Source organism: Tissierella sp. QWL-11 (genome assembly GCF_058683765.1).
The window spans coordinates 57672-288357 of sequence record NZ_CM178750.1; the positions used below are offsets into that span (position 1 = coordinate 57672).

Annotated in this window: 216 protein-coding genes, 1 tRNA gene, 3 rRNA genes, 2 pseudogenes, 1 riboswitch and 2 other annotated features (2 of these 225 only partly in view); of the genes and pseudogenes, 98 read left to right on the plus strand and 124 right to left on the minus strand. The window is 31.1% G+C overall.

The genetic code is table 11. From position 1 onward, the window contains the following. Positions 1-735: the 5' portion of a DMT family transporter gene (locus tag AC4PG3_RS00330; RefSeq protein ID WP_492197104.1), read on the minus strand. Its footprint begins 189 nt before the window's first position; 735 of the gene's 924 nt are visible here — the first part of the coding sequence; the start codon lies at positions 733-735; its stop codon lies beyond the left edge, outside the window. Between the two features lie 151 nt (positions 736-886). Here AC4PG3_RS00330 and AC4PG3_RS00335 point away from each other — a divergent pair, with 151 nt between their 5' ends. From AC4PG3_RS00335 to AC4PG3_RS00345, 3 genes are all read left to right on the plus strand, one after another. Then, a complete protein-coding gene (locus AC4PG3_RS00335; protein WP_492197105.1) occupies positions 887-1552 on the plus strand; it encodes a helix-turn-helix domain-containing protein in 666 nt (221 codons plus the stop codon). A gap of 110 nt (positions 1553-1662) precedes the next feature. Then, positions 1663-2757: a redox-regulated ATPase YchF gene (ychF, locus tag AC4PG3_RS00340; RefSeq protein WP_492197106.1), complete on the plus strand. Its 1095-nt coding sequence runs from the start codon at positions 1663-1665 to the stop codon at positions 2755-2757. Between the two features lie 159 nt (positions 2758-2916). Beyond that, a complete protein-coding gene (locus AC4PG3_RS00345; RefSeq protein WP_492197107.1) occupies positions 2917-3735 on the plus strand; it encodes a MerR family transcriptional regulator in 819 nt (272 codons plus the stop codon). Between the two features lie 81 nt (positions 3736-3816). On the opposite strand, the gene AC4PG3_RS00350 is transcribed toward AC4PG3_RS00345, so the two are convergent. From AC4PG3_RS00350 to AC4PG3_RS00385, 8 genes and pseudogenes are all read right to left on the minus strand, one after another. Then, positions 3817-5628, minus strand: coding sequence for a flavocytochrome c (locus AC4PG3_RS00350; protein WP_492197108.1), 1812 nt, complete (start codon positions 5626-5628; stop codon positions 3817-3819). A 177-nt stretch (positions 5629-5805) separates the two neighbouring features. Next, positions 5806-7197 carry an ISLre2 family transposase gene (locus tag AC4PG3_RS00355; protein ID WP_492196315.1) on the minus strand — a complete coding sequence of 464 codons (1392 nt, stop codon included), beginning with the start codon at positions 7195-7197 and terminating at the stop codon, positions 5806-5808. Positions 7198-7460: 263 nt separating this feature from the next. Beyond that, a complete protein-coding gene (locus AC4PG3_RS00360) occupies positions 7461-8108 on the minus strand; it encodes a redoxin domain-containing protein (RefSeq protein ID WP_492197109.1) in 648 nt (215 codons plus the stop codon). A gap of 10 nt (positions 8109-8118) precedes the next feature. Beyond that, a complete protein-coding gene (locus tag AC4PG3_RS00365; RefSeq protein ID WP_492197110.1) occupies positions 8119-8814 on the minus strand; it encodes a cytochrome c biogenesis CcdA family protein in 696 nt (231 codons plus the stop codon). 110 nt (positions 8815-8924) lie between these two features. Beyond that, the gene (locus AC4PG3_RS00370) at positions 8925-9062 is read right to left on the minus strand and encodes a hypothetical protein (protein ID WP_492197111.1); all 138 of its coding nucleotides are present in this window, start codon (positions 9060-9062) and stop codon (positions 8925-8927) included. A gap of 303 nt (positions 9063-9365) precedes the next feature. Next, positions 9366-9848, minus strand: a complete 483-nt coding sequence (locus AC4PG3_RS00375) for an L-2-amino-thiazoline-4-carboxylic acid hydrolase (RefSeq protein ID WP_492197112.1) — start codon at positions 9846-9848, stop codon at positions 9366-9368. Positions 9849-9912: 64 nt separating this feature from the next. Next, positions 9913-10688 (minus strand): annotated as a pseudogene (locus AC4PG3_RS00380) (SDR family NAD(P)-dependent oxidoreductase). A 22-nt stretch (positions 10689-10710) separates the two neighbouring features. After that, entirely contained in the window at positions 10711-12018 is a 1308-nt protein-coding gene (locus AC4PG3_RS00385; RefSeq protein ID WP_492197113.1) for a hypothetical protein, read from the minus strand. A 498-nt stretch (positions 12019-12516) separates the two neighbouring features. Between AC4PG3_RS00385 and AC4PG3_RS00390 the strand changes: the two genes are divergently transcribed. Next, positions 12517-13857 carry an ISNCY family transposase gene (locus AC4PG3_RS00390; RefSeq protein WP_492196949.1) on the plus strand — a complete coding sequence of 447 codons (1341 nt, stop codon included), beginning with the start codon at positions 12517-12519 and terminating at the stop codon, positions 13855-13857. A 322-nt stretch (positions 13858-14179) separates the two neighbouring features. On the opposite strand, the gene AC4PG3_RS00395 is transcribed toward AC4PG3_RS00390, so the two are convergent. The 3 genes from AC4PG3_RS00395 to AC4PG3_RS00405 form a co-directional block, all read right to left on the minus strand. Continuing rightward, entirely contained in the window at positions 14180-15415 is a 1236-nt protein-coding gene (locus AC4PG3_RS00395; RefSeq protein WP_492197114.1) for an L-cysteine desulfidase family protein, read from the minus strand. A gap of 230 nt (positions 15416-15645) precedes the next feature. Then, a complete protein-coding gene (locus AC4PG3_RS00400) occupies positions 15646-15783 on the minus strand; it encodes a helix-turn-helix domain-containing protein (protein WP_492197115.1) in 138 nt (45 codons plus the stop codon). Positions 15784-15794: 11 nt separating this feature from the next. Continuing rightward, complete coding sequence (locus AC4PG3_RS00405) at positions 15795-17438, minus strand: sigma-54 interaction domain-containing protein (RefSeq protein WP_492197116.1); 1644 nt, start codon at positions 17436-17438, stop codon at positions 15795-15797. 99 nt (positions 17439-17537) lie between these two features. Here AC4PG3_RS00405 and AC4PG3_RS00410 point away from each other — a divergent pair, with 99 nt between their 5' ends. Both AC4PG3_RS00410 and AC4PG3_RS00415 read left to right on the plus strand, forming a co-directional pair. After that, positions 17538-17711 (plus strand): DUF4372 domain-containing protein, encoded by a 174-nt coding sequence (locus AC4PG3_RS00410; RefSeq protein ID WP_492197117.1) that lies wholly within the window; start codon positions 17538-17540, stop codon positions 17709-17711. Positions 17712-17820: 109 nt separating this feature from the next. Beyond that, a complete protein-coding gene (locus AC4PG3_RS00415; RefSeq protein ID WP_492197118.1) occupies positions 17821-18852 on the plus strand; it encodes a potassium channel family protein in 1032 nt (343 codons plus the stop codon). 152 nt (positions 18853-19004) lie between these two features. Here AC4PG3_RS00415 and AC4PG3_RS00420 read toward each other — a convergent pair whose 3' ends face one another. The 23 genes from AC4PG3_RS00420 to AC4PG3_RS00530 all read right to left on the minus strand — a co-directional run bounded on the left by AC4PG3_RS00420 (position 19005) and on the right by AC4PG3_RS00530 (position 45099). Beyond that, positions 19005-19826, minus strand: coding sequence for a ZIP family metal transporter (locus tag AC4PG3_RS00420; RefSeq protein WP_492197119.1), 822 nt, complete (start codon positions 19824-19826; stop codon positions 19005-19007). 140 nt (positions 19827-19966) lie between these two features. Continuing rightward, on the minus strand, positions 19967-20767 hold the full coding sequence (gene nadE, locus AC4PG3_RS00425) for an NAD(+) synthase (protein ID WP_492197120.1): 801 nt from the start codon (positions 20765-20767) through the stop codon (positions 19967-19969). Between the two features lie 4 nt (positions 20768-20771). Further along, on the minus strand, positions 20772-21326 hold the full coding sequence (locus tag AC4PG3_RS00430) for a cysteine hydrolase family protein (RefSeq protein WP_492197121.1): 555 nt from the start codon (positions 21324-21326) through the stop codon (positions 20772-20774). Between the two features lie 121 nt (positions 21327-21447). Then, positions 21448-22806: an MATE family efflux transporter gene (locus tag AC4PG3_RS00435; protein WP_492197122.1), complete on the minus strand. Its 1359-nt coding sequence runs from the start codon at positions 22804-22806 to the stop codon at positions 21448-21450. Positions 22807-23038: 232 nt separating this feature from the next. After that, positions 23039-23272 carry a small acid-soluble spore protein Tlp gene (gene tlp / locus AC4PG3_RS00440; RefSeq protein WP_492197123.1) on the minus strand — a complete coding sequence of 78 codons (234 nt, stop codon included), beginning with the start codon at positions 23270-23272 and terminating at the stop codon, positions 23039-23041. 109 nt (positions 23273-23381) lie between these two features. After that, complete coding sequence (tpx, locus tag AC4PG3_RS00445; RefSeq protein ID WP_492197124.1) at positions 23382-23897, minus strand: thiol peroxidase; 516 nt, start codon at positions 23895-23897, stop codon at positions 23382-23384. A 113-nt stretch (positions 23898-24010) separates the two neighbouring features. Further along, on the minus strand, positions 24011-24466 hold the full coding sequence (locus tag AC4PG3_RS00450; protein ID WP_492197125.1) for a CBS domain-containing protein: 456 nt from the start codon (positions 24464-24466) through the stop codon (positions 24011-24013). Positions 24467-24639: 173 nt separating this feature from the next. Further along, positions 24640-29766: a hypothetical protein gene (locus AC4PG3_RS00455; RefSeq protein ID WP_492197126.1), complete on the minus strand. Its 5127-nt coding sequence runs from the start codon at positions 29764-29766 to the stop codon at positions 24640-24642. 152 nt (positions 29767-29918) lie between these two features. Continuing rightward, the gene (locus tag AC4PG3_RS00460) at positions 29919-31472 is read right to left on the minus strand and encodes an S-layer homology domain-containing protein (RefSeq protein WP_492197127.1); all 1554 of its coding nucleotides are present in this window, start codon (positions 31470-31472) and stop codon (positions 29919-29921) included. A gap of 546 nt (positions 31473-32018) precedes the next feature. Continuing rightward, on the minus strand, positions 32019-32996 hold the full coding sequence (locus AC4PG3_RS00465) for an ABC transporter permease (RefSeq protein ID WP_492197128.1): 978 nt from the start codon (positions 32994-32996) through the stop codon (positions 32019-32021). 13 nt (positions 32997-33009) lie between these two features. Next, entirely contained in the window at positions 33010-33747 is a 738-nt protein-coding gene (locus AC4PG3_RS00470; RefSeq protein ID WP_492197129.1) for an ABC transporter permease, read from the minus strand. 9 nt (positions 33748-33756) lie between these two features. Further along, complete coding sequence (locus AC4PG3_RS00475; protein ID WP_492197130.1) at positions 33757-34689, minus strand: ABC transporter ATP-binding protein; 933 nt, start codon at positions 34687-34689, stop codon at positions 33757-33759. Between the two features lie 118 nt (positions 34690-34807). Then, entirely contained in the window at positions 34808-35623 is an 816-nt protein-coding gene (locus AC4PG3_RS00480; RefSeq protein ID WP_492197131.1) for a MerR family transcriptional regulator, read from the minus strand. Positions 35624-35800: 177 nt separating this feature from the next. Then, the gene (locus AC4PG3_RS00485; protein WP_492197132.1) at positions 35801-36007 is read right to left on the minus strand and encodes a hypothetical protein; all 207 of its coding nucleotides are present in this window, start codon (positions 36005-36007) and stop codon (positions 35801-35803) included. A 68-nt stretch (positions 36008-36075) separates the two neighbouring features. After that, on the minus strand, positions 36076-36837 hold the full coding sequence (locus AC4PG3_RS00490) for an N-acetyltransferase (protein ID WP_492197133.1): 762 nt from the start codon (positions 36835-36837) through the stop codon (positions 36076-36078). A gap of 240 nt (positions 36838-37077) precedes the next feature. Continuing rightward, on the minus strand, positions 37078-37557 hold the full coding sequence (rlmH, locus tag AC4PG3_RS00495; RefSeq protein WP_492197134.1) for a 23S rRNA (pseudouridine(1915)-N(3))-methyltransferase RlmH: 480 nt from the start codon (positions 37555-37557) through the stop codon (positions 37078-37080). A gap of 76 nt (positions 37558-37633) precedes the next feature. After that, positions 37634-38770 (minus strand): serine protease HtrA, encoded by a 1137-nt coding sequence (htrA, locus tag AC4PG3_RS00500; protein ID WP_492197135.1) that lies wholly within the window; start codon positions 38768-38770, stop codon positions 37634-37636. A 119-nt stretch (positions 38771-38889) separates the two neighbouring features. Beyond that, positions 38890-39684 (minus strand): MBL fold metallo-hydrolase, encoded by a 795-nt coding sequence (locus tag AC4PG3_RS00505; RefSeq protein WP_492197136.1) that lies wholly within the window; start codon positions 39682-39684, stop codon positions 38890-38892. A gap of 72 nt (positions 39685-39756) precedes the next feature. After that, complete coding sequence (locus AC4PG3_RS00510; RefSeq protein ID WP_492197137.1) at positions 39757-40602, minus strand: two-component system regulatory protein YycI; 846 nt, start codon at positions 40600-40602, stop codon at positions 39757-39759. Between the two features lie 4 nt (positions 40603-40606). After that, positions 40607-42040, minus strand: coding sequence for a hypothetical protein (locus tag AC4PG3_RS00515; protein ID WP_492197138.1), 1434 nt, complete (start codon positions 42038-42040; stop codon positions 40607-40609). Positions 42041-42069: 29 nt separating this feature from the next. Further along, positions 42070-42549, minus strand: a complete 480-nt coding sequence (locus tag AC4PG3_RS00520) for a hypothetical protein (protein WP_492197139.1) — start codon at positions 42547-42549, stop codon at positions 42070-42072. A gap of 73 nt (positions 42550-42622) precedes the next feature. After that, positions 42623-44407, minus strand: coding sequence for a HAMP domain-containing sensor histidine kinase (locus AC4PG3_RS00525; RefSeq protein ID WP_492197140.1), 1785 nt, complete (start codon positions 44405-44407; stop codon positions 42623-42625). Next, positions 44407-45099: a response regulator gene (locus tag AC4PG3_RS00530; RefSeq protein WP_492197141.1), complete on the minus strand. Its 693-nt coding sequence runs from the start codon at positions 45097-45099 to the stop codon at positions 44407-44409. The genes AC4PG3_RS00525 and AC4PG3_RS00530 overlap by 1 nt, the downstream gene beginning before the upstream one ends. A gap of 138 nt (positions 45100-45237) precedes the next feature. Here AC4PG3_RS00530 and AC4PG3_RS00535 point away from each other — a divergent pair, with 138 nt between their 5' ends. The 4 genes from AC4PG3_RS00535 (at position 45238) to AC4PG3_RS00550 (ending at position 50551) form a co-directional block, all read left to right on the plus strand. Beyond that, positions 45238-46182: a calcium/sodium antiporter gene (locus AC4PG3_RS00535; RefSeq protein ID WP_492197142.1), complete on the plus strand. Its 945-nt coding sequence runs from the start codon at positions 45238-45240 to the stop codon at positions 46180-46182. Positions 46183-46399: 217 nt separating this feature from the next. Beyond that, positions 46400-49093, plus strand: a complete 2694-nt coding sequence (locus AC4PG3_RS00540) for a calcium-transporting P-type ATPase, PMR1-type (protein ID WP_492197143.1) — start codon at positions 46400-46402, stop codon at positions 49091-49093. Positions 49094-49157: 64 nt separating this feature from the next. Continuing rightward, complete coding sequence (locus tag AC4PG3_RS00545; protein ID WP_492196023.1) at positions 49158-49694, plus strand: helix-turn-helix domain-containing protein; 537 nt, start codon at positions 49158-49160, stop codon at positions 49692-49694. After that, positions 49628-50551 carry an IS3 family transposase gene (locus AC4PG3_RS00550; RefSeq protein ID WP_492198205.1) on the plus strand — a complete coding sequence of 308 codons (924 nt, stop codon included), beginning with the start codon at positions 49628-49630 and terminating at the stop codon, positions 50549-50551. Before AC4PG3_RS00545 ends, AC4PG3_RS00550 begins: the two co-directional genes overlap by 67 nt. Positions 50552-50614: 63 nt before the next feature. On the opposite strand, the gene AC4PG3_RS00555 is transcribed toward AC4PG3_RS00550, so the two are convergent. Next, the gene (locus AC4PG3_RS00555; protein WP_492197144.1) at positions 50615-51334 is read right to left on the minus strand and encodes an NAD-dependent protein deacylase; all 720 of its coding nucleotides are present in this window, start codon (positions 51332-51334) and stop codon (positions 50615-50617) included. Between the two features lie 147 nt (positions 51335-51481). Here AC4PG3_RS00555 and AC4PG3_RS00560 point away from each other — a divergent pair, with 147 nt between their 5' ends. Next, positions 51482-52375 (plus strand): cation diffusion facilitator family transporter, encoded by an 894-nt coding sequence (locus tag AC4PG3_RS00560; RefSeq protein ID WP_492197145.1) that lies wholly within the window; start codon positions 51482-51484, stop codon positions 52373-52375. Here AC4PG3_RS00560 and aroD read toward each other — a convergent pair. Further along, positions 52370-53116, minus strand: coding sequence for a type I 3-dehydroquinate dehydratase (gene aroD / locus AC4PG3_RS00565; protein WP_492197146.1), 747 nt, complete (start codon positions 53114-53116; stop codon positions 52370-52372). The genes AC4PG3_RS00560 and aroD overlap by 6 nt on opposite strands. Then, a complete protein-coding gene (locus AC4PG3_RS00570) occupies positions 53113-53967 on the minus strand; it encodes a shikimate dehydrogenase (RefSeq protein ID WP_492197147.1) in 855 nt (284 codons plus the stop codon). The genes aroD and AC4PG3_RS00570 overlap by 4 nt, the downstream gene beginning before the upstream one ends. A 186-nt stretch (positions 53968-54153) precedes the next feature. Here AC4PG3_RS00570 and AC4PG3_RS00575 point away from each other — a divergent pair, with 186 nt between their 5' ends. From AC4PG3_RS00575 to AC4PG3_RS00585, 3 genes are all read left to right on the plus strand, one after another. Beyond that, positions 54154-55641 (plus strand): spore germination protein, encoded by a 1488-nt coding sequence (locus tag AC4PG3_RS00575; RefSeq protein WP_492197148.1) that lies wholly within the window; start codon positions 54154-54156, stop codon positions 55639-55641. Then, positions 55634-56785, plus strand: coding sequence for a Ger(x)C family spore germination protein (locus tag AC4PG3_RS00580; RefSeq protein WP_492197149.1), 1152 nt, complete (start codon positions 55634-55636; stop codon positions 56783-56785). Before AC4PG3_RS00575 ends, AC4PG3_RS00580 begins: the two co-directional genes overlap by 8 nt. 232 nt (positions 56786-57017) lie before the next feature. Then, positions 57018-58106: a GerAB/ArcD/ProY family transporter gene (locus tag AC4PG3_RS00585; protein ID WP_492197150.1), complete on the plus strand. Its 1089-nt coding sequence runs from the start codon at positions 57018-57020 to the stop codon at positions 58104-58106. On the opposite strand, the gene AC4PG3_RS00590 is transcribed toward AC4PG3_RS00585, so the two are convergent. The 6 genes from AC4PG3_RS00590 to AC4PG3_RS00615 form a co-directional block, all read right to left on the minus strand. Beyond that, positions 58096-59391: a S8 family peptidase gene (locus AC4PG3_RS00590; protein ID WP_492197151.1), complete on the minus strand. Its 1296-nt coding sequence runs from the start codon at positions 59389-59391 to the stop codon at positions 58096-58098. The two genes, AC4PG3_RS00585 and AC4PG3_RS00590, sit on opposite strands and share 11 nt — an antisense overlap. 148 nt (positions 59392-59539) lie before the next feature. Next, a complete protein-coding gene (locus tag AC4PG3_RS00595; protein ID WP_492197152.1) occupies positions 59540-60400 on the minus strand; it encodes a DegV family protein in 861 nt (286 codons plus the stop codon). 143 nt (positions 60401-60543) lie between these two features. Beyond that, positions 60544-61935, minus strand: coding sequence for an ISLre2 family transposase (locus AC4PG3_RS00600; protein WP_492196315.1), 1392 nt, complete (start codon positions 61933-61935; stop codon positions 60544-60546). Between the two features lie 246 nt (positions 61936-62181). Then, the gene (locus tag AC4PG3_RS00605) at positions 62182-63279 is read right to left on the minus strand and encodes a glycerol dehydrogenase (protein WP_492197153.1); all 1098 of its coding nucleotides are present in this window, start codon (positions 63277-63279) and stop codon (positions 62182-62184) included. A gap of 89 nt (positions 63280-63368) precedes the next feature. After that, a complete protein-coding gene (locus tag AC4PG3_RS00610) occupies positions 63369-65345 on the minus strand; it encodes a methyl-accepting chemotaxis protein (RefSeq protein ID WP_492197154.1) in 1977 nt (658 codons plus the stop codon). Between the two features lie 360 nt (positions 65346-65705). Continuing rightward, a complete protein-coding gene (locus tag AC4PG3_RS00615) occupies positions 65706-66884 on the minus strand; it encodes an IS110 family RNA-guided transposase (protein WP_492196428.1) in 1179 nt (392 codons plus the stop codon). Positions 66885-67157: 273 nt separating this feature from the next. Here AC4PG3_RS00615 and dsdA point away from each other — a divergent pair, with 273 nt between their 5' ends. Beyond that, positions 67158-68480 (plus strand): D-serine ammonia-lyase, encoded by a 1323-nt coding sequence (gene dsdA / locus AC4PG3_RS00620; RefSeq protein WP_492197155.1) that lies wholly within the window; start codon positions 67158-67160, stop codon positions 68478-68480. Between the two features lie 105 nt (positions 68481-68585). Here dsdA and AC4PG3_RS00625 read toward each other — a convergent pair whose 3' ends face one another. The 18 genes from AC4PG3_RS00625 to AC4PG3_RS00710 form a co-directional block, all read right to left on the minus strand. Then, the gene (locus AC4PG3_RS00625) at positions 68586-69287 is read right to left on the minus strand and encodes a DNA/RNA non-specific endonuclease (protein WP_492197156.1); all 702 of its coding nucleotides are present in this window, start codon (positions 69285-69287) and stop codon (positions 68586-68588) included. A 366-nt stretch (positions 69288-69653) separates the two neighbouring features. Beyond that, positions 69654-70775: an ABC transporter substrate-binding protein gene (locus tag AC4PG3_RS00630; RefSeq protein ID WP_492197157.1), complete on the minus strand. Its 1122-nt coding sequence runs from the start codon at positions 70773-70775 to the stop codon at positions 69654-69656. A 23-nt stretch (positions 70776-70798) separates the two neighbouring features. Next, positions 70799-71578: an ABC transporter ATP-binding protein gene (locus tag AC4PG3_RS00635; protein WP_492197158.1), complete on the minus strand. Its 780-nt coding sequence runs from the start codon at positions 71576-71578 to the stop codon at positions 70799-70801. Then, a complete protein-coding gene (locus tag AC4PG3_RS00640) occupies positions 71575-72594 on the minus strand; it encodes a FecCD family ABC transporter permease (RefSeq protein ID WP_492197159.1) in 1020 nt (339 codons plus the stop codon). The genes AC4PG3_RS00635 and AC4PG3_RS00640 overlap by 4 nt, the downstream gene beginning before the upstream one ends. After that, positions 72584-73597, minus strand: coding sequence for a methyltransferase (locus tag AC4PG3_RS00645; protein WP_492197160.1), 1014 nt, complete (start codon positions 73595-73597; stop codon positions 72584-72586). Before AC4PG3_RS00645 ends, AC4PG3_RS00640 begins: the two co-directional genes overlap by 11 nt. A 203-nt stretch (positions 73598-73800) precedes the next feature. Next, positions 73801-73975: riboswitch (cobalamin riboswitch) on the minus strand. Between the two features lie 78 nt (positions 73976-74053). After that, positions 74054-74479, minus strand: coding sequence for a RhuM family protein (gene rhuM / locus AC4PG3_RS00650; RefSeq protein ID WP_492197161.1), 426 nt, complete (start codon positions 74477-74479; stop codon positions 74054-74056). Continuing rightward, positions 74415-74648 (minus strand): virulence RhuM family protein, encoded by a 234-nt coding sequence (locus tag AC4PG3_RS00655; RefSeq protein WP_492197162.1) that lies wholly within the window; start codon positions 74646-74648, stop codon positions 74415-74417. The genes rhuM and AC4PG3_RS00655 overlap by 65 nt, the downstream gene beginning before the upstream one ends. A gap of 297 nt (positions 74649-74945) precedes the next feature. Next, positions 74946-75722, minus strand: coding sequence for an acyl-CoA dehydratase activase (locus tag AC4PG3_RS00660; protein ID WP_492197163.1), 777 nt, complete (start codon positions 75720-75722; stop codon positions 74946-74948). A 2-nt stretch (positions 75723-75724) separates the two neighbouring features. Next, on the minus strand, positions 75725-76876 hold the full coding sequence (locus AC4PG3_RS00665) for a double-cubane-cluster-containing anaerobic reductase (RefSeq protein WP_492197164.1): 1152 nt from the start codon (positions 76874-76876) through the stop codon (positions 75725-75727). Between the two features lie 168 nt (positions 76877-77044). Beyond that, positions 77045-77878, minus strand: a complete 834-nt coding sequence (locus AC4PG3_RS00670) for a phosphoenolpyruvate hydrolase family protein (protein ID WP_492197165.1) — start codon at positions 77876-77878, stop codon at positions 77045-77047. A gap of 12 nt (positions 77879-77890) precedes the next feature. Further along, entirely contained in the window at positions 77891-79105 is a 1215-nt protein-coding gene (locus AC4PG3_RS00675; RefSeq protein WP_492197166.1) for a Tm-1-like ATP-binding domain-containing protein, read from the minus strand. A gap of 166 nt (positions 79106-79271) precedes the next feature. Then, the gene (locus AC4PG3_RS00680) at positions 79272-79583 is read right to left on the minus strand and encodes a dockerin type I domain-containing protein (protein ID WP_492198178.1); all 312 of its coding nucleotides are present in this window, start codon (positions 79581-79583) and stop codon (positions 79272-79274) included. Between the two features lie 37 nt (positions 79584-79620). Continuing rightward, entirely contained in the window at positions 79621-81093 is a 1473-nt protein-coding gene (locus AC4PG3_RS00685) for a flotillin family protein (protein ID WP_492197167.1), read from the minus strand. Positions 81094-81549: 456 nt separating this feature from the next. Beyond that, the gene (locus AC4PG3_RS00690; protein ID WP_492197168.1) at positions 81550-82104 is read right to left on the minus strand and encodes a CD3072 family TudS-related putative desulfidase; all 555 of its coding nucleotides are present in this window, start codon (positions 82102-82104) and stop codon (positions 81550-81552) included. 23 nt (positions 82105-82127) lie between these two features. After that, positions 82128-83144 carry an ABC transporter ATP-binding protein gene (locus AC4PG3_RS00695; RefSeq protein WP_492197169.1) on the minus strand — a complete coding sequence of 339 codons (1017 nt, stop codon included), beginning with the start codon at positions 83142-83144 and terminating at the stop codon, positions 82128-82130. Between the two features lie 38 nt (positions 83145-83182). Continuing rightward, positions 83183-84199 carry an ABC transporter substrate-binding protein gene (locus tag AC4PG3_RS00700; RefSeq protein ID WP_492197170.1) on the minus strand — a complete coding sequence of 339 codons (1017 nt, stop codon included), beginning with the start codon at positions 84197-84199 and terminating at the stop codon, positions 83183-83185. A 34-nt stretch (positions 84200-84233) separates the two neighbouring features. After that, entirely contained in the window at positions 84234-85028 is a 795-nt protein-coding gene (locus AC4PG3_RS00705) for an ABC transporter permease (RefSeq protein ID WP_492197171.1), read from the minus strand. A gap of 247 nt (positions 85029-85275) precedes the next feature. Next, complete coding sequence (locus AC4PG3_RS00710; RefSeq protein ID WP_492197172.1) at positions 85276-86283, minus strand: Rpn family recombination-promoting nuclease/putative transposase; 1008 nt, start codon at positions 86281-86283, stop codon at positions 85276-85278. Between the two features lie 243 nt (positions 86284-86526). On the opposite strand from AC4PG3_RS00710, the gene AC4PG3_RS00715 reads away from it, so the two are divergent. Continuing rightward, on the plus strand, positions 86527-87048 hold the full coding sequence (locus tag AC4PG3_RS00715; protein ID WP_492197173.1) for an N-acetylmuramoyl-L-alanine amidase family protein: 522 nt from the start codon (positions 86527-86529) through the stop codon (positions 87046-87048). Between the two features lie 70 nt (positions 87049-87118). Here AC4PG3_RS00715 and AC4PG3_RS00720 read toward each other — a convergent pair. The 5 genes from AC4PG3_RS00720 to AC4PG3_RS00740 all read right to left on the minus strand — a co-directional run bounded on the left by AC4PG3_RS00720 (position 87119) and on the right by AC4PG3_RS00740 (position 92423). Further along, positions 87119-88677, minus strand: a protein-coding gene (locus tag AC4PG3_RS00720) for an IS3 family transposase (RefSeq protein ID WP_492195962.1) whose coding sequence is annotated in 2 segments (ribosomal slippage) — positions 87119-88023 and positions 88023-88677 — 1560 coding nt in all. Because the reading frame shifts where the segments join, the coding sequence is not laid out codon by codon here. 118 nt (positions 88678-88795) lie between these two features. Beyond that, complete coding sequence (locus tag AC4PG3_RS00725) at positions 88796-90031, minus strand: ArsB/NhaD family transporter (protein ID WP_492197174.1); 1236 nt, start codon at positions 90029-90031, stop codon at positions 88796-88798. A gap of 69 nt (positions 90032-90100) precedes the next feature. Next, positions 90101-90592 carry a nucleoside recognition domain-containing protein gene (locus AC4PG3_RS00730; RefSeq protein ID WP_492197175.1) on the minus strand — a complete coding sequence of 164 codons (492 nt, stop codon included), beginning with the start codon at positions 90590-90592 and terminating at the stop codon, positions 90101-90103. Next, complete coding sequence (locus AC4PG3_RS00735) at positions 90589-91236, minus strand: nucleoside recognition domain-containing protein (RefSeq protein ID WP_492197176.1); 648 nt, start codon at positions 91234-91236, stop codon at positions 90589-90591. Before AC4PG3_RS00735 ends, AC4PG3_RS00730 begins: the two co-directional genes overlap by 4 nt. 14 nt (positions 91237-91250) lie before the next feature. Continuing rightward, on the minus strand, positions 91251-92423 hold the full coding sequence (locus AC4PG3_RS00740) for a M20 family metallopeptidase (RefSeq protein WP_492197177.1): 1173 nt from the start codon (positions 92421-92423) through the stop codon (positions 91251-91253). A 353-nt stretch (positions 92424-92776) separates the two neighbouring features. On the opposite strand from AC4PG3_RS00740, the gene AC4PG3_RS00745 reads away from it, so the two are divergent. Continuing rightward, a complete protein-coding gene (locus AC4PG3_RS00745) occupies positions 92777-93190 on the plus strand; it encodes a helix-turn-helix domain-containing protein (protein ID WP_492197178.1) in 414 nt (137 codons plus the stop codon). Positions 93191-93317: 127 nt separating this feature from the next. On the opposite strand, the gene AC4PG3_RS00750 is transcribed toward AC4PG3_RS00745, so the two are convergent. From AC4PG3_RS00750 to AC4PG3_RS00765, 4 genes are all read right to left on the minus strand, one after another. Next, positions 93318-93554 carry a hypothetical protein gene (locus AC4PG3_RS00750; protein WP_492197179.1) on the minus strand — a complete coding sequence of 79 codons (237 nt, stop codon included), beginning with the start codon at positions 93552-93554 and terminating at the stop codon, positions 93318-93320. Further along, the gene (locus tag AC4PG3_RS00755; protein ID WP_492197180.1) at positions 93508-93654 is read right to left on the minus strand and encodes a formyltransferase family protein; all 147 of its coding nucleotides are present in this window, start codon (positions 93652-93654) and stop codon (positions 93508-93510) included. Before AC4PG3_RS00755 ends, AC4PG3_RS00750 begins: the two co-directional genes overlap by 47 nt. Continuing rightward, positions 93655-93777 (minus strand): hypothetical protein, encoded by a 123-nt coding sequence (locus AC4PG3_RS00760; RefSeq protein ID WP_492197181.1) that lies wholly within the window; start codon positions 93775-93777, stop codon positions 93655-93657. It lies immediately after the preceding gene. Positions 93778-94097: 320 nt separating this feature from the next. Continuing rightward, the gene (locus AC4PG3_RS00765; protein WP_492198179.1) at positions 94098-94439 is read right to left on the minus strand and encodes a DegT/DnrJ/EryC1/StrS family aminotransferase; all 342 of its coding nucleotides are present in this window, start codon (positions 94437-94439) and stop codon (positions 94098-94100) included. A gap of 183 nt (positions 94440-94622) precedes the next feature. Here AC4PG3_RS00765 and AC4PG3_RS00770 point away from each other — a divergent pair, with 183 nt between their 5' ends. The 3 genes from AC4PG3_RS00770 (at position 94623) to AC4PG3_RS00780 (ending at position 97686) form a co-directional block, all read left to right on the plus strand. Next, a complete protein-coding gene (locus AC4PG3_RS00770) occupies positions 94623-95963 on the plus strand; it encodes an ISNCY family transposase (protein ID WP_492196949.1) in 1341 nt (446 codons plus the stop codon). A gap of 448 nt (positions 95964-96411) precedes the next feature. Beyond that, complete coding sequence (locus AC4PG3_RS00775) at positions 96412-96987, plus strand: competence protein ComK (protein ID WP_492197182.1); 576 nt, start codon at positions 96412-96414, stop codon at positions 96985-96987. Positions 96988-97113: 126 nt separating this feature from the next. Continuing rightward, positions 97114-97686 (plus strand): sigma-70 family RNA polymerase sigma factor, encoded by a 573-nt coding sequence (locus AC4PG3_RS00780; RefSeq protein ID WP_492197183.1) that lies wholly within the window; start codon positions 97114-97116, stop codon positions 97684-97686. A gap of 27 nt (positions 97687-97713) precedes the next feature. Here the strand turns inward: AC4PG3_RS00780 and AC4PG3_RS00785 are convergent, their stop codons facing one another. The 36 genes from AC4PG3_RS00785 to rpmH form a co-directional block, all read right to left on the minus strand. Next, on the minus strand, positions 97714-97992 hold the full coding sequence (locus tag AC4PG3_RS00785; RefSeq protein ID WP_492197184.1) for a chorismate mutase: 279 nt from the start codon (positions 97990-97992) through the stop codon (positions 97714-97716). Then, entirely contained in the window at positions 97980-99074 is a 1095-nt protein-coding gene (aroC, locus tag AC4PG3_RS00790) for a chorismate synthase (RefSeq protein ID WP_492197185.1), read from the minus strand. Before aroC ends, AC4PG3_RS00785 begins: the two co-directional genes overlap by 13 nt. Next, positions 99052-100335 carry a 3-phosphoshikimate 1-carboxyvinyltransferase gene (gene aroA / locus AC4PG3_RS00795; protein WP_492197186.1) on the minus strand — a complete coding sequence of 428 codons (1284 nt, stop codon included), beginning with the start codon at positions 100333-100335 and terminating at the stop codon, positions 99052-99054. The genes aroC and aroA overlap by 23 nt, the downstream gene beginning before the upstream one ends. Beyond that, positions 100322-101890, minus strand: coding sequence for a 3-dehydroquinate synthase (gene aroB, locus AC4PG3_RS00800; RefSeq protein ID WP_492197187.1), 1569 nt, complete (start codon positions 101888-101890; stop codon positions 100322-100324). Before aroB ends, aroA begins: the two co-directional genes overlap by 14 nt. Before the next feature lie 170 nt (positions 101891-102060). Continuing rightward, positions 102061-102885: a 3-deoxy-7-phosphoheptulonate synthase gene (gene aroF / locus AC4PG3_RS00805; RefSeq protein ID WP_492197188.1), complete on the minus strand. Its 825-nt coding sequence runs from the start codon at positions 102883-102885 to the stop codon at positions 102061-102063. Positions 102886-102896: 11 nt separating this feature from the next. Continuing rightward, positions 102897-103694, minus strand: coding sequence for a tryptophan synthase subunit alpha (gene trpA, locus AC4PG3_RS00810; RefSeq protein ID WP_492197189.1), 798 nt, complete (start codon positions 103692-103694; stop codon positions 102897-102899). After that, positions 103684-104865, minus strand: a complete 1182-nt coding sequence (trpB, locus tag AC4PG3_RS00815; protein ID WP_492197190.1) for a tryptophan synthase subunit beta — start codon at positions 104863-104865, stop codon at positions 103684-103686. Before trpB ends, trpA begins: the two co-directional genes overlap by 11 nt. 5 nt (positions 104866-104870) lie before the next feature. Next, entirely contained in the window at positions 104871-105473 is a 603-nt protein-coding gene (locus tag AC4PG3_RS00820; protein WP_492197191.1) for a phosphoribosylanthranilate isomerase, read from the minus strand. Position 105474: 1 nt separating this feature from the next. After that, positions 105475-106248, minus strand: coding sequence for an indole-3-glycerol phosphate synthase TrpC (gene trpC / locus AC4PG3_RS00825; protein WP_492197192.1), 774 nt, complete (start codon positions 106246-106248; stop codon positions 105475-105477). Beyond that, complete coding sequence (gene trpD / locus AC4PG3_RS00830; RefSeq protein WP_492197193.1) at positions 106245-107261, minus strand: anthranilate phosphoribosyltransferase; 1017 nt, start codon at positions 107259-107261, stop codon at positions 106245-106247. Before trpD ends, trpC begins: the two co-directional genes overlap by 4 nt. A 3-nt stretch (positions 107262-107264) precedes the next feature. Continuing rightward, positions 107265-108722 carry an anthranilate synthase component I gene (gene trpE, locus AC4PG3_RS00835; protein ID WP_492197194.1) on the minus strand — a complete coding sequence of 486 codons (1458 nt, stop codon included), beginning with the start codon at positions 108720-108722 and terminating at the stop codon, positions 107265-107267. A 615-nt stretch (positions 108723-109337) separates the two neighbouring features. Further along, on the minus strand, positions 109338-109802 hold the full coding sequence (locus AC4PG3_RS00840) for a PhnE/PtxC family ABC transporter permease (protein ID WP_492197195.1): 465 nt from the start codon (positions 109800-109802) through the stop codon (positions 109338-109340). Between the two features lie 45 nt (positions 109803-109847). Further along, on the minus strand, positions 109848-109991 hold the full coding sequence (locus AC4PG3_RS00845) for a hypothetical protein (protein WP_492197196.1): 144 nt from the start codon (positions 109989-109991) through the stop codon (positions 109848-109850). A 198-nt stretch (positions 109992-110189) separates the two neighbouring features. Further along, positions 110190-110675 (minus strand): COG2426 family protein, encoded by a 486-nt coding sequence (locus tag AC4PG3_RS00850; RefSeq protein ID WP_492197197.1) that lies wholly within the window; start codon positions 110673-110675, stop codon positions 110190-110192. Between the two features lie 127 nt (positions 110676-110802). Further along, positions 110803-112269 (minus strand): peptidoglycan DD-metalloendopeptidase family protein, encoded by a 1467-nt coding sequence (locus AC4PG3_RS00855; protein ID WP_492197198.1) that lies wholly within the window; start codon positions 112267-112269, stop codon positions 110803-110805. Positions 112270-112501: 232 nt separating this feature from the next. Next, positions 112502-113380, minus strand: coding sequence for a diacylglycerol/lipid kinase family protein (locus AC4PG3_RS00860; protein WP_492197199.1), 879 nt, complete (start codon positions 113378-113380; stop codon positions 112502-112504). 15 nt (positions 113381-113395) lie between these two features. Further along, a complete protein-coding gene (locus AC4PG3_RS00865) occupies positions 113396-113908 on the minus strand; it encodes a DUF4446 family protein (RefSeq protein ID WP_492197200.1) in 513 nt (170 codons plus the stop codon). 9 nt (positions 113909-113917) lie between these two features. After that, entirely contained in the window at positions 113918-115060 is a 1143-nt protein-coding gene (locus tag AC4PG3_RS00870) for an aminotransferase class V-fold PLP-dependent enzyme (protein WP_492197201.1), read from the minus strand. Positions 115061-115186: 126 nt separating this feature from the next. Further along, positions 115187-115825 (minus strand): cyclodeaminase/cyclohydrolase family protein, encoded by a 639-nt coding sequence (locus AC4PG3_RS00875; protein ID WP_492197202.1) that lies wholly within the window; start codon positions 115823-115825, stop codon positions 115187-115189. Positions 115826-115883: 58 nt separating this feature from the next. Then, positions 115884-116756, minus strand: coding sequence for a ParB/RepB/Spo0J family partition protein (locus AC4PG3_RS00880; RefSeq protein WP_492197203.1), 873 nt, complete (start codon positions 116754-116756; stop codon positions 115884-115886). Positions 116757-116809: 53 nt separating this feature from the next. Next, on the minus strand, positions 116810-117571 hold the full coding sequence (locus tag AC4PG3_RS00885; RefSeq protein WP_492197204.1) for a ParA family protein: 762 nt from the start codon (positions 117569-117571) through the stop codon (positions 116810-116812). Between the two features lie 90 nt (positions 117572-117661). Then, entirely contained in the window at positions 117662-117898 is a 237-nt protein-coding gene (locus AC4PG3_RS00890) for a DUF2164 domain-containing protein (protein WP_492197205.1), read from the minus strand. Between the two features lie 67 nt (positions 117899-117965). Next, a complete protein-coding gene (locus AC4PG3_RS00895; protein WP_492197206.1) occupies positions 117966-118415 on the minus strand; it encodes a VanZ family protein in 450 nt (149 codons plus the stop codon). Positions 118416-118442: 27 nt separating this feature from the next. Next, positions 118443-119054, minus strand: a complete 612-nt coding sequence (locus AC4PG3_RS00900) for a hypothetical protein (RefSeq protein ID WP_492197207.1) — start codon at positions 119052-119054, stop codon at positions 118443-118445. Between the two features lie 151 nt (positions 119055-119205). Next, positions 119206-119484, minus strand: a complete 279-nt coding sequence (locus tag AC4PG3_RS00905; RefSeq protein ID WP_492197208.1) for a GIY-YIG nuclease family protein — start codon at positions 119482-119484, stop codon at positions 119206-119208. Between the two features lie 290 nt (positions 119485-119774). Further along, complete coding sequence (locus AC4PG3_RS00910) at positions 119775-120473, minus strand: aspartate/glutamate racemase family protein (protein WP_492197209.1); 699 nt, start codon at positions 120471-120473, stop codon at positions 119775-119777. A gap of 368 nt (positions 120474-120841) precedes the next feature. Next, positions 120842-121639 carry a nucleoid occlusion protein gene (noc, locus tag AC4PG3_RS00915; protein WP_492197210.1) on the minus strand — a complete coding sequence of 266 codons (798 nt, stop codon included), beginning with the start codon at positions 121637-121639 and terminating at the stop codon, positions 120842-120844. Positions 121640-121739: 100 nt separating this feature from the next. Beyond that, positions 121740-122456 (minus strand): 16S rRNA (guanine(527)-N(7))-methyltransferase RsmG, encoded by a 717-nt coding sequence (gene rsmG / locus AC4PG3_RS00920; RefSeq protein WP_492197211.1) that lies wholly within the window; start codon positions 122454-122456, stop codon positions 121740-121742. Beyond that, positions 122456-124354: a tRNA uridine-5-carboxymethylaminomethyl(34) synthesis enzyme MnmG gene (gene mnmG, locus AC4PG3_RS00925; RefSeq protein ID WP_492197212.1), complete on the minus strand. Its 1899-nt coding sequence runs from the start codon at positions 124352-124354 to the stop codon at positions 122456-122458. Before mnmG ends, rsmG begins: the two co-directional genes overlap by 1 nt. Before the next feature lie 99 nt (positions 124355-124453). Next, positions 124454-124729: a hypothetical protein gene (locus AC4PG3_RS00930; protein WP_492197213.1), complete on the minus strand. Its 276-nt coding sequence runs from the start codon at positions 124727-124729 to the stop codon at positions 124454-124456. A 49-nt stretch (positions 124730-124778) separates the two neighbouring features. After that, the gene (mnmE, locus tag AC4PG3_RS00935; protein ID WP_492197214.1) at positions 124779-126152 is read right to left on the minus strand and encodes a tRNA uridine-5-carboxymethylaminomethyl(34) synthesis GTPase MnmE; all 1374 of its coding nucleotides are present in this window, start codon (positions 126150-126152) and stop codon (positions 124779-124781) included. A 129-nt stretch (positions 126153-126281) separates the two neighbouring features. Beyond that, on the minus strand, positions 126282-126917 hold the full coding sequence (gene jag / locus AC4PG3_RS00940) for an RNA-binding cell elongation regulator Jag/EloR (RefSeq protein WP_492197215.1): 636 nt from the start codon (positions 126915-126917) through the stop codon (positions 126282-126284). A 3-nt stretch (positions 126918-126920) separates the two neighbouring features. Further along, positions 126921-127637 carry a YidC/Oxa1 family membrane protein insertase gene (locus AC4PG3_RS00945; RefSeq protein ID WP_492197216.1) on the minus strand — a complete coding sequence of 239 codons (717 nt, stop codon included), beginning with the start codon at positions 127635-127637 and terminating at the stop codon, positions 126921-126923. A gap of 17 nt (positions 127638-127654) precedes the next feature. Further along, on the minus strand, positions 127655-127870 hold the full coding sequence (yidD, locus tag AC4PG3_RS00950) for a membrane protein insertion efficiency factor YidD (RefSeq protein WP_492197217.1): 216 nt from the start codon (positions 127868-127870) through the stop codon (positions 127655-127657). A gap of 8 nt (positions 127871-127878) precedes the next feature. Further along, the gene (rnpA, locus tag AC4PG3_RS00955; RefSeq protein WP_492197218.1) at positions 127879-128217 is read right to left on the minus strand and encodes a ribonuclease P protein component; all 339 of its coding nucleotides are present in this window, start codon (positions 128215-128217) and stop codon (positions 127879-127881) included. A 53-nt stretch (positions 128218-128270) separates the two neighbouring features. Further along, the gene (gene rpmH, locus AC4PG3_RS00960; protein ID WP_492197219.1) at positions 128271-128405 is read right to left on the minus strand and encodes a 50S ribosomal protein L34; all 135 of its coding nucleotides are present in this window, start codon (positions 128403-128405) and stop codon (positions 128271-128273) included. Between the two features lie 556 nt (positions 128406-128961). On the opposite strand from rpmH, the gene dnaA reads away from it, so the two are divergent. The 14 genes and pseudogenes from dnaA to AC4PG3_RS01030 all read left to right on the plus strand — a co-directional run bounded on the left by dnaA (position 128962) and on the right by AC4PG3_RS01030 (position 144245). Then, a complete protein-coding gene (gene dnaA, locus AC4PG3_RS00965) occupies positions 128962-130293 on the plus strand; it encodes a chromosomal replication initiator protein DnaA (RefSeq protein WP_492197220.1) in 1332 nt (443 codons plus the stop codon). 173 nt (positions 130294-130466) lie between these two features. Beyond that, the gene (gene dnaN, locus AC4PG3_RS00970; RefSeq protein WP_492197221.1) at positions 130467-131573 is read left to right on the plus strand and encodes a DNA polymerase III subunit beta; all 1107 of its coding nucleotides are present in this window, start codon (positions 130467-130469) and stop codon (positions 131571-131573) included. Positions 131574-131589: 16 nt separating this feature from the next. Continuing rightward, positions 131590-131799, plus strand: coding sequence for a S4 domain-containing protein YaaA (gene yaaA, locus AC4PG3_RS00975; RefSeq protein WP_492197222.1), 210 nt, complete (start codon positions 131590-131592; stop codon positions 131797-131799). Positions 131800-131892: 93 nt separating this feature from the next. Continuing rightward, on the plus strand, positions 131893-133011 hold the full coding sequence (gene recF, locus AC4PG3_RS00980) for a DNA replication/repair protein RecF (RefSeq protein ID WP_492197223.1): 1119 nt from the start codon (positions 131893-131895) through the stop codon (positions 133009-133011). Beyond that, a complete protein-coding gene (gene remB / locus AC4PG3_RS00985) occupies positions 133008-133271 on the plus strand; it encodes an extracellular matrix regulator RemB (RefSeq protein WP_492197224.1) in 264 nt (87 codons plus the stop codon). Before recF ends, remB begins: the two co-directional genes overlap by 4 nt. A 19-nt stretch (positions 133272-133290) precedes the next feature. Beyond that, positions 133291-135195, plus strand: a complete 1905-nt coding sequence (gene gyrB, locus AC4PG3_RS00990) for a DNA topoisomerase (ATP-hydrolyzing) subunit B (protein ID WP_492197225.1) — start codon at positions 133291-133293, stop codon at positions 135193-135195. Positions 135196-135205: 10 nt separating this feature from the next. Next, positions 135206-137638: a DNA gyrase subunit A gene (gyrA, locus tag AC4PG3_RS00995; protein ID WP_492197226.1), complete on the plus strand. Its 2433-nt coding sequence runs from the start codon at positions 135206-135208 to the stop codon at positions 137636-137638. Positions 137639-137775: 137 nt separating this feature from the next. After that, positions 137776-138105, plus strand: a complete 330-nt coding sequence (locus AC4PG3_RS01000) for an STAS domain-containing protein (protein WP_492197227.1) — start codon at positions 137776-137778, stop codon at positions 138103-138105. Next, positions 138098-138463 (plus strand): ATP-binding protein, encoded by a 366-nt coding sequence (locus AC4PG3_RS01005; protein WP_492197228.1) that lies wholly within the window; start codon positions 138098-138100, stop codon positions 138461-138463. Before AC4PG3_RS01000 ends, AC4PG3_RS01005 begins: the two co-directional genes overlap by 8 nt. A gap of 13 nt (positions 138464-138476) precedes the next feature. Next, complete coding sequence (locus AC4PG3_RS01010) at positions 138477-139262, plus strand: SigB/SigF/SigG family RNA polymerase sigma factor (RefSeq protein ID WP_492197229.1); 786 nt, start codon at positions 138477-138479, stop codon at positions 139260-139262. Positions 139263-139460: 198 nt separating this feature from the next. Further along, positions 139461-140663 (plus strand): trans-sulfuration enzyme family protein, encoded by a 1203-nt coding sequence (locus AC4PG3_RS01015; protein ID WP_492197230.1) that lies wholly within the window; start codon positions 139461-139463, stop codon positions 140661-140663. Between the two features lie 440 nt (positions 140664-141103). Further along, entirely contained in the window at positions 141104-142459 is a 1356-nt protein-coding gene (locus tag AC4PG3_RS01020) for an alanine/glycine:cation symporter family protein (protein WP_492197231.1), read from the plus strand. 304 nt (positions 142460-142763) lie between these two features. Next, positions 142764-143038 (plus strand): annotated as a pseudogene (locus AC4PG3_RS01025) (gamma-glutamyl-gamma-aminobutyrate hydrolase family protein). 31 nt (positions 143039-143069) lie between these two features. Next, positions 143070-144245, plus strand: a complete 1176-nt coding sequence (locus AC4PG3_RS01030; protein WP_492197232.1) for a M20 metallopeptidase family protein — start codon at positions 143070-143072, stop codon at positions 144243-144245. 75 nt (positions 144246-144320) lie between these two features. Here the strand turns inward: AC4PG3_RS01030 and AC4PG3_RS01035 are convergent, their stop codons facing one another. Next, positions 144321-145979, minus strand: coding sequence for a PucR family transcriptional regulator (locus AC4PG3_RS01035; RefSeq protein ID WP_492197233.1), 1659 nt, complete (start codon positions 145977-145979; stop codon positions 144321-144323). 244 nt (positions 145980-146223) lie between these two features. Here AC4PG3_RS01035 and AC4PG3_RS01040 point away from each other — a divergent pair, with 244 nt between their 5' ends. The 9 genes from AC4PG3_RS01040 (at position 146224) to AC4PG3_RS01080 (ending at position 159428) form a co-directional block, all read left to right on the plus strand. Continuing rightward, a complete protein-coding gene (locus AC4PG3_RS01040; RefSeq protein WP_492197234.1) occupies positions 146224-147399 on the plus strand; it encodes a M20 metallopeptidase family protein in 1176 nt (391 codons plus the stop codon). 24 nt (positions 147400-147423) lie between these two features. Then, positions 147424-147969: a TRAP transporter small permease gene (locus tag AC4PG3_RS01045; RefSeq protein ID WP_492197235.1), complete on the plus strand. Its 546-nt coding sequence runs from the start codon at positions 147424-147426 to the stop codon at positions 147967-147969. Between the two features lie 25 nt (positions 147970-147994). After that, positions 147995-149272 (plus strand): TRAP transporter large permease, encoded by a 1278-nt coding sequence (locus tag AC4PG3_RS01050; protein ID WP_492197236.1) that lies wholly within the window; start codon positions 147995-147997, stop codon positions 149270-149272. Positions 149273-149289: 17 nt separating this feature from the next. Further along, on the plus strand, positions 149290-150339 hold the full coding sequence (gene dctP / locus AC4PG3_RS01055) for a TRAP transporter substrate-binding protein DctP (protein ID WP_492197237.1): 1050 nt from the start codon (positions 149290-149292) through the stop codon (positions 150337-150339). 26 nt (positions 150340-150365) lie between these two features. Continuing rightward, positions 150366-151535: a M24 family metallopeptidase gene (locus AC4PG3_RS01060; RefSeq protein WP_492197238.1), complete on the plus strand. Its 1170-nt coding sequence runs from the start codon at positions 150366-150368 to the stop codon at positions 151533-151535. A gap of 166 nt (positions 151536-151701) precedes the next feature. Next, a complete protein-coding gene (locus AC4PG3_RS01065; RefSeq protein ID WP_492197239.1) occupies positions 151702-152670 on the plus strand; it encodes a DMT family transporter in 969 nt (322 codons plus the stop codon). A 1-nt stretch (position 152671) separates the two neighbouring features. Then, positions 152672-156199, plus strand: a complete 3528-nt coding sequence (nifJ, locus tag AC4PG3_RS01070) for a pyruvate:ferredoxin (flavodoxin) oxidoreductase (protein ID WP_492197240.1) — start codon at positions 152672-152674, stop codon at positions 156197-156199. A gap of 375 nt (positions 156200-156574) precedes the next feature. Continuing rightward, positions 156575-157969 carry a tyrosine phenol-lyase gene (locus tag AC4PG3_RS01075; RefSeq protein WP_492197241.1) on the plus strand — a complete coding sequence of 465 codons (1395 nt, stop codon included), beginning with the start codon at positions 156575-156577 and terminating at the stop codon, positions 157967-157969. 127 nt (positions 157970-158096) lie between these two features. Next, positions 158097-159428 (plus strand): sodium-dependent transporter, encoded by a 1332-nt coding sequence (locus tag AC4PG3_RS01080; RefSeq protein WP_492197242.1) that lies wholly within the window; start codon positions 158097-158099, stop codon positions 159426-159428. 143 nt (positions 159429-159571) lie between these two features. Here the strand turns inward: AC4PG3_RS01080 and AC4PG3_RS01085 are convergent, their stop codons facing one another. Both AC4PG3_RS01085 and AC4PG3_RS01090 read right to left on the minus strand, forming a co-directional pair. Next, positions 159572-159808 (minus strand): hypothetical protein, encoded by a 237-nt coding sequence (locus AC4PG3_RS01085; RefSeq protein WP_492195895.1) that lies wholly within the window; start codon positions 159806-159808, stop codon positions 159572-159574. 29 nt (positions 159809-159837) lie between these two features. Beyond that, a complete protein-coding gene (locus AC4PG3_RS01090) occupies positions 159838-160983 on the minus strand; it encodes an IS91 family transposase (RefSeq protein ID WP_492195896.1) in 1146 nt (381 codons plus the stop codon). Positions 160984-161159: 176 nt separating this feature from the next. On the opposite strand from AC4PG3_RS01090, the gene AC4PG3_RS01095 reads away from it, so the two are divergent. Next, the gene (locus AC4PG3_RS01095) at positions 161160-161852 is read left to right on the plus strand and encodes a GntR family transcriptional regulator (RefSeq protein WP_492197243.1); all 693 of its coding nucleotides are present in this window, start codon (positions 161160-161162) and stop codon (positions 161850-161852) included. Positions 161853-161935: 83 nt separating this feature from the next. Here AC4PG3_RS01095 and AC4PG3_RS01100 read toward each other — a convergent pair whose 3' ends face one another. Next, positions 161936-162685 (minus strand): CPBP family glutamic-type intramembrane protease, encoded by a 750-nt coding sequence (locus AC4PG3_RS01100; protein WP_492197244.1) that lies wholly within the window; start codon positions 162683-162685, stop codon positions 161936-161938. Positions 162686-163194: 509 nt separating this feature from the next. Between AC4PG3_RS01100 and AC4PG3_RS01105 the strand changes: the two genes are divergently transcribed. The 5 genes from AC4PG3_RS01105 to AC4PG3_RS01125 all read left to right on the plus strand — a co-directional run bounded on the left by AC4PG3_RS01105 (position 163195) and on the right by AC4PG3_RS01125 (position 170067). Then, positions 163195-164727 (plus strand): 16S ribosomal RNA (locus AC4PG3_RS01105). 117 nt (positions 164728-164844) lie between these two features. Then, positions 164845-164920 (plus strand) — tRNA-Ala (locus tag AC4PG3_RS01110). 191 nt (positions 164921-165111) lie between these two features. Further along, positions 165112-168030: ribosomal RNA gene (locus AC4PG3_RS01115) — 23S ribosomal RNA — on the plus strand. A gap of 35 nt (positions 168031-168065) precedes the next feature. After that, a 5S ribosomal RNA gene (gene rrf / locus AC4PG3_RS01120) occupies positions 168066-168182 on the plus strand. The 16S, 23S and 5S rRNA genes sit together here with 1 tRNA gene alongside, the layout of an rRNA operon. A 70-nt stretch (positions 168183-168252) precedes the next feature. After that, entirely contained in the window at positions 168253-170067 is a 1815-nt protein-coding gene (locus AC4PG3_RS01125) for an LTA synthase family protein (RefSeq protein ID WP_492197245.1), read from the plus strand. 120 nt (positions 170068-170187) lie between these two features. On the opposite strand, the gene pdxR is transcribed toward AC4PG3_RS01125, so the two are convergent. Then, positions 170188-171636, minus strand: a complete 1449-nt coding sequence (gene pdxR, locus AC4PG3_RS01130; protein ID WP_492197246.1) for a MocR-like pyridoxine biosynthesis transcription factor PdxR — start codon at positions 171634-171636, stop codon at positions 170188-170190. Positions 171637-171750: 114 nt separating this feature from the next. On the opposite strand from pdxR, the gene AC4PG3_RS01135 reads away from it, so the two are divergent. From AC4PG3_RS01135 to AC4PG3_RS01225, 19 genes are all read left to right on the plus strand, one after another. Further along, positions 171751-172338 carry a HutD family protein gene (locus AC4PG3_RS01135; protein ID WP_492197247.1) on the plus strand — a complete coding sequence of 196 codons (588 nt, stop codon included), beginning with the start codon at positions 171751-171753 and terminating at the stop codon, positions 172336-172338. A 79-nt stretch (positions 172339-172417) separates the two neighbouring features. Beyond that, entirely contained in the window at positions 172418-173506 is a 1089-nt protein-coding gene (locus AC4PG3_RS01140) for a DUF5711 family protein (protein WP_492197248.1), read from the plus strand. Between the two features lie 21 nt (positions 173507-173527). Then, positions 173528-174124: a sulfurtransferase-like selenium metabolism protein YedF gene (gene yedF, locus AC4PG3_RS01145; protein ID WP_492197249.1), complete on the plus strand. Its 597-nt coding sequence runs from the start codon at positions 173528-173530 to the stop codon at positions 174122-174124. Positions 174125-174132: 8 nt separating this feature from the next. Next, the gene (locus AC4PG3_RS01150) at positions 174133-174402 is read left to right on the plus strand and encodes a putative Se/S carrier protein (RefSeq protein WP_492197250.1); all 270 of its coding nucleotides are present in this window, start codon (positions 174133-174135) and stop codon (positions 174400-174402) included. Between the two features lie 11 nt (positions 174403-174413). Further along, positions 174414-175268 (plus strand): mechanosensitive ion channel family protein, encoded by an 855-nt coding sequence (locus AC4PG3_RS01155; RefSeq protein WP_492197251.1) that lies wholly within the window; start codon positions 174414-174416, stop codon positions 175266-175268. Beyond that, on the plus strand, positions 175268-175495 hold the full coding sequence (locus AC4PG3_RS01160; protein ID WP_492198180.1) for a DUF951 domain-containing protein: 228 nt from the start codon (positions 175268-175270) through the stop codon (positions 175493-175495). The genes AC4PG3_RS01155 and AC4PG3_RS01160 overlap by 1 nt, the downstream gene beginning before the upstream one ends. 15 nt (positions 175496-175510) lie before the next feature. Continuing rightward, a complete protein-coding gene (gene htpG, locus AC4PG3_RS01165; RefSeq protein ID WP_492197252.1) occupies positions 175511-177382 on the plus strand; it encodes a molecular chaperone HtpG in 1872 nt (623 codons plus the stop codon). Between the two features lie 94 nt (positions 177383-177476). Beyond that, a complete protein-coding gene (locus AC4PG3_RS01170; RefSeq protein WP_492197253.1) occupies positions 177477-178640 on the plus strand; it encodes an iron-containing alcohol dehydrogenase in 1164 nt (387 codons plus the stop codon). Positions 178641-178704: 64 nt separating this feature from the next. After that, on the plus strand, positions 178705-179238 hold the full coding sequence (locus AC4PG3_RS01175) for a hypothetical protein (RefSeq protein ID WP_492197254.1): 534 nt from the start codon (positions 178705-178707) through the stop codon (positions 179236-179238). Between the two features lie 22 nt (positions 179239-179260). Then, entirely contained in the window at positions 179261-179638 is a 378-nt protein-coding gene (locus AC4PG3_RS01180; protein WP_492197255.1) for a hypothetical protein, read from the plus strand. A 279-nt stretch (positions 179639-179917) separates the two neighbouring features. Next, positions 179918-180152 (plus strand) — a binding site (T-box leader). 54 nt (positions 180153-180206) lie between these two features. Next, positions 180207-181706, plus strand: a complete 1500-nt coding sequence (locus AC4PG3_RS01185) for a 2-isopropylmalate synthase (RefSeq protein WP_492197256.1) — start codon at positions 180207-180209, stop codon at positions 181704-181706. 18 nt (positions 181707-181724) lie between these two features. After that, positions 181725-182996, plus strand: coding sequence for a 3-isopropylmalate dehydratase large subunit (leuC, locus tag AC4PG3_RS01190; protein WP_492197257.1), 1272 nt, complete (start codon positions 181725-181727; stop codon positions 182994-182996). Further along, entirely contained in the window at positions 182997-183491 is a 495-nt protein-coding gene (gene leuD, locus AC4PG3_RS01195) for a 3-isopropylmalate dehydratase small subunit (protein ID WP_492197258.1), read from the plus strand. Between the two features lies 1 nt (position 183492). Beyond that, positions 183493-184581 carry a 3-isopropylmalate dehydrogenase gene (gene leuB / locus AC4PG3_RS01200; protein ID WP_492197259.1) on the plus strand — a complete coding sequence of 363 codons (1089 nt, stop codon included), beginning with the start codon at positions 183493-183495 and terminating at the stop codon, positions 184579-184581. 416 nt (positions 184582-184997) lie between these two features. Next, the gene (ilvB, locus tag AC4PG3_RS01205; RefSeq protein ID WP_492197260.1) at positions 184998-186716 is read left to right on the plus strand and encodes a biosynthetic-type acetolactate synthase large subunit; all 1719 of its coding nucleotides are present in this window, start codon (positions 184998-185000) and stop codon (positions 186714-186716) included. Beyond that, positions 186709-187197, plus strand: a complete 489-nt coding sequence (gene ilvN / locus AC4PG3_RS01210) for an acetolactate synthase small subunit (RefSeq protein ID WP_492197261.1) — start codon at positions 186709-186711, stop codon at positions 187195-187197. The genes ilvB and ilvN overlap by 8 nt, the downstream gene beginning before the upstream one ends. Before the next feature lie 19 nt (positions 187198-187216). Further along, the gene (gene ilvC, locus AC4PG3_RS01215) at positions 187217-188215 is read left to right on the plus strand and encodes a ketol-acid reductoisomerase (protein WP_492198181.1); all 999 of its coding nucleotides are present in this window, start codon (positions 187217-187219) and stop codon (positions 188213-188215) included. Positions 188216-188239: 24 nt separating this feature from the next. After that, positions 188240-189898, plus strand: coding sequence for a dihydroxy-acid dehydratase (gene ilvD, locus AC4PG3_RS01220; protein WP_492197262.1), 1659 nt, complete (start codon positions 188240-188242; stop codon positions 189896-189898). Between the two features lie 31 nt (positions 189899-189929). After that, positions 189930-191114, plus strand: a complete 1185-nt coding sequence (locus AC4PG3_RS01225) for an aminotransferase-like domain-containing protein (protein ID WP_492197263.1) — start codon at positions 189930-189932, stop codon at positions 191112-191114. A 37-nt stretch (positions 191115-191151) separates the two neighbouring features. Here AC4PG3_RS01225 and AC4PG3_RS01230 read toward each other — a convergent pair whose 3' ends face one another. Genes AC4PG3_RS01230 through pstC form a run of 6 tightly spaced genes read right to left on the minus strand, consistent with a single transcriptional unit; the run spans position 191152 to position 196628 of the window. Then, complete coding sequence (locus AC4PG3_RS01230) at positions 191152-192843, minus strand: sensor histidine kinase (protein ID WP_492197264.1); 1692 nt, start codon at positions 192841-192843, stop codon at positions 191152-191154. Continuing rightward, positions 192840-193520 (minus strand): response regulator transcription factor, encoded by a 681-nt coding sequence (locus AC4PG3_RS01235; protein ID WP_492197265.1) that lies wholly within the window; start codon positions 193518-193520, stop codon positions 192840-192842. The genes AC4PG3_RS01230 and AC4PG3_RS01235 overlap by 4 nt, the downstream gene beginning before the upstream one ends. An 18-nt stretch (positions 193521-193538) precedes the next feature. Further along, positions 193539-194186, minus strand: coding sequence for a phosphate signaling complex protein PhoU (phoU, locus tag AC4PG3_RS01240; protein ID WP_492197266.1), 648 nt, complete (start codon positions 194184-194186; stop codon positions 193539-193541). 20 nt (positions 194187-194206) lie between these two features. Then, the gene (gene pstB, locus AC4PG3_RS01245; protein ID WP_492197267.1) at positions 194207-194959 is read right to left on the minus strand and encodes a phosphate ABC transporter ATP-binding protein PstB; all 753 of its coding nucleotides are present in this window, start codon (positions 194957-194959) and stop codon (positions 194207-194209) included. Continuing rightward, a complete protein-coding gene (gene pstA / locus AC4PG3_RS01250; RefSeq protein WP_492197268.1) occupies positions 194959-195771 on the minus strand; it encodes a phosphate ABC transporter permease PstA in 813 nt (270 codons plus the stop codon). Before pstA ends, pstB begins: the two co-directional genes overlap by 1 nt. Beyond that, positions 195768-196628, minus strand: coding sequence for a phosphate ABC transporter permease subunit PstC (gene pstC, locus AC4PG3_RS01255; protein WP_492197269.1), 861 nt, complete (start codon positions 196626-196628; stop codon positions 195768-195770). The genes pstA and pstC overlap by 4 nt, the downstream gene beginning before the upstream one ends. A gap of 229 nt (positions 196629-196857) precedes the next feature. Between pstC and AC4PG3_RS01260 the strand changes: the two genes are divergently transcribed. From AC4PG3_RS01260 to AC4PG3_RS01270, 3 genes are all read left to right on the plus strand, one after another. Next, on the plus strand, positions 196858-198549 hold the full coding sequence (locus AC4PG3_RS01260) for a LytS/YhcK type 5TM receptor domain-containing protein (protein WP_492197270.1): 1692 nt from the start codon (positions 196858-196860) through the stop codon (positions 198547-198549). Positions 198550-198559: 10 nt separating this feature from the next. Next, positions 198560-199330 (plus strand): LytR/AlgR family response regulator transcription factor, encoded by a 771-nt coding sequence (locus AC4PG3_RS01265; RefSeq protein WP_492197271.1) that lies wholly within the window; start codon positions 198560-198562, stop codon positions 199328-199330. 106 nt (positions 199331-199436) lie between these two features. Further along, a complete protein-coding gene (locus AC4PG3_RS01270) occupies positions 199437-200861 on the plus strand; it encodes a carbon starvation CstA family protein (RefSeq protein WP_492197272.1) in 1425 nt (474 codons plus the stop codon). A 216-nt stretch (positions 200862-201077) separates the two neighbouring features. On the opposite strand, the gene AC4PG3_RS01275 is transcribed toward AC4PG3_RS01270, so the two are convergent. From AC4PG3_RS01275 to dapA, 3 genes are all read right to left on the minus strand, one after another. Next, on the minus strand, positions 201078-201980 hold the full coding sequence (locus AC4PG3_RS01275; protein WP_492197273.1) for a substrate-binding domain-containing protein: 903 nt from the start codon (positions 201978-201980) through the stop codon (positions 201078-201080). Positions 201981-202131: 151 nt separating this feature from the next. After that, complete coding sequence (locus AC4PG3_RS01280; RefSeq protein WP_492197274.1) at positions 202132-202338, minus strand: zinc ribbon domain-containing protein; 207 nt, start codon at positions 202336-202338, stop codon at positions 202132-202134. A gap of 95 nt (positions 202339-202433) precedes the next feature. Beyond that, positions 202434-203309 carry a 4-hydroxy-tetrahydrodipicolinate synthase gene (gene dapA, locus AC4PG3_RS01285; protein WP_492197275.1) on the minus strand — a complete coding sequence of 292 codons (876 nt, stop codon included), beginning with the start codon at positions 203307-203309 and terminating at the stop codon, positions 202434-202436. A 184-nt stretch (positions 203310-203493) separates the two neighbouring features. On the opposite strand from dapA, the gene AC4PG3_RS01290 reads away from it, so the two are divergent. Further along, on the plus strand, positions 203494-204486 hold the full coding sequence (locus AC4PG3_RS01290; protein WP_492197276.1) for an aspartate kinase: 993 nt from the start codon (positions 203494-203496) through the stop codon (positions 204484-204486). 250 nt (positions 204487-204736) lie between these two features. Here AC4PG3_RS01290 and AC4PG3_RS01295 read toward each other — a convergent pair whose 3' ends face one another. Next, on the minus strand, positions 204737-204997 hold the full coding sequence (locus AC4PG3_RS01295; protein ID WP_492197277.1) for a hypothetical protein: 261 nt from the start codon (positions 204995-204997) through the stop codon (positions 204737-204739). Between the two features lie 109 nt (positions 204998-205106). Here AC4PG3_RS01295 and AC4PG3_RS01300 point away from each other — a divergent pair, with 109 nt between their 5' ends. Next, positions 205107-205772, plus strand: a complete 666-nt coding sequence (locus AC4PG3_RS01300) for a hypothetical protein (protein WP_492197278.1) — start codon at positions 205107-205109, stop codon at positions 205770-205772. 93 nt (positions 205773-205865) lie between these two features. Here the strand turns inward: AC4PG3_RS01300 and AC4PG3_RS01305 are convergent, their stop codons facing one another. Next, positions 205866-206444 carry a dipicolinate synthase subunit B gene (locus AC4PG3_RS01305; protein ID WP_492197279.1) on the minus strand — a complete coding sequence of 193 codons (579 nt, stop codon included), beginning with the start codon at positions 206442-206444 and terminating at the stop codon, positions 205866-205868. Between the two features lie 2 nt (positions 206445-206446). After that, entirely contained in the window at positions 206447-207316 is an 870-nt protein-coding gene (gene dpsA, locus AC4PG3_RS01310) for a dipicolinate synthase subunit DpsA (protein ID WP_492197280.1), read from the minus strand. 197 nt (positions 207317-207513) lie between these two features. Here dpsA and rpsF point away from each other — a divergent pair, with 197 nt between their 5' ends. The 25 genes from rpsF to AC4PG3_RS01435 all read left to right on the plus strand — a co-directional run. Continuing rightward, complete coding sequence (gene rpsF, locus AC4PG3_RS01315; protein ID WP_492197281.1) at positions 207514-207798, plus strand: 30S ribosomal protein S6; 285 nt, start codon at positions 207514-207516, stop codon at positions 207796-207798. Between the two features lie 19 nt (positions 207799-207817). After that, entirely contained in the window at positions 207818-208255 is a 438-nt protein-coding gene (locus AC4PG3_RS01320; RefSeq protein ID WP_492197282.1) for a single-stranded DNA-binding protein, read from the plus strand. 14 nt (positions 208256-208269) lie between these two features. Next, positions 208270-208494, plus strand: coding sequence for a 30S ribosomal protein S18 (gene rpsR, locus AC4PG3_RS01325; RefSeq protein ID WP_492197283.1), 225 nt, complete (start codon positions 208270-208272; stop codon positions 208492-208494). 108 nt (positions 208495-208602) lie between these two features. Further along, on the plus strand, positions 208603-208914 hold the full coding sequence (locus AC4PG3_RS01330) for a MazG-like family protein (protein WP_492197284.1): 312 nt from the start codon (positions 208603-208605) through the stop codon (positions 208912-208914). A 12-nt stretch (positions 208915-208926) separates the two neighbouring features. After that, complete coding sequence (locus AC4PG3_RS01335) at positions 208927-209877, plus strand: DUF2232 domain-containing protein (protein WP_492197285.1); 951 nt, start codon at positions 208927-208929, stop codon at positions 209875-209877. A gap of 9 nt (positions 209878-209886) precedes the next feature. Next, a complete protein-coding gene (locus AC4PG3_RS01340; RefSeq protein WP_492197286.1) occupies positions 209887-211881 on the plus strand; it encodes a DHH family phosphoesterase in 1995 nt (664 codons plus the stop codon). A 2-nt stretch (positions 211882-211883) separates the two neighbouring features. After that, positions 211884-212333 (plus strand): 50S ribosomal protein L9, encoded by a 450-nt coding sequence (rplI, locus tag AC4PG3_RS01345; protein WP_492197287.1) that lies wholly within the window; start codon positions 211884-211886, stop codon positions 212331-212333. Positions 212334-212357: 24 nt separating this feature from the next. Continuing rightward, on the plus strand, positions 212358-213683 hold the full coding sequence (gene dnaB, locus AC4PG3_RS01350) for a replicative DNA helicase (RefSeq protein ID WP_492198182.1): 1326 nt from the start codon (positions 212358-212360) through the stop codon (positions 213681-213683). Between the two features lie 72 nt (positions 213684-213755). Then, complete coding sequence (locus tag AC4PG3_RS01355; RefSeq protein WP_492197288.1) at positions 213756-214964, plus strand: FprA family A-type flavoprotein; 1209 nt, start codon at positions 213756-213758, stop codon at positions 214962-214964. Between the two features lie 51 nt (positions 214965-215015). After that, positions 215016-215630, plus strand: coding sequence for a GNAT family N-acetyltransferase (locus AC4PG3_RS01360; protein ID WP_492197289.1), 615 nt, complete (start codon positions 215016-215018; stop codon positions 215628-215630). Between the two features lie 4 nt (positions 215631-215634). After that, positions 215635-216711 carry a DnaD domain protein gene (locus AC4PG3_RS01365; RefSeq protein WP_492197290.1) on the plus strand — a complete coding sequence of 359 codons (1077 nt, stop codon included), beginning with the start codon at positions 215635-215637 and terminating at the stop codon, positions 216709-216711. Positions 216712-216713: 2 nt separating this feature from the next. Next, positions 216714-217694 carry an ATP-binding protein gene (locus AC4PG3_RS01370; protein WP_492197291.1) on the plus strand — a complete coding sequence of 327 codons (981 nt, stop codon included), beginning with the start codon at positions 216714-216716 and terminating at the stop codon, positions 217692-217694. Between the two features lie 6 nt (positions 217695-217700). Continuing rightward, complete coding sequence (locus tag AC4PG3_RS01375) at positions 217701-218726, plus strand: PTS sugar transporter subunit IIC (protein ID WP_492197292.1); 1026 nt, start codon at positions 217701-217703, stop codon at positions 218724-218726. Positions 218727-219025: 299 nt separating this feature from the next. Then, on the plus strand, positions 219026-219391 hold the full coding sequence (locus AC4PG3_RS01380) for a DUF1667 domain-containing protein (RefSeq protein WP_492197293.1): 366 nt from the start codon (positions 219026-219028) through the stop codon (positions 219389-219391). Between the two features lie 134 nt (positions 219392-219525). After that, positions 219526-220563 (plus strand): C4-dicarboxylate TRAP transporter substrate-binding protein, encoded by a 1038-nt coding sequence (locus AC4PG3_RS01385; RefSeq protein ID WP_492197294.1) that lies wholly within the window; start codon positions 219526-219528, stop codon positions 220561-220563. Between the two features lie 86 nt (positions 220564-220649). Continuing rightward, positions 220650-221138, plus strand: a complete 489-nt coding sequence (locus AC4PG3_RS01390) for a TRAP transporter small permease (protein ID WP_492197295.1) — start codon at positions 220650-220652, stop codon at positions 221136-221138. Positions 221139-221154: 16 nt separating this feature from the next. Continuing rightward, entirely contained in the window at positions 221155-222441 is a 1287-nt protein-coding gene (locus tag AC4PG3_RS01395; protein WP_492197296.1) for a TRAP transporter large permease, read from the plus strand. A 24-nt stretch (positions 222442-222465) separates the two neighbouring features. Next, a complete protein-coding gene (locus tag AC4PG3_RS01400; RefSeq protein WP_492197297.1) occupies positions 222466-223257 on the plus strand; it encodes an HAD-IIA family hydrolase in 792 nt (263 codons plus the stop codon). 97 nt (positions 223258-223354) lie between these two features. After that, on the plus strand, positions 223355-224062 hold the full coding sequence (locus AC4PG3_RS01405) for an MgtC/SapB family protein (RefSeq protein ID WP_492197298.1): 708 nt from the start codon (positions 223355-223357) through the stop codon (positions 224060-224062). 105 nt (positions 224063-224167) lie between these two features. Continuing rightward, positions 224168-225598 (plus strand): NAD(P)/FAD-dependent oxidoreductase, encoded by a 1431-nt coding sequence (locus tag AC4PG3_RS01410; RefSeq protein WP_492197299.1) that lies wholly within the window; start codon positions 224168-224170, stop codon positions 225596-225598. 18 nt (positions 225599-225616) lie between these two features. Further along, positions 225617-226870, plus strand: coding sequence for an NAD(P)/FAD-dependent oxidoreductase (locus AC4PG3_RS01415; protein WP_492197300.1), 1254 nt, complete (start codon positions 225617-225619; stop codon positions 226868-226870). 99 nt (positions 226871-226969) lie between these two features. Continuing rightward, entirely contained in the window at positions 226970-227536 is a 567-nt protein-coding gene (locus tag AC4PG3_RS01420; RefSeq protein ID WP_492197301.1) for a glycerol-3-phosphate responsive antiterminator, read from the plus strand. A gap of 310 nt (positions 227537-227846) precedes the next feature. Further along, complete coding sequence (locus AC4PG3_RS01425; protein WP_492197302.1) at positions 227847-228575, plus strand: MIP/aquaporin family protein; 729 nt, start codon at positions 227847-227849, stop codon at positions 228573-228575. A 29-nt stretch (positions 228576-228604) separates the two neighbouring features. After that, positions 228605-230107: a glycerol kinase GlpK gene (glpK, locus tag AC4PG3_RS01430; RefSeq protein ID WP_492197303.1), complete on the plus strand. Its 1503-nt coding sequence runs from the start codon at positions 228605-228607 to the stop codon at positions 230105-230107. A 115-nt stretch (positions 230108-230222) separates the two neighbouring features. Next, positions 230223-230467: a binding site (T-box leader), on the plus strand. A 52-nt stretch (positions 230468-230519) separates the two neighbouring features. Next, positions 230520-230686: the 5' portion of a sodium-dependent transporter gene (locus AC4PG3_RS01435; protein ID WP_492197304.1), read on the plus strand. The gene runs 1147 nt beyond the window's last position; the window shows 167 of its 1314 coding nt (coding positions 1-167); the start codon lies at positions 230520-230522; the stop codon falls past the right edge of the window.

Consider the following 230686-nt stretch of genomic DNA (forward strand, 5'->3'; position numbering starts at 1 on the left):
AATAGCATAATTTACTAAAAAGAAAGCTATAATTGATGACAATACGGCTAAATAAGACAGAGCTATGAAACTATTTAAATTAAGCATAGGCAAGAAATACTCATTTAATGTACCACTAAAAGCTTTCATTACAAATAATATGAAGTTAAAAGACATGGCTCCTACCCACATCATTACATAAGTTATTTCCACTGGTGTAAAATTAACAGAGGCCTTTTTAGCACCTATATTATAAAGTGAACCTGCTATAACTGCCATAAATAAAAGGAAAACCCCTAGATAATTTCCAGATGTAGTAGTTTTAGTTTTCATTACATTTATAAGAACTACTCCAAATACTGAGAGCAATATAAAACCAATCTGAGACTTTGAAAGTCTTTCATCTAAAAATATTCGTGCAAATATAGCTACAGTTATGGGAATAAGTGAAAGTATTAGACCTGATTCTGAAGTAGTGCTTAAATCTATACCCTTTACTTCAAATAAGAAATATAATACGGGCTGTAATATAGCAGTAACAACAACTAATTTTAAGTTTTTCTCTTTTAAATCTATTTTTATTACTTTAAAAAATTTCAATATAGTTAATATTAAACTTGCAATTAAAAATCTATATGCGATTAATTCAATTGAATTCATAGTCCTAAGTCCTATCTTGGCAAATAAAAAAGATAGTCCAAATATTATTGAATATGTTATTGATGCCAGAATTGGATATAGCTTTTCTTTCTCCATATTCCACCTCCATAAATCTTGCTATAATATAACACAATATCATCTTTTATCCTTTCTTACAACCAATTTTTATTGCAAATAAAAACTATACTTGATATAATACGATTAGCGATTGATAATGATTATCAGTATTATATGGAGGAGTATTAAAATGATTGAACTAGAGAATAAACTTATAAAGAGTATTTACTGTAACAATCAAGAATGTGCAATTAATACATATAAAGAAATTTTTCATCAATTAGAAAGACATAGTGTACATCGTAAACTTAGAACTATAAAAAACTATCTTATATTTTTAAATTCCTTTATTTATGGAAACTTATTTAAAAATAATACTTCTAATATAAAGAGATTTCAAAATAAAAATAAATTTCTCTTAGAAATAGAAAATACACATGATAGAGATAAACTATATAAATTAGGAGAAAGAATTATATCCTTTTATATAGAGTCCCAATCTTTAAAGATAAAAAGGACAGAAAATCGTATAGTAAATGAAGCAATTAAATTAATCCATTTAAATGCAAGTAAAAATATAAATCTAGAGAATATTGCTAAATCCATACATATTAGTAAAAACCACCTATCCTTTTTATTCACAAGATGTTTAAATACTAGCTTTAGTGACTACTTAAATAAAACTAGAGTTGAAATGGCTAAAAGCTTTCTTTTAGATTCCAATCTTTCAATTCTAGATATAGCTATGGAATGTGGTTTTAATAGCCAAAGCTATTTTTGCTGTGTATTTAAAAAATATGAAAATATGACTCCTAAAAAATATAGAGACCTACATCTTGAATCCAAATTTTCATAATCTTTTATTTGCACCTAAGGTAGATATATAGTATAATTTATCCTTGTAAAACAAAGATTTTAATTGCTTAATAAATAGATAAATACTTTAAAATAGAAAGGATACATTAGATGAAACTTGGAATAGTAGGATTACCAAATGTAGGAAAGAGTACACTTTTTAATGCCATAACTCAGGCAGGTGCAGAGTCAGCAAATTACCCATTTTGTACTATAGAGCCAAATGTAGGTGTAGTTGCAGTCCCAGATGAAAGATTAGAAGAACTTGCAAAGGTTCATGACTCAAAAAAAATTCTTCCAACGGCAATCGAATTTTATGATATTGCTGGATTAGTAAAGGGAGCTAGTAAGGGAGAAGGACTTGGAAATAAATTCTTAGCCCATATAAGAGAAGTAGAGGCAATTGTACATGTAGTTAGATGTTTTGAAAATGATGATATAGTTCATGTAGATGGATCTATAAATCCAGAAAGAGATATTGAAACTATAAATTTAGAATTAATATTTTCTGATATTGAACTTCTTGAAAAAAGACTGGAAAGAAGTAAAAAATCACTTAAAGGAGATAAAAGTCTTCAATCAGAGGTCGATCTTATAGAGAGAGCCTTAGGAGTACTAGAGCAAGGCAAGTCTATCCGTACTTTAGACTTAAGTGAGGAAGAGACTAAGATATTTAGATCCTTTAATCTATTGAGCTCAAAACCTATTATATATGCTGCAAATGTATCAGAAGATGATTTAGTATCTGGAGAAGATAATGAATATGTAGAGGCAGTTAGAAAAGTAGCTAGTGAAGAAAATGCAGAGGTAGTTACCATTAGTGCACAAATCGAGCAAGAGATATCTCTACTTGATCCAGAAGAGAGAATTGAATTTTTAAATGATTTAGGTCTTGAAAAATCAGGTCTAGATAAATTGATCCAAGCAAGCTATAGTCTTCTTGGACTAATGAGCTTTTTAACAGCAGGTCCAATGGAAACCCGTGCATGGACTATTAAAAAAGGAACCAAAGCTCCACAAGCGGCTGGAAAAATCCACTCAGATATGGAGAGAGGTTTTATAAGGGCAGAAGTAGTATCTTTTGATGATCTTATGAATAGTGATAAAAGCATGGCTACTGCTAGAGAAAAAGGTCTTGTTAGAATTGAAGGAAAAGATTATGTAATGGAAGATGGAGATGTAGTTTTATTTAGATTTAATGTATAAGAAAAAGCCTAGGATCATCATGATCCTAGGCTTTTAGTTTTAAAACTTAAATATAAAAAATATTGTTTTAATATTTTTTTATTTATCCTTGACACTTACACGATGGAAGAGTTTATAATATTATTGAGCTCAAAATTCATACATGTATGAGGTGATTAAATGTTAAAAATAGGTGATTTTTCTAAGCTTTCAAGAATAAGCATTCGTATGTTAAGATATTTTGATGAAAAAGATTTGTTAAAGCCTTTTAAAATTGATGATATAACTAGCTACCGATATTATCATGAATCCCAATTAACTACTGCCTGTACTATTATTGCTTTACAACAAATGGGATTTAGTATAGCTATAATTTCAGAAATACTAAATTATGAATCAGATTCTAAAAAACTAGAAGAATTTTTTAGTGAACAAAAAAACATCATAACTGAAAACTATGAAAATTCCTTACGTCAACTGCAATTACTTGAAACATCACTAAACCAAATAAGAAAGGATGAATATAAAATGAAATATTCTGTTATATTAAAAGAATTTCCAAAGATGAAAGTAGCAAGTATTCGTGAAATTATCCCATCTTATCAAGATGAGGGTATGTTATGGAATAAATTAATGCCAGTTTTAACTAATAAAAATGTTTCTTATCCTAATCCATGCTATGCCTTAGCTATTTTCCATGATAAGGAGCACAAAGAAGATAATGTAGACGTTGAAGTACAAGTATCTGTTGAAGGAAATTATTCTAATGAAGGTAATATACATTTTAAGGAACGCCCTTCAGTCTTAATTGCCTCAGTAACTTTTAAAGGCAGTTATGATCAGGTTTCTTTTGTAAATGAGGCAGTTGCCCATTGGGTATCAGATAATAATTATATCTTTGATGGTCCAATGTTTAATATTTACCATGTAAGTCCTGCAACTGAAAGTAATCCTGATAATTGGGTTACAGAATGCTGTTTTCCTGTTAGAAAGAAATAAAACTAAAGAATAACAAAAAGGGGTATAGCATTTTAGCTATACCCCTTTCCTATTAAATTAAAATTAACTATTATATACCAATTATTTATCCATTACTGACTTACCAGCAATTCTACCAAATACAACTATATCAGTTATAGCATTTCCACCAAGTCTATTAGCTCCGTGGATACCACCTGTTACCTCTCCTGCTGCATATAATCCTGGGATAACTTGATCATTGCCATCTAATACTTGAGCACTAGTATTGATCTTTAATCCTCCCATAGTGTGGTGTAATGCAGGGTATCTTAAAGTTGCATAGAATGGTGCTTGATCAATTTTTTCTCCCCATACTTTTCTATCAAATTCAGGATCATTTTCATTTTCTACATAGGAGTTAAACTTTTCTACTGTAGCTTTTAAATTTTCTTCAGGTACTCCTATTGCCTTAGCTAATTCTTCTATAGAATTTGCTTCTACTACTGTTCCCTTTTCAATTAATACATCTAATTTTTCACCAGAAAGAGTTAATCTATTTTCTGGGATTATTTTACTGTCATTAATCATAAAATACTGTCCATCTGTTTGTTCAAAAGTAGTTAAACATAATTCATCTCTTCCAGCATCTTCTCTTACATATCTATTACCTTCTTTATTGATAAAGAAAGAATGTTCAACATTTATAGATGGTCCAAATTTATCTCCTGGCATTGGAAGTAATTGAATGTGTTTCATATCAATTAATTCTGCTCCAATTTTTTCTGCCATTAAAATTCCTTCACCTGTTAAACCAGGATTATTAGTTGAAGTTATTTTTTCTGGTAAGTTTTCTTTAGTGTATATACCGTCAGATAAATATTCTCTTAGCATTTCGCTATTTGCAGCATATCCTCCAGTTGCCATTATAACACCATTTTCAGCTTTTAATGTATAGTTCTTATCTATACCTTCTGCTTTAACTCCAATAACTCTATCATTCTCTACTATTAATTCTGTTGCTTTTGTATCTAATAAGATTTCACATCCATTTTCTCTTGCTGTTTTCTCTAATACATCTATATAACTAGTTCCTAATGGTTCTACTGTTTGATTTGATCTATTCCACATAGAACCAACAACTGAACCTATTTTTTCGTTCCACTCTAATCCATAACCTTCTAACCATGAAACTCCATCCATAGCATTTTCAACTAATGTCCTAACAAGATCAGGATTACCTACCTTATGTCCACCTTCATAAGTTTGTTGGAAGTGCTTTTCTACTGAGTCTTCTATACCTTGAGCTTTTTGTTTTTCAGGATTAACTGCATTGTATGCCCCACCAGCACGTATTGTATTTCCACCTAAAGCAGGCATCTTTTCAATAAGTATAACTGATTTTGCACCACTTTCAAATGCACTAACAGCAGCTGATAGTCCAGCTCCTCCACCACCTACGATTACAACTTCAGCAGATTTTTCTTCATCAGTCTTTGTTATAGGTTCTTTTTCAACTTTTTTATTAACTAAATCCATATCAACACCAGATTGTTGAAGTGCATCTTTTATAGCTAACTTAATACCCATACTACTAATTGTACATCCTGCAACAGCATCAACATTTATTGATTGATTCTCTACTACAGCTTCTGGAATTCTTTCTATTGCAAGATCAGATATTTTAGGTGTTTCACTATGTTCTAAAACATTTACACCTATTATCTTATCTTCATCAACTTCAACTTCTACTTCTAATGGTCCACCATATCCTGTTCCTTCACCTATGTACTTACCAGGAGTAAATATTCCTTTTTCTGCTTCTCCAGATGTATTTGATCCATCAACTACATCTTCTTTAGAACAACCTGCTAACATACCTAAAACTAATGTTAAGCAAACGATTGTAGCAACTACTCTTTTAAATTTTTTCATTTTATATCCTCCTTTAGATATTATTGGATAAGATTGTTTGTCAATTACCTAACAATCTTATCCAATAATATTTTAACTCACAATTAAATATTTGTAAAGCTGTTATAATGAAATGATAGTGTCAAGTTACTTTGGGTTTTATAAATAAAAGCATCTTCATATATTTATGTATTAAACTTAGGCTCCTCTAAAGGACTTAAGTATAGTGTTTAAGCCAGTATTTCTACCATCAGCTAATAGAGGTATGTTACCAATAACCTCATTTGCTGTTTTAGATATTATTTTTTTACTAATATTTCTCTTTTCTAATTTTAGTATTCTTTCTTTTTTTAACTGCTGTTTTCTTCTCTGATTAAATAGTTCATATACATTTCCACCGTTAGCCTTAAAAGCCCTCAATCTTGACATTTGATTGACTCCAACTTCACACCATCCAAGAGGTCTAGAACTTAGTCTATCTGATAATATATGACTTATGTGACCTTCTGCACTGCAGCCTATATAATCATCGTTATACTGATTTTTAATCCCTTCCCAGTTGTTTAAAATATATCTCTTTGAATCTTTAACTGATTCTTTCTTTGTATCTGTTTCTGTTTCTTCTAATATTATTTTAAAAAGCTCTTTAACATTTTCTATCTCTAATCTATTTATATAATTCCATAGGGGATGTGTTATATGTGGTAAATGAGCTGTAGCTTTCTTTACATACTTGGATAAATGAAATCTATCTAATACATATACAGACTTATTTATCCATCCTACTCCTTGTTTTATCCAGCTTGCACCATCTCCTGAAAGATATATCTTTTCTATTTTATCCATATCATAAGCTTCATCTATGTAATCAGCTACTTCCAGCCATAGATCTTCACTTGATTTATATACTCCACTAAATACTCTCTTATTTATCAATCTGTATCTATCTTTACTTACTTTTTCTCTTCCTTCATGAACATAAACAAGCTTTGGTTCTATACATTTACCTACTTGAAGAGCTACATGATCTTCATCAGCTTCAATGTATAAAAGCTTTATTTCATTATTTCTTTTCTTTATTGGAATTACATTGTTTTCTACAACATCAAGTTCTCTAATTGTATTCATTACTGTTTGACCTGTTATATCTAGATTGTCACTAGCTTGAATTCCACTTTTTCTGTAAGAGGAATCTATTGATTCTTCTACAAGCTTTGATTTCATTAATGTATCTATCTTATCATGTGCTTTTATTCCTAGCATTTCATCTGATAAATATTTGTATTCACCTGTTTTCTTATTTTCATAATATGTCCTTTTGTATTTAACTTCTCCAAATATTGTCCCTAAACTTTTTACATTATCTTTACTTTTTACAATCCAGTCTTGTTTTCTATTAATATCTTCTTTTACCCTTTTATCTATTTCTTCTAACGCCCCAGAAACTAGATCTACTCCTACTTCATTTAGTGTATTTTTTATATTTATTGCAAAGTCTGATATTCCTTTTCCTTCTTTTAATACTATTTCTAAGTTTTTATTTGTACTTTCAATGATTTTTTCTACAATTTGTTGTATAATTGTATTCATAAGAGCATCTCCTTTTATATGTGTATTTGGTTTGGACACCTATATACTATCATATCTTGGAATGCTCTTATTTTATTTTTGATTATTTTCCCCAATGTAATTTTACACTAAGTAATGAAATTCCCCCATATTTCGACTTATTTTTCAGTTCCAGATATAGCTTTTTTAAAAATGCACATATTATAATCTCTAATTTATAAAAGATAAAAATAAAACTTTCCTAATAAATGAAAAAGACAAGAATAGTATCTTGTCTTTTCCATTTATTCTATATTTTCTCTTACTGCCGATAATACTTCTTCCATTTGTTCGTATTCCATCATACCAGGTACTCCTCCCAATAAAACTCCCTCTTTATCTAGAAAATATGATGTAGGGAAAGAGCTTATTAGGTACTTCTTAGAGATTTCTCCCTCTAAATCAAGTACAACTTCAAAGTCATATCCACCATCTTGTATATATTTTTGAACCATATCTTCATCTTCTTGAAAATTTACTGCTAAAACTACTAGATCATCATTTTCTTTGTCTAATTTATCTAAATCTGGCATTTCCACATCACACCAAGTGCACCAAGTAGCCCAAAAGTTTAGGAGTACAATTTTACCTTTATAGTCTTGAAGACTAACCTCTTCTCCCTCTAAGTTTTTCAGTGTTATTTGTTTACCATCTTTATCTTCAAAATTAAAATCAGGTGCAGGCTTTCCCACTGCTATATCTTGACCTTCTACAAATTGAGAATCTACTGGTTCCTCAGGAGCTTCAGAGTCATCTATATCTTCTGATCCCTCTTGCTGATTATCTCCCACATTATCTGGGATATCTGAATTTTGGTCTCTACTTGTTAAAAAGTAAATTCCACCTACTATAACTATAGCTCCCAATAAAATTATTAACCATTTATTTTTCATAATCAACCTCCTAAATCAGTAATCTACTTATATTTATTACCTTATTGAAAAATATCAACAATCCAAATATTACCATTATCACACCACTTATAATGGGTAAATATTTTAACATTTTTTCAGCCTTCTCCATGAACTTTACAAATACATTTATAAATAGAGCTGTAAGTATAAATGGAATCCCCATACCTATTGAGTATACTAAAAGAAGAAATATTCCCTTTGAAACTGTAGCAGTTCCACCTGCATATATTAATATAGAGGCTAAAACTGGTCCAAAGCAAGGGGTCCAACCTGCTGCAAAGGCCATTCCCATAAGTATAGAACTAAACCAATGAGTCATCTTCTTTGGAGCTTTTACTCTTTTATTTATATTTATAAATTTAAAATTTAAAATCCCCATCATATTTAATCCAAATATTATTATAATTATTCCACTTATTTTAGAAAATATCTCTTTATTTCTTATGAATATCTTCCCTATAAAACTTGCTGAACTACCCATTATAATAAATATTATAGTAAATCCTAATACAAACCCCAATGTCTTTATGAGAGCTGATAATCTCTTCTTCTTTAAATCTTCTTCTACACTTACTCCTGTGATATACATTATATATGCAGGTATCAAAGGTAATATACAAGGAGAAAAAAAGGACAAAAACCCAGCACCAAAAGCTAATGGAATAGAAACATCTGCACCAAACATACCCATACCCCCTATCCTTATGTATATGATATATCATAACATATTTATACCCAAAAAACTATTAAATAATAAAACACTGTATATAAAAATACACAGTGTTTTGTAGAATTTTATTTATATTCTTTAACTTTAGAGTGGTCGCCCCCACAACAACTAGCACATCCATCTTGCTTTCTCTTGTTTATTATATGTCTCATGGAAAATACTACAGATGTTAGAATTATCCCAATAATTACATAATCTATCATAATATACTCCTCACTATTTCAAATTTCCTATTGATAGTTGTTATCAGTATCTACCTATAAACTTTACTATATAAAATTAAAAAAATATATGAAAAATATATGTTTTTTTATAAAAATATTACGATTTCTTCTAAGCCATTTTTTAAACTATTCAATGCTCTCGAGCTGTAGTTTTCTCCAATAAAAAATACCTCCAAGTAAACAGTTTAATTAAACTGTCCACTTTGGAAGTATCCTATCATTTATATATATACTATTTTATTTATTATAACCATCCCAAATTTTGTCAAATAGTACTAATATTTATTTATGAAATTTAATGTTACATGTCTTACATTTTTGAGCAATTGTATCACCTAGCTCAAATTTATATCCTAAAGCTTCAGCTATTCCTCTATCTCCATCCATTGCGATATCACATAATAACTCAATTGTTTCACTATCTAAGTCTAACTTCTTCCATCCCTCTACTAATGCACAATAATTGAATTCGATATGAAGATTTTCTGACTTTATCTCTTTGAAATCAATTGCAAAAACTTGTGCTACTATAGGATTTAAGAAAAACTCTTGAAATTGTGTTATATCTTCACTGTTTTCTAAAGCTTCTTTTATTTGTTTTCCTTGCATTAATCCAGTTTTTCTTATTGCTGCTCTAGTTATCTTTTCTGCATCATAACCCTCTTTTTTTGCTTCTAAAAACATCAAAGCCATCCATGTTGCTCTGTGTTCAATAGCACCTCTAACTAAATCTCTCTTTTCTTCCATAAGTTTATTTTCATTCATCTTAATCTCTCCTTTTTAGAATTATTTATTTATCCTTTTTACAATTATTTAGGATGGATATTAACTATTTGTTGTAACAATACATTGGGTTTAAAGTGATGCTTCTTCCACCAGACACTTCAATTACTGTGCCCATCATATAGCCTGCAGCATCGCTTGATAAAAATACTATTGGTTTAGCTATTTCCTCTGGTTCTGCTAATCTTCTTAATAAAGTTCCATTCATATTAAACTCTAATTCTTCTTCACTGATTCTATTTTTAACTAATTCAGTCAACGTAAACCCTGGCATAATTCCATTTACTCTAATATTATTTGCTGCAAATTCAGCCGCAAATGTTATGGTTAGGTTGTTTATAGCAGCCTTCATAGGTCCATATAGAGTACTCCTACCTGCTGAGGGACATCTTGCAGCTAAGGAACTCACATTTACTATGCTACCTCCTCTTTCTTTCATATGCTTAAATGCTGCTTGACATCCAAATACTGTTGATTTAAAACATGCATTATAGACAAAGTCAATTTCATCTTCAGTATAAATATCGCCCTCTTTGTCACCTATGGCTCCAACATTATTAATCCATATATCTATCACTGAGTATTTATTTTTCACTACTCTGCAAACTTGTAAACCTCTTCTTCATTGGTCATATCTAATTTGTATCCTTCAACAGAGCCAAGATTTTTTACTTCCTCAATCCCTAGATCAATTGAAGTTTGATTCCTTGCACAAAATATAACCTTTGAACCTTCTTTTAAATATTCTTTTACTACAGCTAATCCTATTCCTTTGCTTCCACCAGTAACTACTACAATCTTATTTTTTAAGCCTAAATCCATAAAATCACCCTTTTAATTTAATCTATTTGAAAAATAAGCTAATTACTAATCCTGCTATTAGTACTGAACCTGAAGTTGCACTTACAAAACCTGAAACTAGTGTCTTAGGAAGTAGATGATCTTCAAGAATTTTGTATTCCTCATCATTTGATGCTGAAACCCTAGCTGCCTCAACACTTAATACATAACTTGCTGGAAATCCTCCTGCAATACTACCAAGTCCAAGGGCGAAAGACATTGCTGTACTCATTCCTAATTTACGTCCAATTGGTATTGCAAAAGCTGCAATACCAGCAGTAGCTAGTCCTATTAAAACAGCAAAATCTTTTACAAGTTGTCCCAAACTAGCAGGTGTTATACTATTTAGTCCTGCAAAGACAAACATCATTATAATTGTATATACATATCCTAAACTCTTTGATTTTTCAAGCGGCTTTACCTCAATAAGTCCAAATTCTGCTGATAATACTCCAACTAATAGTGCCCAAACAAATTTAGATATATATCCACCTGAAAGTTTTTCTAGATATCCTGATACAACCACCAATACAATCATCTGTAACAATATAAATGTATCACTTTTGTATTGATCTGGAACCATGGAAATAAGCTTTGGTTTCTTTTCTTTTCCACTTATTTCTAACTTTTCATCTATTACTAATTCACCTTTTCTATATTTGGAAAGTATATTCTTACTCTCTTTTTTCAAACATATACTTGTTAATGGATATCCAACAAATCCTTGTAACACATAAACAGCCATAGCTAGAACAAATAAATGCTCATTTCCTTCAGCAATTTGTTGCATCATCAATGCTGCTACAAATCCACCTGTAAGTGGTGGCGCTGCAATAGCTGCTTTTTCAAATCCTAAAATAAATCCACCTAGTGTTATAACTACGACCATTATTCCCAGCATTCCAGCTAGTGTTATAATTACAGTTTTCCATTGGGATTTAAGCTCATCAATATCAAGCATTGTACCTAAATGTACTACCATCATCATAACTAAAAGTGTAGGTAAATTTGGAGCTACTCCTCCCAATACTAAAATATCCTTTGGAAAGAAAGTCCAAAATCCTGCGACAAATAATACTGCACTTATAAACATTGATGGGATTGAAGCTTTTGTTTTAGTTGAAAAAATTTCCCCTATAACTATGCAAATTGCCATCAACATGAAAGCCGAAGCTGTATCAAGAGTTTCTGCCCCTATCCAAACTTTATAAACTGCAAAATAAGCTATGGAAAGTATTATTAAAACAATTAGTACTTTTTCTAGCATATAATTTGAACTTTTTTTGCCCTTCACATTCTTGTTAATTTCCATTACAACTCCTCCAATAGTTATTATGTTATTTAATTTAATATATAAATCCTAAATATTTTCATCTATTTACTATAACGTTATCCTATTCTATAGATATCCAACTTCTATACTTAACAAAAATAACAAAATCTTGAGTTTTTAAATTTGGATACCTATAGTTTTTTATATCTTTTAAATTTTTTGTAAAAAAGTTATTATTTCTTCCATTAAGTGGTATAATTGTTTTAGTCGTCTTTTCTATGGATTGTTAGGTTGGCCCTTAATATGACACTAGAAATTGGCGACTTTTTTATCATTAATTTTAGTTACCAATGTTTAACTCCTACTTATTTTTTAACATAATATCAATAATTTCTTTATCAGCATTTTTCATTCCACCATTACAGAATTGTCCAAGATTCTTTATGGTCTCTTCAACTCCTGGTGTAGTTATTCTATGATAATGTCATATTAAAATTATTCTGATAAAATGTCAGTATGAGAAAGGAAATATTTAATATGACACAAAAAGAAATCTCTAGGCTTAGAGTCATCAATCAAACTATTGATGAAGTATTAACTATTCGTGAAGCTGCTGAACTTTTGAACTTAAGTGAACGGCAAGTATTAAGGTTAAAGAAGGGAGTTAAGAGTGAAGGACCTGGGTTCATTATCCATAAAAATAGAGGTAGAAAGCCAAAGCATGCTACAACGGATGATATTAAGAATTTAATTGTTAAACTGAAACAAACAAAGTACAAAGAAGCTAATTTTAATCATTTTCATGAGTTAATAGAAGAACATGAAAGTATAATAATTAGTTATCCTACTGTGCATAGAATTTTAACTAAGGCTGGTATTAAAAGCCCTAAAAAACATCGTAAGCGAAGGGTTCACTATCGCAGAAAAAGAAAACCTCAAAAAGGAATGTTGGTTCAAATTGATGCTTCGCCACATAAGTGGATTATTGGTGGTGATTCTTTTGATATTCATGGTGCTATTGATGATGCTACTGGCGAAATTCTAGCTCTTTATTTTACTCCTAATGAGTGTATGGAAGGGTATTTTGAGATAGTTAGACAAATAGTTTCTAATCATGGTATTCCTACTAGTCTTTATTGCGATCGTCATGCAGTATTTGTGCCTCGTAATTATGATAAATTATCTATTGAGGATCAATTAGAAGGAAAAACTGTTAATTTAACTCAGTTTGGTAGGGCTATGGAGGAGTTAGGTATTAATACTATCAAGGCATATTCTCCACAAGCTAAGGGCCGAATTGAAAGGCTATGGGGTACTCTTCAAAGTAGATTACCTGTAGAATTTAAAATACATGGTATTAAAACTATTGAACAGGCTAATTCTTTTTTATCTGAGTTTATGATTAAGTACAACAAAAAATTTGGGGTTTCTCCTGAAGATAGTACTTCTGCATTTAGAAGTTTAGATTCTAGTATTAATCTTGATTATATTCTTTGTATTAAACAAGAGCGCACTATTATTGAAGGTTCTGCTTTTTCTTATGGTGGAAAGTATTATCAAATTGTGAAAAATGATAAAAAATCTAGTGCATTACCAAAAGCTAAATTAACCGTTTTGACTAGCGATAAAATTGGAGTGAAAGCTATGTATTCAGGTCTAGTTTACGATACAAGAGAGTTGAAGGAACGACCTAAAAAGGCAATTTCTCATCATCCTAAGGAAAAGATTTGTAAAGCTAAACCATCTAAAAATCATCCTTGGAGGGTAGATTTAGATAAAAAAACCATACCCTATAGAGAGAACAGTCTGTATGAACCAGATACAGAGATCGATGAGATCTTAAAAGGATTGTTCAACTCCACTAGGGCATGGGGGTAAAGAGATTTACTCTTTAGAATATCATACTTCATTTTAAGGCTCTTTTTCAAGGGTTTATTTTCTTATGCCTATTTTAAATTGGAAATTCATAAATACAAGTATTTAATCGTTTATGCCGCGAAAGCCTATTGATATGGGGTAGACCCCTCTGGTAAAATCTTGAGGCGGAAATACCGACTGCTACAGATTATTTTCGACATAGATGGGTGTCCAGAGGGGTTAGGGGCCCCATGTCAATAGGAGCGTGGAATAAATGCGATTCTTCTAAATACTAATAGTGACATTTTCATTGAATAAAGCTTTATACTTTTAGGTGACATTTTCACTGACTATTGACAGTCTCTTCAACTCCTGGATTGATAATACCATCTAGATTATTGATAACTACATTTGCCATTGCAAGTTTTGCCTGAATAATAGCCTCTGATGCTGCTGTAGAAAGTTTAAATGCACATCCTCCTTTTGCTCCATCACATACCATTCCTGCAAGAGTCCCTACCATATTCTTGATAGCTCCTCCTATCTGCTCATTAGTTCCTCCTAGAGCCCAAGTTACTGATGCTGATGCACCTATACCAGCTGCTACTGCACATCCACATACTGGTGATAATCCACCTGTAAATATTTTTATATAAGCTGTAGTTAAGTGACTAAATGCCAATGTCCTAGCTAATTTTTCATCATCACATTCCATATGTTCACATATGACAGCAGGTGGAATAATAGCTGTGATACCGTGATTACCACTACCCGCACTACTCATAACTGGCATATTTATCCCTGCCATTCTAGCATCACAGGCAGCAGAAGTAAGTATTCTAGCTTCATTTATAACATCTTTTTGCATTATACCATCAGACATCAATTGATTCATTGCAGCACCTAATCCAGGTCCTGGTTTTTCTTCAAGTCCCACTTTTGCAATATTCATATTTAACTTGACACCTTCAAGTAAAAATTTAATATCTTCATATGGAATACCTTCTACGAAATCCCTAATATCCTGTAATGTAATATCCTTTAGATAATCATTATTTATAGATCCTGATTTTTGAGATTCTTCCTTTTCAAATAGTACTTTGCCATTCGCCTCAACATATACAATATTTATATGAGTGTTCTTAATTATACAAAGTCCTTTACCATTATCCGTACTAATCTCTGCTCCAATATAAAAGTTTCCCTTTGTTTCCTCTAACTCTACACTGATTTTATTTTCTTTTACCAATACCTCTGCTTTTGAAATAGCCTCATCATTTACAGGTCTAAATACTTCAAATCCTAAATTAGGATCACCACAGGTAACTCCTAGTGCTGCCGCAAATATCAAGCCTATTTCCTTAGTGCCTGGAATTCCAACACCCATTCCATTTTTATAAATATTTGGACTTACCTTTACCTTTATGCTTTCTACCTCACCTTTTATCGCTTCATAGGCCTTAGCTACAGATAAACCAACTGCTACGGGTTCTGTACAACCTAAAGCTGGTTTTACACCTTTGATAAGAGTTTCTAATAATTTTTCAGAATAATTGATTTCCATACTGCCACTTACCATCTTTACACTTCTCTCCTTTCTCCATAATGTCTAATTTATTATGCTAATTATTATATATAGCAATTTCCATGCCAAGTTTTATAGTTTTAGTTATTTTTTAATTTAGTAATTTTAATTTCCCAATTTCTACTCTTTTCTTAATATAGATATAAATAAAAAAAGATATAATATGTTTTTAAAAACATATTATATCTTTTCATAAATTAAAATCTCACTTCCGTTTATGAAAATTATTTTTCATAATCGTTAATTTTCCTATATAAAGTAGTAAGTCCAATATTTAATTTTTCTGCAACTACCTTTTTCCCCTCCATTGTATTTCCATATCTATCAATCAAGTCATTGATAATGCTTTTTTCAAACTCCATTTTTAGTTCTTCTAAACTTTATTTTTTTCAATAGAAGTAAAATTATCATCAACAATGTTTTTTTCTTTGATATTTAAATTTAAACCTCCCTTAAGAAAGTATTTGGGTAGATCTCCTACCTCAATATATCTATCTTTAGAAAAACATACCCCATGTTCTAAGATATTTTCAAGTTCTCGTATATTTCCAGGCCAATCATAATTTCTAAATAAAATCTTTACTTCATGTGATAAAGTCTTTTTCTCTTTATTCATCCTATCACAAAGGTTTTTAAGAATATATTCTGAACATAAAAATATATCTTCTTCTCTATCTTTTAAGGATGGAAGTTCTATGGGAATAATATTTAATCTATAGAATAAGTCCAATCTAAATTTATTTTCATTTATTAGCTTTATAAGGTCTTTATTAGTAGCAGATATGACTCTGATATTTACATCTATAGAATTTTCTCCACCTAATCTATCAATACTTCTTTCCTGTAAGACTCTTAGAAGCCTAGTCTGTAAATATAGTGGCAAATCCCCTATTTCGTCTAAGAATAGGGTCCCATTATGAGATAATTCTATCTTGCCTTTTTTCCCATTAGGATTTGCTCCAGTAAAAGCTCCCTTTTCATATCCAAACAACTCCGATTCTATAAGGTTTTCTGGTATGCTTGCACAATTTATAGGAACAAATGGACCGTCCTTTCTATAACTCTCATTATGTATAGACCTGGCAAATAACTCCTTCCCTGTACCACTATCTCCCTGCATCAATATAGTGGAGTCAGTATTTGCTGCTATTTTTGATTTATTTATCGCCTTCAAAATAGAATTGCTATTCCCCACAATATTTGAAAAATATATTTTTCCCTTGTTTTCATATGTCTTGGCAATATTTATAATATCTTTCATAATATCAAAACTTATCACAGATGATGATTCATTATCACCTATTATTATATTATCGATATTATATATTACTCTCATATCCTTCCCATGTATACTCCAACAACCAACTACATCATCATTTCCCGTATCTTGTAATTTTATATTTTCTATAAATTTCCTTATATCCTTTTCTACAATTTTCTGTTCAGAAATATTTATATTCAATGCCTGTAGCGCCTTACTATTTATATGTATAATTTGATTATCTGAATTTAATATTATAATTCCTTTATTTAAGCAATTTATGATTTCGTTGACTTCAGCAATATTTCTTTTAAATTTATTGGTAATAGTTATGTTTAGTATCTCTCGTTCTACCATAGCTGCTGTTTGTTTCAACATATTATAATATTCATCTTTTTTAATCCTCATCATATTAGCCTGTCTATCATCAAAGGAGGCAAAGCTTATGACTCCTATTATATTTCCATTTACCTTGATAGCATGAGACATATTGGCAAACTCAGGGCAATCCTTGGAATTAGAACAATCTATGCAATTTTCATTTTTGTTTAAATTTATTATTGGACTTCCAGATTCTACCACCTTTGCAAATAGAGAATCCTCTGCACAGCTTTCTTCTAATCTCATATGAAAATTTCCAGTACCTACAATTCTAGTAAGATTTTTATCTGCAATAGCTACTTCTATATTTAGGACAGATGCTACAGTCTCTGCTAAATTCTGCATCTTATCTCTAATCAATCTTAAATAAGACATAATATCACCCTTTCACTCCTTACATCATTTTGTTGAAATTTTTTACTTAACATATTTCATTTATATAAATAATAATAAAATATTTTTTAATAAAATAATATGGTAATTATTGGTAATGTTTTAAACAGGCTTGTTGGAAAGTATACTACAGACTACAAAACACAGCACTTTGACACTTCTTCACATTTACTTGTAATGTTCTTCTTTGAATTAAAGAGCTTGAATAGTTTGAGAAAATTTCAAACTAATTCACTGGATAAATATTCATATTAAGGCATATTAGTACAGTAGTAATTCAGCTTTTAAAATTGCATAATTTAATTTATTTACTATATCATCTTTTTTTGATACAATTATTTAAAATATAAATACGAGGTAAATCATGAAATCAAAAGACAAATTAACCCCTATAATTGGGATTTTGATCACTCTTATATTCACAGGCACTATAGGCTATAAATATTTACTTGATTTAAGCTTTGTAGATGCTTTATATATGACAGTAATAACCATCTCTACAGTTGGATATCAAGAAGTAGGTGTCATGGACACTGAAGCTAAGTTTTTTTCAATGTTTATCATATTTTTAAGCCTAGGAACTGTAGGATATTTATTTACTAGTATAGTATCCTCATTTTTAGAAGGAGATCTTAAAAAAGCTTGGAGGAGAAGAAAAATGGAGTCAAAAATAGAGGATTTAAAGGATCATTATATTTTATGTGGTGCAGGGGAGACAGGGACAAATGCAATAAAACAATTTCAAAGAAGTAAAGTTCCCTTTATTGTGATAGAAAGTGATGAGAATAAAGTGAGCGATTTAATGGATCAAAAGATATTTGCAATCCATGGTGATGCTACATTGGAATATACATTGAATAAGGCGAGAATTCAATATGCTAAGGGACTTATATCTTCCCTAAAAAAAGATGCTGATAATGTATACACTGTTTTAACTGCTCGTGAAATGAATAAAGACCTTTATATAGTATCTAGAGCTGTAGAAAAAAATGCAAGTGAAAAGTTAAAAAGAGCAGGTGCAAATAATACTATATCTCCTAATGAAATAGGTGGAAGTAGAATGGCATCTCTTATGCTTAGACCTACAGTTATATCTTTTCTTGATGTAGTAACTCATGCAGGGGATGTGATTCTAGACCTAGAAGATGTAGTTATTGAAAAAGAAGCTGAAATATCAGGTCAAACTTTAAAAGATGTAAAAATTCCTGAAAAAACTGGGCTTATAGTTTTAGCAATCAAAAAAAATGGAACTTCAGATCTTGTGTTTAATCCTAACTCTAACGAAATACTAAATATAGGGGACACTCTTATAGTACTTGGCCGTGAAGATCAGGTGTTAAATCTTAGAAAACTTGCAAAGGACTCTGGTAATAGAAGTTTAGAACATAGAATATGAAAATCACTAAATAGAAATTAAAACTAAAAAAATGATAAGTAGATTCTAGAATCTATTTATCATTTTTTAGTTCTTCCCAATTTAAATCATCTATATAAGCCTTTATAAAGGCTGTTGTATTTTAAAAAATCACCAATAAATCTTTTCTTATTTTATCCTAAGGCTACATCTAAGATCATCATTACTGTAAACCCTGCTAGAACTCCAAGGGTTGCAATATCCGAATGTCCTCCCTCTTCTATTTCCTTACCTTCTGGTATTAGTTCCTCTACTACTACATATATCATGGCACCTGCTGCAAAGGTAAGGGCATATGGAAGTATAGGGCGCATAGATGTAACTGCTAAAGCTCCTATAACTCCTGATATTGGCTCAACTACTCCTGAAGCCTGACCATATAAAAATGCTTTCTTTCTAGAAAATCCTTCTCTTCTTAATGGAACTGAAACTGCCGCTCCCTCTGGGAAGTTTTGAAGTCCTATACCTACTGCTAAGGCTATTGCTCCCCCTATAGTTGCCGATGGAAGACCATAAGCTACAGCCCCAAAAGCTACACCTACAGCTAATCCCTCTGGAATATTGTGTAGAGTGATGGCCAATACTAAAAGTACACTTCTCTGCCAACTAGTCTTTATCCCTTCAGCTTGCGATGTCTTCATACCTCTATGTAAATGAGGTAATAGTTTATCAACTGCAAATAAAAATAATCCGCCTCCTAAAAATCCTATGGCAGCAGTTAGCCAAGGAGTTTGACCTAATTCCTCTGCCATCTCAATTCCTGGAGCTAAAAGTGACCAAAAACTTGCAGCAATCATAACTCCTGCCGCAAACCCAAGCATTCCATTTAGAACATCTTTATTTATCTTTTTAAAGAAAAATACTAAACTAGCCCCAAGAGCTGTCACACCCCATGTAAACATAGTCCCTATAAAAGCTTGTGTAACAGGTGTAAACTGGGATAACCAATTTATCATAAATTTCACCTCCTATAGCTATTGATAAACTCATCATACCCAAGAAAAACCATATCTAATCTACAATCAAATTCAAAAATAGATTTCTCCATTTCAAATGACAAGAGGGTTTATCCCAGCCTATGGAGAGATACCTTAGTCTACTTATGTTTATATATATTATACTCATCCTCTGCTTTAATTGACAATTTTGGATTAAACATAGGTATAGGTAAAAATTTAAAACGACTATATCTATTCATCTTATCAATCTTCTTCTTTATATCTTCATCTTCTATTATTCCTTCTCTTATATATCTATTTAATACCTCATAGGAAAATCCAAAGACATCTTCATCTGTTTTCCCTGTAAGTCCATCACTAGGATCTTTAAATATAAACTTATCTGGAATACCTAAAAACTCACCTATTTCAACTACCTCATCACTTGTAAGCATGCCCAAGGGAGAAAAAGCCCCTGCAGTATCTCCATATATAGTGGCATAACCTATCCAGTCCTCAGAAATATTACTAGTATTTATCACTCTGGCATCATCTATTGACTGGCTTATGGCATATAAAAGGGTCATTCTCACTCTAGGAGGTGTATTTAACTTAGTTTGCATAGATATTTCTCCTAATAAACTTTTATCTATACCTTCTAATGAATTACTAAAAGCAGATGTTATTCCTTCTATATTTACTGTGACACAATTTATATCTAAAAATTCACATATCTCTTTAGAATAAGATATATCTTTTTGTACTCCATCAGGCATAAGAACTCCTATAACATTTTCGCCTCCAAGGGCTTCTTTACATAAAGCTGCTACAACTGAACTATCTTTACCTCCAGAAATCCCTATTACTGCCTTTTTACCTCCAGAACTTTCCATACTCATCTTTATCCATTCTAAAAGTCCTTCTGTTATCTTCTCTAGTTTTTCTCTTTCTAATTTCATCTATTTACCTCCTAATTTTCATTCCCAACTTTTCCATAACTTCTAATGCTCTTTCGTGATCCTCTTTATCTCTACTCATACATAAATTAGCATCTATTATAATCTGTGCATCTGGAAAAGCACTCTGCATAGAGATTGCATTTGCTAAAACACATATATGAGTTTCTACCCCTACAAATTCTATCTCTCTAATTTTATTTTCTCCACTATTAAGCTTCTTTTGTATACTTAAAACTCCATCTGGTGAAAGTGCATAATAGCTCTTTTTAAGACATTCAGAGTTTAATACATAAGGCTGCAAAACTTGAAATAAGCTAGATCCCCACTTCTCTTTTGAGTCTGCTACTTTTTCTTTTTTTTCTATATTTTTTAAATTATGATCCCTTGTCTTAAACTTTTCAGTATATATATCTAGGGTATAAAAGATTTTGGATTCCCTTTGCTCATAATCTTTAATCTTTTCTATAATCCCTGGAACTAAATCTTGTGACCCCTGTATATAGGTTTCTTTTGCCTTAGAGTCTAAATAATTATTTTGCATATCTATTATAAAAAGCATAATATCTCCTCATTAGATAATTTATAGTCAAATTATATTATACCCAATTTTGTAGGATTTGTATAAGCTTTTAGATCAAAGGATAGAAAAAGGATGACACTATTTCAGGTGTCATCCTTTTTTAAATTTTATTTTCTATGTTTAAAGTCTTTTTATAAAATATGCTAAAAGATATGGTAGTTACTATTGCAGCAACTATATCTGCAATAGGTTCTGCAAGTAATACTGCAAATAATTTGTCTTCTATAAAATTAGGAAGTATAAAGATTAATGGTATAAGTAAGACTACCTTTCTAAGTAAAGCTAATATAAGTGATATCTTAGCTCTACCTAAAGCTAAAAAAGTGTGCTGACAGGCCATCTGTGCTCCAAACAAAAGTATACCTGCAAAATATATCTTTATACTCCAAGTAGCTATTTCCATAAGAGCAGGATCATTGTTAAATATAGATACAAACATTTCTGGAACTGTCATAAGTAGCAACCACATAATAGAAGTATATGAAATTGCAATTATAAAGAGTAGTTTGAACGTATGTTTTACCCTGTCTAAATTTTTAGCTCCATAATTGTAACTTATAATAGGTTGAGCTCCTTGAGTAAGGCCAACTACTGGAAGTAAGATAATCTGCATAATACTGCTCATTATAGTCATTGCCCCTACTGCCAAATCTCCTCCATAAAGCATAAGCATATTGTTTAACGAAATTAGTACCAAACTCTCTGTAGCCTGCATAATAAATGGAGATATTCCAAGAGTTATGGTATTTTTTACAATACTCCATTTAGGAACTAAATATTTTTTTCTTATCTTTAGTTTACTATGCTCTCCAAATAAAAATTTAAGTACCCATATAGCAGAAGCTGACTGAGCTATTATAGTTGCAAGTGCTGCTCCTTTCACTCCCATGTCTAAAGCAAATATAAATATAGGATCTAAAACTATATTTATAATAGCCCCTATCATTACAGTCATCATACCTATTCTAGCAAAGCCTTGTGTATTTATAAAAGGATTCATCCCTAGAGCCATTTGAACAGATATAGTCCCAAGTATGTAAATTGTTAAGTAATCTAAGGAATATCCAATAGTGTTTTCACTTCCACCAAATAATAATAAAATCTGCTCTTTAAATATCAATACAAAAGAAGTTATTACAATAGATAATAAGATTAAAATTGAAAAGCTATTACTAAGTATATGCTCTGCAGCATCATTATCATCTTCCCCCATTTTAATAGCAGCTAAAGGGGCTCCTCCCATTCCTACAAGTGCACTAAAGGCAGACACTATAATGATAATGGGAAAAGCAACTCCTACACCTGCCATTGCAATTTCTCCATTTGCCATTCTACCTATGTATATTCTATCGATTATATTGTAAAGTAAGTTTACCAGCTGAGCTATAATAGCTGGAAGAGATAATTTTAATAATAAAGAACTTACTTTACCTTCCCCTAAATTTGTATTTCTTTGCATAAATCTCCCTTACCTTTCTAATTTTTTATAAAATTTACCCACATAGATAAAAATAAAAAAGTATTATCTATGTGAGTATCCAGTAGTATATCATAAACTAGGAAATTTGTCTCAAATATTCCTTTATACTTATGTTTTCCCATAAGAATTGATCTAGCCACTTGAATTTTTTATATTATTAATATAGATAAAAAGATAAGAACCTTTCAATTTGAAAGATTCTTATCTTTTATTATTTCAGCCTATTTTCTTTTGCTGATGCCTCATCTTTTATTTCTTCTTTCATTCCACTTAGAGATTCTAGTCTTCTCTTGTTTTTTTCAATTAAATCTTGTTTAGCTTTTTCATCATCTGTTTTTTCAATCATTTCTTTTGTTTCATTATAATTTTTAATTGTATTATCAATATTGAATTGTATTTTATCTACATTGTCACTTCTATCATCTGGTTTTGGCTTGTTAGACATTTAAATTCTCCTTCTATTAATATTTTTACCATATTAATATTTTGCTTATTAAAATCTTTATTATCCTAGTAAAAAATTAATAAAAAGGATTTTATATGAATTTTTATTTTTAAACTAATTTTTTAGCTTCTTCTAGAGCTTTATCATAATCAGGATGTTGTGTAACTTCTTTTACATATTCAACATATCTAACAGTATTGTCCTTATCAAGAATTACTATCCCTCTGGATAAAAGCCTTACTTCCTCTAGCACAAATCCATATTTCATTCCAAAGTCCAAATCTCTATGATCAGATAAAGTTATAAGCTTATCTATATTTTTTACTTCACAAAATCTTTTTTGGGCGAAGGGCAAATCTACAGATATCGTTAGAATTTCTACATCTTTTAAATTAGAAGCTTCTTCATTAAATCTAGTTGTCTGAAATTCACACACTCCTGTATCTAAAGATGGTACTACTGATATAATCTTCACCTTATCTCCAGCATCTCTTAGTGAATACTCACTTAAATCTTCTTTTAATGCTATAAAATCTTTTGCCTTATCTCCTACTTTTACTTCATCACCTATTAAAGTTAAAGGGTTTCCACCCATAGTTACTAAATCTTTTCTTTTTTGTATCATAAAAAATCTCCTCCTGATAAAATAAATACCCTATTTTAAGATATTTATTCTTATAATAGGGTTTATAAAACTATGAATTTTTCCTATCATTGAAAGCATTTTAATATTTAAGATTACTCATTATCAAATAAGTAGTTCATAATATCCTTTCTTGAAACAATTCCTACAAGATTCCCTTCTTCATCAACAACTGGAAGCCTTTTGAACTTTTTGCTGACTAAAAGAGTGGCTGCATCTTCTATTTCTTTATCTGGACTAATAGTAATTACATCTTCGGTCATAATATCTTTTACTATATATGACATAGACTTTTTTAACCTATCCATAAACTTATTTGGACTCTCAAGATATATCATACCTCCAAGCAAACCATAAAATTCTGGAGGTTTTATATTAGCAGCTCTCCTTATGAGATCTCCTTCAGTAACTATTCCTGTAACTTTACCTTTGTCCCCTAAAACTGGTAATCCACTCAAATTATGAGTATTAATCAATTTTACACATTTTTCAACTGTATCTTCTTCCCTTACTGTTATAACATCTTTATTCATAATATCTTTAATATACATAGGAATCTCTCCTTTACTAAGATTATATTATCTATAATGGGATTCTAAAGATAAAACAATATAATTTATAAAATCTCATCTCTTTTATAATCCATATTATGAATAATATACCCTGTAGTAATGACTTTGACTCAAAGGCTTTAAAATAGTTTTTATGCTATAAAACTTGAATGCTATTTCTTTTTGGGAAGATTTATAGTAGGACTCTTTTTCTTTAGTTCCTTTGTTTTTCCCCATTTGGGCTGGTTAACTTCTGTAAATCTATTTTTGGATGAACGTGGAGTTGTGTGTATTTTATTTATATTTGAATCTCCACCTGATTTACTACTATCTGTTTTTTTATCCTCTGATTTATCCGTAGAATCTCCTCCACTTTTGCCTTCTAATATATCTAATCTTGTATTTAAATCATTTATTTTGAGTTCAGTTTCTGGTCCATCATTTCTTATCATTTTTATTCTTAGTCTAGCTGACCTAATATAACTTTCTAGCTCATCTGATCCCTTTTTAGCTTCTGCTTTTTTTACTGCTTCTTCTGCATTTTTAATACGCTCTTCATTTAGTATGCCATCTTTTTCTGCTTTATACATGGATTTTATCTCATTTATAAATCCCGTAAGTGTATCTTTGGCAGACTTGTTTTTATCACTAATCCATCCAATTCCCATTTCTGCTGAAAAGATAGCTTTATCTAACTCTTCTTGTAGTTCTATAACATTTTCTTCTCTTACTGCCTTAGAAAGGAGATCTGCTGCATGATTCACTGCTTCCACAGCTAAATCTATAAGTTCTTGATCATTATCTGATATTAATTTATCTTCTATAGCATCTATGGTATTTGATATAATTTTCTTTTCATCTGCATTGTCCTTATGGTTTATTCTAGCTATGGCTCTTCTAGCAGCGGCAATATCTAATCTAGCTTTAGATTTAGCTTCTTCATCTTTTCCCTGATTTACAGAATCTGAAGCCAGAGTAGCTAATCTCACAGCTTCTTTTACATTTAATTTATCCTCTAATAGATAAAGATCATCTTTAGCTCCTTCTACTTCACGCAGAAGTTGATCTTTATCTCTGAGTCTTCTTACAGCAGCATCTGCAATCATGATTTGATTTCTAGCAGCTTCTATCAATTCATATACATCTTGTATGTCTTTTTCTTCGTCTTCTTGATTAGCTGTTATCATGACTATAGCCATATTAATTTCATCTAGTCGAGCAAAAACTCCAATTTCTTCGTCCATTTCTTCGTCGGTTTCTCCATATAGTGCTCTTTTAACAGCCTTTAAAGCTTTTGCCTGGTCTCCTGCTTCATTCTCTACAGATTTCTTTAATTCTTCTAGAATCTTTGTTAGAGTATCATAGGTGCCCTTAGCCAAAGTTTCTAAATCATCCACAGTAAATTGAGCCTTTATAATATCCGATTCCACTCTACTTTCGATTGCTTTTTGAACCAAGTCTGTAGCTTCTTCAACTTTTTTAGATATATCCAATTTATTTCTTAACTCTGCTATTCTTCCACCTAAATTTTCAATAATATCTGAATACATATCACTCACTTTATTTAAAGCTATTTCTGAATCTTTCACACTTTTTTCAGTAACATAAGCTTCCGCCCTAGCTACTGCTAATTTAGCATCTTTTGCTGTTTGGATAGCATCTATATCTTTTTGTAAATCTGCTCTAATGGTTTTATCAGTAACCTTCTCTACAAGTCTTTTAGCTTCTAAGATATCCGTATCTTTAGGGTCACTATCGAATTTCATTTGTCCTCGTATAAAATCCACTTTATCTTGAGCAGCTTTTACTTTGATATTTTCATCTTGAAAGTGCTTATTTATAGCTGCAATTCTAGCATCTATATTTTCTATTATCCCATTTTCCTCTTTATATATATTTTGGTCAGCTTCTTCTATTTTCCCCACTATTTCTTTAAGTCTATCAGCTTCAGCTTCCGCAGCATATATATTTACTTGATTAGTTGCTTTTTCCGCACTTTGCAACACTTTAATAGTTGATACATAACTTTCTAAAGCCCTAATTCTATTATTTAGTTTTATTCTTTCTTCACCTTTGTTATTACTAATCAGTTCTACTAATTTTACGGCAGTAGAAATATCTTTGGATAGTGACTTGTTATTGAACTTTGCGCTAACTTCTGCAGTTTTTACTGCAACATTAGCCATTTCAACTTCTAAATTTTCTAATCTATCCATTAATTCTTTTCTTTTTTCCTCATCCTTTACTAAATCTACCGCTTTTTTAGCTGTTTTAATATCTTTTGCTTGATTTGTATCTTCTGCTTTTGTTACTGCTACATTAGCCTTATCTAGAAGTTCAGCAGCTTCTTTTTCCCCTAGCTTAGTTTTTAAATTTAACACTCTATTATCAAGATTTTGTTCACTATCACCTGATATATGAATCCTATATTCATGATTTAAACTAGATACTATTTTTTCTATAGCTTTAACATCTTTGAGTGTAAGCTTTCCGTTTTGTAGTTTGTTTTCTACATCTAATACCATTTGTTTAGCTTTTATCACATCATTTAATTCTTTAATTATAGCTTGAAGATTCTTTTTGTCATCTCCATTTACAAGTTCTTTTACCTTTTCTTCAGCAGTACTTACTAATTCTATATTTACAGTTATTTTATGCTCATTAGGTTGTCCTGTTAAACTTTCTTTAGCTTTTTTCACTGCATCTTCAGCTTCTTCCAATGCCTTTATACCTTCTTTTATTTTATCTTCTTCTTTTTTTTGAGATATAATATCTTTTAGTTTGTTTTCCAATTGTTTTCTTATTTTACTATCTTTAATTTCTTGAATAGCTTCTTCAGCAGCTATAATTGCTAAATCTTTTTCATTTTCCAGAGCAAATTCTGCTTCTTTTATTTTATCAATAGCTGTTCTTGCATTACTAGCTACTTCCAATCTACTTTCATATTTTGTTATTATGCTATCTATATCAAGTTCTTTTTCTTTTATTAATTTTATGGCAGAACGAGCTTCACCAATAGCAGGATCTAACTTCTTCCTATTCTCATCTGTCTCTTCTTCAAAATATTTATCTAGACTATTCTCCAATCTATTCATCAAATCTATTGCTAATATTCGACTATTCAAATCCTCTATACCTACTGCTGCCTCACTAGTAGCAAATAATTCAACTGCCGCTTTAGCTAAAACAACATCTCTATCCTTCATGCTTTTTTCTGCTTTCTCTACAGCTTTTATAGCATCGGACTCTAAACTTAATGCAGCTATTTTTTCTTCTACAGTTTTTAATCTATCATTTAGTTTTCCTATAATGCCTAAATCATCATCCCTAATTTCCCAATAATCCTTATCTAATTTATCCTTAGTCTTTTCAATGGTACTTATAGCTGATTTCACATTTGTCATTTTTAAAGGCTCTGAAGTTTCAGCCTTATCTACTGCCTTTATGGCACTTATTACTAACTCTATTTCTTTTATTCTATCTTCTTGATTATCTCTAATATGTTTATCTTGAATTTTTTCCACTTGTACTTCAGCTGTTTCTAAATCATTTTCAAAGTTTTGAATACTAAGTGATAATGACTCACTATCACTTAGGTTTAATGATATAATGCTAGATTTTATCTTATCTACTAATTCTATTGTATCTACTGTACCCCTTACAATATTAAGTCTATCTTCCAGTTCCTCTTTTATTGTACCTGTTCCAAGGCTATTTATTGAAGTTTCAGCCTGGCCAATTAACTCATCTATATTTGTTATTCCATTATCTTTTAAACTTTTTTCAACTTTTTCAACTAATATACTAGCTTCAACTATTTCTATTCTATTTCTTAGATTTAATTTCATATCTCCATCTTCAAGCTTTTCTATTAAGTCTTTTGCTTCATTAATATCTATTTCTAATTTAGTCTTCTCTGCTTTCTCAACTTTTATCATTACTTCCAATATATAAATTTTGTTTTCTAATTTTATTTTTAAATTTATTATATTGGGATCTTCAATTTTTTCCTTAGCCTTGTTAATATCTATTTCTAATTTTGTCTTACTTGCTTTTTCTATTGCCTCTATTGCAATTCTAAAAGCATCCATCTTTTCTACATTGTTTCCATCTGCATCCATTTCTACTGCTTCTTCAGCAATTAAAATATCCTCTATTTCTAAAGTTTCTTCTGCTTTTTTTATTGCCTCATCAATTATATCTTTTTTTCTACTATCTATTTTTTCTGATAAAGCTTCTATCGTTTTTTCTAAACCCACAAATTTATCTTCTAAAGATTCTTCTATATCCTCAGATCTAATTTTTAAAACATGTTTTTTTACTCTATAATTTTCTAGTTTCCCATCTATTTCTTTGAACTCATTCTTAACTTCTATTACATTTCCCATTGTTATTTCTTTGTCTTTAAAAACTTTATCAACTTCACTTGATGTATTTTTAGCGTCTTTTTCTATTAACTCTATTTCATATTGAATTTGTAATTTCTCTGCTTGATCTCCATCATATTTTTCAGTAGCAAAACCTTGATTTTCAACATCATACTCATTGCCATCCTTACAAATTTTGTCTTCATGCTTGCCTATATCCCAATTTCCGTCCTGTAGATTTATTAAGAAATTTTTATATCCTACATGATACCATTTACCTTGAACCTTTACTAGATTCCACTTATATGATTCTCCAGTCTTGTTAGCAATATCATTTTCATAACCAAGTTCTGTCATCATCTTAGCAAAAAGAAATGTATGGGCATTTATTCTATTTGAAAATAACTCCTTAATTGTTTCATGGCCTTCACCATCAACATCGCTTAATACTTTGTGTATATAATCATATGCTGTTTTTATTTTTTCATAGTCAGTAACTTTTTTTCTAATGTTAATATATTCTTTATCAAACTCTTTACTTAAAACATCAAATCCACTATTATCAATATTATATTCTATATTGTATTTTATACTTTTTTCATCTACACTAATCTGGGGTTCTATACCATCTACGTTTTTTATATTTAATTCTCCAAGATGCTTAGGTATACTCTTTATTACTCCTTTAAATTCTTCTTTTATCTTAAGTCGAATAGGGTATTCTCTATTAAAAATTTCACCTTCCTCAAAGTTTCTAAAATCAATATTTATATTTTCTACTTGGTTTTTAATATTCTCTTCAATTTTAGTTCTATACTCATCCCAACTATTTACAGTTACAGTCTTCTCTGCTGCAAAAGCTGCCACAGGCATTAACATAATAAATGCTAATAGCAAAATTGCTCCTCTAGCAAGTGTTTTTTTATTAACCAAATCAATAACCTCCCTAAAACATTCCTTATACTTATGTTATCGGTTAATTTATATGTTTTTTAAGTTTTCCCACAAAAAAGCTTGTATATTAATATAAATTCACCTAAAGAAACCCTCTAAAAATAATTTAATATTCTTAGAGGGCTTGTTTTCTATTTAATTTTTGTGATTAAAGCTGCTATTTCTGCTCTTGTTATATTATCTTTTGGTCTAAATGTTCCATCTGAATATCCTGATATTATCTCCAGATCTATAAGGTCTATAATATCTCTTACATATATTGATTTCCATATATCATACATATAATTTTTTTTGTCAGTATTGTATGGTGTATCTAGTATAAAAACATTGTTTATTAAAAATGCTACCTCATCTCTATTTATTAGCCTATCCATGTCTACATAATCAAATTTACGTAGCTTATTAGCTGGTATTCTATCCAATATAGACTTGGATTCTATATATCCCCATGTATTTTCCCTAATAGTTGTGACCACATCCCCAACCACTGGCTTTGCATTTTCTGGGTTTTCAGCTATTTCTCTGCTTAGTATGGTCATAAATTCCTTAACTGTAATATTCCCACCGGGGTCGAAGGTTTCATCAGGATAGCCTGATAATATTCCTTTGGATACCAAAGAACTTATATCCTTACTTGCCCAATGTGTTTTATCTACATCTGTAAATTTTTTATTTTTCGACTTTGTTTTTTCTTGTCTCATTATATAAAAATCTTGCTGTGAATCATCTTCAAAATTTAAAACACTTAGTTTGTATGTTTTGTTCAACTCTAAACTTATTTTATCATTCATACCTACTGTTTTACCAGTTTCTTCGTTATATACCAGCATATAGGTAGTATCTATTTTGCTTTTTTTTGTATTGGTTTCATCCTCATTTCTAAAATAATCTGCAACTTTTATCTTATCCTTATATACTATATATGGACTAAAATTACTTGGACTATGTCTATTTTCTGTATTTCTCCAATTTGGCCTTATTACTACATATGCTATCTCTTCAAAAGTCTTATCCATCTTATGTGTCATTGTAATTTTAAAAACACCATATTTATTGAGTTTGATATTTCCATCTTTATCAATAGACAAGCCACGGGCTTTAAATTTTATGTTGTTTTTATTATATTTATAGTAGTTATCTTTTATAATATTGTCATATAAACTAAAAGCGTCTACAACCTTTCCATATTCTAACTCAAGAATATCTTTAAATCCTTTAAATCTATTTACCATAGATTGTCTATTTTTAGATAACCTTTCCATGACAAATTCGGGAATATACTCTGTAAGAGGTGCATTATCTTCTTTAATTGAAAACTTATATGTACTTTCATTTCCAGCATAATCCTCAATAGTTATAAAAATATCGGAAGGTATATCAACGTCTATTTCATAAATCCTTATTCTATCGTCATCATCATCATATTCATATTCATAATCATTTATATGGATTTCATAGGTTTTAGATTCTTTACCAATTCTATATATTATAGGTTTTCTGGCTAATCTTTCATCATCAAATATTCTTAATTTTAGAACCTCATCTTCTATATAAGCATATTTAATTACAGGATTTGTTGTGTCAGAGTCCGATGCTATCACTGTTTTTTCAAAAGATATAATTCCTAGTAATATAGTTATTGCAAGGGACATAATTAAAATCTTTTTGTTTCTTATCTTCTTCATTCTATTTCTCCTCTCATTATTCTATCTATTATTATTTAATGTTCAAAATCAAATATATTTTGATGAGATTTGTAAAATTGTATATAAAAAATTAAAACAAAATTAAATAAATCCTAGATATAGTTTATATGTATTTCCTTTTGAAATCAATAGCATATCTGAAAAATATCTAGTATATGGCCTCTAGATAATCCCCAATATTTCTTTTTTTAAAATTCTTTTACATTACTATTATCATCTTCCATAGTTTAAAATAATATTTCACCTTCTTTAGGTCTTACTATTTTATTATAGATTATTCGTCACTAAAATCCTCTAAATGACATGCCTTTTGCTTTGTTGATATTCTATTTTATAGTATAGCTTGCCCTACTTATGGTACGGTTCATAGTATCATATGATTTTTAAAATTAGTATTTATCTGTAATAACACCAATTGATGATACATTTATATATATTTGATTAATGTAATTTTTTCTCATATAGAGGCTTTCACTTATATAACAAATCTATAAATAAAATGTATAGACTTTATTTTAAAATTTTTCATCCTACAAAATCTCCATTTTCATATTGTCTTTTACCTAAAATTGCACTTATAGAAATAAAAATTAAAATAGCACAGACAATAAATAATAAGTCTCCCTTATTAAAATTATTAGATAAATCTATTAATCTTTTTTGAGGAATAATATCTCTAATAAATCCAATAACCTTATTAGTGTCTTTAAAATTTATTATGCATCCTCCTAAAAGAGAAGTTATGACAACAATTATAGAACCACCCATTGTTGCTGATGTTCTATCTTTAAAAATTGTTGATATAAACATTCCAAAACTACTACTCAATATTCCAACTAATAATAATAGTAAAGTGAGTAATGAATAGCTTATATCTAAATTAACGTTTAATACTTTTAATATAAAAACTGTCAATACTGTAGTTGGTATACTCAATATTACTAGGGAATACAGCATTTGACCTGCAATATATTGAAAATAAGATATTTTCCCACTTAGTACTCTTGTATAGGTTCCATTTTCCCTATCAGCTAAGAAAAAGTCCATAACCATTGTAATAGATCCGATAAATGAAAACATTATTAAAAATCCTATTACTTTTCCCTGTACTGTATCATTATCCTCCTCAATATCATAAACTTCACCTTTTAAGTTTGCTTCTAAAGCCTTTCGTATATCTGATTTTCCATGAGAAATTACAACAGGTTCATTACCTATAAAATTTATTTCTGCTAAATAAACCCCATTTATAAGTTTAGTTTTACTTAAAGATTTTTCTAGAAACTCTATGTTAATATTTTCATTCATAGAATCCTTAATAATTTCTTGTTCTTCTGGAGCAGCACCTACAACAGCTATCTTTCCATTTATACTATCAATACCACTAAAATATACTCCCAAGTAAATTATGATTGGCATTACTATAACAGACATTACTATCATCTCTTTTTCTCTTGTCAATCTATATAAATTGTTTTTTATTACTAATAATATATTTCTCATATAATTTTCTCCTTTACAAATATTTCTCCAACTTAAATGTTCTAGAGGTTAATCTAACAAGAATTATGCCAAGAATAATGTTAATTCCTATTGCTATAAAAAGAATAAAATTATTATTATCATACATACTATTTAAAAGTCCATCCATCAACCATTTTACTGGTGATATTTTTGATATCATAGCCGGTACTTCACCTAAAGCCTCTAAAGAAAAGAAAGCTCCTCCAAGTATACATAAAACTGCTTGCACAATATTAAACACTAAATTTACCACCCCGACATGGTCTATTGTTGTGCATAGAAGCATTCCCAAAGCATTTGACATAAAACATAGAGCTATAAACGAAATGTAAATTAAAATTCCATTTTCACTATAATTCACTCCAAAGAACACATCAAAAATTAACATGGTTACTCCAGCTGCAACAGATGAATATATTGTTCCACTTATTACTTGAGATAAATATATTTCTAACTTATTGATTGGAGCAAACATAATTCTTACATTGCCTTGCTTTATATTATTGTCAAGAAAATTATAGGAACTAATAATCCCTGCACCTGTAAATATAAAAATCATCATTCCAATTGAATAATATTCATAAGAGGAGACCCCTCCTCCAAAGTTACTTTGAGTTAAATAACCTATAATTGCTGTTAATAATACTGGATAAATAAAATAGGTCATAAACATAACTGGTTTTTTCCATATTAAATTAAGTTGAAATTTTATCATATTTACTATATTCATCTCACTCACCTAATCCCTTAAGCTTCTGCCTGTTAAATTTAGAAACACAGCTTCTAAATTTTGCTCTTGAGTAACAATGTTTTTTATTTTTACTTTTTCATTAATAAGCTTTAATATTATTTTATCTAAATTGTTAGAATCCTTTTTCGAGCTCACTATTAATAAATCACTTAACTCAACATTAATTATTCCTTCAACAGAATCAAATATGTTTTTTTCTATATTTTTTATTCCTTCTCCTGAAATTTTATAAACTATACTTTCTCCCATGCTTTTCTTTAATTCATCTAATGTTCCTTCTGCTATAATAAGTCCCTGATCCATAATAAGAACTCTGTCACATATTGATTCAACTTCTTCCATATAGTGAGTTGTGTATATAATAGTTGTTCCTATCTCTCTTAGTTTCTTAATAGATTCTAAAATATGATTTCTTGATTGTGTGTCAATCCCCACCGTAGGCTCATCTAAAATTAGAAGCTTTGGATTATGAGCTAATGCACAAGCTATATTTAATCTTCTTTTCATCCCCCCAGAGTAAGTCTTTGGTAAATCTTTAGCTCTATCTAACAGTCCTACCCTGTCTAATGACTCTTCTGATTTTCTTTTTAACTCATTTCCCTTTAATCCATAAAAACTCGCAAAGTATTTTACATTTTCAATGGCAGGTATATTTTCAAATATAGCTAAGCTTTGAGGTACTATTCCTAATGAAGATTTATAATCTAATTTATTCTCTATAATATCTTTATCCATAAACTCTATCATTCCATCAGTAGCCTTTAAAGCTGTTGAAAGAATGTTTATTGTTGTACTTTTCCCTGCTCCATTTGGTCCTAAAAGTCCTAAAATTTCCCCCTTATTAACTTCAAATGAAATCCCTTTAACTACATACTTATCATTATATTTTTTCTTTAAACTATTGACATTTAATATCTTCATAATTAAACCCTCCCCAGCAATTATCTATAATTTTTTATTATAATTCTACTTTAAGGGTAGGAGTAACACCTAAGTCAATAGTCTTTTTTAAAATAAAAAAAGTGGCAATTGCCACTTTCTAAGTTTCTAACTCTATTACTGGGACATACATTTCTAAATACTGAACACTTTCTCCGTCTTTATACCCATTAAATAATAAATTTATAAATGCAATTCCCATAGTTTCATATCCTAAATCCTTAGCTTCTTCCGTAATAGCAACTACCATATTGTCATCAATATTTTCTACTTTGTTAAAAATAGGTATTGCTACTACTGTATAAATACACTTTGAATAAGAAAACATTTCTCTTCTTTCATATATATCTTTTTGTAAGTTTTTATATAGAATATATCTTTCCTTTGTAATAGCTTGGTTATTAAAATAAACTATTCTCGATACTCCTGATAAATTCACTGCTCTTTTTATCCTAGTAGAATGATCATATTTTTCTAGTATTTCACTATATGTTTCATCCATCTCCTCTTTTTTTATTGTTATTTCACTTGTTACTAATATAGGCTTCATTTCTCTAATAGTAATTTTATTAAGATTTTCTTTTATAGTTTTACAAAACTCTTTTACATCTTCTATACGATTTAAAAGTAGTTTCTTATATTCTATTTCTTCATGAAGCTTTTTTTGTTTTTCATTTAATATAGATTCTATTGTATCTATACTATCATCTGCTTTAATCTCTTGTATCTTTTTAATTTCTATATCTATATCTCTATAGAAAGTAACTGTTAATATTTCATTAATATCAACTAAGTTGTATTTTCTATAACCATTTTCTTCATCTTGTTTTGGTTTAATTAAGTTCTTCTCTTCGTAAAATTTTAAAGCATCTCTTGATATCCCTAAAAACTTTGCTACTTCCCCCACTGTATACATTGTCAGCCCCCTAATATATTTAGCCTTTTCCATTATGATTTATCATGTATTATATCATATTCTATTTCTGCTTTAAATTAGACTTGTTTTAGGGTTATTTATGATATAGTTCACCGTTTCGCTATAACTGTGGTTTTTCAATCCTTACTTATATATAATAAAGCCCCTACTCTATTTTCATTTTGTAAGGGCATACTTTTTAGTTATTTTTTCTTTAGTTAATTTATAATACACAATCATTAATATTAACCCTAAAATACTCATCATTGAACACGTTATAAATGCCATCTCTAAGGAATAGTCAGCACTTTTTCCTATTATAATATTTCCTATAGAAGTTATTAAGCTTCCTGCCATAATTATGGCATCATAACCTATCCACACATTATTTCCAGTTTGAATTTGGAATAGTCATGTTTAACTCTCTCCTTTATATAATCTGCTCAATAAATTTATAAGACTTTGCTCGCAAGAATTTTTTCAAATTTCTTTTCTGACAATATCTCGTGGGTAACAAATTCGCCATTGTAAAACAAAGAGAATGTCGTAAATGGAGCAGGAGCATTTTGTGCCTGCTCTCTTGTAAGAATATGAACCGCTTGAAAATCTACACTTCTCTTTTTCGCTACTTCTTCAAGAAGCGGAACATACTTAGCTGTAAAAGGGCATTGGCTTGTATAGTATAACGTGAAGCCATTCTGTAAATCATTATGTTTTGTTTCTTTTAAGTGTTGTTTGAACTGTGGCTTTTCAGCATCATTGCTAAATGGTAGATACATCAGCTCAAAATATGAATTTGCGTTATCCACGGTTTCAAAACCTTTGTATTTCATATATTTAGGATCTGAAAGAAATCCCTTTTTCTTTTTTGAAGATAATATAACAAGTCCTTTTTTACCTTTTTCCTTGCTGTCTTTTATACATTCATCCAAAAGAACATTAGAATACCCTTGTCCTTTGAATTTCCCCGATACCCACAGACAGTCAATATACATATAACCGTCCGCTTCAATCGGTACCCAAGCATATTCAGCAGGGATATACTCAATAAAGCATTTTCCTCTAACATTAAACTTTAAAAAAACAAGTCCCTCGTCCAACCTTTCTTTCAACCAAGATTTTTTTGACATTACTTGACTATCTTTATTATTTGAAATAGCACAACAAATATGTTCCATTTCAAGATTCTCATGTGTTATCTTTACAAGTTCCACCGTAACCCCTCCTCTATAAATTACTAACAGTTAGTTTTACTACTATTAATTTACATTTTCTATGAATTAATTAGTAATTATTATATATAATTATATCTCATATAAATTATTTAATAAATTATTTAATAAATCATTCAAATAGAAAAATTCTTCTACTACATTAGAACTTATAGTAGAGAAACTTTATATTCTACATATTATCTCTTATTTTAAATTATCCAAATTTAGTACAAATGTCCATCACTTATGATAGGGTTCACCCTTCATTATTCTAAATCCTCTATACACCTGTTCAAGTAGTATTAACCTCATCATTTGATGAGGGAAGGTCATTTTTGAGAATGATAATTTAAAGTTTGATAGTTTACTTACTTCCTTAGAAAGTCCTAGGGATCCTCCTATTATAAAAGTGATATCATTTATCCCGTCTATCATTAAGTCCTCCATTTTTTCCGACAACTCTTCCGAGTTTATTTGCTTCCCGTTTATTTCCAGGGAAATAACAAAGGAATTTTGGGGAATCTTGGAAATGATTTTTTCTCCTTCTTTTTGTTTTACATTTTCCATTTCCTTTTCTGACAGATTTTCAGGAGCTTTTTCATCGTTTACTTCTATTATCTCAAGTTTTGCATATCTTGAAAGTCGTTTTGAAAACTCATTTATTCCTTCTTTTATGTATTTTTCTTTTATTTTTCCTACTGCTATGACTTTTATATTCATAAAAAACCTCACTTTTATTGTAATTATATTAAAAAAAGTGAACAAAGTTTCTCGCCCCCTTTGTTCACTTTTTTCATTATTTAAATTCTATTTCTACTTCCATATCTTTTCCATCTCTATTTACAGTGAGAATTGCCTTATCTCCCTGTTTATAATTATATAGAATTTTTCTAAGGCTTGCTACAGTATCTATTTCATTGTCATCTATTTTAGTTATTACATCCATTGCCCTTAGTCCTATTCTTTGTGCTGGAGAATTAGGAGTTACTTCAACTACTACTATTCCAGTCTCTGGAGACAAGTCTATACCAAGCTGTCTTTCTACTAACTCTACCTCTGCTGGTCTTATACCTATGGCTACATTTGTAAATTCACCTTTTTGTATCACTTCTTCTACTATTGGTTTAACAAGATTTATTGGAATTGCAAAGCCTAAACCTTCACCAGTTTGTACCTTAGCTGTGTTTATTCCTATGACTTCACCCTTATTATTTAAAAGAGGTCCTCCACTATTACCAGGATTTATAGAGGCATCTGTTTGGATAAGGTCATCTATTATATTGTATTGATCTATCCTAATTGACCTGTGAAGTCCACTTATTACTCCAGATGTAACAGTTCTTTGGAAATCTAGTCCTAGTGGATTTCCTATGGCAACTGCCAATTGTCCTACTTCTAGTTCATCTGAGTCTCCAAGCTCTGCTACATTCAAATTACTTGATTTTGCCTTTACAACTGCTAAATCTATAGCTGGATCAAACCATAGTACTTCTCCTTCTGTCTTATCTCCATTTTCAAATAATATATTTATTCTTTTAGCCTTACCATCACCTATTACATGGGAGTTGGTAAGTATATATCCATCATCATCTACTATTACACCAGAACCTACTCCCTCTACTTCTCTTTCCCATATGAAATCTCTTTGGACCTGTACTGTTGTGATACCAACTACAGAACTCATTGCCTTCTTAGCTACTGCTGTTACAGCTGTGATTTCATCCTTTGGAGTTATACTTATATTTTCCATATTCCCTCCACCACTTGTATTATATATATCTGGCAGGGGCATTACTTTTCCATATAGGTAATTTGGGGCAATATAAGCTGTAATTATTCCTCCTATAATTGCTCCTATAAGCGCTACTAAAAAATAAGATTTTCCATTTTTCTTTTGTGGTCTATTGTAGTTTTCATAATTATAATTATCCATATTTTTACCTCCTTATATTATAACAAGTAGAAAATTCTACATTAATGCTTATTATTATAAACTTATCTTTAATTAATCTCAAGAAAAGTTTCCTTTATAGTTTTAAATAGATAATTTTATTATATTGAAAATACTTCTGTTGCCCTATCCCTATGGGATAGTCCTAGATTTATATCTTTTAACACATCTATTCCCTTAGCTTTAAGGCTATCTGTTACAGTTTGCAAAGCAAGACAAGGCGCATTATTGTCTTGGCTTAAATGGCAAAGTAGTACTACTTCTCTTTCTTTAGTAAGTATATCACACAGCAATGTGGCTGCATCATCATTTGAAAGATGTCCCTTTGTGCTCATAATTCTCTGTTTTAAATAGTAGGGATAGCTTCCAAACTTTAACATCTCCACATCATGGTTTGACTCTAATAAGTATAAATCGCTTCCCTTAATCTTCTCTATCATTTCATTATTTACCCACCCTGTATCAGTTATAATACTTATTTTTTTATTTTTATAATGTATTGAATATCCTACAGGCTCTAGTGCATCATGAAATGTATGAAAAGGATGTATGTTTAAACCTTTAAACTCTAAATCCTCCCCTGTTGTAAATACCTTTGTATTTTCTTCCTTCAACTTACCTATAATTTTTTTCATCCCAATAAATGTATTCTCATTTGCATATATGGGTATATCATATCTTCTAGATAATACTCCTACTCCCTTAGAATGGTCTATGTGTTCGTGGGTTACAAATATTGCATCTATAGTTTCAGGTTTTACATCTATGGAGTTTAAAAGAGCTTCTACTCTTTTCCCACTAAAACCTGCATCTATTAATATTCTAGTTTTGTCAGTTTCTATATATTGACAATTTCCACTGCTGCCACTTGACAGTGAACAAAATTTAAACTTCATCTTTTCTTCTCTCCCTCTTAACTATATTATTATATCTCATTTTAATATAAAAAAAAAGGAGTATAAACTCCTTTAATAATCATCTAAAAATATTTTATATCCATCTTCAAATTTTATCCTCCATGCAGGAATAGTCCTGCCCAATTTAGCCTTTTCAGGATTTTCTACATAGTCATGTCTCTCTGGATCGAAATAGTATGATAGAGATATATCTGAGATTGTCTTATTATGGGCTCTATTTATACTTAAAAGTTCTAGTATAGATTTAGAAGCATCAGTTATATATATTGATGTTTTTGATTCTTCTTTTATATTTAACCAAAGTCGCTCCAGCTTATTTATACCCATATTATCTATGTGTATATTTGTAAAAGCAGATTCTAAATATCTATCTTTATAGATTTTGGAAAACTCAAGATAGTATTCATCCTCTATCACCTTGCTATGTGATAATTTTAAATCTGAAATATCATATCCTCTTTCTGATAAAAAGCTTAAAGCTAGTTCACTAGCATCTTCTATACTTTTAATTTTATATTTTTCTTCTAAATTATTTGATTCATATATTAAAAGCTTATCATTTACTATTGTTATTTTTTCATCTTCTTTTTCTAAAACTACTAAACCTTCACCTTGGGTTGTAATTTTAGATTCATTTTTAAAGTACTTTTCATTTATAATTACTGGATCCATATTTTCATATTCCACTAAAATAGTTTCTAGACTTTGAGGTCCCCTTGGAATTTCAGTGTTTAACTTTATACCCTTATTGCCTAAAAGGTCTTCCACATCTTGTAAAAAGGCCTTATCTACATTCTCTAATGATCTTCCATCTTCAATCCTTAGATTATGTATTAAGACTATGTTTACTATGATAAAGGATATTATTAATATTGTCTTCGCTTTAGACCAATCCATCCCATCACCTACCGATTTTTTCAAACACTAAAGATCCAGTATTTGCATCAAATGCTAAAAGTCGATCATCAAATCCTATGACCCAAACAGGTATTAGTCGTTCTTCAATCTCCTTTAAACCAGGATCAAAATATGCAAAGGTTACTATATTTACATTAGATAAAATTTCTTCTACTAAGTTTTTATCTTCAAAAACTCTTACAGCAACTAAGTTTTGATTCTTATATATTTCTTCAAATTTTTCATAGTTTTTATCTATTACATCAAAGGCAGAAAGAATATCTTCTCCCTTAGACAGTGTAGGGGTAGACATCTCCATCTCTTCCCTGGCATAGTATTTATAGCTTTTCACATGATTGTTAAAAACTTCCATTTGAATATATTCATCCACATTTTGATTTCCAAGTATCACAGGTATACCTCTAATTCTATACCTAAACTTAAACCTATATCCTGAACTACTATCTGATGTAATCTCTTCTGTATCTACTAGATGTATATCTCTTGAAATCCCTGTGTTGTTTTTTATAAAGTTTGCAGCTTGGGACAAGCTTGTATATAGATTTCTATCTTTAATCTTTTTTTCTAAAGGATGGAAATATTCAATTATACCATTTGTGTTTAATTTCAAAAATCTTTGTTCATAAATATATATACTAGAACCATTACCCTCTACGATTTCTGTGATATAGTCTATATCTTTATTCAAAAAATTCTCTGCAAGCCTATTTCGATCTGACTGACTTAAAGATTTTACTCCATTTGAAACATAAACTACAGGAAGAGAAGTTTTCATCTCATAAGGTATATATATATCATTGTCAATATTTAATGTCTTCCTCATAGAGTAATAATGGGGATACTCTCCTTTTTCATGAATCTCATCTACTAGTAATCTTAAATCCTTTAAATCTATATTTTCCACTTGCAAAAGATGATAGCTTTCTTCATTTGACATAATAAAAAAGGGATCCCCACTACCTAAGTAAATATATATACTATCTATATTAGGTATAGTATCCACTATTTTATTAGGATCATTAACACCCCATACTTTACTTAGAATATGAGTATTCACACTCTCTGCAAAATAAAATATAACTGATTTTTTATCTTCATAATCCTTATATTCATCTATGGAAATTTCCCTTGTTTGTTCTATATTTGAGCTAAAAATCTTACTTAAATGTTTTTTAGATTCATCCCATATTCCATATTTTTTATCATCGTATAGGAGAGTATGATTTTTCCCATCGAAATTCAATAGATATTTATTTGGACTTATCATATCTGAAAAGGTGGATATATGAGGTTCTGATTTTGTTGTTGTAAATTTACTAAATACTTGAGGCGGTATCTCTAACCATAAGTTTTGAGTTATAAACATACTAATACTTACCAATAATATTAGTAGGAGTGTTTTAAATGTTTCTTTCATCGAATTCATCTCCAAATCTAAGGTAAGTATTATTTTAACATTGGCACTAATTCACTAATTTTCTTTTGACTTGCATTCTTAATATTCTCAGTTTCAACTGATTTATCATATACATATATAATATATTCTTTAGGTTCTAATTCTTCTATTCCAAAATCTAAAATAATCTTATTAATCCCAAGTACTAGGGAAATTTCATTTTGGAAAAAGCCCATATTTCCTGAGGTCACTACTACTTCCTCTAAGCTTATATAATCCTCTTCACTTGGTAATTTGGATAAGTTGAAATTCTTTTTAGTAAGATCTGTAGTTCCATATACATCTATAGTTACATCAGTTCCTGTTGGAGCCTTCCCATTTATAAATATATTCTTATCTGTAGTAGAAAAGCTATCTTCTACAGGAGAAATTACTTCATATTTGGATAAATCTACTTCTGCATGACTTTCAAAACTAAAATTTATTATTGCAAAAAATACAAATAAACTTAATACTAATTTTTTAATCAATCATATGACCTCCTTCTTCATCAATTATATAATACTTATATTACAAGCGTATTACATTGTAGTTAAAACTAAATTACACCTCTTTTAAGGGTAGTTTTATAACTACTTCACTCCCATTCCCAATTTCACTTTTTAAATTGATTTCTCCATCATGGGCATGCATTATTTCCTTTGAAATTGAAAGACCTAAGCCTGTTCCACCTAGCTTTCTACTACGCCCTTTTTCCACTCTATAAAACCTTTCAAAAATCCTAGATTGATCTTCTTTAGAAATTCCTATACCATTATCAATTATTCTTAAAACTAACATTTCATTTTCTTTAGATGTATTTATAATGATTTTTCCATCTCTTTGAGTGTATTTATTGGCATTAGATAGTACATTTAGTATTACCTGTTCTATACCATCTTTATCGACTGTAATTTTTGGAAGCTCTTCTTGTAATTGTAAATCTATTTTTTGATTTTTTTCTTTAAATGAAAAATTCAATTTAAGTAAGACTTCTTCCAATATTTCTTCTATATTAATTTCTACCTTATTCCACTTTTCTCTCTTGTAATCTAAGTTTGAAAGTTGTAGTAGATCCTTTACAAGTCTTGACATACGATCACATTCGCTATCTATTACACTTAAAAATTTCTTCTGTATTTCCCTTTCAACATCCTCTTCCATAATAGTTTCAGTATAGCTTTTTATAGTAGTTATAGGGGTTTTTAATTCATGGCTTACATTTGCCACAAATTCTTTTCTCATATTATCTAGTTTATGCTCTTTTGTTATATCTTGAAACACAAATATTAGCCCCCCTATATTATTTTCTTCATTTTTAAAAGGAGCATACTTTACTTTATATACTTGTGAATTTATATGTTTTATTATTTCCCCCTCTATTGCCTTCCTTACATCTATTTCTAAAACTAAATTATCTATATCAAAATAGCTATTATATTCAATATCCTTCTCTCTTATTTTAAGTATATCCATTGCTATGAGATTAGCATGGATAATCCTACTTTGACTATCTACTGCTAATACTCCCTCAGTCATATAATTAAATATTGTATCTAGTTTACTCCGCTCTAAATCCATCTCTCTTATGGTGTCTTTTAATTTTAGGGTAAGATAGTTAAACATATTTGCCAATTGACCTATTTCATCATCTGATTTAACTTCTACAAATTGATCAAAATCTCCCATTGCCATCTTTTCAGCTTTTTTAGTTACATCTCTTATTGGCACTGTTATACTGCTTGCAATTAAAAACCCTAATATAATTGTAATTCCAAGGCCTAATAATGTGGCATTAGTAAATATTATCTTTGAAGTATCTATAGTATTATATATATCATCTAAATTTGAGGTCATATATATAATGCCCTTTACTTTACCAACAGAGGATAGGACTGGATAGGCAAGATGCTTATGGTATGTCTCTAAATTTATTCCCTTTGTGACCTTTTCAGCTGGTTCTCCTTTAAAAGCATTTATTATAAGACTGGGATCAGTATTTTTATAAGAAAGAGCATTTGTACCTATTATATCCTGTTGGGTTTTTGTACTAGAGGCTATTATAATAGGTACTTCTTTATCATAGATTAAATAAACTGTATCATTTGATCTAAATCTCCACTCATTTAAAGTAGATTGAATCTCTTCCCTTGAACTTAACCAGTCATCTCCAGATATATAACTAGAGCTCTCTACTATATTTTCTATATTCTGAAGCATACTATTTGTAAAGCTTTCTATCTGTTGATCTTCTAGCTTTTCAACTATAAAAACTCCTACTATTACCATGGCAATAAATACTAATAAAAAATATATTAATATAAATTTCCATTTGATGCTAGAAAACATTAGTCTGCCCTCCCGAAGTAGTAGCCTACACCTCTTTTTGTGAGAATATATTTAAATTTCCCATCATTGTCTTCTATCTTTTCTCTAAGTCTTCTAACTGTAACATCAACTGTCCTTATATCTCCATAGTACTCATATCCCCATACTTCTTCTAAGAGCTGTTCCCTTGAAAAAACTTGCTCTGCACTTGATGCTAAAAACTTAAGCAGCTCATATTCTCGTAGTGTAAGATCTATTATCTCACCATTTTTCTTTACTTCATATTTGTTTAAGTCTATGACTAAATCTTTAGATTTGATTATTTCGTTTGTGTTTGCTAAATTTAAAAAGTCCATCCTTCTCAAATTTGCCTTTACCCTTGCGATTAATTCTCTCATACTAAAAGGTTTAACTATGTAGTCATCAGCCCCAAGTTCAAGTCCTAAGACCTTGTCCACTTCTTCTTCTTTTGCAGTTAACATTATTATGGGGAACTTATGATTCACTCTAACTTCTTTTAAAACTTGAAAACCATCCTTTACAGGCATCATTATATCTAATAGTAACAAATTCGGTTTAAATACTACTACCTTATCTATACCTTCTTGTCCATCATTTGCAGTGTCTACTATATATCCTTCTTTTTCTAGATTATACTTTATAATATCGGCAATATGCTTTTCATCTTCTACGATCAACACTCTATTGCTCATTTTATCCACTCCAATTTATTTCTTTTCCATATGTAGATTATCTTATAATAAGAGAATATTGTCAATCTAAAGTCATAATATGGCAATTACTTTTATATAGATGTATAAGTAGAAAAATAGTTTTATTGGAGGACTTTTATGGAAATAGAATATATGGTTTTAGTGTTTTTTATAGGGCTTTTAATAATAATAAAAGGTGGAGATTTTTTTATAGACGCATCTGTATGGTTTTCACTTAAAACTGGAATATCTTATGTTATAATTGGAGCCACTATTGTAAGTATAGCTACAACTTTACCTGAATTTTTTGTCTCAATTATATCTAGTAATGAAGGATTTATAGATATGAGCTTTGGAAATGCAATAGGTTCTTTTATATGTAATATAGGATTTATAATAGGTATCACATCTTTAGTAAAACCTATCAAAGTCAAAGATAGCCTCTTTAAATATAAAGGAAGCATGCTGTTTTTATATCTAGGTGTTTTTTATATATTTGCCTTAGATAATTTGGTGGATAAATTTGAAGGTACTGTTTTATTATTCTTAGTTGTTCCATTTATTCTCTTTAATATATTGGAAAATAAATCTACAAACCAAAAGCCTAATAAGAGAGAAATAGAATTCAAGAAAAAAGAAATCCTACTTCATGGTCTAAAGTTTTTCTTAGGTGGATTCTCTATAATTTATGGAGCTCATCTCTTAGTAGAATCTGGAGTAGAAATAGCAAATTTCTTTAATATATCAAAAAAGATAATAAGCTTAACTCTTTTAGCAATAGGTACTTCATTGCCTGAACTAGTGACTACTCTTAGTGCAATTATAAAAAATAAAGATGCCTTAAGTATTGGAAATATATTAGGTGCAAATATCCTAAATATTTCCATGGTTATGGGAGGTGCCACTCTTGTAAGCCAGAATGGAATGTATATTTCAAATGAAAGTTTAATGATAGATATCCCCTTTGCATTTTTATTTACATCTATATTCATATTTTCCATCATATTTAAAAATAAAATTTCAAGACTTACAGGAAGTCTAATGATAATCTTATATATGCTTTATATATTTATAATTTTTTGATTGCTTAAATTTTCCTTATAATATATAATATAGGTCTAAGGGGAGTAGCTTATAAATTAGTTAGTCGTCAATCCGGCACAGCCCGGCTAACTACCTAAAAATAGGAAGCAAGACCTTTATTAGATGAAATCCAATCTAATAAAGGTCTTTTTTTGTTTTTTTTCCCTAAAAATTGGTATACTATATTATATAAAGGAAATGGAGTTGAGAGGATAAGATGGAATGGTATAGGCAAAAGAAAGAAGATTTATTAAAGAGCTTCAAAACCGATTTAGAACAGGGCCTAAATAATGAACAGGTTCAAAAAAGCCTAGAAAAATATGGACCAAATGAATTACAAGAAGAAAAAAAGAAAGGTTTTTTCTCTAAATTATTAGATCAGTTTAAGGATTTTTTAGTCCTTATATTGATAGTAGCAGCAATCATCTCATTCTTTATTGGATCTAGAAATGATGCAATAGTTATATTGGCAATAGTAGTAGTAAATGCACTACTAGGTCTCTATCAAGAAGGAAGAGCTGAGAAATCATTAGAAGCATTAAAGAAAATGTCTTCACCTACTGCAAAGGTAGTAAGAAATGGAAAAACTGAAGTAGTAGATGCAAGTGGATTAGTCCCTGGAGACATAGTATTACTAGATGCAGGAGATATAATCCCTGCAGATTTAAGACTCCTTGAGTCTAGTAATTTAAAAGTAGAGGAAGCATCCCTTACTGGAGAATCTGTACCAGTTGAAAAAGATAGCTCAGCTATATTTGATAAGGAAACATCCCTTGGTGACAGAATAAATATGGCCTATACTAGTACAGTTGTAACATATGGTAGAGCTAGAGGGATAGTAGTAGCAACAGGGCATGACACTGAAATAGGAAAGATTGCAACTATGATTCAAAGCTTTGAAACAGAAACTACACCTCTTCAAAAACAACTGAATCAATTAGGAAAATTCTTAGGAATTGCAACTATCATTATATGTGCCTTAGTATTTGGTATAGGAATGCTTCAAGGTAGAGAAGTATTTGAAATGTTTATGGTTGCAATAAGTTTAGCTGTAGCAGCTATCCCAGAAGGACTTCCTGCCATAGTTACCATAGTTCTTGCCATAGGTATGAACAGGATGGTAAAAAGAAACGCTATAGTAAAAAAACTCTTAGCAGTTGAAACCTTGGGAAGTACTACAGTTATTTGTTCAGATAAAACAGGTACTCTAACTCAAAATGAAATGACCGTAGTAAAAATATATACAGATGGAAAAGTAATTGATGTAACTGGAACAGGTTATGATCCAAAAGGAGAGTTTAAAGTAGATGGAGAAAGTTTTCAAATAGACTCCATAGGAGATTTAGACACTCTTTTATCTATAGCAATACTTACAAATGACTCAGAGCTAGAAGAAAAAGAAGGAGCCTATTCTATAATAGGAGATCCTACTGAGGGAGCTTTAGTCACACTGTCTGGTAAGGCAGGAATTACAAAAAAAGAAATAAATAAGGCACATCCTAGAGTTGAAGAACTTCCCTTTGACAGTGCTAGAAAGATGATGACTACCTTCCATGAAAACTATATTCCTGAAAGAATAGTTTCATTTACAAAGGGAGCACCAGATATAATAATAAATAAATGTAGTCATATAAGTATAGATGGAAAAGTAATTCCATTTACTGATGAATTAAAGAAAAAGACTATGGAGATAAACTCTCAATTCTCAAAAAATGCCCTAAGAGTTTTAGCATTTGCATATAGAGAATATGAAGAACTTCCAGAGAATATCTCCTCAGAAAATATAGAAAACAATATGACATTTATAGGTCTTACAGGTATGATAGACCCTCCAAGAGCAGAAGCTAAAGAAGCAATACAAAAATGTAAAGATGCAGGTATAGAAACCATAATGATTACAGGTGACTACAAAGAAACTGCATTTGCAATAGCTAAAGACTTAGGCATGGCGGATGACCCTGAAGAAGCCATAATGGGCGAAAAACTAGAGGGACTATCTGATGAAGAAATGAGAGAATTAGTAAAGACAAAAAAAGTATATGCAAGGGTATCTCCTGAGCATAAGGTAAGAATAGTATCAGCCCTAAGAGAAAATGGCCATATAGCAGCTATGACAGGTGATGGAGTAAATGATGCACTTGCACTTAAAAAATCAGATATAGGCGTATCTATGGGTATCACTGGTACAGATGTAGCTAAAAACACTGCAGAATTAATCCTAACAGATGACAATTTTTCCAGTATAGTTTCAGCTGTAGAAGAGGGAAGGATTATATATAGTAATATAAAGAAATTTGTATTTTTCCTTCTATCTTGTAATATAGGTGAAATATTACTAGTATTTATCAGTATACTGTTAAATTTACCAGTACCACTATTACCTATACAACTACTATGGCTAAACCTAGTAACAGATAGTTTCCCAGCCTTAGCATTAGGTGTAGAGCAGGGAGATCCTGATATAATGGATTTACCTCCTCGTGATTCAAAAGAACCACTTTTAACTAAAAAATTATTTTTAGGTATAATGGCTCAAAGTATTGCCATAGGTGCTTCAACTATACTTGCATACCTTTGGGCAAGAGAAATGTACCCAGATAATCTAGTGATGGCAAGGACTATAACCTTTGTAACCTTAATAAGTATAGAGCTACTTAGAGCTTACTCTAGTAGATCTCAGAGATATACCCTATTTAAAATAGGAGCATTTACTAATAGAACTCTAGTATATGGAACAAGCTTTTCAATGTTGTTAATGTTATTAGTTGTATATGTACCATTTTTACAACCAATATTTCATACTCAAGCTTTAGGATTTAATGAATGGAAAATAGTTTTAGTATTTGCCTTCATTCCTCTTATAGTAGGAGAATTGTTTAAAGTATTTTATATGAAGAAAAACCATATTTAAAAGAAAAACCAGGAGAATATGATGTTACCCCCCAAATCCGGACACGGATTTAGGGGGTTTTATCATGTCTAAATATTCATTTAAGTTTAAGTTAGAAGTAGTGAAAGATTATTTAAGTGGAGAAACAGGTGGTTATGAATCTATAGCAAAAAAATACGCTATAACAAATTTTAGTCGAGTTAGGGATTGGGTTAAAAATTATGAAAGCTACGGAGAAGAAGGACTAAAAATAAAATCTACAAAAACTTTTTACTCTGGAGAATTTAAGCTACGTGTATTACAATATAGGCAATACCATAATTGCTCTTACAGAGAAGCTGCTAATCACTTTGGTATTAGCAATCAGGGTACGATTGCTAATTGGCAAAGGCAATACTTAGATGAAGGCTTCGAAGGGCTTAATAAGTCGATTGGGAGGCCTAGTACTATGTCTGAAAACAAGAAGAAAAAAGATGCTTTAAATCTCACCAAAAGCGATAAAGAAGAATTAATTAAATTAAGAGAAGAAAATGAATTTCTGAGAGCGAGCTTAGCATACGAAAAAAAGCTAAAAGCCTTAGTCCAAAAAAGAGAGCAAAAAACAAGGAAAAAACGAAAGTAATAATGGAATTAAGGCAGAAATTCCCTTCAATCAAATTGAGAATCTGGCTTAAGATAGCTAACTTGCCCAAAAGTTCATTCTATGAATGGGTAGAAAAACTAGAAACAGTTAACAAAGAAGAGTTAAAATTGATAAATATTATTAGAAATATATTTGAAGAATCAAATGAAACTTATGGATACAGAAGAATTACCATTGCTCTAAAACAAAAGGACTTAAAGATAAACCATAAAAGAGTATATAGAATCATGAAAGAGAATGATATGAAGTGCATAAAATTTTCCAGAAGATCTAGAGGTTATAGTTCTTTTAAAGGTGAAGTTGGAAAGATAGCAGAGAATAAATTAAATAGGCAATTCCAAGTAACAGTTCCTAATAAAGTATGGGTTACAGATGTAACTGAATTCAAAATCCAAGGCAGTAATCAAAAACTGTATCTATCACCTATTATGGATCTTTTTAACAACGAAATAATTTCATTTAATCTATCTACAGCTCCTACAGTAAAATTTACAACGGATGCCTTAGATAATGCTCTTAAAAAGCTTCCTAAGAAGCATCAATTAACAATTCACTCTGACCAAGGCTTTCATTATCAGCATGCTCAATGGGTGAAAAGATTAAAAAAGAGAAATATTGAACAAAGTATGTCTAGAAGAGGAAATTGTATAGATAACTCTCCAATGGAAAATTTCTTTGGGATATTGAAACAAGAAATGTACTATGGAGAAAAATTTACATCCATTAAGAAGTTAGAGAAAAAGATTACAGAATATATTAACTGGTATAATAACAAAAGAATAAAGAAGAAATTAAACGGCCTGTCACCTATTGAGTATAGGCAACAAGCCGCATAATTAAATATTATCCGAAAGTCCGGATTAAAGGGTTCACATCAAATATTCTCCTGGTTTATTTTTTTAAATGAAACTCTCCAAAGTCTTTCCAATACTATCTTGGATAATCAGATTAGCCCTATTGTCATAGGGAGTCTTGGTCTTATTTATAAGAATTAATTTATCCTTATTATAATAATCTACTAAACTAGCTGCAGGATATACAGAAAGAGATGTACCTCCTACAATTAAAACATCAGCATTTCTAATATAATTTATAGCTCTATTTAAGACTTCCATATCTAGTCCCTCTTGATATAAAACTACATCTGGCTTAACCACTCCCCCACATTTATCACATTTAGGCACCTTATTACTATTTAACACATAGTCTAAATCAAAGGCCTTATTACAATCCATACAATAATTTCTATAGACTGATCCATGGAGTTCTAATACCTCTTTACTTCCTGCTAATTGATGAAGTCCGTCTATATTTTGAGTAATTACAGCCTTTAGCTTACCCTGTTCTTCCAGCTTTGCTAGAGCATAATGAGCCTTATTTGGTTTTGCATTTGTGTATATCATTTTATCTTTATAGAATTCATAAAATTCCTCTTGACTATCCATAAAAAAATCATGACTCAACATAATCTCAGGGGGATACTTATATTTATTTTCTTCTTCATATAGACCATCTTGACTTCTAAAATCTGGTATATTGCTTTCCGTTGACACTCCCGCTCCTCCAAAAAACACTATATTGGAGCTATTTGAGATTATTTCCTTTAATTTATCCTTCATATTAAATATCTCTCCTTTCTTAGCCACAAATCAAGTAAACCAAGGGGACGGTCCTCCTGGTTTTCAAAACTATCTCCCTAGTCTTTGAACCAAATCATTTTACAATGAATAATATATATAAGATTATAATTATAAGGAGATAATTTTATGTTTGAAAATTCAAATCTAGAAAAAGCAAAAGAGGTTTCAATACTTACTGTAACAGGTAATATAATTTTATCATTTTTAAAGATATTGATGGGATTATATGGAAAAAGCCAAGCTTTAGTATCTGATGGAATTCATTCCCTTTTAGATGTAGTTACTACTATTATTGCATTCTTTGGGATAAAAGCTTCTCAAAAGAAAAGCGATAATTGCCATCCCTATGGTCATGAAAAAATAGAACCTATTATAGCAAAAATAATGGCAGTAATTTTATTTATAACTGCACTATTAATTGGATACAATGGTTTGATTTCTATTTTACATCGAAAATTTACCGTTCCAAATATCTTAACTGTATATGTTGCAATTATTTCTATCATAGTCAAGGAATGGATGTTTCAGATTACAATCAAAGTAGCCAATGAAATAAATAGTTCTTCCCTTAAAGCTGACGCATGGCATCATAGATCTGATTCATATTCATCTATTGCCACTTTAATTGGAATTATTGGAGCAAGAATGGGCCTTTTAGTTCTAGACCCTTTGATTTCCATATTTATATGCCTCCTAATTTCAAAGATATCCATAGATATCTATTTACAATCAATAAAGGAATTAATAGATACATCCGCTAGTCCTGATATTCAAGACAAGATAAAAAACCTAATCTTAGAAGTAGAAGGTGTAAAGAAAATTGACAAAATGCAAACTAGATTACATGGATCTAGAATATACGCAGATATAGAAATCAGTATAGACAAAGATATCACTGTATATGAGGGGCATAAAATAGCTCACAAAGTCCATGACAGTATTGAAAATAGTATAAAAGAGATAAAGCATTGCAATATACATGTAAATCCATATATTGAGGATTATTCAAATAATTTATAAAAGGTTTAAAATATCATAAAGTTTATCTAGAGGGATTTGCCCTGGGGCGGAGGCTTCCTCTAAAGCTCCAAATGTTATACTTGAGCCAAACAGCTCTCCTGAAATCCTACTTATAACTCCTAAGTCCCCCATTGACATAGTTATTAGAGGCTTGTTAGTTTGGCTTTTCATCTTATTGGTTACTAGTAATAAATCTATTACATCTTGTTTGCTTCTTGGCTTTACTGCTAATTTTAAAATATCCGCCCCTAAATCATCAGCCTGTTTAAGTCTTGTTATCATTTCTTCTTCCTTTGGAGTTCTTAAAAAATCATGATTTGAGCCTATTACATATACTCTAGATTTCTGTATATCTTTTATAATTTTCCTCCCTAAATTATCTCCTATTGAAGTCTGGATATCTATTAAATCTACACTTCTAGATTTTGCAATCTGTTTATTTAAAGATAGATAGTATTCCATTGAGATAGACTTTTCTCCACCTTCTCTTTTACTTCGAAATGTAAATATAATAGGTATATCTAAAACTGTATTTCTCAATTCCCTTAGGGTTTGTAGAACCTTTTGTATATCAAATATATCTTTATAGAAGTCTCCTCTCCACTCTATGATATCAACTTTTTCTCTATCTAGAGTCATTGCCCTATTGATTATTTCTTCCCTTGTCTTTCCACAAATCGAAACTGCAATTTTAGGCCTTCCCTCTCCAATTTTTGCTCCTCTAACTGTTATAGATTTCAAAATATGGCCTCCTTTACATCCTCTATAGGCATATCCTCACCAGTCCACATTTCAAAAGCCAATGCCCCTTGATATAAGAGCATATTCATTCCATTCATAGTCCTACATCCCACTTTCTCTGCCTGATATAAAAACTTTGTCTTTAGGGGATTGTATATTATATCTGCTACAAAAAGATTTTTGTGTAATATATTAGAATTCCTTATCACACTTTTATCTATAGTATCTTCCATTCCAACAGAGGTTGTATTTATTAAAATCTCTGCATCCTTTAATTCCTCTTTTAGTAGTCTTTCATCTAATTCTAAAGCCCTAGATTTACTATTAGGTATTTTTTTATTTATAGTATTACTTATGATTTCTGCCTTTTCTAGAGTTCTATTAAAGATAACCACTTCTCCAGCCCCATCAAATGCCAATTGTATAGAAATAGATTTACTAGCTCCCCCTGCACCTATGATTATAATTTTTTTATCATGAAAATCTATTCCTTCTCCTTCTAAAGCCTTTATAAAACCCTTTCCATCTGTATTATATCCTATAAGTTTACCATTATCATTTACTACAGTGTTCACAGAACCTATTATCTTGGCATCTTCACTAATCTCATCTAAAAAATCCATAACCCCTTGTTTATGAGGCATAGTTATATTAAATCCTTTAGAATTTAAGGTTTTCATTGCATCTACACCTTTCCCTATACGATTGTCCTGGATTTCAAATGCCATATATACATAGTCTAATCCTAACTTTTTAAAAGACATATTATGCATATGAGGTGATTTGCTATGTTTCACTGGATTACCAAGTAGCCCAATTAATCTTGTAGAACCTTTGATATATGTACTCATCTCTTTTGCCCTCCATTTATATTCATAATAATTATATCTATATAATCCAATTAAGTCTAATTTAATCTATAAGAAATATAAAACTAGAATAACTCTCCCTCTAGTTTAAGACTCATGACAGTTTTATGAATTATAAAAAAATTAATGGTAATACTATAACAATATGGTACAAAAAGGGTGATTTTTATGAAAGATTTTAAAGAATATTCATTGACAAAATCATTAAAGGAAAATATAGAGACAATAAAAAAAGTATTTAAAAATGATAAAAGTATAAACCAAAGGATGTTTGAAAATCAATATAACGGATTGAATGGTTGTCTTTTTTTTATAGAGGATATGACAAATCCTATACTTATAAATGAATATGTCTTAAAACCAATTTTAGAAAGTAAGGTTTTATTAGATGATATAGATTATACATCTTATCTATCTACCCAAGTAATTCTATCAAGTAATCTAAAAACTTCTACATCTATAGAAGACTTAGTAGATGCAATTATCTGTGGGGATACAGTTTTGATTATAGAAGGCTGCTCTGAATTTATTATTATTTCTAGTAAAGGCTGGAAGAGTAGAGCTGTAGAAGAGCCTGATAATGAAAAAGTAATCCGAGGGCCTAGAGAGGGATTTACAGAATCCCTGGCTACTAATATAACCTTAATAAGAAGGAAAATCCGATCTAAGGACTTAAAGTTTCATTATATGACTGTGGGAGAAAGAACAAGGACTAAAATATGTGTCTGCTATATAGATGGATTGGTCAAAGATGAGATACTCAATAATATAATTGGCAAAATAGAAAATATTTATGTAGACGCAACTGTGGATGTAAAATATATTCAAGAGTTTATCGATGATAATCCATTTTCTTTGTTTGAAACTAGCAATGCTTCTGAAAAACCAGATGTTATATCTGGAAAAATACTAGAAGGTCGTGTTGCTGTATTTGTTGATGGTAATCCTTCAGTGATGGCAGCACCCACATTATTTATAGAGTCATTTATGGCTCCTGATGACTACTATGTGAACTATTATTATGCAAGCTTAGGAAGAATACTTAGGACATTGGGTTTTATATTGAGTATTAGCATTCCTGCATTGTATTTAGCCTTGGTAACATTTCATCAAGGCACACTCCCAACTCCTCTTTTAATAACTATCTATACTGCTAGGGTAGATGTCCCCTTCCCTAGTTTTGTAGAACTTATTATTTTACTTACAGTATTTGAAATCCTACGAGAAGCAGGGAGTAGAGTCCCTGGAACTGTTGGGGAAGCTGTAAGTATAGTAGGAGTTTTGGTTTTAGGAACAGCTGCTGTAGATGCCCGTCTAGTATCTGCCCCTATGATTATAATAGTTGGCATTTCATCTATTACAGGACTTATGCTTCCAAATATTGCTGGATCTATTTCATTCCTTAGAATTGGTCTCCTTCTATTGTCCTCAATTCTAGGACTATATGGATATATATTCGGAATGTTAGCCTTGATTATTCATTTATTTTCATTGAGATCATCTGGCGTACCTTTTATGGGGAATTTAACTTCACTTCATATGCAATCCTTAAAAGATACAATAGTAAGAGCTCCAGCTTGGTATATGAGATATCGCCCCAAATTTATGAGCAGAGATTCTAAACGAGGCTCAATTGGAGGAAAAAATGATGAATAAATATGCAAGAATACTCCTTATCTCAATCTCTTGTCTTCTTCTTACAGGCTGTTGGAACTATAGAGAGATAAACTCTCTATATATAGTAGCTGGAGTAGCAATAGATAAGGTGCCAAATACAGATCAATATAATTTAACAACAGAGCTTATAAATATAAAGGAAAATGTAAAGGAGCAAAATTTCGAATCCCTCTTGTTGGAAAGTACAGGAAATTCCATCCTTGATGCTGTTAGGAAAATGGTAAGAGTATCGGCAAAAAAACCTTATTGGGGTCATGCAACCACTATTATCATCAGCGAAGAAGTTGCACGTGAAGGGATTATGCCATTTTTAGACTTCATTGCAAGAGATGCAGAGACAAGATTAGATTCAGATATATATATTTCAAGAGAACAATCAGCAAAAAAAACATTAGAACTTCAGAGCTTGTCCACTGATATAAGGTCTTTTGAATTGGCTATCATGGTAAACGGAAGTATGCATTTAGTAAAAGCACCTACCCTCAAGGCATATGAGGTAATTAATGCCCTTCCCATACCAATGGTTCATATTGTACTACCAACTATAGTGCCATTTTCCAACAACGGTGAAGAAACGAATCTATTGTCAGGAGGAGCAGTTTTTAGCAAGGGAAAACTTGTAGGTTTCTTAGAAGAAGAAGATATAATCCCTTATTTATTTATAAGAGATCGGGTAAAAGAAGGAATTCTAAATGTAAAGACTGGGAAGGATAATCCTCAGGACACAATAATCCTAGAAATCTTTGACAACAATACAAAAATTAAACCTGTATACGGTTCAGAAAAATTAGAATTTGATATATCTATTAAATCCCATGCCACTATAGCAGAGGTGACTACTATGACAGATTATATATCATCCGTAGGCCGACAAGAACTTAAGATGTTAGCAGAAGAATCCTTAAAAACTGAAATAGAAAACAATGTAAAACATGTCCAAGAAAAATTTGGATTCGATATATTTGGATTTGGAAATATTATAAGGCAAAGAAATCCTAAGCTTTGGGAACAGATAGAAAAAGACTGGGACTCTATCTTCATGGACTTAGATTTAAACATTCATTGTGATATAGAAATAAGAAATAGCGGACATTTTTTAAATCCAATAAAGGTAGTTGATTAGATATGATTATAATGATCCCTATATATTTATTTATATACTTATATGTAATATTATTTGACTTGGCCCCTATAAAAAAGAATCAGCACAATATATTATATTGGTTTAATTTAATAACAATTTCTATTTCATTTTTCATTGTTATATTAGTAGGGCTAAATTTCAAAGTACCTAATCCTTCAGATTTGATCCAATATATAGTTGAACTTTTTGTAAATTAAGGAGGAAAATCTTCATGAGAAAAGAACAGATTTCAAAATCCCAAGCCTATACTTTGATATTAACTTTTATCATAGGGACTTCTTTGGCATTGGTTTCCTACTCTGAAACCAAGCAAGATACATGGATTTCCATATTGATAGCCTTTCTACTAGCTATACCTATGGTTATTATTTATGGAAAGATATTAAATAATAATCCAGGTAAGGATATTTTTCAAATTTTAGAACATATATTTGGTAAAGTATTTGGCAAAATACTTGGAAGCCTATACACTTTGTACTTTTTTCATATAGGTGCTATTTGCATTAGAAATATAACAGAATTTATACAAGTATCTTCTTTTCCAGAGACACCTCAATATATTACTGCACTTTTTATAGGGATGCTAGCTATTTATATTTTAAAATCAGGACTAGAGGTTATAGCTAGAGTAAATAAATTTATAATACCTTTATTGATTTTTATCATAAGTATCACTGTAATTATGGTTATCCCAAAGGCAGATGTAACCAACTTATTACCTATGCTAAAGGATGGCTGGATGCCAGTTATAAAGGGGAGTTTTTCTGATTTTGCCTTTCCATTTGGAGAAACAGTTGTATTTCTAGCCTTTTTAAATACTGTAAAAGAAAAAAACAAATCTCCCAATATATATCTAATGGGTATATTCTTAGGAAGTATAGTCCTTTTAAGTGCTGTTATAAGAAATATACTAGTATTAGGATTTCCAAGTTTAAGCTCAAGTACATTTCCCTCATATGATGCAGTTTCTTTGATAGATATAGGTAATTTTATAAGAGGTGTTGAAATTATAATAGCTATTGTAATTACAATAGCTGGATTTATAAAAGTATCTATTTGTCTATTAGCATCCTGTATTGGCGTAGCTAGAGTATTTAATTTCTACGATTATAAATGGGTTTCTGCCCCCTTAGGACTACTTATGGTGTCCCTGTCATTTATATTATATGACAATACAATGCATATGCTTGAATGGATTGATATTTATAAATACTACGCCTTACCTTTTCAAGTAATATTCCCTATTTTAATTTTATTCCTTGGAAAACTAAAAGGGCGAACTTCGCCCCCTATATCCTAGAATCAAGCAAAAATATTAATATTCCTATCATTACTAAAGTCTCCATAGGATCTGTTTGAGATTTAAAGGATTTTTTTAAATCCTCTTCTTTTTTTATATCCTCTTCTTTTTTGCTCTGCTTTTCCTCAAATAATAATTTCAAGTTTAATAGTCCAGCTCCCTGTGTATCTCTAGAATCTTTCAGATCTATACAAGAGCTCAATAACTTCTGTTTTGCCTCATGAGGTGTCATATTTTTATACTTATTTAATAAAAGCACTACACTTCCAGATACCATAGGAGTGGCCATAGAAGTTCCACTTAATGGAGAATAAGATTCTAAATTAGTATTTGAAAGGGAATTAATACTTACTCCAGGTGCAACTAAATCAGGCTTTATAAGCCCATCAGAAGTAGGCCCCCTACTTGAAAATTCAGCTATTGTATCATCAGATATATCAATAGTTCTCTTATCATCTACAGCTCCTACAGTTATTGCCCTAGGATTTATACCAGGCGAAAGTATAGTTTGCTTATTTGGACCACTATTTCCTGCCGCAACCACTACAATTAGACCCGCTTCTATTGCTTTTTCTACAGCTCTACATAAGGGGTCGCTTTTACAAGCACTAGTCGCAGGGGTTCCTATGGATAAATTTAACACTTTGGTATTATACTTATCCTTAGTTTCTACTGCATAGGCTATAGCTTCAATAATCTTAGAGGCTGATCCTCCTCCATTTTCATCCATTGCCTTGATGGCAAGTATATTTGCCTTAGGAGCTATACCTACATATTTCCCTCTAGAAGAGTATCCATTTCCTGCAATAATTCCTGATACATGTGTCCCATGTCCATTGTCGTCATATGGCATCTCTTTTTTATTTATAAGATCTTTAAAACCTACTATCCTATTTTCTGGTTTAGTTAAATCTTTATGAGGAGAAACACCAGTATCTATTACTGCTACAGTTATACCTTCTCCCTCATATCCCTTATCATGGGGTAAATAGGCCTCTATACTAGGAGATGCCAAGTCTAATAATGTATATACCCTTGAGTCAAAGCTTATATATTTTATTTCTGAGCTATTTACAAGCCTATATATAGTTTCTGTAGACATAAATCCTGCAAAACCATTTATTAATGGTAGATATGAATTAACTCTATTTGATAAGGATCTAATATTATTCTTTAAATTGCCTTCTCCTTCATTAAACTGAACTATAACAGGGACTTCTTCCCTAGATTGTGCCATTATCTTTGAACTTAACATAGGGCAAAGCTTTGAAATTCTATCTTTCACTATTATCACCTTCCTTGTATATAATCTATGCTTATTTATAAGCATATGTGATATAAAAGTGAAATATTTATATAAAATAAAAAGCCCTATACTTTTTATAGCATAAGACTTTGTGTTAATTATTTTGCTGAATAGTATATACTTTTTGTCAACTTGTAATCTGATTTTCCGTATAGTATGCAATTCCAACAGCGCCTGGTCCCACATGTACTCCAATCACAGGTCCTATATTTACTATATTCGCACTGATATTTAACTTTTTTTCTAATTTACTAGCTAGATTTTTAGCTTCATCATAACAATTGATGTGATGAACAACAATTTCTTTTACACAATATTTAAGATTATCTTCTAGGATTTTATCTATCATTGCTTTAACTGCCTTAATCTTTGTTCTCACTGTCTTTAATATAGTTGTCTTACCATCTTTGACTGTTAAAACTGGTATTATTTTAAGTATATTTCCAATTAAAGCACCTGCTCCACCTATTCTTCCACCTTTTTTAAGGTATTCTAAATTATCAGGTATAAATAAAAATCTGCTTCTTTTAATGTTTTCTTCAGATAATGCCTTAACTTCCTCAATACTTTTTCCCTCTAAAGCTGCTCTAGCAGCTACAATTGCAGCAAATCCTAATTGCATAGAATTAGATTGAGAATCTACAATATATATTTTTGCATCTTCATATTCTTCTAAAACTTTTTCTCTAACTTTGCAGGCACTATTGTATGTGCCACTCATATCTGAAGATAAGAAAATACATAAAAGGTCATCTCCTTTAGAAACAATATCCACCATACCTTGATATATTTCACCTAAAGAAGGCTGAGAAGATACGGGAATTCCCTTTTCTTCCATCTTTTCATAAAAAGCTTCATTTTCTATTTCAGTTTCTTTTATACTTTCATCCTTAAAAGAAACATATAAGGATAAAATTCTTATATCTAATTCTTTTCTAAGATTTTCATCAATATAGCTAGTACTATCCGTCATTATTTTTAAACCCATAAACTTCCTCTCCATTCAAATATTTATTATTATATACTATATCACCTTTTATCCATATATTCCAATTGCTTTTTACTTATGATAGTGTCAAGTTACTTTGGGTTTTATAAATAAAAGCATCTTCATATATTTATGTATTAAACTTAGGCTCCTCTAAAGGACTTAAGTATAGTGTTTAAGCCAGTATTTCTACCATCAGCTAATAGAGGTATGTTACCAATAACCTCATTTGCTGTTTTAGATATTATTTTTTTACTAATATTTCTCTTTTCTAATTTTAGTATTCTTTCTTTTTTTAACTGCTGTTTTCTTCTCTGATTAAATAGTTCATATACATTTCCACCGTTAGCCTTAAAAGCCCTCAATCTTGACATTTGATTGACTCCAACTTCACACCATCCAAGAGGTCTAGAACTTAGTCTATCTGATAATATATGACTTATGTGACCTTCTGCACTGCAGCCTATATAATCATCGTTATACTGATTTTTAATCCCTTCCCAGTTGTTTAAAATATATCTCTTTGAATCTTTAACTGATTCTTTCTTTGTATCTGTTTCTGTTTCTTCTAATATTATTTTAAAAAGCTCTTTAACATTTTCTATCTCTAATCTATTTATATAATTCCATAGGGGATGTGTTATATGTGGTAAATGAGCTGTAGCTTTCTTTACATACTTGGATAAATGAAATCTATCTAATACATATACAGACTTATTTATCCATCCTACTCCTTGTTTTATCCAGCTTGCACCATCTCCTGAAAGATATATCTTTTCTATTTTATCCATATCATAAGCTTCATCTATGTAATCAGCTACTTCCAGCCATAGATCTTCACTTGATTTATATACTCCACTAAATACTCTCTTATTTATCAATCTGTATCTATCTTTACTTACTTTTTCTCTTCCTTCATGAACATAAACAAGCTTTGGTTCTATACATTTACCTACTTGAAGAGCTACATGATCTTCATCAGCTTCAATGTATAAAAGCTTTATTTCATTATTTCTTTTCTTTATTGGAATTACATTGTTTTCTACAACATCAAGTTCTCTAATTGTATTCATTACTGTTTGACCTGTTATATCTAGATTGTCACTAGCTTGAATTCCACTTTTTCTGTAAGAGGAATCTATTGATTCTTCTACAAGCTTTGATTTCATTAATGTATCTATCTTATCATGTGCTTTTATTCCTAGCATTTCATCTGATAAATATTTGTATTCACCTGTTTTCTTATTTTCATAATATGTCCTTTTGTATTTAACTTCTCCAAATATTGTCCCTAAACTTTTTACATTATCTTTACTTTTTACAATCCAGTCTTGTTTTCTATTAATATCTTCTTTTACCCTTTTATCTATTTCTTCTAACGCCCCAGAAACTAGATCTACTCCTACTTCATTTAGTGTATTTTTTATATTTATTGCAAAGTCTGATATTCCTTTTCCTTCTTTTAATACTATTTCTAAGTTTTTATTTGTACTTTCAATGATTTTTTCTACAATTTGTTGTATAATTGTATTCATAAGAGCATCTCCTTTTATATGTGTATTTGGTTTGGACACCTATATACTATCATATCTTGGAATGCTCTTATTTTATTTTTGATTATTTTCCCCAATGTAATTTTACACTAAGTTTACTTATATTTTTTATAAAAATATTCTTTAGAGGAAAATTTATAGGATTAATATTTTCCAATTAAATAAAAAATCTGTAGATATTGGAAATTACTCAATCAATATCTACAGATTTAGTCAAATTATACTTTATTATATATTGGATTTAAATTTTTCACCTAAGGCATCTGCCCCAAGTATTGCAGCATATACATCCTCTGGTGTAACTTCAAATGGCATATTGTGAATAGTTTCTCCTTCTGTACAACTTAATTTTGCTACTTCCATTAATTTTTCCTTTGATGCATCCTCTATATTTAATTCCTTCAATGTTGTAGGTAAGCCTACTTCATTACAGAAATATAGAACTTCTTCTATCTCTTCTAATGATGCATTTTCTAAAACTAATTGAACTAATACTCCAAAAGCAACTTTTTCTCCATGATATAAATCATGGGTTTCATCAATAACTGTCAATCCATTATGAATAGCATGGGCTGCACCTAGTCCTCCACTTTCAAATCCAATTCCACTTAAAAATGTATTGGCCTCTACTATCTTTTCAACTGACTTAGTAGAAACTTTTCTTTCTACTGCTAATTTAGCCTTTAAGCCTTCATCTAATAAAGTTTCATAGCATAAATCAGCTAATGCTATGGCTGCATCTGTAGGATATTCCCCTGCCATAGTCTTTGCTCTACTACTTGCAGCTGCCCTTGCCTCAAACTTAGTAGCCAGTGCATCTCCCATACCTGCCACAAGTAATCTAGCTGGAGCATTTGCAACTACTTCTGTATCAACTAATACTATATCTGGATTTTTAGGAAATGCTAAGTATCCATCAAAAACACCATCATCAGTATATAGTACAGATAATGCACTACAAGGAGCATCTGTACTTGCTATAGTAGGAACTATAACTACTGGTTTTTTTTCATAATATGATATTGCCTTTGAAGTATCATGTATCTTGCCTCCACCTACTCCTATTACAGCATCACAGTTTTTCTCTTTAAATTCTTCCCTTAATCTATTAATCTCATTTCTTGAACATTCTCCATTAAATTCAACAAAATGTAATTTTCCATAATCTCCAAAACTTTCCTTTATAGTTTCTCCAAATCTTTTATATCCAGATTTACTAATTAGAATAAAGAAAGAAGTACCTAAGTTTTCTACATAATTTTTGATTCTCTTTAACTCTCCATTACCTTGAATATACTTTCCTGGTGAAATTATTATTTTTGCCATTTCTTCTTCCTCCTTAGATTGTTTAAAAACTTATATCTCTTTATTTATGCCCTATTTGATAATATTTAAACAATAGGATATTAAATAGCTTAATATTTGAAGGTGGAAATGGACTCTCTAAGCTCATTAGATAAATTTGCTAAATTCATTGCTGATGTGGCAATTTCCTCCATTGCCATAGTTTGTTGTTCGGCCCCATCTGAAACTTCATCTACTGATTTCACATTGTCATTAGCTATATTAGATATTGTGTTAAAATCATTTGTTACTTCTGTAGCACTATTTGAAACTTCTCTTGTTAAACTAGTTACTTCCTTAATTTCATGAGCTATTTTATTGATTTCATTTAATATATCTGAAAAGTTGTTACTAGATTCATTTACTATTTCTACACTGGAATCTACTTCTTGATTATTTTCTTCTATTAAGTTTACTGTATTCTTAATATTTTCCTGTATATTTACTATTAAGCCAGCTATTTGATCTGAAGAGTGGGAAGATTCTTCTGCCAATTTCCTAACTTCTTCAGCCACTACTGAAAATCCCTTTCCAGCTTCTCCAGCTCTTGCTGCCTCAATAGCTGCATTTAATGCTAAAAGATTTGTTTGATCTGCTATGGCACTAATACTATCCACGATTTTTTCTATTTCCTTTGAACTTTCATTTAATCTATATATTTCTTTTGAAGTTTCATTTGTAGAATTTTTAAGTCTATTAATCCTATTCACAGCATCCTTTGATGCTAATATCCCTTTTTCTGCAACTTTTAAGGTATTGTGTGTAGAGTTGTTGATATTGTCAACATCTATCGCCACAAGATTAATTTTATCAGCTATCTCATTTACTCCTATATTCGATCTCTCGATAGAATTAGCTTGAACATGTGCAGAATTAGATACCTCTGAAACAATGCTCAAAATTTCCTCTGATGCAGCTGTTACTTCTTCAGAAGAAGCAGATATTTCTTCACTTGTATCTGCAACTTGTTCTGATACCTTAGCAGATTTAGATATTAAATCACATAAACTGGAAGTCATCATATTAAAAGAATTGGCTAATATGCTAATCTCATCCTTTGTTTTTACTGTAATATTTTGTGTTAAATCTCCTTGGGCTACCTTTTCTGTTTTATTGATTAATTCTAAAATTGGTCTAAAGGAATGTTTTAAAAATAAATATGTAAGACCTAATAATACTCCTAGCAATACTAGGGTAAATATTATTCCATTTCTTCTAATATCAGCTAATGTATTAACTAAGGCTGATCTATCCATTATTATTTTAAAATAGCCTGATATATCACCTTTATAATCTTTAAAAGGCAATAGAGTTACATTATACTGTTTATCAGCTGTCTGTAAATAAAGGGTTTCATTATTTTTTAATTTTTCAATGTAATTTTCTTCATCTATATCCCAAGTATCAGTATCTATGGTACTGGCTAATAAATTGTCATCGGTATCTCCATCTTGGAATTGATAAATAAAATATTCTCCATCATAATTTGATTTAATTTGCTCTACAAAATTGTTTCCAAAATCAGAACCATATTCTACAGTACCAACATGAGTATTATTATAAGATATAGGTGCCACTACTCTAAATCCAAATCCTGCCACACCTTCTTCTAATCCTCGTACAATTTCCTTTTTTTCATTGGCTTCATTTACTGTAAATCTAAAATCTTTTAAGCTATCACCATATTTTTCTGGTTTATGAAGTCTCAAAAATGAGGTGGAATCTGGTAAATGAAATTGTATCTGTGCAACTCTATCAGAAATACTATTAAATACTGGTAATAACATTTCCGTTAGTGCTTCACGATTTCCCTCTGCAAATAATCTTTGAACTTCTAGATTGTTTGCTAAAGACAGTGCACTAACCTCTGATGTTTCAATTTGCTCTTCCATTTGCATATTAATTCCTTGACTAATTGTTTGAAGAGCTTCTTGTTCTTTTTCAATTATAGTTTTTGATGTTTCATTAAATGTGTAAAATGATAATAATGAAAAAACAATTAAAATTGAAATACTTATACCTAAAAATATCTTTGTTTTTAGCGACATAAAATAAACCTCCCTTGATGTTATGAATACATTATAATCACTAACATTATAGATATCGGTATTTAGTGACAAATATTTAACATCAATGGGGAAAGTTGCAAATATAATAAATAGTACATCATTGTATTTTTAAATATTATATACTATACTTTTAAAAAAGATAGACCAGCTATTAAAAGTCAATAAATAATTTAATTTATTTTACCTTTGTGATTATAGAATTTCTGTCAGAACCCGTCAAGGGAAAAAGAGCCCCTTGACAGAACCTGCCATAAATTCTTATGTAAAATTAGGCAAAACAAATAAGCCTAAACTGTGTGTACAAAATTTAGGATGATAAATAAGCTATACAAGTGATTGTTACTTGATATCAGGCACATAAGGTTCATTATCACGCAATACAGCAAATATAATATTACACATTTTTCTAGCAACTGCACCAACTGCAGTTAAATGGTGTTTACCACGTGCTTTGAGTGACTGATAATAGACAGATAATGCCGGATCTTTAAATGCAGCTACTGTAGCTGCTAACCAAATTGCTCTACGAAGATACGGAGAACCACGTTTAGAAATTTTAGTCTGTGTACCAACAAAATCACCAGACTGTTTTACAGCAACATCAAGGCCAGCATAAGCAACAAGTTTAGGAGCAGTTTCAAAGCGTGAGATATCACCAATTTCTCCAATGATTATGGCTCCAAGAACATCACCAATACCGGTAATAGTTGTGATAACTTGATTGGTTTGATGTAGCAAGGTTGAAATTTCGATTTCTAGTTCTTTTAATTGTTCTTCAATAAAGTTAATTTGAGCAATAATTTGCTTAATTTGAAATGCAAATGCATCTTTAGCAAAACTGACTCCAAAAGTATTAATAGCTGATTCTTGTATTTCAGAAGCTTTAGACAAACCAAAACGGCCTCTGCTTGCTTCTGATAAAAGTACTGTAAGAGTATCAGTATCAACAGATACCATATCTTCAGGAGTTGGATATTTTGAAAGAAGTTCTCTAGAAGTTACTCCAAAGGTATCTGAAAAGAGCTTGGAGTATTCAGGAAAAACTTGATCTAAAAGAGCAATACACTTGCGTTTCCAATCAGAACATTCATCTACTAAGGCAAGGCGATACCGAGATAATTGACGTAAAGCCATAATATCCTCATTCGCCAAAGATGTGGATGAAAACTGTCCGAAACGCATAATTTGAGCAATGATAAAAGAATCTTTAGAATCATTCTTGGTTTGCCTAATATACATTTTTCTAAAAGCATCTGATTGAATAGGATTGATAACATAAACAGTAAATCCAAGATCAATTAGATAAGAATACAGGCTAACCCAATAATGACCAGTAGCTTCCATACCAATAATTACCTTAGAGGTATCAGCTTCAAACTTATCAAGTAAAGCTGCTAATTTAGCACAGCCAGCTTGAGAATTTGAGAAAGAAATACTTTTAGCGAGAAGCTCACCATTAGAATTAATAATAGAAGCTTCGTGGTTTTTCTTAGCAATATCAATACCAACATAAAACATAAAATCACCAGCTTTTAAAATATTAACAGATAAAGTCTAGAACCTCTCTACTTTACACAATACAACCTCGTTAGATATTCAGTAACTAGGTACTATCCAGCTCATTCGCATATGGATGTAAAGAAGAGGCGTAACCCTATTTAAGGAAGACAACGCTTCAAGGAGGTAGACTACGACCCCTATCTGTACAACTATTATCTCACAAGATTAGTGAGATAGAAAAGAGATTATAGTTTAATAACTATAACTTTATTATACGAGGAGGTAAGAAATGTGGTAAGTGTACAAAAATGGGTTGAAAAGATTCCAGCACTAGACGATATTATCCACCTTAATCCTACAGTTTGGATTAATCCTAATAAAAAAGTTGATAAAGAGGCTTGGAAGAATATCAATTTTACTGAAAGGGATATTTATGAAGCTGATGAACGATTAAGAAGATTTGCACCTTTATTAATGAAGTATTTTGAAGATACAAGGAAGACCAAGGGAATAATCGAATCACCTTTAAGAGAAATTGAAGCCATGGAATCTTCACTAAAATCAACTAGGGATTTCCAAGGAAAATTGTTTTTAAAAATGGATTCTCATTTAGCAGTAGCTGGGTCAATTAAGGCTCGAGGAGGTATTTATGAAGTTCTATATTATGCGGAAAAGTTGGCATTAGAAAATGGACTAATTAACCAAGAAGATGATTATAGTAAGCTAGCAAATGAAAAGAATAGAAAGTTCTTTTCAAAATACACTATTCAAGTTGGTTCTACAGGTAATTTAGGTCTTTCTATAGGCATTACCTCTGCTACCTTAGGATTTAATGTGATTGTTCATATGTCATCTGATGCTAAACAATGGAAAAAAGATCTTTTACGTTCAAAGGGAGCAAGAGTTGTTGAATATGATGGAGACTTTACAGCCGCAGTAGAACAAGGAAGAATACAATCAGAGAACGATCCAAACAGTTATTTTATAGATGATGAAAACTCAGATACACTATTCATGGGATATGCTGTTGCAGCTTTAAGAATAAAAAAGCAAATGGAGGACTTAAACATTAAATTAGATGAAAATCATCCAGCATTCTTCTATATTCCATGTGGTGTTGGTGGTTCTCCAGGGGGGATAAGTTTTGGATTAAAGAAAATTTTTGGAGATAAAGTACATATTTTCTTTGTAGAACCAACTCATGCACCAAGTATGTTAATTGGAATGTCAACAGGTCTTCACCAAAAAGTAAGTGTTCAAGATTTTGGAATTGATGGGAAAACTGAGGCAGATGGTTTAGCAGTAGGAACAGCTTCTGGCTTTGTAGGTACAGTGATGGAGACATTATTAAGTGGCATATTTACAATTCAAGATAAAGAACTATTTAATTATATGAGAGAATTAGACAAATCCGAAGGGATTAGAATTGAACCTTCAGCTTGTGCTGCATTTGAAGGAGCAGTAAAGTTATTTGAATATTCCCCTACAAAGGAATATTTAAAGAATAATAATCTAACAAATAAACTAGAAAATATAAATCATATTGCTTGGGCCACTGGTGGCAATCTAGTCCCAGATGAAGTTATGGAAACCTATTTAGAAACTTATTTATAATTATACAATTAACTAAAAACAACTGATAAAAAAGCTGTCCAACTAAAGACAGACCTTTGGTTGGAGAGCTTTTACTCTATGCCCCTCTTATATCAACTAACAGTATTACTCAAAATTTGATATTGTGTCTATAATCATATCTATTACTTTGTCTATAATTCTATCTAAGTCTAATTCACTATTGGATTCATCAGGATCTGCATTGTCAAAATCATCATTAATCACATTTCCATTTATAGTATAGGTGAAGCTATAGTGCTCAGGAATCTGTGTCTCTGTATCTGGATAAGTAATTATAGCCATAAAGTTTGTAGCTCCTCCAGCATCTCTAATTGCTCTCTCCATATATGCCTGGTCTCCATGTCTATTTAATGTACTATTTTGTGGTGTTATATTGTAGGCATTAGATACACCACCTAGAGAATCTGCTATGACATGTCCTTCATCTAAAGTCTTGCTCTCTACACCAGGAACTTTGGCTTCATCTGAATAATATCTTCCTGTAGAAAGTACAGGTTCATTTCTATCATCTTGTAGCACTATCTCTTCAGCTACTACTTTTACTAATTGTCCATGTTCATTAGTAAATCCATAGTACTCTCTATCTCCATATCCAATATCTACTACAACATTTGGCTCTCTATGTCCTGATTGATCTCCCCCATCTACTTCTATTAAAGTATATTCGCTAAATAATTCATCTTTATTAAAAGCAAATTCTATCTTTTCTCCATCTTCCCCATTAGATAGGAAAAATAAAACTATTAAAACTAAAATGGGAGCAATCAATTTTCTAATTTTTTTCATCTAATTCACCTGCATCTTCTTTTATTTTTTCACAATATATGCCATTATACCAGAACTTGTCTAATAATTTCCAGCTTTAAATATATTAAAAGTAAAATATAAAAACTATGTTTACTTTAATCTATAGTTTGGTATAATATAAGTAAGGTAATCAAATTCGCAAGATGTGATTGCCACCATAACAAGATTAAGTTATAGTATAGTCACCCTGTTGCAGCAGGGTGCTATTTTTTTCTGTCGTTATTCTATCATATGCAAACCTATGTTTCAATAATTATCTCTAATTCTACAATGAATAGAAAAAACTGTAAATAGAAGAATTTTAATCCTCTATCTACAGCTTTAAATACATTAAATAGGAATATACTATTTAACAGGGTCTAGAATCTCCTCTAAAAGAGAATCTGTTAACTCAATATTGTACTGGCGTTTATAATAATCTTTCATATAATCATTAAAAAATTCTTGACTTATTGTATCTGGATAGTTCTTCATAGTCATCCATATAAGAGTTAAAGGAGAATCCACATTTGGTGCCCCCCAATTAAACATCCCTTGCGGCATATCATATATAGCTTTATTTTTAAAGGCTTTGATATATGACCAATCCTGACCATCTATTTCATTTTGAAGATAGACATCTGCATCTAAACCTACAAAGTCATATATAATATCAGGATTCCATTCATACAATTGTTCCATAGAGATTTGAGCACTATCTCCTTTTAAATCTCCAGCAAGATTTATTAGGCCTGTTTTTATTAACCAATCATCTCCATAATAATTTCCTCCTCTAACACTAAGTGAATCTTGAGTATTGCTTCTAAGCATTATTGCAGTTTCTTTATCTCCATCACTGATATCTTTTAATGCCTCATCTACTATCTTATTTGCTTCATCCCATTCTTTTTGTAAAGTATTTTCTTCTTCTATTTCAAAGATTTCTCTCATTAAAGTATCTATTTTCACTGACCAGTTCTCATTTTCTGGATCATCCATATAAAAATCTACAACTGGAACCTTCACATTTTCAAGTCCCTTTTTCTGAGATTCACCATATACTAAGATAATGTCTGGCTTCATCTTCAAAACTTCTTCTGTATTAGAGGTGAATCCACTTAAGAAAGATGTATTGATAGACTGCCAATTAGGTATAACAAGATTTAATACCTGCTCATTGACTATTTTAATTGAAGTTGGATGTATCCCTACTAATTTTTCAGTATCCTTTACCACACTGGCATAAGTTGCAACTAATGGTGGTGCGACTATGATGACTCTATTTATTTCACTAGCCCTTGGAATTACTACTTCTTTACCTGTCAAATCGACTATAGTTCTATTTTCATCTTGATCTTGATTTTGATTTGTCTCTGTATTTGTATTTTCCTTTTGATTTACATTTGTCTCTGTGCTTGTACAACCTGTAAGTGCAATTGAGATTATCATGATACATAATAAGAGAGTACTTAATTTATTTTTTTTCATAATTTTATCATCCCTTCTTTAATTTAATGTTCTGGAACTAATACAAAGGTTTTTGCGTTGATTCCCAAAGTTTTCAAATCCAATATTCTAGTTTTCACTTCAAAAAAACGATCTATATTTTTTTCAGTTAATATTTCACTTGTATGTCCAAATTCATATATACCATCTTCCCCCAATAATAATGTATAATCAGAAATTCTCAAAGCATGTTCAGGATTATGGGTATTCATAATACAAGAGATGTTTTTTTCCTTTGCAAGCTGATTAAGCTTATTGAGTATTAATTCTTGATTTTTAAAATCAAGATGTGCTTCTGGCTCATCTAATATCAATAGCTTAGGATTACTAGCAAGAGCACGAGCAATATAAACCATCTGTAGCTGACCACCACTCATTTGTGAGCATTTCCTCTCAGCCAAATGCTGGATTCCCATCTGTTCAAGACTTTCCATGGCAATACCTCGATCCAGTTTAGAAGGCATGGCAAAAGCCTTCATGTGCTTTGTACGTCCCATGCAAACCATGTCAAGAGCAGTATAGGGGAATGATACCTGATGTGCTTGGGGTACATAAGCAATGTCTTTAATACTAGAAATCCCCTGTATTTTCTCTCCATTCACCTTTACACATCCTGATTGCCACTTTAATATGCCTGTTAGACAACGTAAAAAAGTAGTCTTTCCAATACCATTTTGACCTAAAACACAAAGAAATTTTCCTTCTTCTAGGCTTAGAGAAAGATCTTTCAATATAGGCTTATCTATTGTATAACTAAAACATCCCTTTACTACATCAAGTCTCAATTCATCTCATCTCCTTTCTTAAAAAATATTAGAACAAAAATCGGTGCTCCTACTATAGCAGTCAAAATCCCAATAGGAATTTCTGCTGCAGTTGCTGATCTAGCTATTAAGTCTACAATGACCATAAATAATCCTCCAGCCACACAAGATGCAGGTAATAACAATTTGTTATCCGCACTTATATATTCACGACAAATATTCGGGATAATCATTCCTATCCAACCAATTATCCCTGTTACAGTCACACAAGCTGCAGTTATAAATGTACACGCAGTAATAATTATAAATCTATTTTTCACCGGATTTATACCTAGAGTATAAGATTCTTCATCTCCCATGGAGAGTACATTAATCCTCCATCGCATAGCCAGTAAAACAATTAAGCCTAGTCCAACAAAAACCACTACAAATGATACCTTGTCAAGAGTAGCGCCTGAAAAACTACCCATCAGCCAATAAGTTATTGATGGCAATACAGAATCCGTATCTGCAACGAGTTTTATAAAGGAAATCAATGCACTAAAAAATGATGCAACAATAATGCCTGAAAGTACAAGGGCTAAGGTGGATCTCTCCTTTTTCATTTTGGAAATAGAATAAGTCATGAAAACACTTATTAATCCTCCACTAAAAGCCATTGTTGCAATACCAAAGGGAGAGCCTGTACCCAAAAACATTGCCAATGCCGCTCCAAATCCTGCTCCATTGCTTACTCCCAAGATATCTGGGCTAACTAAAGGATTTTGAAAAATACCTTGAAATGCAGCACCTGATGCTGCAAGCCCTGCACCTACAAATATATTTAGCAATATCCTGGGCATACGAATATCCCAGATAACGTTTGCCTCTATACTAGAATCTGCTATTCCTATTATCTTTTGAATCAATATTGAAATTACTTCCCTTGGAGATAAAGAATATCGTCCCCAAAAAAGAGATATAAAACTAACTAATATAAGAAGGACAATTCCAACCACAATGGTTTTTATTGCATCTTTCTCTACTTTAGTCTTCATGCCTATTTTTCCTTACTATATAATTTAATCCATCCTCATCTTGATACACAATTTCTAATCCAGTATTTTCAATTGCATTTTTAGTAACAATATCTGGCTTTAAAATATCCAATCCGTTCAAATGACTTGATAACCAGCCTAAAATAAAACTACTTGGTGCTGTAAATGCCTTGTTGATCCCATGGGTATTGATATAAATATATCCACCATCATTAAGTGAATCATATAATTTTTTTGCCATCACATCTAAATCCCCTACAAAATCTAGAACCCCTGAAGCAATGATAAGATCATATTTATCTTCGAAGGAATCATTTATAAAATTTCCAGCTAAGGTCTTCACTTGATTAGAGACTCCATACTCCTTAATAATCTGTTGTGTAAGTTCTATAACTACTGGTTGGTCAAAAACTAGGCATTGTGAATTTGGAAAATTCCTTGCAATTTCTATGGACATAATTCCAGAACCACCACCCATGTCAAATACTTTGAATCCTTGGTCTTCTTTGAAGTAATTTCTTATCAAAGCTATAAACTTCTGTACTCTTCCCAGATACATTGTGTTTCTTGCTCCTTGTCCCATAGATCGAAAATCAAAAAAATCAGACCCATTTTTGTCTTTCAAATCTGTTTTTTCTGATCCATTTTTCACTAATTCTGATATATTCTCCAAATTTGTCATATCTCTCCAATAGAGAATATGTTCACCTAAATACATTTCACTTTCTGGGTTTAAATAATAATCAGTCTCAATTGAGTTTGAAAAAAAATCCCCTTCTTTGTTTAACAAATCAATAGAAGTTAAAGCATTCAGTAGAAGTTCTAAGTTTCTAGGATTATATCCTGTTTGTTTTGCCAGTTCCAATGCTGAAATAGGGTTATGAAGTCTTTTAAATAAATCTAGTTCTATACCTGAATACATCACCTGGGCTTCAAGCATAGCATGTGTTTTTCCCATGAATTTTTTGGCACTAAATGGGGGCATATCATTTGCTGTTTTCATTTTTAAATCCTCCTATAAATTAATTTATAATACATGCATAGTTTTGTATGGAAGCCTTGTTTAAGCAAAAAAGAATCTTTATACTAATTTCTATTTATATTTAAAAAACAAAAAAACTGCTTATTCAGCAGTTTTTATATAAATAGAGTATACATTCATAATGTGTTAACAATACAACTGTATCTGATTCTCCCACCGAAATCTACAATCAACCATATATGGCAGGTCTTCTGACTCTAGTTCATCCAAGCACTCTATCTTCCCGGTTTCCCAGTGATAAAATTAAGTACCTGTCCCTATTACAGCAGCGGGGGCTGTTGTAGATTTTCACTACATTCCCTTTTTAATATTAATATAACCACATATGCACGCTATTAAATTATATTCAGTTTAACATTTTAATTTTTTCAAGTCAAGGTAATTTTAGTACCTAGCACCGTAGCCCATTAATAAATATTAATCTTTCCCCTTTTCCAGTTTCTTTTGAGTGTTTTTTACATGTTCGATAAAATCTCTCTCTACTTTCGTTAATTTCTCTTTATTACGTTCTTTGTATTTCTTGTATTCTAATTCTGCCTTTATCTTAGCCTTTTTATGACTGATTTTCCCTGCATTATCCAGTAACTCACTTCCACTCATTTTGATAAAGTCATCTAACTTCTCTATCCAATCCTTCATATACATGGGACGTTGTCTTAGTGCTTGTAGTTCAGCAAATTCTAAGTAAGCAGTAACTAATCTATTTAAGATTTTAATCTCATCCTCGTTCAAATAATTCTTAGCAATAGAAGCATCTGATTTCCTCAAACTCTTACCATCAAAAGAAGTCATTCCCATCTGAAGCAGTGTAGGCAAATTTTGCCCATACTGAATCTTTCTCAAGTTCACCTTCTTTAAAAATATTCCTTATATGCTTACCAATTACACTTCTATCTCGTTGGAACAACTCTCCCATTTGATCTATTGAAAGCCAAACAGTATCATTGTCAAATGTGGTTTCGATTTTTGTCATGCCATCTTCTGTTTGATACATGATTATTTCTGAGTTCATTAGTTCATCTCATTCATCAGCTTAATGTTTGATATATACAAACATCATCTCGTTTAATTTATCTATTACTTGTACTATATCATTCTTAATTTATTTTTAGTAGTAATGATTTTTAATCTAGTAAAAGCTCCTTATTTATAATGGAAATTTATAAAATTAGTCACAAAATTCATATTTTGTAAGGAGTAAAAAAGCTGTAGCTAGAGAGATTTTAGTCCTCTATCTACAGCTTTAGATTTTACATGATGATTAGCTGTCATTAATTATGCCAAGTTTAGTGGATTATGCTGTGTTGTGCTAGTTGTTTTTATTATATGCACAAATACATGCTCCAATAGCTCCTGCAAATAAAGCGTGTTCATGAGTTTCTACTTTCAATCCAGTAATTTTAGATATTACTTCTATTAAAGAATTAGATTTTGAAAGCCCACCACTCATTAATACTGGCGCCTCTAAATCTAAATTGATCTTTCCTGTCATTACCCTGATCTTCTGAGCTATTGAATGTAGGACTCCTCCCATAATCTGTGACCGATCCTTTTCCATGGATAATAAGCCTATGATTTCTGACTCGGCAAATACAGTACACATGCTGCTTATAGATATAGGATCTATTATATTTGCAAATCTATCTATATCATTTAATTCTATACCAAGAATTTCGCATGCCATACTAAGAAATCTGCCTGTTCCTGCAGCACATTTATCATTCATCAAAAAATCTGAAACCCTTTGATTCTGGATTTGAATAACCTTGCTATCCTGTCCACCAATATCGATAATACCCTGAGTTTCAGGCTTAAGATATATTCCTCCATAGGCATGACATGTTATCTCCGTAAATATATGATCTGCAAAGTCTATTGCCTCTCTTCCATATCCAGTAGCAATGATATTGACATCATCACGAGACAGTGAATTTTTCTTCAGTAGATGTTCTAAAGATTCTGATGCTGAAAATTTAGGGTTCCAACCTGTCTTTATAGCATAGATATCCACCATATCTTTCCCATTAAAGAGTACTGCCTTACACATTGTTGACCCAGAATCTATGCCAATATAAAAATCTTTCATAATTACACCAACATTTCAATAAAAGCTGCAAGTCTTGTTTTTAATTGTGCTACATCAGCAATTGAATAATCAGTCTCTACGCTGATAAAAGGAACATTTTTCTCCTGCATCAATTTTCTAATTTGTGAAGTTTCTATTGCATAAGTATGGCAGGCCTGTAAAGTCATTTCAACAACTCCATCGACTTTAAATTCTTCTATACTCTCTGATAAAAGTTCATATCTATTGGTATCTGGTGTCATTACAGAGCAGCCTATTTGTAGATATCTATCAGCTATAGCTTTATATGGGCTTTCACTTTCATCAACTAGTCTACTGGCAGTCTTAATTCCAACACAATTTTCATAGCCTACCACAACACCACCAGATTCTTCAATTGCAGTTACAACTTTTTCTGTAACTCCAGATAGAGGACATCCAGTAATCAATATTCTCTTAGCTTTTTTTGAAACATTTTCTATACCGTCTTCATAATCCGTTTTTATTTTATTTATTATCTCTCTTAGCTCTTTATTCTTTTCTTCATAATCAAATTTAAATTGAGAACCATATAAAACTTTTAATTGTTCAGTACCTGTTATAGGTGGTGGACAGGATTTACTAAGACCATAAAATTCTTGTAAAAGCTTTCTTTCTTCATTTTTAATTGCTATTGCCTTTTTAATGTCTTCATCAGTTATTGTGACATCAAAATCTCTCTCAACTTTTTCTTTTAATGCTAAAACTTCTTTATACCACATATCCTTAGAAACTTCATCATTTTGAGTTTGAGGAAGTTGCATGACATGAACATTTTTTATTTCTCCTAGTAGCTCGTACATTTTTTTCTTACCATCACAAGTTGTTTCTCCAACAATCATATCAGCAAAATACATATAAGGACATTTTTCTGTAATAGCAAATCCATAACTAGATTTAATTAAAGGACAAAGATTACTTGGTAAAATCTTTTCTGCTTCTGGTATGGTTTCATCGCTAAAAGAACATATTCCAACTGGTACTGCCTTAGCTGCTAAAAAGATTTCAACTGGTGTGTATGTACAAAATGTCCCTACTACCTTTTTCCCTTCATCTTTTAAATTCTTAACAGCTAAGAACCCTTCTTTTCTTGCATCTGCAAAGCTTTCAAATGTACTTGGTAAACTATTTCCCATAATTTTTTCCCTCTTTCCCTTTAATATTCTTTACACTACAAATCATATTATCATAGGATATTTTAGTAATCCAATTAGTAAAACTTATACATTTTTATTTTGTATTAGTATTTTAAATAATAAAAAGCTGTAAATAGAAGAATTTTAATCCTCTATCTACAGCTTTTGTTATAATTTGCTTTTTATGTCTTTAAATTTCTTAGCTTGTTCTTTGATTGCTCTTTCTGCTGCAAATCTTTCTATGCTAGATGCTCCAAAGAATCCATCTACACCTTTAGTTCTTTTTAGAATATATTCTGCATCTTCAGGATCTGCTATTGGCCCCCCATGACAAAGTACCATAATATCAGGATTTACCTCTTTACCTGCATCGCATATATCCTGTACTCTCTTTACTGAATCATCTAATGTTAAAGCTGTTTGAGCACCTATAGTTCCCTTTGTAGTTAATCCCATATGAGCTACTAGTATATCGGCACCAGCTTCAGCCATTTTTTTAGCTTGCTCAGTATCAAATACATATGGAGTAGTCAACATACCTAGTTCATTTGCCTTTCTAATCATATCAACTTCAAGGTCATATCCCATTCCTGTTTCTTCTAGATTTTGTCTGAATGTACCATCTATTAGACCCACTGTAGGAAAGTTTTGTACTCCTGCAAATCCTTGGTCTTTCAATTGTCTTAAAAATACATCCATCACTCTAAAAGGATCAGTACCACATACACCTGCTAGTACTGGAGTTTCTTTTACTACAGGAATCACTTCTGTTCCCATCTCCACTACTATCTTATTTGCATCCCCATATGGAAGTAATCCTGCTAAAGATCCTCTACCTGCCATTCTATATCTACCTGAATTATATATAATAATTAAGTCTACACCACCAGCTTCTCCACTCTTGGCAGATATGCCTGTCCCTGCACCTGCACCAAGTATTATTTCTCCCTCTTCTACTTGTTTTTTTAGTCCTTTAATTATCTCTTTTTTATCTTTAAACATTTGCTTTACACCTTACCTTTCAATTAATTCGAGTAATTTTTTAGCTGCTGTTAAGGCAAATTCATCATCATTAATATTATTGTCCATTTCTATTAGTTCTACTTTTTCCCTATCTATATTTTCTCTTATTACAGAAAATAAAGTTTCATCTTCCTTTTCCCCATAGAAAGGTTGACCTTTAGCATCTATCATAGATACTCCTTTAAGTGGCAACATTAAAGCAGTAGGACCTTTTGTTTGATTTAGCTTTTGATATATTATTTTTCCTAGTTCTCTATTTTCTTCCTCATTAGTTCTCATAAGTGTTACAGTCGGATTATGTTTATATAAATTTCTATCTCTAAATTTTTCTGGAACTGTTTCAATGGGACCAAAATTCACCATATCCAGCGCCCCTACTGAAACTACTTGAGGTACGCCTTTCTTTCCTGCTGCTTCTAGCCTATTTTTTCCTGCATTTAGTACTCCACCTACTAATTCATCACACCATTCTGTGGTTGTAAGGTCTAGAACTCCTTCAAAATATCCATCTTCAATTAATCTTTCCATAGTCTTGCCACCTGTACCTGTTGCATGAAATACCAATACCTCATATCCATTATCTTCAAGATATTTTCTTGCAGTATCTACAGCAGGTGTAGTTACTCCAAACATTGTAGCAGCTATCAATGGTTTCTTTTTTATTTCTTCATTATGCTCAAATTTTAACATTCCAGCCATAGCAAATGCAGCATTTTTAAATATAGTTGTAGAAATAGAGTTTAATCCTGATACATCTACTATAGAAGGATACATCATAATATCACTGGTGCCAACATATTGCTGTGTATTGCCAGATGCTACAGTAGATACCATTATTTTTGGAACTCCTATAGGAAGTGCTCTCATGGCTGGAGTCACTAGACTAGTGCCTCCACTTCCTCCTAGAGAAATTATTCCATCAAATTTACCATCAGCATAAAGCTTTGGAACTAGAATTTCCATAGCCTTGGCAAAACTCTCAGTAGCTAAAGCTCTATCTCTCTTTGATACTATTTCATTTATATCCATATCAATTTCTTTCAATACATCACTATTAGATATATCAGCTTTATACTCTGAGTCAAATACTCCACAGTTGATAGTAAGAGTCTCTAATCCTAATTCTTCAAAAATATTTTTTAAGTAAAAAAACTCTTCACCTTTTGAGTCAAATGTTCCTGCTATTGCTACTGTTTTCTTGTTCAAAGTAACTACCTCCTTATATAATAAAATCTTTAAACTTAATATACCCTAGTAAATAATATAAATAACTATTATAAATTTATCTTGTTATATTCTAAGATAAAAATATCGTATTCAAATTTATAAATTTGAATACGATATTTTTTAATCTAATTGCCTAGAATCATATCTATTTTTTAATATTTAATGTATTACTATTAAGGATATAATTTGTAAGAATCTCTATACCCTTTGTATCTATCATACCATCTCTATTTATATCAGCATAATAATATTCTACCGGATCATTGCCTATATTATAAGATACGATGCCTAAATCACTAACGTTGATTAAACCATCTCTGTTTACATCATATATATTTGCAATTGTAATTTTTTTAGAGGTAACCTCTGGAGTAAATAAAACAAACTCTGAAAGATTTGAATGAAATCTTTTAGAGTTTGTTTTATTTATTGGTTTTGTGGCTAATATAGCCTCAATATATTATAGAAATGTTTTTATAAAATAGTGCATTTTTTTATTCTAGGTCTTTGTTTTTATCTACTACAGTACTCGACTCTTCTGTAGGTTCTATTTTAGTTTTTTCATTTAATTCTTTTGTTGCAATTTTGCCACCTAAGTTTCCACCTAAGAAACCTGCTAACATTGATTTAACATCAACACCTAGACTGTCTGAGAATCCAGTAGTGATTTGAGTTGTAGCTTTTGTAATGTCTTCAACCATTTTAGCAGTATTTCCTGATCCATACATTGTGATGCTGTCTACATTATTTAGTGGGCTTGCAACATTCTTTGCAATTTCAGGAAGTGCATCAAAAAACATTTCAAGAATTGCTGCCTCTTTCATCTTAGCCATAGCCTCTGCTTTCTTGTCTATTCCTTCTGCCTCGGCTAATCCTTTGGCTTTGATACCTTCTGCCTCTGCTAAATTTATGGCTTGTATACCGATAGCTTCTTCTTCTTTCGCAACTCTATTAGCTTTAGCTCTTTCAATCTCAGCTTTAGCTTTATTAGTTGTTTCATAAAGGTCAGCATCGGCTATCTTAACTCTTGCGTAACTTTCAGCCTCAGATTTCTTTTTAATTTGTGCGTCAAGTTTTTGCTCTTCAATTCTAACTTCTCTTTCTTGAAGTTCAATTTCTTTTTCTTGCTTTGCTAAGTTTGCATCTGCTGATGCTATCTCTATAAGTTTTCTTTGGTTTTCTCTTTGTATCTCATAAGCTGAATCAGCCTCAGCTTTTTTGGTATCTGCACTTTGTTTAAGTTCAGCCTCTTTGATGTTTAATTCATGTTGTTTTTCAGCAATCTCTTGTTTAGACTTCACTTCTTCGTCATTAGATTCTTTGTTTGCTTTTGCTTGAGCGATTTTTACATCTCTTTCTGACTCAGCCCTTACAATTGATGCGTCTCTTTTGATTCTAGCAGTATTTTCAACTCCTAAATCAGCTATAATTCCGTTTTCGTCCCAAAAATTTTGAACATTAAAGGAGACAATCTCTATTCCCATCTTCTGCATATCAGGAACAGCATTTTTTTGAACTTTGTCAGCAAAAGCTTGCCTATCAGATATCATATCCCTCAAGGTCATAGTACCTATAATTTCTCTTATATTACCCTCTAAGACATCCGTAACCATATTCATTATGTAATTTTCATCTTTGTTTAAAAAATTCTGAGAAGCTAATTTAACAAGTTCAGGTTCATCTGAAATTTTAGCAACTACTACTGAGTCTACAGATACATCAATAAATTCATTTGTTGGTACAGGTTTTTCTGTTTTGACATCAATTTTAACAACCTGTAGTGTTAATCTGTCTTTTCTTTCAAAAAATGGAATTTTGATTGTAGCTCTTCCAGTTATGTATCTCGGTTCTCTTTTATAACCAGAGATAATAATCATTTCATCCGTACTTGCCTTTACATATCCTGTTATAATAATTAATAGTAGTATAATTACTCCTATTACACCAGCTGTTAGTCCAATCGTCATTTTAAACACTCCTTTTTATTTTTAATTTATATCTAAATACAATTATAATTTGTATTTTTGATACTTAAGTTTCCAAGAATTAAGCAAATATTTAATTAAATATTGACTTATTTTGTGTTAGGTTTTTATCCTTGTGTAGTAACCTATCCAGTACAATTTATTGTAAAGACATTGTATCACAATAAAAATATGTGCTCAACAATATTAATTTAGTTTATGTGAGTTATGACTAAATGATAATCATTTTTAAAAAAATGGGTGTAATATTATTTTAAGTAAAATAAAGAGAACTATGAAACCATGGGTTCTCATTATATGACTGCTTTTACAAAAATATGTTTCTTTGGTTTCATCAATTATATTTGTTATTGTTGTAATAAATAAAAAACTGTAAATAGAAGAATTTAATTCCCTATCTACAGCTTTAGATGTTAAAGACCTAACACTATTGCCTTTTTATTTGTTTAAAAAACTCTTTATGTCCTCTAAAGAACTAAATACATCATTTTCATTTATACCTATAAATGGAATACTAATACTATACTCTTCCATATACTTCTTTAACTCCTCCATAAAAACCCCAGGACTATCTATTTCCTTTAAATCTTTAATCCTGTGATTTATATCATCCTTAGAAGAGTCATCTCCTTCCCAATCTCCAGAGCAAGTATAGTTTACTCCACAACTAGGACTACCATCTATTCCAATAACTCCTACTACTTCATATCCTGTATCCAAATAACTCTTAGTTTGTCCAATTATAGGTTTTAGCATATCTCTACAATTTTCTCTAAAAAATAAGGTATCAAATTGCTCCTTTACATGACCCCATCTCTTAATCCCATACATTATCATCTCAGGACAAGGAAGCTGAATAACTCCTATACCTTTATCATAAATCATATCCAATATCTCTTTGAAAATTCCTTCATACTGACTTAAGCCTTCTACTTTGGAATTAGAGTTCAATATACAATGAGAAACCAATATAATTTTTTTCTTCCTTTTCATATAACCACCTCTTGTCCAAAATTTTATTTATAAATCAATAGTGACTTTTTATTTACCCTAAAAAATACCTGCTGACCTAATTCATAAAAATCCTTGCCATCATTTAAAACATCTATATTTACAAAATTATTATTTGACTCAACACTATATCTAATAACATTTCCCTGGGGAATAATGTTTTTTATAGTGCCACAGAAATTATAATATCTTTTATCTACTGGATATTTAATACTTGAAATTTCAATAAGCTCTGGGCGAATAACGATATCACCCTTATCCTCATGCTTTTCACTATTTAGTCTTGAAAAATCTTCACCTGAAAAAATATTATAATTACCAATAAATTCAGCTACAAAGCTATTTTTAGGATTATTATAAAGTTCTAAAGGATTTCCCGATTGCTCTATAACCCCATTTTTCATTAAATGTATAGTGTCTGACATAGTCATAGCTTCATCTTGATCATGAGTAACAAAAATAGAAGTCATATCCAATTCCTTATGAAGCTCCTTTATCCTAGATTGAAGAGATTTTCTAAGCTTAGCATCTATAGCACTTAAAGGCTCATCTAATAGAAGAACCTTTGGCCTAGTAACAATACATCTAGCCAATGCAACTCTTTGCTGCTCTCCTCCAGAAAGCTGTGAGGGATACTTTTTTTCTTTTCCTTCTAAATCAACCATCTTAATAGCTTCTTTTACTTCTTCGTGGATGATGTCTTTGCTCATTTTTTTCATTTTCAATCCAAAAGCTATATTTTTATACACATTTAAATTTGGGAAAAGACTATATTGTTGAAAAATCATACCTACATTTCTAGATCTAGGATTTACATTAGTAATTTCTTTACCCTCAAGAAAAATCTTACCACCACTAACCTTTTCCAATCCTGCAAGACACCTTAATAAAGTACTCTTGCCACATCCTGAAGCTCCTAGCAATGTGGCAAATTCTCCTTTTTCAACTGATAAATTAGTCTTCTTTAAAACATGATTTTCACCATAGTATTTTTCTATATCTTGGAAAACTATATACGACATAATTATCCCTCAAATCTACTCCTATAATATAAGAGTTCTTATTCTATATTTAAACTTTCCTTGGCATTATTTACATATTCTATATCAATAATATTTTCATATCCAATAGGCTCTTCTATTATTCCTTGTTCTAAACAAAATCCTTCAATAGCCTCATATCCTTCTTTGCTATAATTTCCATTTATTGTCAAGGAATCTCTTAAAATACTTATGATCTCTACCATATCTTTGCCTTCAAACATAGGGGCTACAAGTTCTGCAATCTCTTCATCTGTATGCTCTGTTTGCCATTGAATAGCTCTCATAGAAGCATTTACAAACTTTTGTACAGTCTCAGGATTCTCTTCAGCAAACTTTCTAGTAACAGTAACCATTTGAGATTCATAGAATTCAGTACCATATATAGCCTTATGTTGCTCTGAATCCATAGTATTAATTAAAACATTTGCTCCTATATCATTTAACTTATTTATATAAATACCATCAAAATAAGCAGCAGAAATAGTACCTTGCTCAAGAGCAGCTAAGGCAGCTCCATACTCCATATTAATCCACTCAACATCATTTACAGTTAATCCTGCTTCCTCTAAAGCTGAAGCAACAAAAGAATAAGGTGCTGACCCTGGCATACCACCAAAAATAGCTTTTCCTTTTAAATCTTTTATATCAGTAATTTCAGAATTAGTAGCAAACATATATTGCTTACTTCTAACAGTTGGTAAAACTATAGTAGACTCTAGACCCTCATCAAAAGCACGTAAAACAGGCTCTGTTGAAAGCATACAAAACTGAGAATCCCCTGCATGCATTCCTTGAAAAGCTATAGGTCCATCTTTATATACGACAAACTCTGTTTCTAAACCTTCATCTTCAAAATATCCTAACATCTCAGCAGCATAAACTGGTAACCAAGATTCTCCACGCATTTCAGAAATAATTATTTTTTCAAGTTCATCATTACCCTCTCCACTAACATCATCACTTTTTGATGTACAAGCAGTACCCAAAGAAATTATTAAAATAAATAATACAAATACTTTTAAATATTTTTTCATTCGTTATTCCTCCTATTAATTATTTACTATTACTCTAATTTTCATCATTCTCAATAGCTAAATCTGCCCTTCCTCTCCAACGAAGTAAATACTCTTCGATCTTATCAAGAAAGAAATTTAAAAATATACCCACTACAAGCAATATAAAAATACAGGACATAACACGGGCAATATTAAAAAAAGAACTTGCATATGCTATCATCCATCCAAAGCCTGCTGATGATCCTATGTACTCTCCAATAATAGCTCCAACTAAACTAGAGCCAACTCCTACACGAATTCCTGATAATATAAAGGGCATACTAGATGGTAAAACTACATGTACCAAAGTCTGTATTTTTCCAGCACCTAATAAATTAGCTGATTCAACTAATTTAAGATCCACATTTTGAATACCTGCATAAGTAGAAAAAAATACATGAAAAAACACCATGAGAGCTGCAAGAAAAACTTTGGATGCAATACCTAAACCAAACCATAAAATATATACTGGTGCCAAAGTCAATTGGGGAATTCCATGAATAGCTGTAATAATAGGTAAAAGTATCTTAGCTAAACTTTTAAGTTGTCCTAATGCTAAGCCAACTACAATTCCAACAATAGAACCATAAAACAATCCTAAAAAAGCTTCCTTTAAAGTTATAGATGCGTGTTTTACCAAATCTCCACTTGCATAAAATTCAATTAAATCCTTAAAAATTTCACTTGGATAACTAGTAAAAAGAGGATTGTACAATTTAATTCTACTTGACCATTCCCAAAATATTAAAAAAGCCCCAATCAATGCTAATCTTATAATAATTATAGAATGCTTTTTCCCCTTAACCATAGCAGACCTCCAATCTAGGGTATTCCTTGAGTAGTTTTAACACTACAAATCATATTATCATAGGATATTCTAGTAATCCAATTAGTAAAACTTATACTTATTTTTTTAGTATTAATATTTTAAATACTAAAAAAGCTGGAAATAGAGAAATTTTAATCCTCTATCTACAGCTTTGAATTAGCATTGTATTAAATAGGTTGTTAAGTTAGTCACCTGAAAGTTAAGTGCTTGAAATTGTAGCTTATGTTTATCTTAAATACTTATTTAGGTCATCCAGACTTTCATATAAAAATATGTCGTCAATTAAAATCTCTAAAGTATCAGCATCTAATTTGTCTAGTTTTTCTATCATACCATTTGGTAAAACCCCAAATTTTTTGGTCAGTAGTCTAATTGACGTTTTTAAAAGAGTTTCTTGTCTTCCTTCTTTTAATCCTTCTTTTAACCCCTCTTTTAATCCTTCTCGTCTAAGTCTTTCAGCAGTAGTCATGATTAAATCACTCCCTTCTGGATAAACTCTTTCTACTTCTTTTATTATTTCTATAATATCTTCTTGGTCAAAACTTTTTCCTGCACTAAACACATATCTTAAAAAGGTTTCAAAGTATTCTACTCCAGTTTCTTTATCTTCCAATTCTCTAAGATATTGTCCTGCTAGAGTTATAGTCTGTTTTATACCTTCTTTGTCTTCTATAAATATATCTCTAAATATTGTAAGAATTATCCTAAGCTGTGCTATCCCTTTTATATCTTCATCTCTATATCTTGAAATATCATATAATAGATATTCATAATTTGGTATAAAGGCTTTTATATCATCTGTAAGATTTTCATATCCTTCTATCATTTCTCCTAGAGTTGTCCTTATATTCCATCTTTCTCTACCATGATATATAACTAGTGGTATTATTATTGGAAGACTACTAGATTTTTCATCTTTAATTTTGGACTCCCAAATTTCTACCATATATTTTAATAATTGAAATGATATGTTTTTACTTCTAAAACTTTTGTGTTCAAATAAAAAATAGATATATCCTCTTTTATTGCTTATATTTACCCCAAATAATAAATCTGAAAAAGTTTCATTTAATTTCTCATCTATAAAACTATCTTTTTCTGGCTCCAACGTATTAATATCTATTATATTTAAAATACTTTGTGGCAAATAATTACTTATAAAGTCTTTTGCAACTTCAATATTAGAAAATGTTTCTTTAAACATTTTGTCATGCGAGTTTTTTATTTTCAACATACCACCTCCTAATTATATTATACAGTAAACACAAATAATATGCTATTGTTTAATAAGTTTGAAGTATCATAAACAACCAGAATCGAAACTAATTGATAGAAAGGATATATGTATTTTATAGTGAATAAAAAAGCTGTAGATGTTAATTCCTTCCTTAATCCTATAATTCCATTTCTCAATAGTAAATCTATCCATATCCTTTTATTTATATTATATAGATTAAAATAAGGAGATGAATAAAATATGGTTAGACTATGCTTTGACTATGGTCATGGTGGAAGAGATCCTGGAGCTATCTACAAGGGCAGATATGAGTCACATGACAATGTGGATATAGGGACTAGGGTTGCTAAGATATTGAGAGGACATGGACTTGTAATAGATGAAATTAGGACAGAAGATGATACTGTCAGTCTATGGGGAAGGATTAGATTTGAAAATAGAAATAGCTATGATTACTTTATATCCTTTCATAGAAATGCTTTTAAACCTGAAAAATCTAAAGGTGTGGAAACCTATATCTATTTGACTAAAAATAAAAGGGCATTTGCTTTAGCTAAGAAAATACAGAAGAATCTATCCAATATTGGATTTATAAATCGTGGAGTAAAATTAGCTAATTTCTATGTATTGAGAAATACCAAAGCTCCTGCTCTACTTATTGAGTTGGGGTTTATTGACAACACATTGGACAATAAACTATTTGATGAAAAAAAGGATAAAATAGCTAAAGCTATAGCCAAGGCTATAATTGAGGCTATTTAAGAAAGACCCCTTTGGATTTTACTATGAACAGCACCCTGTCAAGTAGACAGTGGAAATAATAAAAACAATCTTAAGCAGCCAAGGCTCGATATTCTATCGGGCTGAGGCTGTTTAGTCTTTTTTGCAGTCTCCTATGATTATAAAAACAAATATATTTATCTATATCATTTTTTAGTTCTTCATATGATTTGTATTTATTTAAATAATATTTTTCACATTTCAAAGTTCCCCAAAATGCTTCCATAGGTCCATTATCAATGCATCTCCCTACCCTTGACATGCTTTGGGTCATTCCTGTTGATTCCAACCTTTTCTTAAATCCATAAGATGTATATTGATAACCTCTGTCGCTATGAATTATAGGATTGGCACCTGGATTAGATTTTATAGCCAAATCTAATGTTTCAAATACTAATTGATTATCATTTCTATGTCCTACTACATAAGCCACTATGCTGTTATCATATAGATCTAATATTGCACTTAAATATGCTTTCTTACCATATCCATATTTAAGTTCTGTTACATCTGTAACCCATTTCTCATTTGGTATTGATGCGGAAAATTCTCGATTCAAGATGTTTTCTGCAACAAATAGTGGTGTTGATTTTACATACCTTTTCTTTTTTTTACGAATTACAGATTTTAGTCCAATCACCCTCATCAAGCGATATATTCGCTTATGATTGTAGTTCATATTCAATCTGCGATTAAGATGCATGGTAATTCTTCTATAGCCATAGATCCCATTTACTTCTTCATAAAGACTTATCATTTCTTTTATCAGCATTTCATTTTCTTTTTCTAACTCCGTTTTATCTCTATTAAGCCACTTATAATATGAAGAACGAGCAATATTTGCAACTTTACATAGTAATGATATAGAGTATTTGTTTTCTTTATTAAGCTTTTTTATTACAAGATATTTATTTTCTTGTCTAATACTGCTTAATACCGCCTCCCTTCTAGTTCCTGCAGCTTTTTTAAGAATGCATTCTCCGCCCTTAATCTTTCATTTTCCTTTTCTATTCTTTTCATAGCAAGTTTAATTTTTTCTTCCGATGTAAGCTCTGATTCTACTTTGTTTCTTCCTCTTTTATCTACAAGAGCATCTTCTCCGTATTCTTCAAATTTTCTAACCCATCCATAAACTTGCTGATAGGAAACATCAAATGTTTCAGCAGTTAGCTGATAGCTTTTATTGTTACCAATGCAATATTTTACAATTTCAATTCTTTCTTCTAATGTGGTAGATCTTCCTTTAGTCATAGATTGGCTCATTCCTTTTCCAGTATCTTTTAATTCCCTATGACTATTATACCTCTTAATCCACTTTCTAAGAACACTCTTATCTGATATTTCATATTTATCAGCGATATTACCTAATGAATACTCTCCTGAAAGATAATCTAAAACGGCTGATTCCTTTAATTCCTTTGAATATTTCTTCCATGTTTTTGATTTTTCTAATCCTTGAAATCCATACTTTTCATAGCATTTCTTCCAATGGTAAAAAGTAGATTCATTAATCCTATAAAATCTACACAAGCCTGCAATTGAAATATATGAATTCTCGTATTCCATTAATATATTAAATTTTTCTTCTGCTGTATATTTTATTTTTGACATGAAAATACTCCCCTTTCAGTATCAGATTTTTGTTTTTAAATCTGTCTACCTTAAGGGGAGCATATCATTTTACTCCATTGGGGTCTATCTATTTAAATTATAGTTACCTAGAATCACACTAAAAATGACTTGTGAACAAATTGTATAGCCCTAGCCAACCTAGTACACCAGCAAATAAAACTCCTACAATTCCAATTATTAATAATTGAGTAAATAATTTTTGCCTATTATTTTCTTCAATTGTAGATGTTAGGGTTAATGCACCTAATGTAGATAATGGGCTAAAAGTAACTATATGAGCCCCTACCACTAACCCTACCATTAAGGCATAGGGATTTGCACCAGTTTTAGATACTATATTAGGTATAGTTGGAATCAAAGTTGGCATAACAACTCCCGAAGCACTTGAAACTGCTGACATAAGTCCACTAATTACAGCCAATATTCCTGGAGCTGTTTTTTCCGTCATTAAACCTCCAAAAATATTAGATAGCATGTCTATTCCTCCAGCAACATCAATTACATTAACTAATATTGCAACTCCCGAAATTAATATTAATGTTGTCCATGGTATACCAAGAATTGCATCCCCCTGATTGACAACTCCTAAAAGCAATAGTATTGCAGCACCTGAAAATGCTGTAAGTCCTATATCCCATTTTAAAAACAGGATTGCAAATATTACTAATAGCAAAATCATTATTGTCTTCTTTTGTTTATCATCAAATTTTATATCCTTTTTCTCCATAGAATCCTTTTTTCTCAACTTATAGCCACCTAATACTATATAAAATATTACTGCCAAAATTGTCATAACTAAAAGATTGGTTAAAAAAATAGCTCTTTCTGCATTTAACCCTTGTCCACCAGCAAGGGAATTTGCAATTGTTCCTGATGGAGATAAAGGCGACATGCCTCCTGCTAGAGAACCAGACATCACCATTGTTCCCATAAGAAGTTCTGGAATCCCTTCCTCCCTAGATAATTCCATTCCTATTGGTGCCATTAATGCAGTAATCACAATAGGCCCTGGACCTAATGCAGATATTACACAAGACAGGATAAAAAGAATAATGGGTAACAATTTAGGGTTTCCCTTTGTCATAACGCATATTTTCTTTGAAATCAACTCCAGGGTTCCGTTTACTTTAGCTATACTAAACAAAAATGTCATACCAAGTAATATGAAGAATAAATTAGTTGGCCAACCCTTTATAATATCTATGCTATTCATTTTCAACAAAAATTTCCCCAAGATGAAAGCAAAGAATATGCTTATAATCCCTGTATTGATTTTCTTTTTAAATCCTACAAAAATTGCCAGTACTAATACAACAAGTGCTATAGTTCCCATATTTCCTTTCCTACACCTCCAATCAATCCCAATGTTCTAATAACATCAGGATTGATTTATATGTGTTATTTACATTAATCCCATTAAGGTAAGTACTAATCTCATTAATAGCATTCCTAATATAGAGTCAATTATTGGTACTGCTAATAAAAGTCCTCTATACTTTGGATTAGTATCAGAAACCAAGACTATCCTTGCATAATGACCTATTAAAGTTCCCATTAGCATACTCGGCATTAAAAGTATTGTTGCCTGGGCTGCATTTATTACACCTTCTGAAAATAGATTTGCTGCAGTAGCTGCACCTGCTGCCTTTGCAAAAAATGCTGACAGCAATACTACAACAGATTCACCAGGGAGTCCAAATATCCCCATTACAGGGCCAAATACAACACCTAATAAATCTATTATCCCTGTAAGCTTAAAGACCTCAACGATTACATATCCTAATATCATAGCAGGCAAGATTTGTTCAAGACCTATATAGAGACCCTTTTTAGCTCCTCCCATAAAAACTTCTATAGCTCCATTTTTCTTCTTTTGTTTTGCTTGACTACTCATGAATTAACACCTGCCTTTTTTGCTTTCTTATTGTTTGACCTTATTATCAATCTTACTAAATTCGCTCCAAATACTTTACAAATCCACAATATTGCAATAATAGGTCCTACTGCCATTACTACAATAGGCAGTAAGGGTGCTTGGGTTCCTATGGTATTTAAGACAACAGCTGAACCAGCATACTGATAAGTTACAAATACAGTTCGTTGATCGTCTGTTATATGATTATTATCCACTAATTCCTTAGTCATAAAAGCAGCTATATCTGAGCTTGTAAATGATGATACAAAAGCTAGTCCTGCTGCCCCTGGTATACCTAATAAAGGCTTTAAAATAGGATTGAATAGTTTAGCTGCCGCTTTCATCCCACCCATATATTCAACTATATCTATTAAACCTACAGCTAAACAGGTTGTAGGAATCAAAGTCAGTGTAAATAAAAACCCATCTCTAGCCCCTGTTCCTCCAGTACCTTTAAAATTACCTCCATCTCCAATTTCTCCAAATTGTCCTATTAAGTTTGAAAGATCTAGGGCTCTTAATGGTCCCTCTGACTTTTGAAATATTCCTGAAAATATAATGATAAGAATAAATAGAGATATCCACCCCTTCCACCCTACTTTCTTTTCCATATCTTCACTCATAATTGTCACCTCTTTTATTCAAATTTTTTTAAATTCATTATAATTGTAGAAATTAACTTAGTTCTTTCTAGTAAAGAATCTACTAATGCATATTCTTTAGTAGTATGGTTCCATTGTCCCCTTACTCCAAAGGAACATAAAACAGGAGTCCCTGCCATAGTTATATAAGAAGCATCAGAACTACCACCAAGCCTTTTAGCTTCCATTTCTCCAAAACCATATTCCTTAGAAACCTCATTACAGAAATTATAAAATCTTAAAACATCTTCAGTTGTCTCATAAGCTGCCATGGAACTTGCAATCTCATATTTTGTTGAAGTTCCATCTATATATGTTTTACTGCAAACTTCCTCTATCTGTTGTTTTATTCCTTCCATTTCTTTAATATTTTCAAATCTAATATCTACTTCTACTTTACATTGACCTGGTATGGCATTGGATACTGTGCCTCCCTTTATTATGCCAATACTTATGGTTGTCCCTCTCTCTAAGTCTGTGAGTTTTTGTAAATCTATGATTTTATGTGCCATTTCTTCTATAGAATTTACTCCATTTGTAAAATCATTTCCTGCATGAGATTCTACTCCATTAACTATGATGTGATATTCCATTCTTCCCTTTCTACCAACACAAATGGAATTATCAATTAAGCCTGTCTCCATATTAAACCCACAAAGACCACCCTTGGCTTCTTTTAATATAAGTTCTGCACCTTTTGAATTTACATGTCCTATTTCTTCGTCTCCGGACAATATAACTTTTATTGGTCTTTTATCATAATTAATGCTATTTAATGCCTTGATGGCATATAGTGATATAGCTATACCACCTTTCATATCTAGGGCCCCTGGTCCATAAGCTTTTTTATCTTCTATCCTAAAAGGTTTCTCTCCAAATGTTCCAGTTGGGAAAACAGTATCCATATGTCCAGAAAAAACTATAGGTTGTCCTTTTCTTTCTGCACCTAGAGTCCCTACTAATGTCTTGCCATTTTGTGGACCAACATCTACTAATGTACAATCTAAACCTTCTTTTTCAAATGCTTGCTTTAAATATTCCCCTAATATATCTACAGATTCCTTCTCACCAGCATAACTCTCAAGATTTACGATTTGTTTCCAAAAGTCTATCATTTCATCCCTATTTTCGTCGATGTAATCATAGATTTGATTTAATTTGTTTTCCATTATATTAGCCCCCTTAGATTTATAGTTATTGATTTGTAAATATTGACACCAAATATAAGACTTAGATTCTTTACCATAATCCCATCTAACAACCTCCTAAGTAATAATTCAATTTGTAAACTTAAGTCAAAATTTAGGACTCCACCTCCCTTAAGAATAGAACTTATCTTCATATTTATTGTTTATTTGGTAATAATATTAGCTAATATTACCAATTGGTAATGATTGCCACCATTGTAACATACCATTTGGTAATATGTCAATATATTTATTATATTTTTGGTAATTTTAGTGATAGTAAGTACTATATAGCTTATAATATTGGTAAGATGCTCTTTAGGAGGAATAAACAAGTGGCAAGTATTGGAGAAAGAATACTTAATCTAAGAAAAGAACTAAATCTAAGTCAAAAAGAATTAGCTGAAAAAACTGGTATTACTGAAGCTAGTCTTTCACGATATGAAAATAATCTAAGAGAACCAAAGGCAGAAATAGTTATAAAAGTATCGGAAGTTTTGGGATGCTCCACTGATTATCTTCTTGGTCGTACTGACAATAAGATGCATTATACAAATAAATTAAATGATGATAGCAATCAATTTGAAAATTATAAAGAAGTGGAATCAAGGATTAGAGAAGTGTTATTAAGTGAAGAAATTATAGCAGAAAATGAACCTATTCCTAGTAATGTACTTGATAGGGTAATTAAATATGGTATAGAAGCCACTATTGAAATATTAAAGCTAGAGAAGAAGCTAGAAAAATAGATTATCAAGTTGTAAAATAAAAAAGCTGTATATAGAGAATTAATTCTCTATATACAGCTTTTGATGTTATTTGTATTTTGTTGTTAGGGTATTTGATAAGTTATTAAGTAAGTAACTGGAATGGTAACTACTTGCTAGCTGCTACCTCATCTAAAACTCCTACTTCTTTCTCAACTACCTTAACTAAATACTCAAGGAATTCTTCCCTAAGATCCTCTCTCCTAAGCGCTGTCTCTACAGTAGCTTCTAAAAATCCTTGCTTATTTCCAACATCATAACGCTTGCCTTCAAAGTTATATGCGTACATTTCCTCTACACTAGCAAGTTCTTTTAAAGCATCTGTACTCTGGCAATATGTCTCCATGTGTGTTAAAGATTCCTCGTCTAAATGAAACAATGACACCTTGAGGAATAATTTTGTTATATCGAACTGAAAAGCCAATATCAGGAGATAGCTCTTCCACCTATTCAAAGGATAAAATTGGACTTTTATTCTTTTTACTAAAGGTATAAGCTGATTCATCTTCTCTCCATGTAGATGTTAGTTGAGTACAACATACACCTAATAAGTCAACATCTTCCTTCATTACAATTTCTTCAAGACATCTTTCTGCTAATCCAATAGAACCAAAAAATAAAACTCTTTTGATAACTTCAGCTCTTCTGATTTCTCCATATTTTGAGAGTCATTTGACTGAATATAAATACTTTCCCTAACAAAAATCTTCCGGATCATTTTTAAAAGCATCTTGATGTCTAGCTAAATATTGAATTTTTCTACGTACTCAATATCAACTGGTATTCTCTCATCCAAGACACGGAGTTTCTTACTGTTACTTATGTTAACCCTGTCATCCCAGGATTCATTTCAAATCTTTTTCTTTGAAATTCAGAATACTCTTCATAATTACGTGGATGATTTAGTACTGGCAGTCTTGGTCCTACAAAGCTCTACTATTTTATCAATATCAGCAGATAATCCATATAGATGTACTACTATAACTGCCCTTATCTGTGGATATTTTTCAAAGACTTCTTCCAATTCCTTTGAATCCACATTCCATGTTTCATAGTCACTATCTATAAATACTGATGTTGCATTTTGGTAAATAATAGGATTTGCTGTAGCTGAGAAAATAAGATCTTGGCACAAATCAATATCACCTTTACCAACACCAGTAACTTTAAGTGCGAGGTGAAGATAACCATATTTTCTTCTATATGTTGTAATAGTAATAATTCTTTTAATTTATTTGTAGGGATAAAAAACTCCATATTCTTCTCCTTAATTGTTCGTTGTATAAACGATAATATCATAACATAAATTGTTGAGTTTGTAAATCATTACCTTTATTTAATGTAGTTATTCTATGATAATGTCATATTAAAATTATTCTGATAAAATGTCAGTATGAGAAAGGAAATATTTAATATGACACAAAAAGAAATCTCTAGGCTTAGAGTCATCAATCAAACTATTGATGAAGTATTAACTATTCGTGAAGCTGCTGAACTTTTGAACTTAAGTGAACGGCAAGTATTAAGGTTAAAGAAGGGAGTTAAGAGTGAAGGACCTGGGTTCATTATCCATAAAAATAGAGGTAGAAAGCCAAAGCATGCTACAACGGATGATATTAAGAATTTAATTGTTAAACTGAAACAAACAAAGTACAAAGAAGCTAATTTTAATCATTTTCATGAGTTAATAGAAGAACATGAAAGTATAATAATTAGTTATCCTACTGTGCATAGAATTTTAACTAAGGCTGGTATTAAAAGCCCTAAAAAACATCGTAAGCGAAGGGTTCACTATCGCAGAAAAAGAAAACCTCAAAAAGGAATGTTGGTTCAAATTGATGCTTCGCCACATAAGTGGATTATTGGTGGTGATTCTTTTGATATTCATGGTGCTATTGATGATGCTACTGGCGAAATTCTAGCTCTTTATTTTACTCCTAATGAGTGTATGGAAGGGTATTTTGAGATAGTTAGACAAATAGTTTCTAATCATGGTATTCCTACTAGTCTTTATTGCGATCGTCATGCAGTATTTGTGCCTCGTAATTATGATAAATTATCTATTGAGGATCAATTAGAAGGAAAAACTGTTAATTTAACTCAGTTTGGTAGGGCTATGGAGGAGTTAGGTATTAATACTATCAAGGCATATTCTCCACAAGCTAAGGGCCGAATTGAAAGGCTATGGGGTACTCTTCAAAGTAGATTACCTGTAGAATTTAAAATACATGGTATTAAAACTATTGAACAGGCTAATTCTTTTTTATCTGAGTTTATGATTAAGTACAACAAAAAATTTGGGGTTTCTCCTGAAGATAGTACTTCTGCATTTAGAAGTTTAGATTCTAGTATTAATCTTGATTATATTCTTTGTATTAAACAAGAGCGCACTATTATTGAAGGTTCTGCTTTTTCTTATGGTGGAAAGTATTATCAAATTGTGAAAAATGATAAAAAATCTAGTGCATTACCAAAAGCTAAATTAACCGTTTTGACTAGCGATAAAATTGGAGTGAAAGCTATGTATTCAGGTCTAGTTTACGATACAAGAGAGTTGAAGGAACGACCTAAAAAGGCAATTTCTCATCATCCTAAGGAAAAGATTTGTAAAGCTAAACCATCTAAAAATCATCCTTGGAGGGTAGATTTAGATAAAAAAACCATACCCTATAGAGAGAACAGTCTGTATGAACCAGATACAGAGATCGATGAGATCTTAAAAGGATTGTTCAACTCCACTAGGGCATGGGGGTAAAGAGATTTACTCTTTAGAATATCATACTTCATTTTAAGGCTCTTTTTCAAGGGTTTATTTTCTTATGCCTATTTTAAATTGGAAATTCATAAATACAAGTATTTAATCGTTTATGCCGCGAAAGCCTATTGATATGGGGTAGACCCCTCTGGTAAAATCTTGAGGCGGAAATACCGACTGCTACAGATTATTTTCGACATAGATGGGTGTCCAGAGGGGTTAGGGGCCCCATGTCAATAGGAGCGTGGAATAAATGCGATTCTTCTAAATACTAATAGTGACATTTTCATTGAATAAAGCTTTATACTTTTAGGTGACATTTTCACTGACTATTGACATCATTACCTTTATTTAATATTTAGTCAATATTCTAATTATTCTATTGACCAGAAACGTAAGTTCTGCTAATATGGTAATCAAAGGAACGTTTGTTTTAGGAGGATGAAATATGGAAAAAATAATTAGAAAAGATATTGTAGCAATAATCCCAAAGTACATAGGGAATAAGGGGAATTGCACCATAGTATATACAAAAGAAGAAAATATAAAAATAGAAAAATCTATTAAAACAGTAATAAAAAATATTTCAAAATATTATCATTTTGATTTACAAGAATCAAATAATACTTATAGAAAGCTCTTATACTGTAGGAAAAATCCACCAGTTCCCTTTACTAATGAAGATATATTTATCCTAGTAAAGACTAGAAAGCCTATAGGAAAACATGATGGAGCTTATGGATATATAAGGATAGATTCTATAGATAAAATACAATATAAAAAGGAAAAGGACATAAATCCAAGGATAGTGTTTAAAAATGGTGCATCTCTAGAAGTCCTATGTACTAAAGAAACTCTATATAAAAATATAAATAATGGAGAAATAGTTAAAAAGCTTTTAAATGAAAGGTATGAAAATACCATAAGAGAGTCTGAATCTATTTATCTGGATGAAGATAGGCCTGCTACTAAAGCTGATATAGCCCTATTATTTATGGAGATTTCTAAATTGAATTTACGATGACAATATAATAGTCTTTATTCGAACATATATTCTCATCCATTCCACTTTTAACTAAATTACTCCTATTCTATATACTCGTCTTACCTAGGAAAATTAGAAGATGATCTTCTCTTGGAGGATATATTTATGTATGATGAGTTTAATCAGATAGTAAAGTCAGCAAGAAGTGGAGATTTAGAATCTGTTGAAGAAATATTGGATAGACTTAGACCTCTTTTGATAGCACAGATAAGAAGATACTACAATAAAAGAGATGAGTATGAGGACCTTATATCCCAGGGAAATCTTGTTATAATTGAGTCTTTAAAGAGTTTCGATGAAAGTAAGGGTGTGAAATTTCTTGGATATGTAAAATGTCAGTTGATGTATGCTTATTTAGACAAACATAAAGAAAGAGTCCATGTATCTCTTAACTCTCCTGTTTCTGAAGATGGAGCAGCTGAGATGGTAGATCTTTTAGTCTCAGAATATGATGGACCTTTGGATATATTTTTAAGTTTAGAAAAGAATATTGAACTATATAAAACTTTAAATAGTTTAACAGAAAGGCAAAAGCAAGTTATTACCATGTTTTATATTAATAGACTGAGCATATCAGAGATATCAAAGAGATTAGGTGTAGCCTATAGAACTGTGGTAAATATAAAGACACAAGCTTTGAAAAAGATGAAGGACCGGATGAAAGATAATAGATTTTAATGAATAAAGGGAGCCTATAGGCTCCCTTTATTCATTAAAATCCCTTTTTCCATTTTGATAGTCTTTGCTCAAATCCATCAAATGAATATAGAATTCCCTAAGATAGGTTTGGAGTTCTTTATTTTTTAAGTGTTTAAGATTTTTATTAATTACTTCTTCTTCTCTTGAACTATTTAATACAGGAAGATTATTTTCTACTTTATATTTTGCCACATTCGATACTATTTCCATTCGCTTTTCAAATAGTTCTACGATTTTTTTATCTACATCATCAATCTGATCTCTAAGTTCTTCTAAATATGCCATGTTTTCATCTCCATTAATAAATCTAAGATAACTAAAGCTGTAGCAGCTTCTATGACAGGCACTGCCCTTACAACTATACAGGGGTCGTGTCTTCCAACTATATTTATTTCTCGATTTTCACAATTCTCCATATCTATTGTTCTTTGAGTTTTTGAAATAGATGGAGTTGGCTTAAGGGCTACTTTGAATATAATAGGCATTCCATTGGAAATCCCTCCTAGTATTCCTCCATTATTATTGGTGTAGGTTTTCACCTTGCCATTTTCAATATATAATTCATCATTAGAAGCAGATCCCTTCATCCTTGATATATCAAAGCCAGCACCAAACTCAATCCCCTTTACCCCAGGAATTGAAAAAATCATCTGTGATATCCTACTCTCTATTGAATCAAAAATTGGACTACCCATACCAGGTGTTGGATTTAAAACTGCTACTTCTATAATTCCACCTACTGAATCCTGTTCTTCTTTTATCTTTAGTATGAGTTCTTCCATTTCTATTGCCTTTTTATAGTCTATAGTTGGAAATCTTTTATCTCTTAACTCCTCCAATAGTTTAGTAGGAATTTGTGTACTATTAAATGACTCATCTGCGATATTTCCTATACTCTTTATATGGCTTCCTACTAATATATCCTTAGAATTTAAAATTTGTTTGGCAATAGCTCCAGCGAAAACTAAGGGAGCTGTAAGTCTTGCTGAGAAGTGGCCTCCCCCTCTATAGTCATTAAATCCTGAGTATCTTATATTTCCTGTAAAATCAGCATGACCTGGTCTAGGAATATTTTTAGTTTTTTCGTAGTCCTTGGATCTGGTATTAGTGTTTTTTATCATTACGCACAGGGGAGTTCCTGTAGTCTTTCCATTAAAGTATCCACTTAGTATTTCAAATTCATCTTTTTCACTTCTAGTAGTAGATATTTTATCTTTCCCAGGGGCACGTCTTAGCATTTCCCTTCTTATATCTTCCATATTTAATTCTACACCAGAAGGAAGTCCATCTATATTTACCCCTATGGCAGGTCCATGGGACTCTCCAAATATTGAAATTTTAATATTATTCCCCCATATTGAACTCATGGATTTTCCCTCCTAGGCTTTTAAAGTCCTCCCAAAAGTGAGGATATGATTTATTTACTGCATCACTATTTGTAATAGTTATATCTCCTGTAGCTTTAATTGAGGCAATAGCTAGAGCCATTGCTATTCGATGATCATTCCAGCTATCTACCACTCCACCTGTTAGGCTTTCTTTCCCGTTTATTACTAATCCGTCTTCTAGTTCTTTTACATCTGCCCCTAATTTATTTAGTTCTGTAGATATGGCCTTTAGTCTATCTGATTCTTTGATTCTAAGTCTAGCTGCATTTATAATCCTTGTCTGTCCTTCACTTAGAGCTGCAAGTACAGTAAGTATAGGTACTAAATCAGGACATTGGGAGGCATCTATTATTATACCCTTTGTCTTTGAATTTGTAGTTTCAACTGAAGAATGATTTATCCTTATATCTCCACCCATTTCCCTTATTAAGTCTAAAATCACCTTATCCCCTTGAGCTGAATTTATATTTAAATCCTGTGACTTGATATTCTCTCCTAATATTCCACCTACTATCCAAAAAGCTGCCTGTGAAAAGTCTCCTTCTACTTTATAATCTTGATTTGTATACCTTTGATTGCCTTTTATCTTAAATTCTTTATAATCATTATTCTCTATCTCTATTCCAAATCCATTTAACATCTCCATAGTTAAATCTACATATCCCTTTGATTCTAAATCATTTATTATTACAATATTAGAATCTCCATGTAAAAGTGGAAGTGTAAACATAAGTCCAGTTATAAATTGGGAGCTTATATTTCCCTTTATTTTAAAAGTACCAGGATTTAATTTTCCTTGAATTTCAAGGGGTAGATTGCCATCGTTTGTGGTATAGTTTATCCCTTGCTCATGAAATATTTTATAATATGTATCTAATGGACGACTTACAAGCTTGCCTCTTCCAGTAAATATGACCTTGTCTTCACTTAAAAGAGATATTGGAATTAAAAATCTCAAGGTAGAGCCAGACTCTTTGCATTCAATCCTAGCATCTTTAAGCTTTAGGGGGAAATTCCCCTTTATCCTTAAACTATTATCTCCTAGTCTTTCTATTTCTGCTCCCAAGTTTTCCATGGCATGACAAGTTGCCACAATATCATCAGAAAATATTAGATTGTAGATATTACTCTCACCTATACTTAAGGCAGCAGATATTATTCCTCTATGGGACATACTCTTTGATGGTGGAATATTTATTTTGCCTTTCAGTTTATTTGGTTCTATCTTAATACATTTCACCCTGATCATCTCCTGAAGTTTGTTTAAATAGTTTTACTAGGATCTCATCTATAATCTCTTCCACTGTCTTTCCATCTGTATTGATTATGATATCCGCTGATTTGTGATAAGAATCTTTTCTCTTTTCTAGGAGTTTGTCTATATCTTTTGTACTCATCTTCCCATCTAATAATGGTCTTGTATTATCATTTTGTAGCCTTTTTAGAATGGTTTCAGAAGAGGCTTCTAGGAGAATAACCTTATTGTTTTTTTTGATATTTATCATGTTTTCAGGGTCTAAGCATACTCCCCCTCCACAGTCTATCAATATATTTAGTTCATCTCTTAACCCTTCTATGGTGTTTTTTTCTATTTCTCTAAAATAGCTTTCTCCATATTTTTTAAATATATCATTTATACTCATATCCATATTTTCTTCAATAAGCATATCTAAATTAATTAGTTTTTTATCTAGTCTTTTAGATAATTCCCTAGCTATTGTAGTTTTTCCTGTCCCCATAAATCCTATTAATCCAATTCCACCAGGGATTTCAATCAATACTTCTTCTACTTTTGACCTACCCTTTGGAAGGATAAAGGAAATCTTTCCCTGTCTATTTTTCTTATCTTTCATCATAGCATCTATTAGGGATTTTATGCTAAATTCAGAGATATCTAGGGAAACGTCTAGATTGCTAATAAGCTTTTCTATTTCTTTAAAGTAGTCCTCATCAATATATCCAAATTTCTTTGCCATAAGAGCTTCATGATACATCCCTATTAAAACTGCCTCTCCATGGGTGTATCTTTTATATTTAGTTACTGTTTCTAAACTGTGGCCTATTGTATGACCATAGTTTAGTATCTTCCGAATTCCATTTTCTTTTTCATCTTGAGAAACTATTTCAGCCTTAATTTCACAACATCTTTTAATAATCTTTTTTATAACTTCATCTTCAAGTTCTAATATTTTATCTAAATTTTTATCTATAGTATTGAATAAATCATAATCCCATATAATTCCGTATTTTATAACTTCACCTATACCGCTTATTAACTCTCTATGGGGCAAAGTTTTTAGGGTATTTGTATCTATGATAACAGCTTCAGGTTGATAAAAACTTCCCACCATGTTTTTACCCTTTTCCATATTTACTCCAGTTTTTCCTCCAACACTACTATCTACTTGAGCCAATAATGTAGTAGGTATCTGTATAAATGGAATACCTCGCATATAGATTGAAGCACAAAAACCTGCTATATCTCCTACTACTCCGCCACCTAGGGCAATAATCTTGGATTTTCGAGTTAATCCAATGTCTATCATACTAGATAAAATCTCTTCTACTGTATCTAGAGTTTTGCTTTGTTCCCCTGGTTTAATTATGAATTTATATAAGTCTCTTCCTTCTAATTCCCTATAGACTAAATCCCCATATAATTTGTCTACATTTTCATGAGTGATTAAAAGATATTTATCTCCATGTTTTATATAATCTGAAATTGAATGGAGTAGCCCTTCTCCAATATGGATAAAATAGCTATTTGCCCCTAAATCTATATATACTTTTTCCATGATTTATATTCTCCTCTTTGGTGTATACAGTGATTATTTTTCTTCTTTAATAGAATTTTTATCTCTTCCCAATTATTTATTATATACTTAAGCTTGGAACTTGTAAAACAGTCTATAGCCTTGAAAACTCCATATAATGATGTATAAATACTTTGCATATATATTTTAAACTACTTAAACGTTTTATTTTCTAATCTTGCAATGTCTTTTAAATATCCCATAAGTTTGTTAAATCTTTTAGGTGTTAGAGACTGTTCTCCATCACACTTAGCATTTTTAGGATCATTGTGAACTTCAATAATAAGACCATCTGCTCCAACTGCTATGGCTGCCTTTGAAAGTGGCTCAACTAACCACCATAGTCCTGCTGCATGGCTAGGATCCACTATTATTGGAAGATGAGTTAATTTCTTTAATATAGGAATAGCACTTAAATCTAATGTGTTTCTTGTATATTTTTCAAAAGTCCTAATACCCCTTTCACATAAAATTATATTTTCATTTCCTCCAGACATAATATATTCTGCAGACATTAAAAGTTCTTCTATGGTAGCAGATATTCCTCTTTTAAGAAGTATAGGTTTATTTGTTCTTCCTACTTCTTTTAATAAAGGATAATTTTGCATACTTCTTGCTCCTATTTGAATTATATCTACCTCATCTATAAATCTATCTAAATATTCCAAAGACATCAGCTCTGTTACAATGGGAAGTCCTGTTTTTTCCCTAGCTATTTTTAATAATTCTAATCCTTCCTCTCCCATGCCCTGAAAACTATATGGAGAAGTTCTTGGCTTAAATGCACCTCCCCTTAAAAAAGTTGCTCCTAATGCCTTTACACTTTCTGCTATACTTACTATCTGAGCTTCACTTTCTACTGAACAAGGTCCTGCTATTATAGTTATCTCTTTACTACCTATAGTATTCCCATCTACATTTATAATTGAATTTACGGGATGTGAAGTCCTACTTGTTTTATTAAGGTACTCTTCCATCACTATACCTCCTATTCATCTATTGCTTCTTTCAAACTTTTTACAAATTCAAAAACTCTTCCCTCTATATTACCTAGTTTAATTCCTTTTTCTATTTCTTTAATGATTTTACTACCAACTATCAATCCATCTGCCAAATCTTTCAATTTCCTTACACTCTCTACATTAGATATTCCAAAACCAATAGCTAAAGGAATCTTCGAGTATTTCCTTACTTCCTCAATAAAATCTCCAAGGTCTTCATCAAAAGTTTTTCTTGTACCTGTTACCCCTTTATAAGAAATACAATAAATAAATCCTCTACCTTCTTTTACTATTTCTTTTATACGATCACAAGAGGTAGGAGCAACTAAAGCTATTAAATCAATTGGATAATCTTTCATCATTTCATTTAATATTCTTCTTTCTTCTAAAGGAAGGTCTGGAATAATCAAACCATCAATTCCACAATCTTTGCATCTATTTAAAAATTTTTCTATACCATAGGAAAACATAGTATTATAATATACTAAAAAGGCTAAAGGAATTTCTGTTTTGCATCTTAATTTTAATACCATTGAAAAAATAGAATCTACATTAACTCCTTTACTTAGAGCCCTTGTTGAAGCTCTTTGTATAACAGGTCCATCTGCTAGAGGATCTGAATATGGTATGCCTAGTTCGATAATATCTGCTCCTGCCTTTTCCATTGTTAATACTAAATCCATTGTATCATTTAAACTAGGATCTCCTGATGTAATATAAGTAATCAATGCTTTCTCTTTTTTCTCTTTAAGTTTATTTAGTTTTTTTACTATTCTACTCTTCATTTTTCATTTCTCCTAACACATTGGATAATGTATCCATATCTTTATCTCCTCTTCCAGATAAATTTAATACAATCACATCATCTTTATTTGTTTTTTTAGCAAACTTCATTAAATAAGCTATGGCATGAGCACTCTCTAATGCCGGTATAATTCCTTCTACTTTAGTCAAATATTCAAAAGCTTTTATTGCCTCATCATCATTAACGACTACATATTTGGCCCTATTTATAGAATGAAAATAAGCATGTTCTGGTCCAATTCCTGGATAATCAAGACCTGCTGATATTGAATATACGGGTTTTATTTGACCATTTTCATCTTGTAGCAAATAGGTCATCATTCCATGGATAATACCAAGACTACCTTTAGAAATACTGGCTGCATGATATTGTGTATCTATTCCCATTCCACCAGCTTCTACTCCGTACATCTCTACTTTCTCCTCAATAAATGGGTAAAATAGACCCATAGCATTACTACCTCCACCTACACAAGCTATTAAATAATCAGGTAATCTACCTTCCTTTTCCATAATTTGTTTCTTTACCTCATCTCCTATAATCCTTTGAAAATCTCTTACCATTGTAGGATAAGGATGTGGTCCTACCACAGATCCAATTACATAAAATGTATCTTCTGGATTAGAAACCCAATACCTAATAGCTTCATTTGTAGCATCCTTCAAAGTCATAGTACCAGTTATTACAGGATTTACTTTTGCCCCTAACATTCTCATTTTTAAAACATTCAAAGACTGTCTCTCTATATCCTCCTGTCCCATAAATACTTCACATGGAATATCAAACATAGCACAAATAGTTGCTGTAGCTACTCCATGTTGTCCTGCACCTGTTTCTGCTATTATTTTCTTTTTACCCATTCTCCTGGCTAGAAGAACTTGACCTATTACATTATTTATCTTGTGTGCTCCAGTATGATTTAAATCTTCTCTCTTTAAATAAATCTTTCCACCACCTAATTTTTCTGTTAGATTCTCTGCATAATATAGTGGGGTAGGTCTTCCAGAGTATTCATGACAGTAATACATATATTCCTTTTTGAAATTCTCATTATTTTTAATTTCAATAAATGCCTTTTCTAATTCAATTAATGGATTCATTAAAGTTTCAGGCACAAACTGACCTCCAAATTGTCCGAATCTTGTATTCATATAATTCATCTCCTTATTTTTTCTATAAAATCCTTTATCTTTTCAAAGTCTTTAACTCCATCTGTCTCTACTCCAGAGCTTACATCTACAAGAGCAGGTTTAACTATCTTTATAGCTTTTTTTACATTTCCTGGGAATAAGCCTCCGGCTAAAACTATTTTTTTATTTTTGCTAATATCTGCAGCTAATTCCCAATTAAACTGTTTTCCTGTCCCCCCTGATTTTCCTTCTATCCAAGTATCTAAAAGATATTTATCAATCTTATATCTATCTAACACTTCTAGACTCCTTTCGTCTTTAATAAGAAAAGACTTCCATACCTCCCTTTCAAAATAATTACAATAATTAGGATCTTCATCTCCATGAAATTGAAGTACATCAAGATTACAAACTCTTTGTATTTCCTTCACTTCTTTTATAGAATGATTTGAAAATACACCAACTTTTTTTATATCTTTATTTAAACTATCTATTAATTTTATTGCCATATAAGAGTCAATTTGTCTTTTGCTTTTTGCAAATACAAAACCTACATACTCAGGCTTCAATCTATTTACATACTCTATATCTTCATCTCTCTTCAATCCACAGATTTTTATCCCTATCAAATTATTCCCCCCTTAATTCATTTATCTTGTCTTCCATAGATTTGGCTTTCATAAAACTTTCTCCAATTAATACAGCATCAATACCTATAGATTCTAGAAATTTCATATCTTCTCTATGACAAATTCCACTTTCACTTACAATTACTTTACTCTTGGGTATATAATTTATTAGTTTTTCTGTAGTTTCTATTTTTACTTCAAATGTTTTTAGATTTCTATTATTAATTCCAATTATCTCTGCTTCAGTCTCTAAAACTTTTTCTAATTCCTTTAAATTATGGACTTCTACTAGGCATTGAAGATTAATATCTTTAGCTATTTTTTGAAATTCTATTAGTTCATTTTTTGTTAAAATAGCTGCAATAAGCAAAATAGCATCTGCTCCTAAAGCTTTAGATTGATATATTTGATATGCATCAATTATAAAATCCTTTCTAAGAATCGGTACCTTCGTTTGTCTTTTTATTAGAGATAAATACTCTTTTTTCCCTAAGAAAAATTTTTCTTCAGTTAAAATAGAAATAGCATCCACTTTATTTTTATCATAAATTTTACCTATAGTTACAGGGTCAAAATCTTCCCTAATAATACCCTTTGAAGGAGAAGCTTTTTTGACTTCTCCAATTATACTCAATTCTTTTTTTCTTTTTATCGCTAATTTAAAATCTCTAGTGTCTACATTTTTAATCTGTTTTTTCAAATCATCCACAAATATAATAGATTTTTCTTTTTTTACCTTTTTTCTTACTGATAAAGCAACTTTATCTAATATCATCGTTTCATCTCCTGGCTCAGTTCAATCAATTTATTTAATTTATCTAATGCAAATCCTTTATCTATTATTTCCTTAGCTTTTTCTATTCCTTCTTCTAAAGAATTTACTACATTTCCTACATACATAGCTGCACCTGAATTTAATAAAACCATATCACGCTTAGGTCCACGTTCACCTTTTAATATGTCTAATAAAATATTTGCATTTTCATCTGGGCTTCCACCTCTAATTTCTTCTAGCTTACCCAATGATAATCTATAATCATTAGGATTTAAATAATACTCTTTTATTTCTCCATCTCTTAATTCTGATACCTTAGTCTCTCTAGTAATAGTAATCTCATCTAATCCATCCATGCCATGAACTACCATTCCCCTCTCTAAACCTAGTTCCTTTAACACCTTTATCATAGTAGATGTAAGATTTTTATCGAACACACCAATCACTTGTCCTTTAGGATTTGTTGGATTGGTTAGGGGACCTAAAACATTAAATATAGTCCTAGTTCCTAATTCTACACGATAATTTATGACGTATCTCATAGCTTTATGAAAATTGGGAGCAAATATAAATCCTATTTGTAGCTCATCTATACATCTTTTAACATCCATTGGTGAAAGATCAATATTAACCCCTAATCTTTCCAATACATCTGCACTACCACATTTACTAGAAACTGATCTATTTCCATGTTTCACAATGGTAACTGATGCAGCTGCTGCTACAAAAGCTGCTGTTGTTGATACATTAAATGTATTACTTTTATCACCACCAGTACCACAAGTATCAACTGTATATCTATTGTTTGTTTCAATTTTTATGGACTTATCCCTCATAACTTTAGTAGCTCCAGTAATCTCTTCTACACTCTCCCCCTTCATACGAAGCGCCATAAGAAAGCCTCCTATTTGTGAAGGTGTAGCTTTCCCCTCCATTATAGTGTTCATTGCATTAATCATTTCATTTTCAGTTAAATCTTTGTAATTTATGACCTTTTCTATTTCTAATTGCATATTCTACACCCCTTTTCTAATACATTCAATAAGTGCTTTTGCTTTTTTCAAAGTTTCTTTATACTCATTTTCAGGTTTTGAATCTTGGACAATTCCAGCACCTGCTTGAATATAAGCCATTCCATCTTTAAATACTATAGTTCTTATGGCAATACAAGTATCCATATTTCCATTAAATCCAAAATAACCTATCGCCCCTGCATATATTCCTCTTTTTTCATTCTCAAGTTCCTCTATAATTTCCAAAGCTCTTACTTTTGGAGCTCCAGATACAGTTCCTGCAGGTGCACAAATTCTTAAAACATCATAAGGATTTGAATCTTTTTTTATTTTTCCTATTACATGAGAAACAATATGCATCACATGTGAATATTTTTGTATCTGCATAAATTTATTGACTTCAACTGTTCCTTTTTCTGATATCTTGCCAATATCTTCTTTGGACAAATCTACTAACATTAAATGTTCTGCCCTTTCCTTTTTATCTTGTAATAGATCTTTTTCATAATATTTATCTTCTTCTAAATTTTTTCCTCTAGGTCTAGTACCTGCAATAGGACAAGTTTCTACTATATCTTTATTTACCTTAACCAAAGTTTCTGGTGAAGAGCCAACTACATGATAGCATCCAAAATCTATATAATACATGTACGGAGAAGGATTTAAAGTTCGCAGCCTTTTATATGCTCTAAAAGGATTAATTTTTGTATTTAAATTAAATCTTTGAGATAAAACTACTTGTAATATCTCTTCATTTTTTATGTGTTCCTTAGCCTTTAAAACTTTTTTCATAAAACTTTCTTTTGTTTCATTCCTTGTATATTCCACTTCTTCAAAAATTGATTTCGTTTCTTTTTCTGGAGAAAATTTCATTTCTACTATTTCTTTTTTTATTTGTTCTAATTTTAATAATCCTTCCTCATATGTTTCTTTTAAAGAATTTTTTATCTTTATATTTGTAACAATCTTTATTTTCTGCTTTAAATGATCATAAATAATGATATCCTTATTAATTAAAAGATGTGAATCTGGAGTTTTTATGCTATCTCTATTTACATTTTCTACTCCATGAATATTTTTTATTGAATCATAATCAATAAAACCTACTGCACCACCTGTGAAGTATTCTAGTCCTTCTACTTGAACCATATTATACTCATCCATAATTTCCTGTAAAACCCTAAGAATATCCCCTTTTTTATTTATTATTTCATCTTCTTTAATTATTGTGATTTGATTCCCATAGGATATAATCTCTATAAAGGGATGCCTCCCAATATAAGAGTATCTTCTCCCATTACTTTCCCCCTCAACTCTTTCGAATAAAAATGTTTTTCCCCCTTTACATAACTCTTTAAATAAAGAAACGGGAGTGTGAATATCTCCATCTATTTCTAGTGAAATATAACCTATTTTTCTCTTTCTGTTTAATCTTTTAAATTCTTCATAATCTAGATACATACTCTAATTCCCCCTTTTTGAATACAAAAAAAAGCACTTCATCCCTAATATAAGGACGAAATGCTTACCACTCCGTGTTGCCACCTTCTTTAGATAGATATCTATACTTGTAGAAAAACAAAAAAACATTTCAATCCTAATATCTAGGACGAAATGTTGTATCTCGCTTTGCCACCTAATATAGATAGTCACCTATCTCACTCTTAAAGTACGGAAATACTAATATTTTACTAATATTTCGATACCCTGTCTTTGTAACGTAAGACACTCGGCTAATGATACTCTCCTAAGATTTCACATCGCTTCTCATGGAACCATTCAGCAGACTTTCCGTATCAGGATTCCACCGTCCCCGACTCTCTAAACCTTCAAGCATTACTTACTTTTTCCATTCACTGAATTTATTGATTATTTTCCACAATTATAATAAAAATAAATATTTTTGTCAATAGTTTTTTTAAGATTTACCAAAATATTTTAATTTACTATCTCCTTAACCTCTAGCAAGTTTAGTTCTTACCTTGTTTGAAAAAAATTCAATTAATAAAACAAGAATAACTAATCCAATTAATAATGATCCAACTTCATTCCATCTATATGCATTCATTGCAAATATTAAAGGAGCCCCTTACCTCCAGCTCCAACAAGTCCAAGCACAGAAGCATCTCTAAGATTCATATCAACATCTATATCTTCAATGGCATTTATATATAGTTTTGTCATCATTCCTATTGATATAACAGCCATTGTCAATACACCAGTAAAAGGTCTTGGCCCAGATACTCTTATAAACATAAGTCCATATACCAAAGATGATATTGTACGAACAAGCATTGTTAAAATCCTACCTATTTTTATGTTTCTATTTTCAATATTCAAAATTTGAGAATGTCCAATAGACACATCTTTATATAGAACATTAGAAGTTATGCATTTTCCTTTTATTTCTTCAATATAGTTCATTAAAAATTCCGAACCATAATTAAAATCGTGATTCCCTTTATTAAAATAATCATAAGACAAAAAATTTAAAACCTTAGACATTATATTTTTCTCTTCATATTTATTTGTATAAGTCACTAAAGGACTTCCTTGGTTTACATCCCCATTATCAATCAAAATAACTTAGTTTTCTTGTCTCAATTCTTGTAAATAACTAGATAATCTACTAAATCCCATCTTTTCATCACTGTCATCTGAAAAGTTGTTTGAATAAATAGTTCCATGTACATCTATTGTTATAATAAATTTCAATTTTCCTATTTTCATCTTTCATCACCAGAATAATATTAACATAGATAAATACTTCTGTAAATTAATTTCATATCGAATTTGTATTAAAGTTTTGTAGATTATAGACTAAACCATATTAACATATGATCTTATTTACATCATCATCTTACAATTTTTAGGTAAAATTAGAAACAATTTTAGGTAAAACTCCGGTAAATTTTTTATCAATAGACTTTAGAATAGATTAAATGCTCCCTGACTGATAATCATTATAAGAATTCCTGCTATTAAATTTCCTAAAAGTATAGCAGGGAATGCCCATTTAAATCTCATGTCCATTAGAGCTGCGGCTAAGCTACCACTCCATACTCCTGTTCCCGGAAGGGGTATGGCAACTATGAGAACCAATACCCATACTCCATATTGTTGTATTTTTTTACTATTTTTACTCATGGATCTATCTGTTAACTTTTGTACAAAATTTTTAAATGTCTTTGTAGTCTTTAAGTAATTAAATATCGGTCTAATTGTAAATAGAATAAATGGTACAGGAATCATACTCCCTATAAATGCTAAAGTAGTTGCATGAATAGGAGAAAGACCTAGAGATATACCTACTGGAATTGCCCCTCTAAGCTCTATAATAGGTAATGCTGCTGTTAAGATTACTGTAAATTCTATGGATAAAAAGTTTAGTAATTGACTAAATAGACTTTGCATATATTTACTCCTTTGGATTAAATTTCTTTCTTCATAAATTTTACTATAAAATGATGATATTGTCCAAAGGATATATTTTTTATAAATTCAATTTAAATTAAATTAAGGACGGATTTCCGTCCTTTAATTATCTTACATAGTTTATTGGGTTTTGGTGAGCTCCATTTTTTAGTACCTCTAAATGGAGATGAGGTCCTGTGGACCTTCCAGTATTACCTACATTGGCTATACGCTGGCCCTTATATACCTTTTCTCCTTTTTTTACTAGTAATTTACTACAATGAGCATATCTAGTTTTGTATCCATTTCCATGATCAATTTCTACCATATACCCATAAGTTCCCTTATAACCTGCAAAGGTTACTGTACCTCCATCTGCTGCACTTATACTGCTTCCTAGACTATTTGCTATATCCAGTCCTCTATGCATTCTTCCATTTCTCATACCATATCTAGATGAAATTCTTCCTCTAGTAGGCATAAGAAACACTCCAGTTGCAGCTGTCTTTGGTACTGGTTTTGTACCCTTTATTATTACTTCCGTAGTAGGTTCTTTTACTATTTCTTCTTTTACTATATTTTTTTCTATTAAAACACCATTGTGCTTTACTTCATCTGCTATTATTTTGCTTTCTCCTAGTACACCCTTTACTTTTACCTTTTTTTCATTGGCATACATAGAGCTATTTTCTTCTACTTCTACATCATAATTCAATTTTTCACTATATTGTACTTCTTCTATTGTAGCTACTGTTATCTTTGAAGTAGGAATAGTCAATCTAACCTGATCCCCTGGCTTTAATTTAGATGGATTACTATCAGGATTTGCTGATACCAAATTCTCTACTGTAGTATCATACATCCTTGCTATAGTCCAAAAACTCTCCCCCACTTCTACTACATGGGTTTTAGTTTCTTCTGCCCCAGTTCTTATGTATTCAATTAATTCATCTTGTTTACTTATATCACTTAATTTGGCTTGTGTCTTTACCATTTTAATATCTTCAACTAATTTTACATCTTTTATTTTTGAATCCATGTCTATCCTTTTTAAATATGGTTCTTTTATTTTATCAAGGACATATTCAGCTTCTCTTTTAGTCTTTACAAATCCTAATTTTTCACCATTTGCCTCTATTGCATATCCAGAAACTAAAAATCCAATACTTGATTTTATATTTTCTTTTATATCTTTTTTACTTGAAACACCACTACTTTTAACATGGGTCTTTTCAAAATTCAATTTATTATCAAGTACTATATCAAGATTGTACTCATTAGATAAGTCTGATTGAATCTCAGCCATAATCTCTAAAGCTTCTTCTTTATCTCTAACTGAACCTATATTATCTTGTCCAATATAGATGTCAAAAGCTCTAGTCCTTATTTCATTTACCTTATATCCAGTAAATCCTAATCCAACTATTACTACTGCCATAAATAAAGCTAAAGCCTTTCTCACTTTTTCATCATTTTTATCTATATCTTTAAAATTTATATTCTTTATGTCTAATTTATCTTTATATTGTAATATGGAAACTTTTAATTTTTCAAGTTTTTTATAAAATCCCTTTAAGGAATTCTTTTGTTCCATTAAAGTATACCTCCTCAAATTTCACCTTTTGTTCTTGCTTTAAAGAGAAATTGTAACTATTTTGTAACAATATTTATTATATCAATAGGGTATAAATAATGCAACCCTATGCTAGTTAACATATATTATACTTACTTAACTGGAATTTTATTCATTTAGTGGAAATATGTATTTATCACCTTTGAAGATTTTAAGGCATATAATTATTAAGTTTTCTTAATAATTATATGCCTTATTTAAATATTTCTAATTTAGAATTGGATATATTTAAATGAAGGTCTTTATCTCCATTAAATAAGTCTCCATCTAAATTAAAGTAAGTATCTTCTTTGAAATATATCCTTACAGACTTCCCTGTAAAAGTCTCTACATATTTTTTAAACCTTAAATGATTTCCCTTAAATATGGTGGGAAATAAAAAAAGGATTTTAAGATTACTAATATTCTTTACAATACATATATGTAGTTTATCATCATTTAAACTGGCAGATGGTAAAACTTTCATACCTCCACCATAATAACTTCCATTTCCTACTGCCATAAGTACTATGTTTCTTTTATATATATTTCCATCTATGTCTATTATTACTTCTTTTCTTTTGTATGATAATAAGGAGTATAAAACTCCTAGTATATATGCAAATGTCCCTTTAATTTTAATTTTTTTCTTTATTATATTTGCAATATTAACTACTTCTGCATCAAAGCCTACACTAGCTATGTTTAAAAATGAATTATTATTTAAAGTTCCTATATCTACTTTTGTAGTTTCTCCCTTTACAATGGTTTCTAAGGCTTCTTTTGGATCCTTAGGAATATTTAAACTCTTAATTAAGTCATTTCCTGTCCCTGCAGGAATTATTCCAAGAATTCCTGATTTTCTATTTATAAGACCCTTAGCAACTTCATTTATAGTTCCATCTCCACCTACAGCAATTACCTTTTTATACTCTAAATCCTCTGCTAATTCGGTAGCTTCTTTTGGTCTTGTAGTTTTAATTATTTTGTAATCTATATGGTTTTCCTTCATAGTTTCTTCTATTAAAGGAATGAGTTTCTGTGCTTTATTTCTACCTGCTACAGGATTTATAATAAATAGTAATTTATCCATAAATTGTTTCCTTTCTTAAATATTAAGGTTTTCACCCTTAATAGCCCTATCAATAGCTAACATTTCTTCTGCTGATAGAGGGATATTGCTTGTACCATTTTTTATAGGCTTGCCATAGCTAACTGTAGTATCTCTGCCATAGATACTAGTGTATACAAACCCATTTTTAAATTCATCTAAAAGGGCGATTGAAAAACTAAGTTCACTTCCCATGTCTCTAAATGCATCATATCTTAGAAATCCAATCCTTTGTATGGCAAAAGAAAGTCTTGTATTTATTTCCTTTATATTGTTTTGATTATTTTGTGTTTGATTTTTTATATTAAATATATCTTTATTTATACTTGTTAAGAGTTCTTCCATGTCTAACCCCTTTATTCCTCTTACTAATTTAGTGTAATTTTCCATGGACTTTTTATATTTATATTGTAGAATTAATACACTTATTAATAAAATTAATGTTGCTACAAATAAAGATATGGTTATTTCTATATGATAAATTGTAATAAAGTCTATAATTTGTTTCATAAATTCTCCTTATATTTCCCGAGAAATATTCCTCAAAGCATTTAAAGAATACTCTATCTCGTCATCAGTGTTAAATGGTCCAAAGCTAAATCTAATGGTTCCTTGATCAAATGTGCCTATAGTCTTATGAGCCAGAGGAGCACAATGCATGCCTGGTCTTACTTGAATATTATATTGTTCATCTAATATATATGCTATTTCAGAAGAATCTATATCGCCCATATTTAAAGACACTACTCCAGCTTGTTTTTTAATATCTAATGGACCATATAGCTTTATCCCTTTTATATCTTTTGCTCCTTCTATAAACTTTTTAGTCAGAGCTTCTTCATGTTTTCTAATATTATCTATTCCCTTGTCCATTATATATTTAACCCCTGCTCCTAAACCTATTATACCTGGAGCATTTAATGTGCCGCTCTCAAACTTATCAGGATTTAGATCTGGTTGTATAAGCGAGTGGGATACACTACCAGTTCCACCTTGGAATGCCCCCTCTACTGCTACTCCCTTTTTAATATAGAGTCCACCTGTACCTTGAGGTCCTAACAGGCCTTTATGTCCTGGGAAAGCCAATATATCTATATTCATCTCTTGTACATCTATAGGATAGACTCCTGCAGATTGAGCAGCATCTACTAAATATAAGATATTGTTATCCTTTGCTATTTTACCAATATCTTGTATGGGCATAATACTACCTGTTAAATTAGATACATGGGTAGTAACTATTAGTTTTGTATTGGGTCTAATTGCATCCTCAATTTGTATAGGGTCTATAAGTCCATAAGAATCAGCTTGTACTATGGTATTTTCTATACCTATATTTTCTAAATATTTTATAGGACGCAAAACTGAATTATGCTCCATGGATGTAGTTATTACATGGTCTCCCTTTTTTAATACTCCTTTGATTCCTATATTTAAGCTTTGAGTAGCATTAAATGTAAATATTAAATCTAAGGAATCTTCTATGTTAAATAATTGTGAAATTAATTCTCTAGTTTTATATATTCCTCTATTAGTCTTAAGAGCTAGTTTATGTCCAGATCTCCCTGGATTTGCTCCATAGTCTTTCATGGCTTTCATAATAGCTTCATATACTATATCTGGTTTTGGAAATGATGTTGCTCCATTATCAAAATAAGTCATAAAAACACCTCCATTAGAACATTATAACATATATTCTACTATAGTTGCATAAAAAAATAGCTTAGATAATTGGATTAGTAGCTATAAAAAAAGTAGTAGAGGATATCCTCTACTACTTTTTTAAAATTAACCTAATCTCTTGTATACTACTTCCATTAATTCTTCTTTAAGTTGTTTTCCTTCTTTTAAAAGTTTTTCAACTTTGTCTTGTGTTTCTTTTACATATGCCTCATCTTTTACACTTTGTAAGTTTATTTTAACATTTAAAAGAGCCCCTTCTAAACCTGTATAAGCTAAAAGTGCACCTACTCCTATATCAGTTATAGCATTGATATTTCCATGATTAGCAAATTCCTTTTGAAGTTCTAAAACTTCAAAGCAAAGTTCTCCACAGTTAAGAGGTACTTCCATTGCTTCTTTGTATCCTTCTTGAATAGCTTGGCTTCTTGCTTTCTTTTCCTCTTCAGTAGACTTTGGCATTTTAAAAGCTTTCATTACTCCATCAAAAGCTGTAGAATCTTTGTCTATTATTTCTGTAAGGGTTTCCATATTACTCTCTAATTTTTTAAAGTTTTCTTCTATTTTGCTTTTAGTTTCTGCAGGTAATTCTTCATATGCCTTTTTACCAAAACTTAAATTTCCTACCATTCTAGTAAGTGCTGCACCTAAACTTCCTGCTAAAGCAGATATACTTCCACCACCTGGAGTTGGTTCCCCACTAGCTGTAACTTGGATAAATTCTTCAACATTTTTTTTAACTAACATTGATCTTCCTCCTACTATTTAGATTTTATATTTTACAACTAATGTTCCACGTGGAACATTAGTTAGTTATAACCTCAAATATTCTCTCCAAATCTTCTTCTGTGTAGTATTCTATCTCAATTTTTCCTACTTTGTTCCCAGATATTAAGTTTACTTTTGTACCTAGAGACCTCATCATTTCTTCTTCAAGAGTAATGGTGTAGGGATCTTTGTTTTTTTTATTTTTATTTTTTGTAACATTCTTCTTAGATTCTTTTACCCTTTTTTCAGTTTCTCTCACATTTAATTCATCAGAAATAATTTTATCTGCCAATTCTAATTGCTTTTTTTTATTCTTTATACCCAATAGGACTTTTCCATGTCCTGGGGAGATCTTGCCACTTGAGATGTGCTCTATTACAGTTTCTTCAAGATTTAAAAGTCTCAAAGCATTGGTTATATAGCTTCTACTTTTCCCCACTGCTTCTGCTACTTCATCTTGTTTTAAACCAAATTGATCCATAAGCCTTTTATATGCATTAGACTCTTCTATAGGATTTAAGTCTTCTCTTTGAATATTTTCTATAAGAGCAAGTTTAGCTGCGCTCTCATCATCTATCTCTATTATAATAGAAGGTATTTCTTTTTTACCTGCTATTTTAGATGCTCTAAATCTTCTTTCTCCTGCAATTATCTCATATTTGCTTTCACTTTTTCTTAAGATAATTGGTTGTATAACTCCATGTATTTCTATAGACTTTGCCAATTCTTCTAATTGCTCAACTTCAAATTCTTTTCTAGGTTGATCTTTTTTTGCAATTATCTTAGATAGAGGGATTTTTTCTATGGAGTTTTGGTTTATTTCTTTTTCGTCTAATATAGAATCTACTATAGGCTTATCTCCTATTAGTGCAGATAATCCTTTTCCAAGTCCTCTTTTCTTAGTAGCCACAATATTCGCCTCCTTCCAGAAATATGTCTATAGTAATTAATAAATAAACTGTATTAAATTAAATCTAAAAACTCTTCAGACAATTCCATATAAGCTTCTGAACCCTTTGACTTGTCATCATAGTCCATTATTGCTTGTCCATGAGAAGGGGCCTCAGCTAATCTTACATTCCTAGGTATTATACTAGTATATACTTTCCCCTTGAAGTATTCTTTTACTTCTTCAACTACTTGTATGGATAGATTTGTTCTTCCATCAAACATACTTAGAACTACTCCTTCAATGTTTAGTTCCGGATTATAGCTTCTCTTTACCAGTTCTATAGTATGAAATAATTGACTTACTCCTTCCAATGCATAGTATTCACATTGAATAGGAATTATAACGCTATCTGAAGCTATCAAAGCTAATACACTAAGTATACCAAGAGATGGGGGACAATCTATAAAAATAAAATCATATTTATCCCTTATACCAGCTAATTTCCCTTTTAATAGTTCTTCCCAGTCCCCACTTTGTGCAAGTTCTATCTCTAGACCTGCCAACTGACTATTAGATGGAATAATACTTACATTTTCTGCAGAAGTTTCATATATAGTATCTTCAATGGGTTTATCTAAAGCCAATACATCGTATATAAGATTTTCAACTCCATCTTTATCAATTCCCAGTCCACTACTTGAGTTCCCTTGGGGATCTAAATCTATAAGTAATACTTTTTTTCCAAGTTTGCCGACTCCTGCACTTAAGTTAATACTTGTGGTGGTCTTGCCTACTCCACCTTTTTGGTTAAAGATTGAAATTATCTTTCCCATTTTTTCACCTCGATTGTTTTACACCATATATATATAATAACAGATTTATTAATTAATACAAAACAAAAATGTTCCACGTGGAACATTTTTTTATCTTCTTAATATTTTCAATGCTAAAAGGTCTTCTATACTACTTTGCATATATAAATATCCATCTTCCACACCTTGATTATATATATTTGGCCCTAATTCTTGCAAAAAGAAATCTAGTATTAACTCAGAGGCTAAATCACCTAAATCTTCATCCCTTTCTTCTGAAAAGTATTTTTTTATTCTTTTTTTCATTTCTTCTTTATTTGATTTACTTAATTTTATCTTTTTATTCAATTTTTTATCTCCTTTGTATCCTGTAAATGTTCCACGTGGAACATTCAATATTCTGTTAGTATGTATTTTATATTCTTAATTTAGTGAAAAGCTTATATATTGAGATTCCTGTAACTGACCCTAAACTATCTATTAGTACATCAAATACAGCCGGTCCCCTTCCAGGGATAAATCCTTGGTGGATTTCATCACTTATGGCATATAATACACATATGACTATTGAAATCATTATCCACTTCTTATTTAAGGGATTATTTTGATTTATAGCATTTAATACTAAAACTCCTAGAAGGAAGTAAGCTGAAAAATGTGCCATCTTCCTTATTATATGATTAAAATTTCCTATATCTATATCTAAATCTGTTGTTGCTTTTTCTACTGCTTTTGCAATTTGTTGAGTAATACCTGTGCTTAAATCATTGGACTGGGTTGCTGGCTGATGGGATAGATAAAATATAATCCCCATCCAAATTATAACTAGAGTCCAGGATATTATAACTTTTTTATTTCTAAACATTTAAACTCCAATCATTTATTTATTTTCTTACCAATATTTACTCCATGGATTATCATCTATATCTACAAATCCATGGGATTTTGTTCCACTGATTCCCTCTAAAATCCATTTATTATCTTCATCTTTAATGAAGTAGTTGGTCCTTCTAGTACCATCTTTACTCCACTTTTCTTTTATAATTAATTCTTCCCTTGTTTCAGAATCTCTTCCTAAAATCTTTTTGAGGAAATTTTCACTTTTCTTTATATAGGCCTTATTTACTTTTGCATCTTCTGCATATATGGTAGGTATATAGAATTCTGGATCTAGAAATATTCCTTCTTCTTTTTCTATTATAAAGTCTTCCATATAGCTTTCTATCTCGTGATCTTCCATTTTTCCTTTAAGTAAATTGTAAGTATCTTCCCTAGTTTTTATGTAATCAGGCACTAAAAGTAAATCTTTATCTTCATTAAGCCTTGATTCTCTAACTAATGTATTAATTGGTCCATAGGTTTCTTTTAATAGCTTTTCAGCTTCTATTAAATTAAAGTCTGTCTTTTTACTTATATTAAAAGTTACGATAAGCAAAAATATTGTTACTATGTGTAATAATGTTTCAAGAATTCTTTTCAGTTTACTATCTTCTTGTTTATCCATGATTCAACACCTCCTCTTTAATCCCATCACTACCTTTAAAATAGGATATAATATACACTTATTATACACTATTAATAAAAGTTTGCTACAATATTGTATATAATATAAACATGTGTCACTGTCATTCCGAGTGCAACGAGGAATCTTTGGTTTAAAATTTCTCAGATAAGTCTTTCCATTCAGGATTAATACTTTCTATTAATTCATTTTTCTTTTGCCTAATCCATCCTTTAATCTGTTTTTCTCTTGATATAGCTGAAGTGACATCTTCTGCGTAATCAAAATATACTAATTTATTTATGTTATATTTTGATGTAAAACCTTTTATTAATTTATTTTTGTGTTCATACACTCTACGCTCTAAATTATTAGTAATACCTGTATACAGAACTTTATTGTTCCAATTACTCATCATATATACATAATACAACCTATCACCCCTTTTAAGATTCTTCGCTATGCTCAGAATGACAAACATTAATACACATTATACTACGAATGTGACGTTGATTATTTTGATTTATTTCTTATTAATTGTCTTAATTATCAAAGTACCCACTATTATTACTATTGCTATTGTACCGAACATAACTATTGAAGGTAAAAAGTTAATTATTGTCTGATTCATTTTATGCCTCCTTAAAATACATTTTAGTTTGCGTATAATTCTACTGATATACATTATATACTATCTAAAATGTTCCACGTGGAACATTAACTTTAAATTTCTTCTAAAGCATATTCAACTGCAGCTTTGGCATGAATAGTTGTAGTATCAAAGATAGGTATAGGAGTATCTTCTTGCTTTATAAGTAAAGGAATTTCTGTGCAACCTAATATCATACCCTCTGCCCCATTTTTAGATAATTTATCTATGATTTTTAAGTATTCTTTTTTACTATCTTCCCTTATATTCCCTAATACAAGTTCTTTGTATATTATGTCATGTATAATATCTCTATCTTTTTTTTCTGGTATTATAGTTTCTATATTGTATTTAGCCTTTAATATGTCTTTATAAAAAGAACTTTCCATGGTGAATTTTGTTCCAAGGAGAGCTACTTTTTTTAATGATTGCTTTTCTATAGCCTTTCCAGTTGCATCTGCTATATGTAGCACTTCTATATTTCCTTGTTTTTCTATATGATCTGCCATAAGATGCATGGTATTTGTACAGATAACAATAAAATCCGCTCCTGCTAACTTTAGATTTTTCGACTGTTCTACCATTTCATCTGTAAGTTCTTCCCATTTAGCTGTATGCTGCATGACTTCAATCTTGTGAAAGTCAAAAGTATACATTATGGATTTGGCTGAATGAGTTTCTCCTAGTTCCTTTTTAGTTTCTTCATTTATAATTCTATAATATTCTAAGGAGGATTCCCAGCTCATGCCTCCCAATAAACCAATAGTTTTCATCTAATCATCTCCTTGGATTTATTATAACATATATAATCATAAGATAAATATTTCACATATAATATTAAAAATAAGAAAACTTAAATGTTTGCTCAAGTTTTTTAGGCCTATGGATAAACAAGATAGTATTATTTGTAAAAAATTGCTCCTGCAAATAATCATATCTAAATTTAGATATGATTATTTCGATTGTAAGGCCTCAAATTCAAATATGATGACTTTTGTTTCTAAGTATACTAACGCTATGGACAAGCATACAATAATCGAGCACAGGGCATTTGCAGGGGTCATTTTTGATCTATAACTAGACTTTGAAAATTTATAAATCTTAATTAAACAAAAAAATAAAATGTTCCACATGGAACATTTTATTTTTTTGGTATCTTTATTGTTACTTCATAATAATCTTCTTTATCTGCTTCTTTATATTTTGCATCCATACCAGAACTTTTTATAGCTTCAAAAGCTTTTTTTATGGTATTTATATATATTCTAATATTTATTAGAGATTTTATACTTTGTCTATGGGATTCATCTTCTTCTGGTTCTTCTCTAAATTTATCTAGTATATCTTCTACTAGTTTTTCTGTGCTACTTACATTTAGATTATTTTTAATAGTTTTTTCTAAAACTACCCTTCTTAAGTCATCATCAGGTAATTTTAAAAGAGCCCTTCCATGGCGTTCTGTAAGATTTTCTTCTACTAAACTTCCCTTTATATCATCTGGAAGTTTTAAAAGTCTTAATTTATTTGCTATGGTGGATTGAGACTTCCCAATCTTTTGGGCTAATTCTTGTTGAGTAAACTGATGATCTAATATTAAATTATTATATCCTTCAGCTTCTTCTATAAAATTTAAATCTTCTCTTTGGAGATTTTCAATTAATGCAATTATTGCGGACTCTCTATCCCTATATTCTACTATAATAGCAGGTACTTCTGTTAAGTTTGCTAATTCAGATGCCCTAAGCCTTCTTTCACCAGCAATTAATTCGAAGCTCTTTTCTGTGATTTGCCTTACACTTATGGGTTGAATGACACCATATGATTTAATAGATTGAGAAAGTTCCTCTAAAGACCTTTTGCTAAAGTTTCTCCTAGGTTGATATGGATTTGGTCTAATAGCCTCTAAAGGAATATATTTTACTTGTTTTTGTATTCCCACGAATCTCACCTCTTCATTTAGACTTTATTATAATTATACTATAAGAAATTGTTATTTCCTTTTTTATTTCCCAAGTTTTTTATGTCAAATTCTATTAAAATTAAAGAGGTTTCTTCTTAGGTTTTCCCCCACCTCTAGGATATTTTGTAGGAGTTTGGCGAATTTTTTTTATAATTATCAAAGAATGATTTATATCGCTTTGTGGAATAGTGATTATTCTCTTGTCTTCGACCTTTCCTCCTAAAATATTTATAGCATTTTTAGATAATTTTATCTCCGATTCTACTTCAGGACCCTTCATTGAAATAAAGTATCCTCCCTTTTTAACAAAGGGCAGGCAATATTCACTTAAAGTATCTAATGATGCCACAGCTCTAGATATACAGATATCATATTTTTCCCTATATTCTTCTTTTCTGCTTAGTTCCTCAGCTCTTCCATGAATTGCATCTATATTTTTTAAACCTAAGCTTTCTATAACTTCTTTTAAGAAAATTATCCTCTTGTTTAGGCTATCAAGTAGAGTTACATCTAAATCTTCATTTATTATCTTTAAAGGTATCCCTGGAAATCCCCCACCTGTTCCTACATCTATTATCTTTTTAGATCCTGACAATTTATCTGAATCCAAGGCAGTTAAGCTATCTAGGAAGTGTTTAATGTCCACTTCCCTATCTTCTGTGATAGCTGTTATATTAATTTTTTCATTCCATTCTAAGAGTAATTCTTTATATTTTAAGAACCTTTCTTTGTCTTGCTCTTTTAAATTTATACCAAGTTCTTTTGACCCTTTTTTCAAGGTATCTATATCTAACATCAACTACTTTTCCTCCTTAGTTGTTCTAAATGAATTAAAAGTACATTGATATCTGCAGGAGAAACACCAAGTATCCTTGAAGCTTGCCCTACTGAATCTGGTTTGATATCATTTAGTTTTTGTACAGCTTCATTACTAAGTCCCTTTACAAGACTATAATCTTTATCTTGAGGGAGCTTTCTATTTTCTAATTTTTTAAATTGTTGTATTTGAGCCATTTGCTTCTTAATATAGCCTTCATATTTAATTTGAGTTTCTACTTGAAGTCTTATCTCTCTAAATAGCTGCTTTCTATCTGGATCAAATATGGATGTATCATCATATTTTACCTCTGGTCGTTTAATAAGATTATATAAGTTAATTGGAGATTTTAATTCTGTTGTATTTAATTCTTTCAATTTTTCATTGTTTGCATCTGTAGGATTAATTTGAACTTTTTTCAATCTTTCTAATTCACTTTCTACAGAATTTTTCTTGTTTAAATACTTTTCATATCTATCTTCCTTTACAAGACCTAGTTTATAACCTAGCTCTGTAAGCCTTAAATCTGCATTATCTTGTCTTAATATAAGCCTATATTCTGCCCTTGATGTCATCATTCTATAGGGCTCGTCTGCTCCTTTAGTTACTAAATCATCTATTAAAACTCCTATATATGCTTGTGATCTATCTAGGATAAATGGTTCTTCGCCTTTAAGATTTAATGTAGCATTAATTCCTGCTATTAAACCTTGTGCCGCTGCTTCTTCATATCCAGATGAGCCATTTACCTGACCTGCAAAAAATAGATTTTTTATCTCTTTATGCTCTAAATTCCTCTTTAAAAGGGTGGAATCTATGGCATCATATTCTATACCATATGCAGTTCTCATAAACCTAACATTCTCAAGTCCAGTTATTTTTTTATACATTTCTATTTGAACTTCTTCTGGAAGTGTGGAGCTTGCTCCCTGTACATACATTTCTTTAGTATCTAGTCCTTCTGGTTCTATGAATATCTGATGCTTTTCTTTATCTGCAAATCTTACAATTTTATCTTCTATAGAAGGACAATATCTAGGACCTGCTCCGTCTATTTCTCCTGCGTATTTTGGTGCCCTATTTAAATTGTCCCTTATTATTTTATGGGTTTCCTCATTAGTATAAGTTAAATAGCAAGGTACTTGAGGTCTATTTAAATCTTTTCCCACATTTAAAAATGAAAATGGAATTATCTCTTCGTCACCAGGTTGAATCTCCATCTTTGAGAAATCTATACTATCTCTGTGAACTCTTGCAGGTGTACCTGTCTTCATCCTTCTTAATTCAAATCCCATATCTTTTAGGGAATCTGATAAAATATCTGAAGGAGATCTTCCATCAGGTCCTGAAGGATAATTTACTTCTCCCATATATATATGTCCCTTTAGATAAGTTCCAGTTGCAACTATTACTGCATCTGCAGAGTATACTCCACCTGTTCTAGTTAAAACTCCGACTATTTTTTTATCCTCTATTAATATATCAACTACTTCTGCTTGAACTAAATCTAGGTTTTCTTCTTCTTCTACTACCTTTTTCATTTCTGTTTGATAAGCTCTTTTATCAGCTTGTACTCTTAATGAGTGTACAGCTGGTCCTTTTGAAGTATTTAACATTCTACTTTGGATAAAGGTCTTATCTATATTCAAGGCCATCTCTCCACCTAAAGCATCTATTTCTCTAACAAGTTGCCCCTTAGCTGTTCCTCCTATATTTGGATTGCAAGATAGGGCTACTATAGAGTCTAGGCTTATTGTAGCTATTAAGGTCTTCATACCCATTCTGCTTGAAGCCAAGGCAGCTTCAACTCCTGCATGTCCTGCTCCTATGACTATAACATCATATTTTCCTGCATTGTATTTTCTTACTTCTTTCATGGCTTTTCACCTTTCTAAAGTGTGACAAATTTCTTTGTCTAGTTTATATTAATTTTTATTTGTACATTTTATAAAAAGTGTTCATTAATTTTATTTTACTTAGCTTAAAGAATCAATATATTCTTTAGCCTCAATTAACCCTGCACCAGTCGCTATTCTATATTTTTTAATAGCTTTAACTTTTTCACCTTCTGAAATAAGTTCTAAAATATCACTTTTTAATTCATCATTCATTTTATCAAAAGCACCAACTTGTTTAGCTATATTGTTTAAAGTTATATTCATACGCTTAATATCTTCTCTCATTTGTATAATAATTGATATAAGGATTAATACTAATCCTCCTATAAACATATACATAGCTACTTCTCTCATTCTTTCTCCTCCCATTTAATTTAACAGGTTTAAATATACAAATATGCAACTACTTCCCTATACAAAACTCTGAAAATATCTTATCTAATATATCTTCATCTATTGTATCTCCTGAGATCTCACCTAGATTCTCCCAGCAATCTCTTAGACTAACTTCTACACAATCTAAAGGTACCTTAGATTTTATATCATCTATTGCACTTTCTATATTTTTTAGAGCTTTTTTAAGCTGATCTTCATGTCTTAGATTTGTAATCATTGTATCTGACTGAATTTCAACTTCCCCTTTGAAGAACATATCTTTTATACTATCTTCTAATTCTTCTACACCAATTCCTTTGGCAATAGAACTTGTAATTATCAGTTTATCACTTAAGAGCTTTCTTAGATCATCTTCTGTATATTTACTAGGTAAATCACTTTTATTTAATATGACAATAGACTTTTTGTCTTTAATTAAATCTATTATCTCATAGTCTTCTTTTTCTAAAGAGTTCGAGCTATCAAATACTGATATTATAAGGTCTGAAGCTTCTATGGTTTCCTTTGCTCTATCTACACCTATTTTTTCAACTATATCTTCCGTATCTCTTATACCTGCTGTATCTACTATCTTTAATGGTATGCCATCTATATTTATATACTCTTCTATTATATCTCTTGTAGTACCAGGTATATCAGTTACAATTGCCCTATTTTGTCTTAGTATAGCATTTAATAATGATGATTTTCCCACATTTGGTTTCCCAAGAATTACTGTATTTAGTCCTTCTCTCAGGATTTTACCTCTATTTGCTGTGGCTAGGAGTTCTTCAATTTCAAATTTTACCTTTTCTCCATCTACTTCCATCTCTTCATAGGTCATAGGTTCTACATCTTCATCTGGAAAATCTATAGATACCTCTACATGAGCTATCATATTTAAAAGTATATTTCTTATATCTTCGATTTTTTTAGACAAGTTTCCCTCTAATTGCCCCAAAGACACTTCAAAGCTCTTATCAGTCTTTGACTTTATTATATCTATAACTGCCTCAGCTTGAGATAAATCAAGTCTTCCATTTAAAAATGCTCTTTTAGTGAATTCTCCTCTTTCTGCAAGTCTAGCACCTTTATTTAATAATAAATTTAGGGTCTTTTTAACTGGAATTATTCCTCCATGGCAATATATTTCTACCATATTTTCTCTAGTATAGGTATATGGTTCCTTCATATATGCTATTAGGACTTCATCTATTATTTCCCCATCTTCATCTATTATATGACCATAGGTTAATAGTCTATTTTGTGCATCTATTAATTTATCTATATTTACTCCTTTAAACACTGAGTTTCCAATGTCTATAGAGTTTTCTCCGCTTAATCTTACAATACCAATGCCTGATTCTCCAACTGCTGTAGATATGGCTGCTATTGTATCCATGTATTTCACCTCTATATTAAATTTCATAATCATCCATAATATATCTTATTTATTATACCACAAACTGTCAAATCGAATTCCTTCCAATAATGCTAAAAAAAACCTAGATTGTACAATCTAGGTTTTAGTTTATTTGTCCTCTTTTTTTGCTATTACAACTCTTCTATATGGTTCTTCCCCTTCACTGTATGTCTTTACACCTTTATAATCTTGTAGACTTGAGTGAATAATCCTTCTTTCATAGGGGTTCATTGGCTCTAGTTTTACTACTCTACCTACATAAATAGCTTTATCAGCCATTTTATGTGCAAGTCTTATTAGAGTGTTTTTTCTTTTTTCTCTATATCCTTCTACATCTATTAATACCTTTATATACTCATCATTTTCTTTATTTATTGCAAGACTTACAAGATATTGAATAGAATCTAGAGTATTTCCTCTTTTACCAATTATAATTCCCTTATCTGTAGGATCTACATTTTCTATATAGATCTTTAATATATCATCTTCTTTAGATATCTCTTTTGTAGCAACTACATTAAAGGACTCTAATATTTTATCTAATAATTTATCAGCAATATCTATTATGTCATTTATTACACTTACTTTTATTTTTGCTTCTTTTCCTCCAATAAAGCCGAATAATCCTTTAGTAGGCTCTTCTAAAACTTCCACTTGTACCTGATCTTCTCTTTTTCCAAGTTCATTTAAAGCTTCCCTTAGGGCATCTTCTACAGTTTTAGATTCTTTAATAACATATTTCATATATTATTTCTCCTCCTTGACTTTTAGTGAGGGCCTCTTCATAATTATTTGCTGTACTATTGTAAATATATTGCTTATCACCCAGTATAATGCAAGTCCTGCTGCAAAACTACTAGCTGAAAAAAATATTACAACAGGTAAAACTGTACTCATCATCTTTTGTGTAGAAGCTGCTGCATCGTTTCCATCTCCTGTGCTTGGAGGTTGCATAGTTTTGTTTAATCCATAAGTAGTAATTGCTGCTAAAAGTGGTAATCCCCACATATATGGATCTGGATTTTCTAAATTTGAAATCCATAAAAATGCCTTATTCATACTTTCGTACATTGCAGGATTTGTAAAAGCATATTTAGCTGGCTCTCTAAACACTGCAAAAAACGCAATAATTATTGGAAACTGTATAAGCATTGGAAAACAACCTGCTGCTGGATTGTAATTATGCTTCTTATACAGTTCTTGTAACTTTATTTGCTGAGTTTGAGGATCATTTTTATATTTTTTTTGAATACTTTTTAACTCAGGTTGTATTTCACTCATCTTTTTAGTAGATTTCATCTGTTGCATATTTAATGGCAAAAGCAATAATTTAAATATAATAGTTGTTATTATAATTGCTATTGCAAAATATGAAAAATTCTCTGGTTCTGTACCTATATTGGCAACTAAATCATATACAAATTTCAGTAAACTTCCCAGAATTTTTCCTAAAAAAGCCGTCATCTATCATTAGCCCCCTATCAAATAAGCGGATCGTATCCTCCTTCATGAAATGGATTGCATTTAAGTATTCTCTTAAGACTTAAAAAGCTTCCCTTAAAAAATCCATATTTCTCATAAGCTAATAGTGCATATTGTGAGCAAGTCGGATAAAACCTGCAATGTTTTCCTATTAAAATATATTTAGATATAAATTTTTGATAAAATTTTATTAAAAAAATAGCTATATGACTCATACCATCACCTATTTTTTTAGAATTTTTGATATTCCTAGTATATGAATTATAGATTTCTCTAATTCATCATAAGAAAGATTAACTGTATTTTTCTTTGCTATAAAAACCAAGTCATATCCTTGTTTCATATTATTAAAATTTAGTCTACAGATTTCCTTCATTTTTCTTCTTACCCTATTTCTAGTAACTGCATTTCCTATTTTTTTAGTAAGCGTAAAACCAATCCTAGTATTATCTAATTTATTTTTACTTACATATAAGACTAAATTCCTATTCCAGTAATTCCTTCCAACTTTATATACTTTTTTAAACTCCATATCTTTTCTAATTCTATGTTTTTTTTCCATAGATTACTCCTTTGTTTCTTTAACCTTAACAAAAAGGCCACTGATTAGCGGCCTTAAGCAGATAATTTCTTTCTACCTTTTTTCCTTCTATTTCTTAATATTGCTCTACCTGATCTTGTCTTCATTCTTTTTCTAAAACCATGTTCTTTTTTTCTTTGTCTATTTTTAGGTTGAAAAGTTCTTTTCATTAAAGTACACCTCCTTGAGAATAGTAACTATATATAAATATAGAGTTTTCAAGTACAAAATAACACACTACTAACAATTATATTTGTATACTCCTTCTATGTCAAGATTTTTCAACACAAAGCTTATGGAAAATACTTGTTAACAACTTGTGAATATTGTGGATAAAGTTATTGAATATATTTATGTTTTTTGATATTATTAAAACACATGTGGATATTCTTTTTTTAGAAATTACTAACACAAGTTATACACAATATGTGGATAACTTGTGTATAACTTTTAGACATTTTGTAAATAATCTTCTTAAACTTGTAAAATAACACATTTTTTATCAACAAACTTATTTTAAAATATATGTGGATACTCTTTAAAAAAGACTATCTATATTTTTTATACACAAATTGTTGATAATTTATCCACTAGAATTCGAAGTATTTTTTATGTTATAAAATAAATTTCTATCTAAATGTCTGTGGATAAATTTGTTGATAATTTAGAAATATTATTAATTTACTAAAATTTACTAAAGAAAAATTTAACTTAAGGGGGATGAATATGAAATCTGATTTGGACAATATTTGGAAAAATGTCCTAGATATTATCAAAGTAGAATTAACCCAAGTAAGTTATAATACTTGGTTAAAAACGGTTGTCCCTATTAGTATCACTGAGGATGAGATAGTTTTAGCAGCTCCAAATGACTTCACTAAAGGCATATTGGAAGGTCGATATATAAATCTTTTAAAAAATTCTATAAAAGAAGTTACAAATAAAGATTATTCCATACAATTTATAATCCCAGGTGAAGAGCAAAACTTACCAATAAATGAAAAAGATACAAATGAGCTTCAAGATAATGAAAGAGCTCAATTAAATCCAAAATACTCTTTTAATACCTTTGTAATAGGAAATAGCAATAGATTTGCACATGCAGCCTCATTAGCAGTTGCAGAGGCTCCTGCACAAGCTTATAACCCTCTATTTATATATGGAGGAGTTGGACTTGGTAAAACACATTTAATGCATGCAATAGGACATTACATATTGAGTCAAAACCCTGACGCTAAGGTAGTTTATGTATCTTCAGAAAAATTCACAAATGAATTGATAAATTCTATTAGAGAATATAAAAATGAAGAATTTAGAAATAAATATAGAAATGTAGATGTACTTTTGGTGGATGACATACAGTTTATAGCTGGAAAAGAGGGAACTCAAGAGGAATTTTTCCATACATTTAATGCTCTACACGAGGCAAACAAACAAATAATTATATCATCAGATAGGCCTCCAAAAGAAATACCAACTTTAGAAGATAGGTTAAGATCAAGGTTTGAATGGGGACTTATAGCTGATATACAAGCCCCAGATTTAGAAACTAGGAATGCTATTTTAAGAAAAAAAGCAAATTTAGAAAATATAGAAGTGGCAGATGAAGTTATAAACTATATAGCTCAAAAAATCCAATCTAATATTAGAGAATTAGAAGGTGCCTTAATAAGAGTTGTAGCCTATTCTTCTCTAACTAATAAAGAAATAAATGTGGAGCTTGCAGAAGAAGCTTTAAAGGATATTATTTCAAATAATAAGCCTGTAGAAATAACAGTAGATCTGATAAAACAAGAGGTATCTAAAGACTTTAGTATAAAAATTGAAGACTTTAATTCTAAAAAAAGAACTAGGGCTATTGCCTATCCAAGACAAATTGCTATGTATCTTACAAGGGAACTTACAGATTTATCCCTTCCCAAAATAGGAGATGAATTTGGAGGTAGAGATCATACTACAGTTATTCATGCATGTGACAAAATAAGCAATGATTTTAAACAAAAGAAAGATATAAAAGAAAAAGTAGAAAAAATTGTGGATAGATTAAAAGGTGTATAACTTTTGATCCTTTGTGGATAAATTTTAGATTTATTATTTACTTATCAACATGTTATTAATATTTAAAATAAGCATGTCTTACAACTTTAACTACTTATCCACATACTAACAGCCCCTACTACTATTACTACTATATTTTTAATTCTTTATAGCTATCTAAAGGAGGAAAAAACTTGAAAATTATAGTTAAACAAAAAGATTTATCAAAACATATAAATATAACTCAAAGAGGAATTTCATCTAGAACAACTATGCAAATATTAGAAGGTATATTAATAGAAGCAAGAAATAATCGTCTAAAACTTACAGGTACAGATTTAGAAATAAGTATTGAAACATTTTTAGACTGTGATATAGAAGAAGAAGGTTCAATAGTTGTAAATTCTAAGATATTTGGAGATATAATAAAAAAATTACCTAATGAGGATATAATTATACAAACAGATAAAAACAATATAAATATTAAATGTGAAAAATCTGAGTTTAATATTTTAGGAAATTCTGCAGAAGATTATCCTGATTTACCTATTATTCTAGAAAAGGATTCATTCAATATCCCAATGGATATATTTAAAGGAATAATAAGACAAACTGTTTTTGCTACAACCCAAGATGAAACTAGACCATCTCTTACTGGTGTATTAGTTGAATTAGAAAAGGAAAATATATCTTTTGTAGCATTAGATGGATATAGACTTACTTTAAAAATGATAAATACTAATTCAAATTTAGAAGAAAAGATGATAATACCAGGAAGATCTTTAATAGAATTAAATAAAATATTAGATGACAAGGAAGATGATATAAAAATAAATATAGCACCTGGCCATGTAGTATTTAATATAGGTGAAACAGTTATGTATTCAAGACTTTTAGAAGGACAGTTTTTTAATTATAAAGATATAGTTAGAAAAGACCATGAAACAAGAGTAATTGTGGATAGAAATGAATTCCAAAGAAGTCTTGAAAGAGCATCCTTACTTGCTAAGGAAGAAAAAGCTAATTTAGTGAAATTAAGTATAGAAGATGATTTAGTAATTATAAAATCAAATACTGAAATAGGAAATGTGCATGAAGAAGTTGTTTCAGAAAAGTCAGGAGAAAATTTAAATATTGCTTTTAATTCTAGATATATACTAGAGGGAATAAAAGTAATGGATTCGGAAAAAATCCAATTGAGCTTTATGGGTAGTTTAAATCCATGTATAATATATGAAATGGATAATGACAATTATATATATTTAGTATTGCCAGTAAGACTTGCTCAAGATGATTTTTAAGTAAGGATGTGAAAATTTGGAAGAAATAAAAATAAAAGGTGAATATATAAAACTAGATCAGTTTTTGAAATTAAGTGAGATTGCACAAACAGGTGGTCATGCAAAAATAATCATAAAAGATGGACTGGTAAAGGTAAATGGAGAATTAACTCTTCAAAGAGGAAAAAAATTAAGACCAGGAGACATAATAGAAATAGAAGATAATGAAAAGTTTATTATTAAATAATAAACTTTTTATTTTCGTAGAACATTTGTTTAGTAAAAGGATATATGATATAATACTAAGGATTAAGATCTATTGCCTTGAGGAGGATAATTTTTGAATGTATTGGATTTAAGGCTTATAAATTATAGAAATTATAAAAATATATATGTAAAATTAAATAAAAATATAAATATATTCATAGGAAGAAATGCCCAAGGCAAAACAAATCTCCTAGAGGCTATATATACACTTGCTACTGCTAAATCCTTTAAGACAAATAAGGATAGGGAAGTAATCTATTTTTCTAAGGATGAAGCTTACATAGGCTCTAATGTTTTACTTGGAGATTATGAGAAATTTATAGAAATTAAAATGGACAAGATTAAACCTAAGAGAATTAGGATTAATAAGACAGAATTAAAAAATCAGAGGGAGCTATCTTATGGTTTAAATGTGGTCATATTTTCTCCAGATGATTTGAAAATTATAAAAGATGGGCCAAATGAAAGAAGAAAGTTTCTAGACCAAGCCATATCTCAAATAAAGCCTGTGTATAGTTATAATTTAAATAAATATAAAAAGCTTTTATTTCAGAGAAACAATATATTAAAGGCAAGTAAATTTCAAAAAAATATAGAAGAACTTTTAAATATATTTGATATTCAAATATCTAAAATAGGTACTACTATAGCATTAGATAGACAAAATTATCTTTTAAATTTAAATGAAATAGCTGCTAATATTCACAGAGATATAACTAAGGGTAAGGAAAATCTAAAAATAGTTTACAATACAAATTTAGAAATACTAGATGATAGACTAGAGATGGAAAAGGCATACTTTCAATTAATTAAAAAGAATCTTAAATTAGATATAAAATATGGAACTACAGGGATAGGCCCTCACAGAGATGATATAGAATTTTTTATAGATAAAAGAGATGTAAAGACTTATGGTTCCCAGGGACAACAAAGAACCACTATATTGTCTGCTATGTTATCACAATTAGAAATAATAAAAAAAGATCGAGGTCTATATCCTATACTTCTTTTAGATGATGTATTTTCAGAATTAGATGATGATAGAAAATTGTATTTAACTAAATTATTTTCAAATATACAGACATTTATTACAACTACAAATCTAGAAGATTTGAAGTCTGTGGAAAAGTTAAAAAAATCAATTTTTTATATAGATGATGGTAAAATTACTTTAAAGGATGAAAAGCTATGATATTGCACATAGGAAATAATATTTCTATTCTTAAAAATAATATATTGGCAATAATTGACTATAAGACAATAGAACAATCAGATATTAATAGAGCTTTAATACAAAGATTGATAGAAGATGGGAAACTTATAAATAAAATAGATGAAAACACAAAATCCTATATTATAACTATTGAAGATAAAAAAAGATCAAAAAAAACACTTAAATTATACACATCTAATATCTCTTCTAACACCCTATTAAATAGAAAAATGCTATAGATATGAATGGAGGAACAAAATGGAAAATAATAACAGACATTATACAGCCGATGAAATCCAAGTACTTACAGGACTTGAACCTGTAAGAAAAAGACCAGGTATGTATATAGGTAGTACAGGTCCTAAGGGACTTCATCATTTAGTATATGAAGTAGTAGATAATAGTATAGACGAGGCTCTAGCAGGTATTTGTGATACTATAACTGTAAATATCTATAAAGATAATTCAGTATCAGTAACAGATAATGGTAGTGGTATCCCTGTAGAGACCCATCCACAAACTGGTAAATCAACTGTAGAGACGGTTTTGACTATACTACATGCAGGTGGTAAGTTTAATAATTCTGCATATAAAGTATCTGGAGGACTGCATGGAGTAGGTGTATCCGTAGTAAATGCACTTTCAGAATGGTTAGTAGTGAAGGTAAGAAGAAACAATAAAGAGTATATGCAAAAATTTGAAAGAGGAGAAACAACTTCAGATTTAAAAACTATTGGTAATAGTACAGGAACAGGTACAACTATCCATTTTAGACCTGATGAAACTATCTTTGAAACTATAAACTTTAGCTTTGAAACTCTAGAAAATAGATTTAGAGAAATGGCTTTTTTAAATAAAGGGATCAAAATAATTTTAAAAGATGAAAGAAAAGATTTAGAAAAGGAATTTTATTATGAGGGCGGAATTAAGTCCTTTGTAGAATATATAAATAAAAATAAAAATCCAATTCAAAATGACGTAATGTATTTTGAACAAGAAAAAGATGGAACTCTTGTAGAGCTTGCAATACAGTATACAGATGGGTATTCAGAAAATATATTTACATTTGCAAACAATATAAATACTCCTGAAGGAGGAAGTCATTTATCAGGACTTCGTAGTGCACTTACCCGTGTGATCAACGATTATGGTAGAAGAAATTCTCTTTTAAAAGAAAAGGATGAAAATCTTTCAGGTGATGATGTAAGAGAAGGAATTACAGCTATACTATCTGTTAAGTTACCAGAACCTCAATTTGAAGGGCAAACTAAGTCTAAATTGGGAAATAGTGAGACAAGGGGTATAGTAGAGAGCTTGACATCTGAATTTTTGAATAATTACCTAGAAGAAAATCCAAAACAGGCCAAAACTATATTGAGTAAGGGGATTAATTCTCAAAGAGCCAGACAAGCAGCTAGAAAAGCCCGTGAATTAACTAGAAAGAGAAGTATATTTGACAATACTAGTTTGCCAGGTAAGCTTGCAGACTGTCAAGATAGTGATTTAGAGACAACTGAAATATATATAGTAGAGGGAGATTCTGCCGGTGGAAGTGCAAAGCAAGGTAGAGATAGAAAATTCCAAGCTATTTTGCCTTTAAAGGGAAAGATAATGAATGTAGAAAAGGCAAGGCTTGATAGAATATTAAATTCTGATGAGATAAAAGCATTGATAACTGCTTTTGGTACAGGTATAGGAGAGGAATTTGATATAGAAAAATTAAGATATGGAAAAATAATAATTATGACGGATGCGGACGTAGATGGTGCCCATATAAGGACACTACTCCTAACATTTTTCTATAGATATATGAGAGAATTAATAGATTTGGGACATATATATATAGCACAACCTCCACTATATAAAATAACTAAAAGTAAGAAAGAACATTATGTCTATACCGAAGAACAATTACAAACTCTATTAGATCAAATAGGAAGAAGTAATTATCAAATTCAAAGATATAAGGGTCTAGGAGAGATGAATCCAGAACAGCTTTGGGATACTACAATGGATCCAGAGGGAAGAATTTTATTAAAGGTAAGCACTGAAGATGCAGTTGCTGCAGATGAGATATTTACAACTCTTATGGGTGATAAAGTAGAACCTAGACGTGAATTTATACAAAACAATTCTAAATATGTTAAAAATTTAGATGTGTAGGAGGTAAAAAATGGATATAGAATCAAATAAAGTATTTGATGTAAATATAGAAGATGAAATGAAAAAATCTTATTTAGATTATGCCATGAGTGTAATAGTAAGTAGAGCACTACCAGATGTAAGAGATGGACTAAAGCCAGTTCATAGAAGAATTTTATATGCTATGGATGATTTAAATATGACCCATGATAAACCCTATAGGAAGTCAGCAAGATTAGTAGGGGATGTACTAGGTAAGTATCATCCACATGGGGATAGTTCTGTTTATGAAGCTATGGTAAGACTTGCCCAGGATTTTAGTACAAGGTATTTATTAGTAGATGGCCATGGTAACTTTGGTTCCATAGATGGTGATAGTGCAGCTGCCATGCGTTATACTGAGGCTAGAATGACAAAGCTTTCAAATGAAATGCTAAGGGATATAAAAAAGAAAACTGTTGATTATAAATTAAACTTTGATGAATCCTTAGAAGAGCCTGTGGTTCTTCCAAGTAGATTTCCAAATTTATTAGTAAATGGTTCATCAGGTATAGCAGTTGGTATGGCTACAAACATACCTCCACACAATCTAAGGGAAGTAATAGATGCAGTAGTAACTCTAATAGATAATCCAGATTCAACTATAGAAGATCTAATGGAAGATATAAAGGGACCAGATTTTCCTACGGGAGCTTTTATACTTGGTAAATCAGGGATACAATCTGCCTACAAAACAGGTAGAGGCAGAGTAAAGATGAGAGCAGTAGCAGAAATTGAAGAGCATGGAAAAAATAGAAATAGAATAGTAATCACAGAATTACCATATCAAGTAAATAAAGCTAGACTTATAGAAAAGATTGCCGAGTATGTAAGAGATAAAAAGCTGGAAGGAATATCAGATCTTAGAGATGAATCAGATAGAGATGGTATGAGAATAGTAGTAGAATTAAAAAGAGATGCAAATCCAAATGTAGTATTAAATAGTCTGTATAAACAGACCCAGCTTCAAGCAACCTTTGGAATAATAATGCTTGCACTTGTAGATGGAGAGCCGAAGGTGCTAAACTTAAAACAAGTTTTAACTCATTATATAAATCATCAAAAAGAGATTATAACTAGAAGAACTCAATTTGATTTAAAAAAGGCAGAAGACAGAGCTCATATAGTTGAGGGACTTAGGATTGCCCTAGATCATATAGATGAGGTCATAAGAATTATTAGAGCTTCAGAAAATGATGGTGCAGCTAAGGAAAACTTAATGAATAAATTTGGATTATCAGAAATTCAAGCTCAGGCAATTCTAGATATGAGACTTAGAAGACTTACAAATCTTGAACGAGGAAAATTAGATGAAGAATATGCAGAGCTTATAAAACAGATAAATAAGTTTAGAGAAATTCTTGGCAATGAAAGACTTCTATTCAACATAATAAAAGAAGAGATACTTGAAATAAAGGAAAAATATGGTGATAGAAGAAGAACTAGAATAATTCCAGAAGTTGGGGCAATTGATGTAGCCGATTTGATAGCTGAAGAAGATGTAGTAATTACTTTAACTCGATTTGGATATATAAAGAGAATGCCTCAAGATATATATAAGACTCAAAAAAGAGGTGGAAGAGGAATATTAGGTCTTACTACCCGTGATGAAGACTTTGTAGAAGATTTATTTATAACATCTACCCACGATACTATACTGTTCTTTACCAATAAAGGAAAGGTATTTTCTCTTAAGGCCTATGAAATACCTGAAGGTGGAAGACATGCTAAGGGTACAGCTATAATAAATTTATTAGAATTGTCTCAAGATGAAAAAATATCTTCTATAATTCCTATCAAAGGATATGATTCTGATGAAAATCTATTTTTAATAACTAAAAAGGGAGTAACTAAAAAGACAAAACTAGAACTCTTTGTAAATATTAGAAAAAATGGGATAATAGGTATGGGGCTAAATGAAGATGATGAGCTTATAAGTGTTAGAAAGACAGATGGAAAAAAAGAACTTATAGTAGTAACTAAAAAAGGTATATCCATTAGATTTAGCGAAGAAGATGTAAGAGCTATGGGTAGAAGTGCCATAGGAGTAAAGGCTATAACCCTTGACGATGATGATGAAGTAGTAGCTATGGACTTGGCAGAGGATGATAAGTATCTAGTTGTAATATCTGAATTAGGTTTTGGAAAGAAAACACCTTTAATTGAATATAGAGTACAAAATAGAGGTGGTAAGGGAATAAAAACTTATAATATAAAAGATAAAACTGGCGATTTAGTATCTGCAAAGGTAATAGGAGAAGGGGACGAAATAATGATGATCTCCTTAAAAGGAACTATTATAAGGCTTAGTACAGATGATATATCAACAATGGGAAGAAATACTCAAGGAGTAACTCTTATGAGAATAAATGATGATAGTGATAGAGTAGTAGCAGTAGCAAAATATATAGATAGTGAAATTTAAAATTAAGGGTTTTCCAATATTGGAAAACCCTTAATTTTTTATATCAAAAAAATTATTGTACCTTATTACAGTCTTTACAATACTTATGTTTTGTTATAAGATTAGTGTAGGAAACTATAGTACTAAGGAGGGTTAAGATGTCTTTAAATACACAAATTAGTTTTAATGAAGAGAAAAAACTTTGGATATTCATGCCAAATGGTGATTTAGATATATATACTTCAAAACAATTCAAAGATCAAGTAATAGAATATTTTAATAAAGATAATAATGACATACTAATAGATGGTAAAAACTTAGACTATTTAGATAGTACTGGATTAGGAGCTCTTATAAGTGTTTTAAAAACAGTTAAAGATACAGATTATAAAATTTATCTAGAAAACTTAAAGCCTAATGTGAGAAAGCTTTTTTATATAACAGAATTAGACAAGCTGTTTGTCATAAGAGGTGAAAAAAATGACTAATGATAAATTCCACCTAGATATACCAAATAAATCAGACTATATAAGTATTGCAAGACTTACAGCTTCTGCTATTTGTTCTAATATGAAATTTAGTATAGATGAAATAGATGATATAAAAGTATGTGTAGGGGAAGCTTGCAACAATGTATTGAGTAATAAGAAAATTGAACAAATATATATAGATTTTCAAATGCTTGAAAATAAATTTTTAATAAAGGTAAGAGATGTGTCTGAAAACCCAGTTCAGGATGATTTAAATAGCCATAATATGGAATTAGGATTACTTATCATAAGTTCATTAATGGATGAGGTAGAATTCACCAATGAGGGAATAGAGATGTTTAAATATATTGGATAAAGGATGGTAGTCTATGAAAAGTGAGAACTACTACAATAAAGAAGAACATAAAGAAGAAATGAAAAAACTATTTAAACAATATAAAGAAAACAAAGATAATAAAGCTCGAGAGATTTTGATAGAAAAACATCTTTATATTGCAGAGATATTATCTAAAAAATACTCTAATAGGGGTATTGACTATGATGATATATTTCAAGTTGCCTCTATAGGTCTTATATATGCAGTAGATAGATTTGATGTAGATAAGGGCTTTGAATTTTCAAGTTTTGCAACACCTACTATAATAGGTGAAATAAAAAAACACTTTAGAGATAAAGGATGGACTATAAGAGTCCCAAGGAGAATTCAAGAACTCTCTAAAAAGATAAATAATTCTAAAGTGCATTTAAGCCAAGTGCTTCAAAGATCTCCTACAATAGAAGATATAGCTTTTCATCTAGAGTGCACAGAAGAAGAAGTCCTAGAGGCAATGGAGGCAAGCAAAGTATATACTCCCCAATCTTTAGATGTAAGCTTTGATTCAAATAATGACGACAAAGATATAAATTTATCTGATTTAATAGGAGAGGAAGATTTATACTTTAGTAAAATAGAAAACAATGATTTTATTGTAAAGACAATGGAAACTTTAAATAAAATGGAAAAACAAATTTTAATAGATAGATATTTTAATAGAAAAACTCAAGTAGCTATAGCTGAGAGTTTAGATATATCACAAATGACAGTTTCAAGAATAGAAAAAAGAATACTTGAGAAATTAAGAAGACAAGTGGAAAAGACTATGTATATATCTTAATATTAACAGTTTCTGATAAATTAAATAAAAAAGAGCAAATCAATTTTGATTTGCTCTTTTTTAAATAATGACTAAAAATTAATGTTAAAATTCATACAATTCGTCAGATGATATACATAGGCTTATATATTAGAATTAATATGAAGGGAAATTAACACGGGTAGTTAAATTTACTATATACATGAAAGGGGATTTGAAATGGATTTCAAAGACACAAAATTCAATACAAAAATAATTCACGGGGGACAAGAACACGACCCTATAACAGGTGCTCATGTTAGTCCTATTTATCAAACATCAACGTATGTTTTACCAAATACTGAAGAGGCAATTAGATTAAATCAAAATCAAGATCAAGGATTTACTTATACAAGATTTGGTAGTCCATCTGCAGCAGAATTAGAAAAGAAGATTGCTATATTAGAAAATGCGGAAGCTGGATTGGCAGTAGGCTCAGGTATGGGGGCAATCTCAACAGCTCTGTTAACATTATTAAAAGAAGGAGACCATGTAATAGCAGGAGATGTAATTTATGGTTGTACTTTTGCATTGGTAAGAAATGTTTTAAAAGACTTGGGTATTGAATCTACATTAGTAGATACATCAGATTTAAATCAAGTTAAAGAAGCAATCCAACCAAATACTAAGTGTGTATATGTTGAAACACCAGCAAATCCAACATTGAGAATCAGTGACATAGAAGAAATATCTAAAATAGCTCATGAAAATGGAGCTAAAGTAATTGTAGATAGTACATTTGCTTCACCATATTTACAAAGACCATTGGATTTAGGCGCTGATATAGTAGTTCACAGTGGAACTAAATTCTTGTGCGGTCATGGTACAGTAGTAGCAGGAGTATTGGCTGGAAGTAAAGAATTGATGGATAAAGCTAGGATGCCAATATTACAGACATTTGGTGCAGTATTATCTCCATTTGATGCATGGTTATTGATGCAAGGAATGAAGACTTTAGGAATTAGAATGGAACGCCATTGTGAAAATGCAATGAAAGTTGCTGAATTCTTAGACAATCATCCTCAGATAGAAAAAGTATACTATCCAGGACTTTCAAGTCATCCAAGCCATGAAACAGCTAAAAAGCAAATGACTCGTGGATATGGTGGACTTATGAGTGCTGATATTAAAGGGGGAATAGAAGCAGGTAAAATATTTATGGACAATGTAAAAGTATTTAGCTTAGCAACAAGTTTAGGAAATATAGACTCCCTAGTACAACATTCGCCTACAATGAGTCACTTTGATATGACTAAAGAAGAAAGAGAAGCAGTTGGAATATATGATGGTCAAGTTAGAATATCAGTAGGAGTAGAAGATATAGAAGATTTAATTGCAGATTTAGATCAAGCATTAAAAATAGTAGCAGATAAAGTTAATTAGTAGAAATTAAAAATAAGTCTAAAAGTGGTGCATATATTCTTAATTTATATGCACCACTTTTAGAAAGGAAATTATGTGAATATTAACACAATAAATAAATCTATAATTATAATAATAAATTTTTTTGCTTGTCCCAAAGTCTAATACACATGAAATGATAACAACAATATTATAGATAAAAAGATTTTTTACATATGACTATAAATCAATTTTAAATTCATACAATACATATAATGTTATTAATACTTTAACTTATCAAAATATATGTATTTTTTGGAAATGGTTTTTAATATATGTTTAAAAATTACTATCAAAAGAACCTTCAAGGTTCTCAAATAATAAATTATTGTTGGTAAAATTTGTTATAATATCTAGCGCATTAAAGAGGATTGTTAATTTCTACAGTCCTCTAAAAATATATTATTTAAGGAGGAGTTTAAATGGATTTAATAAAGGCTTTTACAGATTGGATGTGGGGATGGCCTTTAGTAATTATTATTATTGGTGTTTCGATTATTTATTCAATTAAACTTAAATTTTTTCAATTTAGAAGATTTGGACATATAATGAAAAATACGGCGGGTATAATATTTAATAAAGAAGTCGTTGGTGAAGGTACTTTAACGCCAATTCAAGCAGTATCATCAGCATTAGCAGGGACTTTAGGAGTAGGAAATATAGCTGGTGTAGGTGTAGCAATAGCATTTGGAGGACCAGGAGCTGTATTTTGGATGTGGATTGTTGCACTATTTGCAGCAGTGGCAAAATATGCAGAGATTGTTTTAGGAATGAAATATAGAGAAAAAGATCCTGAGACAGGAATTTATCGTGGTGGATTTATGTATATGGTTACAAAAGGATTAGGTGAAAGTTGGAGATGGTTAGCGGTATTTTGGAGTTTCTTATTATTTTTACAGTTCACCATAAGTGGTGCTATACAATCCAACTCAATAGCTGATGTTATTGAGTCATCTTTCGGAATACAACCTATTTTTGTTGGATTAATAGTGGCCGTATTAGCAGGAATGGTAATTATAGGTGGAATTCAGAGGATAGGTAGCTTTGCTGAAAAAGTTGTTCCAATTATGGCTTTATTGTATATTGGTTTTGGTTTAGCTATTATAATTGGTAATATTGGAGAAATTCCATCTGTATTTAAAGAAATTTTTGGTAGTGCATTTACAGGTATGGCACCAACTGGAGGTTTTATAGGAGCTACATTTGCAGTAATGATACGTAATGGATTTGCAAGAGGAGTATATTCAAATGAAGCTGGAATGGGAACCTCACCAATAGCTCATGCTACAGCTACTACGGATCATCCATCAAAGCAGGGAATATGGGGTATTTTTGAAGTGTTCATTGATACTATCGTAGTTTGTACTATAACAGCCCTAATAATATTAGTTACAGGGGCATGGACTAGTGGAGAAGCTGGAGCTAGTTTAACAGCATTAGCTTTTAGAACAGGTTTACCAGGACCAGGCGATTTAGTAGTAACTATTTCTACAACAGTATTTGCATTTACAACCCTTTTGGTAGCACAATATTATGCTGAAACAGGTGGAGTTTATTGTTTTGGTAATAAGATAATAAAACCTTTTAGATATACCTATATATTGGTTTTAATTGGTGGTGCTATTGGAGGATTAGAAACTGTTTGGGGATTATTAGATACTTTTATGGGAATTACAGTGGCAATAAACTTAATAGTAATAACAATTATGAGCAAAGAGGTAATAGAAATAACGGATGATTACTTAACTAATCGGATAAAGTTGAAATCAAGATTATAAAAATATATTATGAAATCTAAATGTAGATGAATTCTTATTTGAGTTTCTGCACTTAGATATTTAGTGGGATATCAATTATAATACCAGTATTTGAAGATTAAAATTATGCTAAAGATATAGTTTGAAAAATTGATGGATTAATCCTAAGTAGTGAAGGAGATATAGATCCTTTGATTTCTAGATAGAGAGCAGATAAAAAAACTAGAAGAATTTCACCTAAGAGAGATAGTAAACAATTGTTATTGTTAGATTATATTTATAAAAATACAAATAAATGGATATTATGCATTTGTAGGAGATTACAATATATGATGATACATTCTTAAGAGAAATAATTGGAAATACAAAAACTTATGTTAATAAGATTCATCACCAAGCAGTAAATAAACTGGATAAGGATTTAAAAGCTATGCAATCTCTGAAGATGGTATAATAGATGCAATAGAATATAAAGATGTAAACGGAAAATTTCTTCTTGCAATTCGATGGCATCCAGAAGTGACATCTATTAAGGATAAAAATTATCAAAGAATTTTTAATTATTTTATTAATTCAGCAAAAATAGTTTTAAATGGTTAAAAAAGGTTTATTTTAGGAGGTATTTATAGTAATGGATATAAAAAAAGAAATAGAGGAACTAAAAACAGAATTAATTGAATTGAGAAGGGATTTTCATAAACATCCTGAATTAGGTTTTCAAGAATTTAGGACATCGGAAGTAGTAGCAAAATATTTATCAGAATGTGGAATAAAGGTAGAAAAAAATGTTGCACAGACTGGAGTTGTAGGATTATTGGAAGGTGTGGAAGATGGACCAACTCTTATGTTAAGATCAGACATGGACGCTTTGCCTGTAGGGGAGGAAAATAATATAGAGTTCAAATCTATTAATGAGGGATTAATGCATGGATGTGGCCATGATGGACATATGGCAATGCTATTAATTGCTGCTAAAATTCTTTCAAAGAAAAGAGAAAAGCTCAAAGGTAATATAAAATTTGTTTTCCAACCAAATGAAGAAGATGCTGGTGCCCAACCTATGATAGATGATGGAGTGTTAGAAAATCCAAAAGTGGATGTTGCTTTGGGGATTCATTTATGGTCTCCTATTGAATCAGGAAAAATAGGAGTAGTATCAGGTCCTTTGATGGCTTCCAGTTATTATTTTAAAATAGTAATTCATGGAAAAGGTGGACATGGTGGATCTCCACATACAGCAATTAATCCTATTAGTTGTGCTAAGGAAATAATGAATGCTACTGAAACTATGGAGACTAAAGAATTGGATGCATTAAAGCCTACTATTATTACATTTTGTAAAATTAATTCAGGAACTTCTCCAATAATTATTCCAGAGAAAACTGTATTGCAAGGATCTTTAAGATGTTTACATGATGGAACTGAAGATGTTCAAAGAAGATTTAGACAAATAATTGATGGTATATGTAAGATCCATAGAACTACTTTTGAATTAGAATTTAAACATGGAAATAGTTTACTTGAAAATGATATTGAGATGACTAAATTAGTAAAGAAAGTAGGAGAAAAGGTTGTAGGCAGGGAAAATATTGTAGATTCAGGTATAAGTGGAATGCTAGGAGAAGATTTTGCAGAATTTTCTTTAAGAGTTCCTAGTGTATTTTATTTTGTGGGAATAGCTGATGAGAAAAAAGGTACAGATTACCCACATCATCATCCTAAATTTAATATTGATGAAGATGCCTTGCCTATTGGTGTTGAAATGCATGTAAGAGGTGCTATACAGTATTTTAAGAGTTTAAAATAAGCTTAATTTAATAATTAGAAAGTCCATATAGGAGAAGTTATTGTATATAACTATTCTATATGGACTTTTTTTATTCTATAATAATAAATTTTTTTGCTTGTCCCAAAGTCTAATACAAAGTTCTAATAAAAATATATCATCTGCATCGTCGATAGATAATTCTGTAATTTCTTCGATTCTCTTTAATCTATAGAGAAGGGATTGCCTGTGTAGGTGTAATTCACGAGCAGTTTGGCTTACATTCTTCATATTTTTTACATATATTTTAAAAGTACTTATTAATTCAAGTTGATTTTGAGAATCGTACTCGGTTAAATCACCTATAATATCTTTGATTATTTCTTGAGCTTCATTTTGATTTGAAATTATAGATAGCAATCTATAGATGCTTGTATTTCTATATATACTTCTAAACCCTGGTTCTTTTTCATTTTGACCAATTTCTAAAGAGATTTTTGCATCCAAGAAGCTTTTCTTAAAGGAATTATAATCTGCCTTTTGTATATCAATACCCCAAGAAATAATAAGCGGTTGATATATTGACTTGATTCTTCTTTCTAAAATATTTAAAAATCTATATATAAAGTTCTCTATATTATTATCTGCTTCTAAAAAAATAATTAAACGCTCTTTTTGGTAAGTTACCATAACTTTGTGATCAATAGTTTGAGCAACTCGTAAGACTTGAGTTTTTACTGTCTTAATGCATTCAAATTTCCATTGTTCATAGGATGAAAATTGTGTTCTATTTAATTCATAAGATTTTTCAAAATTTGATATCATTCCAACGATACAAACATATTTTAAAGATAGATCAAATCCTATGTTTTTAGATTGAGTATAGAATTCTTTTAATTTAGATTTTTCTGCCTGTATAAGGTCCCAGACAAAATTATCTTTGTGATGCATTTCAGTTTCAAAAATAGTTTGCTCTCTGTCAAACCAAAAAGATAAAGGCGATATAATATGTCTTACCACATATGTTTTATTATCTCTTACATAGTCGTCTTCTTTGTTTTTACTTAAAGTCTTTAAATATAAATATCCATGGACTATATTTCGGGTACTGATTTTATATACAGTATATACTTCTTTGAAGTCATAATTAGAAAGTAAACTCAAGCTTTTTTCTGAAGACAAGATACTTAGTGGCGGCTCTAAAATTTCTAACAGTTCATTTGAATCTCTACTTGCACCTTTTATAGTACCCAAAGTGTTAGCTATAATTACTGGATTTCCAAGTTGTTCATATATTAAATTTGCAGCTTCTGTCAAAGTAGATCCATTTAAAAAAAGAGTCAAAAGCTTTTTTTGTAGATCTTCAAATAATTTTAAATTCGAGTACTTGACATTGTTAATTTCTTCTAATACAGATTCTATAATTCCAGCAAATCTTATTTTCCAAGGTATTTCAATGATAGGGAAGTTTATACTGTTTGCATAGTCAATTACATTTTGAGGGGTCTTTTTTATATGTCTTCCAACAGAGACGACTAAAGCAGTGGCCTGTGAATTATAAATATCTTTAACAAAATTCAAAAATACAGAAGAATCTCCCTCACATCCAATACAAGTAGTAAGTACCAATTCATTTTTATGGACAAAATTTTCTACAGGTAGCTCAGTAACAGATATAACTTCTATAACTCTATGTTCTATAGTTGTAGGATTTGTCAGGACTACATAATCTTCAATTATATCTAAGTGTAAAAAGTTCTTGATAGTAAATGACATTAATTCACCTCCTAGTAATATTTATTTAAAAAATTATAAGACTACGATTAAGAAAAATATTCAATTAATTATTTGATAATATTATAGATGATAAAAGAGTTTATGACAATATGACTACAAATTAATTTAAAAATTCATACAATACATACAATGCTATTAATACTTTAATTTAATATCATAGTAAACAAGAAGATTTAGTTTGCTTATTAATCAAATTATTTTTTAGAAAGGAGGAAATTTGAAATTGGACATAAAAAAAGAAATAGAAGATTTAAATGATGAACTCATAGAATTAAGAAGAGATTTTCATCAAAACCCAGAGTTGGGATTTGAAGAATTTAGAACTCAAGAGGCAATTATAGATTACTTAGAAGAATGTGGTTTAAAGCCAGAAAAAATGACTAAGACAGGAGTAGTAGCACTACTTAAAGGTGACAAACCTGGTAAGACATTACTTATGAGAGCAGATATGGATGCACTTTCTATATTAGAGGAAAACGATATCCAGTATAAATCTCAAAATGAAGGAGTAATGCATGCATGTGGTCATGATGGACATATGGCTATGTTATTAGTAGCCGCAAAGATATTGAGTAAGCACAAAGATAAGATAAATGGAAATATAAAATTTGTATTTCAACCAAATGAAGAAGATGCAGGTGCAAAGTTTATGATAGAAGATGGGGTAATGGAGAATCCCAAAATAGATGCTGCAGTAGCTATGCATCTATGGAGTCCTATAGAGGCTGGAAAGATGAGCGTAAGCGAAGGACCTGTAATGGGGGCTATGGACAAATTTAAGATAATTATCAAAGGTAAGGGTGGCCACACTGCAATGCCTCAAGAGGCAATAGATCCAGTAATAGTGGCAGCACAAATAATTATGGGAGCACAAGTAATTCAAACTAAGCAAATTAATGCTTTGACTCCAACATTAATAACTTTTGCTAGAGTAAGCTCAGGCACATCATCAAATATAATCCCAGAAAAAGTTACTATGGAAGGTACATTGAGATATCTGTATAAAGGAGGACCTGATTCTATAGAAAGACCAAGACAGAGATTGGAAAAAATAGTAGCAGGAATATGTGAAACTTTTGATACAGGCCATGAAGTGAAATTTATGCCAAGTAATTTTACAGTAGAAAATGAACCGAAATTGACTAATATGATTAGAGAAATAGCAATGGATTTAGTAGGCAATGATAATCTAGTTCCATATGTGACTATGGCTGGAGAAGATTTTTCCGAATTTGGCAAAGATATACCTTCAACATTCTATTTTGTAGGAATAGGAAATAAGGAAAAAGGAACTGACTATCCACACCATCACCCCAAATTTAATATTGATGAAGATGTATTGAGTATAGGAGTAGAAATGCATGTAAGATCAGCTTTAGAGTATTTATCCCTAGAATAAATAACAAAGTGAGGAGGTAGATGTATGGACTTAATAAGAAAAATCGACAGTACAGTGAAAAAGATTGAGGAATTTATTTTAAGTAGTAGTATTATTTTAATGGCAGCAATATTGATAGGAAACGTTATTGCAAGAAGGGTTTTTAATAACTCATGGACCTTTGCAGAAGAAGTAGGACAGTTACTAGTAGTAATAACAACTTTTATGGGATTAGGCTATGCAGTTAGAAAGGGGCAACATGTAAATATGTCTGCTATGTTAGATTTAGCACCTAAGAAAGGTAAGAAAGCCTTGGCAATATTTATAGCATTTATATCTATGGCGACCATGTTTATATTTGCATATCTAAGCTATAAATACACATTAACAGTAATTGCAAGGGGAAGGGTAACACCAGCATTAGAAATACCCAGATATACAATTACTATGTTTATACCTATAGGTTTTACCTTAGCTGGAATTCAGTATTTAATTAATTTGATGTTAAATCTTACAATTAAAGATGAAATCTATTTAAATAATGAAGCTCCTATGGGCGAATATGACGACACAGATAAATTAACATGTTAATTTAAAGAGAGGAGGAGTTGAAAATATGATTATAATGCTTTTAGCAATATTATTTATACTCTTATTTACAGGAGCGCCCTTGATGTTGGGATTACTAATAGGACCCTTAGCTGTATTAACTATATATATGCCAGATATCCAACCGATGTGGTTAGCTCAACAGATATCAGGTGGAGTAGAAGTATTTTCCCTACTAGCAGTTCCAATGTTTATATTTGGTGCAGATATAATGAGTGTAGGACATACATCAAATAGATTATTAGATTTAGTAAATACATTTGTTGGACATATTAAAGGTGGCTTAGCTATAACAACTGCAGCTACGTGTACATTTTTTGGAGCAATATCAGGTTCAACCCAGGCAACAGTAGTTGCAGTAGGTAAACCTATGTACTCAAAGATGGTAGACAAAGGATATGGAGTGTCAGAATCCTTGGCTTTGATAATTAACTCAGCAAATATAGCCCTACTTATTCCACCTAGTGTTGTAATGGTAATGTATGGAGTAGTAACGGGAGCATCTGTTGGGGAACTATTTATCGCAGGGCTAGGACCTGGATTAGTAGTATTAGCATTTTTTAGTTTATATAATTATTTTGACTCAAAGAGAAAGGATACACCTGTTGAAGCTAAATCTACTTGGAAAGAAAGAGGGGAGGCTTTTAAAAAGGCATTATTGCCATTGGGATTTCCAGGAATTATAATTGGAGGAATCTATGCAGGATTATTTAGTCCAACGGAAGCAGCGGCAGCATCTGTATTATATGCCCTTATTCTAGAAGTGTTCATATATAAATCTATTAAAATTAAGGATGTACCTAAAATAGCACTATCATCTGGAGTTGTAACATCAGTAGTATTTATACTAGTAGCAGCTGGAGCAGCTTTTGCTTGGATGTTCTCCCTAGGAAGAATACCACAAATGCTTACAGCATTAGTATTGGGTACAGATCCATCTGCAGTAAAAATATTAACAGTAGTAAGTATATTCTTCTTTGTGGCTTGCATGTTTGTAGACCAATTAGTAGCTATTATCATACTAGCTCCAATGTTTGTAGGACCAGCAGCGGCTGCAGGAATAGATCCTATACATTTAGGTGTAATCGTAACTTTACAATCCGCCATTGGATCAGCAACACCACCTTTTGGATGTAATATATTTACAGCATCTGCAGTATTTAATAGATCATATGTGACTGTTATCAAAAAGACGGCACCATACTTTATAATGTTCTTTGTAATATCAGTACTTATGATATTCTTTCCACAGATAGCATTATTTTCTAGAAATTTACTATATTAGCCAGAGGAGGAATTACTATGAAAAAGAGAATAATAGGCTTAATTTTATTACTTGCTTTTACCATTACAATTGCCTCTGGATGTATTTTCAATGTTGAATCTAGTGAACAAACTGTTTGGAGATTTGGACATGAAGAGGTAGTAGGGGCGATACAAGATATATATGCATTAGAGTTTAAGAGATTAGTCGAGGAGAGAACAGATGGAGAGATAACTGTAGAAGTATATAGGACCGGTGAAATTGGTGGGGTTATGGATTATTTAGAATTTCAACAAGGTGGATTACTTGATTTTTCCATAGTAAACCCAGGAACTAGTTCAACTACAGTTCCAGAAAACAATGTATTTTATAATCATTTCTTACTTCCAGAAGAAAAAGAAGATATTCAAGAACTGTTGAGAAATAGTGAAGCTATAGAGATGTTAAATGAAATCAATGAAGAAAATGAATTAAAGGTACTGGACTGGTTTTATGAAGGATTTAATGCATGGACATCCAATAAACCTATAAGATCTCCTGAAGATTTTAGAGGTGTAAGTATAAGGACTATGGCGTCACCACTTATAGTGGCTAGCTATCAATCATATAATGCTAATCCAACGCCAATGCCTTATATGGAAGTATATACAGGACTTCAACTTAAACAAATAGATGCTCAAGTAAATCCAATATTTGCAATCCAAGAAATGGGGTTTTATGAAGTACAAGATTACTTAATAGAAGCTAAGCAAGATGGATTTGTTGCAGCACTTGTAACAAACCCGGATTTCTTTGATGGTTTAGAACCTGAAATGCAGGAGATGGTAAAGCAGATAGCTTATGAATTAAATGATTTTATACTTGATGTTCAAGAGGAACTAAATACAAAAAGACTTGAAATGATTCGTGAAAACAGTGATATAGAAATAATTGAACTTACACCAGAAGAGAGAGAAGTATTTAGAGAGGCTAGTGCACCTGCTAGAGAAGTATTTAAACAATCAGTTGGGGAAGAGGGTAAAGAGATTTTAAGAATTATACAAGAAGATACAGCTGAAATTCTTAAAAGAAGATATAAAAGTAATTAAAATAATATAAATAAGGAGTGAAATAGATGTTAGAATTCACTAAACAAGAGTACCAGAAAAGGGTAGAAAAAGTAAAAGAAAAGATGGAACAAAAAGGAATTGATGTGTTATTAGTAACAGATCCAGCAAATATGAATTATCTTACTGGATACAATGCATGGTCATTTTATGTTCATCAAATGGTAGCAATATCATTAGATGAAGAAGAGCCACTTTGGATAGGTCGCTTTATGGATGCAATAGCAGCTAGAAAAACTGCATGGTTAAATCATGACAATATTATAGGATATGATGATAAATATGTACAAAGTGATACAAGACATCCTATGGACTATGTAGCAGATGTCCTCAACAAAAGAGGTAAAGGCAATAATACAATAGCTATAGAAATGGACAATTATTATTTCACAGCACAGTGTTATGTAAGTTTACAAAAAGGACTTCCAAATGCCAAATTTGTAGATGCTAAGGCATTAGTAAACTGGGTTAGAATAATTAAGTCTGAAATGGAAATTAAATTTATGAAGAATGCTGGAAAAATTATGGAAAAAGGTATGAAAGATGTTATAGATTATCTCAATGTAGGAGTTAGAAAATGTGATATGGCAGCTGAAATATATCGTACATTTACTTCTGGTACAGAAGAATTTGGTGGAGATTATGCATCTATAGTTCCACTAATGCCTACAGGAAAAGATGCAGGAGCATGTCACTTAACTTGGACAGATGAAAAATATAAAGAAGGAGATATAGTAATATTTGAACTTGCAGGATGTTATCAAAGATATCATTCTCCAATGTCTAGAACTATATCTTTAGGTAAGCCAACTAAAAAATTAGATGACACAGTTAAAATTACTATAGAAGGATTAAACAAAGTAATAGACTTTATCAAGCCTGGAGTAACTGCAGAGGAAGCAGAGGCAGTATGGGCAAATAATCTAAAGAAATACGATATGTTTAAGGAGTCAAGGATAGGATATTCCACTGGTCTTAATTATCCACCAGACTGGGGAGAGCATACAGTAAGTATCAGACCTGGAGATAAGACAGTATTAAAAGAAAATATGACTCTTCATATAATTCCAGGTATGTATTATGAAGATTTTGGAGTAGAAATTAGTGAAGCAATACACATAACAAAAGATGGAGCAGTATCACTAGCAAATCTTCAAAGAGAATTATTTATTAAATAATTGCTTGGAAATGATAGAAAGGCTTTTACCTTTCTATCTATTTTCATTTAAAAATGACTAAAAATTCAATATAAATTTCATACATTTGTTAGGATGATAAAGAAAAGTTATTATAGTAAAATTACATACAGTAGGCATATTAACATTTTCTTGTGATATGAGATAGATGTTAGGAGGGAGAAAAATTGGAAATAAGAAACCAATAATAGGTACTGGATTTATACTAGGAAGTAGTGTTCTATGGGGTACAGCATTGTTGTATAGCCAATATATACTAGATCATGGAATGGAATCAAAGGATTTAGTATCTTTGAAAATGTTATTTGGTTTTTTAACTATGGCTAGTTATATATTGATAAAAGATAGAGAACTATTGAAAATAGATAGAAAGGGGGTATGTTATACGGCAATAATAGGATTAGTATGCCATGCCTTATACAATCTATTTATGTTTAAATCAATAGAATATACTACCATAGCAACTACTGTTACACTATTGTATACATCACCAATATTTGTAATGATCATTTCTCAAATATTTTTAAAAGAAAAAATCAATATAAATAAACTATTGGCTTTATTTACTTGTGTAACGGGATGCTTTCTTACGGTAACTGGTGGGAATTTAAGCTCCTTAAATTTTAATTATATTGGAATATTATATGGATTAGCTGCAGGGCTTTGCTTTGGAATTATGACTATAATGAATAAGGTAGTAGTAAAGGACTACAATGGTATTACTATTCTAACATACACATTAGGGTTTGCATTTATATTTTCATTGGTTTTTTCAAACCCATTTTCTATTTTAAGCATACCATCTAACCCCTTAGTATATCTTTTTATATTGATGTTAGGAGTGCTATCCACTGCAGTTAGTTATCTACTCTATATAAAGGGATTGTCTTTGGGAGTTGAGTCAAGTAAAGCTTCAATAATGGCAACATTAGAAGTTCCAGTCTCTATAATAGGTGCATTTATTATATTTAGTGAAAGATTAGGATTATGGGAAATTATAGGAACTTTTCTTGTTTTAATTTCAGTACTATTGATAAATGAAAGATTTTTAAGAAGAAGTACAGGCAATGATTTAAATTTCAAATTGACAAAGTATTTATTATACAAGGAGGAATAACATGAATAGAAAAATGCAAACAATGGATGGGAATACAGCAGCAGCATATGTATCATATGCCTTTACAGATGTAGCAGCTATATATCCTATAACACCGTCATCAGATATGGCAGAGCATGTAGATGCATGGGCAGCCAATGGGAAGAAAAACATTTTTGGACAAGAAGTTATGGTTTCGGAATTACAATCAGAAGCAGGAGCAGCAGGAGCAATGCATGGTGCTTTGACAGCTGGTTCTTTGGCATCAACTTATACAGCTTCTCAAGGACTTTTACTTATGATACCAAATATGTATAAAATGGCAGGCGAATTACAACCAGGTGTAATCCACGTATCAGCAAGAGCTCTATCAACTCATGCTTTGAGTATATTTGGAGATCATCAAGATGTTATGGCAACTAGACAGACAGGATTTGCAATGATGGCTTCTGGTTCAGTACAAGAAGTAATGGACTTAGGGGGAATTGCTCATCTTTCAGCTATAAGAAGTAGAATTCCATTTTTACACTTTTTTGATGGATTTAGAACAAGTCATGAATTGCAAAAAATAGAAGTAATAGACTATGATGACTTTGCAAAGCTTGTAGATTATGATGCAATAAGAGAATTCAGAAATAACTCATTAAATCCAGAGAGACCAGTGACAAAGGGTACAGCTCAAAATCCAGATATATATTTTCAAGCTACAGAAGCTTCAAATGTGTTCTATGATAAAGTAGCAGATATAACAAATGACTATATGAAAGAAGTAAATAAGATAACTGGAAGAGATTATAAGCCATTTAATTACTATGGAGATCCTGAAGCAGAGAGAATAATCGTAGCAATGGGTTCAGTTACAGATACAATAGAAGAGACAGTAGATTTTCTCTTAGAAAGAGGAGAAAAAGTAGGCCTAATTAAAGTAAGATTATATAGACCATTTTCTACAAAATATCTATTTGATGTGTTGCCAAAGACAGTAAATAAAATTGCTGTATTGGATAGAACAAAAGAAAAAGGTTCCATAGCTGAGCCATTACATTTAGATATATCACATAGTTTTTTTGGAAAAAAAGAAATCCCTGTAATAGTTGGAGGAAGATATGGTCTTGGATCCAAAAATACAACTCCTTCACAAATTTTAGCAGTATATGAAAACTTAAAATTAGAGGATCCAAAAAATAGATTTACAATAGGAATAGAAGATGATGTAACTTATACAAATTTAGAGATAAAAGAAATTATAAATACAGAGCCAAAAGAGACAATCAAATGTAAATTCTGGGGATTTGGTTCAGATGGGACAGTTGGAGCAAATAAACAAGCTATAAAAATAATAGGTGACGACACAGATATGTATGCTCAAGCATATTTCTCATATGATAGTAAAAAATCAGGTGGTATAACTGTATCTCATTTAAGATTTGGTTATGAGCCAATAAAATCAACATATCTATTGACAGAATCTGACTTTATATCTTCTTCAAAACAGTCCTATGTATATCAATATGATTTATTAAAAGGATTGAAAGATGGTGGAACATTCTTGCTGAATACAATTTGGGGAAAAGAGGATTTAGAAGAGTCTCTTCCAGCTGAAATGAAGAGATATATGGCAAAACACAATATTAACTTTTATACTATAAATGCAACTAAGATAGCCGCGGAAATAGGTTTAGGTGGAAGAACCAATATGATAATGCAAGCAGCATTCTTTAAATTATCACAGGTATTACCACTAAATGAAGCTATTTCACATCTTAAAAAATCAATAGTAGAGGCATATGGCAAAAAAGGACAAAAAATAGTAGATATGAACTATGATGCAGTAGATAAGGGTATAGAATCCTTGGTCAAAATAGAAATTCCAGATGCTTGGGAAAATATAAAAGACGAAGAAGTAGAAAAAGAAGACTATCCAGAGTTTATAAAAAATGTATTGATTCCTATAAATAGGCAAGAAGGGGATCAATTGCCTGTTAGTACATTTAAAGGAAGAGAAGCTGGAGAGTTTCCTCAAGGTACAGCAGCTTATGAAAAGAGAGGCATAGCAGTAGAAGTGCCACATTGGGTAAAAGAAAATTGTATTCAATGTAATCAGTGTTCATATGTATGCCCTCATGCAGTAATAAGACCTTTCCTATTAGATGAAGAAGAAAAAGAAAATGCACCAGATAATTTTGAAACTAAAAAAGCAGTAGGTAAAGCATTAAAAGGCTTAGAATATAAAATACAAATATCAGTACTAGATTGTACAGGATGTGGAAGCTGTGCAGATGTATGTCCATCTAAAGAAAAGGCATTAGTTATGGAACCTTTTGAAAAAGAATATGAAGTACAAACTAAAAATTGGAAATATGCAATTTCATTAAAGCCAAAACAAGACTTAATGAATGAATTTACACTTAAAGGAAGTCAATTTAAGCAACCTCTATTGCAATTCTCAGGTGCTTGTGCAGGCTGTGGTGAAACACCTTATGCAAAATTAATAACTCAACTTTATGGTGATAGAATGCTTATAGCTAATGCATCAGGTTGTTCATCAATTTGGGGTGGTTCAGCACCTACAACTACATTCTGTCAAAATCATGAAGGAAAAGGACCAGCATGGGCAAGTTCACTATTCGAAGACAATGCTGAGTATGGATATGGTATGGCAATAGGAATAAGAAAGACAAGAGAAAAACTACAATTCTTGATGGAAGAGTTTTTGGATTTAGAATTAGATTCAGAATTAAATGAGTATTTTAAGCAATGGATAGAAGGAATTAAAGACCCAAAAGAATCAAAAGCAGCAACAGGAATGATTCTGCCTAGACTTGAAGAAAAATATGAAAATGAAAAGGTAAATGAGATATTAAGAGAAATAAAAGATAGAAAAGACTTTTTGATTAAGAAATCTGTCTGGTCATTTGGAGGAGATGGATGGGCATATGACATAGGTTATGGAGGACTTGACCATGTAATGGCTTCAGGTGAAGATTTCAATATATTAGTTATGGATACTGAAGTATATTCTAACACAGGTGGTCAATCATCTAAGGCAACTCCTATAGCAGCAGTAGCAAAATTTGCAGCTTCAGGTAAGAAAATAAGGAAAAAAGACTTAGGCCTAATGATGACAACTTATGGATATGTATATGTAGCTCAAGTGGCAATGGGAGCTAATATGAATCAAGTAATAAAGGCAATGAAAGAGGCTGAAAGTTATGATGGACCATCTATTGTAATAGCTTATGCTCCTTGTATAAACCATGGTATAAGAACTGGAATGGGTACATCTATAGCTCAAGAAAAATTAGCAGTGGATACAGGTTACTGGCATCTATATAGATTTGACCCAAGGCTCAAAGAAGATGGGAAAAATCCATTTGTCTTGGATTCAAAAGAGCCAACTAAACCATTTATGGATTTCATAAATTCAGAAGTAAGATATACTTCACTCAGAAGAGCATTTCCTGAGATAGCAGATGATTTATTTGATGAGGCAGAAAAAGATGCTAAAGAGAGATATGAAAGCTATAAAAAAATGGCAGAGACAAATTAAATATTAAAATACACTTTATTTAAAACTTAATGAAAAGCTGTAGTTTTTTTAGATTTAAATAATTACAACATTTACGAATTAGGAAATAAATAATCAGAAGAGTGGTAACTATGTTATATATAATATGGTTACCGCTTTTTTATTAAATTAAATTTCAATATTATATTTGTTATTTGAATTGTATATGGCTGTAGTTTCCAAAGAAAAGATACAAGAGATTAAAATATTTAAGTAGATAAATTATAATTTTCAAAAAAATTAATAAATAAAATATCGTTTTCCTATTGACTTACTAGAAATGATATTATACAATGAAGTTGGTCGATGATGTATGATGCATCATAAAAATATTATAAATATTAGGGGGAATATATAATGGATTATATGGATTTAAACAAGTATCCTGCAGAACCTTTTAAAATCAAAAGTGTTGAACCTGTGAGCATGATTTCTAGGGAAGAAAGAGAAAAAGCTATGAAAGAGGCAGGATATAACACATTCAACTTAAGATCTGAAGACGTATATATTGACTTACTTACTGACTCTGGAACTAATGCCATGAGTGATCAACAATGGGCTGCAATGATGATAGGTGATGAGGCCTATGCTGGTAGTAAAAACTGGATATTCTTAGAGTCAACTATAAAAGAATTATTTGGATTTAAGCATGTTGTTCCTACTCATCAAGGTCGTGGAGCAGAAAATATTCTTTCTAGTATAGCTATTAAGCCAGGACAATATGTAGCAGGTAATATGTATTTTACAACTACTAGATATCATCAAGAGAAAAATGGTGGTATTTTCGTAGACATTATACAAGATGATGCTCATGATGCTGGAAAAGATATTAAATTTAAAGGTAATATAGATATAAATAAACTTCAAAAGTTAATAGATGAAAAAGGTGCAGAAAATATAGCCTATGTGTGTCTAGCTGTTACTGTAAACTTAGCTGGTGGCCAACCAGTATCTATGAAAAATATGAAAGAAGTTCATGAATTATGTGAAAAGCATGATATAAAAGTATTCTTTGATGCTACTAGATGTGTTGAAAATGCTTACTTTATTAAAGAACAAGAAGAAGGCTTTGAAGATAAGACTATAAAAGAAATAGTTCATGAAATGTTTAGCTATTCTGATGGAGCTACTATGAGTGGTAAAAAAGATGGTATAGTAAATATAGGTGGATTCTTGGCTATAAATGATGATGAATTATTTGGTAAGGCTAAAGAAATAGTTGTAGTTTATGAAGGTATGCCTTCTTATGGTGGTATGACTGGCCGTGATATGCAAGCTATAGCTATAGGATTTAAAGAAGCTATGCAATATGAATATATTGAGCATAGAATTAAACAAGTTAGATATCTAGGGGAAAGATTAAAAGAAGCTGGAGTTCCTGTAGTTGAGCCAATAGGAGGCCATGCAGTATTCCTAGATGCAAGAAGATTCTGTCCACATTTAGATCAAGAAGAATTCCCAGCTCAATCTTTAGCAGCTTCACTTTATATTGACTCTGGCGTTAGATCTATGGAACGTGGTATAGTATCTGCAGGTAGAGATGTAGAAACTGGTGAAAATCATAAACCAAAACTAGAGACTGTAAGACTTACTATTCCGAGAAGAGTTTATACTTATAGACATATGGATGTAGTAGCTGAGTCTGTTATCAATCTTTATAAGCATAAAGAAGACATAAGACCTCTTAAATTTGTTTACGAGCCTGAACAATTAAGATTCTTTACTGCAAAATTTGAATACAAAGATAAGTAATAATTGATTATAAAATTACATTGTGAAGTTTTAAAACTTCACAATGTAATTTATAATAAAAAGTTAGAAAATTCAAATAATATCTTATAATGACTCCTATTATAAGACTAAAAACTGGGAGGGAAATATGGATACAAAAGGTACACAAAACACTAATCAATTTGCTTCAAAGTGGGGATTTATCCTTGCCTGTGTAGGTTCAGCTGTAGGTATGGCAAATGTATGGGGATTTCCATACAAATTAGGTAGTAATGGTGGTGGAGCATTTTTAGTAGCATATCTTATATTTATAGGAATTTTTAGTTATGTAGGACTTACAGCAGAATATGCAATTGGTCGTAGAGCAAAAACTGGTACTGTCGGTGCATACGAAAACGCTTGGGAATCAGGTGGAAAAGAAAAGATAGGTAAATATGTAGGATGGTTACCTTTAGCGGGCTCAATGTGTATAGCAATAGGTTATGCAGTAATTATATCATATGTATTAAAAGGACTTACTCAATCAATTAGCGGAAGTCTTATGACTGTAGATCCTGGTCCTTGGTTTGAAAGCTTTGCATTACAAGATTATTCAGTTATACCTTTTCACATTATAGTTGTAGTTGGTACATTGTTTACATTGACACTTGGAGCAGATAGTATAGAAAAGACTAATAAAATTATGATGCCCTTATTCTTTGTACTTTTCTTGATTCTAGCTATTAGAGTAGCTTTACTGCCAGGTGCAGTGGAAGGATATAAATTTATGTTTTTCCCAAGATGGGAGGCATTACTTGATCCTATGGTATGGATTTGGGCAATGGGGCAAGCATTCTTCTCCTTATCTATTACAGGCAGTGGTATGATCGTATATGGAGCATATTTATCAGATGATGCAGATATACCAGACGCAGCAAGAAGTACTGCTATATTTGATATAATAGCGGCAATTGTAGCAGCTTTAGTTATAATACCAGCTTGTTTTGCATACAATATAGATGTTGCATCAGGTCCAGGTCTATTATTTGTAACATTACCTCAAATACTACAAGATATACCTATGGGACAGGTATTTGCCATAATTTTATTTACAGCAGTAATATTTGGTGGAATTTCTTCACTACAAAATATGTTTGAGGTTGTTGGAGAATCTCTAATGAATAAATTCCCTAATTTAAAGCGTGTTCCAATGTTAATATTATTAGCAGTGATTACTTTTGGCATAGGAGTTAATATGGAAGCTATATACAGATGGGGACCTTGGATGGACTTTGTATCTATATATATAATCCCAATAGGGGCAACTCTAGGAGCCATATCTTGGTTCTGGATTATGAAAAAAGAGGATCTTCTTGAGGAAATAAACTTAGGTGCTAAAAATAAACAGGGAGATTTATGGTATAATATTGGTAAATTTGTGTACGTACCATTTGCAACTATATTGTGTATAGTAGCTCTATTTATGAAAGTAGCTTTCTAGATTAAACTTAAGAGATATTGGGAGTAGAGACTTAATTGGCTCTACTCATTTTTTTATTTAATAGGAAAGTTCTACTTTCCTATTAAATAAAAATAGGTATGCTCTTAAATTAAAGCATACCAAAAAATCTAATAGAAATTAGATTACTTTTTGTATTCATAGTGAACACCACGAATACCAGTATATGATTTTGGAGTCATAATACCATCACAAACTTGGCAATAAGGCTGTGGTGGAACAGATGGAGCTAGACCATTAAAAATATTATCCTCTTCTAATTGATTTACAATGAAACTAGGAACCCAAAGGGAATAACCACATTTAGTACAAATAAATTCTACTAAATCATCATTTTTAGAAAAACCTTCAAGAATATTCATAAAACACCTCCACAGTGCTAAATTAATTACTAAGCACTATTATACAATTGAGAAGGAAAATTATCAATATACTGGTTTTCTCCTGAATGAAAAATATCAACAAGTTCCATTGTATGCCCACAAGAACACCATAAAGGGTCTACACCGAAAGCAAGAAGAAGTCTAGCACGCCAATTAGAATACTTTTTTCTAAAGTTTTTCTTAGAAACAGTATCCATTAGATAGAGCTTAGAAGAATGAGAATATTTTTTAGCATAAAGACCATAATATCTAATCATTTTAAATTGTGTTTCTGGAATATGAATAATTAAACGCTTAATAAAATCCATAGCATGTATTTTTTCAACTACCCGTTTGTTGTCTTCGTGGCGATCATAGTAAAACTCAACAAATTCACCATCATAATTAATGATACGAGACTGAGCCATAGCAGGACGCCCAGTGTATCGAATAATATACTTAACAGCCTCAGAAGATTTAGAATTAACATTTGGATTAGCATAAACATAGAAACCCTTAGGATAATTTTTAAACAAATATGATTTAAGAGAATAAAAAGAAGAACCAAGGTTTTTATGAAGAAATGAAAGCATAGTAGCTTGCCACCTTTTCCTGAGCATATTAAAAGGAATATGAGAGATTTTTCTCCAAACAGTTCTGTTACCAGAAGCACCTTCAGTTAAAAGCATATGTATATGAGGGTTCCATTTAAGATCACGACCGAAAGTATGCATAGTAGAAATAAACCCAGGCTTCAAATTCTCAGATTTATTTAATTTAAAAAACCAAGTTAGAATAGTATCAGCACTAGCCTTGAAAAATAGATTGAGAAGCTTTCTATCTCTGCTAAAGAAAATTCTAAGCTCTTTAGGAATAGTAAAAACAATATGACGATGTTTGCAATTAATGAGTTTAGAAGAAATTGAAGAAGCACGATCTTGAATATACTTAGCGCCACAAGAGTTACAAAAACGACTTTTACAAGTAAAATAGACATGCTTAAACTTACCACAGTGTTCACAGTGATAAAGTGCGTGTCCCATTGAAGAGTCACCACATTTAATTATTTTATCAACATTTTTTAAAACAGTAGGTCTAATAGGATAACCTTCATTAAGAAAAGCATCCCAATGATCTGCAAAGATATCTTTAATTTTAAAAGAAATATTGGGCATAAATATCACCAAAATATTTATACCCAAATGAAAACAAATTTAATTTTAAAAAGAAAGTTAAAATTTAAGATTTTAACGCGTCGTAGACGCTATTTTTATTTAATATCAAAGTTTCTACATAATTTTCAAAAAATATGGTATACTTATGTAATAATTATAAGAAAGTAGGAATCTTTATGGGATTAATCAATAAAAAAAGCTTAAGTGATCAAATATACGATATATTAAAAATGGAAATATTAAAGGGAGACATCCCCTTTGGGTCAATTCTGGTAAATAGAACTTTACAAAAGAGATTTAGGGTTAGTTCATCTCCTATAAGAGATGCTATAAATAGACTCTACCAGGATGGTTTAATTACTTCAATTAAAAAAACTGGAGCTAAAGTTGTTGATTTTGACTATGAATTTTTTGTTGAAATAAATGAAATTTTATTATATATAGTAAATACTGGTGTAAAATTAACATCACAAAAAGCTGATGTAAATGAAGTAGTAAGTCAATTAGAAAAATATATGGCACTTCAACAAAAAAACATAGGCACAGATAAATTTTATGATTATGACTATAAATTTCACAAAACCTTTATAAATTATTCAAATAATTCTAGACTAAATAAATTATTTAAAGAGTATAATGTACTTCATGAAATGCTTGTAAGAAGTTTTTACGAACCGAAGACCTTTCAAATACAAGAAAATAGTATAAAGACACATAAAGAAATCACAAATGCTTTTAAAAATAAGGATTATGAACTAGCTACGAAGTTAACTGAAGAACACTATAGAGTAGCTGAAGATATATTTGAAAAGATTTTTAAGGATAAAAAAGAACAGTTAAAAAAAGAGCAATTAAAGAAGGATGTTTAATTTAGAGGCTCAAAATAAATTATGAGGAATTTTAAATAGACTTATAGTGTAGTTCTACACTATAAGTCTATTTAATTTTAAGCTTACTTACTAGTAGAGATTGCTACTTTATCTTTATAAATACTTGAAAGCATTGCTTCAAGAACTGCTAAAGCTAATAAAACAAAGTTTGGTTTTAAAACTATAACTGGATATAAGCTAAATATTAAAGTAGATAAGAATAAACAGTACAAAATACTACCACTAACTCTATAAACTGTAGATAGTAAAAAACTTATTCCTACTAAATACATTGCAAATTGTAAATAAAACTGTGGTAATATAAAAAATCCTGGAATAAATAAAAGTGGTAAAAACCATAGAGACCAAAATAGTCCAGTAGAAATTATTGATTTCCAAAAACCTTTATTTTTCTCTAATGCTGGTTGTAATATGGCTCTCCAACCTATCTCCTGAGATCCTAATGCTATAAATGCAATGGGAAGATAATATATAAATTTAGTAAAACTACCATATGAATAAATATTATTTAAAATCATAGCAAAGCCATAGTGAGCTATTAGGAATAATGGTACTAGGTATATGGCCTTTTTATTTTCCACTGTTTTAAATGTATTTATAAATCCCTTTGTACCACCTAAGCTTTTATTATTGAAATTATATACTATAAATGAAGATATGAAAGGTCCTAAAAATCCTATTATAAATATAAGTAGATAAAGAGGATTTAAAAATATCTCTCTAAAAGGAGTTTTAGAATAAATTATTGCACCAAAAGCTAAATAACTTATTAAAAAAGATATGGATAAAAATTGAATATAAGTTTTCTTCAAATTGAGTCCTCCAATTAAAATATTTGGTCGATGATAATAGAGGATATTAAATTAATTTTATCATATATATAGGAAAAAAACATTAAAAACCTGTAATTTTGACCATTTTAAAATTAATTTAAATGTTTTTCACAAAAACTGTTGACATATACTTTAAAACAGTGTAATATATTACAAGTCGGCAAAACAAATGCAGACAAAATTCAACACAGCAACAAAAAAGGAAACAAAAAGAAATTTTAAAAATTAGTTGACAAGAAACAAAAGATTTGTTATACTAATAAAGTCGCCTCAAGAGAGCTTGACCTAACACAACGAACGAGAGTGAGTTAGATGTAGGTCAGCCGCAAATAACACCAAATTTATACGAGCATAGCGAGTAAATAAATTTGAGTAGTTATACTGAGAGATGACTATGAACTTAGATAATTAAACAGTGTGAAATACTTTGAATCTAAACACACAAAATCAATTAACAACAAATAATTGAGCCAATCAAACTTAAACTTTTAAATGAGAGTTTGATCCTGGCTCAGGACGAACGCTGGCGGCGTGCCTAACACATGCAAGTTGAGCGAAGTTTTAAAAGAAGATTTCTTCGGATTGATTCTTTTATTATCTTAGCGGCGGACGGGTGAGTAACGCGTGAGAAACCTGCCTTTCACAAAGGGATAGCCTCGGGAAACTGGGATTAATACCTTATGATACTTTTAGATAGCATTATTTAAAAGTCAAAGCGTAAAGCGGTGAAAGATGGTCTCGCGTCCCATTAGCTAGTTGGTGAGATAAAAGCTCACCAAGGCAACGATGGGTAACCGGCCTGAGAGGGTGAACGGTCACACTGGAACTGAGACACGGTCCAGACTCCTACGGGAGGCAGCAGTGGGGAATATTGCACAATGGAGGAAACTCTGATGCAGCGACGCCGCGTGAACGATGAAGGCTTTCGAGTCGTAAAGTTCTGTCCTAGGGGACGATAATGACGGTACCCTAGGAGGAAGCCCCGGCTAATTACGTGCCAGCAGCCGCGGTAATACGTAAGGGGCGAGCGTTGTCCGGAATTATTGGGCGTAAAGGGTTCGCAGGCGGCCTTTTAAGTCAGATGTGAAATCTCACGGCTTAACCGTGGTAAGCATTTGAAACTGGAAGGCTTGAGTTAAGGAGAGGAAAGTGGAATTCCTAGTGTAGCGGTGAAATGCGTAGATATTAGGAAGAATACCAGTGGCGAAGGCGACTTTCTGGACTTATACTGACGCTGAGGAACGAAAGCATGGGGAGCAAACAGGATTAGATACCCTGGTAGTCCATGCCGTAAACGATGAGTGCTAGGTGTTGGGGGTCAAACCTCGGTGCCGCAGCTAACGCATTAAGCACTCCGCCTGGGGAGTACGTACGCAAGTATGAAACTCAAAGGAATTGACGGGGACCCGCACAAGCAGCGGAGCATGTGGTTTAATTCGAAGCAACGCGAAGAACCTTACCAGGGCTTGACATGCCTCTGACCACTCTAGAGATAGAGTTTTCCCTTCGGGGACAGAGGACACAGGTGGTGCATGGTTGTCGTCAGCTCGTGTCGTGAGATGTTGGGTTAAGTCCCGCAACGAGCGCAACCCCTATTTTTAGTTGCTAACAAGTTAAGTTGAGCACTCTAGAGAGACTGCCGATGATAAATCGGAGGAAGGTGGGGATGACGTCAAATCATCATGCCCTTTATGTCCTGGGCTACACACGTGCTACAATGGTCGGTACAACGAGGAGCCACTTAGCGATAAGGAGCGAATCTCTAAAAGCCGATCCCAGTTCGGATTGTAGGCTGCAACTCGCCTACATGAAGTTGGAGTTGCTAGTAATCGCGGATCAGAATGCCGCGGTGAATGCGTTCCCGGGTCTTGTACACACCGCCCGTCACACCATGGAAGTTGGCGATACCCGAAGCCAGTGAGCTAACCGCAAGGAAGCAGCTGTCGAAGGTAGGGTCAATGACTAGGGTGAAGTCGTAACAAGGTAGCCGTATCGGAAGGTGCGGCTGGATCACCTCCTTTCTAAGGAGATTAAAGTACTCACACTGTTTTCTTATATATATCTATTAATGACTAACAGTCAAATGCAAATTGACAATAAAGTGAAAGCTTTATAAATGTTGGTTATTAGTTGTTTATGGGGGTGTAGCTCAGTTGGGAGAGCGCCTGCCTTGCAAGCAGGAGGTCAGGAGTTCGACTCTCCTCATCTCCACCACTAATTCACAAGAGACACTGTTGTGGATTTATTAAACTGAACATTGCCTTTTTGTCCAATGAGCATAGCAAATTGTAGACAAAACGGACAGTGTAGCGAACTAAAGTGAGCGAAAGAGTGAATGCGTAAACTTTAGTAAGCATGAACATTGAAAACTACAAAAGCAATAAAAAATAGATCAAAATTTTTAAGGTCAAGTTATTAAGAGCATAGGGCGAATGCCTTGGCACTAAGAGCCGATGAAGGACGGGATAAGCACCGAAATGCTTCGGGGAGTCGCAAATAGACTTTGATCCGGAGATGTCCGAATGGGGAAACCTACTTGAGCAACCCTCAAGTATCATACACTGAATACATAGGTGTATGAAGGAAGACCAGGGGAACTGAAACATCTAAGTACCCTGAGGAAGAGAAAGAAAAATTCGATTTCCTAAGTAGCGGCGAGCGAACGGGAAACAGCCCAAACCAGATTTATCTGGGGTTAAGGAAAAAGCAAAGGATATAAAATTAGTAGACGAAGAAGACTGGAAAGTCTCACCAAAGAAGGTGATAGTCCTGTAGTCGAAACTAAGTTTATACAGGCTTTTCTCCAGAGTACCATGAGACACGAGAAATCTTGTGGGAAGTAGGGAGGACCACCTCCCAAGGCTAAATACTCCTTAGTGACCGATAGAGAATAGTACCGTGAGGGAAAGGTAAAAAGAACCCCGGGAGGGGAGTGAAATAGAACCTGAAACCCTATGCTTACAAGCAGTGGAAGCACTTTATATGTGTGACCACGTACTTTTTGTAGAACGGGCCAGCGAGTTATGGTATGCAGCAAGGTTAAGTAATTAAGTTACGAAGCCGTAGGGAAACCAAGTCTTAATAGGGCGAATTAGTTGTATGCCATAGACCCGAAACTGAGTGATCTATCCATGGGCAGAGTGAAGTTGAAGTAAAATTCAATGGAGGCTCGAACCGGGTAACGTTTAAAAGTTATCGGATGACCTGTGGATAGGGGTGAAAAGCCAATCGAACTCAGAGATAGCTGGTTCTCCTCGAAATAGCTTTAGGGCTAGCCTCAAGATAAAGTGAGATGGAGGTAGAGCACTGACTGGCTAAGGGGCGCATAGCGTTACCAAAGCCTATCAAACTCCGAATGCCATACTCATATACTTGGGAGTCAGACTATGGGGGATAAGCTTCATAGTCGAAAGGGAAAAAGCCCAGACCACCAGCTAAGGTCCCTAAATCCAAATTAAGTGTGAAAGGATGTGGGGTTTCACAGACAACCAGGATGTTGGCTTAGAAGCAGCCATATATTTAAAGAGTGCGTAATAGCTCACTGGTCGAGAGACCCTGCGCCGAAGATTTCCGGGGCTAAATTTGGTACCGAAGCTGTGGATCCGAAAGGATGGTAGAGGAGCATTGTGTTAGGCTTGAAGCTACACCGAAAGGAGTGGTGGACTTAACACAAGAGAGAATGCTGGCATAAGTAGCGAAAGGTGAGTGAGAATCTCACCCGTCGAAAGCCCAAGGTTTCCTGAGGAAGGCTCGTCCACTCAGGGTAAGTCGGGACCTAAGCCGAGGCTGAAAAGCGTAGGCGATGGACAACAGGTTATAATTCCTGTACTAGATAAATGCGTTTGAGAGATGTGGTGACGCAGAAGGATAAGTTGAGCGCGCAGTTGGAAAAGCGCGTCTAAGCAAGTAGGAAGTGGGGATAGGCAAATCCGTTCCCATAATTCCAAGATGTGATGGGGATCGAAAAACAAGTAGAGAAGCAACTGACTCCATGCTGCCAAGAAAAGCCACTATCGAGTATTTAACTACCCGTACCGTAAACCGACACAGGTAGGCGAGGAGAGAATCCTAAGACGAGCGGAAGAACCTTTGTTAAGGAACTCGGCAAAATGACCCCGTAACTTCGGGAGAAGGGGTGCCAGAGAAGGATAGATTGCACAATCGAAAGATCATCTGGCCGCAGTGAATAGGCCCAAGCGACTGTTTACCAAAAACACAAGTCTCTGCTAAGTCGAAAGACGAAGTATAGGGGCTGACACCTGCCCGGTGCTGGAAGGTTAAGGGGAAGAGTTAGGAGTAATCCGAAGCTTAGAACTTAAGCCCCAGTAAACGGCGGCCGTAACTATAACGGTCCTAAGGTAGCGAAATTCCTTGTCGGGTAAGTTCCGACCCGCACGAAAGGTGCAACGACTTGGGCACTGTCTCAACAAAGGATCCGGTGAAATTGTAGTACACGTGAAGATGCGTGTTACCCGCGACAGGACGGAAAGACCCCGTGGAGCTTTACTGCAGGCTGACATTGGATTTTGGCATAACATGTACAGAATAGGTGGGAGACTAAGAAACCAGGACGCTAGTCTTGGTGGAGTCAAATGTGGGATACCACTCTTGTTAGGCTAGAATTCTAACCTGGTACCATTATCTGGTATAGGGACACTGTCAGTTGGGCAGTTTGACTGGGGCGGTCGCCTCCTAAAGAGTAACGGAGGCGCTCAAAGGTTTCCTCAGCACGGTCGGAAATCGTGCGAAGAGTGTAAAGGCAAAAGGAAGCTTAACTGCAACACCTACAAGTGGAGCAGTAACGAAAGTTGGACTTAGTGATCCGGTGGTACCGCGTGGAAGGGCCATCGCTCAACGGATAAAAGCTACCCCGGGGATAACAGGCTTATCTCCCCCAAGAGTTCACATCGACGGGGAGGTTTGGCACCTCGATGTCGGCTCGTCTCATCCTGGGGCTGGAGTAGGTCCCAAGGGTTGGGCTGTTCGCCCATTAAAGAGGCACGCGAGCTGGGTTCAGAACGTCGTGAGACAGTTCGGTCCCTATCCGTCGTGGGCGTAGGAAATTTGAGAGGAGCTGTCCTTAGTACGAGAGGACCGGGATGGACAAACCGCTGGTGTATCAGTTGTCTCGCCAGAGGCATGGCTGAGTAGCTAAGTTTGGAAGGGATAAGTGCTGAAGGCATCTAAGCACGAAACCCCCCTCAAGATAAGATTTCCCATCAATAGAGTAAGACTCCAGGAAGACCACCTGGTAGATAGGTCTAAGGTGAAAGAGTAGTAATACTTGAAGCTAAAAGATACTAATAAGTCGAGGACTTGACCAAAAAATGATCAAAGATAAATTGCTAAGTAGTTTTCGTCTGGTGACGATAGCAAGAGGGACACACCTGTAACCATACCGAACACAGAAGTTAAGCCTCTTAACGCCGATGGTACTTGGGTGGCAACGCCCTGGGAGAGTAGGAAGTCGCCGGGCTACATATATAAGAACCCCTTACTGCATAATAGATGCGGTAAGGGGTTCTTATCATAGGAGGGAAAATTAAATGATAGAAAAGATTAAAGATAAAATAGATAAAGAGCAATTTTATAAAGGTGTCTTAACTGTATTTATAATAGGGATCTTAAGTACTTTACTTATGAGTATAAGCTTTTTCTTTTCAACTGCAAGCTTTGATCCCATATTATTTAGAAGTTATTATCAAGGCAAATGGTTAATGCTTATGAACTTTATCCCCATATTTTTAACTATGAGTTTCTTTGCTCTTTTATTTAATCAACTGTGGATAAGTTTTTCTATAACTAGTGTAATCTTATTTGTAATGTCAATTGTGAATAAGTTTAAACTTATGTACAGAGATGAGCCATTTAAATTTATAGATATAAAGTTATTCACAGAAGCAGGAGATATGGCCTCTAGATATGATATATCTCCAAATTTACCTATGATAGTTATTTTATTGTCTTTGATTTTAATTTCTATAATTTTAAAAGCTTTTATAAAGTTTAAAATAAATACTAAAAAGATTAGATTCAGTTTTTTAGGATTTGTACTAATCATAGGTATTATGATTAGCAGTGGATTTTATTTTGATGAAGAAATATATGAAAGAGTTGGAAATAAGGATTTAATAAATCGATGGTCTCAAACTCAACAATTTCAGTCAAAGGGATTTTTATATCCCTTTATATATAGTGCTACTGATCTTAAGGATAGACAATTAGAAGGTTATGATGAAAATGAAGCAAAAGAAGTTTTAGAGAGATTTCAATATCATGATATAAAATCAGATGAAAAAGTAAATATAATAGCTATAATGTTAGAGGCCTATAATGATTTTTCAAAGTTTGAAAATATAGAGATTGATAAAAGTGTGTATGAAAAATTTCATAAATTACAAGAAGAATCTCTGAGAGGTAGATTAGTTACAAATGTATTTGCAGGAGGTACTATAAATACAGAATGGGGATTTCTAAATGGGTATAATTCTCATCCTAGATACTTTAAAAATACCAATGCCTTTCCCTGGTATTTTAAAGAACAAGGTTATAAGACTGAGACAATGCATCCAAACTATGGCTGGTTTTACAATAGAAGAAATGTAAATGAGTATATTGGATTTGAGAATTTCGACTACTACGAAAATAAATTTCAAGGTATAGATGAAGAATTTTTAGATGATAAGGATTTCTTTAAATATATTATAGAAGGTTATGAGAATAGTAAAGAGGAAGGCAAACCATATTTTCATTTTTCTACAACTTACCAGAATCATGGACCATACTCTGTTGATAAACTTCATGATTTTGAGTATTTAAAGAAAAGGGATAACTATACAGGCAATGAATATAATATTATAAATAATTATTTAGCTGGAATAAAAGATACAAATGATGCCCTAGAAGAGCTTATAGATTATTATAAAAAAGAAGATGAACCCACTATAGTAATCATATTTGGAGATCATAATCCTTGGCTTGGAGAAGACAATTCTGGGTATGATATGTTAGATATAGATATGGACCTATCAACTATAGATGGATTTTTGAATTACTATGAAACTCCCTATATAATTTGGGGGAATGAACAGGCTAAACATGTCTTTAATAAAGATTTTATAGGTGAAATTCCAAATATAAGTCCCAATTTTCTTATGCCACAGCTCTTCCAATACTTAGGTTGGGAAGGCAATGAATATATGGGATATCTACATCATGTAAAGAATTATTTTGATGTAAATCATAATATGTACTTTAAGGAAAATGGAGAATATACAAGAGAGTTATCAGATGAAAATTTATCTCTATGGAAAGAGTTTAACTATGTACAATATTATTATGGAAGAAATTTTAGAGATTAAAAATAACAAAAGCACCTATTGATGCGTTAAAGGTAGCTTTTGTTGAAACTCATTCACGGTAAAATTCTAAATTATAAAATGTAGAAGCAGAATTTTCCTATTCGTTATAATTACCTGCCTTTAAACAAAGGGCAGGTAATTATTTTTATTATTACTTAATTCTTCTTTTATTTCTTCTTCTAATATATCTAGACCTTTTATTATTTCTTCTTCTGAAACTCCTCCAAAACTAAGTCTTATATAATTAGAATAAATTATATCGTCAATAAAGAAGACTTTGCCAGGGATTATTGATAATCCTCTTTTTTGAGATTTTTCATATAAAGATATAGCGTCTACATTATGGGGTAATTTTACCCATAGACTAAGTCCCCCTCTAGGATTAGAGACTTCTAATCCATATTTTTGAAATCTATCAAGATTTTTTAGCATAATTTCATATTTCTCTTTGTAGACATCTCTTACCATTTGAATATGATTTTTCCAGTATCCCATTCTCAAGTATAAGTCAAAGGCTCTTTGTAAAAATCCAGATGAAGATACATCTGTAGTATGTTTAGCCCTAATTATTTCCTTAAATAGATTGCTTGGTAAGGTTATAAATCCAATTCTTACTCCAGGCATAAATATCTTTGAAAAGGATTTAATAAATATAACCTTTTCATCTCTATCTATAGATTTTAAAATAGGGTTCATCTTTTTTTCAAAGGAAAGGTCAGTAAGTACATCATCTTCTATAATATAAAAGTTAAATTCATGAGCCATACTGAGCAATTGTCTTTTCTTTTTTTCACTATAGGAATAAGTAGTAGGACTTTGATAATTAGTCATAATATATACAAATTTTGGATTGTGCTTTTTTACTATAGATTTTAATTTGAAAAGGTCTATACCATCTTCCAACATATCTACCCCTATGATCTTTGCTCCTCTAGATTTAAAGGCGGAGATTGCCCCAGGATAAGTTGGATTTTCAACTATTATGGTATCCCCAGTATTTACAAGGGTCTTTGAGATAATATCTAGTCCTTGTTGACTTCCAGAGGTAATTAAAATTTTATCTTTAGATACCTTTGTATCATAGTTCATAAATAAAAACTTAGATATAGATTCTCTTAAATCCTTAAAGCCTATAATTTCAGGATATAAAAAAGCTTCGCCACCATTTTTGTCTAAAACTTGCACTAGTGCCTGTTTAAACTCTTCAATGGGAAATAAATCTGAAGTAGGAGAAATAGAAGCAAAATTTATACTATCTTTAGACATTGGTAGTATGCCAGATATCATTAGTTCTGTATCTTCTTCATGTAAATTTAAGTTTAATTCATTTTGAATTTTTTTTATATATGTTCCACTTCCTTCAATAGAATATACATATCCTTCATTTTCTAAAAGCTTGTAGGCATTTATTATAGTTACATTATTTACTCCCAGGGATTTTGCAAGTTGTCTTATAGATGGAAGTTTTTCAGCTTTTATTTGATTTTCTTCGATTTGAGTTTTAAAATGTTCATATAGCTGTATATATAAAGGTGTATCTATATTTCTATTTAATTTAAAATTCTTCATAGAATCCTCCTCGATATCTAGATATTTAGATTATAACAAAATTGGGAGTAATTACAAAATAATTAATAATGATGGTAAAATAGTATATAATTAAAATAAAGGAGAGATAAAATTATGAATGAAGCTGTAAAGATAATAAAAGAAGATGAATTTATTACTACAAATTGGTCAGGTGGAAAGACTACAGAGCTTTTCATATATCCTGAAGGATCTAATTATAAGGAAAAAGACTTTCAATTTAGAATCAGCTCTGCAACTGTGGAACTAGAAGAGTCAATATTTACAAAGCTTGTTGGAGTAAATAGATTTATAACTCCATTAGATGGAGAACTAAAACTTACCCATGATGGTGAAAAATTTATAAATCTTAAACCCTTTGAAGTATATGAGTTTCTAGGTGGTATAGATACTACTAGTTATGGAAAAGTAAGAGATTTTAATCTTATGTTAAGAGACAAGGCAAAGGGAAAATTAGAAAGTATAAAAGTAGAGGGCAAAGTAAATTTATATACTGCAAATAATGTATTGGATATATTTTACTCTTATAATGGACATTTTAAGTTTAAAATAAATGAAAAAGAGTATGATTTAAATCCAAATGAATTGTTAATATTAGATACAAAGAAAATTAATAATAAAATAGATATAAGTATAAGCTCCAATGAGGAAAATATGATTTTAAGGTCAATAATAACTGTATAAATTAGTTTGAAATGTAGAAATAAATCTTAAATTATTATACAATTAATAGGATAGATAATTTAAAAGTTAAGGAGTATTTATGGAAAAGGAAAAAGGTATAAAGAATAGGGGATTGAAAATATCTGTAATAGTGATTATAATAATAGGTCTTTTCGTTTTAAGGGAAGACAGTTTTTCTATTTTTTTAGACAAGCTAAAGTCTTTTTCAGTGAGAGAGATGTCTTTGGAATATGTAAATAAGATTTCTTTAGAAGAAATTGAAACTACTGAACTTTATGAAGAAAGAATTTTAAATTGGAATAAAAATAGTCTAAGTGTATTGTCCTTAGATGGTAGTGTTTTGCTGAAAAAAGATTTTGAGTTTGCTAGTCCTGATATATTATTTGGAGGAGAAAAGATATATGTAATGGATAGAGCCCTAGGTAATATATATGCTCTAAACTCAAATGGTGAAGTTATAGAAAAATTAGAAACTGATAAGGGTATATTTAATCTTAAAGAAGAATATGGAAATCTATTAACCCATATTAAGTTTGAGGATCAAGAGAAATTAATTATTCTGGATTCTAAAGGAGAAGAAATTGTAAAAAATATAGAATTAAAAGATATACTCACATATTCAATAGACGAAAAAGCTTCAAAATACTTAGTATCTAATATAAGTATGGAGGATGGTTTAGAGAGTTATGTAAATATATATAAATCAGATGGGAGTCTAGAAAATACTATAAATTTTCCTGGAGAGATGATTTTATTCACTAAATTTATAAATGAACAACAATTGGTTTTAACCAATTTAAATTTATATTTGATAAATGGAGGAGAGATAAAATGGCAAAAGCCATTTCCATTTATAAAAGATATAAAGGTAATAGACGGAGAAATATATATGCTTTATGATGTAAACTTAGAGATTTTAAATTTAGATGGAGAAATACAAGAAAAATTTATATTTCCAAAGGAATATAATAAAATATTTGCCTATGATGATTATGCATTTTTATATGGAAATCATGATATTTTAGGTATAAAAAATGGAGAAAAGGTATTAGAGTACGAATTAGAAGAAGAGATAAAAAAACTTCATAAAGGTGAAGATTTAATAGGTATAAGACTAAAGGATTCTATAGATTTATACCATTTAAAATATAAGAAAAGCATGAATTAAACCAGAAAGAGGATGATTAATATGAAGAAAACAGTAGATGCAAGAAATCAGGCTTGTCCTAAACCTGTCATAATGACAAAAAAACAATTAGATAGTATAGAAGATGGCAAGATTACTACTATTGTAGACAATGAAGTTGCAAAGGAAAATGTATCAAAACTAGTAAAAAGTTTAGGATATGAATTTTCAGTTGAAAAATCTGACAAGGATTATTATATTCATATAGACAAGGGAAATGTATCAAATGCAAGTGAAGTTGTAAATGATGTAAATGAATTTGAAGATATGACAATAGGATTTTCTTCTGACACTATGGGAAGTGGAGATGAGAGTTTAGGTAAGATACTTATAAAGAGTTTCATATATACATTAAGTGAGACCAAACCTTATCCTAAGACTTTGCTATTTTACAATGGAGGGGTTAGGCTTACTTGTGAGGGATCTGAAGTCCTTGATGATTTAAATAAATTAAAGGATGACGGGGTAGAGATAATATCCTGTGGAACTTGCTTAGATTTTTTAAATTTAAAAGAAAATTTAAAAATAGGATCAATTTCAAATATGTATACTATTTATGAGAAATTGAGAGATCCTGAAAAAAATATAATTATAGGATAGGAGAAAATATGCAAAAACGAGAATATGCCTTGATTACTTTTAAATCTACCCATTATGCTATTCAAGCAGAAGAAGTTCTTGAGGAAGAAGATATGGATTTTAAAACTATACCTACACCTAGAGAAGTAAGTCATAGCTGTGGACTATCAATTTTAACTTCAATAAATGATATAGAAAAAATAAAAAAGATAATAGAAGAGGGAAAGATAAGTATAGATGGATTTTATAAATTTACAAAGGATGGTTCTAACTCAAAAGCTGAGGTAATCAATAGGTAGGAAGGTGAAGCATGCAAGATATAAGAGAGTTTTTAGATCCAATTTTAAGAAATGAAGCAGGTGCACTTACTATTGTAGGAAAAATTTTAAGTGTTGTACTGATATTTTTTGTTGTATCTATAATGGTGAAGATAGTAAATAGATTAATTGATAGGGCCTTTAAGGAGAAAAAAGGTTCAAATATATTGATAAATAATAAAAGAGCAAAAACATTAGGAGAAGTTGTTAAAAAAATTGCAAAATATCTTTTGGTATTTATAGGTGTTATGATTTCCCTAGAGACTTTTGATATAGATACCAAGTCTATTATAGCAACAGCTGGTATAGGTGGTCTTGCAATAGGTTTTGGAGCACAGTCTTTAGTAAAAGATGTGATTACAGGCTTTTTTATAATAATGGAGGATCAATATTCTGTAGGTGATTTTGTACAGATAGATAAATTTGAAGGATATGTAGAAGAATTGGGTCTTAGAGTAACTAAGCTAAGAGATTTCTCTGGAGAGCTTCATATTATACCAAATGGAAATATAGCTATTGTAACAAATAAAACTAGAGGTGCAATGAGAGCTAAAGTAGATATATCTATAGCTTATGAAGAAAATGTAGATAAGGCAATAGGTGTATTAGAAAAAGTTTGTAGGGATATCAAAGAAAATAATGAAGATGTATTAGATGGGCCAAGTGTAATGGGTATAACTGGATTAGGTGGAAGTGATGTAATCCTAACTATTATTGCCAAAACTACTCCATTAGAACAATGGGCAGTTGAAAGAGAGATTAGAAAAAAGGCAAAGGAAGCTTTAGAGCAAGCAGATATAGAAATACCTTATTCTAAGATGGTAATTATTGGAGGTGGAGAGAGTTGATTTTACATTATGAAGTAGGAGACTTGGTTACCCTTAAAAAAGGGCATCCTTGTGGTGAAAACAAATGGGAAATCATAAGAACTGGTGTAGATATTAAACTAAGGTGTATGGGCTGTGATAGGCAAGTTTGGCTATCCAGAATAGATTTTGAAAAAAGGGTTAGAAAAATATTAGTAGATGAAAAATGGATATCTATTATTCATCATAAAAAAGAAGAAGATAAATAAGGGGAGAATTAATTCATGACAAAAAAAGAATTTAGAGCAGAGTCTAAGAGACTTTTAGATTTGATGATCAATTCTATTTACACAAATAAGGAGATATTTTTAAGAGAGCTTATATCTAATTCAAGTGATGCAATAGATAAGATATATTATAAAGCTCTTACAGATAAAAATATAGAATTTAATAAAGAGGATTATTTTATAAAAGTAGATATAGATAAAGACAATAGAAGATTACAAATTATTGATAAAGGTATAGGAATGACCAAAGAAGAGTTAGAGGATAATCTAGGTACAATAGCAAAGAGTGGATCATTTTTATTTAAAGAGGAAAATCTAAAAAAAGAAGAAGTAGATATAATAGGTCAATTTGGAGTAGGGTTTTATTCGGCGTTTATGGTAGCAGATAAGGTAACTGTAATTTCTAAGTCTTTAAATGGTGAAACAGCATATAAATGGGAGTCAGAAGGTACTGAAGGTTATATTATAGAAGAAGCAGAAAAGGCAGATATAGGTACAAATATAATCTTAGAATTAAAGGAAAACACAGAAGATGAAGATTATGATCAATTCTTAGAAGAGTATAGGATTAGAAATATAATCAAAAAATACTCTGATTTTATAAGATATCCTATAAAAATGGATATTACTGAAATGAAGCCTAAAGAGGGAGAAGAGGAATTTGAGGAAGAAGTAGTAGAAAAAACTATAAATAGTAGAGTTCCAATTTGGAAGAAAAATAAAAATGAACTTACAGATGAAGACTATGAAAACTTTTATACTGAAAAGCATTTTGGCTTTGATAAACCACTTAAATCTATTCACTTAAGTGTAGATGGAATTATGAGATATGATGCAATATTATTTATTCCAAAGGAAGCTCCATATGATTTTTACACTAAAGAATATGAAAAAGGTTTAGAATTATATTCAAGTGGTGTCCTTATAATGGAGAAATCCTCTGATTTACTTCCAGATTACTTTAGCTTTGTAAAGGGTGTAGTAGATTCTGAAGATCTATCTTTAAATATCTCTAGAGAGATGTTACAACATGATAGACAGTTAAAATTAATGGCTAAAAAGATAAGAGATAAGATAAAAGAAGAACTTTTATCTTTACTTGAAAATGACAGAGAAAACTATGAAAAATTCTTTGAAAGTTTTGGAAGACAATTAAAGTTTGGAATTTATAATGACTTTGGTGTAAATAAAGATGTTTTAAAGGATTTAATATTATTTTACTCCTCAAAGAGAGAAAAGATGATTACTTTAAAAGAGTATATAGAAGAGATGCAAGAAGATCAAGAAAATATCTACTATGCAACAGGAGAATCAATAAGTAGAATAGATAGATTGCCTCAAGTAGAGTTTGTAAAAGATAAGGGTATGGAAATACTTTATCTTACAGATGATATAGATGAATTTGCAGTAAAAATTCTACAAAATTATGAGGAAAAACAGTTTAAATCAGTTTCAAGTAGTGATTTAGATTTAGATAAAGAAGAAAAAAAGGAAGAAGAAGAAAAGATAGAGGAAAATAAGGATCTATTTTCTAAGATGGAAGAATATCTATCTGGAAAAGTCAAGAATGTAAAGGGTACAAATAAGCTTAAAAGCCATCCAGTTTATTTGGCAAGTGAAGGAGAACTTTCCATTGAGATGGAAAAGGTGTTGAGACAAATGCCTAATAGTGGAGATATAAAGGCAGAAAAAGTACTTGAAATCAATATGAATCACCCAGTATTTGAAAGATTAAAATCTGTATATGATAAAAATGAAGATGATTTAAAACTCTATACAAGTCTACTTTACAATCAAGCTAGATTGATAGAAGGGCTTCCTTTAGAGGATCCAGTAGAGTTTACAAATAATATTTGGAAATTGTTATAAAAAATAGAGCCTAGGCTCTATTTTTTATTTCCTCTCCTATAATTTATCTTATTAAGGGTATAAGGATAAATAGACTATAAAGGGGGATATTAGAATGAATAATTTTAAGTTTTCATGCCCTACTGAAATCGTATTTGGGAATGGTTCAGTAGATAATTTAAAAGAACTTATTGAAGGTAAATATAAGAAAATTTTACTTCATTATGGTGGAGGAAGTATAAAGAAATATGGACTATATGATAAGGTTATAGACATTTTAAAGTCTATGGAATGTGAAGTTTTTGAATTAGGCGGAGTTGAACCAAATCCAAAACTTAGTCTTGTAAGAGAAGGTATAAAAATCACTAAACAAAATGATATAGATTTAATACTTGCAGTTGGTGGTGGAAGTGTTATAGACTCGGCTAAATCCATAGGTATAGGGCATTTTTATGATGGAGATGTATGGGACTTTTTCACTAGAGATACAGAAGTTATAGATACCCTTCCAGTAGGGGTAATACTTACCATTCCAGCTACAGGTAGTGAAGCAAGTACAGGTGCAGTTATTACAAAGGAAGAAGGCCTATATAAAAGAGATGTAGGACATTCTATTATGAGACCTAAATTTGCTATAATGGATCCAGAGATCACTATGACTTTAAATCCTAAACTTACATTTACTGGAATTATGGATATACTTTCCCATATATTTGAAAGATACTTTACAAAGACTGAAAATGTAGATTTAATAGATGGATTAGCTGAATCAACAATGAAAAATATTATAAAGAATTCATATATATTAAAAGAAAATCCAGATGATTATAATGCTAGAGCTGAGATAATGTTAGCTGGAACTATAGCCCATAATGGATTACTTGGTATGGGTAGAGATGAAGATTGGGCAAGTCATAATATAGCCCATGAAATAAGTGCACTATATGGTACAACCCATGGAACTACTTTAGGAATTATTTTTCCTGCATGGATGAAATATGTATACAATGAGGATCCAAAGAGATTTGTAAAATTTGCAGTAAATGTATTTGGAGTTTTAACTGATGAAAAAACACAAGAAGAAATAATAAAAGAAGGTATCTCTGCATTTGAAAACTTTTTACAGACTGTAGGTGTTTCTACAAGCTTTAAAGAAGAAGGACTCCCTACTGATGAGTTTAAAAATATGGCAAAAAAAGCTACAGATAGAGGTAAACTCGGAAGCTTTAGACAATTAAATCAAAAAGATGTGGAAAATATTTATATATTGGCAAAATAGATCGAATTTTGATATAATAACTATGTTAGATAAATGACAAAGTTATTATATCAAAGGAGGATATATGCTAAAAAAGATAAATATTTTATTTTATTATACTTTAATTGGTGTTATAATGCTTTTTTCTGCATTTATAGGTCATGAATTTTTATGGAATAAAGCTTTGATATTTATGATTATAATGTTCTTTTCAATAGGTTTAATGGATCATTTTCAAGAATTAAAGAAGTTTAAAGAAGATAAATTTAATTTAGTAAATTTAGAAATAATAGTAGGTACATTTTTAGCTGCAGCTATAACATGGTATATGAATCATGATCTAGGATTAGGACCAATTGTATCTAATGGATTAGTTGGAGTAGTAGTAGCTTTAGTGTTTTCACCTAAACTGGCAGGAGCTTATTATGTAGCTTCATTTGTTGGAATGTCAGGGCAAAAAGTTATTCCGTCAATGATGATAGCAGGTATTGGAGGAATTATTGCAGGTATTGTAATTGTACTTTCTCAAGAAGCTTATAATGGTATTGGTGGAAAAGGTGGCACTACAGCAGCATTTTCAACTCAAATAGTAAGAATAATACTAGGGTTATTTATTTAATGAAGGGCAGGAAGACATTAAAATGACATCTATGATTATAGTAGTATCCATAATATCGACATGTTTAACTTATTTTATTAGCATACATTTGAAAAAAGGTCCTGTATTAGCTTCAGCAATAGTTACTTTAGTATCAGGAATAATATTACCATATATATTTAAAGATGGTGGAGTTATGCTTGCAGTTGTTGCCACAACTGGATCCTACGCAGCAATGGTATCTAGAGAGAAGTTTCCAAGTATGAAGGATATGGTATTTGTAGGACTTTTATGTGGTATCTTATTTTTACTAACTCAAGATGTCTTCTTAGGAATAGGTGGAAAACTAGGATCCATAGCAGCTATTTCTGGGATTAGTTGGTTAGGAATTAATAAAGTAAAGAGAAAAGTTATAGGATAATATATGAGAACCTCTAAATTTAAGATTTAGAGGTTTTTTATATTTATATTTAAATTAAAAACATATGTATCTGTAGATAGAATTCTAATAAATAGAATTATTTTTACTAATTTTATATAAAAAAGCTCAAAAATAAATTTAAAAATTAAAAAATAAAATTATTAGGTGTGGACTTGATTAGGAGCATCTAATTTTATAATATTATTCAAAAAACAATAAATATTTAAAAAATGACACTTGACAAATACTTTGTCTATAATATATAATCATCCTTAATATAAAAAAGCGATTGAGAAGAGAAAGATATCCTACTTTGATCAAAGAGAGCTAATGTTTGGTGAAAATTAGCATCAGAGAGATATACAATACTAGCTTCTTAGCAGCTTATCTGAAAATGGAAATTAGTAGGATAAGACGGTTCCACCGTTATATGGATACTAGATAATAGTCTAGGAAAGAGGCAGTTTACTGTGAATTAGGGTGGTAACACGAATATTTATCCTTCGTCCCTATAAGTTTATATAACTTATAGAGACGAGGGATTTTTTAATTTAAGGGGGTTTTGTAAATGGATAATAAAATACATTTTTTCGATACAACCTTAAGGGATGGTGAACAATCCCCTGGATGTAGTATGAATAAAAGAGAAAAATTACTTCTTGCTAAACAATTAGAAAGACTTGGAGTCGATGTAATAGAAGCTGGATTTGCTGCTGCTTCAAAGGGAGATTTTGATTCCATAAGAGAAATATCTAAGGAAATAAAAAATTCTACAGTGACAGTTTTATCAAGAGCCAAAAAATCTGATATAGATACAGCTTGGGAAGCTGTAAAAGAAGCAGAAAAACCTAGGATACATACATTTATAGCTACTTCAGATATTCATATGAAATATAAATTGAAAATGGAGCCTGAAGAAGTAGTAAAAAGAGCTGAAGATATGGTTAAGTATGCAAGCAGCCTTTGCCCTGAGGTAGAATTTTCTGCAGAAGATGCAACTAGAAGTTCTACAGACTTTTTAGCACATATATTTGATAGAGCAATACAGGCAGGAGCAAAGATTATAAATATACCAGATACTGTAGGTTATATGACTCCAGATAAATTTTATGAATTCATAATGGAGATAAGAGAAAAATCAAAATATCTAGATACTGCAATCATATCAGTACATTGTCATAATGATTTAGGATTAGCAGTTGCAAATACATTAGCCGCTTTAAAGGCAGGGGCAAGGCAGTTTGAATGTACAATAAATGGTATAGGAGAGAGAGCTGGAAATGCAGCTCTAGAAGAAATTGCTATGATCCTAAATACTAGAAAAGATATATATAATTTTCAAACAAATATAATAACAGAAGAAATACTCAAGACTAGTAATCTTCTAAGTAGCATCACAGGAGTTTATGTTCAGCCAAATAAGGCAATTGTAGGAGCTAATGCATTTGCTCATGAATCAGGAATTCACCAACACGGAGTTTTAAATAATCGTGAAACCTATGAAATTATGACACCTGAATCCATTGGGCTTAAAGCTAATAAGATGGTTCTTGGAAAACACTCTGGTAGACACGCTTTTAAAGATAAGGTAAGGTCCTTGGGATTTGATTTATCAGAAAAAGATTTAAATAGAGCTTTCGAAAAATTCAAACATCTTGCAGATCAAAAGAAGGTAATATATGACAGTGATATAGAGGTTATCATCACAAGAAAGACTAATAGAGAAGATGATAGATATAAACTAAAAAGGTTTGTAGTAAATACTGGAAATACCATAAGTACCATAGCCTCAGTATTACTTGAAATAGATGGGAAAGAAATAGAAAAGACAGCTTCAGCAGGAGGTCCTGTAGATGCAGCGATTAGTGCAATTGAAAAATGTTTAGATATGGATGTAGTTCTTGAAGACTATTTTCTTCAATCTATAACAGAGGGGACAGATGCTTTAGGATATGTCAAAGTAAAGCTTAGATATAATGACAATCACTACTCAGGAAGGGATGCAAGTGTAAATGTAGTAGAGGCTAGTATAAATGCTTACCTAGATGCCATAAATAAAATTCAATAAACAGAAAAGAGGGATAGTATGGGAATGACAATGACCCAGAAGATATTAGCAAATCACGCAGGCTTAGAAAGTGTTCATCCAGGACAATTTATAGAGTCAAACCTAGATATGGTCTTGGGAAATGATATTACAGCACCAGTAGCTATAAAAGAATTTGAGAAAATAGGTGTAAAAGATGTATTTGATAAAAATAAAATTGCATTAGTACCAGATCACTTTGCTCCAAATAAAGATATAAAATCAGCAGAACAATGTAAATATATGAGAGCCTTTGCATATGATAAGAAAATAGAAAACTATTTTGAAATAGGCCAGATGGGCATAGAGCACGCCCTACTTCCTGAGAAGGGGTTAGTAGTTCCTGGAGATGTAGTAATAGGAGCAGATTCTCATACTTGTACCTATGGTGCCCTAGGAGCTTTTTCAACAGGAGTAGGAAGTACAGATATGGCAGCTGCTATGGCATGGGGAAAGGCTTGGTTTAAAGTACCAGAGGCCATAGAATTTGAATTAATAGGTAAGCCTGATAAATGGATAAGTGGTAAAGATATAATTCTTCATATTATAGGAAAAATTGGGGTAGATGGAGCTCTTTATAAATCTATGGAATTTACTGGAAATGGATTAAAAAATCTTAGTATGGATGATAGATTTACAATATCAAATATGGCAATAGAGGCAGGAGCTAAAAATGGAATATTTGAAGTAGATGAAAAGACTTTGGAATATATAAAGGAACACTCAAATAAGGAATTTAAAGTCTATAAAAGCGATATTGATGCTAATTACAGTCAGAAGTATACTATAGATTTAAGTGAAATTAGACCAACAGTAAGTTTCCCCCATAGCCCTGACAATACAAGAATCATAGATGAAGTAGGGGATATAGATATAGACCAAGTTGTAATAGGTTCTTGTACAAATGGGAGAATAGAAGATTTGAGAATGGCGGCAAAAGTACTTAAAGATAAAAAAATAAATAAGAGAGTTAGGACGATTATATTTCCAGCTACTCAAAAAATATATTTACAAGCCATGGAAGAAGGATTACTTAAGATATTTATAGAGGCTGGAGCAATAGTAAGTACACCTACATGTGGACCTTGCTTAGGTGGACATATGGGTATACTTGCACAAGGTGAGAGAGCAGTAGCAACTACAAATAGAAATTTCATAGGTAGAATGGGTCATAAAACTTCTGAAGTTTATCTTGCAAGTCCAGCAGTGGCAGCAGCTTCAGCTATTACAGGAAAGATTACAAATCCAGAGGATATAGAGGGGGAAGTTTAAATGAAGGCAAAGGGAAGAGTATTTAAATATGGAGACAATATAGATACAGATGTAATAATTCCTGCAAGATATCTTTCAACATCAGATCCTGTAGAACTTAAGAAATACTGTATGAAGGAAATAGATGAGAGTTTTCCCAGAAAAGTAAAGGATGGAGATATCATAGTAGGAAGGAAAAACTTCGGATGTGGTTCATCTAGAGAGCATGCTCCAATAGCTATAAAGGGTTCAGGGATATCCTGCGTAATAGCTGAAAGTTTTGCCAGAATATTTTATAGGAATTCATTTAATATAGGTCTTCCAATAATTGAGAGTAAAGAGGCTTCAGAGAAAATAGGTCCAGGAGATAAAGTAGAGGTAGACTTTGCAAAGGGAAAAATAAAAAATATAAGCAAGAATGAAGAATATAATATAGAGCCTTATCCAGAATTTATTCAAGGAATAATAAAGAATGGTGGACTTATAAACTATGTATCAGAAAGAATAGGTGATTAAGATGGAGTATAAAATAGCAATTACAAAGGGTGATGGAATAGGGCCAGAAATAGTTGAATCTGCTATGAAAGTCTTAGATGAAGTAGGAAGAGTCTACAATCACCAATTTATATATAAAGAGGCACTTGTAGGTGGAGCAGCCTATGATGAGTATGGAGACCCTTTGCCAAAGGAGACCATAAGGATTTGTAAGGAAAGTGATTCAGTCTTGTTTGGAGCAGTTGGAGGAGATAAATGGGATAGTCTTCCAAGTGACAAAAGACCTGAGAGGGCAATTTTAGGACTTAGGAAAGAACTAAAGACCTTTGCAAATTTAAGACCAGGATATCTGTTTAAATCTCTAAAGAATTCTTCTCCACTAAAGGATGAAATCATAAAGGATGGATTCGATATATGTGTGGTAAGGGAATTGACAGGTGGAATATACTTCGGGGAAAAGGGAATTAAGGATACAGACCTAGGAAAATCTGCCTATGATGTAGAAGTATACAGTGAAATGGAAATAGAGAGGATAGCAAGAATAGGATTTGAAATGGCTATGAAAAGAGATAAAAAACTTACAAGTGTGGATAAGGCAAATGTCCTTGAAAGTTCTAGACTTTGGAGAAAAGTAGTAGAAGAAGTTGCAAAGGATTATAAAGAAGTAAGTTTAAATCATATGTATATAGATAATGCAGCTATGCAGGTGGTAAAAAATCCAAGACAATTTGATGTGATCCTAACTTCAAATATATTTGGAGATATACTTTCAGATGAAATAAGTATGATTACAGGTTCAATTGGAATGCTTGCCTCTGCAAGTATGGGAAAAGATAAAAAAGGAATATTTGAACCAATACATGGTTCAGCTCCTGATATAACTGGCAAAGGAATAGCAAATCCAATAGCTACAATATTATCAGCAGCAATGATGATAAAGTATTCATTTGGACTTGAAAGGGAAAGTAAATTAATAAATGATGCTGTAGAAAAGACTTTAGAAGATGGATATAGAACTTTTGATATAAGGGGAGAAAAGGAAGAGTATCTTACAACTGTTCAAATGACAGAGATGATACTAGGAAATCTAAAAAAAATGGTACAAAATTAAAATTTATTTTATAAAAAGCTTGACTTATCAGAAAACTTCATATAAAATAAATTCTAATTTAATAATTAATAGTTGTGATGGAGACAATTATGTATAAAAACAACTACAGAGAACTGATATATGGTGAGAGTCAGGTTTAAATTTATATATAATAATCACTCCAGAACTGTCAAGATGAATTAAAGTAATCGAGATCGGGATTCTTTTTTATAAAAGAAGTGCCACCGTTATATGGCTAGAGCTAATGTTTTATGGGCTTTAAAAGATGATTTACGTAAGTAAATTGTAAATAAGGGTGGTACCACGATAAACTCTCGTCCCTAGTATACAAATAATTGTGTTCTAGTGACGGGAGTTTTTTATTTATAAGGATTAGATATAAGTATTACTTATAGCCTTAGAAAGGTGGTTAGAATATGGATGATAAGATGATAAGCGGTGGAAGAATTTTACTAGAGTCATTATATAGATTAGGTATAAGAGATATATTTGGATATCCTGGAGGGAGTGTTATTCCCATATATGATGAAATATATAAATTTAAAGGGATAAATCATTATTTCTCAAGACATGAACAGGGTTCAGCTCATGAAGCAGATGGATATGCTAGAGCAAGTGGAAAAGTAGGAGTGTGCTTGGCAACCTCAGGTCCTGGGGCTACAAATTTAGTCACTGGAATTATGACAGCTCATATGGACTCCACACCTCTATTAGCTATCACAGGGCAGGTTGGAAGTTCACTTTTGGGGAAGGATGCCTTTCAGGAAAGTGATATTGTAGGAATTACAGTGCCTATTACAAAGATGAATTATTTAGTGCAAGATATAAGGGAGCTTCCCAGAATAATAAAGGAGTCATATTTTATAGCCTCAACTGGTAGGCCAGGACCAGTGCTTATAGATATACCAAAGAATATTCAATTACAAGAAATTCCATATAATGAGTTTGAAAGTTTATTTGAAAAAGAGTTGGATTTAGAGGGGTATGATCCTAACTACAATGGTCATCCAATTCAGATAAAGAAAGCATTAAAACTTATATCAAAGGCGAAGAAACCTTTAATTATTGCAGGAGCAGGTATACTTAAGTCTAAGGCGTCTAAGGAACTAATTCAATTGGCAGAAAAGACCCAAACACCTGTGGCCACTACCTTGTTGGGATTAGGAGGATTTCCTAGTAGACATGAATTAGCCCTTGGTATGGTAGGTATGCATGGCACAGTTAGTGCAAATTACGCCACAGAAGAAGCAGATCTAGTAATAGCAGCAGGTATTAGATTTGATGACAGAATAACTGGGAATCCAGATAAGTTTTGCAAAAATGCTAAGATAATTCATATAGATATAGATCCAGCAGAAATAGGAAAAAACAAAAATACAGATGTACCTATAGTTGGGGATTTAAAAAATGTATTAAATAATTTAAATTATAAATTATCTGAGTTACAACATCTAGATTGGTTAAATGAAGTTAATTCCTGGAAAAAAGAGTTTCCTCTAGTATATGTGAAACAAAATCAAGAGAATTTAATGCCTCAAGAAATTTTAAGCAAGTTAAATGAGATAGTAAAGGGAGATTGTATTATAGCTACAGATGTAGGTCAACATCAAATGTGGGTAGCTCAATTTATGGATTTTCAACATCCAGACTCTATTATTACTTCAGGTGGATCTGGAACTATGGGATTTGGATTACCAGCAGCTATAGGAGCTCAAATAGGAAGAAGGGAAAAGAAAGTAATTGCCATAGTAGGAGATGGAGGATTTCAAATGACCTTCCAAGAGCTTATGATGATAAAGCAGTATGATTTACCAGTGAAGGTAATTATTATGAACAATTCTTATCTTGGAATGGTAAGGCAATGGCAAGAGATATTCAATGATAAGAGATATTCCTTTGTAGACTTAGACTATAATCCTGATTTTGAAAAAATAGGAGAGGCTTATGGTATAAGGACCTCAACTATTAGAACAAGGGAAGATTTAGATGAAGCATTAGAAGAACTAATAAACTCTGATGAAGGGGTTTTAATAAATTGTATAGTTGAAAAAGAAGCCAATGTATATCCTATGATCCCATCAGGTACAGATGTATCAAAGATAATGGGTATGAGAGGGGTTTTGGAAGATGAATAAGACATATGAAATATTAGTAATTGCAAAAAATACAAATGGAATAGTAGTTAGGATAATGTCTCTATTTAATAGACGAGGATATTTTGTTAAGAAGATGACAGCAGGTATCACAAATAAACCTGGATATGCCAGATTAACCCTTAGTGTAGAGGGTGATGATGAGATTTTAGATCAAATACAAAAACAAGTTTATAAGATTGTAGATGTGGTAAAGGTAAAGATATTTCCTGAGACAGGTGTAATAAGGCGGGAGCTCATGCTTATAAAGATTAAGGCCAATAATGAAACTAGAGCTCAAATAGTACAAATAGCAGACATTTACAGAGGTAAAGTCCTGGATGTTTCTCCAGACTCATTAACCATAGAGATTACAGGAGATGTGGAAAAATTGAGGGGTTTTATAGATATGATGGAAAAATACGGCGTATTAGAAATTGCAAAGACTGGTATTCTTGCAATGAGCCGAGGAGAAAAGATGTAATAATTTAAATAAAGGAGAGATTAAAATGGCAAAAATGTATTATGAAGAGGATTGTAAATTAGAGGTAATAAAGGACAAAAAGGTAGCAATAATAGGATATGGTAGTCAAGGTCATGCACATGCCCTTAATCTTCAAGAGTCAGGAGTAGATGTAGTTGTAGGATTATATGAGGGAAGTAAATCCTGGGAAAAGGCAGAAGAAGCTGGTTTGAAGGTTAAAGTTGCTAAGGAAGCTGCTGCATGGGCAGATATCATAATGATTCTAGTAAATGATGAAAAACAGGTTAAACTATATGAAGAATCTATAAAAGAAAATCTAACTAAGGGTAAATACTTAGCATTTGCCCATGGATTTAATATTCATTATGGTCAAATAGTTCCTCCAGAGGATGTAAATGTATTTATGATTGCACCAAAGGGACCTGGACACACTGTAAGAAGCCAATTCCAAGAAGGTAAAGGAGTACCATGTTTGGCAACTGTATACCAAGATGTAACAGGAGATGCAATGGATGTGGCACTTGCATATGCAGCTGGTCTTGGTGGATCTAGGGCAGGAGTACTTGAGACTACATTCAAAGAAGAAACTGAAACAGATTTATTTGGAGAACAGGCAGTGCTTTGTGGTGGTGTAACTGAACTTATGAAGGCAGGATTTGAAGTATTGGTAGAAGCTGGATATGATCCTGAAAGTGCATATTTTGAATGTGTACATGAAATGAAACTAATAGTGGATATGATAAATGAAGGTGGACTTAGTTATATGAGATACTCCATAAGTGATACAGCAGAATATGGAGACTATGAAGTTGGAAAGAGAATCATCACAGAAGATACAAGAGATGAAATGAGAAAGGTTCTTAAGGAAATTCAAGATGGAAGCTTTGCAAAGAGTTGGATATTGGAAAATCAAGCTAATAGACCACATTTTAAAGCTACTAGAAGAATAGAGAGAGAACATCCTATGGAAGTAGTAGGAGCGAAGCTTAGAAAGATGATGAGCTGGTTAAAAAAATAAATTTAGAAGTAAGGAAGTGTTCACATGAAGAGTTCCAATGTAAAGATGGGAGTAGAAAAGGCACCTCATAGATCTTTGATGAAGGCCTTAGGACTTATAGATGAAGAGATAAAAAATCCGCTAGTAGGTGTTGTAAATACATTTAATGAAATAGTACCTGGACACAAACACTTAAGAGAAGTTGCAGAAGCAGTAAAAACAGGTGTGAGAATGGCAGGAGGAACTCCTTTGGAGTTTCCCTCCATTGCAGTTTGTGATGGTATAGCTATGAATCATGAAGGTATGAAATATTCCCTAGTAAGTAGAGAGTTAATAGCAGATACTGTAGAGGTGATGGCACTTGCCCATGGATTAGATGGACTTGTAATGATACCAAATTGTGACAAGGTAGTACCAGCCATGCTTATGGCGGCTGCAAGACTTGATATACCTGCCATTATAGTAAGTGGTGGAGCAATGCTTGCAGGAAAACATAAGGGCGAAAATATAGATTTAAGTACCATGTTTGAAGCAGTTGGAAAGGTAAAGGCTGGAACAATTTCTGAAGATGAATTAAATTGTATGGAAAATAATGCCTGTCCAAGTTGTGGATCCTGTTCAGGAATGTTTACTGCCAACTCCATGAACTGTATGACAGAAGCCCTTGGAATGGCACTACCTGGAAATGGAACTATTCCAGCAGTATACTCAGAGAGAATGAGACTTGCAAAGTATACAGGTATTCAGATAATGGAACTTATAAGACAAAATATAACTCCAAGTATGATACTTACAGATGATGCCTTTCACAATGCCTTAGTTGCAGATATGGCTCTAGGTTGCTCTACAAATACAGTACTACATTTAACTGCTATAGCCCATGAAGCAGGGGTAGAGATGAATCTAGATAGAATAAATGACATAAGTGGCAAAACTCCAAATTTATGTAAGCTAAGTCCAGCAGGACCATATCATATACAAGATCTATATGAAGCTGGGGGAATTATGGCTTTGATGAATGATCTTAGTGAAAAAGACCTACTCAAATTAGATAATCTCACAGTTATGAATAAAAAACTTGGAGATATAATAGAGGAATACAAAGTATTAGACCATAAAGTTATAGCTTCTGTAGATAAACCTTATAGTGAAACTGGAGGAATTGCAGTATTAAGAGGTAATCTAGCCCCAGATGGAGCAGTAGTTAAAAGATCAGCTGTAGCTAAAGAGATGCTAATTCATAGTGGCCCAGCTAGAGTATTTGACAGTGAAGAAGAAGTAGTAGAGGCTATATTAGGGAAGAAGATAAATAAAGGAGAAGTCTTAGTTATTAGATATGAAGGACCTAAGGGTGGTCCTGGAATGAGAGAGATGCTTACTCCTACATCCTCTTTGGCAGGTATAGGTATGGATAAAGATGTGGCACTTATAACAGATGGAAGATTTTCTGGTGCTACAAGGGGAGCTTCCATAGGCCATGTATCACCAGAGGCAGCTTTGGGAGGACCTATAGCTTTAGTTGAAGATGGAGATATTATAGAAATAGATATGAATCAGGGAAAATTAGAATTAAAAGTAGATGGTGAGACTCTAGAAGAGAGAAGGAAAAATTGGGAACCTAAAGAATCAAATGCCAAGGGATATCTTCTTAAGTATCAAAAGATAGTTACATCTGCATCTACTGGAGCAGTATGCAATCCATAAAGGTTTAAAAATACAAGGGGAGGTAAAATCTATGGAATTAAAATATGCTGACAGAATGAAAAACATGAAGGCTTCAGAGATCAGAGAAATCCTAAAACTAACTCAAAAGCCTGAGGTAATATCCTTTGCAGGTGGACTTCCTGCCGAGGAGCTATTTCCAGTCACAGAACTTATGGAAATAAGCAAAAAAGTGCTAGAAGAACATGGAGAAAAGGCACTGCAATACAGCTTGACAGAAGGATACGTCCCCTTGAGAAAAACTATTGCTAAGAGAATGAAAAAACTGGGTGTAGAAGGTATAGATGAAGACAATATACTTATAACCAGTGGTTCCCAACAGGGACTAGAGTTTTCTGGTAAGATTTTCTTAAATAAGGGAGATGTAGTACTTTGTGAAAGTCCAACTTATCTAGGTGCAATAAATGCCTTTAAGGCCTATGAACCTGAATTTGTAGAGATAGAGACAGATGATCATGGTATGGTTATGGAGGATTTAGAAAGGGTACTTAAGACTACGAAAAATATTAAATTTATATATATAGTACCGGATTTCCAAAATCCATCAGGTAGAACTTGGAGTATTGAGAGAAGGAAAAAATTAGTAGAATTGGCCCAAGAATATGATATTGCGATACTAGAGGATAATCCCTATGGAGAGCTAAGATTTGAGGGCGATTTTTTACCAGCACTAAAGCATTATGATACTAAAGGTAATGTAATATTCTTTGGGACACTATCAAAGATATTTTGTCCAGGAATGAGATTAGGTTGGGTAGTAGCTAAGAAAGAAGTACTAGAAAAATATATTTTAGTAAAACAGAGCTCGGATCTTCAGACTAATACACTTGCTCAAATGGAAGCATCCATGTTTTTGGAAGATTACGATATAGAAGAACATATAAGAAACTTGAGAAAAGTATATGGAAATCGTAGAAATATAATGATGAAGACAATGGAAGAGGAATTTCCAAAGGAAGTAAAATGGACCTATCCAGATGGAGGATTATTTACATGGGTAGTACTTCCAAAGCATATAGATGGAAGAGAACTAGCACTAAAAGCTCTAGAAGAAAATGTAGCCTTTGTACCAGGAGGTTCCTTCTTTGCAAATGGAGGCCATGAAAACACCTTTAGGCTAAATTATTCTAATATGGGTGAAGATAGAATAGTAGAAGGTATAAAAAGACTGGGAAAAGTACTAAGAGAATCAATATAAAATGAAAGGATGAGGGCATAGTGCCCCATCCTTTCGTCTATATTTCTATTGTGATTTCCGTGCCTTTATCCATTTCACTTACTAGTTCAATCTTTCCATTATGGTGCTCTACTATATGCTTGACAATAGAAAGGCCTAGTCCTGTACTATTGGTCTTTTTTGATCTGCTTTTATCTGCAGTATAAAATCTTTCAAATATTCTATTTTGATGAGAAGGGGAGATACCCACACCTGTATCTGAAACTTTGATAATAGCTTTATCATCTTGTTTATCTATTTCTAAATCTACCTTTCCACCAGGAGGGGTGTACTTTATCCCATTATCTAAAAGATTATATATAAGCTCTTCAATCATATTTTCATTTCCATTTATAAAAGTAGATTTGCCATGGAGATTTAAATCTATATTTTTTTCCTGGGCAATAAAATTTAAATTATCCATAGTATTTTTTCCAATATTATAAATATCAATATACTTAAAGTCTTTTTCATATTCTTCTTCTTCGATTTTAGATAATTTAATTATGGAGTCAATAAGATTTAATAGTCTAGAGCCTTCTTTTCGAATAGTAGCTGCAAACTTTTTAATGTCTTCATCTTTAACCATTCCATTTTCCATCATTTCTGCATAGCCATTGATAGATGTTAAAGGAGTTTTTAACTCATGGGAGACATTTGCAGAGAATTCTCTACGCATTAAATCAAGCTTGTGTTTTTTGGTAAAATCTACTACAAGGATAACAAGACCCACTAATCTATTATCACTTAAAACAGGATTAATATATATATTGAGATATTTCTCTCCTTGGTCTAATATTATCTCTTCACTAGATTTAGAATCTATAGTTTTTTCCAAAGTATTATATAGTTTCATATTTCTACATAGATTTATAAAATCTTTACCATGATAAGACATCTCAACTTTTCCTTCAAGGAGTTTAACACCACTGTCATTAGTAGATAAGATTTTTTTATCCTTATCTAAAAGTATAAGGCCCTCCTCCATACTAGAAGTTATAACATCCATAAGGGCAGCTTTTTCTTCTAAGGTTTTCATATTATATTCTATTTGCTTTTCTTGGATTTTTACTTTTTTTATAAAAGGCATTATTTCATCATAAATAGTAATTTGATTAGATTCTTTTTTACTTACAAATTCCTCCATGTTTTTAGCAATATTCTCAACAGGATCTATGATTTTTTTAGTTAGGATAGAAGAAGTAAAAAATGAAAGTAATAATATTAGAAATACAATTAGAAATATAATAGGCAATATATTTGCAAAATGGGAAAATATATTAGCGCTTTGTCGAGACAATCTAAGTATAGAATTATTTGAAAGCAATATGGCATAATAGTAAGTATCCTTGCCTAAAGTAGTAGAATATCTTACAGATTCTCCTTCACCAAATTCTAAAGCTTCTTTTATTTCTGGTCTATGCAAATGATTTTCCATATTTTCAGGATTTGCTATATTATCAAACATTACATCTCCATCTAAATTTACTATTGTAATTCTAATATTTGTCTTAGTATTTTTATTTAGAGAGTCCATTGTAATATCATCTAAAGGAATTAAAATATCTGATATTATATTGCCATAATCTTTTAGACTTTTTATTTCGTTTTTCACATGAAAATTATAAAAGGTAAGAAGCAAAAATACTGTAACTACTATGGCAACTAAAGCAGACAAAGTAGCTATATTTAAGTAAATTTTTCTCTTCATAGAATACTCCCTACCTTATATCCTACATTTCTTATGGTTTGTATTAGTTTACCCTTTTCGCCGAGTTTTTGCCTTAAAGTCCCAATATGAACATCCACAGTTCGAGTTTCACCTTCAAAGTCAAAACCCCAAATTTGGTTCATAATCATTTCCCTTGTCAATACTATATCCTGATTTTTCAATAGGAAATAGAGTAGCTCAAATTCTTTATATGTGAGTTTTATTACCTCTTCATCTACAGTAACTAGTCTTTTTTCGTAATCCATAGATATACCATTGAGAGATAGATTTTTTGAATGTGATATTGAATTAGTTCTTCTCAATACAGCTTTTACCCTAGATATAAGTTCCATTACGCCGAAGGGTTTTGAGATATAATCATCTGCTCCCATATCTAGACCTTTGACTTTGTCATATTCAGAAGTCTTTGCTGTAATCATTATCACAGGTATATCTTTTAAACTAAAATTAGCTTTAAGTTTTTTTAAAATATTTAAACCATTATCTCCAGGAAGCATAATGTCTAGAAGAATCAAGTCAGGAATAGAACTATTGATTTTAGATAAAAATTCATTACCATCTTCAAAGCCTTCAGCTTCAAACCCACTATTTTCCAAGGCATAGACTATTAATTGTCTAATGCTTTCATCATCTTCTACACAATATATTTTAGACATACTATCACTCCTGTTGAATTATTGATTTATATGTTTTCCTGTAATTGAAAATAAAACCCATTCTGCTATATTCTCTGCATGATCTCCTATTCTCTCAAGATATTTAGCAATCATAAGAAAATTAATAGCCTGTTCTCCATTGTTTACATCTTTTCTAATTAGAAGTATGAGTTCATCTTTTATTATATCAAATAAATTGTCTACTTTATCATCAAAATCTATTACTTCATAAGCTAAGTCCATATTATTATTTACAAAGGCGTCAATACTCTTTTTCACCATGTATATAGTAGCCTCTCCCATTTGTGGAATATGGGTTAATTCCTTAATATATTTTTCCTTCGCAAGCATTATGGCTATTTCAGATATATCTTGGGCTTGATCACCTATTCTTTCTAGATCAGTAATCATTTTCAATATAGAAGATATCAATCTTAAATCTCCTGCTACAGGATGTTGTTTTAATAAAAGCTTTAAACATTTAGATTCGATATCCTTCTCCATATCATCTATTTCACTATCCCCACGAATAATATCTTTTGCCAGATCTATATCTCTATTTATCAATGCTTCTATAGCATTTTCAATTCTCTCTTCTACTAGGCTTCCCATTTTTATAAGTTCATTATTAAGCAAATCTAATTCTTTATCAAAATTGCTTCTCATATTTATACCCCCTTTTAATTTTAACCAAATCTACCAGTAATATAATCTTCAGTACGTTTGTCCTGTGGTATTGAAAATAAAGTGTTTGTATCATTAAATTCAACAACTTCTCCATTTAGGAAAAAGGCAGTTTTGTCAGATACCCTTGTGGCTTGTTGCATATTGTGAGTAACTATGATAATGGTGTATTCCTTTTTTAATTCTTGGATTAAATCTTCTATTTTAGCTGTGGAAATAGGATCAAGGGCACTAGTAGGCTCATCCATTAGCAATACTTCAGGCTCAACTGCTAAAGCCCTAGCTATACATATTCTTTGTTGTTGTCCACCTGATAATCTTAAGGCGCTCTTTTTTAAGTCATCCTTTACTTCATCCCAAATAGCAGCTCTTTGTAAGCTTTTTTCTACTATTTCATCTAATTTAGCTTTGTTTTTTATATTATGAGTTCTAGGACCATAGGCAATATTATCATATATACTCATAGGGAAGGGATTAGGCTTTTGAAACACCATACCAACTCTTTTTCTTAGTAAGTTTACATCTACATTTTTAGAAAATATATTTTTATCATCTATGATTACATCTCCTGTAATCCTACATCCTTCAACAAGATCATTCATACGATTTAAACTCTTTAATAAAGAAGATTTACCACATCCAGAAGGGCCTATAAATCCAGTTATTTCATTTTCTTTAATATCCATATTTATATCCTTTAAAGCGTGAAAATTATCATAATATAGATTTAGGTTTTTTATACTTATTTTATTCATTATATCTTTCCTCTCCTTAGTCTATTACTCATATAAGTGGATAAACCATTAATAACTAAAATTGTAATCAATAACACGACTCCTGTAGCATAGGATTCATTTACGTGAAAACCCTCTGTAGATAATAAATACATATGAAGAGATAGGGTTCTACCGGAGGAAAATAATCCATTTGGTATTTTAGATGCTGTTCCCAGAGTGTACATAAGGGCAGCAGTTTCTCCAACTATTCTACCTATGGATAATATAATCCCTGACAATATACCAGGCATTGCCACTGGTAGAACAACTTTAAATATAGTTCTAAGTTTACCTGCTCCAAGACCAAAACTAGCTTCTCTAAGACTGTCATTAACAGATAAAAGGGCTTCCTCTGTAGTTCTTATTATAAGGGGTAAAACCATTATAGTAGCAGTAAGAGTACCTGCTAAAAGAGAATATTGAAATCCTAATTTAATTACAAAGAACAACATCCCAAACAATCCATATATAATAGAAGGAATACCAGATAGGGTTTCTGTAGTTATTCTAATAGTTTCAACTAATTTACTACCTTTTTTAGCATACTCTATTAAATAAAAACCTGTAAAGACACCTATAGGTGTAGCAATAATAAGAGTAAGTGCTATTATCATTATAGTAGTTATAATTGCAGGAAAAAGAGATACATTTTCTGATGTGTACTCAAATTCAAATAATGATAATTGCAAATGAGGAATACCCTTGACTAGGATATATCCAATAATAAAAAATAATGTTCCAAAGGTTAAAATAGCAGATAATTTAATTGTATATCTGGTAAGCTTGCTCAATTTAAAGTCCTCCTTTTTACTATGGAAAATATGCCATTTATTATTAATATAAATACAAATAGTACAAGAGCAGTTGCAATAAGGGCTTCTCTATGGGTGTCGGCAGCATATGCCATATCCATAACTATATTAGTAGTAAGTGTTCTAACACCCTTAGTAATTCCAGCAGGCATACGAGCTTGGTTTCCAGTAACTAATATAACTGCCATTGTCTCACCGATGGCACGTCCAATTCCCAATATAATGGAAGATATAACACCAGACTTGGCTGCTGGCAGGACCACTGTCATCACTGATCTTTCATGACTTGCTCCCAATGCTATACTTCCTTCATAATAACTTTGGGGTACAGCTCTTATAGAGGATTCAGATATACTTATAATAGTTGGTAATATCATTATTCCTAAAAGTATAGATGCAGTAATGATGTTCATCCCTGTTCCTCCAAAGATATCTCTAATAAATGGAACTATTACAGTTAAAGCAAAAAATCCATATACAATTGAGGGGATTCCAGCCATAAGGTTTATACAAGGTTTTAAAAATTTATATAGTCTTCCATCGCTAAACTTTGCAAGATAAGTTGCAGTTAAAACTCCAATGGGTACTCCTATGATAATAGCACCTATAGTTACATATAATGATCCTAATATCATAGGGAGTATTCCATAGGATGCAGGGGAGTTGGATGGTTTCCATTGTGTTCCAAGTAGAAAGTTTTTAAGTCCATATTCTTTAATAAATGGAATTCCTCCACTAAAAATGAATATACACATCAATATAATAGCAATTATTGATGCCATTGCAGATAAAATAAAAATAAATTTCATAATGTCTTCAAATGATTTTTTTTTCATAAGCTCTCCTTTGTTTTCTTAGTATATAAATAAAGTATCAAAACTGTGTAAAATCTAACTGTAGATATATGTAAAATATATGTAAAAAACATCCTATTAATTGTTAGGATGTTTTTCGATGATAGATTTTATCCAATTATTTCCCAATTATTATTTAAATTTTTATGATTAATTGATTTAAAAGTTAAATTATAATATACTTTTAGGGTAAATAAAGAAGAAAGACGTGGTGAAAGTGTTTCAATTACTATTTAATAGTTTATCAGCAAGGGTTACTTTAATAATAGCACTTGCATTTATATTATCTCAAATTGGTATGTTCCAAAAAATATTATCTAAGAAAAAATTTGATTCACTAGATAAATTAATTTTGTCAATAGTCTTTGGTGGTATTGGTATAATTGGAACATTTGTCGGCTTAGAAGTCAATGATGCAATTGTAAACTCAAGAGTCATAGGTATATTTGTAGGTGGACTTTTAGGTGGTCCAGTAGTGGGCATAGCTTCAGGAATATTGGCAGGAAGTCATAGATACTTAATAGATATTGGCGGGTTTTCAGCTCTAGCATGTGGAATATCTACTATAATTGAAGGGATATTAGCAGGATATTTAAAAAAAAGATTTGATAATTCAAAACATAAAGTACTATTTGCTTTTATTGGGGGTATTTTAGCAGAGATAATCCAAATGATAATAATACTTATAGTTGCAAAACCTTATAATGAAGCATTGGAGCTTGTAAAGATAATAGGGATGCCAATGATAATAGCGAATGCTTTAGGTATAGCAGCCTTCATTTTTATTGTAGATAGTTTCATGAAGGAAGTAGAAAAAGAAGCAGCTTATCAGGCACATTCAGCTCTTAAGATAGCTGATAAGACATTACAATACTTTAGATTAGGATATAATAGGGAAACCGCAGAAAAAGTTGCAAATATTATAAAAGCCAATTTAGCAATTGATGCAGTGGCACTTACAGATAGAGAAAAAATACTAGCACATGTAGGAATAGGGAGAGACCATCATATATATGGAATGCCTATACAAACCAAGATAAGTAGGGATGTAATAGAAAAGGGAAACTATAAGTTATCTAATAATAAAAAAGAAATTGGGTGCAATGAAAAGAGTTGTCCATTACAATCGGCAATAATAGTCCCTCTTTATGAAGGGGACAAAGTAATAGGAACACTTAAGCTTTATAAAAGTGATGAAAATGGAATAACAGAAGTAGAAAAAGAAATCGCAATTGGACTTACTAAGATTTTCTCAACTCAAATAGAATTATCAAAATTAGACATTCAAAAAGAATTATTAACAAAATCTGAACTTCAAATGTTACAGGCTCAAATCAATCCACATTTTTTATTTAATGCAATAAATACAATAAGTTCACTCATAAGAATCGAGCCAGATAAAGCAAGAAACTTATTAATTCATCTTGGAAATTATTTTAGAAACAATTTAAATAGTAATTTTCAAGATATAAGTTTGAAAAAAGAAATCAACAATGTAAATTCATATATGGAAATAGAAAAAGCTAGATTTGGAGATAAACTTGAAATAATTTATGATATTCCAGGTGATATTGAATGTAGTCTTCCACCTTTAATAATACAACCTTTAGCAGAAAATGCTGTGAAACATGGGATAGTAACTAGGATAAAAGGTGGAACTGTAAAAATAAAAGCAAGAAAAGATAATGACAATAATAATACAATAATTACTGTAGAAGATGATGGAGTTGGAATTGAAGAAGAATTTATAAATTATATACTCTCTGATAATACCACAGAAGATAGGATAGGCATTAAAAATGTAAATAATAGATTAATTAATAAATATGGAGAAAAATATGCTTTAAAAATAGATAGCAAAATAGATGTAGGAACTAAAGTTATAGTAGTGATTCCTAATTAGGAGGGATTATTTGCTTAGATGTATAGTAGTAGATGATGAAAAGCCAGCAAGAGATGAGCTAAAATATATACTTAGTAAATGTGAAGATATCATTGTGGTAGGAGAAGCCTCAAATGGACTAGATGCTTTAAATTTATGTAACACAGAAGATTTAGATTTAATTTTTCTTGATATAAAAATGCCTGAAATAAGTGGAATAGATGTAGCCAGAATACTTATGGAAAAAGAAAATCCACCCAAAATAATATTTGTTACAGCATATGATAATTTTGCTTTAAATGCATTTGAAGTTAATGCTGTAGATTATCTACTAAAGCCAATTGATGAAAAACAACTTGTAAAAAGTTTGAAAAATAAAATTTATGTAAAGGAAAGAGAAAATAAAAATCGAAAAAATGAAATAGTACAATTGATTAAATATTTAGATTTAGATAAATCAAAAGAAAATATAAATAAAATTACAGTGTATCATGAAAATAAAATTATACCTTTAAATTATGAAGATATTATATATATAACAGTAGAGGATAAGAATACAGTAATTTATGCAAAAGATAATAAATATTTTATCGCTTTAACCTTAAATGACCTTATGAAAAAATTAGATAATAAAATATTTTTCAGAAGTCACAAATCATTTATAGTAAATCTTGATTATATATCCTCAATAGAAGTATGGTTTAATTCAACCCTCAATCTAATAATGAGAGACTCAGAAGAAAAAATACCTGTAAGTAGGAGTAATGTAAAAGAATTTAAACGTATTATGAATATGTATTAATGTATTTAATACTGGGAATATTGCATTACATCTTTAATTAAATAGAATATACACCTCCTAAGTTATAATATGTGTAATTAAATAAATATAAATTAGGAGGATATTTATGTTACAGTTTATTATTGGTATCATTGTTTTAGTAGTTGGTTATTTTACATATGGCAAGTTAGTAGATAGACATTTTGGTTCGGATAGTAGTATAGAAACACCAGCTTATAGACTTGAAGATGGAATAGATTATATTCCTATGAGTAAGACAAGGGTTTTCTTGATTCAATTACTTAATATAGCAGGTTTAGGTCCCATTTTTGGAGCTATTCAAGGGGCATTATTTGGACCTATGGCCTTTGTTTGGATTGCACTAGGATCAGTTTTTGCAGGGGGAGTACATGATTATTTTTCAGGAATGCTTTCAGTAAGACATGATGGGAAAAGCATTTCAGAAATAGTAGGAATATATCTAGGAAAAGGTTCTCGCCAATTAATGAGAGTATTCTCAGTGGTATTATTAATATTAGTGGGAACTGTATTTATGATAGGGCCAGCGGATTTATTGGCTAATTTAGGTTTTTTTGGAATTGAGAACATTGATATTTGGCTTGCATTTATATTTGCATATTATTTCTTAGCCACAATTTTACCAGTTGACAAAATCATTGGAAAATTTTATCCGATTTTCGGGTTCTCATTACTTGCAATGGCGGCAGGAATTGGATTTAAAATGATTACTGGAGGATATGTTCTACCAGATTTTACAATTCAAAGTCTACATCCAGAAGGCCTTCCAATATGGGCTATGTTATTTACAACAATAGCTTGTGGAGCAATATCAGGATTTCATGCAACTCAGTCTCCAATGATGGCAAGATGCATGATGAATGAGAATCAAGGAAGGGAAATATTCTATGGTTCAATGATAGCAGAAGGTGTAATTGCTATGATATGGGCAGCGGCAGCAATGTCCTTTTTTGGAGGAACAGAAGGGCTTGGAGCAGCATTTGCAAATGGAGGAGCAGCTGGTGTTGTAAATATAATTTCGAGTAATATGCTAGGAAAAGTTGGAGGTATACTGGCTATGATAGGTGTTATTGCAGCACCAATAACTTCTGGGGATACAGCATTTAGATCAGCAAGACTTACAATATCCGATGCTGTTGATTATAATCAATCAGAAATAAAAAATAGATTATCATTAGCAATTCCTTTATTTATAGCAGCTTTTGGATTAACTAGAATAGATTTTAATATAATTTGGAGATACTTTTCTTGGGCAAATCAAACTTTAGCTATGATAGTTCTTTGGGCTTCATCAGCATACTTAGTTAAAAACAAGAAATCACATTGGATGGCTAGTTTACCAGCAATGTTTATGACAGCAGTTTCAGCTACTTATTTATTACAAGCACCTGAAGGATTTAGACTTGCAAACAGTATTTCATATCCTGTAGGAGCTGCTATAGCTGTTATATCCATGTTTATATTTTTAGATAAAACTAAAAAATCTATCCAAAAATCTGAGAAAGTAGATTAAGTAATTGTAAGTTCGAAAGAGTTGTTATCTTGATAAGATTTAATTTTAGAATAATATAAAATATCAGTCAAGAAATAGATTTAAAAACAGGGCATAGCTTTAAAAAGCTATGCCCTGTTTTGTGATTACTTTCTTTTCCATAAAAATTTCTCTATCATGTAAAATTTAAATATAAATATATGTGAATTTTGTAAAAAAAGCCTAACAAGAGTTAGACTATTTTTCTATATCATTCCAAGAGCTTGTTTCACCAGTATAAATTGATTTTACTTCATCTAAGCTGATACCTTCAACATCATTTTCATTATTTACTATTACTGCAATACCGTCTATTGCAATTGGTTCATGATTTAATACTTCCTTTTCAGAATCCTTTAATTCTCTTGAAGCCATTCCAATATCAGCACTACCTTCCATAGCAGATTGCATACCAGCAGAAGAACCTGTAGATTGGATTTCAATAGAAACATCAGGATTTATTTCTTCATATTTCTCAGCTAATTTTTCCATAACTGGACTAACAGAAGTAGATCCTGCTACTACTAAATTTCCTTCTTGACTTGAACTATTAAAACCTTCTAAATCTTTACTAATTGGAACATAACCTTCTTCCACCACTATATTTTGACCATCTGAACTTAAGATAAAGTTTAGGAAATCTTCTCCAAGAGAATTTAAATCACCTTTATAAGCTATATTAAATGGTCTAGAAATTTTATAAGAACCATTTTGAACATTTTCAGATGTAGCTTCTACATTATCAATTTTTAGAGCTTTAACTGTATTATTTAGAGATCCAAGAGATATATATCCTATTGAATTTTTATCTCCAGCTACAGTAGTCATTACAGCATCAGTTCCATTTTGGATTATGGCTTCTTCGTACGTGTTGTCTGTTTTATTTCCGTCAGAATCCTTTTCTAAAATACCTACTATTTCAATAAATGCTCCTCTTGTTCCAGAACCATCTTCTCTACTTACTACATTTATAGTACCGTCAAATCCTGCTTCATCATTATTTGATCCTTCATCACCGTTTGTATTATTAGATGAATTACATCCAACTAAAGCAGCTAGTACAAGACTTAAGATTAATACTAAACCAATTATTTTTTTCATGTAATCTTCCTTTCAATTTGAATTTAATTACATAATAAAACAGTAATGTAAAATCTAATAGTCAAGTAATGTTAAGAATATGTAAAATGATCAAATGAACAAAGGGGAGGGTAAAAAAATAGTACAATCTTTTAAAAGACTGTACTATTTTTTATCCACCAAAAAATAAATCTAATACATTTGAAGCTGTAGATGACTCTCTATTATACAGCTCAGAGTAACCACAGTTTTTACAATACACTACTAAAAACCTATTGTTTTGTATGTCAAATAATTTAGAAAGTCCGGTTCCTGTAGCTGCAATTTCCTTGGTACCAGCATCCATACTTCCGCATTTCACACAACCTTTATTTTCCATATATATCACCTAGTTTAAAATAAATATAGTTATATTTATTTTAAATGTCAAGACTTTATGTCAAAATAGCATAAAGTCATTTATATTGAGGGGAATTATATTAGACCTAGGTTTTTAAGTTCTCCTCTTATTTCATCTAATACATACTGTCTTGACTGTGTTAGAGGAAGTCTTAGTCCTCCCACATTTTCGCCTAGCATATTAAGGGCTGCTTTTACTGGAATTGGATTTGTTATTATAAATAATTTTCTAAATATATTTAATAGCTTCAAATGTATATCCTTTGCACGATTTATATCCCCATTTACAAATGAATCTATCATTTCTCCTATTTCTCTTCCTACTATATGACTGCACACACTTACTACTCCATAAGCACCAACTGACATTGCTGGAAGTAGCATTACATCATCACCTGAATATACTTTGAAGTCTTCAGGAACCCTTTTTATTATCTCTGATAGTTGAACTAAATCGCTATTTGCTTCTTTAAGTGCTACGATATTTTTTATATTAGATAAATTTTCAACAGTTTCAGGCATTAGATTACATCCTGTCCTTCCTGGCACATTGTATAACATAATAGGTAGATCTACAGCCTTTGCTACTTCTTTAAAATGTGTATAAAGTGAATCTTGGTCTGGTTTATTGTAATATGGAACAACTACAAGTAGTCCATCTACCCCTGCCTTTTTAGCAGCTTTTGCATTTTCTATAGTTTTTAAGGTGGAATTTGTACCTACTCCTGCGATAATGGGAACTTCTACATTTTCTTTTATAATTTTATATAACTTTATTTTTTCGTCAGATGTCAAAGTAGGTGCTTCTCCCGTTGTTCCTGTAACAACAAGTGCTGTATTACCCTCTTCTACTAATCTTTTTGCAAGGTTTATACTAGCTTCAAAATCCACTTTTAAATCCTTATCAAATGGCGTCACCATTGCTGTAATTAATCTTCCCCAATCATTCATATAGCTTCACTCCTAAATTAGTATTACAGATAAATAACTCTGATATCTATGGTATATTTTATGACTTTTATTTAAATCTGTTCATATAAAACTAGCCTTAACCATTAGATAGATTTTGAATATTATGTTAGTAGCTGATTTTATTTGTTATATAGTAGATAAAAAATTGGAAGGAGGAGATAATATGGGGATTTTTGTGCAAAAATACGGTGGAACTTCACTTAGGGATATTCCTAGTAGAAGAAATCTAATACGAAATGCAAAAAGATGTATAAGAGATGGCAATGATTTGGTTATAGTTGTTTCTGCCATTGGGAAAAAGGGAGATCCTTATGCAACAGATACTTTTATAAGCCAACTTGAAAATATCAATATTAAAATAGATCCAAAAAAGAAAGATCTTATTATGTCATGTGGAGAAACTATATCTTCAGCTATTATATCTCATATGTTAGATACAGAAGGACTTTCATCTGTGCCTTTAACTGGATATCAAGCTGGAATATTGACAGATGATGATTTTACTCAAAGTAAAATCATAGATATAGACACATCTACAATCTTAAAGCATATTAAAGAGGGGAAAATAGTAGTAGTTGCAGGCTTTCAAGGGGCTACTATAAATGGAGAGATAACTACTCTTGGCAGAGGTGGTAGTGATACCACAGCTGTAGCCCTTGGTGGATTTTTAAATGCTGAAAGAGTAGAGATATTTACAGATGTACCTGGCATTGCAACTATTGACCCATCTATAGTTCCTCATACAGATTATATTGAAAACATTTCTTATGATCATATATATGAGTTAGCCTCTAGTGGTGCAGGTGTAATTCATCCCAGAGCGGTAATGACTGGTAAATACTTTAATATACCTATAACTGTTCGCTCAAGTTATTCCGATGAAGTAGGTACCATTATATGGGACTATAAAGAAGATAATTCTAAAAAAATTATAGGGATTGCATTAAAAGAGGAAGATGATATTGGAATAGTTTCTATTGTGTTTCACAATGAATATAGAGAATTAATGGAAAAAGAGATAAAGGATTTTATATTTAAAAATGAAAGTATACTCAGGATTTCATGGTATAAAAATAAAATATCTTTATTTTTAGATAAGGATAAGATAAAATACTTTGCAGCAAATTTATATGAGCATTTTTGTGCAAGTATTTAAATAAATGAACAAAGGGGACGGGAAACTTTGTTCATTTTGTTTTGTGCTTAAGCCTCAATTTATATTTATATAAATATTATGGAAATAAAGAAGGACTTTCCCTATATTTGTAGAACAAGTATATTTAAAGAATTTAGGGAGGTAAATCATGCCTAGAAGAAGTAGAAAAGAAAGTTTAATAGGTAAAGTTTCAAATGTGAACAAAGTTTCCCGTCCCTAATGTTCATTCTTATTCAAGTCAATCTTTTTTTTAATTGTAAAAAAGATCTTTAAATAGTTGTTTAACTTGGTTATACCGTTTTCTATCCTTTTCATTAGAATTACGCCTAAGAAAAAAATATGAAACACCTAACAAATTATGATAAAAGATAATTCTACTATTTTGAATTAACATTTCTTTAGTTAAAAGTTCACTCAATATCATACCATTGAAAAATCTTAAAATTATAACTAGTGTCATTTCTGCTGAAAAGAAAAGTGATAATATAATAATGGCTTTAAATCTTTTCATAACTTCCCCCCCTTTTAAAAATCCACAATTTGCAAATTATTCAGAATTATGTTATGGTTTATATAATAGATATTAACATATCTTTATACTATTTAAAAGGGGAAGTAAAATGAACAAATGGATTAAGAGATCATTAAGTATTTTTCTAGGGGTTTTACTAATAAGCTTGATGCCTTTGCAAACATTTGCTATTGAAACTAGTGATGGTTATGTTTTCAAAGATTCAGAAGGAAGGGTATATGAAATGTTCTATGAAAATTTAAGTGATGATGTAGCTCGTGCATATACACTTAATTCAGATGGTAAAGTAATAGCAGATTTCTTATTTGATGTGCGTACTAGTCAAATTACTTCAAATCTTACAGGAGATGTAATAAATATAGAGATTGATGATAATGAAATAAGTAAATTTAGTGATATACCCAATTTATGCAACAGTTCAACAGAAAAAACTGTAAAAATTAGTTCTGCTGAAGTAACAGCACTAGCCATATCAAATAATTTATCTGAGGCTGGAATGAAAACAGCTCTTGCTGTAGCTATTATAAAGGTAGCAGGAGGAGGTGTTGTTGTTTCATTATTAGCATCCTTGATTCCAGCAACTGTACTAAATAAAATTAAAGATGATATAGAGAAAGGAATAGATGCAAAGTCTATTACAGCTACTCTTTATTTTAAATGTGAAAAAATGTGGGATAGTGACCCATTTGATCCAGCAGGAGGATCTTGGTTTTATGGAATGGCATTTAAAGATGTAGAATTTCAATATGGTTAAAACTTTTAAAGTAGGTGTTTTATAACTAAATTAATTTAGTTATAAAACACCTCTTTTTATTTACAGTTGAGAATTTCACAATCAATATTTTTTTTATATCAATACTGGCTGAATTTGTTCATTTAATAGTGCTTTTTCAATTGTATCTTTTAGCTGAGAAAAATCTGCTACTAAGGACTTTGGTTTGCCATCTGGATTGTCTTGCCCTAGGGGTACAAAATAAATATGTTTCATATTTATGAGAAGACCTAAGTTTTTTGCACTGGCGCCTAGACCATCATTAGTAGCTACTCCAAGTACAACAGGTTTATTGTTTCTAAGATGAGCCTTTACAGCCATGGTGACAGATGTATCTGTTATTCCATTGGCTAGTTTTGCTGCAGTGTTTCCTGTACATGGAAACACTACAAGTATATCTAAATTTAATTTTGGTCCTACAGGCTCTGCTTCTACTATGGTTTTTATTAACTCTTTTCCTGTTATTGTCCTTAACTTTTCCTTCCACTCTTGTGCAGTTCCAAATCTAGTATCAAATGTATCCACAGCTTGAGATATTATAGGATATACATCTGCCCCTTCTTCTACTATTTTTTCTATCTCAGGAAAAACCTTTGAAAAATTACATGATGATCCTGTAAGGGCAAAGCCTATTTTTTTACCTTTCAATGTCATTTTTATTCCTCCAATTCAACGATAATATTATAAACAGCTTCTTTTATTGCATTTGCAGCAGTTATAGGTGACACCTTTCCTGGTACACCTAGTTCCCATTTAACTTTAATTCCTAGTTCTCTTGCACTTTCTAAATCTACCCCTCCAGGTTTTGAAGCAAGGTCAATTACTAGGCAATCTTTGTTTAATTTATTTAATAATTTTTCATCTAAAACTAAACTAGGGATTGTGTTAAATACTATATTTATGTTGTTTACATATTCATCTATATCTTTTAATAATACGGGAGTATATCCGAAACCCTTTATCCATGCTGTATCACAATATTTTCTAGCTACAACAAAAGTATTTGCTCCTATTCCATTTAACATCTTTGCTAGTATTTTTCCTATTCTTCCGTAGCCAAGAACCATAACATTTGAACCATGTATAGTTGTTTTCATCTCTTTCATAGCAACTTCTATAGCTCCCTCAGATGTAGGTATAGCATTTAATATTTGCATTTCTTCTCTTGAAAAATAGTCTTCTATATGGATGTTTTTCTTCTTAGCCAAAGCCAGAGTATCTTTGTCTCCTTTGCCAATTATTAAAGTTTGTTCTTTACTGATCATCTTAAATACATCACTTATATTAATTGCCTTTGAAGCGAAAGGTGCATTAATAGTGCTTCCATCTCTTGAAAATGGAAGTGGACCTATTATTACATCCGAATCCTTAATAGCATCTTCTAAACTATTTTCTTCCTGAATTTTGAGTTCATCTTTAATAGCATCGAATCCAAATATTTTCACATCTTTTCCATCTTCTAAAAGAGAGTAAGCAAGGTATATGCTTCTCATATCTCCTCCAAGTATAGTGAATCTCTTTTCCATATAACCCCTCCAAATAAAAAAGTTCTTAAGCTAATATATATTATGTTTATAGACATTTTTAGGTGAATGAACAAAATTTTTCATCCCTAATGTTCAAAATTTATACTTGTATCTAAATTTATTTAATGATATAATACATAGGTATTCCTTGCTCTATAATATGTATAGAGCCGACAGTCCACAAGGAGGTGAAACATATGAGAAAATATGAAGGAGTTTTTATCTTTTTACCAAATCTAGAAGAAGAAAAAAGAGTTCAAGTGCTTGATAGATTAAAAGGAATAATCGAAGCAGATGGTAGTATTTCCAATATAGATGAATGGGGAATTAGAAAGCTTGCATATTTAATCGATGACATAGGTGAAGGTTATTATTATATAATAAACTTTGAATCTAATCCTGAAGTTGTCAAAGAATTAGATAGAATCGCTAAAATTTCTGACAGCATTATGAGAAACATGATCATTAGAACAGAAGATTAATCTAAGGATGGTGAGATAATTGAATAATGTTGCGCTAATAGGAAGACTTACTAGGGATCCTGAGCTTAGATATATACCTAATTCAGGAACTGCTGTATGTACATTTACTCTAGCAATAGATAAAGCTATCTCTAGAGAAAAGAAACAAGAAATGGAAGCAAGAAACCAACCAACTGCTGACTTTATAAATATTGTAGTTTGGGGAAAAATGGGTGAAAACTGTGCTCAATATCTAGTCAAAGGAAGACTAGTTGGAATTCAAGGAAGAATACAATCTGGAAGCTATGAAGCTAAGGATGGTACAAAGAGATATACTACAGATGTAGTGGCTCAAAATGTTGAATTCCTAGAGTGGGGAGACAGAAATGATACAAGTTCTGGCTTTGATTCCCAAGAGAGAGATTATTCAGGCATAGAAGGTTTCCATCCAGTAGGAAATGATGATATTCCATTCTAGAAGGAGGGAAAAAGATGCAAAGAAGATTTAGACCTAAAAAAAGAGTTTGTAGTTTTTGTGCTGATAAAAAATCTCACATAGATTACAAAGATATAAATAAATTGAAAAAACATATTTCAGATAGAGGAAAAATACTTCCAAGAAGAGTTTCTGGAAATTGTTCAAAACATCAAAGAGAACTTACAATAGCAATTAAGAGAGCTAGACAAGTAGCCTTATTGCCATATAGTGCTGAATAAGAGAGGATATATCCTCTCTTTTTTATATTTGACTTATTTCTCTATACTATGTATTATTTTACTAAGACCTTTTTCAAAAATTATTGTATAGAGAGGTGGGAGTTAGCTGTGGATGGAGATATAATAAAAAACATGAAGACTGTGGAGTGGTTAAAGTCTGAGTTATTAAATAATATAGCATATTTACACAGTATTTTAGTCAATAATGAAGAGGATACAAGAGAAAATTTAGAAGATGTACTATCAAATATAATCTTAGAATCCTATGTACTTGGGAAGAGATTAGGAATAGAATATGAAGACTTAGATTTAGCCTTAGGAGAAAATATAAAATTAAATCTAATTGAAAAGCATAAAATAGAGAAATGGTATGGAGATCTAAGTTCTCTATTAGCTTTTATAAAGACAAGAGAAAATTAGAGGTGAATTTTTTTGAATGACAATAAAGAAAAGAACAATATCTTAGAAGCGCTTTTACTTGTTTTAGTAATGAGTTTATTTACACTAGTTGGCGTTTATTTTATTCCATATTTGCTTATATTATTTCCAGCTGGGTTTATAATATTTGGCTTGAGAAGAAATATAGCTTTAAGTGGGATTTCAATGGTTGCAACTACCCTGGTTATAAGTCTGGTAGTGGGCTGGGAGTATAGTTTATTTTTACTTATAACATTTTTACCCCTTAGTATTTGCCTATCCTATCTTATAAAAAAGAGGAAAAGGTCTTTAGAGATACTAGGATTTTCCACAGTTGTATTTTTTATGTCTATTCTAATAATTATGAGTTTAATAGATTCAACAGGTATAGGATTTGTGACTCAATTGGAACAGAGTTTTAAAGAGATAATGGAAACTCAAATAAATATGTTTAAAGACATGGACCTTACAAATTATGAATTAGCAGAGACTAAGGACCTATTAGAGAGTGCATATAGATATATACTTCTCATTATACCAGCTATTTTACTTGTTTCTTCACTAGCTATTAGCTACTTAAACTATCTTGCATCTGCAGTAGGTCTTAAGAGAATGGGGATTGAAATAGTTAATATTCCTAAGTTTTCTAGATTTAGATTACCAAACAATATCGTTCCTGGGATACTTGTAATGTTTTTAGTAACATATATTGCAGGAAAACTAGAGTTTGAATATCTAGATACTATAACACTTAATTTAATTGCTCTAGTAGGATTTATGTTTTTTATCCAAGGTTTATCTGTAGTAGAGTATTTGTTTAAGAATTTAAAGATGTTTGTTATTTTTAGAATCATCCTATATATAGTATTTTTATTTACAGCTTTTATGCTTACCTTTATATCACTAATAGGTATATTAGATATTATATTTGATTTTAGAAAACTTAGAAGACCTAAATCGTCTTAGGAGGTTATTATGAAAAATAAGAATATATTTAATTGGCTAGATACTAAGTTTTATTTAGTCATAATAGTAATCATGACTATTATAATAGGTATCTTCCAACCTGTATTAGGTATGATAGGTGCCTTAGTATTCCTCTATTTAATATATTTCAATATAACTGAAACAAATAAAAAAAACAGAGAGATAAATTTATATATAGAAGGGCTAAAGGAAGATTTTGAGTCTGCTACAAAGCATGCCATATTTAATATGCCATTTCCACTAGTTATTATAGATAAATTAGGAACTATAACTTGGTACAATACTCCATTTTTAGATATGATTATAGAAGATGATATTCTAAATCAAAGAATATATGATTTGGTACCTAAATTTAATATGGATGAATTACTTGAAGAAAGAGAAGATACGTCAATAAATATAGATTATAATGATAAAAATTATGTAGTCCATATAAATTTTGTAGAAAATAAGAAGGCCTCTATTAAAAGAGATGATATTATTATGCTATACTGGGTTGATAATACGGATTATGTAGATCTAAAGAGTTTATATAAGGCTGAGCAATCTATTATTTCTCTAGTATATATAGATAATTATGATGATATAAAAAATAACACTCCAGATGTGAATAGACCTTTGCTTTTGGCAGAAATAGATAGAAATATAAACGAATACTTTTCTAATTACAATGCCATAGTTAGAAAATATGAAAATGATAAATATATGGTCATAATGGACTATGATACACTGGAAAAAATCCAAGAGAGAAAACTAGATATTTTAGATAATATTAGAGAATTAAATATGGGAAATACAATTCCTATAACTTTAAGTATAGGTGTTTCAGATACTAGTCATGATCTTTTAAAATCCTATAATCATGCTAGAAGTGCCATAGATATAGCCTTAGGTAGAGGTGGAGATCAAGCTGTATTAAATAAAAATGGAACATTTGAATACTATGGAGGTAAATCAAAAGCAGTTGAAAAGAGAAATAAGGTAAGGGCTAGAGTCATAGCAGATGCACTTAAACAATTGATAGAACAATCTAGCAATGTATTTATAATGGGTCATACAAATCCGGATATGGATTCATTTGGTTCGGCTATAGGTCTTTTAGGTGGTATTGAGGGGATAAACAAAGAGGGATATATAGTATTAAATCAAGTAAATCCATCTATAAAAAATATATATAATGAGCTTAAGAAACAGGAACCTGAATTATTAGAAAAGGTTGTTGACTCAGAAAAAGCAAGGGAGATTATAGATGAAAACTCACTTATGGTCTTAGTAGACAATCATAAACCGAGTTTTACAGAAGACCCAGATCTTTTAGAACTTGTAAACAAAGTAGTTGTAATAGATCATCATAGAAGAGGAGCAGAATTTGTTAAGGATCCAGTGTTAACTTATTTAGAGTCTTATGCATCTTCTGCTAGTGAATTAGTTACTGAAATCTTAACTTATATGAATGATGATATAAATTTAAGTAAATTTGAAGCTGAAGCCCTACTTGCAGGAATTACTGTAGATACTAAAAACTTTAGTTTTCAAACAGGAGTTAGAACCTTTGAAGCTGCCTCTGTATTAAAGAGGGCTGGAGCAGACACAATAAAAGTAAGACAATTATTTAGAGATGAATTAGATACTATCTTATGCAAGGCAGAAATTATAAAATCTGCAGAAATTGTATCTGATAAAATTGCAATAGGTAAGCTTGAAAGAAAATCTGATGACGCTGTATTAATTGCAGCACAAGCTGCAAACGAACTACTAGATATAAATGGTGTTGAGGCTTCCTTTGTATTGACTGATGATAATGAAAGAGTTCATATATCAGGTAGATCGCTTGGAGGTATTTCAGTACAGTTAATTTTAGAAAAACTTGGTGGGGGAGGCCATCTAGCAATTGCTGGAGCTCAATTAATGGGGGTCTCACTGGAGATGGCAGAAGAAAAACTTAAAAATGCTATAGATGACTATTTAAAGGAAGGAGAATAAACATGAAGGTTATATTATTAAAAGATGTAAAATCCCTAGGTAAAAAAGGTGATTTAGTAAAGTCTAAAACAGGATATGCAAGAAATTATCTTTTTCCAAAAGGCTTTGCTATTGAGGCTACAAAGGATAATTTAGCAAAATGGAAAGAAGAGCAAAAAGAAATTGAAGAAAAGAGAAAGCAAGAAGAAGCTGAAGCTTTAAAACTAAAGGCAGAGATAGAAAAAATCACTATAGAATTAAGAGCAAAAGGTGGAGAAGGTGGAAGACTATTTGGGTCTATAACATCTAAAGACATAGGAGAAGCCCTAGAAAAACAGGGAAATATAAGTATAGATAAAAGAAAGATAGAATTAAAAGACAATATAAAATCAGCAGGTACTACAATAGTAGATGTGAGAGTTTATCCAGAGATAACAGCAGAGCTTAAAGTGAATGTAAATATAGAACAGTAGGTGGTTAAAATAGAAGGACAATTGATAGGTAGAATTCCTCCACATAGTATAGAAGCAGAGCAGTCTGTTTTAGGTGCTATGATAACTGATAAAGAAGCTATAAATGCTGGTATAGAGATAATAAGTGGCGAAGACTTTTATAAAGAAGCCAATATGGAAATATTTGAAGCCATACTAGCTTTATTTAATAAAAATGAACCTGTAGACTTAATTACCTTGTCAGAAGAGTTAAAGAGAAGAGGTACTTTAGAAAATGTAGGTGGGGTAACCTACCTAGCAAATCTTTCAAGTGGTGTAGCTACTACTGCAAATACAAAGTATTATGCAAAGATAATACATGAAAAATCAACACTTAGAAGGCTTATCTCTTCTAGTAATGAAATAATGGGCAAAGCCTATGAAGATTCTGAAGAAGTAGATTTAATAATTGAGCAGGCAGAGAAAAATATATTTGATATAACTCAAGGTGCACATAAACAAGGATTTGCCCCTATAGACAAAGTATTATTGTCCAGCTTTGCAAAGATAGAAGAAATGGCTGCAAACAAGGGACAACTTACAGGACTTACTACTGGATTTACAGATGTGGACAACAAACTATCTGGACTTCAAAAGTCAGATCTTGTCTTGCTTGCTGCTAGGCCATCTATGGGTAAGACAGCCTTTGGAATAAACATAGCAACAAATAGTGCCTTGAAGGCAGATGCAAAAGTAGCTATATTTTCTCTAGAGATGTCTAAGGAGCAATTAGTTCAAAGGATGATTTCTGCAACTGCTCATGTAGACTTACAAAAGATAATAAGTGGAAATCTAGTTGAAGATGAATGGCTTCAGATTATAAACTCTATGGGTCCATTGTCTCAGGCAAATGTATATATAGATGATACAGCAGGTATATCTTTAACTGAGATGAAAGCTAAATGCAGAAGGTTAAAAATAGAAAAAGGCCTTGATTTGGTAGTTATAGACTATTTACAGCTTATGCAATTAGGTGGTAAGCAAGAAAGTAGACAGCAAGAGATATCTTCTATATCTAGGGGACTTAAAGGATTAGCCAAAGAGATGGACTGTCCAGTAATAGCTTTATCACAGCTTTCTCGTGCTCCAGAACTTAGATCTGATCATAGGCCTATACTTTCAGACTTGAGAGAATCAGGAGCTATAGAACAGGATGCGGACGTAGTATTATTTTTATATAGGGATGAATATTACAATGAAGATTCAGAAAAGAAGAACATAGGGGAATTAATCATTGCAAAACATAGAAATGGACCTACAGGACTAGTGGAATTAGTATGGAAAAAAGAATTTACCAAGTTCTTAAATAAAGAAAATATATTTAATGATTAAAAGCTTTTATATCCATTTCCTTAGGGTATTAATCATAGTAACAACAATAATAAAGATTTGGAGTGAAGATAAATGGATGATAAGATATTAGATATAAATAATGATGTTAAATGGATAGGTATACTAGATCCAGGTCTTGTTACCTTTGATGTGGTAATGGAGACAAAGTATGGTACAACTTATAATTCATATTTTGTAGATGCAGATAAAAAGGCTATTATAGAGACTAGCAAAGAAGCATTTAAAGATGTATATTTAGATAAAGTTAAAAGAGTTACAGACTTTAAAGATATAGAATATATAATTTTAAATCATACAGAACCAGATCATTCTAGTAATTTAAAGCATCTATTGAAATTAGCACCACAGGCTACAGTTGTAGGTTCTAGATCTGCTATAAACTTTTTAAAGCATATGATAGATGAAGACTTCAAAAAGATGATAGTAAAAGATGGGGATACATTAGATTTGGGAAATAAAACTTTGAAATTTATTTCAGCTCCATTTTTACACTGGCCAGATACAATGTATACCTATTTAGTAGAGGATAAGATCTTATTTACTTGTGATTCCTTTGGATGTCACTATAGTGATGAAAAGATGTTTGATGATTTAGTAGGAGATTTTGATGATGCTTTTAAATATTATTTTGATGTGATTTTAAAGCCGTTTAGTAGCTATATGCTTCAAGCTATAGATAAGATAAAAGATTTAGATATAGATGTAATAGCTCCAGGACATGGTCCGATTTTAAGAAGTAATTGGGAAAAATATGTAAAATGGTCTTATGAATTATCTAAAGAAACTGAAGATGATTGTAAGGACTTAAGAGTATTTATTCCTTATGTATCTGCATATGGAAACACTGAAAAAATAGCTATGAAAATAGCAGAGGGAATAAAAATGGCTGGAGATATAGACGTAGAACTTATGGATATTGAAATGGCTGATTTATCTGAAATAGAAGATAAGGTATATAAAAGTTCTGCATTTATAGTAGGAAGTCCTACAATAAATCAAAATATATTACTTCCAGTATATAATTTATTGGCAGTTATAAATCCAATTAGAAATAGGGGAAAACTTGCTGGAGCATTCGGTAGCTTTGGATGGAGTGGAGAAGCTGTAAATATAATTCAACAGGCACTAAAAAGTTTAAAATTAAAAGTTTATGATGAAAAAGGATTAAAAGTAAACTTTGTTCCATGTGGCGAATCTGATCAATTAGCAATAGAGTATGGCCTTGGATTTGGAAAAGCTTTAATAGAAAAAATGAAATAAAATTTACTTCCAAGTTGAACTTGGAAGTAAATTTTATATAAGGAGAAAGTCATGGAAATAAGGGGTAAAAGAATACTTATAAAAAATTTAGAGGTAGAGGATGTATTTGAGATGAAAAATTGGGGGTCTCATAAAAACCCCCTATTATCAGATTATAATTTTCCCCAGATGAGTGAAAAAGAAATTAAAAAATGGCACAAAATAAAGACTAAATCTATTAGAGATAAGTATTACGGAGTAAAAAATAAAGAAGATAAATTAATTGGATATATGGGAATTAAAGAAATTAAATTAATAAAAAGAGAATCTACTTTGGGTATAGTTTTTGATCCAAATGAAATTAATAAGGGATATGGGACAGAGACTTTAGCCGTATTTTTAAATTATTACTTTACTAAGATGAATATGAAAAAGATGTATTTAGAAGTAGCAGAATTTAACACTAGGGCAAAGAGAGTTTATGAAAAGATTGGATTTAAAGAAGATGGATATTATTTAGATTTATTTTATGACAATAATCTAGATTTATCTAATCCATATTATTTAGACAAAAAATCTTCTTTTGTAATAGATAATAAAAAGATATATAATTATATTTACAGAATGAAATTAGAAAAAGAAGGCTTTTTTTCTAATCTTATAAATTTAAAAGAGTTTTGGAGTTGATAAGATGAGCTTTATACTAGAAACAACAGATATGGATTTAGGAGATACCCCTATTGAAAATATATTTATAAACGATTATATGCCTATGGCTAATGGGACTTATGTTAAGGTATATTTACTAGGATATAAATATGCTCATGATAGAGATGCAAATATATTAGTAAACAATGAAACTCTTGCTAAAAACTTAGATATACCACTAGGGGATGTACTTCGTGCTTGGGACTTTTGGGAGAAGCTAGGTATTGTAAAAAAAATAGAATCAGAAGAAGATGAATTAAATTATAAAATTGAATTTTTAAATTTAAAACAACTATACATAAAAAACAATATATACCTATTCCAAGACGAAAGAGATATAAAATTACCTAAAGTTAGTAGCGATGATCTTGTCCGTGCAAACAGGTCAAAATCCATAAATACAATGTTTAACAATATAGATGAGATATTGAAAAGGCAAACTGTGCCTGTTGAAAAGCAAAGGATTTTAGCTTGGATAAATGACTACAATATGAGCCCAGAGGTAATAGAAAAGGCATGTTCTTATTCTGTAGAAAAAAAGGGCGTAAGAAGAATTAATTATATAGAGGCAATTGTTAGAAATTGGTATGACAAAGGTCTTACTAATATTGAAGCTCTCATGGAAGAATTTCAAAAAATGGATGAGAGCTATTATAGACAATACAAGATTATGAAAAGTCTAGGACTTCATAGACGACCTATAAAAGAAGATGAAAAGAAGATGATAGATGCTTGGTTTGTAGATTATCAGTTTAGTATGGAAATAATCTTAAATGCATGTACAAGAGATAAAAATCCTACTCCTAGTATAAATTATGTAAATGGAATACTAAGGTCTTGGTATAACAAAGGTATAAAAAAATTAGAAGATATAGATTTACTAGATAAGAAACCAGAAAAACAGGCCGGACAAAAAGTTGTAAACAAGAAAGCTAAACCAACTATAACTAAGTTTCACAATTTTCAACAGCGAATTGATAAATATTCTGCAGAAGATCTTGAAAATATTGCTAGAAAGAAAAGAGATGCTTACAAACAACGGGTAAAAGGAGAAGCATAAATATGTATAAAAGGATGTTAAAAGAAGTTTTCAAAGAATATGAAGATAAAAGAGACTTACAAAAAAGAATTCAACAATCGAGAATAAGAGAAGTCTATAGAAAAGTTCCCAGCATAAGAAAGATAGATGAAGATATATTTAATTTAGGACTAGAAATGTCTAAGCATATCATAGGAAATCCTGAGGATTATGAAGAGAAAGTAAAGGAAGCTAAAGATACAATAGAAAAATTAAAGATGCGGAAAGCTTTCATGCTTACAGAATCAAATATAGATTTAGACTATATGGATTTAAAATATGAATGCAATCTTTGTGAAGATAAGGGATTTTTAGGAAATGGAGAAAAATGCACTTGTCTAAAACAAAAGTTAGTTTCTAGAGCTTATAGTATGTCTAATCTAGAAAATGTACTTGAAACAGAAAACTTTCAAACTTTTAATATAGAAGTATTTAGAGATGAGCCCTTTGAAGGTGAAAAGATGACTCCCCGTGAAAATATGATGGATATACTTAGTATAGCAGAAAGTTTTATAAGTAATTTTGATGAAAAAAATGGAGAGAATCTTCTCTTTTATGGAAATACAGGTCTTGGAAAGACCTTCCTATCAAATTGTATAGCTAAATCCCTACTAGATAAAAATAAAATAGTAATTTATCAGACTGCCTTTACTATATTAGAAATACTAGAAAATAGAAGATTTAGTAAGACGGATAAAGCTATGAGTGATTATCAATATAATCTACTTCTTGACTGTGATTTACTTATAATAGATGATTTAGGAACTGAAGTTGCAAACACTTTTACCAATTCAGAAATATTTAATATTGTAAACACTAGAATCCTAAGAGGGAAAAAAACTATTATATCCACAAATTTAAACCCACAAGAGATATTTGCAGTATATACAGAGAGAATTTTTTCAAGAATATTAGATAAATTTTTACCTCTTAAATTTTACGGAAAAGACCTAAGATGGGAGTAATAGACTGTGAAAAATACTAAAAATACAAACAGAGTACAAGACTATTTTGTAAAAGTTTTAAATGGTATGGCATTAGGATTATTTTCTACTCTTTTAATTGGACTTATTATAAAGCAAATAGGAACTTTATTTAGTATAGATATTTTAATAGAATTTGGAAATATTGCCCAAAAGCTTATGGGGCCAGGAATAGGAGCAGGGGTTGCATATAGTGTAGGGGCCCCTGCTTTAGGTATATTTGCATCTGTGGTAGTAGGTGCTATTGGTGCTGGAAGTGTAAGTTTGGAAGGTGCAAATGCAATTTTAAACATAGGAGAGCCAGTGGGAGCTTTGGTAGCAAGTTTAGCTGCAGCTGAATTTTCTAAGCTGACAAGTGGTAAGACGAAGGTGGATATTGTATTAGTTCCTCTATCCACTATAATTATAGGAGGATTAGTAGGTAATTATATAGCTCCATTTATTTCAGAGTTTATGAACTATATAGGTGCATTTATAAATATGGCAACAGAACTCCATCCAATACCTATGGGGATAATAATATCAGTTGTGATGGGTATAATACTTACTCTTCCAATAAGTTCAGCAGCCTTAGCTATTTCATTAAAATTATCAGGACTTGCTGCAGGGGCAGCTACAGTTGGATGTGCTGCAAATATGATTGGTTTTGCGGTTATATCTTATAGTGAGAATGGCTTTGGAGGTATTATAGCCCAAGGTTTGGGAACTTCAATGTTACAAATATCAAATATAATTAAAAATCCAAGGATTTGGATTCCAGCTATAGTATCATCGGCAATACTTGGCCCTATATCTTCAAGTGTGCTAAAGATGGAGAGCAATATGATAGGAGCAGGCATGGGCACAAGTGGACTTGTAGGTCAGTTCGCCTTAATAGACACTATGGGTGCTTCAGCAAAAGTATTCTTAATGATTATAATGATGCACTTTATCTTGCCTGGAATTATATCCTTTAGTGTATATAAATGGATGAAAATTAGGGGATATATAAGAAGAGGAGATATGAAATTATAGATACTATATTAAAATACTGATTGTTAAAAAAAAGATTAAATGACCAAATATTGTAAATGTTTATTCTGTATGGTATACTAATCATTAAATATGTGGAGAATTATGTGCATAATTTGAATAAAGTATAGATCTTTATAATAGTATATTCATAAGACAAATAAATATTTGGTTAGAGAAAATGAGAACCACAAATATGTCTTTGAGAGAGGGCGTATTTGTGGTTTAATTATTTTGACTAAATTTAGGTAAATATAAAATTACAATAGAATAGCCAATATTATAAATAAGGGGGTGTAAAAATGGAAAAGAGAGAATTGGTTTGTATAGTATGTCCAATTGGTTGCCATCTAGAAATTACTGAAACTGCTGAAAGTGAAACAGGATATATTGTCACTGGTGCAAATTGTAAAAGAGGGGAAGCATATGGAATAAAAGAATTATCAAACCCTACAAGATTATTGACATCCACTGCGAAAATTAAAGGAGGAAGTCTCCCAAGATTACCTGTTAGAACTGATAAAGAAATACCTAAAGATAAAGTATTTGATTGTATGAAGATCATAAATGAATTAGAATTAGAAGCACCAGTTAAAATGGGAGAGATAATTAAGTCAAATATATTTGATTCGGATGTAAATTTAATTGCTTCAAGAAGTATGGATTAATTTTTTGCAATAGAATACACATGAAATCGTTTTCTTTGAATTGCTACTATTTCATCTGACAAATTTAAACTTAAAATGTCAGGTAAGAATATAAAGTAGATATTTACAATACATTAGAAAAAGGAGGAAGATGAATGAAAAAGTTTTTAGCAATTTTATTAGTATTAGCCATGACTCTGTCCTTAGTAGCTTGTGGTGGAACAGATGCGGATACCCCTACTGATGGTGGAGATGCTGGTGAAAAGGTAGAAAAGAAAGTTATTAAGGTTAGTACAAAGTTTGTAGATGAAGAGCAAACTGCTAAATCTCTTAAAAAAGTAGTAGAGGCTGTAAATGAAAGAAGTAATGGTTCATTAGAATTACAATTGTTTACAGGTGGAGTATTACCAATAGGTAAAGATGGTATGGAGCAAGTAGTTCAAGGATCTGACTGGATATTAGTAGATGGTGTGAACTTCTTAGGTGACTATGTGCCAGATTATAATGCTGTAACTGGACCGTTTTTATACAAGTCTTTTGATGAGTATTTTGCAATGATGCAAACTCCATTAGTTAAGGGTTTAAACCAAAAGTTAGAAGATGACCATGGTGTAAAAGTTCTTTCTTTAGATTGGGTATTTGGATTTAGAAGTATGATGACTGATAAGCCTATTAAAACTCCAGAAGATATGGATGGATTAAATATAAGGGTACCAACCAGTCAGCTTTACACTTATACTATAGAAGCTATGGGTGGTAATCCAGTTGCAATGCCTTATCCAGATACTTACGCTGCAATTCAACAAGGCGTAATAAATGGTGTAGAAGGTTCAATAATGACTTATTGGGGAACTGGACAATATGAGAATGTAAAAGAATATTCATTGACAAATCACTTACTAGGAGTTTCTGCAGTTACTATTTCAACTAAACTTTGGGATGAATTAAGTGAAGAACAAAGAACTATTATAGAAGAAGAGTTCCAAAATGGTAGAGATGACAACTTAGCTGAAACTATTAAATTAGAAGAAGAATATGCAGAAAAATTAAAAGATGCAGGTGTAAATTTCCACGAAGTAGACACAGATGCTTTTATGGAAGCTACAGCTCCAGTATTTACTAAGTTTGATAAATGGACTCCTGGAATTTATGATGAAATAATGAAAGAGTTAGAAGTAATAAAAAACAAATAAAGTAAATTAGAAGATAGCATTAGACAAATATAGTTGGGAGGGGTTTCCTTCCAACTATAAATTGATATTTGTGGGAGGAAGTAAGCATGAATAATCTTTTCAAAGGATTGAGAAAAAACTTTGAGCTTTATTTAGGCAGTATATTTCTATCTATTACTACTGTCATAGTAATAATGAATGTATTTACTAGATATGTTTTGAATTTTACATATTATTGGGCTGAAGAAGTTGCAGTAGGTGCCTTTGTGTGGGTTATATTTTTAGGAGTTGCCAATGCCTATAAAACTAGACATCTAATAGGTGTAGAAGCACTAGTTGTTCTACTACCTGAAAGGGGAAGAGCTATAGTAGAATTTATAACTTCAATAATTTTAACTGTTTTATCTGGTTTTATGTTTTTCTTTAGTTATAAATATGTATCAGGCTCTACTAAGATAACAGCAGCTTTGGAAATATCTTATAAATATATAAATGCAGGAATAGTTATCGCTTTTGGACTAATAACAATATATTCAATTTATTTCTTAATAGAGAATTTCAAAAAGACATTTTTAACGACAGATGATAATAATTAGAGAGAGGTGAAGATGAATGGAAGCCATTTATCCAATTATAGTCTTATTTATTTTATTCTTTTTAAATATACCAATAGCATTTGCTCTTATGGGATCTTCCTTATTTTATTTTATATTTATTAACAATATAATGCCTATGGAAATGGTAATTCAACAATTTGTAACTTCAATAGAATCATTTCCCTACTTAGCAGTACCTTTCTTTATTATGGTAGGTTCTGTAATGAACTATTCAGGGATTAGTGAAGCTTTGATGAATTTTGCAGAAGTTCTAGTAGGACATACTAGAGGAGGTTTAGCTCAGGTTAATGTACTTTTGAGTACATTAATGGGTGGAATCTCAGGCTCTGCAAATGCAGATGCAGCTATGCAATCTAAAATATTAGTTCCTGAAATGGTAAAAAAAGGATTTTCAAAACCATTTTCCGCTGCCATAACTGCAGCATCATCAGCAGTAAGTCCAGTAATACCACCGGGAACAAATTTAATTTTATACGCAATAATTGCAAATATTTCAGTTGGAGATATGTTTTTAGCAGCATATACTCCAGGGATACTTATGACTGGAGCTTTGATGATAACTGTTCATATTATTGCCTTAAAAAGAGGATATAAACCAAGTAGAGAAAAAAAGGCATCTATAGGTGAAATTTTCAAGCAGTTTATAAAGTCTATTTGGTCATTATTTATTCCCTTTGGAATAATTATGGGAATGAGATTTGGAGTATTTACTCCAACAGAAGCAGGAGGAATGGCAGTATTATTTGCGGCTTTAGTAGGATTTTTCGTATATAAAAAATTAAAGTTAAAGCATATACCTATAATACTTATGGAGACTGTAAAGAGTACTGGTGCAGTAATGATTATAATTGCAAGTGCAAAAGTGTTTGGATACTATCTTACATTAGAAAGAATTCCACAAATGATAACTGAAGCACTTGTGAGTATGACTGATAGTACATTTGTATTATTAATGGTAATAAATCTATTACTACTATTCATAGGTATGTTTATTGAAGGTGGAGCAGCTCTAGTAATATTAGCACCTTTATTAGTACCAGCAGTCAAAGTATTTGGAGTAGATCCATTACATTTTGGAATGATATTTATTGTAAATATTATGATTGGAGGAATTACTCCGCCTTTTGGATCCATGATGTTTACAGTATGTACAATTGTAGGTGTAAAATTAGAAGATTTCATAAAAGAAGTTTGGCCGTTTATAATTGCATTAGTAGTAGTATTAATTGTAGTTACTTATTCTGAAGATGTTGCACTTATTACTTTAAACTTGTTTAAATAAGTCTAGAATCTAAAGGAGGTTACATTGAAAGAACTAAAAGAAAAGACTATATTTTTATTAGATATGGATGGAACTATTTATTTAGGAGATCAACTGATAGATGGAGCAAAGGATTTTTTAGAAGCTGTAAAAAGGAAAGAAAAAAGATATATATTTCTTACGAATAATTCATCTAAAAATAAAAAAATCTATGTGGAAAAGTTAAATAAATTGGGAATAGATGCTGATGAGGAAGAGGTATTTACCTCCGGTGAAGCAACTATTATGTATTTAAAAAAGGAAAAACCAGGGGCTAGGGTTTATTTGTTAGGAACTAAGGCTTTAGAAGAGGAATTTGAAAGAGAAGGCTTTATTTTAGAAAAAGAGAGAAATAAAAATATAGATTATGTAGTCCTAGGGTTTGACACTACATTGACTTATGAAAAATTATGGGGAGCATGTGAATATATCTCTGAAGGAGTAGAGTATATAGCTACACATCCTGATTTTAATTGTCCACTTCCAGAGGATAAATTTATGCCAGATGCAGGAGCAATGGCTGCATTTATAGAAGCTTCAACTGGAAAAACTCCAAAAGTAATAGGAAAACCTAATAAATATATAATAGAAAGTATTCTACTAAAATATAATTTACTTAGAGAAGATATAGTAATGGTTGGAGATAGATTGTATACAGATATTAAGACAGGGGAAAATGCAGGGATAAGTACTTGCTTGGTCTACTCTGGTGAAACTAAAGAAGAAGATTATAAAAACAGTGAGATTAGAGCAGATTATACATTTGATTCTATAAAGGATATGGTAGATTTAGTATAATAAAAAAATAAATATCGGGTTAGAGAAAATGAGAGCCATAATTATATCTTCCTAGGAAGATATAATTATGGTGTTTTATTATTTAAGGGGGGAATAGATGATTAGCAATGCTGAACTAATATTAAGACTCTTGTTATCAATGGTAGTTGGAGGACTAATCGGGATAGAAAGAGAATCTAGTAATAAACCTGCAGGGTTTAGGACCCATATACTAGTAAGCTTAGGAGCAGCCTTGGTAACATTAATTTCTACCCAGGGATTTGGGTTTGCAAATAGTATAGAAGATCCTGCTCGATTAGCATCCCAAATCGTAAGTGGCATAGGTTTTTTAGGAGCAGGGACAATTGTCATGGTTGGAAACAATATAAAGGGGTTAACCACTGCAGCTAGTCTTTGGGTTTGTGGAGGAATAGGCTTATCCATTGGAGCAGGGTTTTACCTAGGGGGATTGACAGCTTCTATAATTGCATTTATATCACTTGGTTCTTTAAGTAGAATACAAAATAGGTCCTTTAACAATAGACATAAGGTAGTTTCCTTATATTGTAGTGAAAGGGCAAAACTCCTCACAGATTTAGGTTTGGTATTTGAGAAGAATAATATCTCTATAAAAAACATATTAATTGATAAATGCAAAAGACAATATAGTTATTTATTAGCAACTGCAATCAATGAAGCAGATTTAGAACATGAGACTGTAGAATTAGAGTTTACATTGTTAGCAAATGAAGATTTTAATTATGAAGATTTGGAAAACCAAATACTTGATGTAGAAGGAGTAGAAATAATAAAGTGGGAAAATTAAAATATAATTTAATATTTGGTCGAGAATAGGAGAACCACATATTGTCTTTGAAAGAAGATTTAATTGTGGTTCTTTAATTTAGATAAAAAAAGGAGGATAAATGATATGTATGATATTACAATTATTGGTGCAGGTATAATTGGCACATTTATAGCTAGAGAATTGTCAAGATATGATTTAAAAGTTTTATTATTAGAAAAAGAAAATGATATATCCAATGGGACTACAAAAGCTAATAGTGCCATAATACATGGGGGGTATGACGCAAAACCAGGATCTATGAAGGCTAGATTTAATGTAGAAGGAAATCAAATGATGGGAGAGATATGTGAAGAATTAGATGTTCCATTTAAAAGAATAGGTTCATTAGTCATAGCTCTTAATAAGGATGAAATGTCTACTATTAGGGAGATATATAATAGGGGGATTGAAAATAAAGTCCCTGAACTGAAGATATTAGATAGGGAAGAATTATTGAGCTTAGAGCCAAATCTAAATACTGAAATAGCAGGAGCTTTACTTTCATCTACCGCAGGTATTGTAGGACCATGGGAATTAGCTATTGCTTTAGCTGAAAATGCAATGGAAAATGGAGTTGAATTGTCTTTAAACTCGGAAGTAATTAATATAGAAAAGATGGAAGAAGGATATAGAGTTTATACAAAAGATAAGGAAATAAAAACAAAATATGTAATAAATGCTGCAGGAGTATATGCTGATAAAATTCATAATATGGTTGCAGAGCCTGAGTTTAAAATAAACCCAAGAAGAGGTCAATACTTTTTATTAGATAAGAGTGCTGGAGATTTAGTAAATAGGGTTGTATTCCAGTGTCCAACGGATAAAGGTAAAGGGGTAGTAGTATTACCTACTGTACATGGAAATCTCCTAGTAGGACCTGATTCTGAGAATATAAATGATAAAGAAAATATAGAAACAAGTGGGGATAGATTAGACTATGTAAAAAATACAGCTAAAAAGACAACGGATAAGATACCATTTAATGCTGTAATTACATCTTTTTCAGGATTAAGGGCATCACCGGATACAGGTGATTTTATCATCAAGGAAGTAGAAGACTCTAAAGGATTTATAGATGTTGCAGGTATAGAATCTCCTGGACTTTCAGCATCACCTGCCATAGCAAAATATGTTGTAAATTTAGTAAAAAATATAAATGGAAATTTAAAAGAAAAAGAAGATTTCAATCCTAAAAGAAGAGAAATGATATATTTTATGGACTTAAGTGATGAAGAAAAACGTGAAATTATTAAAAAAGATCCAAGGTATGGAAGAATCATATGTAGATGTGAAAACATTACTGAAGGTGAAATTGTAGATGCTATTCACAGAAAAGCAGGAGGAAGGACTATAGATGGAATCAAGAGAAGGGTAAGAGCAGGAATGGGAAGATGCCAAGGTGGATTTTGTCAGCCAAGAGTTATGGAAATTTTGGCAAGAGAGCTAGGTAAAGATATTACTGAGATAGTTAAAGATGGTCCAAGTTCCAATGTTGCCCTTGAACAAACTAAATAAAAGCTAGGAGATGATTATATGCTGAATTATGATATTGTGGTTGTAGGAGGAGGACCAGCAGGTTTAGCAGCTGCCATAGAGGCAAAGCAAAATGGAATAGAAAGTATATTGGTTATAGAAAGAGACAGGGAATTAGGTGGGATATTACAACAGTGTATTCACAACGGATTTGGAATTCAAGTCTTTAAAGAAGAACTTACAGGACCTGAGTATGCAGAACGATTTATACAAGAACTAAAAGATTTAGATATAGAGTATAAATTAGACACAATGGTTTTAGATATTACAGAGGATAAAGTTGTAAGTGCTATAAATACTAGGGATGGGTTAATAAATATTCAAGCAAAAGCTATAATCTTAGCAATGGGTTGTAGAGAAAGAACTAGAGGTGCTGTAAATATTCCAGGTTCAAGACCTGTAGGTGTATATAATGCAGGGCTTGCACAGCGACTTATAAATATGGAAGGCTATATGGTAGGGAAAAAAGTTATAATACTGGGAACAGGTGATATAGGGCTTATTATGGCCAGGAGATTAGTACTTGAAGGGGCAGAGGTAATAGGAGCATTGGCTAGAGGTGGATATGCAGCAGGACTTTCTAGAAATGTTGTACAATGTTTAGAAGATTATGACATACCACTTATGTTAAGGCATACAATAGTAAAGATAAATGGTAAAGATAGAGTAGAAAGTGTAGTTGTGGCAGAAACTGATGAGAAGAAAAGACCTATACCGGGAACAGAAAAACTATATGAATGTGATACAGTTTTGCTTTCAGTAGGGCTTATTCCAGAAAATGAACTTTCTAGAGATGTAGGAATTAATCTAGATAGAAATACTGGTGGACCTATAGTAAATGAGGCTATGGAAACTGATATAGAGGGAATATTTGCCTGCGGGAATGTACTGCATGTACATGATATAGTAGATTATGTGACACAAGAGAGTAGAAAAGCAGGAAAAAGTGCGGCGAAGTATGTTAAAAATGAATTGGCTAGAGATGAAAACTATATAGAGATTGTACCTGGCAATGGAATTGGCTCTATAGTTCCTCAAAGAGTTAGAATAGATAATGTAGAGGGTGCATTAGAATTTTTTGTAAGGGTTCGTGATATCTATATGGATTCTAAAATTCAATTGAAATTAGATGGAGTGAAGATAAGAGAAATTAAGAAACGATATATGATCCCCAGTGAGATGGAAAGACTTGTACTAGATTCAAAGATATTAAAAGGAGAAAATGCATTAAAATTGACGGTGGAAGTAGTTTAAATACAGATAGTATCTGATCTGTATTTGCATGAATGCTATAATTAAGGTAAAATTAAACAAAAGAGTTAAAACACATGTAATTATTATGGGGGCTAAAATATGAGTAGGAACTTTTTTACAGATTTATATGATAATCCTGTTATAGCAGCTATAAGCGATATAAAAAAGGTAGATGATGTGATTAATTCACCTTGCAAAATAGTATTTTTATTAGCTGGAGATATATTAAATATAGAAAATATTGTAAATCGTTTGAGAGAAAATGATAAATTAGTATATGTTCATATAGATTTAATGGGAGGATTTTCAAGAGATATTACAGCGTTAAAGTATATAAATCAATTTATTCGTCCAGATGGAATCATAACAACTAAAAGTAATCTTGTGAAGGCAGCAAAACGGTTAAATATTTTTACAATTCAGAGGCTATTTTTACTAGACTCATTAAATTTAGAATCAGGAATAAAGTCCATTAGAGATATAAGACCGGATGCAGTGGAAATCCTTCCAGGAATAATGCCTAAAATTATAAAAGAAGTAGGAGAAGAAACTAGGATTCCAATAGTGGCAGGAGGATTAATAAGAGATAAAATAGATGTAATTGACAGTTTAAATGCAGGTGCAGTAGGAATATCTACTAGTAATAAAGATGTTTGGTATATGTAAAACAAAAAAAGCTTGAGTTTCCAACAATTCAAGCTTTTTAGATACAATAAAAATGGGTAAACATTAAAATATTCAGAATATTTCATCTGTTTATTGAATATGATACATTAATAGTAATTTAATATATTGGTAGAGAGAAGAGATACCATAATAAAGCCTTTCTGAAGAAAGGGCTAATTATGGTTTTTTTTTACACAAAAATAATGGTGATATTAAAGTAAACAAATGAATATAAATAAAAAAAGATGTAGGGGGTGGGAAGAAATATAAGGTCAGAATTGCTTGTTTATTAAATAAAGGGGGAAGAAAAATGTCAAACATGGCAATGTACAGTGCGGAATTTTTAGGGACCTTAGTGCTTATCTTATTTGGAGCGGGAGTTGTAGCTAATGTGGTCTTAAAGGATTCAAAGGCAGAGAATGCAGGTTGGATGGTAATAGCTACAGGCTGGGGTTTTGGTGTTGCAATAGCGGCTTATATGACAGGTTGGGTAAGTGGAGCTCATCTTAATCCAGCATTAACAATTGGATTAGCAACAGTTGGAGATTTTCCATGGAGCCTAGTACCAGGTTATATAGTAGCTCAAATACTTGGGGCTATGGGTGGAGCAATAATTGTATATTTAGCTTTTAAAGATCATTTTGCTATAACAGAAGACCCTGATGCAAAACTTGGTGTCTTTTCAACAGCTCCTGCTATTAGAAATACTGGTTCTAACCTTATAACTGAAATAATAGGAACAGCTATATTAGTTGCAGGAATAATGGGTATCACTCATAGTAATAATGAAATGGGAGCACTTGGAACATTTTTAGTAGGTGTACTTGTTTGGGCTATAGGTCTAAGTCTTGGTGGGCCTACAGGATATGCTATAAACCCAGCAAGAGATTTGGGACCAAGAATTGCCCATGCTATACTTCCAATTCCAGGAAAGAGAGATGGGGACTGGTCTTATGCTTGGGTTCCAATAGTAGGACCTATTATAGGTGGAGTACTTGGCGCATTTATATTTAAGTTCTTTTTAAACATATGGGTATAATATTAAAATAGACAAAGGGGGAAAATATTTTGGATAAAAAATATATATTAGCATTTGATCAAGGGACAACTAGCTCTAGAGCCATAATATTTAATAATGAAGGTGAAATAGTAAAGGTAGCACAAAATGAGTTTACGCAAATATATCCAAAAAGTGGTTGGGTAGAGCATGACCCTATGGAAATTTGGGGTACTCAATCAGGAGTTGCAAGAGAAGTATTAGAAACAGCAGGTATTAGGCCAGATGAAATAGCAGCAATAGGGATTACAAATCAAAGGGAGACAACAGTAGTATGGGATAAAAATACTGGAAAACCTGTTTACAACGCTATAGTATGGCAGTGTAGAAGAACTGCAAGTATATGTGATGATTTAAAATCAAGGGGACTTGACAATTATGTAAAAGAAAATACAGGACTTTTGATAGATGCTTATTTTTCTGGAACTAAGATTAAATGGATATTGGATAATGTGGAAGGAGCTAGAGAAAAGGCTGAGAGAGGAGAATTATTATTTGGAAATATAGACACTTGGCTTATATGGAATCTAACTCGCGGAGAGGTACATGTAACTGATTATACAAACGCTTCCAGAACTATGATCTATAATATAAAAGATTTAAAATGGGATGAAAAACTATTAAAAGAATTGGATATACCTGTTTCTATGCTTCCTGAAGTAAGAAATTCAAGTGAAGTTTATGGGGTAACAGATCCTCACACATTTGGTGGAGCAGAAATTCCTATAGCTGGTATAGCAGGGGATCAACAAGCAGCATTATTTGGGCAAGCATGTTTTGAGCCTGGTATGGCTAAAAACACTTATGGAACTGGGTGCTTCATGCTTATGAATACAGGAGAAGAAATGATACCTTCTCAAAATGGACTACTTACTACAATTGCTTGGGGAATTGATGGTAAGGTAGAATATGCGCTTGAGGGAAGTATATTTGTAGCAGGAGCTGTGGTACAGTGGCTACGAGATGAACTTCAAATAGTTCATGATGCAAAGGATACAGAATACTTTGCTAGTAAGGTAGATGATACAGGTGGAGTATATCTAGTGCCAGCTTTTGTAGGACTTGGTGCTCCTTATTGGGATATGTATGCTAGAGGTACTATGGTAGGTCTTACTAGAGGTACTAATAGAAATCATATAATAAGAGCAGCCTTAGAATCTATAGCATATCAAACTAAAGACGTACTAGAGGCTATGGAAGAAGACTCTGGCATAGATCTAAAGACTCTAAAAGTAGATGGAGGAGCAGTTGCAAACAACTTCCTAATGGATTTCCAATCAGATATCTTAAATGTTCCAGTTCATAGACCTAAAGTTACTGAAACCACAGCATTAGGAGCTGCTTATCTTGCAGGACTTGCAGTAGGCTTCTGGAAAAATAAAGATGATATTACAAATAGATGGAGTGTAGATAGAGTATTTAATTCAACTATGGAAGAAGATAAAAGAGCCAAGTTATATGGAGGATGGAAAAAAGCAATTGGTAGAGCAACTAAATGGGAAGAAAGCGAATAAGAATAAAACATTTAAAGACCTAGATTAAACTCTAGGTCTTTTTTGATAGAAATATGAAAAAATCTAAAATAACTATTGCAATTATTCTAGATACTTGATATAATAGTCAAAATACAAAAATTCTATTATAGAGAAGAGTAGATAAATGTTTCTTTCAAAGAGAGCTAAAGATAGGTGGGACTTTGGCAAAGATAATTTTATTGAATGGACTCTATAGAAACAGGTTGAAATCTATTGAGAGTATACCTAGTCGGAAGCCTACCGTTATCTGAGGACAGGATATGAAAGTATCCCATAAAGAGAGATACAATTTTTTTGTATAACTTAGGTGGCAACGCGAACTCAACCTTCGTCCTATTATTTAGGATGGAGGTTTTTTTGTATTTAAATACAAAGTTTGAGGAGTGATATAATGGCAAGGAGAGATAGTTTTGGTAGTAAATTTGGATCTATTTTAGCTTGTGTGGGTTCAGCTGTAGGTATGGGCAATATATGGCTATTTCCATATAGAGTTGGACAGTTTGGAGGAGTAGCATTTATAATACCTTATGTTTTATTTGTTGGACTTATTGGTTATAT

Excerpts from the sequence above, each read along its gene's own strand:
- ilvB (WP_492197260.1), top strand. The coding sequence starts at position 184,998 with ATGGATGATAAGATGATAAGCGGTGGAAGAATTTTACTAGAGTCATTA.
- nadE (WP_492197120.1), bottom strand. The coding sequence starts at position 20,767 with ATGAAATTAGAAAGAGAAAAACTAGAGAAGATAACAGAAGGACTTTTA.
- AC4PG3_RS00585 (WP_492197150.1), top strand. The coding sequence starts at position 57,018 with ATGAGAAAAGAACAGATTTCAAAATCCCAAGCCTATACTTTGATATTA.
- AC4PG3_RS00770 (WP_492196949.1), top strand. The coding sequence starts at position 94,623 with ATGACACAAAAAGAAATCTCTAGGCTTAGAGTCATCAATCAAACTATT.
- AC4PG3_RS00860 (WP_492197199.1), bottom strand. The coding sequence starts at position 113,380 with ATGGATAAATTACTATTTATTATAAATCCTGTAGCAGGTAGAAATAAA.
- AC4PG3_RS00625 (WP_492197156.1), bottom strand. The coding sequence starts at position 69,287 with ATGAAAAAAATTAGAAAATTGATTGCTCCCATTTTAGTTTTAATAGTT.
- AC4PG3_RS01225 (WP_492197263.1), top strand. The coding sequence starts at position 189,930 with ATGGAATTAAAATATGCTGACAGAATGAAAAACATGAAGGCTTCAGAG.
- pstC (WP_492197269.1), bottom strand. The coding sequence starts at position 196,628 with ATGAAAAAAAAATCATTTGAAGACATTATGAAATTTATTTTTATTTTA.
- tpx (WP_492197124.1), bottom strand. The coding sequence starts at position 23,897 with ATGATACAAAAAAGAAAAGATTTAGTAACTATGGGTGGAAACCCTTTA.
- rplI (WP_492197287.1), top strand. The coding sequence starts at position 211,884 with ATGAAGGTTATATTATTAAAAGATGTAAAATCCCTAGGTAAAAAAGGT.
- AC4PG3_RS01295 (WP_492197277.1), bottom strand. The coding sequence starts at position 204,997 with ATGAAAAGATTTAAAGCCATTATTATATTATCACTTTTCTTTTCAGCA.
- AC4PG3_RS00760 (WP_492197181.1), bottom strand. The coding sequence starts at position 93,777 with ATGAAGGAAGATGTTGACTTATTAGGTGTATGTTGTACTCAACTAACA.
- AC4PG3_RS00785 (WP_492197184.1), bottom strand. The coding sequence starts at position 97,992 with ATGGCATATTTAGAAGAACTTAGAGATCAGATTGATGATGTAGATAAA.
- AC4PG3_RS00690 (WP_492197168.1), bottom strand. The coding sequence starts at position 82,104 with ATGAAAAGGAAGAAAAAAATTATATTGGTTTCTCATTGTATATTGAAC.
- AC4PG3_RS01290 (WP_492197276.1), top strand. The coding sequence starts at position 203,494 with ATGGGGATTTTTGTGCAAAAATACGGTGGAACTTCACTTAGGGATATT.
- AC4PG3_RS00710 (WP_492197172.1), bottom strand. The coding sequence starts at position 86,283 with ATGTTGAAAATAAAAAACTCGCATGACAAAATGTTTAAAGAAACATTT.
- leuC (WP_492197257.1), top strand. The coding sequence starts at position 181,725 with ATGGGAATGACAATGACCCAGAAGATATTAGCAAATCACGCAGGCTTA.
- AC4PG3_RS00595 (WP_492197152.1), bottom strand. The coding sequence starts at position 60,400 with ATGGGTTTAAAAATAATGACGGATAGTACTAGCTATATTGATGAAAAT.
- tlp (WP_492197123.1), bottom strand. The coding sequence starts at position 23,272 with ATGTCTAACAAGCCAAAACCAGATGATAGAAGTGACAATGTAGATAAA.
- rsmG (WP_492197211.1), bottom strand. The coding sequence starts at position 122,456 with ATGTTAGATATAGATACCTTGAAAAAAGGGTCAAAAGAACTTGGTATA.
- AC4PG3_RS01385 (WP_492197294.1), top strand. The coding sequence starts at position 219,526 with ATGAAAAAGTTTTTAGCAATTTTATTAGTATTAGCCATGACTCTGTCC.
- AC4PG3_RS01355 (WP_492197288.1), top strand. The coding sequence starts at position 213,756 with ATGGATGATAAGATATTAGATATAAATAATGATGTTAAATGGATAGGT.
- AC4PG3_RS00555 (WP_492197144.1), bottom strand. The coding sequence starts at position 51,334 with ATGAAGGATAAATTAAAGGAAATAATCTCAAATAGCTCCAATATAGTG.
- AC4PG3_RS00400 (WP_492197115.1), bottom strand. The coding sequence starts at position 15,783 with ATGGAGTTTGAAAAAAGCATTATCAATGACTTGATTGATAGATATGGA.
- aroF (WP_492197188.1), bottom strand. The coding sequence starts at position 102,885 with ATGGAAGAGTACCTTAATAAAACAAGTAGGACTTCACATCCCGTAAAT.
- rpsR (WP_492197283.1), top strand. The coding sequence starts at position 208,270 with ATGCAAAGAAGATTTAGACCTAAAAAAAGAGTTTGTAGTTTTTGTGCT.
- AC4PG3_RS01140 (WP_492197248.1), top strand. The coding sequence starts at position 172,418 with ATGGAAAAGGAAAAAGGTATAAAGAATAGGGGATTGAAAATATCTGTA.
- ilvN (WP_492197261.1), top strand. The coding sequence starts at position 186,709 with ATGAATAAGACATATGAAATATTAGTAATTGCAAAAAATACAAATGGA.
- AC4PG3_RS00645 (WP_492197160.1), bottom strand. The coding sequence starts at position 73,597 with ATGAAAACAGCAAATGATATGCCCCCATTTAGTGCCAAAAAATTCATG.
- AC4PG3_RS01405 (WP_492197298.1), top strand. The coding sequence starts at position 223,355 with ATGATTAGCAATGCTGAACTAATATTAAGACTCTTGTTATCAATGGTA.
- AC4PG3_RS01050 (WP_492197236.1), top strand. The coding sequence starts at position 147,995 with ATGATTATAATGCTTTTAGCAATATTATTTATACTCTTATTTACAGGA.
- AC4PG3_RS00335 (WP_492197105.1), top strand. The coding sequence starts at position 887 with ATGATTGAACTAGAGAATAAACTTATAAAGAGTATTTACTGTAACAAT.
- AC4PG3_RS01300 (WP_492197278.1), top strand. The coding sequence starts at position 205,107 with ATGAACAAATGGATTAAGAGATCATTAAGTATTTTTCTAGGGGTTTTA.
- AC4PG3_RS01170 (WP_492197253.1), top strand. The coding sequence starts at position 177,477 with ATGAATAATTTTAAGTTTTCATGCCCTACTGAAATCGTATTTGGGAAT.
- AC4PG3_RS00415 (WP_492197118.1), top strand. The coding sequence starts at position 17,821 with ATGAAATCAAAAGACAAATTAACCCCTATAATTGGGATTTTGATCACT.
- AC4PG3_RS00685 (WP_492197167.1), bottom strand. The coding sequence starts at position 81,093 with ATGACGATTGGACTAACAGCTGGTGTAATAGGAGTAATTATACTACTA.
- AC4PG3_RS00385 (WP_492197113.1), bottom strand. The coding sequence starts at position 12,018 with ATGGAAATTAACAAGAATGTGAAGGGCAAAAAAAGTTCAAATTATATG.
- AC4PG3_RS00615 (WP_492196428.1), bottom strand. The coding sequence starts at position 66,884 with ATGTTTTATGTTGGTATTGATATTGCTAAGAAAAACCACGAAGCTTCT.
- AC4PG3_RS00660 (WP_492197163.1), bottom strand. The coding sequence starts at position 75,722 with ATGAAAGATTTTTATATTGGCATAGATTCTGGGTCAACAATGTGTAAG.
- AC4PG3_RS01425 (WP_492197302.1), top strand. The coding sequence starts at position 227,847 with ATGTCAAACATGGCAATGTACAGTGCGGAATTTTTAGGGACCTTAGTG.
- AC4PG3_RS01395 (WP_492197296.1), top strand. The coding sequence starts at position 221,155 with ATGGAAGCCATTTATCCAATTATAGTCTTATTTATTTTATTCTTTTTA.
- AC4PG3_RS00435 (WP_492197122.1), bottom strand. The coding sequence starts at position 22,806 with ATGCAAAGAAATACAAATTTAGGGGAAGGTAAAGTAAGTTCTTTATTA.
- AC4PG3_RS01125 (WP_492197245.1), top strand. The coding sequence starts at position 168,253 with ATGATAGAAAAGATTAAAGATAAAATAGATAAAGAGCAATTTTATAAA.
- AC4PG3_RS00570 (WP_492197147.1), bottom strand. The coding sequence starts at position 53,967 with ATGAGTACATATATCAAAGGTTCTACAAGATTAATTGGGCTACTTGGT.
- AC4PG3_RS01365 (WP_492197290.1), top strand. The coding sequence starts at position 215,635 with ATGAGCTTTATACTAGAAACAACAGATATGGATTTAGGAGATACCCCT.
- mnmG (WP_492197212.1), bottom strand. The coding sequence starts at position 124,354 with ATGAAAGAAGTAAGAAAATACAATGCAGGAAAATATGATGTTATAGTC.
- AC4PG3_RS01420 (WP_492197301.1), top strand. The coding sequence starts at position 226,970 with ATGAGTAGGAACTTTTTTACAGATTTATATGATAATCCTGTTATAGCA.
- AC4PG3_RS00370 (WP_492197111.1), bottom strand. The coding sequence starts at position 9,062 with ATGATAGATTATGTAATTATTGGGATAATTCTAACATCTGTAGTATTT.
- AC4PG3_RS00545 (WP_492196023.1), top strand. The coding sequence starts at position 49,158 with ATGTCTAAATATTCATTTAAGTTTAAGTTAGAAGTAGTGAAAGATTAT.
- AC4PG3_RS01370 (WP_492197291.1), top strand. The coding sequence starts at position 216,714 with ATGTATAAAAGGATGTTAAAAGAAGTTTTCAAAGAATATGAAGATAAA.
- AC4PG3_RS00640 (WP_492197159.1), bottom strand. The coding sequence starts at position 72,594 with ATGAAGACTAAAGTAGAGAAAGATGCAATAAAAACCATTGTGGTTGGA.
- AC4PG3_RS00715 (WP_492197173.1), top strand. The coding sequence starts at position 86,527 with ATGGTTAGACTATGCTTTGACTATGGTCATGGTGGAAGAGATCCTGGA.
- AC4PG3_RS00530 (WP_492197141.1), bottom strand. The coding sequence starts at position 45,099 with ATGAGCAATAGAGTGTTGATCGTAGAAGATGAAAAGCATATTGCCGAT.
- AC4PG3_RS00700 (WP_492197170.1), bottom strand. The coding sequence starts at position 84,199 with ATGAAAAAATATTTAAAAGTATTTGTATTATTTATTTTAATAATTTCT.
- AC4PG3_RS01065 (WP_492197239.1), top strand. The coding sequence starts at position 151,702 with ATGTTAGGAGGGAGAAAAATTGGAAATAAGAAACCAATAATAGGTACT.
- leuB (WP_492197259.1), top strand. The coding sequence starts at position 183,493 with ATGGAGTATAAAATAGCAATTACAAAGGGTGATGGAATAGGGCCAGAA.
- AC4PG3_RS01075 (WP_492197241.1), top strand. The coding sequence starts at position 156,575 with ATGGATTATATGGATTTAAACAAGTATCCTGCAGAACCTTTTAAAATC.
- AC4PG3_RS01380 (WP_492197293.1), top strand. The coding sequence starts at position 219,026 with ATGGAAAAGAGAGAATTGGTTTGTATAGTATGTCCAATTGGTTGCCAT.
- AC4PG3_RS00850 (WP_492197197.1), bottom strand. The coding sequence starts at position 110,675 with ATGCAAAGTCTATTTAGTCAATTACTAAACTTTTTATCCATAGAATTT.
- AC4PG3_RS00355 (WP_492196315.1), bottom strand. The coding sequence starts at position 7,197 with ATGAATACAATTATACAACAAATTGTAGAAAAAATCATTGAAAGTACA.
- AC4PG3_RS00895 (WP_492197206.1), bottom strand. The coding sequence starts at position 118,415 with ATGTTTAGAAATAAAAAAGTTATAATATCCTGGACTCTAGTTATAATT.
- AC4PG3_RS00540 (WP_492197143.1), top strand. The coding sequence starts at position 46,400 with ATGGAATGGTATAGGCAAAAGAAAGAAGATTTATTAAAGAGCTTCAAA.
- pdxR (WP_492197246.1), bottom strand. The coding sequence starts at position 171,636 with ATGAAGAATTTTAAATTAAATAGAAATATAGATACACCTTTATATATA.
- pstB (WP_492197267.1), bottom strand. The coding sequence starts at position 194,959 with ATGAATAAAATAAGTATAAAAAACCTAAATCTATATTATGATAATTTT.
- AC4PG3_RS00780 (WP_492197183.1), top strand. The coding sequence starts at position 97,114 with ATGTATGATGAGTTTAATCAGATAGTAAAGTCAGCAAGAAGTGGAGAT.
- AC4PG3_RS00775 (WP_492197182.1), top strand. The coding sequence starts at position 96,412 with ATGGAAAAAATAATTAGAAAAGATATTGTAGCAATAATCCCAAAGTAC.
- AC4PG3_RS01235 (WP_492197265.1), bottom strand. The coding sequence starts at position 193,520 with ATGTCTAAAATATATTGTGTAGAAGATGATGAAAGCATTAGACAATTA.
- trpE (WP_492197194.1), bottom strand. The coding sequence starts at position 108,722 with ATGTATCTAGATTATGAAGAATTTAAAAGATTAAACAGAAAGAGAAAA.
- AC4PG3_RS00945 (WP_492197216.1), bottom strand. The coding sequence starts at position 127,637 with ATGACGGCTTTTTTAGGAAAAATTCTGGGAAGTTTACTGAAATTTGTA.
- AC4PG3_RS01360 (WP_492197289.1), top strand. The coding sequence starts at position 215,016 with ATGGAAATAAGGGGTAAAAGAATACTTATAAAAAATTTAGAGGTAGAG.
- AC4PG3_RS00430 (WP_492197121.1), bottom strand. The coding sequence starts at position 21,326 with ATGCTTTTTATAATAGATATGCAAAATAATTATTTAGACTCTAAGGCA.
- AC4PG3_RS00410 (WP_492197117.1), top strand. The coding sequence starts at position 17,538 with ATGGTAATTATTGGTAATGTTTTAAACAGGCTTGTTGGAAAGTATACT.
- AC4PG3_RS01275 (WP_492197273.1), bottom strand. The coding sequence starts at position 201,980 with ATGAAAAAAATAATTGGTTTAGTATTAATCTTAAGTCTTGTACTAGCT.
- AC4PG3_RS00575 (WP_492197148.1), top strand. The coding sequence starts at position 54,154 with ATGAAAGATTTTAAAGAATATTCATTGACAAAATCATTAAAGGAAAAT.
- dctP (WP_492197237.1), top strand. The coding sequence starts at position 149,290 with ATGAAAAAGAGAATAATAGGCTTAATTTTATTACTTGCTTTTACCATT.
- AC4PG3_RS00845 (WP_492197196.1), bottom strand. The coding sequence starts at position 109,991 with ATGAAAATAGGAAAATTGAAATTTATTATAACAATAGATGTACATGGA.
- AC4PG3_RS00470 (WP_492197129.1), bottom strand. The coding sequence starts at position 33,747 with ATGAATATAGTAAATATGATAAAATTTCAACTTAATTTAATATGGAAA.
- AC4PG3_RS00865 (WP_492197200.1), bottom strand. The coding sequence starts at position 113,908 with ATGAAACAAATTATAGACTTTATTACAATTTATCATATAGAAATAACC.
- AC4PG3_RS01150 (WP_492197250.1), top strand. The coding sequence starts at position 174,133 with ATGCAAAAACGAGAATATGCCTTGATTACTTTTAAATCTACCCATTAT.
- AC4PG3_RS01390 (WP_492197295.1), top strand. The coding sequence starts at position 220,650 with ATGAATAATCTTTTCAAAGGATTGAGAAAAAACTTTGAGCTTTATTTA.
- AC4PG3_RS00705 (WP_492197171.1), bottom strand. The coding sequence starts at position 85,028 with ATGGTTAAGGGGAAAAAGCATTCTATAATTATTATAAGATTAGCATTG.
- AC4PG3_RS00885 (WP_492197204.1), bottom strand. The coding sequence starts at position 117,571 with ATGGGAAAGATAATTTCAATCTTTAACCAAAAAGGTGGAGTAGGCAAG.
- AC4PG3_RS00450 (WP_492197125.1), bottom strand. The coding sequence starts at position 24,466 with ATGTATATTAAAGATATTATGAATAAAGATGTTATAACAGTAAGGGAA.
- trpC (WP_492197192.1), bottom strand. The coding sequence starts at position 106,248 with ATGATATTAGATAAAGTTGCTTTATCAGTAAGAAAAAAGGTAAAAAAA.
- dapA (WP_492197275.1), bottom strand. The coding sequence starts at position 203,309 with ATGAATGATTGGGGAAGATTAATTACAGCAATGGTGACGCCATTTGAT.
- AC4PG3_RS01085 (WP_492195895.1), bottom strand. The coding sequence starts at position 159,808 with ATGAATATTCTTGAAGGTTTTTCTAAAAATGATGATTTAGTAGAATTT.
- AC4PG3_RS00405 (WP_492197116.1), bottom strand. The coding sequence starts at position 17,438 with ATGTCTTATTTAAGATTGATTAGAGATAAGATGCAGAATTTAGCAGAG.
- AC4PG3_RS01135 (WP_492197247.1), top strand. The coding sequence starts at position 171,751 with ATGAATGAAGCTGTAAAGATAATAAAAGAAGATGAATTTATTACTACA.
- AC4PG3_RS00655 (WP_492197162.1), bottom strand. The coding sequence starts at position 74,648 with ATGAACTCAGAAATAATCATGTATCAAACAGAAGATGGCATGACAAAA.
- AC4PG3_RS00695 (WP_492197169.1), bottom strand. The coding sequence starts at position 83,144 with ATGTCGTATATAGTTTTCCAAGATATAGAAAAATACTATGGTGAAAAT.
- AC4PG3_RS00600 (WP_492196315.1), bottom strand. The coding sequence starts at position 61,935 with ATGAATACAATTATACAACAAATTGTAGAAAAAATCATTGAAAGTACA.
- AC4PG3_RS01095 (WP_492197243.1), top strand. The coding sequence starts at position 161,160 with ATGGGATTAATCAATAAAAAAAGCTTAAGTGATCAAATATACGATATA.
- AC4PG3_RS00375 (WP_492197112.1), bottom strand. The coding sequence starts at position 9,848 with ATGAATGAAAATAAACTTATGGAAGAAAAGAGAGATTTAGTTAGAGGT.
- dpsA (WP_492197280.1), bottom strand. The coding sequence starts at position 207,316 with ATGGAAAAGAGATTCACTATACTTGGAGGAGATATGAGAAGCATATAC.
- nifJ (WP_492197240.1), top strand. The coding sequence starts at position 152,672 with ATGAATAGAAAAATGCAAACAATGGATGGGAATACAGCAGCAGCATAT.
- AC4PG3_RS01030 (WP_492197232.1), top strand. The coding sequence starts at position 143,070 with ATGGATATAAAAAAAGAAATAGAGGAACTAAAAACAGAATTAATTGAA.
- gyrB (WP_492197225.1), top strand. The coding sequence starts at position 133,291 with ATGGAAAATAATAACAGACATTATACAGCCGATGAAATCCAAGTACTT.
- rnpA (WP_492197218.1), bottom strand. The coding sequence starts at position 128,217 with ATGGAAAAAAAACATAGAATTAGAAAAGATATGGAGTTTAAAAAAGTA.
- AC4PG3_RS00630 (WP_492197157.1), bottom strand. The coding sequence starts at position 70,775 with ATGAAAAAAAATAAATTAAGTACTCTCTTATTATGTATCATGATAATC.
- aroC (WP_492197185.1), bottom strand. The coding sequence starts at position 99,074 with ATGAGTTCAATATGGGGGAATAATATTAAAATTTCAATATTTGGAGAG.
- AC4PG3_RS01155 (WP_492197251.1), top strand. The coding sequence starts at position 174,414 with ATGCAAGATATAAGAGAGTTTTTAGATCCAATTTTAAGAAATGAAGCA.
- gyrA (WP_492197226.1), top strand. The coding sequence starts at position 135,206 with ATGGATATAGAATCAAATAAAGTATTTGATGTAAATATAGAAGATGAA.
- AC4PG3_RS01020 (WP_492197231.1), top strand. The coding sequence starts at position 141,104 with ATGGATTTAATAAAGGCTTTTACAGATTGGATGTGGGGATGGCCTTTA.
- rpmH (WP_492197219.1), bottom strand. The coding sequence starts at position 128,405 with ATGAAAAGAACTTTTCAACCTAAAAATAGACAAAGAAAAAAAGAACAT.
- mnmE (WP_492197214.1), bottom strand. The coding sequence starts at position 126,152 with ATGGATACAATAGCAGCCATATCTACAGCAGTTGGAGAATCAGGCATT.
- AC4PG3_RS00735 (WP_492197176.1), bottom strand. The coding sequence starts at position 91,236 with ATGAGTGAAGATATGGAAAAGAAAGTAGGGTGGAAGGGGTGGATATCT.
- AC4PG3_RS00395 (WP_492197114.1), bottom strand. The coding sequence starts at position 15,415 with ATGGTAAGTGGCAGTATGGAAATCAATTATTCTGAAAAATTATTAGAA.
- AC4PG3_RS01035 (WP_492197233.1), bottom strand. The coding sequence starts at position 145,979 with ATGTCATTTACTATCAAGAACTTTTTACACTTAGATATAATTGAAGAT.
- AC4PG3_RS00360 (WP_492197109.1), bottom strand. The coding sequence starts at position 8,108 with ATGAAAAATAAATGGTTAATAATTTTATTGGGAGCTATAGTTATAGTA.
- ychF (WP_492197106.1), top strand. The coding sequence starts at position 1,663 with ATGAAACTTGGAATAGTAGGATTACCAAATGTAGGAAAGAGTACACTT.
- AC4PG3_RS01005 (WP_492197228.1), top strand. The coding sequence starts at position 138,098 with ATGACTAATGATAAATTCCACCTAGATATACCAAATAAATCAGACTAT.
- AC4PG3_RS00465 (WP_492197128.1), bottom strand. The coding sequence starts at position 32,996 with ATGAGAAATATATTATTAGTAATAAAAAACAATTTATATAGATTGACA.
- AC4PG3_RS00725 (WP_492197174.1), bottom strand. The coding sequence starts at position 90,031 with ATGGGAACTATAGCACTTGTTGTATTAGTACTGGCAATTTTTGTAGGA.
- AC4PG3_RS00580 (WP_492197149.1), top strand. The coding sequence starts at position 55,634 with ATGAATAAATATGCAAGAATACTCCTTATCTCAATCTCTTGTCTTCTT.
- AC4PG3_RS00605 (WP_492197153.1), bottom strand. The coding sequence starts at position 63,279 with ATGGCAAAAATAATAATTTCACCAGGAAAGTATATTCAAGGTAATGGA.
- AC4PG3_RS00910 (WP_492197209.1), bottom strand. The coding sequence starts at position 120,473 with ATGAAAACTATTGGTTTATTGGGAGGCATGAGCTGGGAATCCTCCTTA.
- dnaA (WP_492197220.1), top strand. The coding sequence starts at position 128,962 with ATGAAATCTGATTTGGACAATATTTGGAAAAATGTCCTAGATATTATC.
- AC4PG3_RS00350 (WP_492197108.1), bottom strand. The coding sequence starts at position 5,628 with ATGAAAAAATTTAAAAGAGTAGTTGCTACAATCGTTTGCTTAACATTA.
- AC4PG3_RS00460 (WP_492197127.1), bottom strand. The coding sequence starts at position 31,472 with ATGAAGAAGATAAGAAACAAAAAGATTTTAATTATGTCCCTTGCAATA.
- leuD (WP_492197258.1), top strand. The coding sequence starts at position 182,997 with ATGAAGGCAAAGGGAAGAGTATTTAAATATGGAGACAATATAGATACA.
- AC4PG3_RS01305 (WP_492197279.1), bottom strand. The coding sequence starts at position 206,444 with ATGACATTGAAAGGTAAAAAAATAGGCTTTGCCCTTACAGGATCATCA.
- AC4PG3_RS01090 (WP_492195896.1), bottom strand. The coding sequence starts at position 160,983 with ATGCCCAATATTTCTTTTAAAATTAAAGATATCTTTGCAGATCATTGG.
- AC4PG3_RS01015 (WP_492197230.1), top strand. The coding sequence starts at position 139,461 with ATGGATTTCAAAGACACAAAATTCAATACAAAAATAATTCACGGGGGA.
- AC4PG3_RS01175 (WP_492197254.1), top strand. The coding sequence starts at position 178,705 with ATGCTAAAAAAGATAAATATTTTATTTTATTATACTTTAATTGGTGTT.
- yedF (WP_492197249.1), top strand. The coding sequence starts at position 173,528 with ATGAAGAAAACAGTAGATGCAAGAAATCAGGCTTGTCCTAAACCTGTC.
- AC4PG3_RS01340 (WP_492197286.1), top strand. The coding sequence starts at position 209,887 with ATGAAAAATAAGAATATATTTAATTGGCTAGATACTAAGTTTTATTTA.
- AC4PG3_RS01180 (WP_492197255.1), top strand. The coding sequence starts at position 179,261 with ATGACATCTATGATTATAGTAGTATCCATAATATCGACATGTTTAACT.
- AC4PG3_RS00665 (WP_492197164.1), bottom strand. The coding sequence starts at position 76,876 with ATGGGAAATAGTTTACCAAGTACATTTGAAAGCTTTGCAGATGCAAGA.
- AC4PG3_RS01080 (WP_492197242.1), top strand. The coding sequence starts at position 158,097 with ATGGATACAAAAGGTACACAAAACACTAATCAATTTGCTTCAAAGTGG.
- AC4PG3_RS01060 (WP_492197238.1), top strand. The coding sequence starts at position 150,366 with ATGTTAGAATTCACTAAACAAGAGTACCAGAAAAGGGTAGAAAAAGTA.
- AC4PG3_RS00535 (WP_492197142.1), top strand. The coding sequence starts at position 45,238 with ATGGAAATAGAATATATGGTTTTAGTGTTTTTTATAGGGCTTTTAATA.
- AC4PG3_RS00875 (WP_492197202.1), bottom strand. The coding sequence starts at position 115,825 with ATGTTAGTTAAAAAAAATGTTGAAGAATTTATCCAAGTTACAGCTAGT.
- AC4PG3_RS00515 (WP_492197138.1), bottom strand. The coding sequence starts at position 42,040 with ATGAAAGAAACATTTAAAACACTCCTACTAATATTATTGGTAAGTATT.
- AC4PG3_RS00670 (WP_492197165.1), bottom strand. The coding sequence starts at position 77,878 with ATGTTTAAAGATAAAAAAGAGATAATTAAAGGACTAAAAAAACAAGTA.
- AC4PG3_RS00750 (WP_492197179.1), bottom strand. The coding sequence starts at position 93,554 with ATGGAGACATATTGCCAGAGTACAGATGCTTTAAAAGAACTTGCTAGT.
- ilvD (WP_492197262.1), top strand. The coding sequence starts at position 188,240 with ATGAAGAGTTCCAATGTAAAGATGGGAGTAGAAAAGGCACCTCATAGA.
- jag (WP_492197215.1), bottom strand. The coding sequence starts at position 126,917 with ATGAAATATGTTATTAAAGAATCTAAAACTGTAGAAGATGCCCTAAGG.
- AC4PG3_RS01185 (WP_492197256.1), top strand. The coding sequence starts at position 180,207 with ATGGATAATAAAATACATTTTTTCGATACAACCTTAAGGGATGGTGAA.
- AC4PG3_RS00900 (WP_492197207.1), bottom strand. The coding sequence starts at position 119,054 with ATGGATAAACAAGAAGATAGTAAACTGAAAAGAATTCTTGAAACATTA.
- AC4PG3_RS00560 (WP_492197145.1), top strand. The coding sequence starts at position 51,482 with ATGTTTGAAAATTCAAATCTAGAAAAAGCAAAAGAGGTTTCAATACTT.
- AC4PG3_RS01415 (WP_492197300.1), top strand. The coding sequence starts at position 225,617 with ATGCTGAATTATGATATTGTGGTTGTAGGAGGAGGACCAGCAGGTTTA.
- AC4PG3_RS00390 (WP_492196949.1), top strand. The coding sequence starts at position 12,517 with ATGACACAAAAAGAAATCTCTAGGCTTAGAGTCATCAATCAAACTATT.
- AC4PG3_RS00475 (WP_492197130.1), bottom strand. The coding sequence starts at position 34,689 with ATGAAGATATTAAATGTCAATAGTTTAAAGAAAAAATATAATGATAAG.
- AC4PG3_RS00345 (WP_492197107.1), top strand. The coding sequence starts at position 2,917 with ATGTTAAAAATAGGTGATTTTTCTAAGCTTTCAAGAATAAGCATTCGT.
- AC4PG3_RS00855 (WP_492197198.1), bottom strand. The coding sequence starts at position 112,269 with ATGGAACAAAAGAATTCCTTAAAGGGATTTTATAAAAAACTTGAAAAA.
- AC4PG3_RS00930 (WP_492197213.1), bottom strand. The coding sequence starts at position 124,729 with ATGAGAGAAGTAGCTATGTATATGTTTATAGGAGGATTAGTATTAATC.
- AC4PG3_RS00870 (WP_492197201.1), bottom strand. The coding sequence starts at position 115,060 with ATGACTTATTTTGATAATGGAGCAACATCATTTCCAAAACCAGATATA.
- trpB (WP_492197190.1), bottom strand. The coding sequence starts at position 104,865 with ATGAATACAAGATTCGGACAATTTGGAGGTCAGTTTGTGCCTGAAACT.
- htpG (WP_492197252.1), top strand. The coding sequence starts at position 175,511 with ATGACAAAAAAAGAATTTAGAGCAGAGTCTAAGAGACTTTTAGATTTG.
- AC4PG3_RS01010 (WP_492197229.1), top strand. The coding sequence starts at position 138,477 with ATGAAAAGTGAGAACTACTACAATAAAGAAGAACATAAAGAAGAAATG.
- rlmH (WP_492197134.1), bottom strand. The coding sequence starts at position 37,557 with ATGAATATAAAAGTCATAGCAGTAGGAAAAATAAAAGAAAAATACATA.
- AC4PG3_RS00420 (WP_492197119.1), bottom strand. The coding sequence starts at position 19,826 with ATGATAAATTGGTTATCCCAGTTTACACCTGTTACACAAGCTTTTATA.
- AC4PG3_RS01045 (WP_492197235.1), top strand. The coding sequence starts at position 147,424 with ATGGACTTAATAAGAAAAATCGACAGTACAGTGAAAAAGATTGAGGAA.
- AC4PG3_RS00510 (WP_492197137.1), bottom strand. The coding sequence starts at position 40,602 with ATGGATTGGTCTAAAGCGAAGACAATATTAATAATATCCTTTATCATA.
- AC4PG3_RS01410 (WP_492197299.1), top strand. The coding sequence starts at position 224,168 with ATGTATGATATTACAATTATTGGTGCAGGTATAATTGGCACATTTATA.
- AC4PG3_RS00610 (WP_492197154.1), bottom strand. The coding sequence starts at position 65,345 with ATGTCGCTAAAAACAAAGATATTTTTAGGTATAAGTATTTCAATTTTA.
- AC4PG3_RS00365 (WP_492197110.1), bottom strand. The coding sequence starts at position 8,814 with ATGTTTGGTGCAGATGTTTCTATTCCATTAGCTTTTGGTGCTGGGTTT.
- yidD (WP_492197217.1), bottom strand. The coding sequence starts at position 127,870 with ATGAGTCATATAGCTATTTTTTTAATAAAATTTTATCAAAAATTTATA.
- AC4PG3_RS01270 (WP_492197272.1), top strand. The coding sequence starts at position 199,437 with ATGTTACAGTTTATTATTGGTATCATTGTTTTAGTAGTTGGTTATTTT.
- aroB (WP_492197187.1), bottom strand. The coding sequence starts at position 101,890 with ATGGAAAAAGTATATATAGATTTAGGGGCAAATAGCTATTTTATCCAT.
- phoU (WP_492197266.1), bottom strand. The coding sequence starts at position 194,186 with ATGAGAAGCAATTTTGATAAAGAATTAGATTTGCTTAATAATGAACTT.
- AC4PG3_RS00525 (WP_492197140.1), bottom strand. The coding sequence starts at position 44,407 with ATGTTTTCTAGCATCAAATGGAAATTTATATTAATATATTTTTTATTA.
- htrA (WP_492197135.1), bottom strand. The coding sequence starts at position 38,770 with ATGGATAATTATAATTATGAAAACTACAATAGACCACAAAAGAAAAAT.
- remB (WP_492197224.1), top strand. The coding sequence starts at position 133,008 with ATGATATTGCACATAGGAAATAATATTTCTATTCTTAAAAATAATATA.
- AC4PG3_RS00740 (WP_492197177.1), bottom strand. The coding sequence starts at position 92,423 with ATGGAAAACAAATTAAATCAAATCTATGATTACATCGACGAAAATAGG.
- AC4PG3_RS00480 (WP_492197131.1), bottom strand. The coding sequence starts at position 35,623 with ATGTATACAGTGGGGGAAGTAGCAAAGTTTTTAGGGATATCAAGAGAT.
- AC4PG3_RS01230 (WP_492197264.1), bottom strand. The coding sequence starts at position 192,843 with ATGAAGAGAAAAATTTACTTAAATATAGCTACTTTGTCTGCTTTAGTT.
- trpA (WP_492197189.1), bottom strand. The coding sequence starts at position 103,694 with ATGAAGAGTAGAATAGTAAAAAAACTAAATAAACTTAAAGAGAAAAAA.
- AC4PG3_RS01280 (WP_492197274.1), bottom strand. The coding sequence starts at position 202,338 with ATGGAAAATAAAGGTTGTGTGAAATGCGGAAGTATGGATGCTGGTACC.
- trpD (WP_492197193.1), bottom strand. The coding sequence starts at position 107,261 with ATGCAATTAGAAATAGAAAAGGTCATAAATTACAAAGATTTAACTGAA.
- AC4PG3_RS00505 (WP_492197136.1), bottom strand. The coding sequence starts at position 39,684 with ATGAAGTTTAAATTTTGTTCACTGTCAAGTGGCAGCAGTGGAAATTGT.
- AC4PG3_RS00730 (WP_492197175.1), bottom strand. The coding sequence starts at position 90,592 with ATGAGTAGTCAAGCAAAACAAAAGAAGAAAAATGGAGCTATAGAAGTT.
- AC4PG3_RS01000 (WP_492197227.1), top strand. The coding sequence starts at position 137,776 with ATGTCTTTAAATACACAAATTAGTTTTAATGAAGAGAAAAAACTTTGG.
- rpsF (WP_492197281.1), top strand. The coding sequence starts at position 207,514 with ATGAGAAAATATGAAGGAGTTTTTATCTTTTTACCAAATCTAGAAGAA.